The sequence below is a fragment of the Maritalea porphyrae genome (assembly GCF_027213965.1).
Taxonomy (GTDB): Bacteria; Pseudomonadota; Alphaproteobacteria; order Rhizobiales; family Devosiaceae; genus Maritalea; species Maritalea porphyrae_A.
Window position 1 is genome coordinate 574,328 of record NZ_JAPWGX010000002.1, and the last position, 224,880, is coordinate 799,207.

The following is a 224,880-nucleotide window of genomic DNA, read 5'->3' on the forward strand; positions in this document are numbered from 1 at the left end:
GCACGCTCAATTGTGTTTCCACCCCATCGAGCAACCACACCAAAATGGGGTAGGCGACAAAAAGGGCTGGGAAAATAAACAGCGGCGGCATCGACAAAGCTGCAAAAGCCCCAGCAAGAAATGCAACAGCTAAACGCTGCCAGCCGTGCGCCAACAAGCACCATTGTGCGAAATTATCCAGCATGAAACGGGGCTACCTATCTACCAAATCAGTTCGCTACATTGCTCACGCTTGAAGGCGGTTTCGTCAAGGCCAAGTTGACCAAAGCGGCAAAATCGCACTTATTCGGCGGCGGTTTTTGTGCCGTCGGCTTGTGTGCTGCTTTCAATTTTGAGTTTGCGTGGCCGTTGGCGCAAGTTTCTCTTGCGACGGGTCACTTTGATGGTTTTGACCCGACGTGGATCGGCTTGAATAATCTCAAATTCGAAATCGCGTAGTTTTGAAATAACTTCGCCACGCACCGGTACGCGATCAAGCATAGAGGTGACTAGACCGCCCAAAGTATCCACATCTTCGGCATGTTCGCCAGGCACAAAATCTGGCCCTAGAGCCACAGACAAATCATCAAGCTCACAGCGTGCATCTACCACGAAGGTGTTCTCATCGATCTGGCTGATTTGAATATCTTCGGCTTCATCGTGTTCGTCTTCGATGTCGCCTACAACTTCTTCAATCAGATCTTCAATGGTCACCAAACCGTCAGTGCCGCCATATTCGTCCACAACAATCGCCATGTGGATGCGGGTCGCTTGCATGGATTGCAATAGATTGCCAACCGGCATTGCAGGGGGCACATAAAGAACTTCGCGCACAAGCGCGGCGTTGGCGAGTTTTGCGCGCAATGTGCCTGTTTTCAGTTTTTCGGGATGCGCCTTTTTGTCTTTTGTTTCTTGAGGTTCTGATAGGCTCAGCAGCAAATCTTTGATGTGGACCATACCCACAATATTGTCGAGCGTATCGTCGTACACGGGCAAACGAGAGTGCCCAGCCTCACGAAAGCGTGCAATCAAAACAGCAACGCTGTCATCAACCTCGGTCGCTTCAATATCAGCGCGATTGACCATGACGTCTTCAACGCGAATTTGGGAAAGGTTTAAGACGTTTTGAATGAGTGCCCGCTCACCATCCGAAAAAGCGGCGTCAAAGCCATTTGCGGTGGAATCTTCCAGCGCCTCTTGCAAATCTTGGCGCAGGGTTGGGGCGCGAAAAGCCAATTTTGCTCGGATTTTACCCCAAAAAGATAGCTTGCGATCAGAGGATTGCTTGTCATCGGTATTTGGGTTTTTTGTGTTCGCACTGTCGTCATTTTGACGATGCGGCCGTTGCGCCGCGGCGATGGGTTGGTCTTTGTCGTTCATTGCGTTGCGGCCAATGGCCGGTTTTACCCCTTAGGAAAGTTCAATGTTCTAGCGCCATTTCGGCATATGGATCGCCGATTTCAAGAGCGCTAAGTATATCGCGCTCCAATTGTTCCATTTTTTCAGCGTCTTCGCTGGTGAGATGATCATAACCTAAAATGTGCAAAAATCCATGCACACAAAGGTGTGAGACGTGATCCGAAAAGCTTTTACCCTCTAGCTGCGCCTCTTTTGCAACGGTTTCATAGGCCAAGGATATGTCGCCAATAAGGCCGCACACCGGCGCAAAAGGTTCAATCTGTGGGAAAGAAAGCACATTGGTGGTGGATTGTTTTTCCCGCCACTGGGCATTTAGTTCATGTTGATGGGCGTCATTAGTCAATAAAACCGATAATTCTGTCGGGCCGGTTGGCACGATTTGAAGATGATCAATGGCAGCCGCGACAGCGCGCAAAATTACATCTTCCAAGTCCGGCGACCACATGTCGTCTTGGACCAGCACATCAATTTCAATTTGAAAATCAGACAATGGCTTATACCAAAGCACACCCTATTTGGATGCGGCTATGGCCTTTTTTTCAGCTTTATCATAGGCGCGAATAATCCGGGCAACCAATTCATGGCGCACCACATCTTTATCGGTGAAGCGGGTCACATGAATGCCTTGTACACCAGCCAAAAAGTCCAAGGCTTCAACCAAGCCGCTTCGGACGCCACGTGGCAAATCCACTTGCGAGGGGTCACCGGTGATGATCATTTTCGAGTTTTCACCCAAACGGGTCAAAAACATCTTCATTTGCTGGGTTGTGGTGTTTTGCGCTTCGTCCAAAATTACAAGGGCGTTAGACAATGTGCGCCCCCGCATAAAGGCTAAAGGCGCCACTTCAATCGTGTGGTTTTCAATGCAGCGATCAACAATTTCAGGCTGCATCATATCATAAAGCGCATCATATAGCGGGCGCAGGTATGGATCGACCTTATCTTTCATGTCACCGGGCAAAAAGCCCAAATGCTCGCCCGCCTCAACCGCTGGGCGTGACAAGATAATGCGCGAGATATCACCACGCTCAAGCAAAGTTGCCGCATATGCCACCGCAAGATACGTTTTACCTGTACCTGCCGGGCCAACGCCGAATACCAGTTCGGTGCGGTCCATGGCGCGAATATAGCCGTCTTGGGCAGGAGAACGCGCTACAATGGTTGATTTGCGGGTCGCAATTTGTGCCATGCGGACCCGGCCTTTTTTCTCAAAGGTGGGCAAAGTCAGCTGGCTATCTTCTGTGATGATCATGCGAATAACGCCATCGACATCTCCAATAGAGATATCTTGACCGTCTTCTAGTTGCGCGTAAAGAGATTCAAGGGTGCGGCGCGCTTGATCAACGCTAACCGCGCTGCCGGATAACATGACATGATTGCCGCGGGTGTTGGCGCGAACGCCGAGCTTTTGTTCGATCAGAGCCAGATTTTGGTCAAACTCGCCATAAAGTTGAGACGCTAGACGGTTGTCTTCAAACGCCATTTCCAAATCTGTTGTGTCCGATTTATGGCCTTCGGGTGACCATGATTTTGTCAAACAATAGCTCCTTTATGATTTCGACTCAGTGCCATTTCAGTATGCCCTGAATTTGCGGCAAAACCTTTAACTTTTTGTGACGATCTTACCAAAAAGTGAAAATTTGCCTACCGAATCGATAAAAACATCACCAATTGTGCCGATATGGGACGGATCTGCGTCCACCTGCACTGGTTGCAGATATGGGGAACGCCCAACGATTTGACCAGGGTCGCGGCCGGTTTTTTCAAAAAGAACCTGCATGGTGGTACCGATGCGGGACTTGTTGAACTCGGTTTGCTGATGGTTCAATAGCTCTTGCAAGCGCTGTAAACGTTCAGACTTCACCTCTTCGGGGACCTGGTCATCCATATTCGCGCCCGGGGTGCCGGGTCGGATTGAATATTTGAACGAATAGGCTTGGGCATATTCGACATCGCGCACCAATTGCATGGTGCCTTCAAAATCTTCATCGGTTTCACCGGGGAAGCCGACAATAAAGTCACCCGACAAAGCGATATCAGGGCGCGCGGCGCGAATACGTTGAAGCAATTTCATATAGTCATCAACAGTGTGCTGACGGTTCATCGACTTCAAGATTTTGTCAGAACCGGCCTGAACAGGCAGATGCAAATAAGGCATCAATGTATCAAGATCGCGGTGCGCGTTGATCAGCGTCTCATCCATATCACGGGGGTGCGAGGTTGTGTAACGCAGGCGATCAAGGCCTTTAATGTCGGATAATTTATAGAGCAGATGTGCCAACCCGGCGCTTTCGCCATTGGCGTCCAGTCCGTGATAGGCATTAACGTTTTGACCCAGAAGGGTGATCTCTTTTACGCCTGCATCCACCAAGTTTTGTGCTTCTGCAACAACTTGGTTTATTGGGCGCGATACTTCGGCACCACGAGTGTAGGGAACCACGCAGAATGAGCAGAACTTGTCGCAACCCTCTTGCACCGTAAGAAAGGAGGTGAGACCACGCGCAATGGTTGTTTCGCGCTTTGCTTGGGGCAAATGCTCAAATTTGTCTTCAGCCGGAAAGTCGGTTTCCACGACCTTTTTGGTATGGGCTTGTTCCACCAATTCGGGCAACCGATGGTAGGACTGAGGACCAAACACCAAATCCACCACAGGCGCGCGGCGCACAATTTCTTCGCCTTCGGCCTGGGCAACACAGCCGGCGATGCCGATCATCATTTTGCCGCCGTTTTGCTCTTTTTTCTGGCGCATAATGCGCAAGCGGCCCAGCTCGGAATAAACTTTTTCCGCTGCTTTTTCGCGAATGTGGCAGGTGTTTAGAACAACAAGGTCAGCCTGATCGATGTCCGTTGTCGCCTCATAACCAGAGGGCGCCAGCGCATCAGCCATGCGATCGCTGTCATAAACATTCATCTGGCAGCCATAAGTTTTGATGAATAGCTTTTTCATGGGGCTAAACGAGACCTTTTAGGGTAAATTCTTGATTGAGGCGACTTGTTACACCAAACAGCGGTGCGAGGCAAAGGACTTGTTGGGCTAGCCAAGATGCGCGGGGGGCAATGGCATTTGCCGATTGATCGCCACCAGCATCTCACGCACTTTTTCTTCAGCCCTTTTGGTGATCAGTTTGCGATCATCTTTTGGGGAAATTAATATCGGCTCACCAAACATTATCGTGGTGGTTTTGGTGCCTACGCTCAAAATATCGCCAATATTGTCTTCAATGCCCATATCGCCAATCCAAGCGATTTTTGATCGTTCTGCAGCGGAAATGGGCAAGCCGTTTAGGTGGGTATAGGCGATCACCATGGGCTGGATATACATCTCATTGACGTGATCATTTTTCATGGCCGCTTGAGTGCCCCCAACCAGCGCCGAGCGGAACGGTAAAACGTGCAGCCCGACGTCTGAGGTGCCTTCAGCGAACAAAACAACCGCGCGGCCATCAGACATACGTTCGCCCATTTCGTTGGCGACACGGCCGGTGTCTGACTTTTTTTGGCGGTCCACATAGATGGTTTTCTGCAAATTGGCCAAGAAGCCAACGATGGGCCAACGCCCCACTTCAGCTTTTGCCACAAATGAAATCGGCACAATGGAGCCGATTGCGGGGATATCAAGCCAAGAGATGTGATTGGAAACCAGTAATGTGGGTTTATCGCTAGCGGGCGTACCGATTTGCACCACCTTAACCCCAAGGTTAAAGCACACCAGCTTGTGGGCCAGCTTTGGTACAAAATTCCAGTTTTTAAGTTTGAGCGCCAACACGATGGATTGGCATGAGATCAGCACCAGCAACAAGGGAATGGTGACGCCAACAAAGAAGATGATACGCCAAATCATTCGCTTGGCTCACCCTCACCCTTTTTGTCCTCAAGGGGCACACCATAAAGCTCGAGCCGATGGTCAACCAGCTTGAAGCCCAGTTTGCGGGCGATCAGCTCTTGGATGGCTTCGATCTCTTCATTGCGAAATTCAATAACTTTGCCGGTGCGTACATCAATCAAATGATCATGATGTTCGTCGGGGATTTGTTCAAACCGTGCTCGGCCGTCTTTGAAATCATGCTTGGCGACAAGGCCAGCTTCTTCAAACAGATTGACCGTACGATAAACAGTTGAAAGCGAGATTTTAGGGTCAATATCTGAAGCGCGGCGATAAAGCTCTTCAACATCTGGATGGTCGGTTGCGCCTTCAAGCACGCGCGCAATGATCCGACGTTGTTCTGTCATACGCATGCCAGAAGTTTCGCACTGTTGTTCAAGGTTTGTGTTATCGCCTGTTTCGCCCATGGCTCAACCTCTTTGATGCAGTGCGTTTATCTTGCGTTTGGATTATCCGAGATCAGCTTTCATGACAAGTGCGGTTGCGGTTTTGCCATCAGGTCGGGGATAGTAACCACGTCGTTCGCCAATTTGGCTAAATCCGAAACGCTGGTAAAGTTTGCGGGCGGGTTGATTGTCCTCATCCACCTCCAAAAACATCTTGGTAACTGGACTCATCATCAAATCCTCGATCATGGCTTGCATGAGCGCAGTTGAAAGGCGTTTGCCCTTAAACTTTTTGCTGACCACGATGGTCATCAATTCGCATTCGTCCCCAGTTATGCGCAGCATGGCAAAGCCTGCAATCCTATGCTTTGCATCGCAGGCCACATAAATGGGGGTTTGTGTGTCGCGCACATAGGATTGAAAATCGGCCACGGTCCAGCCGCGAAAAAAGCCTTCAGCGTGCAGTTTTGCTAGGTCTTTTTCATCACCGGGTTGAGCGGGTTCAATGTGCAATCCTGCCGGGGCCATCCATACTTTCATCGGCGGGCAATTTGTTTGGCAGATTGTGGTTTTGCGTCTGCTGCGCGCAGGTAACAAGGTTCTGGCGGGAAGTGGTTAGGGTCCGCCAATTGGCCAAATTCGGCCATTTTGACCACATTGAGGAAAGTGCGCATGTCTGGGTCGCGGGCCAATTCAACATTGTGAGCCCCACATTCACTCGCTGCCCATTCAGCACCAGAACCTAGAACCCGACTCTGCGCAGTAAAGCCATCTAGCGCATTGATGTTTTCAAATGCTTTTGGTTCGCTAATAGGTTTGCCGGGCGCTGAGAAATCTTGGCGATAATGCTGGTCGCGCCGCGCGTCAATCAACACACTCAACGGGCTATTTTCGCGCCCGCTAAGAGAAAGCGCCAACAAGGTTGGGATGCCAAGACACGGGATATCGAGCGCCACCGCCAATCCACGCGCAGCCGCCAATCCAACGCGCAATCCGGTGAAGGATCCCGGGCCAGAGGCCACAACGATCCGTTCCAAGTCATCATATTCGCGCTGGGAGTTGTCCAATAGCGCATCAATTTGGTCCATCAAATGCTCAGCGTGTCCACGGGCGCGTGCTTCGGACATTGAATAGCTCGTGCCATCGGCATCAATAAGCGCGCACTGGCAGCAGGCCTGTGCCGTATCAATGGCCAATGTGATGGGGTATTTTGTCATTTAGCGACCAATCGTGCGCACTAGATTTGTTGCACGTCCTCAACACCAGGGACAAAATGGCGCAGCAGATTTTCGATGCCATTTTTAAGTGTCGCGGTGGAAGAAGGACAGCCTGAACATGCGCCTTGCATGTGTAAATAAACAGTGCCCTGTTTAAAGCCTTTAAAGATAATGTCGCCGCCATCCATTGCTACGGCTGGGCGCACGCGCGTGTCGAGCAATTCTTTAATCACTTCAACCATTTCTTGGTCAGCTTCTTCAAAGAACTCATCTTCGCTTGCGTCCGCTTTGGCGTCTTGTGCACCATCAACCAACAAAGGCTGACCGGACATGAAATGTTCCATGATCGAGCCCAAAATGGCGGGTTTGATGTGCGACCAGTCGCTATCGTCTTTTGTAACTGCGATGAAATCGCCGCCCATGAAAACCCCAGTCACACCGTCAATGGTGAAAAGCGCGGTTGCCAACGGTGAGGCCTGAGCTGCTTCTGGAGTTCGAAAGTCCATTGGATCGCCCGGCAAAACGTCTCGGCCCGGCAAAAACTTGAGGGTTTGCGGGTTTGGTGTCGCCTCTGTTTGAATAAACATGGTCTTGGATCTCCGAGCTCATATGCCCAATTGCGGGCAAAATCTTCTTTAGAATGATTGTAAAATAGTATTTTTGCGGGCAAAGGCAAGTAGTTTCCCCGTGAGCAGGCTGCATTTGGGCAAACAATTTGTTCTATCGCAAATAGGGTTAGGCCAATTCTTCAATTTGCTCGTCGGTCAAGAAGCCGGGTACAATGGCAACAGGAATGGGCAAGGCATTGGCCCCACGCGCCGCGATTGAGCTGACCAATGGCCCGGGTCCGTCTGTAGATTTTGACGAGGCAAGCACAAGAATCGAAATGTCTTTGTCTTCTGCGATGGCCGCTTCCAACTCGTCCGCTTTCGGCCCTTCACGAATTTCGCGCTCAACCGGAATATCGCCCAATGCCTTGATTTGTGCTTCAGCAACATCGAGCCAACGATTAGCTTCTTCGAAGGCCTCTGCGCGCATTACGTTTTCAACGCCAATCCAGTGTTGGAACTGATCAGGTTCAATGACCACCAACAGCTTGACGATCCCGCCGGTGCGCCGCATTCGACAGGCCGCAAAAGTGACCGCCACCGCGCATTCGTCAGTGCCATCCAATACCGCCAAAAATTTGCGGTTATATTTGGGTCGATCCATTCGTGCCGCATTTTCCATAGCGCGCATGCTGCCATTTGCAGCCCCATTTGCCAAGATGGAAAAAGGGCTGCCGTTTTTTGTGTGTGTTTAGCTTAGGAAACCAACGATCTGGCGTACGTGCTTCATGGTTTCCTCGGCAATTTCGCCTGCCCGTTCTGCACCATTGCGCAAAATAGAATCAATTTCATCCGGTTCAGCCAACATGCGGCTGATCTCTGAAGAGATGGGGCTAAGGTGCTCAACCGCCAAATCTGCCAACGCAGGTTTGAACGCGCCAAAGCCTTGGCCACCAAATTCTTGCAACACTTGCTCGCTGGTTTGATTAGACAAAGCGGCGTAAATTTCCACCAAATTGCGTGCTTCTGGACGCCCTTCAAGGCCTTCAATTTCTGACGGCAGGGGCTCTGGGTCAGTCTTGGCTTTGCGAAGCTTTTTGGCGATCATGTCCGCATCATCCATCAAAGCGATACACGCCATTTCAGAGGGGTCAGACTTTGACATTTTCTTTGTGCCATCACGCAAAGACATAATCCGCATGGCCGGGCCAGAAATCAGTGGTTCGGTAATGGGGAAGAATTGACCATCTTCAAAACCTTCTTCAACGATCTCACTTTTGAAATCATTATTGAACTTGCCCGCGATATCACGAGTAAGTTCAAGGTGTTGTTTTTGATCGTCGCCCACGGGCACATGAGTGCCGCGATAAAGCAAAATGTCTGCGGCCATCAAACTTGGATAAGCATAAAGACCCAAAGACGCGTTCTCACGGTTTTTTCCCGCCTTGTCTTTGAACTGCGTCATGCGGTTCATCCAGCCGATACGCGCCACACAATTGAACACCCATGCCAATTCCGCGTGCTGCATCACCTGACTTTGGTTGAAAATAATCGAGCGCTTTGGATCAACGCCGGTGGCAATGTAGGAAGCCGCAACTTCGCGGGTTTTTTGGCGAAGCACTTTTGGGTCCTGCCAGACGGTAATCGCATGCATATCAACGACGCAGAAAATGCAGTCAAATTGCTCTTGCAGCGGGCCAAATCGACGAACGGCGCCAAGATAATTGCCCAAGTGAAGATCACCGGTTGGTTGTACGCCAGAAAAGAGGCGGTTTTGGAATTCAGTCATGGTTTGGACCCAAGCTTTTCAAATGGAAGATAAATTGAAGGGATTACCTAAACGATCAAAGGCAAAATTGTAAACAGTCAAGTGCGATGCCAAAATGACAGTTTATGATTTAAGGAAATCACGCCATCGGTTGAGGCGCTGAATGCCAAAGAGGTGCAAAAGAAAAAAATAGCTGCCTGCACCGACAAAAACCAAAACCGAAAGAGCCGATGCCCGCCACCACAATGGGAATTGTTCAACGACAAATTGCGGGCTTAAAAAGTCAGCCGCAAAGTACAAGATAGCGCCCATAATTGCGCTGATCGCCATTAGGGAAAACGTGCGACCCAGCGCTGATAGTGGCAGCATGAGTTCGCGCCAAAAGGCCAGCGTCATAATGAGCATAATGACATTGGCCCAACCGGAAATGGTGGTGGCCCAGGCGATCCCCACATGGCCTAAACGAGGAAATAAGAGAAGGGAGAAGCCAATATTGAGCACTACCGAAACGGCGGCAAATATGGCCGGGGTTCTGGTATCTTCGCGCGCGAAATAGCTGGGTTGAAACACTTTGACCAAAACAAAAGCAGGGAGCCCCAGCGCAAAAACCTGCAAGGCCTGTGCGCTTTGGTTGGCGGCTTGTCCATCAAAAGCGCCACGTTGGAACAAAGTAACAAGCAATGGGTTGGCGATCACATACAATCCCACCGCGGCTGGCAAGGTCAGCATCAACCCAAAAAACAGGCTTTTTGATTGCACATTGGCCGCTTTTTGTTGCTCACCTGACTTCAACAGGCGGGACAATTCGGGCAACAAAACAATGCCAATGGCGATGCCAATCATCCCCAATGGCAATTGATAAAGTCGATCAGCGTAATAAAGATAGGCGATGGCGCTATCTTGAGAGGACGCAATATTGGTGCCCACCAAAATGTTGATTTGGGTGACCCCGCCCGTCAGGATGGCGGGGATGGCAAGGGCCCAGAACTTTTTGAGGTCATTGTCGATTTTTGGCACAGTTAATCCGGGGAAGAACCCCGTTTGTTTGAGGGCCCAAGCAACCAAGCCGATTTGTGCTATCCCGCCCACCAGAACGCCACAAGAAATCACAATGGCTGCGAAACGCGTGTCATGGACCACAAACACCAAATACCCGAGCATCGTAACCAACACCACATTGAGTAGGGTTGGGGCCAGAGCGGCGAGGAAAAATTTGCGCAACCCGTTCAAAATAGCACCATAGGCAGCCATCAGCGACATGCAGGCCAAATAGGGGAAACAAATGCGCGCCAGCAAAACCGTTAAGTCAAACTTTTGCTGATCATCCGCAAACCCTGTGGTCAGCACCAATATGAGTTGTGGCATAAAAATCTCTGCCAGCAAGGTCAGCGCCAGCAAGATATATATGAGCGACGAAACGATATTGGCAGAAAAGCGTCTGGCTTCTTCTTCGCCCTTTTGTTCCAAGGCTTTGGCAAAAAGGGGAATGAACGCGGTATTGAACACACCTTCGGCCAAAATCCGCCGAAACATATTGGGTAGGCGAAAGGCGGCGACAAATGCATCGGCCACCGGGCCAGCGCCAAGTATACCCGCCATCATAATATCGCGCGCAAAACCAAGCAGGCGCGACAATAGAGTTGCCCCGCCAACGCTTGCAAAGTTCTTTATCAGGCTCACGCGCTTAACTCTTGGCTTTTTTTCTTGGCTGGTTTTGTGCCATTTTTTTGCTCAAAGGTTTCAATCAGCGCCTCTTTGATCTTTTTCTGACGCCGTTCATCGACAACCTTCATGCCTGTAAGGTCGGTGACATAGAAAACATCAATCGCGCGCTCACCAAATGTACCAATGTGCGCGGACCCAATGGTTAAATTGAGATCGGCAATGGTTTTGGTCAAATCGTGCAACAGGCCCGAGCCATCCAAACCAGACACTTCGATCACGGTGAATTTGCGAGAAAGCGAGTTGGAAATAATCACATCTGTTGGGACTTTGAACGGCTTTAACCGCTTGTTGAGTTTGGACCCGGCGCCCAATTCGTCTGGCAAGCGTTTTTCGCCGCTTAAAAGCTTTTGCACCATTTCAATGATTTTGAGCGCGCGAATGCGCTCATCTTCATCCGAGGTGAAGCTGCGCTTCAAGCGTAAGGTATCTAGGGCTTTACCGTCCCGCATTAGGGTGATCTGAGCACCCATAATGTCCGCATTGGACAATGTACAAGCCCCCGCAATCATTGAAAGCAAGCGCGGGTGATCTGGGGTATAGATCGAAATTTCGGTGACCGCTTCAAAACTGTTGATCCCCACACAACCAGCAAATGGCTGGCCGAGTTGATTGGCTTTGCGGATCATATGAGCGTGATCAATTTGCAACTGGAATTCTGAGCGAATCCAATAGGCTGGATAATGTAGATCCAAATATTCGTCCGCTTGGGCTTTTGGCCAGTCCCGCAAGGCTTGGGCCAAACGCTCTTTGGCGGCCAAGGTGCGATCCGCTTGGCTAATCTGAGAGTGCCCGCCGGACAAAATTGGCTCGGTGGCATAATAGAGCGCGCGCAACAAAGAGCCCTTCCACCCGGTCCATACACCGGGGCCAACCGCGCGAATATCGCAAGCGGTAAGCACCAGCAATAGGCTCAATCTTGCTGGACTTTGAGCGATTTGGGCAAAATTTAAGGCGGTTTCTGGGTCTTGCACATCTCGGCTTTGGGAAATTTCGCTCATCACCAAATGCTGCTCGATGAGCCAGGCGACCGTATCGGTTTCAGCTTCCGTTAGGCCAAAACGCGGACAAAGGCGACGGGCCACTTTTGCCCCGGCAATAGAATGGTCTTCTGGTCGGCCTTTGGCGATATCGTGCAAGAATAGCGCCACAAACAGCAGTTTAACATCCGCCAAATGAGGCAGTAATTCATGGGTTAGGGGCAACTCGTCTTTTAGGCCACCCTGCACAATCTCGGCCATGACGCCCACGGCACGGATCAGGTGCTCATCCACTGTATAATGATGATACATGTTGAATTGCATCAACGCCACGATACGGCCGAACTCGGGCACGAAACGCCCCAAGACCTCTGCCTCATTCATGCGGCGCAAAATGCGCTCAACAGAAGGTGCGTGGGTGAGGATTTCAAGAAAATAGCGGTTCGCTTCAGGATCTGTTCGCAGCTCTTTGTCGATCAATTTGCGGGAACGGTTAATCTGCTTCAGACTGTCGGGGTGGAATAAAATGCCTTCCTGACCCGCGATGTAAAAGATCTTGATGAGATTAATTGGGTTGTTGGCAAAAACATCATCATCAACAATATTCAGGCGACCCCGGTCGATCACAAAGTCGGTTTCGCCTTTAATTTTGCGGCGCCGGGATAGGGTTTTGCGCATGCGCCCCAGCATGTCGACGTCTTTGGCGTGATTAAACTCAAGTGAAGTACAAAAAATCCGTGTGAGGTCGCCGACGTCTTTTGCCACCGCAAAATAACGCTTCATTAAGCGCTCGACGGGTTTCAGCCCGGCGCGGCCCGTAACATTAAGGCGATTTGCCAGTTCTTGCTGCAGCTCAAAGCTGAGCTTTTCTTCGGCTCGGCCGGTAAGAAAATGCAAGTGACAGCGAATGGCCCACAAAAAGTCTTCAGAGCGGCGGAAACGGCGGTATTCGGTTTTGGAGAATACGCCACGTTTGATCAATTCGGCGCTTTTTTTGACGCGGTAGAAATATTTAGCGATCCAAAACAGCGTGTTGAGATCGCGAAGGCCACCCTTGCCTTCTTTGATATTTGGTTCAACTACAAAGCGGGTATTGCCGATTTTCTCATGCCGCTCATCGCGCTCTGCCATTTTTGCCGCAATAAACTCAGGACCACTATCCGCCATGATTTCTTCGGCGAAACGGTTTTGCAACTCAACAAACAAATCTTTGTCGCCCGTTATGTGGCGCGCTTCCAGCGTTGCGGTGCGCACGGTCATATCCGCTTTTGCCATGCGCAAGCACTCATCGATTGAGCGTACGGCATGGCCCACTTTTTGGCCCAAATCCCAAAGCAAATAGAGCACATATTCTGTGACGCTTTCGCCCCAGGGGGTTTGCTTATAGGGCAGGATAAACAATAGATCGATGTCAGAACCTGGTGCCAAGGTGCCCCGGCCATAGCCCCCTACCGCAGAAATCGACAGGGCTTCCGCGTCTGACCGGTTGGTCACGGGATAGACATATTCCGAAGCGAAGCGGAACGCCATTTTGATCAATTCGTCTTGGGCTTTATTGAGGTTTTTTGCACAAGCGCGGCCGCGCCCATTTGCAATCAGATCCGCTTCTGCTTCGCGATGGGCAGTAGCTAAAATCTCTTTTGCCTTTTTGAGCACAACAGCCCTTGCTTTAGACCCGGTTGGGTTTTCGTCACCAATTTCAAGCAAGATTTCGCTGATGACGACATCAGCTTTAGCAAGTGTAAACTGCAAATTTGGGCGACTAGCGTTCGGCATGTTTTTGGCTAAGCTTTTTGAGTTCATAGAGTAAATCGATCGCCATGCGCGGCGTCAATTCATCTGGATTGATTTGGTTGATACGGTTTTGCAGCAAATTGTCAGTTTTTGGTTTCGGTTCGGGGCGACGCTGAGCAAATAGGGGCAATTGCGCCACGCCCGATGCCACGTCATTTGTCTCCCGCTTTTCTAAAATATCAAGCACTTCTTGCGCCCGTTCAACCACATGGGTGGGCAGGCCGGCCAATTTTGCCACTTGAATACCATAAGAGCGATCAGCAGTGCCATTTGCCACCTCATGCAAAAAGACCACATCGCCTTCCCATTCACGCACTTTCATGGTGTGGTTTGACACACGATCCAAACGATCCGAAAGGGCGGTCAATTCGTGGTAATGGGTGGCGAACAGAGCCCGACAACCTGTGTTTTCATGCAAAGCTTCAACAGCGGCCCAAGCAATGGAAAGCCCATCAAATGTGGCGGTGCCGCGCCCAATTTCGTCCAAAACCACCAGAGAAGAAGCCGTGGCGCGATTCAGAATAGCAGCGGTTTCGACCATTTCGACCATGAAGGTTGAGCGGCCATGAGCGATATCATCGGCTGCACCAACCCGAGAAAACACCCGATCTATTACCCCAATATGGGCAGCGCTTGCGGGCACAAAGGAGCCCATTTGCGCCATGATGGCAATGAGGGCGTTTTGGCGCAAGAAGGTCGACTTACCACCCATATTTGGACCTGTGATTAGCCAGAGCGCGCCATTTACCTGCTCATCCTTTGGCGATAGGTCGCAATCATTTGCCACAAACGAGGTTTTGCCACCTTTGGCCAGCATCACTTCAACGACCGGGTGTCGACCATCCTTGATTTCAAAAGCATTGCCTTTGTCGATTTTAGGCCGACAGTAGTTTTGCTCAAGCGCCAATTGGCCTAAGGCAACACAAACATCAAGTTCAGCCAAGGCGTCGGCCAATTCTTGCAGCGCAGAAGTGCGGTCCAAGATAATCGTGCGCAACTGCTCAAAAATCGAGAGTTCTATGGCTAAGGCAGCGTCACTTGCGTGAGTAATTTTACCTTGTAATTCAGATAGTTCACTCGTATTGAATCTTACTGCATTGGCCAGGGTTTGCCGATGAATAAAGGTCTGATTGAGCGGTTCGACCATGAGCTTATTGCCATGACTTGCAGGCACTTCAACAAAGAATCCCAAGACGTTGTTGTGCTTTACTTTGATCGCTTTAATGCCGGTCTCATCGGCATAGCGAGCCTGAAGGGCTGCAATGACTTGCCGGCTTTGAGTGGCGAGCTTGCGGAATTCGTCCAATTCAGGATCAAACCCTTGACGCACAAATCCGCCGTCGCGCGGCAACATGGGCACATCGTCTTGTAGCCGCTCTGCGATTTGCACCGCTAAATCTTTGGGGGCATTTGAAAGCACATCTATCAATTGCTGATTGCCAGCGCTTGGTCGATCCAGCGCGATCAGTTCTTGAGATAATTCAACGGCGCCGGAAATGGCTGCATGAATGGCGAGCATTTCGCGGGGTCCACCGCGCCCAAGCGCCAAACGCGTAAGACCGCGCACAATGTCCGGGGTCGATTTTAGTTTTTGTCGAATGAGCGACGTGACCAAACTATTGTCGAAGAAATCGCCCACCATATTGTGGCGCTCAACAATGGCCGCCGGATCGCACAAGGGAGCGCTGAGGCGCGCCGACAGCAGGCGTGAACCTGCCGAGGTGATGCATTTGTCCATTGTGGCACGTAAAGCGCCTTTGGTTTCGCCCCGGTTGGTGCGCAACAACTCAAGTGACATGCGGGTTGCCGCATCGATTTGCATGAGTTTTTCACCTGCACGCTGGGGCAAGCGCAAGGGCACTTTTGCGCCCTTTTGGGTTTGATCTATATAGCTGATCGCCGCTGCTAATGCTGAGCGTACAATGCGAGACTGCCCTAAAAGCGGGCCTGCGGCTTCGCCAAAAGTTTTGTGCAACACATCTGTTGCTGCTTCGGAATTGAATAGATCAGCGGATTGCACGGCCAGTTGACCCGAAAAGGCAATGGGCAACAAATTGTTTTGAATGATGAAGCGGTGCGTTTGCTCTGCAACAATTAACTCAGTTGGCTCAATGCGCGCCAACTCATCGCTCAGCTGCTCAGCGCTCACATCACAAAAGAACATTTCGCCCGTTGAAATATCCGTGTAGCAAATTGCAAAATCGGCATCGCCATGCTGGATCATGGCAAGGCTAGCCAAATAATTGTTGGCCGCGCTATCCAGCAGATCATCCTCGGTGAGCGTTCCCGCTGTGACCAGCCGCACAACGTCGCGTTTTACGACAGATTTCGCGCCGCGCTTTTTTGCCTCCGCTGGATTTTCCATTTGTTCGCAAACCGCCACACGATGGCCGAGCGAGATCAATTTTTTTAGGTAGTCTTGGGCGGCATGCACGGGCACACCGCACATGGGAATATCTTGATCAAGATGCTTGCCCCGCTTGGTCAGCGCAATACCCAATGCCCGCGATGCAATTTCAGCATCGTCAAAGAACAACTCATAAAAATCGCCCATTCGATAGAAAAGCAAATAGCCCGGATTCACCGCACGAATTTCAAAAAACTGCGCCATCATTGGCGTCGGTTGAGCGCCGCCCGTTTTTTTTGAGACAGGATTTTGCAGATCGGGCGCGCCTTCAGGCACCTCTCCCTTTATAGGGGGTTGGTGAATTTCATCATTTGGTTGGGCGTATTGGATGTTTTTATCGTTCATTATGGTTTGTTTAGCCAGATCAGTCCGCATATCGGAAGGTCAAGACTAGGCCAACCCGTCCACAGTGCCAACAATAAAGCGCGGGTGCTAACTAGTTTTTGCGATCTAGGCCTGTGGCTTGAATGAAATGGCGTTTGTATCGCTCGGGCACATCGTCAATCAAGGTGACGATCATCACGTCGGTGGTGCCGAATTGGTGGTCAACAAATGCTCCATCGCCCACATGGGCGCCAACCCGCAAATAGCCTTTAATCAAGGGTGGTAGATCTTTAATAATTTCGCGTTGGTCGAGGGCATTTATGTCTAAATAGTCAATGGACGTGCCAACATCAGACCGGGCGTGCACGGCCCAACTTTGTGGTGGATGCGCGGTGTGATGCAAGAGACTTAGGGCCTCAAGATGGGCTTCTGGGTCGGTCCCCTCAAAGCTTGCGACACCAAAATAGACGTCAATATCATAAAGCACCGCATAGGCCCAAAGCCCTGCCCACAGGGCCTCCATTGTCCGCCGATCACGATAGGGTGGCAAAACACAGGATCTGCCGAGTTCGCAAAATCCCTTTTCCCAATTCTTGGCCAACATGGACTTGAAATCAAATTCTGCAGAAGAATAGAATCCATTGCATGCATTGGCGACTTCGGCGCGCAAGGCACGATAGGTGCCTACAATTTTGGGCCGCGCTGAAATTCCCTCGGTTTCATCATGATCAACCACAATAATATGGTCGCAAATGGGATCAAATTCGTCTGCATCGCGCTTGGTGCGGAAAGCGCGCGGATCTGGTTTTGCAGACATTTCCTCATAGAATACGGTGTAGCGCAAACGTTGGGCGCGGCGCACTTCGCTTGCGGTTTGGGCCAAGCGCACTTCCAATGAACCAAGGCGCGCAAGAGATGCTGGGTCTTTTTGCTCGCGCTGAGCTTGTTCGTTGCGCCCAATCGCTGCAAGGCTGGAGCCGATTGCATTTATATTTGTCGTTGGAAAAATCTGATCGAACCAGCGTTTTGGGCGGCGGTGTACCGGTGCCAACTCTCGCGGTTTTAGGTCAAACATAAACATATACAACTACCCCGGTGCCAGATGTGTGGCCGCAACGCTATGTGCTGATTGTATGCCAGTACAAGAATGGATGCAATTGGGGGTGCACTAAAGCACTAGAATGGTTCAGAGAGTTCCACTTGCAGGGTCTGCTTGTCCATCACACAAACATGTCGCCCCTTGGCTGTGTAAACAATAGAAACGCCGTAACTTTGGGTACCAAACAGGTCAATTTCGATCAAACTATCCTCCCCTGCGTTTGCTGCCTTTTTGCATTTTTCCAACAAAGTTTGACGAAATTCTTCCCATGCATCATCGCTACTGGCACCTGCCGTGCCAACGATTGCCATGCTCACCAACATTAGCGACGCCAAAGCCCGTCTTAGGTATCTCATGCCGATGTCCTTATAGTGTGCGCTTCTTAGCTCATTTTAGCATAGAGATTTTCCGGTTTTGTCGCACTATCAATTTGGAATCGATGGTCTGCGGGCGGGTGAGCCCTTTGACCGCATTCAAGGCGCGGACAAATACGGCAGCCAACACCAATTGGCACCACTTGGGAAAGATTTTTTAAATCAACCCCTTCGGAGTAGATCATCTCTTTTGCATGCGAAATATGACACCCCAAACCAATTGAAAGGTGACGGCGCGGCGCATTGTGACGATAGCCGCCTTTTGCAATAGACTTTGCGATGCAGAAATAAGATTCGCCGTCGGGCATTTGCGAGATTTGAATGTTGATCTTTTCGGGCTGCAAAAAGGCTGAATAGATGTTCCAGCGCGGGCAAGCGCCTGAATGGCGCGGAATATGAATGCCGGACAAGGAAAAGCGTTTTGATATATTGCCCGCAATATCTGTGCGCACCAAATGTAAAGGAATGCCTTGTGCGCCTGCGCGCTGCAAGGTGGTCATGCGGTGGCAAACTTGCTCAAAGCTGGCATTGAAGCGTCGCGATAGGCGCTCAACGTCATAGCGGTAGTCTCGGCATGCCGCCAAAAAAGGCGCGTAAGGCATGACCAAAGCGGCAGCGAAGTAGGAAGCCAGAACATTCTTCGCCAAAATGGGGGCATCCCCTTCTGGCAAGTTCGACTGATCCACGATGGCTTCTATTTCATGTTCCGCTGTGAGCAGCGCGGCGCGATGCGCCATGGAGAAAAGCGCAGATTCTGGACTTAGAATATCTGAAATAAAAAGTTTGTTGGTTGCTTCGTCGAGCTTTTGGGCGATACCCGCAGGCAATGATGCCATTTTGCACTCAAGACCAAAAACATTTGCTAAATATGTTTTCAACCCCATTTCAAAATTGTCAGAAGCATGGTCAACATCGTGACGCACCCGTTCGGCTGATGCTTCCAGGGTCGGGAAATGGTTGGCATTTTCTTGTATGAAATCTGAAATTGCTTCCGTGGCCATATGGTAGCCGGTGGTTGAGGGCTCTTGATGCCTATCACTTGTACCCGATGAATTGCCCGAACGCACTTCTTGGAATTTATCAAACAGACGCAAAATGGCGCGTGAAGCCGATGGGTTGGAAAAAGCCAGATCGCGAATCTCGTGATTGGTCAGGTCGGCGTCGGCAAAAATGTCATCGCCGAACAATTCCATCAAATCTCCGACCAATTGGCCTTCGTCACTCTCCACCAGCTCACCCGGTTCAATACCAAAATGTCCGGCGAGTTTAAAAAGCAGGGGCACGGTGATGTTGCGCCGATTGTGTTCAAGCAGGTTCAAATAGCTCGCGGAAATGCCCAGAGCTGAGGCCAAATCCGCCTGGCTGACATGCTTTTGCCGCCGTAAGCGCCTGATTTTACCACCTATTTGTGGGCCGGACTTTTCCATATTGGCCTCCCGCTGCGCTTGTAAACTTTACAAGACTTTACAAAAACGATTGATGTACTTTACTGAACTTTACAGCTTAACACCTTGATTTATCGAATTATCTTGCAATTCGACGCCAAATGTCAAATCTTTACATCATCACTTCTCGGAACGGTTCCGGGAGACGGAGGAAAACATGACACATACAATCGATAACCGGCAGAACACGCAAGACGAATATATCACCATTATTGCGCGTACCGTTGCAGACGCGATGCGCCAGTTTAAAGCCAAAGGACTTGATAAGTTGGGCTTTGCGATTGTGGGTCCTGTCGACAAGCACCAATTCTCGCTAGCCGAAGGCGACGAAATCGCAACAGACATGTTTGATGGCAACCCTATGATTGCCGCAACATTTCGACGCAGCCTCGCGCAGTAGCGCCATCTACTCTCTTTAATCCCTTTCCCTTCTAACCCTCCAACGCTCCTTGGTTCGATCTTTTCGGGTCGCGCCAAGGGACGGCGGAGCTTTATTAAAATTCAAATAGGATCATGGCCATGCTTGACCGCAACAAAAATCAATTCGCAACCCCTGAGTGGGCACCTGACCGCTGGGACAATATTGCACGTACATACACCCCCGAAGATGTTGCCAAATTGGCAGGTTCTTTGCCGATCAAATACTCTTTGGCCGAAAATGGCGCGAAGAAGCTCTGGGAACTGCTGCATACTGAAGATTATGTGCCAACATTGGGCACCTTTACAGGCAACCAAGCGGTGCAACAGATCAAAGCGGGCTTGAAGGCTATTTACCTTTCTGGCTGGCAAGTTGCGGCAGACGCCAACAACTCTGGCAATATGTACCCGGACCAAAGCCTATATCCAGCTGATAGTGTTCCAGCTGTTGTTAAACGCATCAACAAAGCGTTGCAGCGTGCAGACCAAATTCAAACCATGGAAAAGCTTTCAGGCGAAGAAACGACTGACCTTGATTTCTTTGCGCCGATTATCGCTGACGCGGAAGCCGGCTTTGGTGGCCAATTGAACGCTTTTGAATTGATGAAGGGTATGATTGAAGCGGGCGCTGCGGCGGTTCACTTTGAAGATCAACTTGCATCTGAAAAGAAATGTGGCCACTTGGGCGGCAAGGTTTTGGTGCCGACAAAAACATTCGTTCGCACATTGAACGCGGCGCGTTTGGCGGCCGATGTTTTGGGCGTACCGACCTTGATTATGGCACGGACCGACGCTGAAGCTGCGCGTTTGATCACCTCAGATGTTGATGAGTATGATGCGCCATTTGTTACGGGCGAACGCACTGAAGAAGGCTTTTACCGCCTGAAAGGCGGGTTTGATGCAGCCATCGCACGTGGCCTTGCCTATGCACCTTATGCCGATCTGATCTGGTGTGAAACTTCAACACCAAACTTGGATGATGCACGTCGTTTCGCCGAGGCAGTTAAGAAGGAATTCCCAGACCAAATGCTGGCGTACAACTGTTCGCCGTCATTTAACTGGGCCAAGCATATGGACGAAACTCAAATGGCCAAATTCCAGGGTGAATTGGGCGCGATGGGATATAAATACCAATTCATCACCTTGGCCGGTTTCCATAATCTAAGCTACACGACCTTTGATTTGGCAAGCCGATACAAAGAGCGTGGCATGGCCGCATACTCAGAACTGCAACAGGCGGAATTTGGCGCAGAAAGCCGCGGCTTCTCTGCAACACGGCACCAGCGTGAAGTTGGCACGAGCTACTTTGACGCGGTTTCAATGGCGGTTAGCCAAGGCAATAGCTCCACAACTGCCATGGCTGAATCCACTGAAACAGCTCAATTCTAGCGTTTGGGCGCTAAAAAGAATTCCAACTCTTAAGAGTTTGGCGCACGTCCCCACTTTAGTCGTGCCAAGCTTGTTGGAACACTGAAACCGACGGGTTCGCTCGTCGGTTTTTTACTGCGCGTATTTGGCCATGCCGACTGATTTAGGCGCCGTTTCGTGAAAGCCAAACTTCTTATAAAGCTCATTGGCAGTGCCATCCGCAAAAAGGTTGATGAAAGCTCCAGTAGGTAGATTCTGGTCGATATAGTCCATCAGTTCTTGCATGACACGACGACCAAGTCCTTTGCCTTGATGGTCCGGGTGAACAGCAATGTCGCAGACTTGCACGAAGCATCCACCGTCACCCACCAAGCGACCCATTGCGAGCAAATTTCCATGAGGATCTCGGACGGATACGCCAAATAAGGAGTTCGGCAACCCTCGGGCAGCGGCGTCCTCTGATTTTGGCGAAAGACCCGCGACAGCGCGCATCTGGCAATATTCTTGCACTGTCGGGATTTGATGAACAACAATCATATATTCAGTCGTCCTCTCCTTGATATTTATATGTTGGAGCAAATCCACAGTTCACCATTTGCAAGGAGATAGATCGACCCATCCAATTTTACTGAACCGCTATGAAACTTGGGATGACTCAAAAAGCGTGCCAATATCTTCTTCATCAAACATTTTGTCGTCTTTGAGTTGCGAGCATTTTACGACTTGGTTTCGGCCTGCCGATTTGGCGCTATAGAGTGCATCGTCAGCTGATCGCATCAGCGATTGGGGCAAGTTTCCGTCACTTGGGTACATCGCAATTCCCGCAGAAATTGTGATCCTAGGAAGTTGCTTGCTACCATAGCGCACTGCGATGTTTTCAATCATTTTGCGCAGTTTTTCCATGCGCATTAGAGCCCCTTCCTCGGTCACGGCATCAAGTAGAATGGAAAACTCCTCCCCCCCGACACGGAAGGCATAATCGTTGCCTTCAAACTCCGACAACAATGCCTCTGCAACTGCTCTGAGCACCATATCGCCTGCATCGTGGCCATGATTATCATTGAACTTTTTGAAGTGATCCACATCAAATGAGGCCAGCGCAAAGGTTTCTTTATTTCGCTCTGCAACAGCAATTTGATTGCGCGCGACATCAAAGAAATGGCGACGATTGTATAGTCCTGTAAGCGGGTCTCTGATTGATTGGCTAAGAAGTTCGTCGCGCAGCCTTACGTTGGCGATCGCCAAGCTGATTTGCTCTGCACAAGTTTGGGCAAGTTCAAAAAGCTCAGCAATCTTTGCTGCATTGTTTGCGGTGCGATGCAAATCGATGTGCAACAAACCAATGGTATCGCCATGGGCAATAATCGGAATGCAAAAATAGACGCTGTCATCGTCAAAATGATTGTGTGAGCAACTGAAATGGATGTCGTCTAACCCATATGTGTAGGCTCTCCCGCGCCTCAACCCCCAGCAATCATCTGGAGCAATTTCGGTATTGTGCTCGGCCCCATTCCAACTGCACGACCCTTCAAGCACATCGCGGGAGTTTGAATAGATGTAGATGCTGCCAGAGCTTTCGGGCAGCAATTGTTCAAGTATCGTTGTCGTGATCCTAAATAGTTCAGCCATAGACTTACTTGACTGCATCCATTCACTTAACTGCGACAAAAGCTGTACTTCCTTGCTGCGCAGAAGATCGCGTTCAAGAACGGACCTTTCCTTTTCACGTTGTGCCGAATTGAAGGCTGCAACACGCGCTTGATAAGTGCGAGAGGCGTGCCATGCAATCAAAATGGTTAGTGAAATGAGTGCGAACACAATCACGGCTGCAGATGTAATGCGAATTTTGTTTACGTTGACTTGATCGGTGACATCTAGAAACGTTTCCAAAACCCCTTTAAATTTTCCATCGTGCAAAATCGGAATATAGTCTGTGATGATAAGTCTGCTCTCGGTAGAGCTGTAGTTTTCGCCAAGGTGGTCTAGGTCAAAATTTTCGATTTCTGCAACCGTTACAGACTCATATGTTTGAACTGGTTTGCCATGCGACACCTTGTGCAAGAAAAATGGTGAATCTGTTATGTCCGGTGCTTGCACGAGGCCCGATGTGTAAAATGCAATCCCCTTCTGGTCGAACAATGTGACCTGAAACGCGTCTGAGGAGATCGCAAAGTGATCGAGCGCCAGCTTTTCCGCGTCCGAAAGCGTAGCGGTCGCAAATGCTTTATCACTATCCTCCAGGAGACTCAAAACCCGAACTTGCCAACGTTTGGCTGCACTGTGTGCTTCAATCGTCACAAAATACCGCGAAAGGCCATCAGGCAGGAACCAAATAACGGACGAACAACCAATCAGATAAATAAGTACAAGAATACCAGTCTTTAATTGTTTTCTTAGGTTGTTCGACATGTTGACAACGGCCCACATTTTCTTCGTGCAAGACATCAACATATCGGCAATTGATTTACATAAAGTTCCGCTCACTTTGAGACTTTAGCAACAAATGCTGGCGGCAAATGCATTCTACGTCGACAATAGATGTGCAAATTCATGCGATCTACCAACATCGAAATGCGAACGCTGGTGCAGTGCGCCAACCGAAAGAAACTGAACAGGTCAAAGAATGGATAATTTGATCAAAGTTCAAAAGTTAAACAAGTCCGCTTCCTCTAAACTAAGCTCTTCCAAGTCTTTCGCTCGGTCAGATCGATCGGCCCGAAACATAAATTCATCCAATTGTGGGGGTACAACAGAAGTGCCTGCAAACATGGCATGAGCTTGCCCGCGATGATGAATTTGATGTTGAAAAAGGTGAGGCAAAACATTGCCCAAAGGCTCTTCATATCGCAACAGGTTGACGGGTTTGGACAGCGCATCTTCTGTCAATTGTTCGCAAAAACGGATCAAGCGTAGATCAACGGCCCGCTGCTCCGCTTTTAGCGTTAAAGCGTCATCGAATGGTTCTTCTGGGTCCCAAGCTTTTGCACCCAATGTGCCGCCTTCTAATGCATCAACATAATACCAATCTACAGTGATGTTATGATTGAGTGTTTTGCTGATTGAGGGGAAAAAGCTTGTGCCTTTGGCCTCAAATTCTCCGGGCTGCAGGTTTTCAGCCGCGCTGAGCAGGCGATGATTGGCCAGCAAATTATTGTAAGCGAGTTGATGATAGATCTTGAGCATATCAAATCCTTAGGTCCCGAACCCTATGCGATAACCCAAAGCTTCTGCAATATGTGATTTTTTGATCGGCTCTGATCCGCCCAAATCTGCCAAGGTGCGCGCAACCTTTAAAACACGATGATAGGCGCGGGCGGAAAGGGAGAATTTTTCGGCCGCTTGCACCAAAAGCTTTTTGCTTTCTGCGTCCGGCTGGGCCACTTGCTCAATTACTTTGGCACTTGTCGCGGCATTATTGTAAACGCCTGCAACCCCCATTTGCATATAACGATCGTTCTGAATTTGGCGGGCACGCAGCACCCTTTTTGCCACGTTTTCGCTCGGTTCTGCCTCTCCCGGCTCAATCATGTCCAATGCGGTGACTGCTGGCACATCTATTCGAATATCGATCCGGTCCAAAAACGGTCCTGAGATTCTTGCTTGATAGTCACCCGCACAACGCTCACCGCGTCTGCACGTATGGCCGGGGGACCCCGCCATCCCACATTTACACGGATTCATGGCCGCCACCAATTGCACCCTTGAGGGGTAAACCACGCGGTGATTGGCGCGGGCGATCACGGTTTCCCCACTTTCTAGGGGTTGGCGCAACCCATCGATGACCTGGGGGGCAAATTCGGGTAATTCGTCTAAAAACAAAACCCCATTATGGGCTAAAGAGACTTCGCCGGGCCTAACCTTTAAGCCCCCGCCGATTAATGCTGCCATGGATGCAGAATGGTGCGGGGCACGAAACGGGCGTCTGTCTGAAAGGCGGCCCCCGGCAAGTTCCCCTGCAATAGACTGCACCATCGACACGTCGAGCAACTCGCGCGGATTGAGCGGTGGCAAAATTGACGGCAACCGCGCTGCCAACATAGATTTACCCGCACCCGGTGGCCCGATCATCAAGAAATTATGCCCGCCGGCAGCCGCCACTTCCAAGGCACGTTTTGCGCCTTCTTGTCCCTTGATTTCACTCAGGTCTGGGAAAGATGCTGTTTGATCTCGACGCCGAGCAACGGGCCTTGCGCACAATTGGTTGCCTGTGAGGTGGTTGACCAAGGCCAAAAGGTTGACCGGGGCGATAATATTGAGGTCCTCGCCTGCCCACGCGGCTTCTGGCCCGCAATCTGCAGGGCAAATAAGCCCCAATTGCCGCCCTTCTGCAGAAACTGCTGCGGGTAGTGTACCCGCCACAGGGGAAATGCGGCCATCCAGCGCCAATTCCCCGAGCACCACATATTCGTCCAAACTATCGCTCGGAATAGCACCAATGGCAGCCATTAACCCCAGCGCGATGGGCAAATCGTAATGCGAGCCTTCTTTTGGCAAGTCGGCGGGGGCAAGATTGATGGTGATGCGTTTGGGGGGCAGTGACAGACCAGATGAGGTCAAGGCAGAGCGCACGCGCTCTTTGCTTTCGCCGACTGCTTTGTCCGGCAGCCCGACAATATTGAAGGCGGGCATGCCGTTGGCGACCTGCACTTGCACGTCTACCGGGAGCGCTTGAATTCCTTGAAAGGCAACGGTTTGAACGCGAGTTACCATCACTGGGTCCTGAAAAATCCTTAAGTATGTCTCCAAGGCTAGCAGCCAAATAGATAAGACACAAGAACATTTCAGGAACAGGTTTATTTATGCCTAGATGGCGAACTTGAATCCAACAATCCAATATCCCTGAGGAGGTGGGGGCTTAGGACAACCATGCGGTCATTGGGAATTTTTCGCCGCTCAGACTTGCTCAAGGCACGAAGCGAAAGCTTGCGCTTCGCCAAAAACTCTTTGGCCAGGCGAATGAGTGAAAGCCTAGACTTTGTTTGATAGGATTCACGTGGAACATCTGAAGCTATATTGCAGGTCATTTTGATCTCCTTTGTTGACATAGGATGACGCGCTTTAGGGTTGTTGACCAACAAAAGCTCAGCTACCATGCATAAGGAGATTTTATGTATGGCTTTAGACCCCTTACCCCCATTGACCGCGCTTAGAGCCTTTGAGGCCGCAGCACGACATAAGAGTTTTACTAATGCTGCCAGTGAGTTACATATGACACAGTCGGCGGTGAGCTATCAAATTAAGCAGCTCGAAGATCGGTTTGGCGAACCGCTGTTCATTCGTGGAACACGGCAGGTGAGTTTATCTGAAGCAGGGGCGCGATTGGCACCTTCCATCACCGAAGCGTTTGAAATTATTCGAAGATCATTTGCTGAAGCGCGGGGGCAAGCCGACGACTTATTGACCATTACAACCGCGCAAACGTTTGCCAGTTCGTGGCTCGCCAAACATTTTGGCGCATTTACCATTTGTTGCGCTGCACTGGCCGTTAAATTGGATATATCAAGCACGGCGTATAGTGATTTTCAGTCAGCGGGCGTTGATGTTGCCATAAGAACCGGCAACGGCAATTGGCCCGGCCTTGTGGCGAAAAAGCTGATGCATTTTGACTATACGCCCATGTTATCGCCAAAACTGTTGGCCCAACACGACCTAAAAGAGCCCAAGGACCTATTGAAACTGCCTATGGCTAGTCCATCGGACCCTTGGTGGCACAGTTGGTTTAGCTCGATGAATGTGAATACCTCTGAGTTGAAAAAAGCAACTGGCCCGATTTTGGATGTTCAATATATTCATGGGGTTGCGGCGATATCGGGGAGCTCGGTTGCGCTGCTGACCCCCTCTTTCTATCGCGAAGAAATTGCTACGGGCACTTTAGTGCAACCGTTTGACCATGTTGAAAAGGAAGATCACGCGATTTGGCTGTGCTACCCAGAACGCCGTCAAAATTGGAAGAAAATCCAGATCTTTGAAGAGTGGCTGTTTCCCATGCTCGATCAAACCATGCCCGACAGGCGGGCTTAGTTTTCACAGCGGGATTTGTTTCACCAAGGCAATGACCACTGACACGGTAGCAACGGAGACGACGGTTGAAACCAAAATGGAGGCCGATATTTTTTGCGGCGCCACATCATAGTGCTGCGCCAGAATGTAAATATTGCCCGCTACTGGCAGGGCAGCGCAAGCAATCATGACGCTTGCGGCAAATCCATCAACGGGGAACAGCCAAAGTGCGGTGATGGCCACGGCGATAGGGTGGACGAATAGTTTTAAACCGCTCAACCAAAACGCAGGCACCAGACCACGCGCTTTGATGGTCGACAAGGATGCACCGATGGCGACCAAGGCGCCTGGTGTGGCTGCACCGCCAAGAATGGTCACAAAATCGTCCAGTGGCTGCCACATGGGGATGTTAAACCCGGACCAAATCAACCCGATGGTGATGGACACAATCATTGGGTTGGCGGCCAAGCCTGAAAGAGCAGACCGAAGTGCTGCGCTTGGCGAAGATGATCCTTTGGACGATGTCACCAAAACAACCACCAAAGAGCCGAAAACCGTTAAATCCATAGCCAAAACCAGAATGACCGGCCCGATGGCGGCTTCACCCAACAATAACACCAACATGGGCACGCCCAGAAAACCCACGTTGCCAATGATGGATGTATGGGCTTCAAACGCCATTTCAGCGATCGTCAATCCGCGCTGGCGTGCCACCAGCGCCGCGACGGCGTAAACTGCAAAACTGCCCACCAAATAAGCGCCCACAAAGGCCCAGTCAAAAATTTCGCCCAACGACAAGTTGGCTGCAAAGCGAAACAGCATGGCGGATAGGGCAAAATAGAAGACGAATTTTGTGAGGTAAGCAATCGCTTCTTTTGAGAAAAAGCCGGTACGGCCCGCCCCATAGCCTAAAGCGATGAGGGCAAAGAACGGCAATGTTTTCAAAAAGATTTCAAGCATGAGGCAAGATTAGCGCCAACCGATTGGCATGACGAGCCGGTTTAGTGACAATCAGTCTTTTATGTGAGACCGGGGATAAGACCCGAGGTGCGAATACCATCAAAGATGAACTGAACGGACAGGGCCGCCAGTAAAACACCCACAACCCGAGACACCACATGCAAAATGGTCACGCCAAGGATCTTTTGCAGCTGGGTCGCACCAAGCAACAACAGGTAAGTGGCCATAAGAATGGTCATCAACCCGCCCACAACTGCAGCTTGCCGAGCATGATCGCCAGATGCATCGGCGATTAAAAGGATCGTCGCCCCGATCGCACCAGGCCCAGCAATAAGGGGCGTAGCCAGTGGAAATACCGAAATATCGTTGCTGGACGCGGCTTCGGCATTTTCCTCGTCGGTGGTAGATGTGGCGCTAGAATCGCGCGCGAACACCATATCAATGGAGATCAAAAGCAACAAAATACCGCCCGCTGCGCGCAAAGCAGGCAGACCAATGCCAAAAATGTGCAGAATCGCTTCGCCGAACAGTGCGAAGAACAAAAGCACCAAACCACCGATTACTGTGCCTTTGAGCGCCATGGCGCGGCGCTCTTTAGCCGATGCACCCGCGGTCAACGCCGCAAACAACACCACAATATCTGCCGGACCAATGGTGGCAAAATAGGTAGTGAGGGCAATCAAAAAGGTGTCTAGCGGCATGAGGGCACTCTAGCGGTTTAGCGCCGCTTTTCAATAGCGTCGAGAATCAACACCGCAATGTCAGGCCCGCCAAAGCGCTTGATCTCCCGAATGCCTGTTGGCGAAGTCACATTGATTTCGGTGATATAATCGCCAATCACGTCAATGCCGACGAAAATGAAATCGCGTTGCTTAAGCGCTGGGGCGATTTTTTCGCAGATTTCAAGATCACGGGGGGTGAGTTCAACAAATTCGGGGCGACCGCCCACATGCATGTTGGAGCGCGCTTCGCCTTCTGCTGGAATACGGTTAAGCCCTGCAACGGGCACGCCATCAATAATGATTATGCGTTTATCGCCTTTTCTGACGTCGGGCAGATATTTCTGGATCATAAAGGGTTCGGGGAAACTATCCTCAAACATTTCGAGCAATGAAACCAGGTTTTGGTCGTTTTCGCGCAGCAAAAATACGCCTGCTCCCCCATTGCCAAACAAGGGTTTAACGATGATATCGCCGTGGGTTTCACGGAATTTAACGATTCGGGACCGATCACGGGTGACCAGAGTTGGCGGCATAAGATCTGGAAATTCAGTGACCAGAATTTTTTCAGGGGCATTGCGCACAGGTTCAGGTGCATTCACCACTAGTGTTTTGGGGTGCAAGCGCTCCAGCAAATGGGTGGTGGTGATATAATTCATGTCGAACGGGGGATCTTGGCGCAGCAAAATCACATCCAATTCTGACAGGTCAGTGATTTGACCTGCGCCCAATTCGAACCAATTCTTCGTGTCGTCCGTCACTTTGATCGGGAAAACCTCAGCGCTGACCACATTGTTTTCAAGCGCCAGCGTGGCGGGTAGATAATAAAAGACTTCATGACCGCGCGCTTGGGCTTCAAGCATCATAGCAAAGCTGCTGTCACCAACGGGGTTGATGCTTTCAATTGGGTCCATTTGCACGCCAATTTTGAGTTTTTTCGCCGTTGCCATAAAGCCTTTATCCATTCAATTGGTTTGAAACGCATCAACGATATGCACAGGCCAGACTAAAGGTGCAAGGCCGATCACATCAAATCTTATTGTTCGGGTCTGATATTGTGGGTTTTGAGAAAGCCAATATTGAGCTGCAGAGATGATCCTGTCTTTGCGTACCGCTTCAAAAGCTTCGCCCAAATGCTCTTGCTTGCGCCGGGCTTTCACCTCAACAAACACAAGCATTTCGCCGCGTTTTGCAATGAGATCAATTTCACCGCCTCGTGCTTTAAATCTCTGGTCAATGACGCGAAAGCCTTTGAGTGACAAAAATATCTTTGCCCAAAATTCGCCTTTGCGGCCAAAATGCTCAGCTTTTGTGCGTTTTGAGCTATTCGGCATTTTTCAGCTCAAGCGCTATTTGATAGACTTGCTTGCGTTTCAAATCAAAGTCTGCGGCGACTTTGTCCACTGCTCCGCGCAGGGGCATTTCTTCCATCAACGTTTTCAGCACTGCCCGCCATTGATCGGGGTCAACTTGTGCCACTTTGCTTGCGCCGGCCACCAAGATCACCACTTCGCCTTTTGTCGTTTCACCAGCAAATTCATCGGCCAACTCGCCCGCTGTGCCCCGATAAAGCGTTTCAAAACGCTTTGTCAGTTCACGCGCCACAACCACTTGCCGGTCAGAGCCAAACACTTGCGCCAAAGCGCTCAAGGTGGCGTTGGTGCGTTTGGGTGATTCATAAAAAACCAATGTAGGTTGATGGGTTTTAAGCTCTTCTAACCTACTTATGCGCGCGGCTTGTTTGGGGGGCAAAAAGCCAAAAAAGCTAAAACTATCCGTTGGTAGACCGCTCACCGCCAACGCGCTCAATACAGCAGATGCGCCGGGAATGGCGATAATAGAAATGGCTTCTTCAGCGGCCATTCGAACCAAGGGGAAGCCTGGATCAGAAATCAACGGGGTGCCCGCATCTGATATCAAGCAAATGGCTTTGCCTGATTTTACCTCATCCACAATATTTTGCGCTTGGGCCATTTCATTATGTTCGTGCAGCGATGCCTTTTGGGTCTTTATGCCGTAGGCGTTTAACAGCTTGGCGGAAGTGCGTGTGTCCTCACAAAGGATCAATTCAGCGCCCGCCAAGGTTTCCAGCGCCCGAACGGAGATATCTTTGAGGTTACCAATGGGGGTGGAAACCAAATATAGGGCTGGCTCGAGCTTGGGCGCTACAAATGCATGACCAGATATAAGAAATTGATGTTCCGCCATGAAATCTGCTCATTGTCCAAATATTTGTTCAATTGACTCTTTAAGCTTTGCAGCCTGTTTTGTATAGCTATTGGAGCAATTGCGTATTTTGGCGTAAGACCAAGAGCACAATAAGCGGCAAAAAATAAACTGGGGTACTTTAGCGATGTCGGCATTCAACTTGAAACCTTTGGCGGGCGGCGCCAAATTGGCAGCAAGTCTTCTTGCGGCCGTTGGGCTTTTTGCCTGCACACCCGATTTCAATTTTGGCCCGTCCAACCTATCCAACAACCAGCAAAAACCAGTGCTGCAAGGCAATCTACCCCCAGCCAGTGGCGAAACCCTAGGCGATGGGCCAGTACGTGTGGTTTTGTTGACGCCTTTGAGTGCTGAAGGCGGCTTGGGCACTGTGGGCATTTCGATTCGCAATGGTGCCAAAATGGCAATTGATAAGATCAAATCAAACAACCAGTTCGCTTCCAATATCCATGTAGTGGTCAAAGACACAGGTGGTTCTGCGGTAACGGCCAAGGCGCTTGCCACACAGGCCGTGAGTGAAGGCGCTAGCCTGATACTTGGGCCACTTCGCGCCGACGGCGTGCGGGCAGCAGGCAGCGTTGCGCGGGCAGCGGGCATTCCCCTCATCGGTTATTCAAACAATTCGGGCGCATCCGCCCCTGGCATCTATTTGTTGAACGTCTTGCCTGAATCTGAAGTTTTGCGCTCAATCAAATATGCCCAAAATTTTGGCCGAAAGAATTTTGCCGCCATCGTACCGCGCACTGACTTTGGGCAAATCCAAGAGGGCGCGTTCCGCGTTGCTGCTTCAGAAACGGGCGCGGCAATCCACGGCATTTATCAGTTCTCCAATGAGGAAGAAGCGCGCACAGCGGTTGAGCAATTGGTGCCATTTTTGATTTCGGGTACGGTTGACGCGATCTTTTTGCCTGACCGGGCAACGGCCCCTTCAATTGCAGTGCTGCTTGAAAGCGCACAAATTGAAAAGTCTGACATTACAATTATTGGCTCGGCTGACTGGGATGGCGACGTTAAAGTTTCTCAAACGCCTTTCTTAACGGGTGCCTTTTTTCCCGCGGTGGATGGTGCCGGTTATGAACGTTTGAAGCCAGAATATGAAGCCATTTATGGGGTGGCGCCACACCCAATGGCAACCTTTGCCTATACATCCATATTGCTGGCAAACTCCTCGTCCCTAGCCAATGCAACACCACGCTATGATCGCAATCAGCTAACACGTCCAAGTGGATTTGCAGGCCAAGATGGGGTGTTCCGGTTCTTTGACAATGGCACAAACCAACATGCTTTGGTGGTGAAGCAAGTGGTAATAGATGGCAGCCGGATCGTTGACGGGGCGAAGATGCCCTAAGGGGTTTACCCCTTAGGCCGCAAGATCTGCCACAACAGCGTCAAGCACGGGCCAACCTTTATCGGTGACCCTTAAGTTGCCATCTTCCAGCATTTCGACAAAACCAATCCCGGTGAGGTGGTCGATTTGTTCTTGGCGCAGTTTTTGCCCCGCAAGCGCTTCAAAACGAGCTGGAGAAATGCCGGTTTTAAGGCGCAAACCCATCAGCAAATATTCGTCTGATTGCTCGCCGCGACTTAGGGCCTCAAACTCAACGAACCCATCGCCTTTTGCACTTACATATTCAGCCCATTTGAATGGCATGCGCTCAGTGGCGGTGGCGTGGCGCTTACCTTCAATCAATAAACGTCCATGTGCGCCTGGGCCGATGCCCGCATATTCGCCATATTGCCAATAGGTTAGATTGTGGCGGCTTTCTTCGCCCGGCGCGGCGTGATTTGAAATCTCATAGGCCGGTAAACCACGCGCATCGCAGATTTCTTGGGTCAATTCATAAAAGTCAGCTGACAATTCGGGGCCGGGCATATTCAACTTACCGGCATGAAACAGGTCATAATAGCGGGTGCCCGATTCAATGGTCAGTGCATAAAGCGAGATATGTTCCCGGGCTAAATCCAGCGCTTCGTTCAATTCTTCGCGCCATTCGTCCAAAGTTTGGTTGGGGCGGGCATAGATTAAATCGTAGCTGACCCGATCAAATATCGACTGGGCCAGTTTGACCGCCGCTTTTGCGTCTTCGACTGAATGCAAACGCCCGAGCGCAGCTAGTGGCTCGGCGCGCAAAGACTGTACCCCGAGCGATACCCGGTTAACGCCTGCCAAGCGAATGGCTTGGAACTTTTCTCGTTCCACGCTTGTGGGATTGGCTTCTAGGGTGATTTCAACGTCGTTGGATAATTGCCATTTGGTGGAAATCGCATTGATGATTTTTTCAACCGATTGGGGCTGCATTAGGGAAGGCGTTCCCCCACCGAAAAAGATCGAGCGTACAGTCCGACCCGGCACCAATTCAGCTGTTTGGCTGATCTCGGTGAGATAGTTCTCAACAAAGGCCTCTTCGTCAAAGGGACCGCGATGCACATGAGAATTGAAGTCACAATAAGGGCATTTGGCCGCGCAAAACGGCCAATGCACATAGACGCCAAAAAGATCCGGCTCAATCGTCAGGGCAACAGTCCTTCACAAACAAAGAAAACGCACGCGAGCGATGCGAAAGTCCAATTTTGTCTTTAGACCAAGCGTGTTTTTCGCTTTCGCTCATTTCACCAAAAGTGCGCATGTGCCCATCGGGCTGGAACATGGGATCATAACCAAAGCCAGACGTGCCGCGTGGGGGCCATACTAATGTGCCTTCAGCTCGCCCCTCAAAGCATATTGTTTCGCCTTCGGGGTTGGCCAGGCACAAAACCGCTACAAAAGCGGCTGTGCGTTTACCCGGCGCCATTGCACCTTTTTCCATCAAAGAGGTGTGAACCTTGACCATTGCATCGTCAAAATTCTTGTTTGGTCCTGCCCAACGCGCTGAATAAATGCCAGGGTCACCATCAAGGGCGTAAACGCTTAGACCTGAATCGTCAGACAGCGCCCAAAGACTTGAGGCTTTGGTTGCCGCCAAGGCTTTGATCTTGGCGTTTTCTTCGTACGTTGTACCGGTTTCTTCTGGCTCGGGCAGCCCCAATTCGCCAGCAGACACCAATTCCAACCCAAATGGTTTTAAAAGCGTGCGGAATTCGCGTACCTTGCCCTCATTATGGGTGGCAACAACCAGTTTTTGGCCTTTTTGCAGCTTGCGCATATTAGTCCTTTAACGCCGCTTTTTGCAGTGCAACCAACTCATTGACGCCTTTTTGCGCCAAACCAATCAATTTTGCCAATTCGTCGGCAGAAAATGGGCTCTCTTCTGCGGTGCCTTGAATTTCAACAAAGCCGCCGGAACCAGTCATCACAAAATTTGCATCAGTTTCTGCCGCACTATCTTCGTCATAGTCCAAATCAAGCACCGGTTGGCCTTTGTAGATGCCGCAAGAAATAGCCGCCAAATGATCGCTGACCACATTGTCACCAACAAGGTCGCGTTCGCGCATCCATGACAGCGCGTCACTCATAGCCACAAATGCACCGGTAATCGCGGCTGTGCGCGTGCCACCATCCGCTTCGATCACATCACAATCCACCGTGATTTGGTTTTCGCCCAATGCTTTCATGTCGACCACTGCGCGCAAAGACCGTCCGATAAGGCGCTGAATTTCTTGGGTGCGGCCAGATTGTTTGCCCGCGGTTGCTTCGCGGCGCATGCGCTGACCTGTTGAGCGGGGCAACATGCCATATTCTGCGGTAACCCATCCCAAACCTTGGCCCCGACGCCAGGGTGGCAAATTGGTTTCAACGCTTGCGGTGCACAATACTTTGGTGCCACCAAACGAGATCATGCATGATCCTTCTGCGTGAGAAGAAACATGGCGCTCAATGGTAACATCGCGCATTTGGTCAGTTGCGCGTTTTGACGGCCGCATAGGGTTCCCCTTTTGTAATGCCCTTATCTTGTGGCTTTGCTTGGCTGAAATTGCAGCCAACTTCAAGGGTAAAGCGCTGCTTTTGATGATTTTTGCGAAAAATTTGAACGGCTAATCGCTTGGCGATCCAAGAAATTGCGCATAAATAGGAATAGAGTTTGGTTTAACGAGGCTGTTTTGAGCACACCACCTATCAATCAAGATTTTTTGTCGGTTCTCAATGAACGTTCGCAAGGCATTTTCAAACGCCTTGTGGAGCGGTTCATTGAAACGGGAGAGCCCGTGGGCTCGCGACAATTATCGCGCGCGCTGGAGGAAAGCCTTTCAGCGGCTTCCGTGCGCAACGTGATGGCTGATCTTGAAGATTTGGGCCTTATCGCTGCGCCGCATACATCTGCAGGGCGCGCTCCAACTCAGGCAGGGCTGCGGTTCTTTGTTGATGCCATGCTGGAAGTTGGCGCAATGGGCGCAGAAGAGCGCCGCAACATCGAAAAACATATTGATGGCGTCACCCAGCATGAAAAAATCGAAGATGTATTGGCCCAAGCCAGCCAAGTTCTTTCAGGTTTGTCACATGGTGCTGGCTTGGTGTTGGCTCCAAAAGCCGACATTGTTCTCAAACATATTGAATTTGTGCGCCTTGACGCTGAATTGGCGATGGCTGTTTTGGTAGGTGAAGATGGGCATGTGGAAAATCGGGTGTTTTCCATCCCGCCCGGGCTGACGGCGAGCGAATTGACCAAAGCGAGCAATTTCTTATCCCACCACATTGTTGGGCGCACCTTGCGCGAAGTGCGTTCGATGCTGCAAGCTCAACATATTGCCCATCAATCTGAGTTGGATGCGCTAACCAAACAATTGGTCGACGAAGGCCTTGCCACGCTGTCTGAACCTCGGGGCGATGAAACCCCAACCTTGATTGTGCGCGGCCGTGCCAATTTGATTGCAGACACCATGGCAAGCGAAGAGCTTGATCGGGTACGCCAACTGTTTGACGAGTTGGAATCAAAAAAATCAATCATCGATCTGTTGAGTGACACCCACGATGCTGATGGGGTGCGGATATTTATTGGTTCTGAGAACAAATTGTTCTCGCTTTCTGGCTCGTCTGTGATCCTTTCGCCCTATCGCGACCACAACGCCAATGTGGTTGGAATTGTGGGGGTCATCGGACCAACACGACTTAATTACGCCAAGATTGTACCGGCAGTGGACTATACCGCCCATGTGGTCTCCAAACTGATCAACAAACGCAGTGTTTGACGCAAATTTCATGTTCAATTGATTTGAGTGCTTGAAATTTCACGTTCAATGGTCGATATCCGGGGCAACAATTTCACTAAATAGACAAGCGAAACGACATAATGAGTGACGAAGAGTTCCAAAACGAAGCAAATCAAACTGAGCTAGACGAAGATCAGGCTCAAGAAAATGCTGCGGGCGAACAGGAAGCGGCGTCTCAAACACAAGTCCTTGAGGCTGAAAACGCCAAGCTTAAAGATCGGTTGTTGCGCGCTGTTGCGGAGATGGAAAATCTGCGCAAACGTACCGAGCGCGATGTCAAAGATGCCCGTCAATACGCAATGGCAAACTTTGCTCGTGACATGCTTACCGCAACTGACAACCTGTCACGTGCATTGATGACTATGGCACAAGAAGCCAAAGATGAAGCGGAAGGTCCGTTCAAATCCTTGATCGAGGGTGTTGAAATGACCGAACGCGAAATGCACCGGTTGCTTGAGAAAAACGGCATTACCAAACTTGAGCCAAAAGGCGAAAAGTTTGACCCGAATTTTCACCAAGCCATGTTTGAAATTCCAAATAGCGATGTAGCGGAAAACACCGTGATGGAAGTTATGCAAGCTGGTTATGTGATCGGCGAACGCGTATTGCGCCCCGCCATGGTTGGTGTTGCCAAAGGTGGCCCAAAGGTTGTGCCCATCAACAATGGTGATGACGCCGCAGAAACGGGCGAAAATTTGGATCGCTCAGTTTAATCTGTTCGATCCGTTTTCTAAGGTTTTAAACCGGCGGTTTTCCGCCGGTTTTTTTATTACTCATTCGCCTCTGCAAAAACCTGTTCTGCGGTTTTGCGTTCGCTATTTTCATCTGAGAAAGCATAATAGTCAGGCTTTTGTTCAACAAATATCTCCTGCACCACTCTAAAATCCGCATCATCTTCTTGAAAAAGACCCGCAGAATAGAAATGCTCCATGGTGCCTACCGTTAGGTGGTAGAATAATGGGGTGCCGCATTTTGTGCAGAACCCACGCTCTGCCCAATCTGAGGACCTATAGCGCCCAATATGCTCGGCGCCCGTTGCTTCAAGCTTGTCGTCACCATGCAGAGCCAGGAACGCCGATCCGCCGCTCAAGCGCCGGCAAATAGTGCAATGGCACGCTCCGATTTTGGTGGCATTTGCGTTGACACTAATTTCCACTGCCCCACAAAGGCATGTTCCCTTGCGCTCATGTTTCATTGGTCCATCCCACTATTTGTTGCGATATTGTTCTCTCAATATTCTAGCAAACCGCTTTGTACAAATCTTGCTAAATTGATTTCGATTTTGTGACCCGCCTTAGGGTCAAATTCACCCGTCCGCCGTCTTGGAACACAGCGCTAGATGCAAGCAATTCAGAGCTATTTGGATAAATCTTGTCAATGCCATGAAAGGCGAGCCGCGTGTCCTTTTCCAACACCAGCGCATCGCCTGAACTAATGTCAAATGACGATGTTTTGCCGCCACGCGTCGTGCCCCCAAGCCGAAACCGCGCGCGGTCGCCAAGGGAAATGGACAATACCGGGGCATCAAGATCGTCTTCATCCTTGTCTTGATGCAGACCCATTTTGGCGCTTGGGGCATAATAGTTGATCAAACAAGCTTCAGGTGGAGCAGGATAGCCGGTCAGTTCATGCCAGAGGTCGCACAACATGGTGGGCATCTGGGGCCAAGGTTTGTTGGTTACTGGGTGCTGTGGTTGATATCGGTAGCCTTTTTGTTGATCTGAAACCCAACCCAACTCACCAAGATTGGACATGCGCACCGAAAAGGCCTTACCTGTTCTTGGCATGGTGGGGGTGAAAAGCGGGGCGATTTCTAGTGCATTTTCAATGTGCTTGAGGAGTTCCACTTGCTCGGTTTTGGCGAGTTGGCCGGGGAAAATTCGCATGTTTTTTTGTTTTTTCCTGTCGCTTTTTAAATCAATCACGTCTATATAACCGCGCTTGTTCTTTACGGTCCAAATTATTCGCAAGCACATTGATCGATTAAGAGATGCAACAAAGGTCTAAGAGCCGGTTTCAAAGAATCTTATCTTTGATGCTTGAAGCCCAATTTGTTGCTTCCTATATACCGATCAACAAGTGGATTGGGCACGGCGGTGCCTGAAACATGAATATGAGGGATCCGAACGGCTTTTATGCCGGTGAAAGACTGCTGGAAACGGGGTCAGACAAAGGGTCTGCCAACAAAGAGGTTTTATAAATGGGTAAAGTAATTGGAATTGACCTTGGTACCACCAACTCGTGTATTGCGATTATGGACGGGGCCGAGCCAAAAATCGTTGAAAACGCAGAAGGTGCGCGTACAACACCTTCAATGGTCGCGTTCACAGACGACGACCGTTTGGTTGGACAGCCAGCGAAACGCCAAGCTGTAACCAACCCGGAAGATACTCTTTTTGCGATCAAACGTTTGATCGGCCGTCGTTTCGACGATCCGATGGTGAAAAAAGATAAAGATCTAGTTCCTTACAAAATCGTCAAAGCTGATAGCGGCGATGCATGGGTTGAAGCAAAGGGTGAGAAATACTCCCCTTCACAAATTTCAGCCATGATCCTTCAAAAAATGAAGGAAACAGCGGAAAGCTATTTGGGCGAGCCGGTAACTCAGGCCGTTATTACCGTTCCTGCGTACTTTAACGACAGCCAGCGCCAAGCCACAAAAGATGCGGGCAAAATTGCGGGTCTTGAAGTTTTGCGGATCATCAACGAGCCTACAGCTGCGGCTCTTGCTTATGGTTTGGACAAACAAGAAGCAGGCATCATTGCAGTGTACGACCTTGGTGGTGGTACATTCGACGTTTCGATTCTTGAAATCGGCGATGGTGTTTTTGAAGTAAAATCAACCAACGGGGATACTTTCCTTGGCGGTGAAGATTTTGATATGCGCTTGGTTGATTATTTGGCGGACGAATTTAAACGCGAAAACGGCATCGACCTTCGTGGCGATAAGCTTGCGTTGCAGCGTTTGAAAGAAGCAGCTGAAAAAGCAAAAATCGAATTGTCTTCAGCTACACAAACCGAAGTCAACTTGCCGTTTATTACGGCTGACCAATCTGGCCCGAAACACCTTCAACTTAAACTGACACGCGCAAAGCTTGAGCAGTTGGTTGAAGATTTCATCAAGCGTACGATTGAGCCTTGTAAAGCGGCGTTGAAAGACGCAGGCATTTCAGCTGGCGAAATCGACGAAGTGGTATTGGTTGGCGGTATGACCCGTATGCCAAAAATCCAAGAAGTCGTTAAAGAGTTCTTCGGCAAAGAGCCACATAAGGGTGTGAACCCTGATGAAGTTGTGGCTGCAGGTGCTGCTATTCAGGCTGGTGTGTTGCAAGGCGACGTTAAAGACGTTCTTCTTTTGGACGTAACACCATTGTCTTTGGGTATTGAAACATTGGGCGGCGTATTTACCCGCTTGATCGATCGCAACACAACGATCCCAACCAAGAAAAGCCAAGTGTTCTCAACAGCTGAAGACAATCAGTCTGCGGTGACCATTCGGGTTTCTCAAGGTGAGCGGGAAATGGCTGCGGACAACAAGGTTCTTGGCCAATTTGACTTGGTTGGCATTCCGCCAGCACCGCGCGGTGTTCCCCAAGTTGAAGTTACTTTTGATATTGACGCCAACGGCATCGTGAATGTGTCGGCGAAAGACAAAGGTACTGGCAAAGAGCAACAAATCCGAATCCAAGCTTCTGGTGGTCTTTCAGATGAAGAGATCGAAGCCATGGTGAAAGATGCGGAAGCAAATGCTGATGCCGACGTTAAAAAGCGCGAATCTGTTGAAGCGAAAAACCAAGGCGAGGCTTTGGTCCACTCAACAGAAAGCTCATTGAAAGAGCATGGCGACAAAGTCGACGAAGGCACACGCGAAGTTATCGAAGTTGCTTTGGAAGAACTCAAATCAGCGCTGGAAGGCGATGATGCGGATCTAATCAAAGAAAAGACCACAGCATTGGCTCAAAGCTCTATGAAACTTGGTGAAGCCATGTATCAGGCAAGTCAAGAAGGCGACAGCGACGAGTTTGATGGTGGTGAACCAGCAGCCGACGATGACGTTGTTGATGCTGACTTTGAAGAAGTTAAAGACGAAGACCAAAAGTCATAAGTCTTAACTGAACAAACCGATCTTGATTGGCGGGGCAGCTTGTATGTTTGCAAGCGGGTCCCGCCAACGATCTCGGGGCACCAATTTTGGAGCACCAGCGCCATGTCCAAAAAAGATTTCTACGATGTGCTAGGGGTTGCCCGCGAAGCGGATGACAAGACCCTTAAATCAGCCTATCGCAAATTAGCGATGAAATATCACCCAGATAAAAACCCTGGGGACGATGCTGCCGAAGCATCATTTAAAGAAGTTTCTGAAGCGTATGACACGCTCAAAGACGCGCAAAAGCGCGCAGCCTACGACCGATTTGGCCATGCCGCCTTTCAAAATGGTGGCGGACAAAACGGATTTGGCGCCGATTTTTCTTCATCCATGTCTGACATTTTTGAGGATATCTTTGGCGACTTCATGGGCGGCCAAGGTGGGGGAAGACGCGAACGCAGCTCTGCGATGCGCGGCTCTGATTTGCGCTATAACCTTGAAATATCGCTAGAAGAGGCCTTTGAAGGGCAAACCGTTGATATCGACGTGCCTTCGATGGTGAGTTGCGATACGTGCGAAGGACATGGGGCCAAACCTGGCACAGGTTTTTCAACATGTGGCACTTGCCAAGGACACGGCAAAGTGCGCGCAGCTCAGGGCTTTTTCACCATTGAGCGCACCTGCCCACAATGCCATGGTCGTGGCGAAACAATGGACCAACCTTGTACCGATTGTTCGGGCCAGGGACGCCGACAAGAATCTCGCTCATTGTCTGTTGATGTGCCAAAGGGCATTGAAGATGGCACCCGCATTCGCCTTTCAAGCGAAGGGGAAGCGGGGATGCGCGGCGGACCTTCGGGTGACCTTTATATTTTCGTTTCTATCAAGCCTCATGATTTGTTCCAGCGCGATGGTGCTGACCTTTTCTGTCGGGTCCCCATTTCAATGACCACTGCCGCGCTTGGTGGCGAGTTTGAGGTGCCTGCTTTGGGCGGAGGCCGCGCGAAAGTGAAAGTGCCTCAAGGTACACAAGCTGGACAACGTGTTCGCCTTAAGGGCAAAGGCATGCCAGTTTTGCGGTCGCAGCAAATGGGTGATCTTTACATTCAAATGGATGTGGAAACACCGCAGAACCTGAGCAAACGGCAACGCGAATTGCTTGAAGAATTTGACGAGATCACAACCAAAGAAACCAATCCAACCTCCGCGGGCTTTTTCAAGAAGATCAAAGGCCTATTTGAAGGATTGAGCGAGCACGCCCGCAAGGATTAAGCGTGGTTTTGATTTGCGGGTTGTCATCTGAAAGCTGATCTGATCCGTTATAAAATGGATAGGGGCAATCAATGACGAAAATTCTGGCGATCTCTGGATCGATACGCAATGATTCATATAATGCACAATTGGCGCATATGATGGTGCGCCATTTGCGCGAACGTGGCGCAGATGCGGCCTATTTGGATCTCGCCAATTTTGACATGCCCTTGTTCAACGAAGATTTGCCAGCCGAACAGCAACCCGCTTGTGCTTTAAAACTGGCCAATCTCTTGGCGAATACCGATGCGGTATTCATCGCATCACCTGAGTATAATGGTTCACTAACGCCCCTGTTGAAGAACACAATTGATTGGGTGCACCATCAAAAACTTGGCGCATTTTCTAAAGCCACTTTTGGCATTGCCTCTGTGTCCAGTGGCGCCCTTGCCGGCATTATGGCACTTTCGCATTTGCGCGATGTTCTGTCTAAAGTGGGTGCCTTAATCGCCCCGACCGCGCTTGGTGTGGGCATGGCAGCCGATGCATTTGATGACAAAGGCGAGCTTTGCGACCAACGTGTTGCCGCACGGGCACAAGCTTTGTTGCATGAGCTGATCACCATTAAACGCTGACCATATGTCTGTAGCGACCTATCTTACCCACCCCGAAGTCAATATTGACCCCAATGTGCCAACACCTTGTTGGTCTCTGTCGAATATAGGGAGGGAGCGTCTTCAACGTGCGATTGGTCGGGGCATTTTCGATCACATTGAATTGGTTATCGCCTCGAGTGAACAAAAAGCGTTGGATGCTGCGGAAATTATTTGTGATCGGCAAGACCTGCCGTTCCTTGAAAACTCTGCATTTGATGAAAACGATAGATCCGGCACAGGTTTTTTGGCCGCCGACGCGTTCGACACCGTAGCTACCCAGTTTTATGAACAACCTGACAAGAGTGTTCGAGGCTGGGAAACTGCCATTGCTGCGCAAAATCGAATTGTGGATGCCGTGCATAAGTATTTAACCCAATTTGAGGACAAACGGGTTTTGTTTGTCGGACATGGCGCGGTTGGCACATTGCTGAAATGCCATATTGGAAAACGTCAGATATCGCGAGATGAAGATCAACGCCTAATGGCAGCCAAAGGTGGCGGCAATGTTTTTTCTTTCGATTGGGCTAACCGCACATTGCTTACAGACTGGGTATCGCTTGAGGATTGGCCATCTGGACAACATTAGCTTGTTGTTTTTGGCGAACTATGCCAGTTAACAACTCCGACATGCTATCTTGCCGGAGCCACCTTGCCTATGACCAAAGCTACCCCTCAATTGATCACCGCCCTTGATGTTTCCACCCGCAAAGAAGCGGAGGCATTGGTTGAAAGAATTGACGATAATGGGGTGTTCTTTAAAATTGGCTATCAGTTGATCTATGGGGATGATGGGCTTGGCTTGGCCAAAGCGCTCAAAGCGGCGGGCAAGAAAGTCTTTTGTGACGTCAAGCTTTTGGACATTCCCAACACGGTGGAAAAAGGCGTCGCTGGATTGGTTGAATTGGGCGCAGATATTGTGACCATTCATGCAGAACCTCATTGTATGGCCGCTGCCAAACGCGCAGCTGAAGGCTCAGCAACTAAGCTAATGGGCGTCACTGTGATGACTTCACTTGATGATGAGGATCTAAAAGCCAGCGGATACGCATATGGCGTGCGTGATTTGGTGGAACGCCGCGCCAAACAGGCCGCGGGCGAAGGCATTGATGGGGTAATTTGTTCGGCCCATGAAATAGAGCTGGTGAAACAGGCCAGTGGCGGCAAATTGATGGCGGTTACGCCAGGTATTCGACCAACTTTTAGTTCTAGTGACGACCAAAAACGGATCATGACCCCCACACAGGCCATTGAAATTGGTGCCGATCATTTGGTGGTTGGCCGTCCGATTTACCGTGCGAATGACCCTTATGCTGCAGCGGGTGCAGTGAACGCTGAAATTGCAGCAGCCAATGCGATCATTACCTCGATTCGCCCTGCCGATAGCGCAGACGCAGAGCGGTTGAAGGAAATTGAAGATGATGCGGCAATGCTATTCAAACAATTGGGCGGCGCCTTTACTCAGCTAGACTATTCTGCCAAATCACCTGCATTTTACGCCAACGCTATTGGGCAAAATCAAATAATTTGGATGGCTGAAGTGCGCGGCGAGCCGGTTGGCTTCCTGCGCGCGAAACCGGTTGATGACGTTTTGTACTGTGCGGAGATTTCGGTTCTGCGCCAGCATCAAGGCAAGCGTATTGGCGAACGGCTTATCGCCCACTTTGTCGATTTTGCCAGAGCGAATGAATTTGCAGGCGCGGCGGGTGTGACCTATGAACATGTGCCATGGAATGGTCCATATTATCTACGGCTTGGGTTCAATTTGTTGCCAGGGGACCAGATTGGGCCTGAATTGGCGCAAATTATGTCATCTGAAGTTGAAACGGTCTTGTCTAAAGCGGGCAATCGCATAGTCTTTGGCAAACGGTTCTAATCTGTGCCTATTGCTAGCGGTAGGTTCGGTTTTTATGTTAAATCAATCTCAAAACAGGATTGGCAGATCAATGCAAAAAATCACAGTTTTGGGCGCAAGTGGCCGAATGGGCCAAGCCAATATTCACGCGATTGCGCGTATTGATGGCGCGGCGCTATTTAGCGCGCTTGAGCGTGATGGTGTTGTTGCCATTGGCAAGGATGCGCGTGCGTTAGCAGGGCTTGAGCCATCCGGTGTGCTGATTACCTCAGATGTAGACGCAGCCCTTGATGGTACAGATGCAATTATTGATTTCACCGCGCCACAGGTCAGCATTGATTATGCCAAAAAAGCCCATGAGTTGGGACTTGTGCATGTCATTGGCACAACAGGTTGGACGCGCGAAGAAGACGAAGAGATCGCTGCCCTCACCGGAAAAGGTCGTCTGGTAAAGGCGGGCAATATGTCTTTGGGCGTCAATTTATTGATGGGGTTGGTCAAAAAGGCTGCGGCCGCCTTGCCTGAAGATTTTGACATAGAAGTTTTGGAAATGCACCATCGCATGAAAGTGGATGCCCCATCTGGCACCGCCCTCATGCTTGGGGAAGCCGCAGCTGAGGGGCGTCAAATCGATCTAGCTGAAAACGCCGTGCGATCCCGCGATGGGATTACGGGTGCGCGCAAGCCGGGCAACATTGGCTTTGCCACATTGCGCGGCGGCACGGTGATTGGTGATCATTCTGTTATCTTTGCAGGCAGCAACGAGCGGATTGAATTAAGCCACTCGGCCCAAGACCGCTCGATTTTTGCAAATGGCGCTATTCACGCTTCACTTTGGGCGCAAGATAAAGCGCCCGGACTTTATTCGATGGCCGACGTACTTGGCCTTTAAGACCCTTACCTTAAGGATATAACCACTATGGATCGCAGACTAATATTGGTTCGTCACGGACAAAGCGAATGGAACTTGAAAAACCTCTTCACAGGCTGGAAAAACCCAGGTCTGACCGAAAAGGGCGTTGAGGAAGCTATTGCTGCTGGCAAATTGCTCAAATCACGCGGCTACGAGATAGAAGTTTGCTACACGTCCGCCTTGGCACGTGCCCAACGCACTCTGGATTTGATGCTTGAGAATATGGATATCGTCAATATGACGATTATTCGCAACCAAGCATTGAATGAGCGCGACTATGGTGATCTTGCAGGGCTAAATAAAGACGATGCCCGTGAAAAATGGGGCGAAGAGCAAGTCCACATTTGGCGCCGCTCGTTTGATGTGCCGCCTCCAGGGGGTGAAAGCTTGAAAGATACCGCAGAGCGTGTTCTCCCCTATTATGAGGCTGAAATTGCCCCACGTGTCGCTGATGGTGGCACAATATTGGTGGCGGCGCACGGTAACTCGCTGCGCGCTTTGGTGATGAAGCTTGAGAATCTCAGCCCAGAGGAAATTCTCAAACGCGAAATCGCTACCGGCAAACCGATCATTTATGATTTTGATGCTGATGGAAACGTGACAAACGTTGAGAACATCGACTAAGCATTACAAGGCGACCCAAGGGTCGCCTTTTTCTTGTTTGCACTGCAAATCCTATTCGGCGCCCCCTACCAGCCCCGCTTCCCAACCCAAAATCGCTTGCTTTCGGGTTAAACCCCAGTGATATCCGGTGAGCTTTGCGTTTTTGCCAATCACCCGATGGCATGGCACCACAAATGATATGGGATTGCGCCCGATAGCAGCGCCCACGGCGCGGGCGGCTTTGGGGTTGCCTATGTGGGTGGCGATTTCGCCATAGCTGGTCGCCTGCCCCGGTTTGATGCGCAACAGAGTTTGCCACACGCGCACTTCAAAGTCGGTCCCGATCATCACGATCTTAATGGGTTGGTCTTGGTGCCATTTTTTGGGGTCAAAGATCTTTTCGGCCCATCGGCGGATTTCATCTGGCTGTGCTTTTAGGTAAATCGCTTTGGGCCAACGCCGTGTCATATCCTCTAACGCGGCTCGTTCTTCGCCCTCGTCGCAAAAAGCCTGCCCCGCCAAGCCATAATCTGTGAGCATGATCAATACTTGCCCAAAAGGGGATGGATGAAAACCATATCTGATTTCTAAACCTTCGCCCTTGGCCTTATAAACGCCCGGTGGCATTGCATCATGGGTGACAAACAAATCATAGAGCCGCGCCGCCGAGGAAAGGCCAAGCTCATAGCTGGTGTCGAGCAATGGCACATTTTCTTTCAGCATTTGGCGGGCCCTGTTTAAAGTGACGCATTGTGAGAAGGCTTTAGGGGTTAGCCCCGCCCAGCGTTTAAACAAGGCTGTAAGTTGACGAGGTGACATGCCCATATCACGGGCAAGTGCATCAAAGTCGTGTTCGTCCGCCGGGCGCGCGGAAATTTCCTCGATCACTTTTGTGATCACCGAGTAGTCTCTGGCTTGCGCAAGTAAGGGGGTCATATCGTTCATAATGGACCAAACTTACTTCGATTAGGCGCAACAATCGACCCGATTTTGACATTGTATGTAATCGGTTGTGCGTACCGCTTCCAAACACAGATTTTGCCCTTTTCATTCCGCCAATCTCATGCCCTAATTCAACGGACTTTAATCTGACCCAGCGATGATATGACCAAACGATCCCGCCTCAACAAACAGACCATTCATCAAATGTTCGCCAATTTTGAAGCGAGCAACCCCGAGCCAGAGGGTGAATTGGATTATGTCAACGATTTCACCCTGCTGGTGGCCGTGGTTTTAAGCGCACAAGCGACCGATGTGGGTGTTAACAAAGCCACTAAAGCCTTGTTTGAGGTGGCGCCAACGCCCGAGCAAATGTTTGCGTTGGGCGAAGAGACAATCCGCGACTATATCAAGACCATCGGGCTTTACCGCAACAAGGCGAAGAATGTTTATGCGCTTTGCAAGGAATTGATCGACAAGCATGGATCAAAAGTCCCGCAAACCCGCGAAGAGTTGGAGGCATTGCCTGGTGTGGGACGAAAAACCGCAAATGTGGTGCTTAATATCGCCTTTGGTCAGCCCACCATTGCCGTGGATACCCATCTTTTCCGTATTTCAAACCGCACGGGCCTTGCGCCGGGCAAGACCCCTTTAGCGGTTGAGTTGTTGCTTGAACGGATCATTCCAAAAGAGTTTTTGCAACATGCCCACCACTGGTTGATTTTGCATGGCCGCTATATTTGCAAAGCACGAAAGCCCGAGTGCTATCATTGTGTGATCATTGATCAATGCAAATTTAAGGACAAGGTCCTAAAAGCTTAGGGGTTCTTGCTTGACGCAGGGCTCTAGCACACTAAAAGCAACCCGAGCTTTTTTGGAGAAATAGCGATATGGCAGATGCCAAATTTGATGTGCTCACCATCGGCAACGCGATTGTTGATGTGTTTGCAAAGGTCGACGATGCCTTTTTGGAAAATGAAGGCATGGACAAATCAATCATGCATTTGGTGGATGCTGAACGCTCTGAGTATCTTTATTCTCGCCTGCCCGGCACGCCGCAGCACATTTCAGGTGGTTCATGCTGCAACACCGCGGTTGGCGTATCTTCGCTTGGGGGCAATGGCGCATTTATTGGCAAAGTGGCCGAAGATGATCTTGGAACAATTTATCGCAAAGATTTGACAAAAGCCGGTGTTTTTTACAATACCCCAACGCTAATCCACGGCACCTCCACAGCCCGTTCGATGATTGTGATTACCCCGGATGGGGAACGCACCATGAATACCTATTTGGGTGCCTGTCAGGAGCTTACTGTTGCTGACATGGACGAAGACTTAATCGCTTCGTCCACCCTAACCTTTATGGAAGGATATTTGTGGGATCCACCAGAAGCCAAGCGCGCTTTTGTGAAAGCTGGGGAATTGGCGCACAAGCACGGTCGCAAAACCGGCATCACTTTATCGGACCCATTTTGTGTTGATCGATTCCGCGATGAATTTGTTGCCCTATTGCGCAATAAAACCATGGATGTTTTGCTGGCAAATGACGATGAGATTAAATCGCTCTATCAAGTGAGTGATCTCAATGAAGCAATTGCCGCTGTGCAAAAAGATTGCTCCACTGTTGCGATTACTTTGGGTGCCAACGGGGCGATGGCGATCAAAGATGGTGTGATCACTGAAGTACCTGCTTTTGCGGTGGAGCAGGTCGAAGATGTGACAGGCGCGGGTGATTTGTTCGCTTCAGGCTTCTTGTATGGTTTGGCCCGCGGACAAAGCATGGCAGAAAGCTTGTCACTTGGTTGTTTGAGCGCCTCTGAAGTGATTGCACATGTGGGCGCGCGGCCAAATGTCAGCCTGAAGGGTTTGGCAACAAAGATGGGACTAGCGCTTTAGTTTTTCGTGATCCCGGCCAAGGTCGGGAACGCCCTTAGAGTTTTCTCAACGCCACTTTGTCGATTGTGTGATCCATACCTTTGGTGAGAATTAGATCTGCGCGACCGCGAGTGGGCAGAATGTTTTCCATTAGGTTGGGCAGGTTTATTTGTTCCCAAATGGAAATGGCCAGCGCTTTGGCTTCTTCAATATCCAGTTTTGAGAACTGATGAAAAAAGCTTGTGGGATCACGAAAGGCCGTTTCGCGCAGGCGCAAAAACCGTTCCACATACCATTTGCGCAAAAGGGGTTCTTCGGCGTCTATATAGACGGAGAAATCGAGATAGTCCGACGCAAAAAGGATCGGCTTGCCGTCTTTGGGCAAATCACCGGGTTGCAAAATGTTCAACCCTTCCACAATGAGAATATTGGGTCGATCCACCCTCACTTCTTCGCCCGGCACCACATCATAAACAAGATGCGAATATGTGGGCACGCTCACATTGGGTTCACCCGCCTTAATCCGGGCCAAGAATCTTAGAAATGCGCCACGGTCATAGCTTTCAGGGAAGCCTTTTCGCTCCATCAATCCGCGTTTTTCAAGTTCGGCGTTGGGCAGCAAAAAGCCATCAGTTGTGACCAAATCAACCTTTGGCGAAGAGGGCCAGCGCTGCAACAGCGCACGCAAGATCCGCGCGGTGGTAGACTTTCCCACCGAGACAGAACCAGCTACGCCGATGATGTAGGGGGCTTTGTCGCCATTATGGTGCAAGAATTTCCCCGCCGCCACATGCAGGCCCTGAACCGCTTCTACATAAAAGGACAAAAGCCTTGTGATCGGCAAATAGACTTTTTCTGCTTCGCTTAGGGAGATGGGATCGTTCAAAGATTGCAGCCGCACCAAATCTTCAGCAGTCAAGGTCATGGGTTCGTCAGCGCGCAAAGCTGACCACTCGGTTTTGGAGAACTCATAATAGGGCGAAGCATAGTTCGCGTTTGAGACCTGATCCAAACCCTACCTCTTTCTGGACGCTTTTTCGGCCAAACCGGACTGCGCTGTGCGCCGCTCCAGCTCCGCTAGGACGTCGCCAAGCGCCACGCCATTGCCTTTTAAGACCACCAAAAGATGGTAGATCACGTCTGCGGCTTCTTTGGTCAATTCTTCGCGGTCATTGCTGATCGCCGCGATCACGGTTTCAACCGCTTCCTCACCGAGTTTTTTTGCCGCCTCTTTGCCGCCGTTTTGCAACAATCTAGCCGTATAGGACTGCTCAGGTGATGCAGCGGCCTTTTCGGCGATGATTTGTTCCAAATCGCTTAAAGAGAATGTCATAGACTATCCTTTAGCCACATTGTCTTGACGTACCGCAATACCACTTTGTGCCATATGGGCTTTTGCCTCGCCAATTGAAAAGGTGCCGAAGTGGAAAATGGAGGCGGCCAACACAGCGCTTGCACGCCCTTCATTGACCCCATCGACCAGATGATCGAGCGTGCCAACGCCGCCAGAAGCGATCACGGGTACTTCCACTGCGTCTGAAATCGCGCGGGTCAATTCAAGATCAAAGCCGATTTTTGTGCCATCGCGATCCATGGAGGTAACCAGCAATTCCCCCGCCCCGCGCTTGACCATATCCTTGGCAAACTCAATCGCGTCAATGCCCGTAGCGTTACGCCCACCGTGGGTGTAAATCTCCCACTTGGATTGCCCATCCACCAGCGCATCTTCGGCACGTTGTTTTGCGTCAACGGACACAACAATGCACTGATTGCCAAATTTGTCCGCTGCCGCGTTGATAAAATCTGGGTCTTTTACCGCAGCGGAATTGATCGACACTTTATCCGCACCAGACAGCAATAGTTTGCGGATATCTTCTACCGTGCGAATGCCACCGCCCACGGTTAAAGGCATAAAGCAGTGCTCAGCCGTGCGCGCGACCACATCATAAATTGTGTCGCGGCCTTCGTGGCTGGCGGTAATGTCAAGAAAGCACAGTTCGTCAGCACCCGCTGCATCATATGCAATCGCAGATTCAACCGGATCACCAGCATCGACCAGATCAACAAAGTTGACGCCCTTTACGACACGGCCGTCTTTGACATCTAAACAAGGAATGACGCGGGTTTTAAGGGTCATGCTGCGTCCTTAATCTGTTTGAGCGCTTTTGGCACATCAATCCGCCCATCATAAAGCGCGCGGCCTGAAATTGCGCCTTCAAGCACAGCCATTTCGGGTTTGCACATTGTGTCAATGTCATCCATTGAGGCCAATCCGCCAGAGGCCACGACGGGAATAGAAACCGCCTGCGCTAACTCCAAGGTTGCGTCCCAGTTGATGCCGGTCAGGATGCCGTCACGATCAATATCTGTGAAAATGATCGCCGCCACGCCAGCGCCTTCAAACTTTTTCGCCAGTTCGATCACATCAAGTTCTGATGTTTCGGCCCAGCCTTCAACCGCAACTTTGCCGCCACGTGCATCAATGCCCACAGCGATCTGGCCGGGGAATTTTTTGCAAGCCTCTTTGACCAACTCGGGATCACGCACAGCGATAGTGCCAAGGATCACGCGGGCTAAACCGCGGTTTAGCCAGGCTTGAATATGCTCAATGGTGCGAATGCCGCCGCCAAGCTGCACGGGCATATTGACCGCTTTGATAATCGCTTCCACTGCGTCACCATTGACGCTTTCGCCCGCGAAAGCACCATTCAAATCGACCACGTGCAAATATTCAAAGCCCTGGGTTTCAAACTGTTTGGCTTGATCGGCAGGATTATCGTTGAACACCGTCACCGCGTCCATGTCGCCTTTTTGCAGGCGTACGCATTTACCGTCTTTAAGATCGATCGCTGGGAACAAAATCATACTATTTAAGGCCTTTCGTCAAAGCGACCAATTGAGGAAATTCGAGATGAACTTGAGGCCTAGGGCCTGACTTTTTTCCGGGTGAAACTGGGTTGCAATCAGGTTTTCACGGCCAACAATTGCGGTTAGCGTTTGGCCATATTCAACCGTCGCTAACAAATGGGCTGGGTCCGCTACTTCAAAGTGATAAGAGTGCACAAAATAGGCATTTAGCCCATCTGGCCCAATGTCTAAGTCATCAATCATGGGATGGGCGTTGGTTTGTGTCAGGGTGTTCCAGCCCATGTGCGGCACTTTTAGCATTTTATCGTTCGGTTCGATATGCTTGACGATCCCGGGGATCCAATCAAGCCCGTGCGTGTAGACCTTTTCGCGGCCCTCACTGGCCAAGAGTTGCATGCCCACACAAATGCCCAAGAAAGGCACTGCGTCCAAGATCACACGCTTGTGCAAGGCATCTACCATGCCCTCAACCGATGTGAGGCCGTTCATACAGTCGGCAAAGGCTCCAACGCCGGGTAAAATCACCCGATCTGCGTTTTGAACGTCTTTCGGATCACTTGAAACCAACACATCGCATTCACCAGCGAGTTCCCGCGCGGCGCGCTGGGTGGCGTTTTGGGCAGACTTGAGATTGCCCGCGCCATAATCAACGATTACAATTTTTTCACTCATTGCACCGCTCCGGTTGGACGTTCGTTGGACAATAAGGTTGTCGAAAAACTAGGGCCGGGCGATGATGCTTGAACCGGTTTTTCCGCCCTGTCGCGAAGCGTTTGTTGAGCATTTAATTGCCCTGCGGTGTAACGCCATTCTGCATCGCGGGGGTTTGGGGATATCAATTCACCCTTGAATTGATATCCTTTGCGGGTAAGTGCATAACCGCGAATGGCCGATGCTTCGAGCCCAATGAGAACCGCAACCAAAAAGCCAATCCAACTGGCGGCGCCTTCGCCCACAAAAAAGGCAAGAAATCCCAAAACAAAGGCAACGCCCAAATAGGCGACCAATTCAAGCCACAACCGATGCCAAATGCACCATATGGGGGTCAATAGGCAAGCAAGGATCGAAAACCGATCCCTGATCACCTCAACATCTTCATGGGCTAAGGTTTGTGGCTGATCAGCAGCCGCGGCTTTTGCATATATGGCAAAAAGGCTCATTATGTGCCTCAATCTTTGGACCAAGAGGGCTTACAGCACACCCTTGGTGGAAGGAATTCTGTCCGCATTGCGCGGGTCGATCTCTATGGCGTCACGCAGGGCGCGAGCCAATGCTTTAAAGCAGCTTTCTGCGATATGATGCGCATTGTCACCGTAGACATTTTCCACATGCAGGGTAATGCCTGCGTTCATGGCAAATGCCTGAAACCATTCTTGGAACAGTTCGGTGTCAAAATCACCCACCTTGTCGCGCTTGAACTCAACCCGCCACACAAGAAACGGGCGACCCGAAATATCAATTGCAGCGCGAGACAGGGCTTCATCCATCGGCAAATCACACGATGCATAGCGGCGGATGCCTTTTTTGTCGCCTAAAGCCTCTTTGATAGCTTGGCCCAGCGCAATGCCCACATCTTCTGTGGTGTGGTGAGCATCAATGTGCAAATCGCCTTTGGCTGAAATCTCAATGTCAATCATGCCGTGTCGCGCAACCTGATCCAGCATATGATCGAGAAACCCAACACCTGTTTTGATGTTAGACTTACCAGTACCATCCAAATCCACAGATACAGAAATATCTGTCTCATTGGTCTTGCGGGTCAGTTTTGCTTGGCGCATCGTTGATCCAACCTTTTCGCTTTCGAGCGCACAAATTTCGCTCATCCGATCTTTTGTCGCGTCTTATTAGCACCTCTTGGGGAGGGCGAAAAGTCGCTAAAGCGGCGAAGTGATTGAAATTAACGCCAGAACGCCTAAATAGGTAGTCGAATTGCAGGAGAAACCTAAACTATGCAAGAAAATCAGCAAGGCTCAGCGGGATGGCGCGGCACAACCATTTTGACGGTTCGCAAGGGCAATAAAGTGGTTGTGGCTGGAGATGGCCAAGTCTCATTAGGGCCGACAGTGATTAAACACACGGCAAAGAAAGTGCGGCGACTAGCCGGCGGCAATGTGATTACCGGGTTTGCGGGCGCAACCGCAGATGCCTTTACGCTGTTCGAGCGTTTGGAAGCAAAGCTTGAGCAATATCCTGACCAATTGATGCGCGCTTGCGTTGAATTGGCCAAAGACTGGCGCACCGACCGCTATTTGCGGCGTTTGGAAGCCATGATGATTGTTGCGGACAAAAAGGACAGCCTTGTCTTAACCGGCACCGGCGATGTTTTGTCGCCCGACAGTGGGGTGATGGGCATTGGATCTGGTGGTAATTACGCACTCGCTGCGGCCAGTGCGTTGATGGACACGGATTATGAAGCCGAAGAAGTGGCACGACGGGCCATGAAAATCGCTGCTGAAATATGTGTTTATACCAATGAAAGCCTAACCGTTGAGACGATAGATTTGGACGAATGAGCATTTCAATTCGTCGGCTAAATGCAAGTGACGCCGCATCGTTTCGCGCTGTTCGGCTCGAAGCGTTTAAAACACATCCGGTAGCCTTTGGATCTTCTTATGATGAATTGGTGTCCAAGCCCGTTTCTCATTTTGAAGAATGGCTGACGGATATGGTGGCCTATGGTGCATTTTCTGAGGATCAATTGGTGGGCATTGGGGCCTATTTTCGCGAACGTGGGTTGAAAATGCGGCACCGGGCATATGTGATATCCATGTATTGTGCGCCAAAGGTGCGCGGCCAAGGTGTTGGTCGACAGATCATCGAGCATTTGGCGGATCACGCACGCTCAAAGAAAATCATTCAGCTCCATCTTGGGGTTGGGGCCACAAATTCTGCGGCGAAAAAATCATATGAAAAGGCGGGTTTTAGAACCTATGGCATTGAGCCGCGCAGTCTTTTCGTAAACGAAAAATATATAGATGAAGAACTGATGGTGCGCTTTTTAGATGAGGCGCCGGAAGGTAAGACAGTATGAGTGAAGTTAGCTTTTCACCCCGTGAAATTGTTTCGGAACTAGACCGCTATATTGTGGGTCAAAAAGACGCCAAACGCGCTGTGGCTGTGGCCCTGCGCAACCGCTGGCGCCGCCAGCAGCTTGATAGCGAATTGCGTCAAGAAGTTAGCCCGAAGAACATTTTAATGATTGGGCCAACTGGCGTCGGCAAAACCGAAATCTCGCGCCGGCTGGCAAAATTGGCCCAAGCGCCATTTGTAAAAGTGGAAGCCACAAAGTTTACTGAAGTGGGCTACGTGGGCCGCGATGTGGAACAAATTGTACGCGACTTGGTTGAAGCGGGCATTTCACTGTTGCGCGACAAACGTCGTAAAGAAGTTCAAGCCAAAGCCCATTTGCAGGCCGAAGAACGGGTGCTGGACGCCTTGGTGGGCCAATCTGCGACCGCATCAACGCGAGAAAGCTTTCGCGCTAAACTCCGCAGCAATGAGCTAGACGACAAAGAAATTGAAGTTGAGGTCAGCGCGCCTAAAGGACAATCAATGTTTGAGATGCCGGGCATGCCTGGCGCAAATGTGGGCATGATTGATCTGTCGGATATGCTGGGCAATGCCTTTAAGCAAAAAGGCATCAAACGCACAGTGAAGGTGAAAGACAGCTATGAATTGTTGATCAATGAAGAAGCTGACAAGCTTTTAGATCAAGACAAAATCACCGCAGATGCGATTGATCTGGTTGAGAATCACGGCATCGTGTTTTTGGATGAAATCGATAAGATCTGCGTGCGCGACGGACGTTCGGGCGGTGATGTGTCGCGTGAAGGCGTGCAGCGCGATTTGTTGCCATTGATTGAAGGCACCACTGTTTCAACAAAACATGGCGCGGTGAAAACCGATCATATTTTGTTTATCGCATCGGGCGCATTTCATGTGGCCAAACCCTCGGATCTTTTGCCTGAATTGCAGGGCCGTTTGCCGATCCGTGTTGAATTGCGGGCCCTGGTCCATGAAGATTTCGTACGCATCTTGAACGAGACCGATGCCAGCTTGATCAAGCAATATGTGGCGTTGATGGGCACAGAGGGCGTGACGCTTGATTTCACCGACGACGCGATCGACGTTATCGCGGAGTTGGCGGTGGCGATCAACTCAAAGATCGAAAACATTGGGGCGCGGCGCTTGCAGACCGTTATGGAAAAGCTGGTCGAAGACATTTCGTTCGACGCCCCGGACAAAGATGGCGAAACCATTCAGATTGACGGCGACTATGTGCGCAAGCAGGTGGGTGAATTGGCCAGCGACACGGATTTAAGTCGCTTTATCCTTTAATCAAAAACAAGCGTGTTTGGCTTGGACCAGACACGCTTGTTGCTTGTTCCGTCTTAGTTGGGGCAAAAGAGACGGACAGTAGTTTATGATTTAGGCGGCTTGAAACGTTAGTGCCAAGCCGTTTAGGCAATGTCGCTTGCCGGTGGGTTTTGGCCCATCATCAAAAATGTGCCCGAAATGGCCACCGCAACGTCTGCAATGCACTTCAGTGCGGGTGGCAAATAATGTATTATCTGGTTTGGTGCCAATAGCGCCGTCAATGGAGGCCCAAAAACTGGGCCAACCTGTGCCACTCTCAAATTTGCTATCTGAGGGGTAAACCGCGAGGTCACAGCCTGCACAATGGTAGGTACCATCACGCTTTTCCTCAAGTAAATCAGATGTATATGGCTTTTCAGTCTTTTCTTCTCGCAACACCAAATATTGGTTCTCTGAGAGTTGATTTTTCCATTTTGCCGGTGTGCGTACTATTTCAAAATTCCCTTCTGCAGCATTGGCATTTGAACCTTTTCGCTGCAAAAAATATGAGCCCCCACCGATCCCGGCAAGCGCAACCGCACCAAGCATAAGTCCGCCCCGCTTTAAAAAGGAGCGTCTATTGCTATTTGAATTGCCTGGCATGATGTTTCCTTACATTAGATGTGATTAAGTATGGTCGGCTCTTATGCGAGCCGACCATTGCTCACAGACTTATTTTGGGACCAAAACTGAGCTGACCACATGGATCACGCCATTTGACTGTTTCACGTCCGCAATCGTCACTTTTGACGCGTTCATGTTTTCATCAATGATATAAAGTTGGTCATTTTGTACCTGTGCGGTCAAAGTATCACCGCTCACCGTTTTAAATGCCCAAGTGCCACCATTATCCATTGCGTTTTTCATAATGTCAGCGCCGGACCAGTTGCCTGCTGCCACGTGCGCTGTAAGCACTTTAACCAGCATGTCTTTGTTTTCTGGCTTCAACAATGTTTCAACTGTGCCTTCAGGCAATGCAGCAAAACCCGCATTTACTGGAGCAAAAACTGTAAACGGACCACTTGATGCCAATGTGTCCACAAGCCCTGCAGCTTTAACTGCGGCAACCAATGTGGTGTGGTCTTTTGAGTTCACAGCATTTTCGACGATGTTTTTGTCTTCAAACATTGGCGCGCCACCGACCATTGGGTTTTCTGCAAAAGCTGCAGAAGATGCGAATGCGATGCCAGCTGCCATAACAAGTGCTGTTGAGGATTTCAAAATTGATTTAATCATTCTCAGTTCTCCGTTTCCTAAGTGCCCCAATTTTCGGGGTTAATAAAGGAACGGGAGAGCGTTCAGAATTGTTTCAAAAAACTCAATTTATTTTGAAACATGTTATAAATCAGCACTTTATGCCAAATCTAATATGCCCGTCGCGATCACTGGGCCTGTTGGTAGTCCCGTTTTCGACCCGCCGGTTGGCTCAACAGAAATGGCCAAAACCGCGCCTTGTGCCAATAGTTGGCGAATATCATCAGGCAGAGTGATGGATGCAGTTGCCTTTGGCGCAACTAGGCCCATGGACACCGGTTTAGCCCCTTCGCCCGCAATCACCCACAATTCGTGTTCGTGGCCATCCGCCGCTTGCATATTGGTGGTGAGGGTCAGCGTACCCGAACGTTGGTCAAACCTAGCCAACATCGCCTGAGGCGCAGCTTCTCCGCTCAATATTGCTATTAGTGTGGGTTGGGGGACAAAAGTAAGCGGCAAATAATTAATGCCAACCACCAAAATCAAAACAGCTAGAGCACCAGCAAAACTTGGCGCAAGGAAATTCGCGCTAAAAATTGCTGCCCACCAAGGTGAAGAATTTGTTTTAGATGTGCCAATAGCTCTTTCAATGTTTTGCCAAACAGCGGGGGAAGGCGAAGCGGACGGCACCTGATCCAGCAAAGGCAGCAGCCGTTCTGACCATTCATCTACTTCGTGACGAAATTCTATTTCGGTTTCGTACCGTTTGGCCGCTTCTTCGCGCAATTGACCTTCAAGCACACCCATGGCTTGTTCAGCCGCCAACATTTTGTTGCGTTCGTTTAAAGGAGACGTCATGATTTCAAACACTCCTTTAATTGCATGAGACTGCGTCTGATCCAGGTCTTAACGGTATTAAGGGGTATATTAAGCGTATCGGCGGCTTCCTGATAAGACCAGCCAGACAAAAACGTATGGCGAACAGCCAAGGCATGATCACTTTTTAACTGATCCAAACAAAGATCAATTTGGTTCTTTTGGTCGGCTTGCAAAAGGGCTTGCTCTGGGGTTGGCCCCACATCTTGCAGGTCCAAATGATCGTCCAGCTGTTGAGTGGGTTTACCCCGCGCTCGATAGCGATCAATCGCATGATTGCGCGCAATGGTGGCCATCCAAGCAATCACGGATGCGCGGCCTGTTGCAAATTGGTCCGCTCTGTTCCAAACTTTTATGTAAACTTCTTGAATCACGTCTTCTGCTTCGCTCCTGTTGTTCAAGATACGAAAGCAAACGCCAAAAAGTTTCGTTGAGGTGCGATCATATAGCTGCGAAAAAGCCTTCCGGTCTTTCAACGCGACACGGGCGAGCAAATTCTCTAGGTCTTGGGCGGTATTATGGACGCCTGCTTGAGAACCAAAACCAGCCATTTACGCATGTTCCCCAAAAGAGTTAACTAGGAAACGCAGCGCAACCGCGGTTGGATCACATAAATATCGGAATTTGAGTTTTATCTATTTTTTGCGCGTGCCCGTGCGCCGCGCTGTTCAATCTCTTGGGTGAGATAGGCGAGGTCTTCTTCTTCCAAGCTTTCGATATTTTGTGCCAGTCTGTTGGTCAACTCCGTGGCCTTTGGGGGCATGCCCGAAGTATCAATCGTTACCTTGGGATCAGAGATTTCAGCCAAACGCTGCAGTTCCTCTGCTTCGTCCCAAATCACATTAAAATAGGTAATGATGCGTTGTAGCATGAACCAAGTTGGGGTGCCGCGATGACCATGTTCCAAAGCAGACAAATAAGCGCTAGAAATGTTGAGATCTGCAGCCATTTGTTTGAGCGAAATGTCCCGATCCTTGCGAATTTTGCGGATTTTTGCGCCAAGCGGGGTCATTTGCTTGCCTTTTTTAGTCGAACATAAAGCGCCCCTGCCCCGCCGTGGTTTTGCGCTGCCGCATCAATGCCCGCGACCATATGGATCAACGCGGGCTCCTTTAACCAACGTGGAACAAGATTGCGCAGCACGCCTTTTTGTTCAAACTCAGCATAGCCGGTGCGTTTGACGCCCTTGCCAGTGATCACCAAAACATTGCGGTCACCACGATGAAAGGAAACGCTAATGAAATGGATCAGAGCCGAATGGGCCTCGAATTGGCGCATACCGTGTAAATCAAGCGTTGCATCAATGGAAATCCGACCACGTGCGATTTTGCGGCGCAGTTTTTGATCCATTGGCTTGTCGGCTTTTGGCGCAAGGCTTACGGAATTGAAATGGGGCAAATGGCGGTCGGTATTATGGATGTGGGTGGCGAGCGGCGCCCAGCTTTTTGCGAGTGGGCGCACTTTTGCTCGCGGCCTTTTGATCTGGTCCTGATCGAGCGCGCTAGGCAATTCAGGCCGCTTGACCCGCAAGATGTTCTGCTCGCGGGGTTTAAGCGGACTGACCGACTTTGTCACTTCCGTCCAAAGGTGCCAATCAGCGATGTCTTTTGGCGGTTTTTTGGCGCGTGACATTTGTCGTATTGATCCGTTTGTTTAATCGAGCTGGTTGGTGCTGATCAGTTTCCAATTTGGATCGCGTGACTTTGTGTTGCGAGAAAAAGTCCATTCGTCGGAAATATTCACCACTGCTTCTTCATCGCCATCAATCAATTCGCCATCGGCGTTTTTGGTAGCAGAAACCACTTGCGCAGCATATTGAATGGTCACATTTGCGATTTTATTGTCCACCTCAGCGGCACGCAGCGTGACGTCAGAAAATCCAACAAAGGTAAAATCAACTGTTTCACCACGTGACTCTCGTTCCGCAATAGCGGATTCAAAACCCTCGTAGACTTGTTTGTCTAATATCATTTTAAGGGTCTTGCGGTCCCCCTGCGCATAAGCCACCACAACCATTTCGTATGCAGAAATGGCGCCATCCATAAAGGATTTTGGGCTAAAGCTCTGGTCTTCTTCGATAATTTGGTTCAGGCCAACCGCAAGTGCTTCATCACCCTTTGCAAGGCGTTCAATTTCGGCATCCAATTTCAAGCGACGTTTTTGTGCGTCCAAATTCACAGGAGCGATTGGTCGTTCGCGGTTGGGCAGACTAACCACATTGCCTTCGTCCGCATCGCTTTCATTAATGGAAGCGTCTTTGTGCTCGGGTGGCTTTTCAAAGCCATCACGGGTGCCCAAGACATTTCGGAGACGCAGCAAAACCACCACGGCAACAACCAAAAAGAATATCGTTGGAATGTCTATAAATTCGCCCATATCTGCCTCTATTTTATACCGTCACGCGGTACTCGTATTCTTTGTCAATCGCTCCTATATATAGAACGAAACAGGCCTGTGACCAGCGCTGATACGCGCTATTTATGTGATTTGGTTCACTTTGTCCGGCTTTTTGATTGAAAGGAAGATGTTTTGGGACGCTATTTGTTCGCACTGTTTTTGCTTGTACCGATTGTCGAGATTGCCATTTTTGTTGCAATGGGCGGGTTGGTTGGCTTTTGGTGGACCATGGGCGGCGTGGTGTTTACGGCCGTTTTGGGTTCATATTTGCTGCGGCTGCAAGGGTTTGCGGTGTGGGCTGAGGTCCAGGGCAAATTAGGTGCGGGCCAGTTCCCGGGACGCTCCATTGTTGACGGTATCATGCTTGCGATTGCGGGTGCTTTGCTGCTCACCCCAGGTTTTTTTACCGATGCGGTTGGCTTCGCACTATTTGTGCCCCAAGTTCGCTATTTCATTTTTGAACAGTTGCGGCAGCGCATCAGCATTGTTTCCGCCAGCGGTTACACCCAATATTCATCTCAATATTCTGCGCAGGATCCCACCCATCGGCCATCTCCCTTGCAGAACGAAGACGGGGTGATTGACCTAGAAGACGAGCGTTGGCGCGGCAAAGACCAGTAAAATCGACGCATAAGGCGTTCGGTTCTTGCTGCTTTAGTCTAAAGATGATAGCCAAAACACCGAGTTTTTTTATTGGAAAGATGGGCAGATAAATGGCCGAAGAAACACCGAACACAACCGCTGATCAGAATGCACCACAACCCTCGTTGCACATTGTTGGCCAATATATCAAAGACCTCAGCTTTGAGAACCCAAATGCGCCGGCTTCGCTTGCCCCGGGTGCAGCACCGCAAATCGGCATTAGCATTAATGTTAGCGCGCAAAAACAAGACGAGAAGATTTACGCTGTTGAACTGACGATCAACGCAAAAGCTGAGCGCGATGACAATGTGCTGTTTAATGTTGAATTGGTCTATGGCGGCCTGTTCGACATTCAAAACTTCCCAGAAAACCAAATGCACCCACTTGTGATGATTGAATGCCCACGGCTGATTTTCCCGTTTGCACGTCAAATCCTTTCAAGCATCACTCAAAATGGCGGCTTCCCTCCATTGTTGATGGAACCTGTTGATTTTTCAGCGATTTACCGTCAGAACTTGGAAGCAGCTGCTGCGAAAATCAAAGAAGGCGAAGAGCCGACAGTTAATTAATCTGTCTCTTTGATTATTGGTTTTGTGACCAGTATTTTTGCCAAATTGGCATATCGGACAAGCCAGCGACGAAGTCCTTGTGACTTTGTCGCTGTTTTTCATTTAGGGGTGAGGGTAAGGGCGTTGCGCGCTGTTTAACGCTGGTTTTGGATATAGAGATACCCGCTTCATCTTTTGTTTCTTGCGCAAGGCTGAAAGCGACCTGCCGGCCGCCGATTAGCTCAAGGTAGACCTCTGCTAAGATCTCACTGTCCAAAAGCGCGCCGTGCAGGGTACGACGGGACAAATCGATACCATAGTTTCGGCACAGCGCATCCAGATTAACCCGCGCTCCGGGATGTTTTTTGCGCGCCAGCAAAACTGTATCAATCACGTCATTTTCAATGCGCGGGAATTTGCTCCATTCGAGTTCAGCCTGCAAGAACCCCATATCAAAAGGGGCGTTGTGGATGATCAGTACAGAATCTTCAATGAAATCAATGAAATCTTGTGCCACATTTTTGAACAGTGGTTTATCTGCCAGAAACTCTTCGGACAACCCATGCACTTTGAAGGCTTCTTCGGGCATGTCACGTTCTGGATTGCAGTATTTGTGGAATGTTTTGCCGGTTGGAATATGGTTCATCAGTTCAACACAGCCAATTTCCACCAACCGATCGCCCTTTGCAGCGCTCAAGCCTGTGGTTTCTGTATCAAGAACAATTTCCCGAATGCCCATTAATTAGATCGCTTCTACTGGTCTTTGGATGTTGGTCGCCAGTTTAGTCATTCACCAGCGCCCGGCAAGTTTGAATGATGTCATCCACCATTTGTTGGGTTTGATCTGGCGTTTTCCCCGTATCTATCAAAAAATCGGCGCGCTGTTTTTTGTCCTGCTGGGACATTTGGCGCTCTTTGATGGCGGCGAATTTTTCTTCGCTCATGCCAGGACGCGCCATAGCGCGTTGCTTTTGTGTTTGATCATCGCAAAAAGTAACGGCGATTTTGTCGAGCGGGTAAGCCTTTCCCGTTTCAAATAGCAGTGGAATTTCCAGTACGACCAGTTTTTGCCCAACATTTTGGTGAAAGGAGATAAATTCATGCATTTTTTGATGCACCAAAGGATGCACAATCGCTTCAAGTTGTGCCAGTTTACCTTTATCGCCCAAGACTTCGCCCGCTAGGGCTGCGCGATCAATTTTTCCATCAATAACCGCTTTTGGGAAAGCCTTACCGACAGGCACTATAGCTTCATTTTGATAAAGCTTATGTACTGCCTTATCAGCATCATAAATGGGCACATGACGTTTCCCAAACATTGAAGCGACGGTCGATTTTCCAGTGGCCATGGAACCGGTAAGGCCAAGTTTTATCACGATTGTGCCCCCAATATCTTTTCACGCAACGTCGAACTAACCGTTGGCCGCGCGCCAAACCAGCGCTCAAAGCCGGGTACAGCCTGATGCAACAACATCCCGACCCCATCTACGGTTCGCAGGCCCGCTTGTCGTGCATCTACAAGCAATGGGGTTTCAAGCGGCGTATAGACGATGTCGGTGACGATGGTATGTGTTTGTGCAAGGCTTAGATCGAGATCTTGAAACTTTGTCCCCCCCATTCCAACAGCACTTGTGTTAACGATCAAATCTGCATGCGGCGCTAATTTATTGAAATCACTGAGTAACGAAGCGACGAACGGCTTGTTTTCAAAAACTTTGTTTAAAGCGTTGCACAGGGATTGTGCGCGATCGGAGGTCCGGTTCAGCACCCGAATGCTTTGGAAACCACGTTCTGCTAACCCAACCAGGACTGCCCGAGCAGCGCCGCCCGCACCCAAAACAATTGCGTTTTGTATTTCTTTGTCCCAATCAGCCAACCGCTGGTCTAAGTTGGCCAAAAAGCCATACTTATCTGTGTTGTCACCGATTAATCTGCCGTCTTCAAGCCATAAGGTATTCACGGCGCCGATTTTTTCGGCTGTCGCTGTGATTTTGTCGCACAACGTCATTACCGCCTCCTTATGGGGAACGGTTACGTTGCCACCGATGAAGCTGCCACTTTTTATTTGATCCACAAACTCTGGCAAATCTATTGGGGCCACGTCGATTGCCACATAAGTTCCATCAATATTGAGCTCATCAAGCCAGTGGCCGTGTAGAATTGGGGATTTCGAATGGGAAATGGGGTGACCAATAACAAATGCACGTTTCATCTAAATGGCTTTCTGTTCGCGCAACGCGCTTAGCAAAGGCAAGAGCGGTAAACCCAAAATGGTGAAATAGTCGCCATCTATTTCTTTAAAGAAACGAATTGAGGGCCCCTCTAATCGATAGCCACCAACACTTTGCAACAACCTTTCACCTTCCAATTCGATGACATGATCGCGTTCTTGGTTTGAAAAATCGTGCATTGTCAAATGGGCTAGGCTTTGATGCTGCCAAATAATATTGCCGTTTTTAGCGAGTGATACTGCGGCGCAAAGCGTGTGTGTTTTGCCTTTTAACCCGTCTAATTGGTGGCGCAAACCTTCAATATCAATGGGTTTATGCAAATATGAATTATTAATACTCAAGGTTTGGTCTGCGCCGACGACAAGAGCCTGTGGATGACGCTGCGACACTTCAATGGCTTTAGCGTCTGCCAATTTTGCGGTTAGGTTTGGTTGATCAAAGGATGCATCGAGCTGTTTCGCTTCAATTTCTCGTTCATCGATTCGGGCAGTTTCTGCAGTGAATTGCAGACCTGCATTCTGCATAAGTTGAATTCTTGTTTTGCTTTTTGATGCGAGAATGATCATAATATCAAAGACTTAACCGGGTTGATTTGCGATATCCACATAGTTATCCACCGTTTGGGGGGCCAAATCGATAAGCGCGGGCAAATTTCGAGTTCCGTGATTTTTATACCCGTTGGTTTGAATCTCATCCACAGGATATGCTCGGTGGACATTGATTGGTGTAAACACGTGCATATGTGGACAGTGAATTGATGTTCAATTCTATCCCAGTTTTTGCACAGGTTATCCCGTTAATATGAACAGGCAAAATATATGTTAACGTTCCGGTAACCAATCGTTTTAAGGTTTTATTCACCATTTGGCGGCTTGGTTCTAAAATCAAACCCACAATTGGCGCGGATTTGCCACATGTGGACAAGACTTGTGGAACGAAAAGAATTCCTGCAAAACACAGGCATAAAGAAGAAGAAGAATCTAAGAATAGAATCTTATTTAGATAGGGATCGGATTAATTGGTGGTAGAAAAGACGGGTCGGAAGTTACTGGATTGTGTCAGAGGATTTGTAGATGACGTGCCACCTATGTGGATTATGCGCCAAGCCGGACGGTATTTACCTGAGTACCGGGAAGTGCGTGCATCCACTAAAGGATTTTTGGACCTATGCTACACGCCGCAAAAGGCTATTGAAGTAACATTACAGCCATTACGTCGCTTTGATCTTGATGCTGCAATCCTTTTTTCTGATATTTTGGTGATCCCCGATGCTTTGGGGCAGGATGTAAGGTTCGAAGTAGGTGAGGGACCAATTTTAACGGAAATCGAGAATGCTAATGATTTGGCTAAACTTGATGTTTCCAGGGTTCTTGAGCATTTAGCACCTGTTTTAGAAACTGTTCGTGGGGTTCGTGCAACTATTGATGATGATAAGACCTTGATTGGTTTTTGTGGTGCACCTTGGACCGTAGCAACCTATATGCTTGGCGGGCGTGGATCTCCTGATCAAGCTAAAGCAAGACTTTTTGCGTTGGCTCATCCCGACCTTTTTGCGCAATTGATGGACATATTGGTTGAGGCCAGCGCGCAATATTTATTGGCCCAACTTGACGCCGGTGCAGATGTTGTACAGATTTTTGAAAGTTGGGCGCTGAACCTGGACGAAGTGAACTTTGAGAACTTCGTGGTCAAACCAACGGTGAAGCTGGTGAACAAAGTACGTGCTGTGCGCCCTGATGCGCCAATTATTGGGTTTCCGCGTGGCGCAGCAACTATGATCCCAGGGTATATTAAAGCAACTGGGGTTAATGCTGTTGGGTTGGACTATGCTATGCCGTTGGCTTATGCGCGGGACAATATTTCGCCATTGGCTACCGTTCAGGGCAATCTTGATCCCTTGCGTTTGGTTTCTGGTGGCAAGCAAATGCTTGATCGCGCTGATGAAATTGTTACAGCATTTAAAGGTCGGCCGCACATTTTTAATTTGGGACACGGTATTGTGCCGCAAACACCAATTGAAAATGTAGAGGCACTCGTAAACCACGTTAAGGGTCACTGAGCGAATGGAATGGGTTAAAGCGCTGCATGTTATTTCTGTGATCGCTTGGATGGCGGGGCTTTTGTATTTGCCCCGACTATTTGTTTATCATTGCGATGCGGTGCATGGTTCTGTTCAGTCTGATACGTTTATCATTATGGAGCGGCGCTTGCTTAAAGCGATCATGACGCCTGCGATGATTGCCTCTTGGATCTTTGGATTGTGGTTGGTTTTTGGCTTTCAAATGGCAAGTATTGGTGACATTTGGGCCTGGATTAAAGGGCTTGGTGTTATTGGTCTCACGGGCGTTCATGTTCACTTGGCTGGTCATCAAAAGGCTTTTGCTGCGGGTGAAAACAAAAAACCAAGCCGCTATTTTCGTTTGATCAATGAAGTGCCAACGATATTGATGATATTGATTGTTATAATGGTGATTGTTAAGCCGTTTTAGCTTTTGAATTCGTGGATTTTGACGATTTTTCCTTGTCAAAGTTCACTATTTGCGATATACACCGCCAACTCCAACGAAACACATCGGTCCTTTCGACAAATCGACCTCGTTTACGTCTCCCCACCCCATTATTATGATCTGCCAGCACCAGGATACGTCCTTTATGCAGAATATGAAGCTCAGTGAGCTTAAGGCTAAAAAGCCAGCCGAATTGTTGGCGTTTGCCGAACAAGTAGAAGTAGAAAACGCAAGCACATTGCGCAAACAAGAATTGATGTTTGCCATACTTAAAGAACTTGCTGAAAATGACGTAGACATCACGGGTGAGGGCGTTGTTGAGATTCTACCGGATGGATTTGGCTTCTTGCGCAGTCCTGATGCGAACTATTTGCCGGGTCCTGATGATATTTATGTGAGCCCATCACAGATCCGCAAGTTTTCTTTGCGCACAGGGGATACTGTTGAGGGTCAAATCCGGTCCCCTAAAGATGGCGAGCGATATTTTGCTTTGCTTAAAGTGAATACGGTCAATTTTGAAGAACCTGAACGCGCACGGCACAAAATCAACTTTGACAATTTGACGCCGCTTTATCCTGAAGAACGTTTCAAAATGGAAGTTCAGGATCCCACGAGTAAAGATAAGAGTGCGCGCATTATTGATTTGGTCGCACCTTTGGGCAAGGGCCAGCGTGCATTGATTGTTGCACCACCTCGAACAGGTAAGACCGTATTGTTGCAAAATATTGCACAATCAATCGCTACCAATCACCCAGAATGTTACTTGATCGTACTTTTGATCGACGAACGCCCTGAAGAGGTTACTGATATGCAGCGCTCGGTGCGCGGCGAGGTGATTTCATCCACGTTTGATGAACCGGCCAGTCGTCACGTTCAAGTGGCGGAAATGGTTATTGAAAAAGCAAAACGTTTGGTCGAGCATAAGCGCGATGTTGTGATTTTGCTTGATTCGATTACCCGGTTGGGACGTGCCTACAACACCGTTGTCCCTTCCTCTGGCAAAGTATTGACCGGTGGTGTGGATGCAAATGCGCTCCAGCGCCCTAAGCGTTTCTTTGGTGCTGCACGTAATATTGAAGATGGTGGTTCTCTTACGATCATATCAACGGCGCTGATCGATACCGGCAGTCGGATGGATGAAGTGATCTTTGAAGAGTTTAAGGGAACTGGGAACTCAGAGATTATTTTGGATCGCAAAGTAGCGGACAAGCGGATATTCCCAGCAATCGACATTACAAAATCTGGCACACGTAAAGAAGAGCTTTTGGTCGAACCCGAAATGCTCAAGAAAATGTATGTGCTGCGTCGTATTTTGAATCCAATGGGCACCGTTGATGCTGTTGAATTCTTGCTCGACAAATTACGCCAAACAAAATCAAACACCGATTTCTTTGATTCAATGAACACCTAGGGCAATAAAATGACACTTGGACAGCAATCAGACACAATTGTCGCGCTGTCATCGGGTCAATTGCCATCGGGTGTTGCTGTTATCCGGGCGTCGGGGCCCGGTGCAGGGGACATTTGTGCTCTGTTTGGAATCAAACAACCTGCCGCACGTTTCGCAAAATTCGCAAAACTAAAGTCCCCCATCGATCATAGTGTGATTGATGAGGGATTAGTTTTGTTCTTTCCAAATCCGGCTAGTTTTACTGGAGAAGACCTTGTTGAGCTGCAAGTACATGGCAGCCGCGCTGTGGTGCAATTCGTGTTGGATCAAATGATCCAAATGCCCAGTGTACGGCTTGCTGAAGCTGGGGAATTTACCCGTAGAGCGTTTGAGAATGGCAAGTTAGATCTAACCCGCGTCGAGGGTATTGCTGATCTTATTGACGCTCAGACCGAAAGCCAAAGAGCACTTGCGGCGGCACGAATGCAAGGCGGCCTCAGCGAGAAACTGTCCACTTGGCGCCTGCAATTGGTAAAACTGCGTGCAGAGATCGAGGCGAGATTAGATTTTTCTGACGAGGATGATGTACCTTTTGAGCTGCCTATCACTTATAGCAGCGACCTAAAAAAGCTACACGAAGAAATCTCCTGCGAACTTGGTGAGTTTAATCAGGGACGCATGATCCGCGAAGGTGTGCGTGTGGCGCTTGTAGGCCATCCTAACGTTGGCAAGTCTTCACTGCTGAATGCTCTTTCGCGATCAGAGGTGGCTATTGTGACTGAAGTCCCCGGCACCACACGTGATGTCATCGAAGTTGAAATAGATCTCGGCGGCGTTTTGTTTCGATTATTTGATACGGCCGGTATCCGAGAGACCGTTGATCATGTGGAGAGCATTGGCATTGAACGAACACGCAATTCGGCCTCGTTGGCCGATATCGTGATCGGCTTGACGGACGATGGCCAATTGCCTGATGGGTTTTCGTTTGACATGATCGTTGGCACAAAATTGGATTCACGTGAAACAGATGCCAAGTTTTCCGCTGATGTTAATATCAGTGTAAAAACAGATGATGGACTAAAAGCGTTCAAAAAACTACTTGTGGATCAGGTAACCAAGATGAATGATTCACGTGAAACATTGCTTATTTCTCACAAACGTGATCAGGCCGCATTGACTGAAGCGCGGGATGCGCTGGATCGAGCATCAAAATTGGTGTATGCACCAGAGCTGCTTGCAGAAGAACTCAGAGTTGCCTCCTACGTCTTAGGTCGTCTGATCGGCGAGGTGGGCACAGAAGATGTACTTGACGAGCTCTTCGCTGGTTTTTGTATTGGCAAATGATTCACGTGAAACAAAGTGTTGGAAAAAGCATGACGGATAGATTTGATGTCATCATCGTGGGTGGTGGACATGCTGGTTGTGAAGCTGCAGCTGCTTCAGCACGCCTTGGCGTGAAGACTGCTCTCGTCACCCACAAATTCAACAAAATTGGTGAAATGTCGTGCAACCCAGCGATCGGCGGTTTGGGTAAAGGGCATTTGGTCCGTGAAATTGATGCGCTGGACGGTTTGATGGGCCGAGTGGCAGATCAGGCTTGTATTCAATATCGCATGCTCAATCGACGTAAGGGTCCTGCTGTGCGCGGGCCGCGCATGCAGGCAGATCGAAAACTCTATAGAGAAGCCATGCAGGCCGCAATTGTTGCGCAGGAAAACCTCAGCGTGATCGAGGGTGAAGTTGACGATCTTATTGTTGATCGAGACGTCATTCAGGGCGTGGTTTTGGGTGATGGCACCAGTATTGGTGCTGAAGAAGTGGTGTTGACGACTGGAACGTTCTTGCGTGGCCTAATTCACTTGGGTGAACAGCAGATTCCTGCGGGGCGTGTTGGCGAAAAGCCCGTATTGGGTCTTTCTAAACGTCTGGAAGCGTTGGGTTTGCGCCTGGGTCGACTAAAAACAGGTACACCGCCACGTTTGGACAAAAACTCCATCGATTGGGATCAGTTAGACGTGCAGCACGGGGACGAGGATCTTGAACCACTTTCTGCACTAACCAAGAAAATTACCGTACAACAAGTGCCCTGCTACATTACGCGCACTCATGCGGGCACACACAAGATCATCCAAGATAACTTACAAAAGTCTGCCATGTATTCCGGCCGTATCGAGAGCTTAGGGCCGCGCTATTGTCCTTCGATCGAAGACAAGGTCGTCAGGTTTGCGGATCGGGACTCACATCAAATCTTCTTGGAACCAGAAGGTTTGGATGATGATAACATATATCCAAACGGGATTTCGACGAGCCTTCCTGAAGATGTTCAGCTGCTCGTTGTACGCTCTCTGCCAGGGTGTTCGCATGCCATCATTAATCAACCTGGTTACGCGATTGAATATGACTATATTGATCCACGAGAATTGGATCACACATTGCAACTCAAGCGTTTACCTGGTCTATCACTTGCTGGGCAAATTAATGGCACCACGGGCTATGAGGAGGCCGGCGCGCAGGGGTTGTTGGCGGGAGCGAATGCTGCAAAGCGCGTATTAGGTGAAGAACCAATCAAACTTTCTCGCACTCAGAGTTATATCGCTGTGATGGTCGACGATTTGGTGACGCGTGGGGTGACAGAACCCTATCGTATGTTCACCAGTCGCGCGGAATTTAGATTGCATTTGCGATCTGACAACGCGGATCAGCGGCTGACCCAAATCGGCATCGACCAAGGCTTGGTCGGTGCTGAACGTAAAACACATTTCGTTGGGCGAATGAACGCGCTGAACGGGGCGCGTGCGATGCTTGACCGATTGTCACTGACGCCGACGGAAGCGATAAAACACGGGATAAAAGTGAATGCGGATGGTGTGCGTCGCACGGGGTTTAACTTGTTGTCTCACCCCGACGTGGACATAACAACACTTCGTAAGATTTGGCCCGAACTTGAAGAATTCCCCTTAGCCATTTTGGAGCAAGTTGCTGTTGACGCTCAATATGCCGTCTATTTGGATCGCCAACAAGCCGATGTGGAAGCGGTTCGCCGAGACGAGAATCGATCCATTCCCAAAGGTTTAGACTATAAATCGATTGATGGCCTTTCCAATGAGATGTGCCAAAAATTGGATTTACATAATCCAACGAGCATTGCGCAGGCCCAACGTATAGAGGGCATGACACCGGCGGCCATCATGTTGATACTCGCCGCGTCTAAAAGAATGGATTCACGTGAAACAGTGCCAAAGCAAGTTGGTTGATCGATGATTTCTCCAACAACATCAGACCTGGCATTGCTTCTAGAGCTATGTGCTGAACTCGAGCTTGACTACAAACCTGTGCTCACAGATCTTCAGAAATACGCACAGGAGCTCGTTCGGTGGCAGGATATCAAAAACCTTGTTTCACGTGAAACATTGCCAGAAATTTGGCCGCGACATATATTAGACAGCTTGCAGCTCGCAAAGCATGTTGATCCAAAACGCGGCATCTTGTTGGATTATGGCAGTGGCGGCGGATTGCCAGCAATTCCATTGGCCATCGTCTTCAAGAATACGCCACTTCAGGTGCACATGATTGAAGCGAATGGGCGCAAATGCTCGTTCTTGCGGCAAATTTCGCGCCAATTGGTGCTAAACTGCGTGGTACACAACCAGCGAGTTGAGGCGCTGGTGCTTGATCCTGCGATCGAAGTGGGCACGATGACAGCACGGGGGTTTGCTGATCTGGGGGGCACATTTTCCTACTGTTTTCCACATTTTGGCCCACATACTCACGCACTTTTGCAAAAAGGCCGTGGATATGATGAAGAAATTGCAGCAGCTCAAGAGAAATGGCGTTATGATCTTGAGACATTTAGCAGCGTTGTCGCTCCCGATTCCGTCATTTTGGCAATTTCGGGTCTCAAACAGCGTTAAGAATTGTTGTTGGAGGAGATAGTGGTGCATCCGCGTATTCTTACATTGGCAAACCAGAAGGGTGGTGTTGGTAAAACAACGACAGCCATCAATTTGGCGACGGCTCTCGCGGCAATTGGCGAACGTGTGTTGATCGTTGACATAGATCCGCAAGGAAATGCCAGCACGGGCTTTGGTATTGATCGTCAGGCGCGCCAATATTCTGCTTTTGATCTGATGACTGGGGAGGTGGAGTTAAAAGACGCCATTGTCTCCACCAATGTGCCCAATGTGGTGGTTGTGCCTTCGACTATGGATCTTTTGGGTCTTGAAATGGCGATTTCGGACAGTGGTGATCGCGCCTTTCGATTGCGCAATGCTTTGAGTGGCGCAGGTGACATCATTTTCGATGGTAAGCCAATTACCTACATTCTGATTGATTGTCCGCCTTCTCTTAACTTACTTACGATTAATTCTCTGGCGGCGGCCGATGCGGTTTTGGTGCCGATGCAGTGTGAGTTTTTTGCACTTGAGGGCTTGAGCCAATTGTTGAGTACGATCGAACAGATCAAGACCAGTTTGAACCCCAACCTCTATATTCAAGGGGTGGTGATGACCATGTTTGATAAGCGAAATAATCTTTCAAATCAAGTTCTTAGCGATGTGCGTTCGCACCTTGGGGATTTGGTTTATGATACGGTGATCCCACGGAATGTGCGGCTCTCAGAAGCTCCTTCTTATGGAAAGCCGGCTCTTTTATACGACCTAAAGTGTGCGGGAAGTCAGGCCTATTTGCACTTGGCGACTGAAGTGATTAAGCGTGAACGTCGATTGACGGCGGCATAGGACCAAAAAAATGAACGATAAAAACACAAACAGTAGACTTGGTCGTGGGTTGGCAGCTCTTATTGGTGATGTGCCTCCGGTTGAAGCGACGCGAATTACTTCTGGTGATGGCATACGCCGATTGCCCGTCGAGTTTATTGTTGCGAGCCCAAACAACCCCCGTCGCCATTTCGCGCCAGAGGATCTTGAAGATCTAACCAATTCAATTCGTGAAAAAGGCGTAATGCAGCCGATTTTGGTTCGACCAAGTCCGCTTGACCCTGATCTATATGAGTTGGTAGCAGGTGAGCGCCGTTGGCGCGCATCACAGCGCGCAGGCTTACATGAAGTTCCTGTGATCATTCGCGAAGTCGACGATCGAGAAGCGCTCGAGTTGGCCATTATCGAGAACGTGCAACGGGCGGACCTAAACTCACTAGAAGAATCAAAGGGTTACGATCAGTTGATGCAGCAGTTTGGTTATACGCAGGCTGATTTGGCCCAGGTGATTGGCAAGAGCCGAAGCCATGTGGCCAATACCCTGCGTTTGATGAAATTGCCACCGAGCGTGCAGCAATATGTTTCTGATGGTGCTTTATCTGCGGGGCATGCCCGTGCGTTGATAACAGCTTCTAACCCGGAAGAACTGGCAAAACGCATAATCGATGGTGGGTTGAGTGTTCGTGAAGCTGAAAACTTGGCGCAAAAGCAAGCACAGGCCAATGAGAATGGTGAAAAGGCCGCGCAGAGTTCAAAATCTATAAAAGATGCAGACACATTGGCACTTGAAAAAACGCTCAGCGACTTGTTGGGACTGAAAGTGGCGATTGATCATAAAGAGCGTGGCGGTAAGATCGAGATTAAATATCGCACGCTTGAACAGTTGGATGATGTTTGTCAGCGCCTGCAATCGCGCTAATTTGTCAAAAAACGACATCAGAATTTGGGGACGCTTTTGGCGTCCCTTTTTTTTCACCAAATGGTGGCTCACGTTGGGTGTCGGCACTGAATCGGACGGGAGTTACCTAAAATGCATCTGATTAATCTGAATTTAGTTAATCATGGCGGATTCCGATTTGGGACAGATTCAGAGAGAAGATCAATTTTTCTAATGATATTTCAAGGTGTTACCAGTATATGGCGCCTGTGCTCCAGCATATGTACGTGCGCTACAGACTCGCTGACGACCCATAGCCCGGCTTTTCGTGCTCAGAACGATCACAGAGCCCGTTTTACTGCGTTGCTGCAGGGTTGTGCCGATGAGGTTTTTGCGGTGTTACCAAATCTATGTACTTTGGAAATTGCAAATTGATTGCAATCAATTTCTAGCGGCGATTGTGGCAATTGCCAATAAGGCTTGGCGTGTGTGTTCGGTGTCCAGGTTAGCGTTCATGCGTGTGTCTAGCACTGTAGTTTGTAGACGCGCACATGCTATGGCCAAATTTTTTGCCGACCATGAACGTACTTGGCTTTCGATGGACGACTTTCTTGAAAAGTGAACGCGGAAGCGCCCCGAACTCATCACCTCTTGTAATGTTTTACCTGAATCATAGGACGCGCGCATCTCGCGCAAGTTTGAAAAATGCATTAGGGCGCGAGTTAGGATCGCAGAAGCATGTGTCCCTGAACTAAAGGCGCGGCTTAAAGCTGTGTCTAGTTTTTGAACATGTCCAGTGCCCGCACTGTCCAGCACCTCATCCATTGTTTCGCTTGCGTTATCGCCACAAAGGGCGATGACGTCATTATATGAAATCTGCTTGCTCTCCTGAGCAAATATCATCAGTTTTTCAACTTCGAGGCGTGTAATTTGACGGTCGTTGCCCAGCACATCAATTAGTGCGCGTAAGGCATCACTTTCGATCTGAATTTGTGCGTTGTCGAACATTTGCCGCGCCAATTGTGTAAGACTTCTGGTGTCATCGGCAAAGCAAGGAACGGCACGCGCAGATTTTTGTGCTTCTGCCAGTTTTCTTAAGGCGTCTTTTGGGGTTAAATTACCCGCTTCGACCAACAAAACTGCGTCAAATCCATCCTTCACGGTCTGTTCGATTTCTTTGGCGAAGGCATTTGTGGCGCCGCGGACGCGGATAACGCGTAGATCTCCGAACATGGAACGGGTATTTGCTTCCACAGCAATTCGTTCACCTGGATTCTCAAAATCTCCAAAATGCAGACTAACCAGTGACATGGGGTCGGCATCTTTGGCGTGAAAATGGGCTTGTAAACGATCAGTTGTTTCACGCACACGGCCAGCGTCCGGACCATAAATCAGCACCAGACCTGAGGTGAGATCGGGCCGTGCCAAAAAGCCATCAACGTCTCGCGCTTTTAATGCGGTCAAGGTTTTTGCTCGTTAATCGCTAATACAATCAAAAGCTCCAATTGGCGGGCGAGGTCTTTTGCAGCCCGATGGTAGGCATCTGTTTGCGCTGTTTTATTGGCGAATTCTTGGGCGCTTGATTGATAGATCGCAGACGAAAAACGCTCGCCTTTAGCAATAATTTTGTCGGTGTTGATATTGGTGAGCACGAATGATGTGCGCACAGTTGCCTCATTTTCAGCCCGGGTGAATTCTGACTCGACACCAAAAACGGAACGGGTAGATGTTGTGGTTGATAGTTTGAGCGCATAGTCGGGCGTAAATGAACGGCCAAGTTTGAATGCTAGATCTTGAATGATCGTTTGTTCAATCGGGGAGGTTGGATTTTGGTATGAAAGGGCATATTCGCCCCCTTCATATTCCTCATAAACGGGACGCAACGTGCAGGCGGCCAGCAGCATTGTGCTGGCCAACACCAAAATCAGCGCGGAAGCTCTGCGATCAAACAACGACATTAACAATCCTACCTGGGACAACGATGACCTTTTTAGGGGGCTGTCCGTCCAAGATGCGCGAAACAGCATCCAGTGACAAGGCGGCATTTTCGATTTGATCTTTGGGCAGGTCTTTGATGATTTCAATTTCACCACGTCGTTTGCCGTTGACCTGAACGGGCAAAATAATCGTATCGTCTTTTAGGTACTGTTCATCCGCCTCGGGCCAGCTTTCGTCGGCCAAAATGGTTGAATTGCCTAGATGTGCCCAGCATGTTTCGGTCACGTGTGGTACCACTGGGTTGCACAATTTTACCAAAAATGTGGTGGCTGTACGAATGGCGGCGCGCTCTTTAACTGTTGGGTTGTGTTTTACCGTAGCGACGGCCTTACCCAACACATTGGTGAGTTCATACAATTGGGCGATAGCGCGGTTAAAGCGAAGGCTTTCATAAGCATCAGAGACTTGATCAACCGCGCGATGGGCAGATTTGAGCAGGGCTTCAGTGTCAAAATTGTCGGTTGCCCCATCGGCATCGTTTGCAATGATGGCTTGGGCCTCATCCACCAAACGCCATACTTTTTGCACAAAGCGCCATACGCCTTCAATACCGCTCTCGGTCCATTGCACGTCACGCTCTGGAGGGGAATCGGACAAAACAAACCAACGGGTCGCATCCGCGCCAAAGCTTTCAGCCATGGCGGTCATGTCGATCACATTGAGTTTAGATTTGGACATCTTTTCGATTGAGCCAATTTTTAGCTGTTCGCCGGAAGCTTTGTGAATGGCAATGCGATCTTCTGTTGTGCCCTCAAAACTAATCTCTTCCGGGGAAACCCAATCACCTTGCGATGTTTTGTAGGTTTCGTGTGTAACCATGCCTTGAGTGAACAGACCCTTGAAAGGCTCGGTGACATTTAAGTGGCCGGCTTTTTTCATCGCCCGGGCAAAGAAGCGCGAATAGAGCAAGTGCAAAATCGCGTGCTCAACGCCGCCGATATATTGATCAACGGGTAACCATTCGTCAGCCGCTTTTGGCTGAGTTGGTGTGGAAGCATGTGGTGCTGTAAAGCGGGCGAAATACCATGAGCTGTCCACAAATGTGTCCATTGTGTCTGTCTCGCGCCGGGCAGGGGCGTCGCAGGTTGGGCAATGGGTGTCTTTCCATGTGGGGTGATGATCCAACGGGTTGCCAGGTTTTTCAAAGCTCACATCGTCGGGCAGTTTGACCGGGAGATCTTCCTCGCGTACAGGCACAATGCCGCAATTGTCGCAGTGGACAATGGGAATGGGGCAGCCCCAATAGCGTTGGCGCGATATGCCCCAATCGCGCAGGCGGTAATTCACCTTACGCTCGCCTTGTACCTGGCCGTTGATATCCACCTTGGCCAACCGATTGGCCACTTCTTCAAAAGCGTCTTTTGGGGTCATGCCATCAAGGAAGGACGAATTGATCATTTGCCCTTCGCCTGTATAGGCTTCATTTTCAACCGCAAATGTTGCAGCGTCTTCACCTTCCGGCATCACCACCGCTTTGACAGGCAAATCATATTTACGGGCAAAATCCAAATCTCGTTGATCCCCGGATGGGCAACCAAAAATGGCACCGGTGCCATAGTCCATCAAAACGAAGTTGGCCACATAGATCGGTAGTGTCCAATTTTCATCAAAGGGGTGTTTCACGTGAATCCCGGTATTGAAGCCGCGCTTCTCAGCCGTTTCAAGGGCAGCAACGGACGTGCCCAAACGGCGACATTCTTCAATGAAGCTTTGCAACTCGGGGTTTGATTTAGCCGCTTCTTGCGCCAAAGGATGATCTGCTGCCACCGCCATAAAGCTGGCACCAAAAATGGTGTCAGGTCGGGTGGTATAAACTTCGAGATCGTCATATCCTTCAGGGGCTGTTGTCTCATCAAGCGCCCAACGAATGGTCAAACCCTCAGATTTGCCAATCCAGTTCTTTTGCATCAAGCGAACTTTTTCCGGCCAATCATTTAGATTGTCGATTTCGTTTAGCAAGTCTTCGGCATAGTCAGTGATTTTGAAGAACCATTGGGTCAGCTCTTTTTGCTCGACCAAAGCGCCTGAACGCCAACCGCGTCCATCGATCACTTGTTCGTTGGCCAACACGGTGTGATCTACAGGGTCCCAATTTACCTTAGAGCTTTTGCGGTAGATCAGTTCTTCGCTCAAGAAGTCGATGAAGAGTTTTTGCTGCTGCGCATAATACTCAGGATCACAAGTTGCGAACTCACGTGTCCAATCCAAACTAAAGCCCATAGACTTCAGCTGGGTCTTCATGCTCGCGATATTTTGGTAGGTCCAGGTTTTGGGGTGGGCATTGTTTTTCATCGCCGCATTTTCGGCCGGCATGCCAAACGCATCCCAACCCATGGGGTGCAAAACATTGTAGCCCTTAGCCCGTTTGTAGCGCGCGATCACATCGCCCATTGTGTAGTTGCGGGCATGACCCACATGGCACCGACCAGAAGGGTAGGGGAACATCTCAAGGACATAGTATTTTTCGCGATCGTCCTCATTGCTGGACACGAAGCTTTTGCGCTCGTTCCAAACGTTTTGCCAATGGGGTTCACTTTCGCGCGGATTATACCGTTCTGAGTTGTTGCCGGTCACGTCTTATATGTCCTTTAGGTCGTCATGTTCGATTGGGTCTTGTGCCCAATACTTAAGCTTTGCACCGACCTTCACCAGATTTGGGGGGTGGGGTCAATATGGATTGGCTTTGAATCGTTTGCTCATGGGCGAAAAATGATTCAAATAGAGGGTACAAGTGATTTGAGGTTAAATATGGGTATCGCACAACTAGACGAAGTAAACCAGCGGATCAAAGAAGCGGCGCTGCGTTTTGGACCATTGAGCGAAGATGCGCCGGCGCCGAAATTGATTGCGGTGTCCAAAACTTTTGACGCAGATCAGATCGATCCGATCTTGAGCGCGGGCCAAAAACACTTCGGCGAAAATCGCGTGCAAGAAGCACAAGGCAAGTGGCCTACTTTAAAAGAGAAATATGATGGGATCGTTTTACACCTTATCGGGCCGCTGCAAACCAATAAGGTAAAAGATGCGGTTGCCTTGTTTGATGTGATCCATTCCGTGGATCGAGAAAAGCTGGCAAAGGCTTTGGCCAAAGAATTTACAGCGAGTGGACGAAAGCTGCCAGTCTTTGTGCAGGTGAATATTGGTGAGGAACCGCAAAAGGCTGGGATCGCGCCAAGTGAAACCGTTGAATTTGTGAAAACATGTCAAAACACTTATGGCTTGGATGTGCGTGGTCTAATGTGTATTCCGCCTGCAGGAGCACCCGCCGCACCCTACTTTGCGCAGCTGGCGGAATTGGCCAAGGGCGCAGATTTGCATGAACTCTCTATGGGGATGAGTGCAGATTTTGACACAGCGGTCGAGATGGGCGCAACATATGTTCGGGTTGGATCTGCGATTTTTGGACACCGCGACTATTCCGCCCATTAACCAACACGAAATTCACACGGGCTTGTGATTGGGATGTTAACAGCTAATGTCTACATTAGCGTTTCGATTTGAATTTTGGTGTTGGCCAACAAAAGGCAATAAAATGAATAAGCGTCGGCTTTTGATTGTGGATGATGAAGATGAATTGCGCCAGTCATTGGTGGATCAGCTGTCTCACTATCGTGAATTTGAAATCACGCAGGGCGCAGATGCGGCAACGGCGCTGCGTTCTGTAAAAGCCTCGCCATTTGATTTGGTGCTGCTTGACGTTGGCCTGCCGGATATGGATGGGCGCGAAGCGGTAAAGATTATGCGCCAAGATGGGTTCAAAAGTCCGATCTTGATGTTGACCGGGCACGATAGTGACTCGGATGAGATTTTGGGATTGGAAAGTGGGGCAAATGATTATGTCACCAAGCCGTTCCGCTTTTCCGTTTTGCTGGCTCGCGTCCGCGCCTTATTGCGCCAGCATGATCAAAGTGAAGACGTGGTGTTCACCATCGGGCAGTATAATTTCCAACCCGCGACCAAGACCCTTGAAACCGAAGATGGCAACAAGGTGCGTTTGACCGATAAGGAAACGTCAATTCTAAAGTTCCTTTATCGACAGGGCGCAAAAACGGTATCCCGAGATGTGTTGCTGCAAGAAGTTTGGGGGTACAATAATCGTGTGACCACCCATACGCTTGAAACCCACATTTATCGCTTGCGCCAAAAAATTGAGCGCGATCCAAGTAATGCAAGATTGTTGGTGACAGAAGAGGGCGGTTACCGCCTGGTGCCATAGAGTTCTGGATAAGACATGTCTCTTGAAGAAATCACAGCCATCTTAAAACTTGCGGACCCTTTTCAAACCTTGAGTGACGAGCAGCTCAAGCTGATCGGGTTCGTAAGTGATACGCGCAAGCTCGCCGCTGACGAGATATTGTTCAGTGAAGGGGCGATTGCGGATGGGGCATATATTTTGGTGTCGGGCGCTTTGGTGTCCAGCCATGCCGGCTCCAAATCGTCTGGGCCAGCCCTTGATCAAAAGGGGATGACCTTTGGCGAGTTAGCTTTGATCGTGAATAAGCCGCGCCCGGCCACCGTCACCGCCACAAGAGATAGCGAATTGATTTTTGTGCCGCGCACGCACTTCAAGCGTTTGATTGAAAACTACCCAGATCTTGCCGCGAAAGTTGCGGCAAGGATCAAATTGTCAATAAATCGATATGTCCATGCGTTGGGCGCAGCGGACGTGCACCAATAATCTTACCCGAAGTGGGAGATGATCGGCACGTGATCCGAAGGCTTTTCTGACCAGCCACGGGCGTCGCGCAATACCACGGTTTGTGTTGAGTGCTGAGCCACATCGGGCGTTGACCAAATATGGTCGAGCCGACGACCTTTGTCAGATTGGCTCCAATCTTTTGAGCGGTAGCTCCACCAGCTAAATAGCCGCTCGTCGTGCGGAATATGTTTGCGCACCACGTCCACCCAATTTCGCCGTGCTTGAATGGCGTCCAGCAATTCGGTTTCAATTGGGGTGTGGCTGACAACTTTGAGCAGTTTCTTGTGGGACCAAACATCATTCTCGTGTGGGGCGATGTTGAAGTCGCCAACAATCACATGGCCATCATCAAAGTCTTCGTGGTCAAACCAGTCTTGCAATTCAGCCAAAAAATCCATCTTGTGTTTAAACTTTGGATTGATTGTAACATCGGCCTCATCGCCGCCCGCTGGAATGTAGAAATTGTGAATACGGGTTTTGCCAAATGGCGCTTCAACAACACCACTTATGTGGCGAGCATCGCCCATGGCGCAGAATTCGCGCGCGTTGTGATCTTCCATTGGGATGCGTGAAACAATGGCCACCCCATGATAGCTTTTTTGGCCATTGACGGCCTGATAGGTGTAGCCGGATTCTTCAAACGCTTTTTTAGGGAACTGGTCGTTTTGACATTTAATTTCTTGCAAGCACAAAACATCGGGTTTGTGGTCCGCAAGAAAATCTTGAACCATGGGCAAGCGCAAACGCACTGAATTGATGTTCCATGTGGCTACCGAAATCGACATATGTGCTCCCTAAGCAAAAAGTGGCGAATCGCCAACCGCTCTATATTGGCAGCTTAGCAAATTGGGTCCACCCGTTTTTCGCTCAAACCTACTTGTAGTCTGGTAGGTAGAAATAGGCTTTTGGAATATCGATTTCAGTTGTGGTGTCATACATAGAAAATGTCACCTCGTTGCCGTTAGGCTCGGTCAGGGTCCATTGGTCAATGTCTTTGGTTTCAAGGTTGAAAATCATGGTGACTGAAACGGGCCCCGCTGGCGTGTCGTCTGCGACGCTAACCGCGATCATTTCCTCGGTTTTGATCACGTCTGTGATGTTGGCAGAAAACAGATCAATCGTATCGGACAGGAACTGGCGCAAAGGTACACGTGATTGGGGGTAGGCGAATTTTGATCGGTCTTTGCGGTTGATCACATAAAAGCCTTTGCCTACGGAAATGACTTCTTCGTATGAAGGAGGGGCATATTTGAAGCGGATTTTGTCTGGGCGCTTCAAATAGAAAATGCCTTCAGAGCGATTGCCGGCGCTGTCTAATTGTAAGAATCGTCCGGCCATTTGATCAATGGCGGAATGGTGCGCACTGATGTCATTTATGATCTGAGTTTCTTCTGGCGTTAGGGTGCGATCCAGGGCGTTGCTGGATGTCACAAAACTGAGAGTGATCAGAATGGCGAATAAGGGTTTGGCAAAGGGGCGCATAAATAATCCGCTGGTTCGTATCGAGGTGTTCAACAAACTCATAAAGCTACAATATGGCAATAGCGTGAGTTGCTAGGGTCAAAGTTTCACGTGAATCAGAACGGAGCGTCTTCTTCACCGCCCACCAGTACTTCGCGTTTTCCTGCATGGTTGGCGGGCGAAATAACGCCCTCTTGTTCCATACGTTCAATCAAAGTTGCCGCGCGGTTGTAGCCGATGGACAGGCGACGTTGGATGTAGCTGGTGGAAGCTTTTCTATCGCTCAAAACAATATTGACAGCTTTGTCGTAAAGTTCGTCGCCGGAGTTGCCAAGGTTTGAATTGCCTAATTCTGCGCCTTCATCGCTCTCTTCGGTCACGCTTTCTAGGTATTCGGGGGAACCTTGTGCTTTGAGATGATTGACCACGGTTTCAACTTCGCCGTCGGCGACGAATGGGCCGTGCAAACGTTTGATGCGACCGCCGCCTGCCATGTAAAGCATGTCACCCATGCCCAACAATTGTTCCGCTCCTTGTTCTCCAAGGATGGTGCGGCTGTCGATTTTTGAGGTCACTTGAAAAGAAATCCGGGTTGGGAAGTTGGCCTTGATGGTGCCCGTGATCACATCAACCGATGGACGCTGTGTCGCCATAATCAAGTGAATACCCGCCGCCCGCGCCATTTGTGCAAGCCGTTGGATCGCGCCTTCGATGTCTTTACCCGCAACCATCATAAGGTCTGCCATTTCGTCAACAATCACGACGATGAAGGGTAGGGGCTCTAGTTCGAACTCTTCGCTTTCAAAAATCGCTTCGCCGGTTTCTTTGTCAAAACCGGTTTGCACGGTGCGCGAAATGACCTCGCCCTTTTTGTTGAACTCTGCAACTTTTTGGTTGAATCCATCGATATTGCGCACACCGATTTTGGACATTTTTTTGTAGCGATCTTCCATTTCGCGCACGGCCCACTTCAGGGCGGTGACGGCTTTGGTTGGATCAGTCACAACCGGCGTCAACAAGTGGGGAATGCCATCATAGATCGATAGCTCGAGCATTTTTGGATCGATCATGATCAAGCGGCACTGCTCTGGTGTCCAGCGATAAAGCAGTGAGAGAATGAATGTGTTCACCGCCACCGATTTACCAGAACCGGTTGTCCCTGCAATCAACAAGTGTGGCATGCGGGCTAAGTCGGCAATCACCGGTTCACCACCAATGGTTTTGCCCAAGCAAAGGGGCAATTTGCCTTTGACTTTTTCAAAGTCGGCGGACCCAAGCATTTCGCGCAAGTAAACGGTTTCACGGGTCTTGTTTGGCAATTCAATGCCTATGGCATTGCGGCCAGGGATCACGGCAACACGGGCCGAGATCGCGCTCATAGAGCGGGCGATATCGTCGGCTAGACCAATCACCCGTGATGATTTGATGCCCGGCGCGGGTTCTAATTCATAAAGGGTGACCACTGGGCCGGGGCGTACATTGATGATGTCACCACGTACGCCAAAGTCTTCAAGCACACCTTCGAGCATTCGCGCGTTGTCTTCCAACACTTCGGGCAAATGTTCGCGGGCAGTTTTAGAAACTGGCGGCTCAGCCATATAGCTGAGTTCAGGCAATTCAAATGTGTCATTGCCCAATAGGCTTTGTTGCGCTTCTGCTACCACACGGCGGCCAGGCGCAGGACGTGGCGCGGGAGCGGTAACCCTTGGGCTTGGCTTTGTGGGTGCTATTGGCGCATGCGAAGCTTGTGTGGGTTCGGAGTAGGGTTGGGCGTAATCGTCAGGGTCGACGTCTACATAGTCGTCTACTTCTTGTGCATGGTGAGTTTGATCGGGCGCATTATTTTCAAAGCGTGGTTCAATCCGGCGCTGGTGTTGTTCTGGGGTGCTTTGGGTTTGTGGCGCAAGCGATGGTTCTTGCTCGCCTTGGCGCCAAGGCTGTTTTTCAGCGTCAGCTTTTTGGGCTTTGCGCGCAGCCCATGTTTTCTTCAGGCTTACGTGGGTTGAGAACACAAGGTGGGTGAGAGCCCCAAGCAATATTGTGAACATGGCGGACAGTCTTGCGCACACCCATTGTAGGGCCGACTTTGGCTCATCAGATTTATCATCTTTGTCCACATGCTTGTCGGTTTGGGGTTCAAGACCAAAACGGGCGCCTGACTTTATCGCGATCCAAAAGCTGACAAGGGCCGGGGTGAACAAGATGATGGAAAACAACCAGCCTGCCGACGCGCGCACTTCTTCGCCCACAACAAATCCTGCAACAGCGGAAAAACCCAATCCAATAATACCACCCAGCCCCGTAGGGAGCGGCCATGTGGCCGGTGTTGGAATGAACGCTAACACGCCACAGGTGAGCAACAGGGCGCATAGCCACATGACAACACGCAGACCAAAGCGCAATGGGATCTTTTTTCGGACAAGGGAAAGGGACCAAATGGCGGGTGGGGTAATGAACAATAAACCGCTTAGGCCAAAGAATTGGAACATGGTATCCGCCACTACAGCGCCGGGATAACCGAGCCAGTTTTTAACCGGATCGCTTGAGGCATAGCTTAAGCTTGGGTCATTCACTGACCAAGACATGAAGGCCAAAATGACAAAGGCGACGCTGGTCAAACATAGTATACCAATTAGTCGCAGTGGTATTTTGACCGCGATCGCAGTTGGTGCATTTTCTTGTTTTTTCAAAGCGGATGATGTGTGAACAGCCAATGGTCGATCTCATTTTACGCAATAACTCAATTCTTAACGTAAGGGGGCATGGTTAATTTGTGGCTAACTTTTGCATCAAAAAGGGGCCCGGCGGAAATACCGCGGGGCCCCTGATTTTGCGATGACGGAAGCGCCATCAGCTATGGTTCAGATTTGTTTAGAACTCTGGATAAGCTTCAACACCAACCTCTGCTTTATCAAGGCCGAGAGCTTCGTCTTCTGCTGAGACCCGAATGCCAATTGTTGATTTAAGAATAAACCAAACCACGCCAGACAAGATCATGGTGAAGGCGCCAATGGAAACGATACCAATAATCTGGGTGCCAAAGTTACCTGAGCCTGAGAGTGGGGTAACCAATGTGCCCCAGATACCTGCGAGCAAGTGAACTGGGATCGCGCCCACCACATCGTCGATTTTGAGTTTGTCCAGGAGAGGAACCGCGAAGACGACGATCACACCACCCATTGCGCCGATGAACAAGGCCAAAGGAACGCTAGGGGCCAGTGGTTCAGCGGTGATTGACACCAAGCCAGCCAATGCGCCGTTGATCACCATGGTGACATCGATTTTTTTATACTTGAACTGGAGCAAGAAAATCGTGGCTACCGCGCCTGCCGCTGCGGCAAGGTTTGTGTTCACAAAGATGCGTGACACATCGCCTGCATCTGAAATTGTGCCCATGGCCAATTGTGATGCGCCGTTGAAGCCGAACCAACCCAACCAAAGAATGAACATGCCCAAAGTGGCCAAAGGAATGGACGAACCGGGCATAGGGGTGACCATGCCATTTTCGCCATAGCGACCAGCACGCGCACCAAGAAGAAGCGCACCAGCAAGAGCGGCCCAACCACCTACAGAGTGGACCAAAGTTGAACCCGCGAAATCTGAAAAGCCTATTTCGGCCAACCAGCCCGCGCCCCACTGCCATGAACCTGTTATGGGGTAGAGAATGCCAGTCAGAACAGCTGTGAAAATCAAAAACGGCCAGAATTTAATGCGCTCGGCCAAGGTGCCTGAAACAATCGAGGCAGTTGTGGCACAAAAGACCATTTGGAAAAACCAATCTGAGGCAACCGAATAACCGGCGCTCCCATCATCAGCGCCGGGTGCTGGGAAATCATAGGGGCCAAAGCTACCCAAGAAGCCGCCATCAACACCTGTGTACATCAGGTTGTAGCCGGTGACCCAAAACATAATGCCAGCCACAGAATAGAGTGCGATGTTTTTCAGGCCCTGCATGGATACGTTTTTTTGACGCACCAATCCCATTTCTAGCATGGCAAAACCAGCGGCCATCCACATGACAAGGAAGCCGCCAACCAAGAAGAGCAGCGTGTTGAAGATTGAAATATATTCAGGGGCAGCCGCTTCTTGGGCGAAAGCGGGAACGCTAAGTGCTGCCACCATTGCCGACGCGGTGAGCGCGAGGATTGTTTTTTTCTTATTCTTGATCATTTTTTGGACCTCCAAAATGTCCTTCAATCGGTTCAAAGTGCTTCAATGGCGCGTTCGCCAGTGCGAATGCGGATGGCATCGAGCAAGTCGAATACAAAGATTTTGCCGTCGCCGATCCGTCCGGAGCGAGCAGCTTCAGTGATGAGGTCGATGACATCGGCCAATTGGTCATCAGTCAGAGCGACCTCGACCTTGAGTTTGGGGATGAAGTTCACCGCATATTCAGCACCGCGGTAGATTTCCGTATGGCCTTTTTGGCGGCCGTAGCCCCGTACTTCGGTCACGGTCATCCCGTGAATGTCTTTAGCGCTCAATGCATTTCGCACGGCGTCTAGACGGGAGGGTTTGATGATTGCAGCGAGTAGTTTCATGAGCAAAATCCTTTACATGCGGCGTTTGACTTGCCCAAATAACAACAAGACTCGTGCCAACTTGTTTTGTAACCATCCAAGCGATTGAATTTGATGGAAGAATCAGGACCGGCGACTCAATTGGTCTATAGCGAAGCAATTTCACTAATGATTAAACAATGTGCATAATTTGCTCGGTGCTCAAAATTTAGTCATCCTGCGACAAAGCATATCTTGCTCGCTTGCTCAAAGGGTCTAAAATGGATAGCGGTGATTTGCGGAGTAAGAAGTTGGCGAAGAATTTGCAATTTGATGTGTTGATCGTAGGGGCGGGGCCTGTTGGTTTGACGTTGGCGTTGGCCCTCAAGCAGTTTGCACCCGGCATGCGGGTTGCCATCAACGATGTGCGCCCACTAGAGGTCCCGCGCGACGAGCGGTCATCAGCCCTGGCGCTGGGGGTTACCTCTGTTTTTGAAGCGCTTGGTGTTTGGGACCAAATGATTGATGAGGCCGAGCCGATCAAAGGCATGAAAATCACCGATAGTGATCAGGCCGATATTCACCGTCCCTTATTCTTGCAATTTGAAGGGGATGTGAAACCGGGCAAACCATTTGCCCATATGGTGCCCAATCGGGTCACTCTGAAAGTCTTGATTGAGGCGGCCAAAGAATCAGGTGTTGAGGTTTTTGCGCCTAATAAGGCTGCGCGTTTTGAATTTAAGACCAGCGGTGTCGATGTGGTGCTTGAAGACGGTACGGGTTTAAGCGCTGCTTTGATGGTTGGCGCGGATGGTGCGCGCTCGGCTCTGCGCGAGATGGCTAAAATCGACACGTTTGGGCATGATTATAAGCAGTCAGGCATTGTGACTACTTTCGCGCATGAGTTTGACCACGACCAAATCGCCTATGAACATTTTCTGCCCGCCGGACCATTTGCAACTTTGCCCCTGCCCAACAAACGCTCAAGCCTTGTGTGGACGGAGCGCACGCAGGACGTTCAGCAGTATCTTGATATGGATCTAGCGAAGGTGGCGCTGGAAATTGAAAAACGGATGGGCTCTTCTTTTGGCAAGGTAACTGTTGAAGCGCCTTTGCAAGCTTTTCCGCTAAGGTTGCAAATTGCCAAGAGCTTTATTGGTGATCGACTTGCTTTGATTGGCGATGCGGCACATGTGGTGCATCCGATTGCGGGGCAAGGCATGAATTTGGGCATCAAAGATGTGGCGGCTTTGGCTGAAGTTGTGATCTTGGCCATGCGACACGGTGAAGATATTGGCCATGAGGCGGTGCTGGAGCGCTATGAGAAATGGCGGCGTATGGATATTGGTTTGATGGCTGTGGCAACCGATGGGTTAAACAAATTGTTCTCAAACAATCTGCCGCCGTTGCGGGTCATCCGGGATGTGGGTTTGGGGGTCGTTGACCGTTTGCCAATTCTTAAAAACGCATTCATCGGCCATGCCGCAGCTGCGCAAAGCAATGGCCCACGTTTGCTTAGCGGTCGCCCAATTTAGGTTTTGAGCCTATTTTTGATTTGGATTGCGTTGCTCGGAGTCCTCCAGCTGGCGGGCCTCATCCAAAATCAACAAGGGCACATTGTTGCGGATGGGAAAGGCCAGGCGAGCGGCATAGGAAATGAGTTCGGTCTTATCCTTGGACCATTCAAGCCGCGTTTTGGTGAATGGGCAGACCAGTATTTCAAGGAATTGGGGGTGAATATTGGGCTTTGTCGTGGTCATTGCATGGTGATGTTTGCGTCTTGGCGCGACATCTCAATTTCTGCAAAAGCCATCAGCATTTCCGCCCGCGTTGCCAATGTGTCTGCCTCAAGAAGCGCTTGGCGCTCTCTTGCTGCATAGGGGCTGGCCATTGAACATGTGTTGATGAGGTCTTCTAATCCCGCTTCATTGATCTCATCCCAATCCAATTCAAAATCAGCGAACTCGGCATAAGAGCGCAACAAATTGACAAAGCGATTGCGGTCGATATCATTTTCACCAAATCCGGCAATCAAATCTTGCTTGAAGGGGGAGGTGTCGATGGTGCCTGTGCGATAGGGTTTGTTGTTTAAAACAGAATCGCCCTTAAGGTTGAAACGGCAAAGGCCTGTTAGGCCGATCATATAACGTTCGTCGCCAACTTCTTCAAAATGGGTGATCCGGCCCAGCGTGCCGATGGATTGAAGTTGCGGGACTTCGCTTTCATCGTCCGCATTTTGCGGCTGGATAAGGCCAATCAGGCGATTGCTTGAAAGGGCATCGTCGACCAGTTCCACGTAGCGTTCTTCAAAAATGTGCAGAGGCAATACCGCGCGCGGAAACAGCAGAGCGCCGTCCAGCGGCAGCAAAGGTACGGTTTTGGCGGCGACAAGTTTATCGGCTTTTGAAGAACCCATTTGGCTATGTTACCTCAAATCAGCCTAGCTGAAAAGTACAGCGGAGAGCATTCGCCGACCTTTGACAGACGCTGGGTCCATTGGTCCCCACGCTTCAAACAGTTCTAAAAGCTTGGTTCGGGCACCGTCTTCATTCCATTCTCTGTCATTTTTGATAATGGCGACGAGGCTTTGTGCTGCTTTGAGTTTCTCACCGGCCGCATTATAGGCGATGGCCAAATCATAGCGCAATTGATGGTTGTTTGGGTCGGTTGCCAATTTCTCTTCAAGGGCGGTTGTGTCTTCCAGTCCCTCCGCTTCTTGAGCAAGCCCCAATGCCGTATTCAATTTTTGGTAGCTCTCAAGGTTTTGCCCTTCTTGGCTAACCGACAATAGTGTGTGCTGAGCGTTTTCCATATCGCCAAGTTTCACGTGAATCGCTGCAATGCCAATTATTGCTTCATCATTTGTTTGGTCGAATTGCAAGATCTGGCTGTAGATCTGTGAGGCGCTTGCGAAATCTCCGGCGTCCATTGCGGCTTGGGCTTGCTCTAGAGCCGCTGCGATTTGGCTCGCAGGATCTTCAGGTGCAGGGGGTGCTGCTTTCACCACCTTGTCAATAAAGGCGTTGATCTCACTTTCTGGAATTGCCCCCATGAATCCATCCAATGGGCGGCCGCCCACAAATGCAATTACTGCGGGAATAGACTGGATGCCCATTTGACCAGCGATGGCCTGATTTTGATCAATATCGATTTTCACCAACTTTACTTTGCCGCCAGCATTGGTGACGGCTTTTTCGATTAGTGGTCCCAATTGTTTGCATGGGCCGCACCATGGCGCCCAGAAATCGACCAATACAGGAACGCTTTGTGATGCTTCGAGCACGTCGGCGGCAAAGTTTTCTGTGTTCGAATCTTTAATTAGATCCGCTGATTGGTTTGGAGCGGCGCCATTGATAAGATCTGCGGTCATATTGTCTTCCAATTCAACTTAAAGCGGTTCATTCATCACGTGCAATTTGGGTCCTTCTTGGAACAAAAACAAGCCTATGACTAGGGGGTATGGCAATTACATGGCGGATTCTTTGGGTGATTTTACTTGGGAATGTGTAGATTTTTTCAGCTGATGTAAAAAAGGTGAAAAATATGGCTTGCAATTGGCGATTGGTTTAGGCATATAAGCGCGCACCAGCCACGTTGAAACAACGCACATAGGCTTGGTACGGATGCGGGCGTAGCTCAGTGGTAGAGCACAACCTTGCCAAGGTTGGGGTCGTGAGTTCGAATCTCATCGCCCGCTCCAAATTTTCTCAAAATCGATAAATGAATTCCCACCTCCAAAGGTGCGTGTTGGTTGCTGAACGATCGCGTTCTCCAATTGTGTTCATGAGTTGCGTGATGGTGCGGGTCGAAAAAATCTCGCAATACTCTTGCCTGAAAAAGAATCGATTGAAATGAGCGTTCTGTTGCACGATGTTCCGACGTTGTGCCAAGGGATGTGTCCCAATTCTTTACCCGCATTGCATTTAAGCCGCTGTCCACCTCATCTCGTGGGTCTAATCCTTTTTTAATTTGACATTCAAATTAAAACATTATTAGGTGTGGTCGGGAGGAAATTGGATGTATCTTGGACTAGATTTGGGCACTTCTGGCCTTAGGGCGCTGTTGGTGGACGCGGGTGGAAAACCTTTGGGGTCTACGCAAAACGCTTACAGCACTTCACATCCTCACCTTGGGTGGAGTGAGCAAAACCCCGCACTTTGGGTTGCAGCCTGTACGCGTGCGCTAGAAGAGCTTAAAGCGCGTTTTCCTCAACAATTGAAGGCACTAAAAGGCATTGGCATATCCGGGCATATGCATGGCGCGGTGTTGCTCGATAAAGCTCAAGCAGTGTTGCGCCCCTGCATTTTGTGGAACGACACCCGCAGTTCCGAACAAGCCGCCCTATTGGATCAAACCAAGGGCGTTAGAGAACTTTCGGGCAACATTGTTTTTCCCGGGTTCACGGCGCCAAAACTGATGTGGGTTAAAGAAAATGAACCCGAAAATTTTGCGCGAACAGAAACGGTGTTGCTGCCAAAAGACTATCTGCGATTTTGGCTAAGCGGCGAATTGAAAAGTGAAATGTCGGATGCCGCGGGCACATGTTGGCTAGATGTGGGCACGAGGTCTTGGTCAAATAAAATTTTGGCGCATTCAGGGGTCAACCAAAGTCAACTGCCGGCTTTGGTTGAAGGCTCTGAAGTTGCTGGAACCCTAAAAGCTGAACATCTGTCGGCGTGGGGTATTGAGCAACCCGTTGTGATCGTGGGAGGCGGTGCAGACAATGCAGCCACCGCCTGCGGCGCGGGCGTTATGAATGAGGGTCAAGGTTTTGTGTCGCTGGGTACTTCTGGGGTCATTCTAGCGGCGCGCAGCAGTTTTTCTCCCCAACCTGAAACCGCGGTACATACATTTTGTCATGCGGTCCCGAACCGTTGGTATCAAATGGGGGTCACAATGGCTGCAACCGATAGTTTAAATTGGTTCGCGGACATTTGTAGTCAGACACCTGAAGCCCTAACCAACGAACTTGATATCCAATTGAAAGCGCCCAGCAATATTCATTTTTTACCCTATCTTTCAGGGGAACGGACGCCACATAACGACAGCGTTATTAGAGGCGCATTCGTCGGTCTTGATATCGCCCATACACGGGCGGATATGACCCATTCGATTATGCAAGGCGTGGCCTTTTCGCTGCGCCAGAGCTTTGATGCGCTTTGCGCCACGGGAGCAGACTTGAAAAAGCTTCTGGTCGTTGGAGGTGGGGCAAACTCTCGGCTTTGGGTGGAGATGCTTGCCACGGTTCTAAATGTGCCACTTGAGCTGCCCGAAGAAGGTGATTTCGGGGCGGCCTTGGGGGCAGCCCGGCTTGCGATGTGCGGCGCCATTGGCTGCGATCCGCTAGACGTGATGACAGCGCCAAAGATCGCTACAACAATTCACCCAAACAAAAAACATCGGGCTGCCTATGCGACAGCCTATGAAAAATTCAAAACAATATACCCAGCGGTAAGGGCGATACAATGAGTACAGGTTTTTTCAAGGATATCCAAAAGGCTTCGTTTGAAGGTGCAGACAGCACGAACCCAATGGCTTTTCATCACTATAATCCAGATGAAGTAATTTTGGGCAAACGTATGGAAGACCATTTGCGATTTGCCGCCGCCTATTGGCATTCATTTGCCTGGCCCGGCAGTGATCCATTTGGTGGGCAAACGCTGGATCGGCCTTGGTTTGGGGACACCATGGAGTTGGCAAAGCACAAAGCAGATGTCGCTTTTGAGATGTTTGACATTTTGGGTGTGCCTTACTTCTGTTTTCATGATGCTGACGTGCGCCCCGAAGGCGAAAGCTTTGCGCAAAACACTCGGAACCTTGAAGAAATTACGGACTATTTCCAACTCAAGATGGCACAAACTGGCACCAAGCTCTTGTGGGGCACGGCCAATATGTTCTCGCACAGTCGCTATATGTCAGGGGCTGCGACCAATCCAGATCCAGATGTATTTGCTTTTGCGGCTGCAACTGTAAAATCTTGCATGGATGCCACTGTCAAATTGGGTGGCGAGAACTATGTTTTGTGGGGTGGGCGTGAAGGCTATGAAACCCTTTTGAACACAGATATGAAGCTAGAGCTCGATCACATGGGGCGCTTTCTCAACATGGTTGTTGAGTATAAGCATAAGATTGGCTTTAAGGGGCAAATCTTGGTGGAGCCAAAACCGCAGGAGCCTTCTAAGCACCAATATGATTATGATGCGGCAACTTGTTACGGGTTTTTGAAAACCTATGGCCTTGAGAATGAGGTCAAATTGAACCTTGAACAAGGTCACGCCATTTTGGCAGGTCATTCCTTTGAGCATGAGATCGCTACCGCCGTGGCGCTTGGCGTTTTGGGATCCATCGATATGAACCGCAACGACTATCAATCTGGTTGGGACACCGACCAATTTCCCAATAATGTCCCAGAAGTGGCGCTGGCCTATTACCACATCCTAAAAGACGGCGGATTCTCATCGGGCGGTACTAATTTTGATGCCAAAATTCGTCGACAATCACTAGATCCTCAGGACCTTGTTGCCGCCCATATCGGGGGCATGGACATTTGTGCACGTGGTTTGAAGGCTGCAGCTGCAATGATCGAAGATGGTGGGTTGGACGAGGCGTTGAAAGAGCGTTACGCCGGGTGGAATACACCAGAAGCGGAACAGCTTTTATCAAGCACATTGGAAGAGGTCACCAACAAAGTGATCGCTTCAGATACCAATCCGGTGGCGAAATCAGGTCGTCAGGAAATCTTGGAAAACTATGTTAACCGGTTCGTTTAAAGATCGGTTTAAGGAAACAAAATGAAGTTCTTTATTGATACCGCTGAAATTGCTGAAATTGAAAAATGGGCACCAACTGGTTTTTTAGACGGGGTTACCACCAATCCTTCACTGATCAAGAAATCTGGCCGCGATATGATCGAAGTCATCACCCAGATTTGTGAAATCACTAACACCCCGGTGTCTGCAGAAGTTGCGGCGCTGGATTATGGGGGCATGCTGAAAGAAGCTGAAGTGCTCAAGAAAATTGCGCCAAATGTTTGCATCAAATTGCCAACAACAATGGCCGGTTTGCATGCGTGCAGCACTTTGACAAAACAAGGTGTTAATACCAATCTCACGCTTTGTTTTTCGGCCAACCAAGCCCTGTTGGTGGCAAAGGCGGGCGCCACCTACGTTAGCCCATTCATAGGCAGGTTAGACGACATCAACCTGGATGGTATGCAGTTGATTGAGGACATCCGCACAATTTATGACAATTACGGGTTTGAAACACAAATATTGGCTGCGTCAATTCGCACCCCAAATCATGTGAGCGATGCAGCCCTTGCGGGGGCAGATGTAGCGACCATTCCCGCGAGCACGCTTGAAAAGCTTGTGCATCACCCGCTCACTGATAAGGGACTTGAAGGGTTTGTGAAAGATTGGGCGTCCACTGGTCAGTCAATTCTATAGTCTGTCCGGCCACGCTGGCGAGTGGATCACCAAATTGGGGGCACATCATGAAGACTATTGGAACTGCATTGATTAGTGCCTTACTTGTGGGCACTAGCTTCTCGCAAAACTTAGCATTTGAACCCGCTAACTATGCTAATGCCGATCAACATGAAATTGATGTTGGTCGGTTTCTCTTTTATGACCCGATTTTAAGCGGCAATAAAACAGTTTCTTGTTCAACGTGCCATCACTCAAAATTTGGGACGTCTGATGGGGTGGCGTTGGGGCTTGGTGATGGGGGAAAGGGGTTAGGCCCGGCTCGGGTTGTGGATCCGAACAATCTTCCGGAAAAGCGGGTGCCGCGCAACTCTCCAGCTTTGTTTAATCTAGGCGCTGACGAGTTTGTTTCATTGTTCCACGATGGGCGGTTGGAAAAAGATACGTCACGACCATCTGGCATTCGCTCACCATTGGAAGACGAAATGATCGTCGGCTTTGACAGCGTTTTGTCGGCTCAGGCAATGTTTCCCGTACTTTCACCTGATGAAATGGCAGGGCATTATTCTGAGAATGAAGTCTCGCAAGCGGTTCGGTTAGGTCGGTTAACGGGAGATGGTGGTGCTTGGGATCTTATCGCAGAGCGTGTCCGTTCAATTTCAGAATACCGCGACTTATTTGAACCGGTTTTACCCGCAGGCAAGAAAATCGGCTTTACCGATATCGCAAACGCCATTGCGGCCTTCATCGCGTTTGAATGGCGGGCGAATGAAAGTCCGTTCGATCACTATTTGAGAGATGGCAAGCCATTGTCCGCAAATGCAATTTCGGGCATGGATTTATTTTATGGCAAGTCAAATTGTAGTTCGTGTCACTCAGGACTTTTCCAAACCGATCACGATTACCACGCCATCGCCATGCCTCAAATCGGGCCAGGTAAGGGCGCTCGGTTTGAAAGCCATGCAAGAGACACTGGCCGTATGCACACCACTGGGCGGGCAAGTGATATCTACAAGTTTCGCACGCCATCTTTGCGCAATGTGGCCCTAACTGCGCCTTACGGCCATGCTGGTGCCTATGAAACACTTGAGCAAGTTGTTCGTCATCACTTGGACCCGGTTGCTTCACTGCAAGCCTATCGTTTGAAGGTTGATTTGCCAGCATTGGACAGCGCTACAGATTTGCGCATTATGGATGATCCGATGGAAGTAGATGTCATTGCACGGGCAAATGAGTTGGCACCTCAAACCTTAAGCGACACCGAGATTGAAGATTTGCTAGCCTTTCTGGACAGTTTGACCGATCCAATTAGTTCAATTGGCCGATTGGGCGTGCCGGACCGGGTGCCAAGCGGTTTGCTATTTGATCAATAGGCATCCGCTTTTACTTGATCGCCCACCCGTTTCAGCGTCCAAAACTTATTGACTTGAAGTGTTGTCCAATCGCTTTTTGTGCCATTGGGCCATGTGATGCGCACTTCAAATGTCTCGGTTTTACCGAGTCCAAAGTGTTCCGGCGCTAGCATGCCGCTGGCGTGGCCGCCGCCTATCGTTAACTCGCGCGCATATGTTTTGCTGTCCGCTTTAACTTCAATCCAGGCCCCAATTGCATTGGCGTTTTGCCTGTCTTGGGTAAGCTGGATGCTTGCCCAGTTGCCTGTATCGGTCGATATATTCTGATAAATCTCCAAATTTGCACGTCGGTTGACAACAACAAGGTCCAACAGACCGTTCAAATTTAAATCGAGCAGGGCCGCGCCGCGACTTCTTGATTCACTGCCCACTTGAGCCTTGTCGCCATATTCTTCAAACGTCCCATCTTGGTTTTGAATCAACAGGCTGTTGGGATCGGCCATAGCCGAAGAGATCATTTGGTCGACGTTTCCTTTTGCAACAAAAAGATCGTCGAGCCCGTCGTTTTGGATGTCTCCAAAGGCCACATGCCAACCTGTGGAAGGGCGTCCATCATCCCCTTTGTAGGGGCGGTGAGTGGTTATGCCTTTGCCAAAGGTAGCGTCAGTGTAAGTGGGTGTAGCACCGCTGCCTTGAATAGACTGAAGTTTTTGATCTCCCATTGATGTGAGATAAATCTCGGGGAGGCCGTCTCCGCTGATATCTCGGCTTGCTATGCCCATGCCCCAAATCTTATGTTCAATCCAGCCTTGGTCTCTTGTGTAAAGTGCTGGTGTGGTTCGCATATTCCATAGCTGCTCGTGCCCCGCTTTGACATAATAGTGACGGTCGTTAGACACGCGCAAATCTGCTTTTGAAGTGCGCCCCCAATCGCTAAAAAGCAAAGAAAGCGCACAATACCCAGGTTCAAGTTTAGCTGGTTCGGCATAAGCGCCATCAACCGGGCGGTAAAGACTGTTCGCATCACAAGCTTCAAATGGGCCGTCGGGGGCTGACCGGTCCACATAATTGCCAAATGCTAACGTTGGGAGCGCATTGTTGCCCTCCCATGTTGCAGAAAAGGCAGTTGTCCACTGCTCACCTGAGGAGAACTGTAGTTTGGAGAATTCTTCGAATTTGCAGCCGCCAAGTCCACGCATGATCACGTTTTGACCGACGCGCAGGATAACGAGATCGGTGATCGAATCACCATCTATGTCGATTGGGTATGCGCCAGTGACGGACTTGATTTTCAAGTTGTCGGGTGTTGCGTCTGCGAAAGCCAAATTGGCACCGCTCTCGGTTGTAACATTTGCAAGGAGCTTTGCAGGTTCAGCGCCGCCGGCAACAAATAATTCTGCGAACTGATCGCTGTCGCAGTCAAAAGCGGCCACACCGCCACCCACAAAATGTTCCCAACCGCCAACATATGCATGGGAAATGTCACCTGTGCGATCTATAAAAAGGGGGGCGGCAAACGAGGATGATGCAATTGCCAAGGTTGTGATTGATAGAACCGAACTACGAAACATCTTCAGCCATTTCTGTTAGCGCGATATCAACAAGTCCTTCGATGGCAAAAGCTGCCGCCCCTTTGGCCCACATCATGTCGCCCCAACGGTGCACCACAATTTCGGGCGGCGCTGCGTCAACTTGCACAACAATGTCTTTGATGCTTTGCAAAACGTCGTCTGCATAAAGGAAATCCAACTGCATCCGTTCACCTGAAAGAATGATGAGTTGGGGGTCAAAAATGTTGATCAGGTTTGAAAGCCCCATTGCAAACATGCGCGCGGCCCGGTCAAGGATCGATTTGGCCATCTTGTCGCCGTCCTTAGCCGCACTGATCAGCGTTGCGACATCATCGCCGTTGCCATTGTTGCTTGTATGCTCACGGCTAACAGCAAATTCACGTAATAGCGCATAGTCAGCCACATAGGCTTCAAGGCATCCACGCTGACCGCACCGGCATAAAGCACCATCAAGATGAACTTTGGTGTGGCCGAATTCTGCACCACAACCGCGTGTCCCCCGATAGAGCTCATTGTTCAAGACGATGCCCATGCCAACGCCATTTTCGATGGTTACAACGATGAAATCGCTGACGTTTTTGCCTTTGCCGAAATGCTGTTCTGCCTTTGCCACCAAATTCGCGTCATTGTCGATGAAAATGGGCTTTTCCAGGTGTTTGCCCAATATGCGTTTAAGAGGGACGTTGCGATCTTTGAGGGAAGGGGACCAACGCACGATCCCTTCTTGCGCGTCAACTATGCCGGCCAATCCCAGACCAACAGCTGAGATGTCTTCGTAGCAGTTGTCGATTTTTTTGGTGGCGGTTTCGAGTTCGGCACGAAAGACTTCTGCAAATTCTTTTGGATCATAGCTGATCTTTGACAAGGCGGCTTCATGCTCACAAACAACCTCACCTTCAAAGTTTGCCAAAACAATAGCGATGGATTTATTGGCAAGCTTGGCCCCAGCGATTAAATAGGCGTTGCCACGAGTTTTTAGGTCAACTTTTGGTCGACCGCGCTTAAAGTCTTTGCCCTTTGGCTCAACTGGAACTTCTTCGATCAATCCATGTTCAAGCAACTCGGCTGTGATTGTGGTTACTGTTGCACGGCTAATGCCGGTTTGCTCTGCAAGTTCTATGCGGGGTACCGGACCCATTTTACGAATTTGCAGCAGCAGTGCGCGACGGCCGATGGTTCTTTGATCACCTAACAATGCGGGCTCCTCAGCCAAATTTGGTGTGAATCCAAATCTCCAGTCAATGAATGTCCAATTTGAATCTGTAATTCGACCATATGTTTGCACGTAATTACAGTCAGTTATACAAAAAAATTATTTAATTTGATTTTCGAATTTAAACTTGCTACCCATAGGTGGTCTACGGGAGGCAGCATGAAACGTGATGCCTGACCAACGTAGAGTTTGATTTCGGGAGGAAATGAAATGAAAAAATTTGTAATGGCGTCTGCCGCCGTATTGAGCATGTGTGTTGCTTCGAATGCACTTGCGGCCGACCTTGTAGTTGGCGTCAGCTGGTCAAACTTCCAAGAAGAACGTTGGAAAACGGATGAGGCAGCGATCAAGTCAGCGCTTGAAGCAATGGGCGCAGAATATATCTCCGCAGACGCTCAGGCGTCTTCGTCTAAACAGCTTTCAGACATCGAAAGCTTGATCTCACGCGGTGCAAACGCGCTCATTATTTTGGCGCAAGATGCGTCTGCGGTTGGGCCCGCAATTGACGCTGCGACCGACGAAGGCATTCCGGTTGTTGCTTATGATCGATTGATCGAAGACAGCCGTGCATTCTATTTAACTTTTGATAATGTTGAAGTTGGACGGATGCAGGCGCGCGCAGTTTTGGCCGCTCAGCCTAAAGGTCGTTACGTCATGATCAAAGGATCGCCTACCGATCCAAACGCTGACTTTTTGCGCGGTGGTCAACAAGAGATCCTGCAATCAGCAATTGATGCGGGCGATATTACAATTGTCGATGAAGCCTATACGGACGGTTGGGTCCCTGCAAACGCACAGCGCAACATGGAGCAAATCCTAACAGCCAACGACAATGGTGTTGATGCTGTTGTTGCATCGAACGACGGTACCGCTGGTGGTGTTGTTGCTGCATTGACCGCGCAAGGCATGGAAGGCTTGCCCGTTTCTGGACAAGATGGCGATCATGCCGCACTAAACCGCGTAGCACTTGGCACACAAACTGTTTCTGTTTGGAAAGACGCGCGTGAATTGGGCAAAGCTGCTGGGCAAATCGCAGCAGCTTTGGCTGGCGGTGCATCTAATGCGGATATTGAAGGTTCAGCTATTTGGACATCTCCCTCTGGAACCGCAATCAGTGCCCGTTTCTTGGCGCCTGTGCCGATCACAGCTGAGAACTTAAACGTCGTACTTGATGCTGGATGGATCTCAAAGGAAGCGCTTTGCGTAGGTGTTGACGCCGAAAAAGTTGCTGTTTGTAAGTAACCGATCTTTGCCTCCCCGGCCTTGTGCCGGGGAGGTTTCTACAGGCAGTTTCGCACCTCTGGTCGACACCCCATCACCGATGGCGTAGATTCTTAGAGGCATTAGAAACTTTCGCTACGCTCAGGAGCAGCTTGAAGCGATGACAAATTCTATCAGATTATTCTTTTCCAAATTAGAACTCGACAATCGAATGCTCGGCATGATCGGGGCGTTGATTTTTTTGTGGGTTGTGTTCAATTTCGCAACAGACGGTCGATTTCTAACACCGCGTAACCTGTTCAACCTTTCAGTTCAAACCGCTTCCGTTGCGGTTATGGCAACGGGCATGGTTTTTGTTATTGTCACACGACACATTGATTTGTCAGTTGGCTCCTTGCTTGGGTTGTTAGGCATGTTGATGGGCACACTACAAGCGCACATATTGCCTCAATATCTGGGCTTTGAGCATCCTCTAATATGGGTGATTACCGTAGTTGCGGGCCTAAGTATCGGTGTGCTTATTGGTGCGGTGCAAGGTTGGATTATCGGATACCTCACGGTGCCTGCGTTCATTGTTACACTTGGTGGCTTCTTAGTTTATCGCGGCGCTGCGTGGTGGGTTACAACTGGACAAACTGTTGCTCCGCTTGATGCAAGTTTTAAACTATTGGGCGGTGGCGCAGAAGGCACATTGGGCGCCGGTTTCAGTTGGATTGCAGGGTTATTGGCTTCCATTCTGGCTGTTGTATTAATGGTCTTGAGCCGAAGGCAAAAAGCTGGTCATGGATTTTCCATCAAGCCGATTTGGGCTGAGTACACTTTGGGTGCCGTTGCGGTGTCCTTGATCATGGGTTTTGTCTGGATAATGAACTCCTATCCCTTGTCCAAGGGGGCCGTGAAGAGAATTTTCGCTAATCGAGATTTACCCATTCCAGATTTCAATGTTTATCATGGCATTGCCATTCCCGTTCTCATTGTGGTGATGATTGCGGTGCTGATGACGGTGATTGCCAAAAAGACCCGATTTGGTCGCTATGTCTTTGCAACTGGGGGTAACCCGGAGGCGGCAGAGCTATCTGGAATCAACACACGTTTGCTCACCGTGCGCGTGTTTGCACTGATGGGCGGACTGACTGCAATCGCTGCCGTAATCGCCTCCGCTCGTTTGGGGTCTGTTGGAAATGATTTGGGCACGCTAGACGAATTGCGCGTTATCGCTGCGGCGGTTATCGGTGGCACGGCGCTCGCAGGTGGCGTTGGCACAATATACGGCGCCCTTTTAGGGGCATTGATTATGCAAAGCTTGCAGTCTGGCATGGCCATGGTTGGAATAGATGCACCCCTTCAGTCCATTGTTGTCGGTATCGTTTTGGTGTTGGCTGTTTATTTGGACATCGCTTACAGACGCAGAGCCGGAGCATAGAGGTCAAGCACATGAATAAAGTAAAAACGCCTCTCGTTGAGATGAAAGACATCCAAGTTTCCTTCGGTGGTATTAAGGCCGTGGATCACGTCAGCATTGATGTTTATCCGGGTGAAGTTGTTGGGTTGCTCGGCCACAATGGTGCGGGTAAATCAACGATCATTAAAGTGCTATCTGGCGCCTACAAAAAGGATGGCGGGGAGATATTGATCAACGGCAAACCCGTCACGATCAATAACCCACGTGATGCGCGCCAGCACAAAATTGAGACCATCTATCAAACGCTCGCTCTAGCTGACAATTTGGATGCTGCCTCCAATCTCTTTTTGGGACGTGAGCTTTTGACGTCTATGGGTATGGTGGACGACGATGCAATGGAAGCGGAAACGCGCAAAATTATGGGTACGTTGAACCCGAATTTTGAGAAGTTTAGCGCACCTGTTTCTGCCTTGTCGGGCGGTCAACGCCAATCAGTGGCGATTGCCCGCGCCGTGTATTTTGATGCGCAGATCTTGATAATGGACGAGCCAACAGCAGCGTTGGGCCCTCATGAAACGCAAATGGTTTCTGATTTGGTCAAACAACTTAAGAAAGCGGGCATTGGCATATTCCTGATCAGTCACGATATTCACGACGTGATGCAATTGTGTGACCGGGCTTCGGTTATGAAAAATGGCAAGTTGGTTGGCACAGTCGATGTCGCAGACGTCACAGACGATGAATTGCTCAGTATGATTATTTTGGGCAAACAGCCGGAAAATCAAACAACATAGTGATCTATCATCAAGAATAAGGCAGAATATACGGCCTTCTTATGGAGATGGATCACTCACAATTGCGCACCTTTTTGTTATAAATCCATCTGCTCAAACCGCGCGTAACTCCTAGCGACACACCAAGCGTGTGCACCAACGTGAAAACCCAAACATTGGGTTTACAAATTAGGAGAATGATCATGCGGAAAGCAATCTTGGGCGCAGCACTGGCAATGAGCGTAATCGCAGCACCTGCAGCATATGCGGGCAACATTGTTGAAACAGCACAACAAGCTGGTATTTTCAACACTTTGATTGCGGCAGCAAGTGCTGCAGGTCTTGCAGGCGCCTTGTCTGATGGCGAAAATCTAACGGTTTTTGCCCCAACTGATGAAGCATTTGCAGCTCTGCCAGCGGGCACCGTTGAAACATTGTTGAAACCTGAAAACAAGCAACAATTGATCGATATTCTTTCGTATCACGTGCTGCCAACAAAAATCACATCAGCTGAATTGCCAGCGGGCACCAACGATGTTGCAACGCTGAAAAAAGGTGGTGATGAAACCGTTACTGTTTCAGTGATGGGGGGCAAAGTTATGGTCGACGGCGCAACTGTTATTTCAGCCGACGTGATGGCGGACAATGGTGTTATTCACGTGATCGACAAAGTGATTTTGCCATCTGACTAAGCCAGATTACATACGGCAAAATATTAGGCGGCCTTCGGGTCGCCTTTTATCGTTCTAACGCCCCTTTGCCTGCAATAATTTTATCGCGGAATTTTTCGATCCGTTTAAAGCGAGTTGAAGACTGCTTCGCGCCATTTAGGTTGAAGGCGTAGCTTCTTTGTCTACCCGGTGTTAGGGCATGAAATGCCTCTGCCAACTCAGGGTCCGCTTCAAGTGCATCAATTAGCTCTTCGGGCATTTCAACTTCTGTTTGTTGTTTTGGTGCCTTTATGCCTTTTTCGGCATAGCCGATTGCCTCGGTCAAATAGGCTGAAATGAGCGGGCTCATTTGTGTGATCTGATTGAGTTTGGTAAAGCGAAACATGCCTGGGTTGTGCGCGTTCGGGCCCTGTTTTTCGAGCACCCCATCAGGGTCTTTCATCAGGGCCGCATTAAAGAACGTCAGGGTGTAATTGCGTTGGAACGCGCCAATGATTACGATATTGCGGCCCGAATGCATGTAGCAGGGGTGGCCCCATTTAACGGTTTCTTCCAACCCAGCATCAAGGCAGAGTTGGCGCAGGGCCAACAGGCCCGCTTGCCAAATTCTTGTTGAACAGGCTGGCGTGTTAAACCGTTTGCAGCGGTCACAGCCCTTTTTGAAATAGTCATCTACATTTGTGATCATATCAAATCTTTAGCATGATGGCTTGGTTAATCCGCAGAATAGTACGTAAGAACTTAGCGGTCCAACTTAGATTTTTTTGGTGCAAGCAAAATATTGGTCTCTGTCAGGCTCACCCCTTCGATCAGGCGAATGCGGCGCAGCACGTCGTCAAATTCTATCAAGTCCGCTGTTTCAAGCTCGGCAATCAAATCCCATCTGCCGTTGGTTGTGTGCAAGCTTCTAACCTGGGGCAGGCCCATCATAGATTTAACCACCGCCTCCGCTGTGCGACCACCAACCTCAATTAATGTGATGGCGTGGATGGTTTTGTCCGCACTCGGGGAGCCGGTGATGATGGTGAACCCAGCGATGACCCCAGAGTTGACCAATCTATCGATGCGCGATTTTGCGGTCGCCCGCGAGATATTGAGTGTCAACGCAATCGTTGCAATTGGCGTACGCGCATCGTGGCGCAAAAGGGCAATTAGTTTATTGTCGAGATCATCCATCTATCATTTTGCTCACAAGTGTGTACCACAATGAGAAATGAATACTAAATTTTGTACATATTTTCAACTATTCGCTGTAGGGTTCCCCATTGTATAAAGGTGGTAACCAGAAACGCTAGAGTTCTGGGTAAAGAGCTAGGGTACTTAAATGAAAAATCAAACTTCACGCGGTTCAGTTGCGCTGATTGGCGCACCTGTTGATGGTGGTGCTGGACTTTCAGGTTGCATTATGGGGCCCGCTGCTTTGCGGGTTGCGGGCTTGGCGACATCATTGACCGACTTGGGGTTTGAAGTTGACGACCTAGGGGATGTGACACCTGATCAGGTGTCGTTAAAGCTGGCCGGCGCAACTCATCATGAGAATGAGGTCGCCGGCTTTGCACGTGCGCTCAACCGGCAAGGTTATGCGGCGCTTAAATCGGGCGCGACGCCGATTTTCTTGGGCGGCGATCATTCGTTGGCCATGGGGTCGGTGACCGGTGTTGCCAAATATGCTGCAGAAATTGGCAAGAAGCTACATGTTTTATGGCTTGATGCGCATCCAGATTTTAACACACCGACCACATCAACGTCCGGCAATATGCATGGCATGTCTGCAGCGCTTTTTTGTGGTGAACTTGGTTTTGACGGGGTGCTTGAAGAGCCAATTCATCCAGTTGATCCCAGCAATTACCATGTATTTGGCGCGCGCTCGATTGATGATGAAGAGGGCGCGCTTTTGCGATCACGGGGCGTTGATGTGATGGATATGCGCCGCATCGACGAGCGTGGTGTCGTTTCGCTGATCAATAGTGTGCTGGATGCAGTGCGAGAAGATGATGCGATGCTTCATGTGAGCCTTGATGTGGACTTTCTTGATCCACAATTTGCGCCGGGCGTCGGCACAACGGTACCTGGCGGGGCGACCTATCGCGAAGCTCATCTTGCTATGGAAATGATCTCTGACAGTGGCATGATGACGTCAATGGATTTGGTTGAATTAAACCCCTATCTTGACGAGCGTGGCAAGAGTGCGCGTATGTTGGTGGCGCTTACCGAAAGCGGCTTTGGCCGCCGAGTGTTTGATCGGCCAACTTCTACTGGCTAATCAGTATTCTTTCACCGATTCCATGGCGACAAATGTAGATGTTTGTGCCACATGGGGCAGGGCGGAGATCACTTCGCCCAATACCCGCCGATAGGCCGAAATGTCCTTGGTTCTCACCTTCAGCAAATAATCAAAGCTCGCGGCCATCATGTGGCACTGCGAAATTTCCGGTGTTTGCTTCACAGCAGCATTGAATGCGTTCAGGGCGTTGGCGCGCGTGTCGTTTAAGGTGACTTGCACAAAAGCAATATGGCCGCTGCCAGTTTTTTCGTGGTTGATGCGGGCACCATATCCCAGAATAATGCCGTCTCGTTCCAGTTTTTTCACGCGTGCTTGCGTGGGGCTTTTGGATAGACCCACTTTTATCGCCAACTCCGCCATTGACAGGCGGGCGTTGGTTGAAAGGGCATTAACAATTTTGCGGTCGATCTGGTCCATTTGATCTGTCTCGGCTGAATTATCGATACAAATATCGCTATAGATCTATCAACTTTAGCCCATTTGCATTGTAGTTGTCCTTTGTACGGGACAATGGCCTGTTTGCAAAGTGATAAGATATGTCCAACATTTGTTTTGCAGGTAAACTGCATTGGTCAGATTAAGGGTGGAGCCCCATGTTGGACAAAATTCGCGAAGAAATTCGAGCACATTATTTGCCGGACGAGGATCAGGTTATTGAGCGTTTGGTGGTGCAAAGCAAACTGTCAGAAACGGACAGACATGCGATCGTTGATGACGCCGCCAATTTGGTGTCTTCGCTGCGCGATCAGTCCAAGCAGGGGTTAATGGAGACCTTTTTGGCTGAATATGGGTTGTCCACCGATGAAGGTGTGTCGCTTATGTGTTTGGCTGAGGCTATGTTGCGGGTGCCCGATGGACCAACCGTTGATGACCTTATTGCAGATAAGATTGTTGATGAGGATTGGCTCAAGCATTTGGGTGTTGCGGAGAGTTTTTTGGTTCAGGCCTCTACCCTTGGCTTGGTGGTCAGCTCAGCGCTGCTCGATGGTGATGGACCAGGCGTAATGAAGCCGATCGCTCAATTGAGCAAACGTTTGTCCGCACCGGTTATTCGCACAGCCGTTGGCCAAGCAATGCGTATTATGGGCTCCCAATTTGTGCTCGGGCGCGACATTAATGAAGCGCTGAAAAATGGATCGGGCTCTGTTTCAAAGGGCTATACTTATTCCTTTGATATGCTTGGCGAGGGCGCGCGAACACAAGCAGATGCGCAGCGTTATCATAAAGCATATTTAAACGCGATTGAGCGGTTGGCCAAAGAATCTACATTTGGCGATGTGCGCAAAAACCCCGGCATTTCGATCAAATTGTCAGCCTTGCATCCGCGATATGAATATATCAAACGCGACACGGTCGTGAATGAGATGGTTGAGCGCGTTATTGAGCTGGTCAAGCCTGCTGCTCAAGCGCAAATGGGCCTCAATATCGATGCTGAAGAAGCGGACCGTTTGGACCTTTCGCTTGATATAATTGAAAAGGTTCTCAAGCACCCCGATCTTGAAGGATGGGATGGCTTTGGTGTTGTGGTGCAGGCTTATGGCCCTCGCGCGGCATTTGTTATCGACTGGCTTTATGCTTTAGCGCAAAAGCTTGACCGCAAAATTATGGTGCGTTTGGTCAAGGGAGCCTATTGGGATACGGAAGTTAAGCGCGCTCAGGTGATGGGGCTTTCTGGCTATCCCGTGTTTACCCGCAAGGTCAACACCGACATTTCTTATCTTGGTTGTGCGCGCAAGCTTTTGGACATGCAGGATCGGATTTATCCTCAGTTCGCTACGCACAATGCACATACTACTTCTGCGGTTTTGCGCATGGCTGGTAATGAGCGTGAAGGCTTTGAATTTCAGCGGTTGCACGGCATGGGCGAAGGTTTGCACGATGTATTGCGGCAGCAAAATGGTACCCGCTGTCGGATCTATGCCCCAGTTGGCGCGCACCGGGATTTGCTGGCCTATCTGGTGCGCCGGTTGCTTGAAAATGGTGCGAACTCTAGCTTCGTCAATCAAGCTTACGATAAGAAAATTCCGCCGCGCGCCATTGTTTCGGACCCCGTTGGTGCGCATTTGGACCATGTAACGGCGCGCAATACCAACCTACCTTTGCCGCGTGAAATTTTCGGCGTGGAGCGCAAAAATGCCAAAGGTTGGGACTTTACCGACGTAAATGATGTGCGTTTGATCCACCAAGAAAGTCGCAAATTTGCTGCCCCGTTCCAATGGCGCGCGAAGGCTTCCAAGGCGTTGGGGGAAGGGGCGAAGGATCAGCCTGTCTTTAATCCAAGTAACCCAAGTGAAATTGTTGGGTTTGCGGAAAATGTTACCCCTGACCAAGTGCAAAAAGCCATTGGTGTTGCGCTTGAGGGGCAGAAAGCATGGGGTGCCACCGATGTGGTGGATCGCGCTGGTATTCTTAAACGTGCCGCCACTATGTTTGAAGAACGGGCAACGGAATTTTTTGCCTTGGCAACCCGCGAGGCGGGCAAGAGTTTGCCTGATGGCATTGCTGAAGTGCGTGAAGCCGTGGACTTTTTGCGCTATTACGCAAACGAGGGGCTGAAGGCTGAACATCAAGGCGATCCGCGTGGGGTGATTGGGTGCATATCTCCTTGGAATTTCCCCTTGGCGATTTTCACCGGGCAAGTGGCCGCCGCATTGGTGACCGGCAATGCTGTGGTTGCAAAACCGGCTGAGCAAAGCCCGTTGATGGGTGGTTTAGCCGTATCAATTCTGCATGATGCTGGCGTGCCAAAAGACGCTTTGTTGTTGGTTGCGGGTGCTGGCGATATTGGCGCAGCCTTAACCGCTGATCCACGCATTGGTGGGATCTGCTTTACGGGCTCAACCGAAGTGGCCAAATTGATTGATATGCAATTGGCCAAAACCGCGGCAAGCGATGCGATGCTGATCGCAGAAACCGGGGGGTTAAACGCCATGATTGTCGACAGCACCGCGCTTGCTGAGCAAGCCGTGCGTGACATTGTGGCTTCTGCCTTTCAGTCTGCGGGGCAACGCTGTTCGGCGCTGCGCATGCTTTATGTGCAACAAGACATTGCCGATGATCTTTTGGAAATGCTTTATGGCGCAATGGAAGCCTTAAAAATGGGCGACCCTTGGGATGACGCTACCGACGTTGGCCCAGTGATTGATGCTGATGCGCAAGCAGAGATATTGACCTATTGCGAAGGCTTGGAAAAACAAGGTCGATTGTTGCGCAAACTTGAAGCGCCGCAAAAGGGATATTTCGTTGCGCCACACATTTTCAAAGTGGACAGCATAAATGATCTCGAACGTGAAATCTTTGGCCCCATTTTGCATGTGGCAACCTTTAAAGCGCGTCAGCTTGATCAGGTGATTGCCGACATTAACGGGCGTGGGTTTGGTTTAACGTTTGGGCTGCACACCCGGGTGGATGACCGAATTGAAAAGATTGGCGCCAAGATCAAGGTTGGCAATTTCTATGTTAACCGCAACCAGATCGGTGCAATCGTAGGGTCGCAACCGTTTGGTGGCGAAGGACTTTCAGGCACCGGGCCAAAGGCTGGTGGACCAAACTATTTAAATCGGTTCCGCAATGGATCGGGTGCGCGTGATCTTGATTTGGACACAGCATCGATTGGCAAAGATGCCATTGCACATGCATTTGCCGATTTGGAAAAAGGTAAATGGGCCGCGCTGGATGACCGGGCCGCGCTTTTGGGTGTTGAGCCAGTGGCCATGCAATGTGAATTGCCTGGACCAACCGGAGAGTTGAACCGCTTGTCTTATACCCCACGGGGTAAAATGCTTTTGCTTGGTGCGGGCGAAGGGCTGGTTGATTTGGCCAAAATGGCGCTTGCGTTGGGCAATAAAGTTGTGGTGGTAACGCCTGAGGTTTCTGCCCAATTGGCGCAAGTGCAAATGGTTGGTGCGCCAATTGCTGTGCTTGAAGGGGTGGTGGACCCCGCGGTTCTTAGTGAACTTGAAATCGATGGGGTTGGCTTAGCCGCGTCAGGCGCGTTTGCTCAATCGGTCCGCCTGGCTTTGGCGAAACGAAAGGGGCCGATTGTGCCCGTGATCACCAATGGGTTTGATGTGGCTGGCTTTGTGCATGAGCGCGCCATTTGCGTGGATACAACGGCGGCGGGCGGCAATGCTTCGCTGTTGGCGCAATCTAGCTAGGTGCCCATTTTTATTGGCCCCAAGCTCAATTGGGGCCATTAAGATCAAAATGCACTTCAATAAATGACAATAAAAAACCCGGCCAATGAGCCGGGTTTTTTTAATTTCGTTGTTAGCGAAAAGCGACTATTCAGCGCTTGCTTCGCCTTCAGCAGCGGCTGCTTTTGCAGCTTCAGAAGCGGCTTTAGCTGCAGCTTTTTCTGCTTCGCGGGCTGCTTTTGCAACTGCGTTTGCTTCGCGCTCACCGTCTTGAATCTTTTTGGTACGTGCATTTGTTGATTCAAAAATACGAGCTGATTTGCCGCGCAATTCACGAAGATAATAAAGCTTCGCACGACGGACTTTACCGCGGCGCAGCACTTCGATGCTGTCGACAACTGGTGAGTAAAGTGGGAAAACCCGCTCAACACCTTCGCCATAAGAAATTTTGCGAACTGTGAAGCTTTGGTTCAAGCCAGCGCCTGCACGAGCAATCACAACGCCTTCATAGGCTTGCAAACGCTCTTTTTCGCCTTCGCGGATTTTCACCCAAACTTTAACGGTATCGCCGTGTGAAAAGTCTGGTGTTTCGCGCTTTGCGGCAAGTTCTTCGAGCTGCTCTTTTTCAAGCTGTTGAATAATATTCATGTTTTTCGTCCGTTGATTCTCGCCGATCAGAGCGTCCCTAAAAGTCGAGCCAGAAGGGGCGGTTACACCGGTCTTGGTGTTTAGTGACAAAATAGATTGGCGGGCTATAACCCGAAATGGCCCCAGAGTCTATGGGTTTGTTGCTGTTTTGATGAAATAAAGAGAGCATTTTTACGCGCCGCCGTTGGTCGCTGCGCTCCCGTCCCCTTCACCCCCGCCAATCGGTGCATTCAACCAATTCCGAACAAGCTCGGGAAAAGATGGACGAAACAACTTGTTGTTGAGGACCCCGGCCAACTTTTTGGCCGCGCCCGCGCAGGTGCAACAGTTTTCATAGGCCGGTTTCAGGCCGTCATGAAAACTGTGGTACGCACCGCGAGCGAAAACAGAAATAAACACCACCAAAATCGCCATACCCATATGAGCATAACGCGGAAATTGTTTTGCAGCATGCGAGGTCTTCAAAGGCTCGATTATTGCGCTATTTTTAGGTCATTGAGCCCATGAAGGCCTCGCATGTCATGGCTTTTTGCCAAAATCAAATTGCCCCGGGGTGCTAAACCCTTTTATCCCCTTACCCGCGCTTGCAAGTTGCTCACGTATATTACGCCTTGCAATCAATTTGAGACAGGCGAGCATTGCCCATCACGACTTACGGTTGCCTTCGGTGTCAGGCTGGACATTTTGATTTCGGCGCAAAACAGCATCGTCATTACTGTTCACCACCTTCTTCCAACAGGGCACCAAATTCGGTTTCCCCGGCCACTCCTCGCTCGTCAGCAAGCTGCGTGGCTGAATGAAAGACGAGAGCATGATGACATGGGTAACGTTGGGCGGGGATAAGTTTTTTTGTTTTGAGCTGCCAATGGTCGTTGCGCCGTCAAGTTTTGAATGCTCAAGCCGCGCGCTGACCTCGGCGCCCTCGGTGAATGTTTGTGTGTGAGTGCTGGTGATGAATGCCGGGTTTGCGCCCATATTAGACATTATCGGATTTGGACGCTTCCAAAGTTAGACAACTTAAGTAATATCAAAACCATAAATCAGGGGAACAATCAGGGAAGCGTGCGTGCCAAAAGAGATTGAAAAACTGCCTTGGTATCGTTCCAAGAAATACAAGGGTAATTTGACAGAAAACCAAAAACGTCAACTCGATGGATTTCGTATGCAGGAAAAACACCCTGCTACCGATCCCGATAGTTTACCCGGAGATGTTCAAAGTTATATCAACTCGCTTGAGTTTGATCTGATTGAACTTAAGAGAGATAGCTCCTTCTACGGTGCTATAGCGGCCACTGTTTTTGCGATTGCATTGGCATATTATTATTACTTAGGAAATGGATATTTCCACACCTTTGTTGGATACGCATTTTCAATAGGGCTAATAGTTTTTGCTTGGTGGCAACATCACAAGAAGAACAAAGCTCTCTTAGAGGAACTAACACCATCTGACTCTTACGATCCAACTGCAGAAGCTATCAAACGCGAATGGGAAATTACATATTCCGTAAATACCCCCAAAGATACTTAAAGGGACAAAATGTTTTGGAAGCGAAAAAATAAAAGCGCTGAGCCAGAAATCATCACAACTAAAGTAACCCCAATGCCAGAAAAATCAGCATCTGAGAGGATGATGGATTCGGCAGAAATCATCGCAACCGAATTGCGTAATTACGAGCAAGAAGCGCTAAGCCTAGAAAAAACCGAGCCAGATGCAGAATTATTGGAGGCTCAAGAAAAGCTGGAGGCCGCCCGAAAGATCGTAAGAGATGGTCGCCTTGCCTATGCCTTAGTACGCCAATTAGTCGATCATATAATGCACTGGTCGTCTTGGGTGAAAATGGATGACTTTCAAAAATATGTACACTTCGACGCTAAGAATGTGTCTGCGTCACGCACTAAATCCGAAGGCGAGTCTGGAAACATCAATACGGACACGATCTCTTTTACTTTTGAAGGATCAAAATACTGTTGTGTAATTCATGACCAAGGATACTCCTCCGCTCCCGATAGCGCATACAAATTTGGGGAAGTTGAATTTTGGGCTAATGAAAAACTGGCCTTAAAGCTCTCGATGGTGGAGGACTATTCAAATGAATACTCAAGATGGGAATTTAGCGATGTAATGGCATTTCATTCAGGGAAATGGATGACCGCACTTCTCAAGATTTCATCGCAGATTGAGCAACGACAACAAGAAGGGGTGGACAAGTTTTCTGATGATCGCGTGAAAGAGGCTGGCGCCAACATCAATCTCGATTCGGATAGCTAAAGAAGCACTGCTCTGCTCTCAATCATCATGCGGTTGATCTCTCGACCATCTGATAAAAAGCATCGCGCAACGGTACGTCCGAATTTATCCGAATCCACTTTTTCGCATGTGATATTTTGCCCCTTGGCAATATCAAACAAATAGTTGGTTGCCGCTTTGTCCACATAGCGGAAATACACAAGCCAAATACATTTGAGCCTTGTTTCAACTCATCATGGATACTCGGGTCAAGCCCGAGCATGACGGGAGTGCGTGAGGTGGCATAAGGGTGTTATCGGTCCGGGCTTCGGGGGGGCGGGACGGTGCGCTGATTATGGTGAAATTCGACATTAGCTCGCGGGATAGTTGGGTGCATGAGACCTTCGCCGGCCGCATCCTGAGCGTGTTGAAGGACATAAGTTGTGGCCGGCGTGCCCCCTGCGTCGGGGGGCAACGTCAGCGTGGGAGGTTGCGAATGGGGGAAACGTTGGCTGCGAAGGGCACATGTCGGCGTCGAAAGCTTTGGTCTGGCACGCATTGGGGGGTGCTGATCCGGTCCATGCGAAAATGGCGGAAGGCGTTGCGGGTTGGGTCATAGGCCACCAAGTACCAAAGTGGGGGTAAGATCAGCATAGCTTGTGGCTCTATATTTCGTTGGGTCCGGGCCCCGTTTGCATCACAATATTGAAACCGCAGGTGGCATTTTTTCAGAAAAGCGGTTTCAAAGGCGGGCAGTAGCGCAGGGTCCATGGCGCCCATATCCGAAATATCCACGAGGGGGGAAAGCTCTCCCACATACAAGCAATCTAAAAACCGGCGTAAATCGCGAATTTTATCCGATGGCAAGGCCTTTTCAATTTTGGCCAGTCCAGCATCGGCGAGGCTAGTAAAAGGCAGGTTGCCCGCCGCCCGCATGGAAGCAACGCTGATGAGCAGCGCAAACACTTCGGCAACCGACAAACGGGGCGTGGTTTGAAGTGATTGGGGGTCGAGTTGTAAGCCGCCCCCGCGCCCGGGTTCTGAGTGTATGACAAAACCTTCATCGCGCAGCGCGCTAATGTCACGCAAAATGGTGCGCCGTGACGCGCCAACTTCTTCTGCCAAGTCAGCAATTGTTGAAGTGCCATTGCGGCGAAGGCTGCGCACGATAGCGTCTAAGCGAAGGCGAATGTTCATTTCAGGGTTCTACCATTTAATGGTGCCAGTATTTGGCACCATTAGGTTTTAGGCAATGCTCGTTCGCGTTGGCAAGGGGATTTTTTTCTTGTCACGCCCATTTCAAACCCCTCAGGAGCAAAACTGTGTTGCCCTAAACAAGGGCGACATCTGTTCTTGAGAAAAAGTAAAAAAGAGAAATGCTATGTCCATTCCAATCGATTTTCCTCAACCCACGCTTATTTCTCTCAATGGCGTAGAACTTGAAGTCTTTGAAGCAGGTCGCAAAAACAAAGGCAATCCAATTGTCCTTTGTCACGGCTGGCCAGAACATGCCTTTTCATGGCGGTATCAAGTGCCAGCGCTTGTTGATGCGGGTTACCATGTGATCGTTCCAAATCAGCGCGGGTTTGGCGCTTCGTCTTCCCCTTCTGAGGTGACAGACTTTGATATTGAGCATTTGGCAGGCGATCTGATCGCGCTGCTTGATCATTTTGACTATGAAAAGGCGACCTTTGTTGGTCATGATTGGGGCGCTGCGGTGGTTTGGGGGCTGACTTTATTGCACCCAAGCCGGGTGGATAAAGTCATCAACTTGGCTTTGCCCTATCAAGAACGCGGTGACATGCCATGGATTGAAATGATGGAGGCCATATTTGGCGCTGATTTTTATTTTGTGCATTTCAACCGACAGGTTGGTGTTGCTGACGCTATTTTGGACCAGAACACGCACCAATTCCTGCGCAATATGTTCCGCAAAAACGTGCCCTTAACCCCGCCAGAACCAGGCATGATGATGATTAATCTCGCCAACGCAAAAACACCATTGGGTGACCCTTTGATGAGTGGAGCTGAATTGGCGGTTTTTGTTACTGCATTTGAACAATCAGGATTTACGGGCGGCATAAATTGGTATCGAAACCTTGATCGAAACTGGCATTTGTTGGCAAAGGTGGACCCAATTATTCAACATCCCGCCCTCATGATTTATGGTGATCGGGATATGGTTGCCAAGTCGGAAACCCTTAAGGATTTTGTGCCGAACGTTGATGTGGTCAACCTTGATTGTGGCCATTGGATTCAGCAAGAAAAGCCACAAGAAACAAATCACGCGATCCTTAATTGGCTGCAATCGCAGGATTGATCTGCCCATCCGCGCTTCCCTCCCTCATAAAGGGGGGAGGCGTGCTTTTTGCTCAGATGCGCATCGAGGCAAAAAGAGCATGGCGACAAATGTGCGGTTCGGTTAAGTTCACTTGCCTCAATGTTTTTAAGTGAAACGAAAACTATGTCGGATAAATTTCAAGAAATTTTACAACAATTTATGCCCAAAACGGCAGAAAAAACCTATGGCGCGCTTTACCAATATTGCACCAGCGGCCAATGAACGAAGATAAAGCAGCGCGGGCGTTTGAAGTGTTTGTGGCCTGGTTTGATGCGCAAGAAGAGCCGCTTGCTCAAAGCTATGGATTGCTCATTTTAGGCGGTCTAATTGATAGCGGACAGTTGAAAGTCCGTGCGCAGATCTTAGCTTTTTTTGTTGAGCGGGCTGGGTTGGTCAGTGACTATTCTGTGCTCGATGATGACAATCGGTTTTTGCATTTTCTAAGTCACTTTGCTTATTTGGCGGGGTCATGTGTTGAGCACTTAAACGATAAGATCGACGGTTTGAACGGTGTCGTTTCCGCGCTGGTTGAATTGTATTTGCGCGCACCAACGGCTTTGTGGTGCGGCGAAGAAATGCTGGTGGCGCGCACGATGCTGGAAGCAAACTTATCTGAGACGGCTTTTGCGGCTTTGTTGGCCCGGTTAAACCCTGAAGTGGTGATGCAGGACGCTGACAATTGGGATGATGCAGCGATGATGCGTTGGCAAGATGCTGTGGTGCACGAGAACCACAAGCGGCAATTGGTGATGGCACTTCATGGGATGAATGTAAAACTGGCGCGAAAGCCGGCAGAAATGTTTGCGCCGATCATTGGGGCGCATTATGCGGGCATGTTTGGCTAAGGGGGGGAACCATGTTGGGCGTAAAATGGTCCCGGCTCGGGGGCCGGGACGGTGCGCGTAGGGTTCTAAATCGCACCATCTTGCACTTGATGCGGGTTCGTTCTGTCAGGTTTTACGCTTTGAACCGCCTTCAGCTAAATCTTGCCTTTAAACTTTTCCCACAAATCTGGGCGGCGAGCTTTGGTCAGTTGCTCAGATTGTTCTTGGCGCCATTGATCAAGTTTTTTGTGGTCGCCACTGGTCACCACGTCGGGGATGGGCACGCCTTCAAATTCGGCAGGGCGGGTATATTGAGGATATTCGAGCAAGCCATTTTCAAAGCTTTCGTCCATCTCACTTTCGTTCGAGCCCATAACGCCGGGCAGTAGGCGCGTGGTGGCTTCCAGCAAGGTCATGGCCGCCACTTCGCCGCCGCACAAAACATAATCGCCGACAGAAATTTCGATCAGGTTGCGCTGGTCGATGACGCGCTGGTCGATGCCTTCAAAACGGCCGCAAATGATCACGGCGCCGGGGCCTTTTGATAATTCGCGGGCATAGTCTTGGGTCAAGGGTTTGCCGCGCGGGCTCATCAAGAGACGCGGACGCGGGTCATTTGAGGGGGAAATATCATCAATCGCGCGGGCGAGAATGTCTGGCTTTAACACAAGGCCGGGGCCACCCCCTGCTGGGGTATCGTCGACCTTTTTGTGTTTGTCTTTCGCATAATCACGCAATTGGGTGGCGGTTAAAGACCACAAGCCATTGTCCATGGCGCGGCCAATAATGGATGCACCAAGCGGGCCGGGAAACAGCTCTGGAAAAAGGGTGATGACGTCAGCGCGAAACATGGGGCTTGGCCTATTCGGGCTCGAACGCCTCTTCTTCATCGATCACAATGTCAGAAGGCATAATGATCGTGACATAGCCTTCAGCAATATTGATGGATGGGATGATGCGTTTGGTGAATGGCATCAGTTGGGAAGGACCGCGCACTGGACGCACCTCAAGAATGTCGCCAGCGCCGTGATTTTGGATCGCGGTGATGGTGCCATATTTATTGCCGTCTTCGTAGCGGGCTTCCAAGCCAATCAGGTCCGCTTGGTAAAACTCGTCTTCGTCTTCCATTTCTGGCAATTGGTCGCGATTGACGTAGAGTTTTACGCCATTGAGCGCTTCCGCTGCGGTGCGATCAGCTATGCCCGAAATAGAGGCAACGATTACCGATTTGTTCAACCGGGCTTTTTTGATGGTGATCTCTAAACCGGGTCGGTTGGTGCTCAAAGGCGAATAGTTTTTGATCGCCAAAGGGTCTTCGGTGTGGGATTTAATCCGCACTTGGCCCTGAATGCCATGGGCAGCACCAATCTGGCCCATAAGAACCCGACTTTTGAATTTCTTTTCAGTGCTGTCCATGACTTATTTCCTTCAAGAAGCGTTAGAGTGGATTACTCAGCCGCTGCTTCTTCTGCTGGTGCTGCTGCGGCTTCAGCTGCGGCGGCGGCTTCTGCAGCTGCTGCTTCTTTGGCATCTTCTTCAGCTTGACGTTTTTCTTCTAAACGTTCTTGGGCTTTTTTGCCTGGAAGACCTTTGTTTGGATTGCTTTTCTCGCCGCGCTTCAAAAGACCAGCTGCGTCGAGGAAACGGTGTACGCGGTCAGTTGGCTGCGCGCCGTTTGCAAGCCAGTGCTGAATGCGTTCTTCGTCAAGCTTAACACGGCCTTCTGCATCTTTTGGCAGCATTGGATTGTAGGCGCCAACGCGTTCGATGAAGCGGCCATCGCGTGGTGCGCGAACGTCTGCAACAACGATGTGGTAGTAAGGACGCTTTTTAGAGCCGCCACGGGCCAAACGAATTTTAGTTGCCATTTTTAGATCTCCTTAGATGGACTTTGAACCGCTCATTTGAGTGGTAATTTGGTTTGTTCATATTCGGGGGAGCTATTTCTTGCCCCCCAATTTGGGACCCAAGCCGGGAAGGCCGGGAAAACGCGGTGCGCCGCTGCCCTTAAGCAGATCGTTGACGCTGGTTGGTAATTGTTTTTTTGGCTCTGGTGCGGCCAAGCTGCCCATATCTGGCATTTGCCCGCCCATTTGTTTTTCCATTTCGGCGAGCATTTGCGGATCCATTTGGGAAGGATCGATATTGGGCATGCCGCCACCGCCAAACATGCCGCCGAGGGCGCCAGCAAGCCCGCCTTTGCCTTTAGACATTTTTTTCATCATGTCGGCCATTTGGCGGTGCATTTTGATCAGCTTGTTAATTTCTTGAACCGAAGTGCCCGACCCTGCTGCCACGCGCTTGCGGCGCGAGGCGTTGAGCAAAGCAGGTGTTGCGCGCTCTTTTTTGGTCATGGATTGGATGATGGCGACCTGACGATCAAAAACCTTCTCATCCACATTGGCGCCGGCAAGCTGCTTTTTCATTTTGCCCATGCCCGGCATCATGCCCATAAGGGACCCCATGCCGCCCATTTTTTTCATTTGAAGAAGTTGGTTTTTCAAATCATCAAGATCGAAAACCCCTTTCTTCATCTTTTTGGCCATTTTGGCCGCGTCTTCAGCATTGACGGTTTCAGCTGCTTTTTCAACCAGCGAAACAATGTCGCCCATGCCCAAAATCCGGTCAGCAACACGGCTTGGGTGGAAGTCTTCTAGGTCTTCAAGCTTTTCGCCTGTCCCCAATAATTTGATCGGTTTGCCGGTGACCGCGCGCATGGAAAGCGCTGCGCCGCCACGGCCATCCCCATCAATACGGGTCAGCATAATGCCGGTAATGGCCACACGCTCGTCAAATGAGCGGGCCAAGTTGACCGCGTCTTGGCCGGTTAGGGCGTCGGCAACAAGCAAAATTTCGTGAGGGTTGGTGGCCGCTTTAATTTCAGCGGTTTCCGCCATTAGTTCTTCATCGATATGGGTGCGACCCGCGGTATCGAGGAACAGAACGTCATAACCGCCAAGCTTGGCGGTTTTTTGGGCGCGTTTGGCGATTTCAAGCGGGCTTTGACCCGCAATGATCTCAAGCGTATCGACGCCGATTTGATCCCCAAGAACTTTGAGCTGCTCCATCGCGGCAGGGCGACGGGTATCAAGTGAAGCGAGCAGGACTTTTTTGTTTTGCTTCTCTTTAAGGCGTTTGGCGATTTTGCCGGTGGCAGTGGTTTTACCCGCGCCTTGCAAACCAACCATCATAATGGCAACGGGCGGGTTTGCCTTAAGGTCCAGCGGGGCCGCATCTGTGCCCAAAACCGCAACCAATTCGTCATTTACAATTTTGACGACTTGTTGGCCCGGGGTAATGGATTTGGTGACTTCTGCACCAACTGCCCGGTCACGAACTTGCTCGATAAACCCGCGCACAACCTCAAGGGAAACATCGGCTTCAATTAGCGCCCGGCGAACTTCGCGCAGGGCCTTGTTCACGTCGTCTTCAGAAAGAGCGCCGCGGCCTGTAATTCCGTCAAAGATGCCGCTTAAGCGGTCGGAGAGGCTTTGAAACATTTATCGTCCCGTCATTGTCTTTTTAAGGTCAATTGTTCGATTGTGCCCCCACATATGGTCATCAAAAGCCCAAATTGGAAGGCTGACGAGCCATAAGCTTTTGACACCCACGGGCGCAACGCGCTGGTGGATGTTGACCCCTTGCATCAGTAAGACCGCACAAGGTAGTGGCTCGAGGTTTTCTCGATCAGTTAAACTTATTGGCTCGTGCAATAGAGGAATGGGGACTTTGAGTCAATAAAGAAGCGCGCCAAGCAAGCAATCTTGATGTGACATGGGTAGTAATTGGGCCTAATCTGCGCCATATAAGGCAAAAGTTGACATTAGGCATAGGCACGATAATGAGCGGCGACGCGGTTTCTTATTTGAAAATGAACGGTTTGGGCAATGATTTTGTGGTCATTGACGCCCGAAAGCGCGCGCTGACCTTCACAAAGGATAAGGTGCGCTGGATCGCTGATCGTGAACAAGGTGTTGGCTGTGATCAATTGATCATCATGGAAGCACCGCGTAACGAAGACGCTGATATTTTCATGCGGATCTATAATGCGGTAGGCGGCGAGGTCGATGCTTGTGGCAACGCCACCCGTTGTGTTGGCTATTTGATGGCTGAGGAGTTGGGCCGCGCGGATGTGACCATTCAAACCAACGCGGGGCTGTTGCTCTCTCGCCTTGATGGGAAAAATGTTACGGTGGATATGGGCGTGCCGCGCCTACAGTGGCAGATGATCCCTTTGGCTGAGCAGTTTGAAGACACAACGGGCATAGAGCTGCAAATCGGGCCAATTGATGCGCCGGTTTTGCATACCCCTTCGGTGGTGAATGTTGGTAATCCACATGCGATTTTTTGGGTGGATGATTTAGACGCGCATGATTTAAGCAAGGCAGGGCCATTGCTTGAAAATCACCCGGTTTTTCCCGAGCGGGCCAATATTTCCTTGGCGCAGGTGATGTCGCCAACTCATATCAAAGTGAAGGTTTGGGAGCGCGGTGCGGGCCTAACAAAGGCATGTGGTACGGCGGCATGTGCGGTTGGTGTTGCGGCTGTGCGCAAAGGCTTTGCGGATGGTAAAATTGATGTGGAGTTGCCCGGTGGCATTTTGCAAATCGAATGGCGCGACAGCGACAAGCACATTATGATGACCGGCCCCTATGAAACAGAGTTTGAGGGTGAATTGCCCGCGGACTTGTTTGAGGATGATGCTGCATGAGTGTTGAAACGCTAACATTTGGCTGTCGGCTCAACACATTTGAATCTGAAGTGATGAAAGACCAGGCCAAACAAGCGGGTTTGGATGATGTTATTATTGTCAATTCATGTGCGGTGACCCAAGAAGCTGTGCGCCAAACCCGCCAAGGCATTCGCAAAGCTCGGCGTGAAAACCCGAACGCTAAAATTATCGTCACCGGCTGCGCAGCGCAAACTGACGCCGAAGGTTTTGCCCAAATGGGCGAAGTCGATCTGGTGATGGGCAATGCCGAGAAAATGAAAGCTGAGACCTATCAGGGCCTTAAGTTTGGCATTGGTGGCAATTCAAAGATCCTTGTTGACGACATTATGAGTGTTAAGGAAACCGCTGGCCATTTAATTGAAGGTATGGACGGGCGGGCGCGGGCATTTGTGCAGGTGCAAAACGGTTGTGATCATCGGTGTACCTTTTGCATCATTCCTTACGGTCGGGGCCCTTCGCGCTCGGTGCCCATGGGCGTCGTGGTGGATCAGATTAAAAAACTGGCCGATAATGGGGTTGGTGAAGTTGTGTTGACCGGGGTTGATATTACCTCCTATGGGCCTGACCTGCCGGGCAAACCCACATTGGGCAAGCTCACCCAGCAGATATTGACCCATGTGCCGCAACTAAAGCGTCTTCGCATTTCCTCAATCGATAGTATTGAAGCGGATGAGGCTTTGATGGAGGCCTTAAGGTCTGAACAGCGCTTGATGCCGCATTTGCACCTGTCGTTGCAGTCTGGCGACAATATGATTTTAAAGCGTATGAAACGCCGGCATTTGCGTGAAGATACGATCAACTTTGTGAATGAGGCGCGGGCGCTGAGGCCGGACATGGTTTTTGGCGCAGACATTATTGCTGGCTTCCCCACGGAAACAGATGAGATGTTCGCCAATTCTATGAAGATCATTGAAGAGTGTGATCTTACCTATTTGCATGTGTTTCCCTATTCGATCCGTCCGGGCACCCCAGCGGCAAAAATGCCGCAAGTGGATAAGGCTATTGCAAAGGCGCGGGCCAAGAAATTGCGGGTAGCGGGTGAAAAACAACATGAAGCGTTTTTGGCGCGTCAAATGGGAGAAACCCATTCGGTATTGATTGAGCGGGACGGTATTGGCCGAACAGAACAATTTGCGCCCATTATGATTGAAGGCACTGAGCCAGGGCAGATTTTGCAGGCAATTGTGACCGGCGTTGGTGAGCATGGACTTATCGGCGCGCCTATTGAGCAAGTGGCATAAGGCTTTGACCTAAGGGATTTTTATGAGCGAGAAAAAACCGGGCTTGTTTGGCCGCTTGTTTGGCAAAAAAGCAGTGCCTGCTGAAGAGGCGCCCACAGAAGCTGTGTCTGATGCAGTTGAGTCCTCATCTGCAGAAGAGATTACAGTCGAAAAAACTGTTGCTTTGGAGCCAGAAGCGGCGAGCATTGCACCTGAGCCTGAGGGGGCTATCGCGCCGCCAACTATTGATGCGGTTGATGACGAGCCTAAAGCCGACACAGAACCTCAGCCTGAGGAAAAAAAGGGCTGGTTCCAGCGCCTGACGTCGGGGTTGAAAAAATCATCTGATCAACTCACCGATAATATTGCAGCCGTTTTTACCAAGAAAAAGCTTGATGATGAAACGCTAGAGCAGCTTGAAGATGTGCTGATCCAGGCGGATTTGGGCATTGAAACTGCGGTTGATATCACCGAAAAACTAGCCAAAGACCGCTTTGATAAAGAGATCTCTGTTGATGAAATTCGGCAAGTCTTGCGCGACGAAGTGGCGAACGTGCTAGCGCCCGTGGCGCTACCGTTGGTGTTTGATGGTCGCCATCGTCCGCATGTTATTTTGATGGTTGGGGTCAATGGATCGGGCAAAACCACGACCATTGGCAAATTGACCGCCAAGCTGACCAAAGAGGGCAAGAAGGTTGTTTTGGCGGCGGGCGATACGTTTCGCGCGGCCGCAGTAGAGCAACTTCAGGTTTGGGGCGAACGATCCGGGGTAAAGGTGATTACGCGCGCCACCGGTGCGGATGCATCCGGGTTGGCGTTTGATGCGGTTAGCGAGGCAAAGGCGCAGGGCGCTGACGTTTTGATTATTGATACGGCGGGCCGCTTGCAAAACCGGGACGAATTGATGGCGGAATTGGAAAAAATCATCCGTGTTATCAAGAAGATCGACGCCAGTGCACCGCACACCACTTTGCTCACGCTTGATGCGACGACGGGACAAAATGCGCTAAATCAAGTAGAGATATTTGGCCAACGGGCCGGTGTTACCGGTCTGGTGATGACAAAGCTAGATGGCACCGCGCGCGGTGGTATACTTGTTGCAATTGCAAAGAAATTTAAACTCCCTGTGCATTTTATTGGTGTAGGAGAATCTATAGGCGATCTTGAACCTTTTCAGGCGCAGGATTTTGCGGAGGCAATTGCAGGGGCGAGCGACGTTACTTAATGCATTGAGGGAGAGGCAAAATGATCGATCGGCGCAATATGGAAAAATGCGTGTATGTGCTGCCCAATTTTGCACCGCCCAATGTTACTGAAGTGTTCAAAATATTGGCCGCAAGTGAGCATGCGTTTTTGCCTTCCGATGTTTATGGCAAAGGGGGCGCTTGTGACGAGGTTGCGATGCGCTTGCAAAAGCTGTTCGATAAGCCTGCTGCGCGGTTCTGCGTTAAAGGCATGATTGGCCAAATGGCAGTTTTGCGGGCTGTCACCGAATTTGCTGGTAATAACCGCGTGGTGGTGCATCGGGCTTCCCACTTTGATTATGATGAAATGGAAGCAGTGGAAGTGCTGCATCCGATCCAGTTTTTGCGCGCTGGCAATCACCATCATCCCTTTACCGTGGATGACTTGGATAATTTGGGTGAAAAACCTGCTGTTGTGGCACTGGAGTTGCCCGTACGGCGTGCCGGTTATCGTTTGTTGCCTTTTGCGGAGTTGCAAAAGATTTCGACCTGGTGTCACGTGCATGACGTGCATTTGCATATTGATGGCGCGCGCATATTTGGTGTTGCGGCTGCTTATGGGAAGAAGTTTAGCGAAATTGCGATGTTGTGCGACAGCATCTATTGCTCTTTTTACAAAGAACTTAGAGGTCTAGGCGGCTGCGGAATCGCAGGGAGCAAAGCGCTATTGGATGCGGTTGATGTTTGGATCAGCCGGATGGGGGGCGATTTACCCTTCCAATTCCCCTATGCCATTTCAGCCCTGATTGGGATGGATAAGCATTTGAGCGAAATACCACATTATCTGGGGGCGGCGCGCACGATTGCGATGCTGATCAATCAAATTCCGGGCGTTTCGACCTCACCAGTGGTGCCGCACACCACAGGGTTTCAGGTGCATTTGAAGGCGGATAGAGCAAAAATTGAACAAGCGATAAAGCATATGATCGAATATGAACGTATTTGGATCACGGGAAGTGTAGCCCAAACCGCCATTGATGGGGTATATGGGTTCGATGTTGAGATAGGCGAAAGTGCAATGGCACTCGCGCCAGAGCGCTGGGCGTTCAATATGGAAAAACTAATGAAGATCGCACGGGGTTAGCAAGCGAATATGAGTGAGTTAAAACAACAGCCGGAAGAAATGAACTGGGCCGAACTTAAGCCGCAGCTGATCAAGCTCGCGCTGGAGTTGGGGCCTTTGGTGCTTTTCTTTGTGCTTAATGCGCGGGCGGGCATTTTTGTCGCTACGGGCTGGTTTATGGGCGCGATGGTGGTTTCGCTATTGGCCAGCTGGTTTTTGCTCAAACGTATTGCGGTGATGCCGTTGGTCACGGGCGTTGTGGTGCTGGTTTTTGGCGGACTTACACTTTGGCTGCAAGATGATACTTTCATCAAACTCAAGCCGACCATCGTCAACACATTGTTTGGCAGTGTTTTGTTGGGTGGGTTGCTGTTTGGTCAGAGCTTACTCAAATATGTATTTGGTGATGTCTATAAGCTTAAGCCTGAAGGCTGGCGTATTCTGACATGGCGCTGGTGTATCTTTTTCTTTGTTTTGGCCGTGATCAATGAGATCGTTTGGCGTAATTTCTCGACCGATTTTTGGGTGGCCTTTAAAGTCTGGGGGCTGATGCCCTTGACCTTGGTGTTCTCGTTTGCACTCGTGGTGCCAATTTTGACCAAATATGCGCCGGACGCTGAATAGGTTTTCACATTTTTTCAGGCCGCCGTTGGTCGCGGTGCTCCCGACCCGGCAGCTCCGCTGAATGGTGCCAAGGTTTTACGAGGTTGAAAGGGTATCCAATGCTTTTTCAATGGCTGGCACGACATCTTGTTCAAAGCTTTGTGCGTTAATCGGGCCGGTATGCTTATAAACAATCATGCCGTCTTGGTTCACCAAATAGCTTTCGGGCACCCCATAAACACCCCAGTCTAGGCTTACCCGACGGTTTCGATCGGCGCCGATGGCGGCGTAAGGGTTGCCCAATTCGGCCAAAAACTGGCGCGCGTTTTCTGGTTGATCATTATAATTAATGCCATAGATTTTGACATCGCTCCGTTTAGCGAGGGCGATGAGGAATTCATGCTCGTCGCGGCAGGGTACGCACCAGCTCGCAAAAACATTCACCAATGTGATTTGGCCCATTAGGTCTTGGGTGGAAAAGCCGGATTGATTGTGCCCCTCAATCCCCGCCAATTCGAATTGGGGGGCTGGTTTGTTCAACAATGCTGAGGGCAACAGGTTTGGGTCTTTGTTGATTTGGCTGGCAAAGAGCGCAAATAGTCCGCCCGTTATGATCAGGGGCAGCAGATAAATCCAAATGCGCTTCATTAGCTTTTCTCTTCAGAACGGCGACGCACGCCTTTTGCTTCTAATTCGGCCAGGCGTTTTTCTTGGGTGTGATAGTCTTGATTGACCAAAAACACCAATGCACCAACAAGGGCGCAGGTGATCAAGTAAGAGCCCGCGATATATTCAAAGTGTTGGGAAATATCGATCATGCGTGTTGTTCCCGTAAACGTTGGGCGTTGCGGCGTTCGAGCGCACGCACGCGGCGGCGCAATATTTCAGCGCGCATTGAAATGAAATGCAGCAGCAAAAACAGAAAAGAAAACCCAAAGAACATGACAAATAGCGGCAAAAGGATCGACATGGGCATGGTGGGCCCATCGGGTCTAAAGACGCTGGCGGGTTGATGCAGGGTGTTCCACCATTCAACGGAAAATTTGATAATGGGGATATTGATCGCGCCGACCAAAGTGATCACGGCGATAATGCGGCCCGCGCGGGCTTGGTCTTCAAAGGTGCGCCATAATGCAATGATCCCGAGATAAATGAACAGCATGACCAAGGTTGATGTCATGCGGCCATCCCATTCCCAAAAGGTGCCCCAAGTTGGTGCGCCCCAAAGTGCGCCGGTGGCTAAGGCAACGGCTGTAAATGTTGCGCCCAAGGGTGCCGCGGCTTTTGCAGAAACGTCCGCAAGCGGATGCCGCCAAACAAGCGAGCCAACCGAGGCCATAACCATTACCGCGTAGCAGAATTGGGAAAGCCAAGCGTTGGGCACATGCACATACATGATGCGCACCGTATCGCCTTGTTGATAATCAGCTGGCGAATTGAAAAACGCTAAATAGGTGCCGAACAGCAAAAGCGCCACGGAAATAATTGTGAGCGGCATGAGCCAATGTTTGGACCACAATAGAAAATGCCCCGGGTGCGCGATACGCGAGAAAAAGCCAAGATCTTGTGGTGTGGGATCAATAGATGCGTTTTTTGACATATATTCTTCTTACTCGGCTCCCATTTTCAACGCAAGCGCTGTTGCAAAGGGGGTGAACACCAAAGCCAAAAGCGTAAAACCTGCCAAAAACAGCAGGGCTGAACTTGCAGCCGTTTCAATTGCGCCGGTGGATAAGGCGCTGACCCCAAAAATCAGGGTGGGGATAGATAGTGGCAAAATAAGGATGGGGGCGATTAAGCCCCCGCGCTTTATTGTCACGGTTACAGCGGCTCCAATTGCGCCAAAACATACCAATGCGGGCGTGCCGATCAATAGGGTGAAAATCACCAAAAGGGTTTGGCCCGCATCCAAGTTGAGCAAGATCGCCAAGAGCGGTGTGGCCGCAATCAATGGCAAAGCATTGGTCAGCCAATGGGCCAGAATTTTTGCCGTCACAATCATTTCAAGCGGCAATGGGGCTTGGCTCATAGCGATTAGCGAGCCATCTTCGTGGTCGGTGCGGAACAAGCGATCTAGCGCCAATAAAAGCGACAGGAGCGCTGAAATCCAGATAATCGCCGGTCCAAGTTTGGCCAAAAGCACTTTATCAGGGCCAATCGCAAAGGGCATGATCGCCCCAACCATTACATAGAACAACAAAACCGTCATCGCATCGCCACCAATCCGAGTGGCGAGTTTGATGTCGCGTTTCACAACGGCCCAGAACGCTCTCATGCTGGCGCTCCGTTGATCAGAACTGTTTTGATTTTTTCGGCTGGTACATTGGGAATGTCTAAATGAGTGGCGGCAATGATGATGCCACCCTTTTGGGAATGTCTAGCGATGAGGTTGCCCACCCAAGCGTCGCCTTGTTTATCAAGGGCGGAAGTTGGTTCGTCTAATATCCAAATCGGGCGTTCAGCCACCAGCAATCGCGCCAAAGCCAATCGGCGGGTTTGCCCGGCTGATAATATGGATGCGTCACTATCGGCAATTGGGTGCAGGCCAGCAGCGTCAATCGCATTTTCTACATTTGCGGCGCTGCCATAAAGATCTGCCCAAAATTGCAAGTTTTCGCGCACGGTAAGGGTGGTTTTGACGCCGGGCACGTGGCCGATGACATGGATTAACTCGCGGGTTGAGCGGTTTTCGTCGCTCAAATGAATATCGATCAAGCCATGGGTTGGGGCAAGCGCGCCATAAAGGGCCGCGAGGCAGGTGGACTTGCCTGCGCCATTTGGCCCACGCAAAAGAATCACTTCACCGGGCATTGCATCAAAGGAAATGCCTTCGAAAATAACAAATCCGCCGCGCGACACAGCTAATTCGCGCACCTTAATGAACGTTTTTTCAACCATTTGAGCCATTTGATCCATATTGGAGTGATATTGGATTAAAGTAGAGGCTGGCAAGAGGAGAATATTTTCATTATAAAGCGCGCGAACACCTCCGTGGGGACAGAGGTGATCATTTCATGCTTTATGATCAAAAGCACATCTAGCGCTTTTGGTCGGGGCAAGTTTGAAATTTGAATGGACAGGCAGACGCCGTGACAGGATCCCCTTTGAACAGCTTTTACGTCAGACAGATTATAACGGACAGCTTTGGGCAACTTTGCGGCTTTAGTGTTGGCTCGGGTTTCAAGAGAAACCGCTCACGCATGTCCTGTGCACGTCAAAATCTACATTTTCACTGGTCTCCAAAGCTTGGTTTTTCGCGCAAAGAACCCTAGCTCTGGATTAAAGACTGTTCAAAATTTCTTGCCAGACGCAAGACGTTAAAATATTGATGCGCTTAGTTCGCTTTCGTGGCTTCTCTCAGGAACAAGTGAGGTCGTTTTGAAAGCAATATCAGGAATGGAAGGTTGCAAACCATGGGCTTATATACGGATTATTTTAACGAGATTGAAACTCGAAAAGCTGACGGATTGCACCCTAAGCCAATTGATGATGGTGGGTTGGTTGCAGAACTTGTTGCGCAGATCAAAGATGAGGGCAATGAGCACCGCAAGGAAAGCTTGAACTTCTTCATTTATAACACATTGCCAGGCACGACCAGTGCGGCAGGTGTTAAAGCCAAGTTCCTAAAAGAGATCATTCTTGGACAATCTGTTGTTCAAGAGATTACGCCAGATTTTGCTTTTGAGCTTTTGTCACACATGAAGGGTGGCCCTTCGATTGAAGTGCTGTTGGATTTGGCGCTGGGTGATGACGTAGCGATTGCTGAACAAGCAGCTGACGTGTTGAAAACCCAAGTGTTCCTTTATGATGCGGATACGAGCCGCCTGAAAGAAGCTTTTGAAGCGGGCAATGTGATTGCTAAAGACATTCTTGAAAGCTATGCGAATGCGGAGTTTTTCACCAAGCTTCCCGGCGTTGAAGAAGAAATTAAAGTGGTGACTTATATTGCTGGGGAAGGCGATATTTCGACGGATTTGCTGTCACCTGGCAATCAAGCGCACTCGCGTTCAGACCGCGAATTGCACGGCAAATGCTTTATTTCGGACAAAGCACAGGCCGAAATTCAAGCGCTCAAACTCCAACACCCTGATAAGCGCGTGATGTTGATTGCGGAAAAAGGCACCATGGGTGTTGGCTCTTCTCGCATGTCAGGCATCAACAACGCAGCATTGTGGACGGGCAAACAAGCCAGCCCCTATGTGCCCTTTGTGAACTTTGCGCCGATTGTTGCGGGCACCAATGGCATTTCGCCGATCTTTTTGACCACTGTTGGGGTTACCGGCGGTATTGGGATAGATTTGAAAAACTGGGTCAAGAAAACCGGCCCAGACGGCAAGCCGATCATCAACAATAATGGTGATGCGGTATTGGAAGAAAAATATTCCGTTGAAACCGGCACTGTGTTGACCATCAACACAAAGAAGAAAAAGCTTCTCGATGAGAATGGCGAAAAAGAGCACGCGGATATCTCATCAGCTTTGACAGCGCAAAAAGTTGAGTTCATCAAAGCTGCGGGCTCATATGCGATTGTGTTTGGTAAAAAGCTGCAAACTTTTGCGGCTGCAACGTTGGGCATTGAGGCGCCGCTTGTTTTTGCACCAGCCAAAGAGATTTCTCACGAAGGCCAAGGCCTGACGGCGGTTGAAAAGATTTTCAACAAGAACGCGGTTGGCGTGAAAAGCAAAACACCATTGCACGCCGGTTCAGACGTCCGGGTGGAAGTGAACATTGTTGGTTCGCAAGACACAACAGGTTTGATGACCGCCCAAGAGCTTGAAGCCATGGCGGCGACCGTGATTTCACCGATTGTTGATGGGGCATATCAATCTGGCTGTCACACCGCATCTGTGTGGGACATTAAAGCGCAAAACAATATTCCAAAGCTGATGAGCTTTATGAATAAGTTTGGTCTAATCACCGCGCGCGATCCCAAAGGCAGCTATCACGCGATGACCGATGTGATCCACAAGGTGCTCAATGACATCACTGTGGACGATTGGGCGATCATTATTGGTGGCGATTCACACACTCGTATGTCCAAAGGCGTTGCCTTTGGTGCGGACAGTGGCACGGTGGCGCTCGCGCTCGCGACAGGTGAAGCGACCATGCCAATTCCTGAATCTGTGAAGGTGACCTTTAAAGGCAAAATGGCCGACCACATGGATTTCCGTGATGTTGTGCATGCGACCCAATTGCAAATGCTAGAGCAATTTGGCGAGAACGTTTTCCAAGGCCGCATCATCGAAGTACATATTGGTACATTGTTGGCTGACCAAGCCTTCACCTTTACCGATTGGACCGCTGAGATGAAGGCGAAAGCCTCAATCTGTATCTCACAAGACGATACATTGATTGAATCGCTTGAGATCGCCAAACACCGCATCCAAGTGATGATCGATAAGGGCATGGAAAATGAAGCCAAAACGCTGCATAGCCTGATCGCCATTGCCGACAAGCGCATTGGGGAAATCAAGTCGGGCGAAAAGCCTGCGTTGCGCCCAGACGACAATGCGAAGTACGCCGCTGAAGTTGTTGTTGACCTCGACCAAATCGTTGAGCCAATGATTGCTGACCCGGATGTGAACAATATTGAGATTTCTAAACGTTACACCCACGATACGATCCGCCCAATCAGCTATTATGGGTCGGACAAAAAGGTTGATCTTGGGTTCGTTGGGTCATGCATGGTGCATAAGGGCGACATGAAGATCGTGGCGCAAATGCTGCGCAATCTTGAAAAAGTAAATGGCAAGGTGGAGTTTAACGCCCCGCTTGTTGTTGCTGCGCCGACCTACAATATCATCGACGAGTTGAAGGAAGAGGGCGACTGGGAAATCTTGCAAAAGTATTCAGGCTTTGAGTTTGACGACCTTAAGCCAAAAGCCGCGGCGCGCACGGAATATGAGAACATCATGTATCTTGAGCGCCCGGGCTGTAACCTTTGCATGGGGAACCAAGAAAAAGCGGCCAAAGGCGACACGGTGCTGGCCACCTCAACCCGCCTATTCCAAGGCCGGGTAGTGGAAGACAGTGCTGAGAAAAAAGGCGAAAGCCTGCTTGCATCAACACCAATCGTCGTGCTTTCAGCAATCCTTGGGCGCACCCCAAGCCTTGATGAGTATAAAGAAGCAGTTGAGGGTATCGACCTGACCAAATTCGCACCGCCTCAGGTGAAGCCGATCGACACAAAGTCTGTTCACTTCTAAGAGCCCTAAAGGCGCTAGAAACTAGACAAATCAAGCCGGTGGGGTGACCCGCCGGCTTTTTTTTGTGGCCAGCTGAGCATCACGTCTTCGTGTTTTTCAAAGTTTGTTCGATTTCGCTATTTTGTTGCCAAAGGGATGGAACCAAATACTGGCAACAAACGTTTCGTTTTACTATATGATGTTTGAACGTTGCCGTGGGGACAGTGACGTTTCTCCATCGGCTGTTGGTCGAAAGCGTCCCCTTATTGCTTTTGATCGACACCAGTTTGAACCATCTGGATAGGCAGGCAGCAAATTGACACACACTTCATTGAACAGTTTCAACGCCAGACAGACTTTGGTTGTTGGCGACAAATCTTACACTTATTATTCGCTCCCAGAAGCAGAGAAAAACGGGCTTTCGGGTATCTCGAAACTTCCAATTTCCCTCAAAGTGGTTTTGGAAAATCTATTGCGCTTTGAAGATGGCCGCACGGTCACCAAAGATGATATTGTGGCCTGCGCTGATTGGCTAAAAACCAAATCTTCTGCGCAGGAAATTTCCTTTCGTCCTGCGCGTGTGCTGATGCAGGATTTTACGGGTGTGCCCGCAGTTGTTGATTTGGCCGCGATGCGCGACGCCACCGCAAAGCTTGGCGCTGACCCACAAAAGATCAACCCCCAGGTGCCGGTGGATTTGGTGATTGACCACTCGGTGATGGTTGATTTCTTTGGTACTGGGCAAGCTTTTACCCAAAATGTGGAGCGTGAATATCAACGCAATGGCGAACGCTATGAGTTTTTGCGCTGGGGCCAAGAGGCGTTTGATAATTTCCGCGTGGTGCCGCCCGGAACGGGCATTTGCCACCAGGTGAATCTTGAGTATTTGGCCCAAACGGTTTGGACGAAAGAAGCCAACGGCGAAACCATTGCATATCCGGATACGCTTGTGGGTACAGATAGCCACACCACTATGATCAACGGTTTGGCCGTTTTAGGCTGGGGCGTTGGGGGCATTGAAGCTGAAGCTGCGATGCTGGGACAGCCGATCTCCATGCTGATCCCTGAAGTGATCGGTTTTAAACTTGAAGGCAATATGCGGGACGGTATTACCGCAACCGATTTGGTGTTGCGGGTGGTTGAAATGCTGCGTGAGCGGGGCGTGGTGGGTAAATTCGTTGAGTTTTATGGCCCAGGCCTTGATAATTTGACGTTGGAAGATCAGGCAACAATTGCCAATATGGCTCCAGAATATGGGGCGACTTGCGGTTTCTTTCCGGTGGACAGCGAAACGCTCGCCTATTTGGACACTACGGGTCGTGATGGGGACCGAGTGGCTTTGGTTGAAGCTTATTCTAAAGCTCAAGGCATGTTCCGCGATGCAAATACGGTTGAGGCAACTTATACCGATGTTCTTTATCTTGATTTGGATGGTGTGGTGCCAGCGATTTCTGGGCCAAAACGCCCACAAGATCGGGTGAATTTGGATGAGGCGAAGCAAAAGTTTGCTGAAGCGCTTGCGGGCGAATATGCCAAAACAGATGTACCAGCTGCACCGGTTGAGGGCACAGACTATTCGATCACCCATGGGGATGTGGTGATTGCGGCGATTACATCTTGCACCAATACCTCAAACCCTGCGGTTTTGGTGGCGGCTGGATTGGTGGCGCGCAAGGCGCGGGCGCTGGGGCTAGAGGTTCAACCTTGGGTCAAAACCTCTTTGGCGCCCGGATCACAAGTTGTGACCGAATATTTGACCGCTTCTGGTCTGCAAGATGATTTGGATGCGCTTGGTTTTAATCTTGTTGGATATGGCTGCACGACTTGTATTGGAAACTCGGGGCCTTTGCCCCCTGCCATTTCAAAAGCCATTGGTGCAAAAGATTTGGTGGCTTGCTCTGTCTTATCCGGTAACCGAAACTTTGAGGGTCGCGTGAACCCGGATGTAAAAGCGAACTATTTGGCCTCGCCGCCGTTGGTGGTTGCCTATGCGTTAGCGGGCAAAATGAGTATCGACATTACAACCGAACCCTTGGGCACGGGTAGCGATGGAAAACCGGTTTATTTAAAGGATTTGTGGCCAACGCTTGAAGAAATCTCTTCGATAGTGCGCCAGTCAGTTACGCGTGAGATGTTCATCAAACGCTATTCCGACGTGTTTAAAGGCGATGCAGGTTGGCAAAAGATTAAGGTTGAAGGGGGAGAAACTTACAATTGGAACTCTGCTTCCACCTATGTGCAAAACCCGCCGTATTTTGAGGGGGTGAGCAAAGAAATTACACCGCAAAAAGATGTGAAATCAGCGCGGATCTTGAGCCTATTTGGCGATAGCATCACAACTGATCATATTTCGCCAGCCGGGTCGTTTAAAGCGGATACACCAGCGGGTAAATATTTGCTGGACCGTCAAGTTGGGGTGAAAGACTTTAACTCCTATGGGTCGCGTCGGGGTAACCATGAGATTATGATGCGCGGCACATTTGCAAATATTCGAATCAAAAACCAAATGGTGCCCGGCGTTGAAGGTGGTTTCACCAAAGACCCATCAGGTGACGTTGCCGCCATGTATGACGCGGCAATGGCCTATGCTGAAAAAGGCACCCCTTTGGTGGTTTTTGGCGGCAAGGAATATGGCACAGGTTCTTCAAGGGATTGGGCGGCAAAAGGCACAAGACTGCTCGGCGTTCGCGCGGTGATCGTTGAGAGCTTTGAGCGTATTCATCGCTCAAACCTCGTGGGTATGGGGGTTCTTCCGTTGCAGTTTAAAGATGGTGCGAGCTGGAGTTCCTTGGGTCTAACCGGTGATGAAGAGGTGTCGATTGATGGGATTGGTGAGATCACGCCACGATGTGACGTAATCGTTAAGGTGAAATCAGCGGATGGATCTGAAAAGAGCTTTGAAGCGCTTTGCCGGATCGATACGGAAGACGAGTTAGATTACTTCCGAAATGGTGGTATTTTGCATTATGTCTTGCGCAATCTTGTTGCTTGATATTTGACATTGAACAGAATTTGGAGCGCGGCTTTTAAGCCGCGCTTTTTTGTTGGCGAGACGAATATTTGAACGCCATGTTTTTGACCTGTTCCAGCTTTTTTGCACGCGCGATATCGCTCATGTTCCGAACGGGTGAGATGTGTGTGGAGCGAACTGGTTTGAGACCAATGAACTTGAGGATTTGATTTTTCATCAGATTTGTCTGTGCACTGCAATAGCCAAACCGGTAATACCAATCCGGTGTATCAGAGGTCATGATGAGTTCGGCGGTGCGATCAGCCAATAGGCCCTTGGGGAAGGCTTTTCCCTGTTGATATTGGTAAGCGGTGCCTGAAACCAGCAACCGATCAAATAGCATTTTAAGCTCGCCTGGCATGCTGCCCCACCAAAGCGGGTGAGCGATAACAACGTGATCTGCTGCTTTCATTTCTTGCCAAAGTGCCTTCATATCAGCCGTCCAACTTGATTGTGATGGCAATGGACTATCTGTTTGGTTACCCAATTGGATGTTGGACAAAGACACAAGGCTTGTTTGCGCGCCGGCAAGCTGCGCGCCCTCTTGATAGGCTTTTGAAAGGGCGTGGGTGAAGCTTTGTTGGCGCGGGTGTCCGGATAAAATGAGAATATTCATGAGTTACTTCCAATAATTGACCATGGTCAACTTCTATAAAGTTCTTTTTGACCCCGGTCAACTATGTTAGGGAGTGATTATGAATAGACGAGTTGAAGCCAAACAAGTTCGCGCTCAAGAAACCAGGCGTGCTATTTTAGGTGCGTACCGAACCTTGGCGGAGCAAAGCCGTTATGATGAAATCTCCATTGCGCAAATAGCGCTGGCAGCTGGCGTGGGCAAGGGCACCGTACTCGCCCATTTTAGTGAAAAGCTGGCGATTGCAGCGACCATTTTCGCTAAAGAACTTGAACGTATTGCAAAGCGCTTAAAACAAGAGGGTACGTCTGACATAAGCACGATATGTGCGCAGCTCGCATCAATTTTGGAGTGGGCGGCAAAAGACGATGTTTATGCACGCCTAAGCGTTGGAGATGGCGCACAGATTTGCCGCGAGGTCATCGCCCCAAGCGAAGACAGATTGGTGGAACAGCTTACTACGTGTTTTGGTGCATCTGATGCCGCTTTGGCGGATGATCGCGCACAAGCGGTCAGGGCAAATTTGGTTTATGCCATTGTGGTCTTGCGCGTTTGTGCTGATATTGAAGAGGCAAAGTCCGTGTTTTTTCGGCTTTGTGCGCGTGTATAAATCTATGATCGCGAATTTGTCAGCGTGTGTGACTGGCGGGTGAGCGATACTTGGCTTAAGACAAAGGGCATGAAAAACATTATTTCAAAAATTGCGCTGCTGGCCAGCATGGTTGTTGGCGGCGTTGCGCCGGTGAAGGCAATGGACGTAAAAGGCCAGCCGATTGCGGTTTTGGAGCTTTTTACCTCGCAAGGGTGCTCATCTTGTCCACCAGCGGACGAGATTTTGGCCGAATTGGCCAAAGATAAAAATCTAATCACGCTCGCTTATCACGTGGACTATTGGAATTATATCGGCTGGGAAGATACGTTTAGCCAAAAAGAACACTCAGAATTGCAACGCCGCTATGCGCGCCAACGCAATGAAAAGCAGGTTTATACCCCTCAATTGCTGATCAATGGCACTGTTGATGTGGTGGGGTCGCATTTGGATGAAATTAAAGAAGCAACGGCAAATGCGAAACTTGACGTGATTGTCAATTTGCACGCTGAAGGTGACATGCTCTCCATCAATATTCCAAGCGCTGAAATTGCAGTGAAAGACGCGACCATTTGGTTGGTGCCGTTTGTCTCTAAAGCGCAGGTAAAGATCGAGCGGGGAGAAAACCGTGGTCAATTGATCACCTACTCATCCATCGTGCAAAAGCGTCAGCTGGTTGGCATGTGGTCGTCCAAAAAGGCGACCGAGTTGCGCATCCCGATGCCGCAGATGATGAATGAAGGCGTTGATGGGCTTGCGGTGCTGGTACAAGAACGAGCGCCCAACGGTTTGCCCGGTCGCATGCTCGGCGCGGTTTCGTTGCTGCGCTAATCTTTAAGCCAAAAGGTCTTCAACAAAGAACCCCCAATTTGGAGTTTGGGGGTTTTGGCTGTGCATGGTCAATATTTGGGGTCCGGCACCTTGGAGCTGCTCTTCGATTGGGGGCTAAAACAGTCCAAGGGCCGGGGTACTGGAGGCTATGATTGATATATAGAAGCGCAATCCGGCGATATCTTGAGCGAAATGTGACGATTTTGGGGCTTTTTATACCTTGTCTTAACCAAATATTGGCGCAATCATGTCAGGATAAGCTTGGTTAGGAGGTTTGACATTGACGGAGCATTTTTCACCAAAATCACCGGTTAAACTAAAGCTGGTTCATTCAAGTGACACTGTTCAATCAAGCAAACCCAAGCCCATTCCTGAAACCGTTGCCTTTGATCGCAAAGAGCTTTCCACCATTCTTAATGTTTACGGCCGACAGGTCGCAAAAGGCGAGTGGAAAGATTATGCCATTGATATGATGAAAGACCGGGCGGTGTTTTCGATTTTTAAGCGGGCCAGTGAAATGCCGGTTTTTCGGATCGAAAAGGACCCTAAGCTGCGCAAAAAACAAGGCATGTATCGGGTGGTTGGCCACGCCGGGCAAGTGCTCAAACGTGGGCACGAGCTGCACCAAGTATTGCGGGTTTTAGATGGTGATATTGTCGCTTTACGCTAATCTGCGTTATCGAGTTTGCGCTGCATAATAGTGACCCCATGCCATTGGCCAAACTTGTAGCCAACCTCCCCTAAGTAACCAACAGATTTAAAGCCAAATTTTTGATGCAAGCTGATGGAGGCTTTTGCATCATCTGCTATCATGGCGACGGCTGAGTGGAAATTTGGATCGGCTTCCAACTTTAACAAAAGAGCCTGCATAAGCGCGCTGCCAATGCCTTGGCCGTGTGCGCTGGGGTCTACATAAATGGTGATTTCGGCTGAATGTTGATAGGCGCGTTTGGGGCGGTAGGCGCTAGCATAAGCAAACCCGAGCAAGGCTTGATTGTCATCTAAGGCCATAAGGACCGGATAGCCATCGCGTGTCAGCGCCTCTAGCTTTTGTTCCATTTGCGCCGTGCATGGGGCGTCTAGATCAAACGTGATGGCACTGTTGGTGACATAGTGCTTATAGAGCGCTGTGATGCTTTCAAGCCATTCAAATGTGTAAGCTGCAATATGCATGTGGTCGCTCCCGCCCAACAAAAAAGGCCCCGTAAATGATACGAGGCCTTCTTGGTATTTCAAAGCCCTTTTGGGCGATGCCTGTTAGTTGCGATTGCCGAACAAACGCAACAGCATGATGAACAGGTTGATGAAATCAAGATACAGGGTCAAAGCGCCCATCAGCATCTTCTTGCCCATGGTTTCTGCGCCGTCACCTTCAAAATACATATTCTTGATCTTTTGTGTGTCGTAGGCGGTTAGGCCAACAAAGACCAGCACACCGATCACTGAAATGGCGAAAGCCAAAGGACCAGATGCCAAGAAGATGTTCACGATCGAAGCAATGATGATACCGATCAGACCCATCATAAGGAATGAACCCATGCCGGTTAGATCACGCTTGGTTGTGTAACCATAAAGGCTCATCGCACCAAATGTACCTGCAGTAATAAAGAATACCCGTGCAATTGAGGCACTGGTGTACTGCAAGAAGATTGATGAGAGCGACAGACCCATTGCGATGGCAAAACCCCAAAACACAAGTTGCGCTGTGGCGAACTTCATTTTGTTGATGCCCATGCTCAGGCCGAATACAAAGCCCAAGGGTGCAAGTGCAACAACCCACTGCAAAGGCGACCCATAAAGAGTTTGGCCGAGTGAAGTGAGCAGAATGCCGTTTTGCATTTGTGCAACGGCGGCTTCTGGGTTGGTTGTTGTGGTAAGCGTTGTCAAAAAGAACGCAACCACGCCGGTAATACCAAGCGCGATACCCATATAGTTATAGATGCCCAGCATGTAGCTGCGCAGGCCCTCGTCGATAGCGGCCTGTGTGCCGCTATGCGTGGCCGATGTTTGACGATCAAATTGTGCCATTGATGATAACCTCTTTATCAAATGCATCATTTTTGGCCATAGCCTTTGCGCCATGGGCCCTTCATCGCTCAATATGGCGATGGATTGTATAAAATACAAGACGGGGCTGCGTTAATTTTTGGCAAGAGCGGGGATGGAAAGGCAAAATAAAACAATGTGTTGAGTAGGATACGGCCCATTGTCAGAAAAATGTGATGCGAATCATGGTATGTTTTTGGTGTAGGCGCTTTAATATGGGCGTTAGAATATGTGGTCCACGTCACAAAAAGTGAGGTTTTATGCCGCGTTTATTTACGGGCTTAGAAATTCCACACGATGTTGGTTTTGCGCTCTCTTTAAAGCGGGGCGGGCTTGGTAAGTCCCGCTGGATCGATGCTTCCAACTATCACATAACGTTGCATTACATTGGCGATGTTGACAATCAAACCGGCAATGCGGTGGCCAATTGTTTGGATGGGTTGCGCGTTGATCCCCCCTTTAGTGTCACCATCAATCAGCTTGGGGTGTTTGGGGGCAATCGACCTCGGGTTCTTTATGCAGGGGTTGAACCATGCCCCCAATTATTGGCCCTGCACGAAATGCATGAACGGGCTTTGCAAAAGATCGGTTTAAAACCCGAAGGGCGTAAGTTTACCCCACACGTCACGCTGGCGCGGCTAAACGGGGTGAGCGCTGAAGAGGTGGCCAATCACATTGGCCGCGCGGGGGTGTTTTATCCTTTAACCTTTACGGTCAATCAATTCGTGCTCTATTCGGCCAAAGACTCGGTTGGCGGTGGGCCTTATCTGGTGGAAGAACGCTATCCATTGGCGGCTTAGTTTTTGCACGTGCCTATGTTTGAGCGCGTGCTGGGGCATCCAATTCCTTGCGCTTGAACCAAAATATGGTGCCCACGACCACGCCGGAAAGGGCGAGGGCAATGCCTGACTCGGACAATAAGTATTCCGACATTTGCGTTTTGACAAAAAGTGGGCTGATGTCTTGTAAGAAAGAATTGTGGGTGGTGTGCAGCAATACGGCCGTCCAAAGACTGCCCGAAATAATGCGCAACCAATTGATCGCAAGGTTCACCCCAAAGGCCAAAACAGTGAAGCACAATAGTCGCAGCCAAAGTGGTGCGCCGCCTGCATTGTAATCGGCGAATATGAAAATGGGAAAATGCACGAGAATCCAAACGACCCCTACGATCGTTGAGGCTTTTGCAAAGCTTGTGACTTTGCACAACTGAGGCAATAAAAAGCCGCGCCAGCCGATTTCTTCCCCCAAAACAAGAACACACAGGATCAAGATGTTGGCGAAAAAGAACTGAATGACTTCAGTTAATCCAAGTTCCGCCATCGCACTTGCGTCCAACAAAACCAATCCAGTGGCAAGCAAGAAAACGTAAGGAACAAGAATATACAAAAGTGGGATGAGGTAAGACACCAACATGAGTTTTGGCGATCCTAATCTCCAGCCAAAGCCTTTGAGGGATTTTGTGAAAAACCAACTGGTGCCCAGCCCAACGATGGCGGGCGAGAGCATGAGGGTCAAGGCATATGGGATATTTTGCGAAAGTCCCCGTCCGTCAAGGATGATCAGCGTGCTAAATAGAGCAACGATAATCGTTTCAATGATCAGAAAAGCAAAGATGCCTTTTTTGGTTTTGTTCATTTGTGGCCCAACTCATAATCTGCAAAGATATCTGTAGAGCCAATGTTTGGCCGCGCAGTTGAGCCTGATCAAGAGGCGCAGAAAACCTCAACTTTCTTTAAGCGTTTTTAACAAACCGTCGCTGGCGGCTTCGATGAGATCGAGTACGTTCTCAAATCCCTGGTCACCACCATAATAGGGATCGGGAACATCGGTGGTTGTGCTTTGTTCATAATTCAAAAACAGTTCGATTTTTGCCTTGCTGTTTTTGGGTGCTGCGCGCACCAAATCGACAAAGTTTTGCTGATCCATTGCTAGGATTAGATCGAAATGCTCAAAATCGGTTGGGTCAACGGCGCGGGCGCGCAAGGGCGACAAGTCATAGCCACGCAATTTGGCGTGGTGGGTAGCCCGCTGATCAGGTGGATTGCCCACATGCCAAGCGCCGGTGCCAGCGCTATCGATGCGCAAATCGGAGCGACCTTGGCCAATGGCTTTTTGGGAAAACACGGCTTCGGCCGTGGGCGATCGACAAATATTGCCAAGGCAAACAAATAGAATTGATCGGATCAAGGTGGGCTCGATTTCGGTTTTTGTTAAGACTTCATTCACCTTGAAAGGTGAAACAAGACAAAAGGTTTGGCAAGCGCCAAAATACCGCCCAATTTTGGACTATGTTGGCATTTGTATAAAATGGTTGCGATTTTTGCAGCTTGGTAACTTCGTTGGCGGATAATAGGCGGGAAGCGGGTATTTTGGACAGGAACCCAGAGATGATGACGGCAAAGAACATGAAAAAATTCGCACTGGCAGCTGGATTTGCTGCGCTCTCAACTTTTTCAGTTGTAGGAAGCGCTGAAGCTGCGACAAAACTTGGTACTTTTAAAGTCTGGACAGCATGGACGGACAAAGACGCAAATGGCACAATTTGCTATATATCTGCGACCCCAAAAGACAGCCAGCCCACAAATGTGAAGCGCGGGCCAATTCATTTTTTGGTGACGCATAGAATGGCAACAAAACAAAAGAACGAAGTTGCGACAATGATTGGCTATCCGTTCAAGGATAAAGCTGAAGCATCAGCAACAGTTGATGGCAAAGCCTATCCGATGGTTACCGACCCAAAACTAGAAGCTGGTTGGCTCTATAAAGAGCATGAAAATGGTTTTGTTGAAGCAATGAAGCGAGGCACCGAAATGGTGGTACGTGGCATTTCTTCTCGTGGCACCCGCACAACCGACACTTATTCATTGTCTGGCGTAACGGCTGCGATGAATGAGATCGATAAGGCGTGTAAATAGAATTTGCTGCACGAATGTTGGTTTTGTGGTTTAGTGCCACAAACCAACAGTGCTCAACATAGTTTGCTTAATTTCATGCGTCGCCAACTCATTAAAACGATCATCTCTTTCTGCGTTTTGGCGCTGGCCGCTTTGCCGCAAAGTGCTGTTGCGCAATCTGTGCAGTCGCTTGGCGATTTTAAAGCCTGGTCGGCTTACTCAACGACCCGCTCTGCAACACCATTTTGCTTTATTCACTCGAAACCGATTTCAGTTGAACCGGAATTGGAAGGCATGGAGCAACCCTATTTTTATGTGACCCACCGCCCCAGCGAAGGGGTGGCGCATGAGATGAATTTGGTGGCTGGGTTTGAATTGGGAACAGATAGTTTGGCCGTGATCAAAATTGGCGGCAATGAGTTTTCCATGTTTACCCAACAAGACTCAGCTTGGCTTGAAGATCCTTCTTTGTCGGGCGAAATGGCCTCTGCCATGCGGCGTGGTACCACCATGGAATTTGAAGGTGTGAACAAGCAAGGTGCGCGCGTTACCTTGACATTTTCACTGTCTGGGGCCACCGCATCGATGCGCAAAATCGACAGTGCGTGCAACCAATAAAGCCAACACAGCGCAAAGATGTTGGCGTTTTTGCATTGTGTGTGATAGGTGAGCCAACCTTAAATTTTCAAACGCGAATTGAGATGGGCCAGTTCCTTGATAGAATTGGCATCGCGTAGGTGGTGAATAAATGGCTATTACCCTTGATTTAGCCGCTGCAAAACCTGCAGCGGAAAAGAAACAGTCCCTGATTGGTATGGATCGCGCGCAGTTGAGCGAAGCGTTGGCGTCACTTGGTTTGCCTGAAAAGCAAATTCGGATGCGTGTTTCCCAACTGTGGAACTGGCTCTATGTTAATGGTGTGACCGACTTTGACGATATGTTGAATATCGCCAAAGGCCTGCGCGATCAGCTCAAGGAAAAGTTTGTTCTCAACCGACCTGAAATCGTGTCCGAGCAAGTCTCAACAGATGGCACCCGTAAATGGTTGTTCCGTTTTACTGACCCCGCACAACCCCATATGCCGCCAGTGGATGTTGAAACGGTTTATATCCCAGAAGAAGATCGCGGCACCCTTTGTGTATCTTCGCAAGTGGGTTGCACGCTGACCTGTACATTTTGCCACACGGGCACACAGAAGCTGGTGCGTAACCTGACGGCTGGTGAAATTGTTTCCCAAGTGCTGATGGCGCGCGAGCGTTTGGGCGATTATGCGGGCGGCACGCGCCCCACAGATGGTGTGGTGCCCAAAGAGGGCCTGCGCACGGTCACCAATGTGGTGATGATGGGCATGGGCGAGCCGCTTTATAATACGGAAAATGTTAAACGAGCGATGTTGTTGATGGCAGATGGTGATGGGATTTCCCTATCTAAACGCCGTATTACTTTATCGACTTCGGGTGTCGTGCCCGCGATTGCTGAAATTGGCGAAGAAACCGGCGTGATGTTGGCGATTTCCCTGCACGCTGTGCGCGATGAGTTGCGCGATATTTTGGTGCCGATCAACAAGAAATACCCGTTGGCAGAATTGCTTGATGCTTGTCGCAATTACCCAGGCGTATCCAACGCGCGTCGGATCACGTTTGAATATGTGATGCTTAAGGGCATCAACGATTCTATTGCGGACGCAAAAGCGCTGGTGCGCTTGCTTGACGGTATTCCAGCGAAAATCAATTTGATCCCGTTCAACCCTTGGCCAGGTTCAGAATATGAATGTTCAAGCTGGGCGCAAATTGAGAAATTTGCGGATGTGGTGAATATTGCTGGTTATGCTAGTCCAGTGCGCACCCCGCGTGGTCGCGATATTTTTGCGGCTTGTGGGCAGCTGAAATCTGAAAGCGAACGGTTGAAGAAAAAAGACCGGGATGCCTTGCAGGTAGGGTCATAAAACTAAGCTAGGGGTTAGGCCTGGTCTAATACCCATTGGCAAACGGTTTGCACCGCTGCGCGCTGGTTTTGTGCTTTTGTCATCAGATAAAATTGAATGTCTGTTTGAAGATCATATTCTTTGGGCAAGGCGCGCACCAGCTTGCCAGTTTTTAAGATCTCTTCCACCAGCATAAAAGGCACTAAGGCAATGCCAAGGCCATTGATGGCGGCATCGATAGCGTGGTTTGTTTGGCCAAAATCGAGCGGAATTGAGGGTAAATCAACAGCGAATGTGGTCGACCATTTTCGCCAAAAGTGATGGCCGTCATTGATGAGGGTCAGGTTTGCTAGATTTGTAACAGTAGGTAAGGCGGACTTTACCAAAGCTGGACTGGCAACAGCGATCAGCAAATTGGAAAGAATTGGTTTTGCGTCCAGATCTTCACTGGGTGTGCCGCCCCAACGAAGGGCAATATCAATGGCGTCAGGTCCGGTGAAGCGGCGAAGCTTTTCTGACGCATCTATGGTGATTACGATATCTGCGTGGTGCACATAAAAACTGGAAAGCTTTGGAATTAGCCAGCGGCTGGCAATTGAGGGGGTCGTGCTGACCGTAACCTGATTGGCGCTGGTTTGATGATTGGTGCTGAGTACGGCCGTTGCTTCGCCAATGCGCTCGAGGGCAGGTTCGATTTCTGCAAGATATATTTTGCACGTTGAGGTGGGTCTTAGACCTCGCGCCCATCGTTCAAAAAGCTTAAATCCAATCTCAGCTTCAAACTGCCTTACTTTTTGCGCAACAGCGCCCTGGGTCACCCCCAGCTGTTCGGCTGCGGCGCTGAAACTTCCAGAATTGGCTGTGGCGCGCAGCGCGCGCAAGGTCAGAATGCTGGGTAAACGTTGTTGCATGTTTGCTCAAGATGATAGAATTTCTACTATCTTGTGCCACAAATATTGATTTGTGTCGAGATAGTGTGGCTGTCATGGTGGTAGAAATTCTATTCTATGAGGTTGATTATGACGGATTTAAAGGTTGCACTTATCGTTGGTGGTGGCAGTGGAATTGGCGCGGATGCCGCCCGTCACTTTTCTGAAAATGGCTGGCAGGTTGCCATCCTTTCCTCTTCAGGAAAAGGGGAAGCACTGGCCCAAAAGCTTGGCGGCATTGGGGTGACGGGTAGCAACCAAAGTGTTGCGGACTTGCAAAAACTAACGGATCTGGCCTTGGCTCACTGGGGGCGCATTGATGCGGTTGTCTCAAGCGCTGGACATGGTCCTAAAGGTCCTGTGCTTGAGATATCGGATGATGACTGGCATGTGGGCATGGATGTTTATCTGCTGAATGTCATCCGGATTGCTAAAATCGTTGAACCGATCATGCAAAAGCAAGGCGGTGGTTCATTCGTCAATATTTCTACTTATGCCACTTTTGAGCCAGAGGCTCTGTTTCCGACGTCAGGGGTTTTTCGTGCCGCCTTGGCCGCTTTTACAAAGCTATTTTCGGACAAATATGCATCCGACAATATTCGGATGAATAATGTGCTGCCCGGTTTCATCGACAGTCTGCCAGAAACTGAAGATCGGCGTGCGCGCATTCCAATGGGACGTTATGGCCATGTTGAAGAAGTGTCTAACCTTATTGAGTTTTTGGCCTCGGATAAATCAAGCTATATGACCGGTCAAAACATTCGGGTGGATGGCGGTATTACGCGATCTGTTTGAACAATTACACTTGTTGGGATTGTCGCCATTGAGTTGGTGACAATTGATGATGTTTTTGCCACGCGCGGCGGAAATGGCGGGACGAGCCGAAACCCAAATCTCCCACCAGATGTTCAATGTTGATCTGTTCAGCACGCAGGGCATTCTCTGCAATGGCGATGCGCAGACCGTTGACATAGTCGGGTACGGACAGGCCTGTTTGATTGTTGAACAAGCGCGAGAAATGTCGCGCGCTCATATGGGCGTGTTTGGCCAAAGAACCCACATCCCAATCCTTTGTCGGATCGGCTGCAATAAGGTCCTGAATGCGGTGAATGGTGGGGTGCAGGTGAGAGCGGCCCTGCAACCAGGGTGAAAGCTGGGGGGCATCGCCATTGCGACGCGCATAGACCACCATATGTTTGGCGATCTCAGCGGCGGCGGCAATGCCCAACTTCTTGCCCACAATATGCAACATCAAATCGGTGCCGGAGGTGATGCCGGCGCTGGCAAAACGGTTTCGATCCTCCGTAAACAGCCGGTTTTCTTCGATCTTGATTTGCGGGCTTATGCTGCGCAATTCTTCCAAACAGTCGTGATGGGTTGTGCAGCGATATCCATCAAACAGGCCCGCCCGTGCGGCCAGCAAAGCGCCGCTGCAGATGGTGAGCAGGGTCTGCTTGGCAGTGAAAGTGGCACGTAGCCATTCAACGATCTTTTCATTGTCTGCCGTCCGCTGCGCCGCAGAAGGGCTGGGCAAATCCCCCAAAATGTCCTTTGTTGTGCCTGAGACCATCAAAAAACAGTTTGGTTGCAACTGATTGGGCAATTTAGATAGGCCTGAGACCTTTAGTCCCGCCGAGGTCATCATTTCATCACGGGGGGCGATATATTGCACATCAAAGATGATTTCAGATTGGATTTTGTTGGCGCGGCGCAGCACTTCGGCGGGCCCTGCGAAATCCAACATCAATGGGTTGGGGGCCAATAGAATATGAACCTTGATATGCTGCGCCATATTTTTCCTACTCTGAGAAATGGACGATGGCATCGTCAACGCTGCGTATGGTGGCGAAGCGGCCAGACAATACGGTTTCGGTGCGATGTTTGATTTGCTCCGCGGTGAGCAAGGAGCCATCGGGGTGGTTCATATCAAACGTTAGGGTCGCTTCGGTGACATAATTGACTTTATAGCCAATGTCAGAGCCGTGGCGCGTGGTGGTTTCGCAGCATTGCTCGGAGCGGATGCCACAAACGGTTATCTCGTTGATGCCGTTTTCTTTGAGCCAAATATCAAGCGTTGTACCGGCAAAAGCGGAGTGGCGGTGCTTTTCAATAATGGTGGCGGGTTCAATTTTAATCGGCGCGAGGGTTTTGATGTTGCCAGAAGCTTTTGAAAATGCGCCTTCAGGTTCCACGTGAAAGATTTGCACAATGGGTATGCCAGCCTCTTGCGCCCCATCGATCAGCTTTTGAGTGGCTTCAATGAAGGCGGGGACGTATTTTTCTTGATAATAGTCGCGCTTGGGAAAACTCTCTTGCACATCGACAACAAGGAGCGCTTGGTTGGTATGGGACATGCTCTGCCTCTCTCTCAGTTTGAGTTTGGGGGCAGAATGGCCTTTCTTTCAAGAAGAATATACGTTCGAGTAGGTCAGCAAGAGGACAATTTAGGCCAAAAGGCGCCATATTAGTCCTCGTTGTAAATCCAATCGATCTTAAAATCACCTTTGCCTGATGGGGCAAGAATGGGCTGGAGTTCCGCCAAGATCAGTTTGAGCTCTTCAACCAGCGTGAAAGGGGGATTGACGATGATCATGCCCGTGCCATGCAAGGTTGGTGGGAATGTTGGTTGGTGAATGTTGAACTCGACCCGCAGCACTTTTTTGATACCGGTGTTGTAGAGCTGGGTCGCGAAAACTTCTTTTTGCGCCACGTCTTTGATCGGGTACCAAAGCATATAGGTGCCTGTGCTAAAGCGCTTGTGGGCGCGGAATAGGCCAGACCCCATGCGGGTAAATTCGTCAGGTTTTTCAAAAGGTGGATCAACCAGAACGATGCCGCGCTTTTCTTTAGGGGGCATATGCGCCACCAGCGCTTGCCAGCCATCCAACTCAATCGCCTTAACTTGGATGTCACCCTCAAAATGAGATTTAAGTCTGATAGCATCTCTTGGGTGCAATTCTGTGGCAGTCAACCGGTCTTGTTCGCGCAACAATTTACGCGCGAGCAATGGGGAACCGGGATAAAGCTTAAGCGTGCCCGATGTGTTCAAGCTTTCAACCACGTCTAAATAGGGTTTGATCAATTCGTCGAGCGCTTTTGAGCGTTTGGCGTTCATGAGCGCTTGAATGCCATTTTTCCACTCGGGTGAGCGTTGGGCTTCGTCGCTCGTTAGGTCATAAAGGCCGATGCCTGCGTGGGTGTCGAGCACCCGAAACCCCTTATCCTTTTTTTGCATATAGCAAATGATGCGGGTGAGGATAATGTGTTTGATGACGTCAGCGAAATTGCCAGCGTGGAAGGCGTGTCGGTAGTTCATGAAAGTCTAATGTCTCGCTTGAGCGGTCAGAATGATAGCGGCAAAGCTGGCGAATACGGCGGCAAATCCATAGTTGAGCATACGGCCAATCCATTTGGATTTGGTCAGGGTGACGGAAAGCCAATCGGCGGCAAATATCATCGCAGCCGTGATGGGTAAGCTGATGATGACGAAGAATACGCCCAAGGTGCAAAGTTTATAGGCGGCATAGGGGTCGGTGGCGGAAACAAACTGGGGCAAAAACGTGATGAAAAACAGCACGATTTTTGGGTTCAGCAAATTAATGCCAATGCCGGTGAGGTAGCTTTTGAATAGCGAAGGCGTTTTAGCGCTTGATTTGCTGGTCATGGCGAAATCACCGCCCGAACGTAGCGCAGAAAAAGCCAGCCAAAGCAAATAGAGCGCACCAACAATTTTTAGCGCAAGGAATGCAACTGGCGCGGCGGCAATCAGCACGGAAATGCCAAGTGCGACAAGTAATGTATGCACCAAAATGCCCGAACAAGCGCCCGCTAAAGCGGCAAGACCATGGGCGCGGCCATGGTTGAGGGCACGGGACAAAAACAGCGCCATATCCGGGCCTGGGGTGATGGCCAAAATGATCCCGGCCACACTAAAGGCGACCAACATGGGCCATTCGGGTATAAAGATGTGCAGTAGATCTTGCATTGTTTCGTCCTTGCGGGCCTCAAAGCCCCTGTTTGGGCCATATGAGCCAGCAATTGGACGTTTGTCTAGCAAAATGACATTGCACCGATCCGGTGGTTTGCCATATGGTGGCAAAAATCCTTGGAACTTGAACAAAGAACAGCGTTTTTCATGAGCAAAGACATCAATAAAGTTGTGCTCGCCTATTCTGGCGGCCTTGATACCTCGATCATCTTAAAGTGGCTCAAAGTGGCCTATGATTGCGAAGTGGTGACCTTTACCGCTGACCTTGGTCAGGGTGAAGAGTTGGAACCCGCCCGCAAAAAAGCGGAACTGATGGGCATCAAGGAAATCTATATTGAAGATGTGCGCGAAGAATTTGTGCGCGACTTTGTGTTCCCCATGTTCCGGGCCAATGCGCTTTATGAGGGGGTCTATTTGCTCGGCACGTCAATTGCGCGGCCTTTGATTTCGAAGCGTTTGGTTGAGATTGCCCATGAAGTTGGCGCAGATGCGATTTCGCATGGCGCAACAGGCAAGGGCAACGACCAAGTGCGGTTTGAATTGAGCGCCTATGCGCTTGATCCGAGCATTAAGGTGATTGCACCTTGGCGTGAGTGGGATTTGCAGTCGCGCACCAAATTGCTTGAGTTTGCGGAACAGAACCAAATTCCGGTGCCAAAAGACAAGCGTGGCGAAGCGCCGTTTTCAGTGGATGCGAACCTGTTGCACACCTCTTCTGAAGGTAAAGTGCTTGAAGACCCAGCAGATATTGCACCTGAATATGTTTATCAGCGCACCGTGAACCCAGAAGATGCGCCAGATAAGCCGGAAATCATTACAGTGGGCTTTGAAAAAGGCGATGCGGTTTCGATCAATGGTGAAAAACTCAGCCCTGCGACCGTTTTGACCAAATTGAATGAACTTGGTGGCAAGCATGGCATTGGTCGTTTGGACCTGGTGGAAAACCGTTATGTGGGCATGAAGTCCCGTGGGGTTTATGAAACACCGGGCGGCACCATTTTGCTTGCGGCGCACCGTGGCATTGAATCGATCACGTTGGATCGGGGCGCTGCGCATCTTAAAGACGAGATTATGCCGCGCTATGCGGAACTGATCTATAATGGTTTTTGGTACTCTCCAGAGCGTGAAATGCTACAAGCATTGATCGACAATAGCCAAGAAATGGTGGCTGGTGAGGTGACCTTGAAGCTTTATAAAGGCAGCGCCAATGTGATTGCGCGCTCCTCGCCATATTCTTTGTATTCAGAAGATTTGGTGACCTTTGAAGAAGGTTCGGGCACTTATGATCATCATGATGCTCAGGGCTTTATCAAGCTCAATGCTTTGCGGTTGAAAACCTTTGCCGCACGCAAAAAGCTATATAGTTAAGATGTTAAAGCTGGATCACATTGCCCTTGGGGCGAATGATCTTGAAAAATCTTGTGAAGCGCTCAGCCAACAGCTGGGCGTTTTGCCGTTTGGGGGCGGTGAACATGAACTGTTTGGCACCCACAACAAGCTGTGGCGCATAGAAACAGCTGACTATCCTGTCTATTTAGAGCTGATCGCTGCTAACCCAAAGGCTGAACCAAAACGGGCGCGTTGGTTTGGGTTGGAAAAGTCATTCTTGAGCGAAGATATTCAATTGCTCGGGTTTATTGCCAGTACACAGAGTATTGATGGCTTGGTTCAAAAACCGCCATTTGATCTGCTTGACGTTATTGATGTGACGCGGGGCGTGTTGAACTGGCGATTTGGGATCACCAAAGATGGCGCTTTGTTGGATGATGGCGCGCTGCCCTATTTGATTGAATGGCAAGGTGGGCGGCACCCGCTTGATGGTGTTGCGCCCCAGCATATTGAATTGAAGTCCATGGCTGGTAAGGCATTGGACGGTCTTGACCTAAATTGGCCGTGTATGTTGGCGCGCGGCGGGGGGCAGGCTTTGTCTGTGGAGCTGATCGCAGCGAACGGCGAAACTTTGCGTTTTAAACGCGCCTAATATTGACCACTCAGGTCTGACTTTGGTCTACGCAAAAACTGTTAGAACCCCTGAAAATCAAGGGATTGGTATCTATTTGGTTCTCTTGTCAGGGGTGGGGCAGCTGTGCAATATCGCGCCCGCATCTTTGATGCATTGTGAACTCCCTTTTTGCTTTGTGATGGCTTTAAGGGGAACTTGCCCCGAAGCATCGCTTCGGGGCCCTTTTATTTTTGGGTGATGAATTTTGATGCGCCCAAAATCGCAATGCCAGCAAGCAATCCCCAAAACGCCCCTGATATACCAAAAAAGCTAACGCCTGATCCGGTGATCAAAAAGGTGACCGCGGCAGCATGGCGGTCTTTTTCATTGTTGAGTGCACCAAATGCGGCGGCGGCAAATGCACCCACAAGAGCAAGGCCCGCCACAGCTTCTACCAATATGGCGGGAGCGAGGGAGATAAAGGTGATGGCAAGACCGGCAAATAGGCCGATGATGACATAGACTACGCCCGTTACAATGGCGGCCCAATAGCGTTTGTCTTTGTCCGGGTGGGCATCTGGGCTGGCGCACATGGCGGCTGTGATGGCGGCAAGGTTGACCGCGTGGCTACCAAATGGGGCGGCGAGGGCGGAAAACACACCCGTAAGGGTAAACAGGGGTCCTGCCGGGGTTTGATAGTGGTTGGCTTTAAGCACCGCCATACCCGGAATGTTTTGTGAAGCCATAGTCACCAAAAACAAAGGCAAACCAAGGGAAATGATCGCGGCGAGATCAAAGACCGGGGCGGTAAACACCATCTGAGGCAATAAGGAGTTTGCGAGTTGGCTCATGGTATCTGCGGGCAAATCGACGCCAAATATGATGACAAGAATGAAGGCCAAAAGGGCAGCAGGCACGGCCATCAATTTGTTAAAAAAACCAGTGATGAGCCAAGCCAAAGCGATGGGCAGTCCAAGGATTGGATCAAAGCCAATCGCTTTAATGGGGGCAAAACATAAGGGCATCAAAATGCCTGCGAGCATGGCATTGGCCAAAGATACAGGAAGCTTTTCAACGGCACGTCCAAAGGGGCGCCAAACCCCAGAAATGATGATCAGCGTCGCACACACAAGAAATGCGCCAACGGCGGCGGCAAAACCGCCTGAAAGCTGCCCGGACGTGACCATTAGCGCCGCGCCCGGAGTTGACCATGCCACCGAAATTGGCATTTTACGTTGTGCGCTTAAAATGATCGCGCAAACCCCCATGGCGATGCACATGGCGGTGAGGCCGCTGGCTGCTTGTTCGGGACTTGCGCCCACGGCAAACAAGCCTTGCAAGACGATGGCAAAAGAGCTTGAAAAGCCCACAAATCCCGTAATTAGCCCCATTATAAGGGCTTGAGGAGAAAAATCGCGCAACATGGTTTTGAACTCAAAAGGCAGGAAATGTGTTGCAGCTTAGCGGCCGGTTTGCACTTTGCAAGCCCCAAAATTAAGCAAAAGCCAAGGATTTGGGGCCGTTTTAGCAATTAAAACTTGCCCTTTTGCCTGTTCAGCCTTAAAGCACGGCCAAGAGATGATTTCCCTATTAGATTGGAACTGAATAATGGCATTGCGCAATATCGCCATCATCGCGCACGTTGACCATGGCAAAACGACGCTAATTGACGTGCTGTTGAAGCAATCGGGCTCATTCCGCGATAACCAGCGCGTTGAAGAACGCGCCATGGATAGCAACGACCTTGAGCGTGAGCGTGGCATTACCATTTTGGCGAAGGTAACTTCGGTAAACTGGAAAGACACACACATCAACATCGTTGACACACCAGGACACGCCGACTTTGGCGGTGAAGTTGAGCGGATTCTCAACATGGTGGATGGCGCGATCATTTTGGTTGATGCGGCTGAAGGCCCAATGCCACAAACCAAGTTTGTTTTGGGTAAAGCGCTTAAAATTGGTCTTAAGCCAATTGTTGCGATCAATAAGATTGATAAGTCTGACGAGCGCCATGAAGAAGTGCTCGACGAGATTTTCGATTTGTTTGTGTCGCTGGACGCGAATGAAGAACAGCTCGACTTTAAAGTGCTTTATGGTTCCGCCAAACAAGGTTGGATGGCTGAAGAGCCAACCGGTCCACAAGAAAGCATGTCTCCACTTTTGGATATGGTGCTTGACCATGTGGAAGAGCCACATGTTGAAGAAGGCCCGTTCCGTATGTTGGCCACAACCATTGAATCTAACCCATTTTTGGGCCGGATTTTGACTGGTCGTGTGCTTTCAGGTTCTATCAAGCCAAATGATGCGGTTCACGCCTTGTCAAACGATGGCAAGATTATTGAGCGTGGCCGGATTTCAAAGGTGTTGAGCTTTAAAGGTCTTGAGCGCGAGCCGGTTGAAGAAGCCAATGCGGGTGACATTGTTGCGATTTCTGGTTTGGTGACCGCAACTGTTGCGGACACAATCGCAGCACCAGGTGTAACCGAAGCCTTGCAAGCCCAGCCTATTGATCCTCCAACTTTGTCCATGGCGTTCCGCGTGAACGATGGTCCATTGGCTGGTCAAGAAGGTGACAAAGTGCAGTCTCGCGTGATCCGCGATCGATTGTTTGCAGAAGCTGAAGGCAATGTGGCGCTTAAAGTGTCTGACGGCGAAGAAGGCGACGGCGACAGCTATGAAGTGGCTGGCCGTGGCGAATTGCTTTTGTCTGTTTTGATCGAGACCATGCGTCGCGAAGGTTTTGAGTTGTGCCTTGGTCGCCCGAAAGTGGTTTACCGGGAAATTGATGGTCAACGTTACGAGCCGATTGAAGAAGTCATCATCGATGTGGATGAAGAGTTCTCTGGCCCTGTTGTGCAAAAGCTTGCAGAACGAAAAGGCGACCTGATCGAAATGAAGCCATCTGGTGGCGGGCGTACACGCCTTGTGTTCCATGTGCCAACACGTGGTTTGATCGGATATCAGCCTGAGTTGCTTTCAGATACTCGCGGAACTGCAATCTTTAACCGTGTGTTCCATGAATATGCGCCTTACCGTGGCAAAATGCAGGGTCGTCGCACAGGTGTTCTGATTTCAAACGGCACCGGCAAATCTGTGGCTTTTGCGATGTTCAACCTTGAAGACCGTGGTCCAATGATCATTGAACCCGGTGTTGATGTTTATGAAGGCATGATCGTTGGTGAACACTCACGTGGCAACGATTTGGAAGTGAACGTGTTGAAGGGCAAACAGCTCACCAACATGCGGGCTTCTGGTAAAGACGAAGCGGTTAAGTTGACCACACCAAAGAAAATGTCTTTGGAACAAGCTTTGTCTTACATTGCTGACGATGAGTATGTGGAAGTGACACCAAAAAGCATTCGTATCCGTAAAATCATGCTTGATCCGCATGATCGCAAACGCGCTTCGCGTGCGGCGGCAAAAACGGGCTAAACGTCAAAAGAGATTTTGGTGATTTAATCAGCGGCGTTGGACTTATTGTCTGACGCCGCTATTTTTATGTCGCGCAAGGGGCGGGCCAATTCGGCTTCAAGCGCCACATGGCGACGCAGGCTTTCAAAAAAGCCTCGCAACATATACCCGGTGGCGTCGGCTGTTTGGGTTGGCTTGCCTTCCCCATAAGAAATCAAAACATCGCGTACTTCTTCGCCAAAGCACCGATCCTCATAGTGTTCAGATTTTAGTCGGTCGAACATTAGTGTTTGATCAGGTTTACCGTTGAGTAAACGCTGCAGCGCCGGGTACAATTCTTCTTCTTCATATTGATGCGCTTTTTTAAGAATCGGCTCGATGGCCCGAGCGGTTGTCGAACAGATCTGGCGATCAATATTATCAGGAAGCGCGTCAGCGATCTCCTCCAACCTGTCACATAGGGCTAGTTTGTCATGATGATTCTTGCGCAGATACGCGAGCATTTTTGAACCTTCAATTTGGGCCATCGCTAGATTGCTCTTTTGTTAACAGGAGGTTACGCAAGGTCACACCTTTGTTGCAACCGACTAATATTTCTCATGAGACATTTGGCCACAAGCGACATAGGGTAACCTTGACTTAGATCAACGTAGGCTGTTTCAAGTGAAACTAAGTTGCGTCTTGGCTGAGTAGGGGTGCATCGGTACTTTGTTGAGGCTATTGCGAGAATTATTGCGGGGAATAAAATGAAAAACTTAGGCTGGACCATTGTGTTGGGGCTGGCGGCGCTATGCGCTGTAATTGCAGCCGCCTTAGGGCAGGATCAACTCTATCAAACCCATGCGTGGGTGCTGGCAGGCACCACGGCAATTGGGGCAATTATCATGCTGCGTCGCGTGGGCGTTGTTGGCGACGGTGTCGTCGACAAATCGGGCTATTTAGACGATCCGATTCGTTACGGGGTGATCCTTACGACTTTTTGGGGATGTGTCGGCTTTTTGGTTGGGGTGATTGCAGCTTTGCAATTGGCTTTTCCAGAACTCAACATTGAGCCATATTTGAATTTTGGCCGTGTGCGCCCGCTGCACACCTCTGCTGTGGTGTTTGCCTTTGGCGGAACGGCGCTGATTACTTCGAGCCTTTATGTGGTGCAGCGTACCTGTCAGGCGCGACTGATTTCAGACAATCTAACTTGGTTCGTGTTCTGGGGTTATCAGTTGTTCATCGTTCTGGCGGCAACTGGTTACTTGTTGGGATCGACCCAAGGCCGCGAATATGCAGAGCCTGAGTGGTACGTTGATTTGTGGCTAACTGTGGTTTGGGTTGGTTATCTTGTTTTGTTCATGGGCACCCTGATCAAACGTAAAGAGCCGCATATCTATGTGGCCAACTGGTTCTACCTCGCGTTCATTTTCACGATTGCTATGCTACACGTGGTCAATAACCTTGCGGTGCCTGTATCGTTCTTTGGCTCGAAGAGCTATTCATTGTTTGCTGGCGTTCAAGATGCTTTGACACAGTGGTGGTACGGCCATAATGCGGTTGGATTCTTCCTTACTGCTGGCTTTTTGGGCATGATGTATTATTTCATGCCAAAACAGGCTAACCGCCCAGTATATTCTTACCGCTTGTCGATCATTCACTTTTGGTCACTGATCTTTATGTATATTTGGGCGGGTCCGCACCATTTGCATTATACAGCCTTGCCCGATTGGGCGCAGACATTGGGCATGGTGTTCTCGATTATGCTCTGGATGCCTTCTTGGGGCGGTATGATCAACGGTTTGATGACCCTTTCTGGTGCATGGGACAAAATCCGCACAGATCCGATTATCCGCATGATGGTGATCGCGGTGGCGTTCTATGGCATGTCAACGTTTGAAGGGCCGATGATGTCCATTAAAGCGGTGAACGGGCTTTCACACTATACCGATTGGACCATTGGTCACGTGCACTCTGGTGCGCTTGGTTGGGTTGGGATGATCAGCTTTGGCATGATTTACTTCTTGGCACCAAAATTGTGGGGCCGTAAGCAGCTCTATTCTTTGCGGATGGTCAATTGGCACTTCTGGCTTGCGACCCTTGGTATCGTTGTATACGCGGCGGTGATGTGGGTTTCTGGTATCACCCAGGGCCTGATGTGGCGCGAATATGACGCGGAAGGGTTCCTTGTTTACTCCTTCGCTGAATCAGTTGCAGCGCTCAAGCCTTACTATATTTTGCGCGCAATTGGCGGCCTGATGTATTTAGCAGGTGGTTTGGTGATGGCTTACAATGTGTGGATGACCATTAAGGGCAAAACCCGCAATGAAAAGCCAATTGTTATTGCTCACACCGCATCCGCGCAGCCGGCAGAATAGGGGAGAGATCAAATGGGACTACTAGATAAACACGGCGTTATTGAACGTAACGCGACCCTATTGCTTGTTGGTGGCTTGGTTGTTGTAAGCATTGGTGGCATCGTTGAGATTGCGCCATTGTTCTACCTTGAGAACACGATTGAGAAGGTGGAGGGGATGCGTCCTTATTCACCTCTCGAGCTTGCAGGTCGTAACATTTATATTCGCGAAGGGTGCTACAATTGTCACTCTCAAATGATCCGCCCGTTCCGCGACGAAGTGGAGCGCTATGGGCATTATTCTTTGGCAGCGGAGAGCATGTATGACCATCCGTTCCAGTGGGGATCTAAGCGTACTGGGCCAGATTTGGCGCGGGTTGGTGATCGCTATTCTAATGAATGGCACGTGCAACACTTGATGGACCCACAATCTGTGGTGCCTGAGAGCATTATGCCATCGTACAAGTTCTTGGCAAAAGCTGAGCTTGGCTATGAGAATATTGGGGACCACTTGGTGGCGAACCAGCGTGTGGGTGTACCTTACACCGAGGAGATGGTGGCCAATGCTTATGCGGATATGACCGCACAGGCCGACCCAGAAGCTGATTGGGAAGGGGTTGAAACCCGTTATCCAAAAGCGGTTTTGGGGGACTTTGATGGTGACCCAACTCGGCTGACAGAAATGGATGCTTTGGTTGCCTATATGCAAATGCTTGGCACGCTTGTTGATTTGAGTGCGTACAATGCTGAAGAAAACTATCGATAGGAGCTGATGATGATTGATTACAATTCATTTCGGCATTTCGCCGATAGTTGGGGCCTTCTTTATATGCTGATTGTTTTTGTTGGGGTTGTGCTGTTCATGTTCCGCCCGGGCGCAAAAGATCACGCCGAGACAGCTGCCAAAATAGCACTCAAAGACGATCATGCACCTGAGGGGAAGGAATAGGTCAATGAGCGACAAAAAAGAAATTGACGACATCTCAGGCGTTGAGACCACTGGTCACGAATGGGACGGTATTAAAGAGCTGAACAACCCATTGCCACGCTGGTGGCTGTGGACGTGGTATGCCTGTATTGCTTGGGCGTTGGTCTATGTGATCTTGTTCCCGGCCATTCCTTTGATCAAAGGGGCAACACCGGGCATTCTTGGCTATTCCAGTCGAGGCGAGTTGGCCAAAGATGTGGCATTGGCTGCTGAAGCAAAGTCTGGTTCTGTGACCAAGATCGAAAATATGGAAGTCGCTGAGATTTTCAACGATGGTGATCTGACCCGGTTTGCTGTGCAGGGCGGTAAGTCCGCATACAAAGTCTATTGTTCGCAGTGTCATGGAGCCGGTGCTGAAGGCGCATCTGGTTTTCCAAACTTGAATGATGATGATTGGCTATGGGGCGGCACAATCGAGGACATTTACACAACTATTGCCCATGGTATTCGGTATGAAGCTGATGATGACACTCGTCTGTCAGATATGCCCGCTTTTGGCGATATTTTGGAAACAGCTGAAATTCGTGCCACGGCAGATTTTGTGGCCAGCCTTTCAGGTATAGAGCACGACGAAGCCCATGTTGACGAAGGCAAAGCCTTGTACGAGGAAAACTGTGCGGCCTGTCATGGTGATTTTGGTGAAGGTATCCGTGATGTGGGCGCACCTAAACTCAATGATGCATTGTGGCTTTATGGCGGTACGGTTGACCAAATCGCAACGCAAATTGCGCAGCCTAAACATGGTGCAATGCCTGCGTGGCAGGCCCGCTTGGGTGATGCTACTGTAAAGCAATTGGCTGTTTATGTGCACTCTTTGGGTGGCGGCGAATAAGTCACTTCCAAAGCTACGTGTTGTTCCTTGGAGGGAACATACCCCGGGATGTCTTATGGCTCCCGGGGTTTTTTTGTTTTTCGCCGCTAGACGGGATCGGTTAGGCCGCTTGTGTGCGGTTGAACCGGTTGGCAATCTCAGTGACCTTGCGGCCTAAAAGTTTGGCTGTTTCTAAGTCTGAGGCGATCGGACCATGTTCGGGTCCTTGGTCAGCGTTTGACTGAGCCATCGCTCCCAATGAAGCGCCGAGGCGGTTGACGTCTTCAACTGATCCTTCAGACGAATTGTTGCCTGGGGCCAAGCCCAATGGAACCCACAGCATGCCGTGCTGTGCCGCAAGAATTGACAGTTGTTGAAGCGTTGAGTGTTTATCCCCGTTTTGGCTGGACGAATTGGTAAAGCCTGCTGCGATTTTGTCCTGCCAGCCGCGGGTGAACCAAACTTTTGATGATTTATCGGCGAAGGTTTTGAACTGGGCTGAAACACCGCCCATATAGGTTGGCGAGCCGAATATAATCGCATCTGACGCCTCAAGCGTTTCCCAATGATCGTCAACATCATCAACTGGGATCAAGTGCACCTCATCATTGGTGTTGGCCGCAGCACCATCGCGTACAGCTTCGGCTTGTTTTTGTGTGTGGCCATAGCCAGAATGATAGACGATTGAAATTTTTGACATGGTTTTACTCACTAATTGTTGGTTCGGGCCAAGCCTGATCATCATTCGATGAGTGACTTGCTTGACATCAAATTGCGCATTAGGATAAAAATCACAAGAAGGCACTATTTTGTAATGTAGATACAAAAAGTATACCAAGCGAATTGGTGAAGTGCGATTTGGCTTGGATTTGCTGGCATTCGCTGAATAATGGTGTGCTTAAGAGCGGAGAAAAAAATGTGCGATTTTGAACATAAGGCCGGCGTTCAATTGCCACAAAACCTGTCGGAGCAGGAAAGAAGTCAACTTTGCCCCGTGGTGTTTGCCATTGGCCAATTGGGGGGCAAGTGGAAATTGATTGTGTTGCACAATCTGGTTGATGGGCCGATGCGGTTTGGCGAATTGCGCCGCGCGATCCCTGATATTACGCAGCGCATGTTGACCTTGACCCTGCGCGAATTGGAAGAGGATGGCATCGTAAACCGTAAGGTCTTTGAAGTGGTGCCGCCCCACGTTGAATATTCCATGACCGATTTGGGCCAACAACTTGCCCCGGTCATGGATAGCTTGCGGGCTTGGGGGCGTGCCAATTTTGCCTTAAAGGTTGAAGCTGTCGCCTAGCTAAGACTTCAGATAGGTCGCTCGTACATTTACGATGCAGCGTTGACGCGATGAGCGTAAGCGCTCGTGGGGCGCGAATGGCGGCTCAACTTGATCTAGGGCGTTCACCACTTTCAAAAGGCTTTCCAACTCGACGTCGTTGTTCTTTTTTTGCTGGCGCTGCAAAAATCGATCGATGGTGCTCACCAGCGTTTGTTTGAGAACAATTGTTTCTGGCAGCCCATCTGTTGTGCAAACGCCATAAGTCCCATCAAGAAAATGTCGCCATGTTTCGTCTCGTCGTTGTTTACTGAGTGATGTCAGTTTTTCGCATCCCACATTTTGAGCATGTTGCGCTATCTCTGTTTGCCTGAATTGCTCAAATGCTTTTGCGCACCGGCTTTCAAAATAGGCTTGCGCTTTTAAGCCGGTTTCAATTTGCTCCGCTTTCAAATCGATCAACCATTGGCGTTGCCCTGTGGCAAAGAAGTGAAGTTCTGATTGTTCTGAAAATGCTCCAAAATAGGAGCTGCACGTAAGAGGGGCGATCACCTCATACGATGGTTTTGGGGCGCATTGGTTTTTGATTTGCCGGTCGAGCAGAGTGACATCCTTATCAAACATGGTGAGCAGATGATCGCGTTCGTGAAAGAATTGAAACAAGTAATTCAGCATTGTTGGCTCCGGGTTATGTCTTACCCGTAGCGTTTTTGGTTAGGGAGTTGTTTCGGCGCGCGCCGAGATGTGCATTTCACGTTACGTGAACTGCACGGCTGTGTAAATTTGCGAATTTGGCCCCGTGGTTCGCGCAAATGCATGTGCGCTTTCCATTTAAATTGGCCATTGGTTTGTCATCAAACAAATCGCACAGGCGGAGATGAAGATGATAATGCAGATTTTGACAAAGACACCGATTTGGGTTTGGCCCCTATTGATCGGCTTGCTGGCACTCGGACTGCGGGCCAGCAAAGAACGCTGGATGCCAGCTGTGATGATATATTTCATGCCGCTGCTCGGTTTATTGTCGATCAACAATATGGTTGCGTTGCCCAATCAGATCTTGGTTTGGTCTGTATTTGCGGGATTCTATATTGTTGGCGCGCTGGCCGGTTTGCGTTGGCAGGCGAAGTGGACACTTGGCAAAGAGGGTGGCCGGGTCCAAGTGGCGGGTGAATGGCTCACCATGATCACCATCCTTGTGGTTTTTTTGACCAGCTTCTTGAACGGTCTATTTGTCGCCATTGCGCCAGACCTTGTGGCAGTGCCCGCCGTTTATTTGGGGCTTACCCTGATTAAGGGGACAATCTCAGGGATCTTTATTGGGCGGGCCGTATTCATCTGGCGGTTCATGAATGTTGACCCGAAAATCGCGTAACTATTGGTCATTGATCTTTTTGACTTGGGCCAAGAACTTTTTGAATAGCTTGAATTGTTCTTGTCCCAAGTGGTTTTCATATTCGGATTCAATGTTTAGCTTCACCTCGTTGGCAAGGGTGAAAGCTTGCAATCCAATATCTGTGAAACGCACCAGTTTTGCCCTCTTGTCTTTCGGGTTTTGCGTGCGCACGATGATGCCATCACGCTCCAATTTGTCCAAAAGCTGTTGGACTGCTTGTTTGGACAATGAGGTTTTGGTCTGTAGCGCGGTTTGTGAAATACCGTTTGGCCCAATATGCATGGTGAGCATGCCCGGTGCACCATCGAACCAGTCATAGCCCTTAATAACCATTTCTCGAATTAGCCTTTGGCGCCAGCTGTGCGCGGCACTCCATAAATCCAGTCCAATATGGTCGATCAATTCCGGCTTTTTGGTCAAGATGCTTGACTTTCTATCGATTGATATATAGTCAAGTTGCTAGACTAAATAGGAATGGTGTGCAAGTGATCTCAAGAAGAAAAGCGCTCAGAATAATTGGATTCTCCACATTGAGTATGGCGAGCGGGCAGGCGCTGGGATTTCAACAAACGCAAGAATTGGCATTGGATAATTGCCGGTTTGTATGGTGGAGAGATGCTTCGCGGTTGCGCTGCACGTTTGTTGCGCCTGCGCGTGGATGGGTGGCCGTTGGTTTTGGGCCTACGTTGGATATTATTGGTACACGGTTTGTCATGGCTGATCCGCAACTGGATAAGCTTAGATTTGTCGAAATGCTGGCGGCACCAACAGGGCCGATGCCCTATCCAACTGGTTCGCAAGTCCGCGCTTTTCAAGCGATTACCGGGGGGCGGGACACCAACTCTGCTTGGGTGTCTTTTGCGATGGCCCTACCGTTTTTCAATGGTGAAACCGCACTGGTCCGGCCAAAGCAAAAGGCAAACTTGATGCTTGCTTGGTCCACATCAACTGATTTTGCCCACCATAGCGCATGGCGGCGCCACATAAAAATCGACGTTTAAACAAGAGAGAGAATGATGAGTACTTCAAATCTGAGTGAGCAAACCATCCAAGTGTTATTGAGCGGCAATACGGTTTATCTTGAAACCATCGAAGGCGCAAAAGGCCATGTCTATTATGCGCCTGAGGGGACTGCCTATATGCAGCACTTCGAGCATGGCCGCTTGCACGGCCCTTGGCAGTTTACAGAAACGGGATATCGCGTTGTCTGGAATAAGGTCGGTGAAATCGCGTGGCAGTTGCGTCATGAAGACAGTCAGGTCGCCTATTATTCGGCGGAGGGGGTGAAGCGGGCGCGGGTTCTTAAACTCGTTTCAGGCGATGCAGAAAAACTCGCTGCTCAATAAACTCAAAACGCCCGAATAGATTTATCACCCAATCAGTTGCGCGGCATGTCCATTTTCCATTGCAAATTAGCTTTTACGCTGGGCCATTCGTTCGGAATAATCGAATAAACGGCCGTGTCGCGCACCGTGCCATTGGGCAAGACCGAATGCTGGCGCAAGATGCCATCCAGTTTAGCGCCCAACCGCTCAATCGCATTCCGGCTTTGGTGGTTCATAATGTGGGTGCGAAATTCAACGGCGATGGCATTAAGCGTTTCAAAAGCGTGGGTGAGCATCAAGATTTTGCACTCAGTGTTGAGCGGCGACCGTTGCACAGATTTCCGGTACCAAGTGGAACCAATTTCTAACCGTTTGTTGACGCTATCAATATTCATAAAAGTGGTCATACCGACCACTAGACCTGTGGTTTTATCGATGATCGAAAAGGGCATCATGGACCCGTGAGCCATCAGTTTTAGCCGACGGGTGATTTCGCTTTCCATTTTGTCAGGTGAAGGCACACTCGTATACCAAAGGCGGTGCAATTCGCCGTCAGCTGCGGCTTCTTGCAAATCGGTAAGGTGGTTGTGTGACAGCGGGACAAGTCTGACGTGTTGCCCTTCAAGCGTGATCGGTTCAACCCAGTTTGACATTATGGATATCCTATATATTTACTTTTACCGCAGCAGTTTTGTGGTCGCCTGAGTTCGGTGTGCCTTTGGGTTCAATGAGCAAAACACTTGCGCCATTTTTGGTGGAAGGCTTGTGCTCGACCCCTTTGGGCACAACATACATTTCACCCGGACCAAGGGTAACTGTTTTATCCGGCATTTCAATGGTCACGTCGCCCTCAATCACTAAAAAGAAATCGTCCGTGTCCGGGTGCGAATGCCAGGTGAATTCACCATCAAATTTGGCCAACATTACTTCATTGCCATTATAGTTCGAGATGATTTTTGGCGACCAGCAATCAGTGAATTTGGAGAGTTTTTCTTTTAGATTTATGGCGGTCATGACGATGTTCCTTTTGGAGCGTGGCGGAAATATTGGATGATCCCGAGAATTGAAATGATGATCCAAAAGAATTCAATTAGCGCCGATGCAAGATTGAAATTCACATAGAGCGATGCGCCAATAAGCAAGGAGCCGACTAGATTGATCACTGGGAAGGCAAGATCAGTGGCGCTCATTGTGCGCATTTGCGTCAGAAAATAGGCCAGAACCACCATTAAGGTGCCAAATGAGCCGACATAGTCAATCCAAGTGATTTGAGCAAAGAATGCAAACATGAGGTTTGTCCGGTGCAAATGGGCAATGGGCGGGACCCGCATCAAAGCGCAGTTTGGTGATTTGCGCTAGTCCTCAACTCCACCCCAATTGCACAATCTTGCGAAAAAAGTGATTGGGCAGTACGGCAAAATCGGGGCAGGATCGGATGAAGGTGGGGAATATGACAAATCAAAACGTTAATCTAAATTCACAAATTACCTGTCCGCATTGCGGTCACAAATCTGTTGAACAAATGCCAACGGACGCATGCCAATATTTTTACGACTGTAAGGGATGCGCAAAAGTGCTTAAGCCGAAAGCCGGAGACTGCTGTGTTTATTGTTCTTATGGCACGGTGCCCTGCCCGCCGATCCAAGAGGGGAAGGCGTGTTGCTAGGAGAAGTTGAAAAGCTTCTTGGTCAAGATCATCGCTTTATCGGCACGCGCGTCTATTTCAGCTGACGTTGGTTCGGCCAGGGTTCCAATGGCTCTGCGAATCTGTTGATCTCCTACCAACAGATTTAGATAAGTCTGAGCGGTTTCTAGCGCTTGGTCATTATCCATAGGACCAAGGTCTGAGAATAGTTTCACGATCATGGGGAAAACGGTCTCACGGCCAGCTGCTGAAAGTGCATGGCCCAACTCTCCTGTGGGGTCAGCGGCTGCGGCGCGATTGAGCGCAATGGCGCGCTCACTGAGCAACAGTTTCAGCAGGATAGGTCCAAGTGTTACAAGCGTTTCTTCTGGTGAGCACTGGGGATGTGTGCTGCTTTGCAAAAGGGTGCGCACTTGTTCCGCATTTTGTTCGATCAGTTCTTTGAACAGGCCCTGTTTGTCCCCGTACCAATTGTAGAGCGTTTCGTTTGACGCTTTAGCGCGCTTGGCGATAGCGAGCATGGATGTGCCCAAATAGCCTTTTTCTTCAATCAATGCGTATGCAGCTTCGGCAATATCTTGTTTTTTTTGTCGTCGTTTTTCTGCGCGCATATTTCTTCCAAAATTGTTTCTTGACAAATCCGTACACTGCATTACGTATATTTGCAACCGTACACTAAATTACACTTTAGGAGTTCGCTATGATTAGTTACGTAAAACCATCTTTGATCATGCTGATTGTCTTGCAGCTCACCATGATCTTCTCGCTGTTTTTTAAAGTCCCGCCACATCCCCCGATCGCAATACCTATTTCAGGAATTGGCCCATTGATTGGGGTTTCAATAGGCGTTGCGCTAATGGCGATCCTAATTGATCCAGCAAAGGACCGCGTGGCGCGCATATTGTCAGTGATTGCAGTTGCACTGGCGCTTATCTCTTATGGGCCACAGAAATATATAGATCCGCAATTCCCGCTCATCTGGCCGGCAGTTATTGCAGCACAATTGGCAAGTTTGGTCATTCTTGTGGGCGTATCCCATAAAAGACAGGGGGCTTAAGTGATACAATTGGGTCGACAAATCCTTAGCCCATTTGAGGCGCTGCTAGTGCTATCGCTTGTGGCCAATGGGCTGATGTTGGGGTTCTTTTATGCCTGGGTCTGTTCAACAATGTGGGGGTTAGATGCTGCTGATCCCCGCGTTGCGATTAGCGCGATGCAGGCCATGAACGCATCGGTGCGCAATTTTGCTTTTGGACCTGTGTTTTTCGGCACGCCCTTTTTATTGCTGGTCACCGCGTTGATCGGGTGGCGGCAAGGCGTTTATCGCACCGCAAGATTGCTGGGCCTTGCAGGAGTGGTTCTCTTGTTCGGCTATTTAGTGCTCACAGCGTCCATAAATGTGCCAATGAACGTCGCGCTCGGGCAACAAATTGTGCCGCAAGAAACGGAGGCGGCACAACTCATGTGGAACAATTATAGCCAAACTTGGCAGTTTTGGAACACGACGCGATTCATTGCTACCGGTATAGGCTTTATTCTTGCTGTTTATGCGTCAGTAATTGTGTTGCCAAACGAACGGTTAGCTTTGCGGGAACAGGTCCAATAGATCGCCGTAGCCTTCTTTTTCCATTTGGTCTTTTGGCACAAAACGCAAAGAGGCGGAATTGATGCAATAGCGCAGGCCGCCTTGATCTTGTGGGCCATCGTTAAACACGTGGCCCAAATGGCTGTCACCATCTTTAGAGCGCACTTCGGTGCGCACCATGCCTAAGGTTTCGTCGGTTAGTTCGGTGACTTGTTCTTGCACAATGGGGCGGGTGAAGCTGGGCCAGCCGCAACCGGCATCATATTTATCGGATGAGGCGAAAAGAGGTTCGCCCGAGACGATATCTACATAAATGCCGATGTCATCTCGGTTCCAAAACTCGTTCTGGAACGGGCGCTCTGTGCCATTTTGTTGGGTGACGCGAAATTGTTCTGGGGTCAGGCTTTGAATGGCCGCATCAGATTTCTCATAGCGTTTTGACATGTAGCACCTCGCATGGTTGCAAAATTATTCATCCCTAGTGGCCTAAATAGCCATCGATTGGCATTCCATCAAGCTTTTGCGTAAACACATTTGATGCACAGTGATGTGATGATGCGTCAAACAAAGGGTGCGACAGGCTGACCCGTGCGACAGCATGCGCCAACAGTTTGACCCATATCAAAGCTATAGATGTTAAATACTGGCATAAGCGCTATTATAGCGATCGATAGGGACCGGGTCGGCATGAATAAACAAGCAAATTCAGACAAGACGTCTGGGGTTGATCAATTTGATGTGGCAGCAGTAAACGCGGCGAACAACCGTCCAGCTTTATATGCGCCGCGAGAAAAAATATTCCCCAAGCGGGCTTCCGGTTTCTTCCGGCAATTGAAATGGGTGATCATGATCATCACCCTTGGCATCTATTATTTAACGCCTTGGTTGCGTTTTGATCGGGGCGAATTTGCCCCAGATCAGGCCGTTTTGGTGGATTTGGCCAATCGGCGCTTCTATTTCTTTTTCATCGAGATTTGGCCGCAAGAATTTTATTATGTGGCAGGTCTTTTGGTTATGGCTGGGGTTGGCCTGTTTTTGGTTACTTCAACCGTTGGCCGCGCGTGGTGTGGATATGCTTGTCCGCAAACGGTTTGGGTTGATTTGTTTTTGCTTGTCGAGCGGTTCTTTGAAGGCGATCGCAATCAACGCATAAAGCTGGACAAGGGCCCTTATGATTTCAATAAGGTCTGGCGAAGGCTCGCAAAGCACTCCAGTTGGATTTTAATCGCTGTAGCCACGGGCGGCGCGTGGATCTTTTATTTCGCAGATGCGCCCACGCTGGCGCTGGATGTGATCCGGTTTGAAGCGCCTGCCATTGCATATTTCACGATTTTGATTCTGACGGCCACCACCTATATTTTTGGCGGTTTTATGCGCGAGCAGGTATGCACTTATATGTGCCCTTGGCCCCGCATTCAGGGAGCAATGTTGGACGAGTTTTCGCTGACGGTGACCTATAATGATTGGCGCGGGGAGCCGCGCAATAAGCACACCAAAAAAGCCATCAAAGAAGGTAAGCCCGTTGGTGACTGCGTGGATTGCAACGCCTGTGTTGTGGTGTGCCCCATGGGCATAGATATCCGGGACGGACAGCAGCTTGAATGTATCACATGTGCCTTGTGTATTGATGCTTGTGACAATGTGATGGACAAATTGGGCAAAGAGCGGGGCCTGATTTCCTACGCGACGTTGAACGATTATAATACCAATATGGAACTGGCCATGGATGAGGCGAATATTATTCGGCCAGATCGGTTGCGGGACAAAGCGGGCAAGTTTGTTGATGCCATCAAGCACACAAGTTTGCAGACGATTGTGAGATGGCGCACACTGATCTATTTTGGCGTTTGGGCGGCAATTGGATTGGCTATGTTGGTGGTTCTGTCTATGCGGGATCGGCTGGACGTGAACGTGCAACATGACCGCAATCCACTGTTTGTGGTGCTTAGCGATGGAGCTGTGCGCAACGGCTATGATGTCAAAATTCTCAATATGACCCCAGAACCGCGCACCATGAAACTCACGATTGTTGGTCTGCCCGGTGGGGAGATGACACTGGCCAGCTCGCAAAACGAGCCTCAGCAGTCTATAGTCTTGGACGTGGAGCCAGACAGGGTGTTGCCATTGCGGGTTTATGTGCGCACAGATCCGAAACTTCTGACAGAACAACCAACAAAGTTCACATTTTTGGTGGAAGACATTTTTGGCGACGAGTCGTCACAAGAATTGGTGAAATTTGAAACACCGAAAGTAGGGGAATAGCATGGCCGAAACCAAGCAGCGCGAGTTTACCGGAAAGCACATGATTTTGGTGGTGGTGCTGTTTTTTGGCACCATCATAACGGTCAATTTGATCATGGCCTATTTTGCGACTTCAAGCTGGACGGGCTTGGTGGTGAAAAACTCATATGTGGCCAGTCAGCACTATAATGAAAAGCTTGAAGCGCAACGGGCGCAGGCGGCGCTTGGCTGGACACCGCTGCTGTCTTATGAGGGCAAAAAGTTGGTCTTTGATCTAAAAGATGCCGCTGGTAAGCCAGTGGTTGCGGGCTTTGCTGAAGCTGAACTGCGACGCCCAAGTTACGAGCGCGAGGACCAAGTGATAACATTGCTGCCGCAAGAGGGTGCTTTTGTTGCCAATCACGATTTTGCCAAAGGCGCGTGGGATGTTTTTATATCGCTGACTAGCGAAAATGGCACCCCTTTCATCTATCGTGAGCGCATTGTCGTTCAATAGGAGCCAAGATGAGCTGTTGTGCCCCAGGCATTGAAGCGGCCAATGAATTGGCTGAAAAAGGCCAGAGCAAAATTGACAATGAGAGTTTGATCGCAGGTTCCATCGATTTGAAGGATGGACGGCGTCAGCTTGAGTTGGCGGTGCCCGATGTGCATTGCGCAGCCTGTATGCGCTCAATTGAAAGTGAATTGAGCAAGTTAGAGCCAGTTGAATTGGGGCGCGTCAATCTTTCCACCAAAAGGGTAAAAGTGATCTGGCGCACCCAGACAGACTTTGCGCCAACCGAATTGGTGAATGCGGTCAATCGTGCGGGTTATCGCGCTATGCTGCTTGAAGCGGAAGACGAAAACGCAAAAGACAAAACCTTCTCCCAATTGGTGCGTGCGCTCGCGGTTGCGGGCTTTGCGGCCATGAACATTATGTTGTTCTCCATTTCGATCTGGTCCGGGGCGGATGCTTCCACTAGGGATTTGTTCCACTGGATTTCAGCACTGATCGCCATTCCCGCGGTTGCTTTTGCCGGGCAGCATTTTTTCCGCTCAGCTTTTGCAAGTCTAAAGGTTGGTCGCCTCAATATGGATGTGCCCATATCTCTTGCGGTGATTTTGGCACTGGGGTTGAGCGTTTTTGAAACGGCCAATTCGGGTGAACACGCCTATTTTGATGCTTCGGTGACCTTGTTGTTCTTTTTGTTGATTGGGCGCACGCTTGACCATTTGATGCGAGAGCGGGCCAGATCCGCGGTGCGCAATCTTGCTTCTTTGGCCCCTCGCGGGGCGTTGCAGCGGTTGGATGATGGTCGTCATAGCTTTATCAAGCTCAATCAAATCGAGGTGGGGATGCGCCTAGACATCGCAGCGGGAGAGCGCATTCCGGTCGATGGATTTGTGGTGCAGGGCAATGGGGAAATTGATCTTAGCCTTGTCACTGGTGAATCAGCCCCTGAACCGGTGTCTAAAGGGCATTTGCTGTTGGCTGGTGCAACCAACTTGTCTGGCATGATCACCATGCAGGTGACAAAGCCGGCGCACGAAAGCTTTTTGGCCCGCATGGTGTCGATGATGGAAGCGGCGGAAGGATCACGCGCTGGATATAAGCGGATTGCGGATCGGGCGGCGGAAATCTATGCGCCGGTTGTGCATTTATTGGCGTTGGCGACGTTCCTTGGTTGGGGGTTGTACAATGGGGATTGGCACCATGCATTGGTCACCGCAATTGCAGTTCTAATTATCACTTGCCCTTGTGCGCTGGCTTTGGCGGTGCCGATTGTGCATGTGGTGGCCGCTGGGCGCTTGTTTGAACGTGGCATGATGATGCGTGATGGGGCCGCATTGGAGCGGTTGGCGAAAATTGACTATGCGGCGTTTGATAAAACCGGCACCCTGTCGCAAGGCAAGCCTGAGTTTGTTTCTCAAACAGAGGGCGGCACACCTGAACTTGAAATGGCTGTTCGCTTGGCCCGATTGAGTCATCATCCCTTTTCCAAAGCCCTGGCGCAGGCACACAAAAGCATCACTGTGATTGAATTTGATCAGGTTGATGAATTGCCCGGACAAGGTATTGAAGCCAGGTTTGGTGGCGATGTATGGCGGCTGGGACGGGCAGCATTTTGTGCGGCCCAAGACGAAGGCGATGAGGGGCTAAGTCGGGTATATTTAGCCAAGAACGGGGTTCCTGTTGGTGTCTTTGAGTTTGAAGATCAATTGCGCCCCGAAGTGCCAGCAATGATTGAGCGATTGCGCGCCCAGGTAAAGGGCATATCGTTATTGTCCGGTGACCGCAAAGCGCCGGTGCAATTGGTGGCCAAGCAGCTGGGGTTGAACCAGGTTCAATGGGGATTAACGCCGCAAGAAAAACTTGATCAGCTCACAGCTTTAGAGAAAGCGCACAATCGGGTGCTGATGGTTGGGGATGGCATAAATGATGCGCCATCATTGCGGGCGGCCTATGTGTCGATGGCCCCATCAAGCGCTGCAGACGTGGGCCGTAATGCTGCAGATTTCGTTTTGACCCGAGATCGTTTAGATCAAATTCCATTTGCTCTTACACTGGCAAAACGCGCCGCCAACGCTGTGAAGCAGAATTTTGGATTGGCCATTGCATATAATATGGTGGCCATTCCTTTGGCGATTATGGGCTTTGCGACCCCGTTGGTGGCTTCGATCGCCATGTCGACCTCTTCAGTTTTGGTGACCTTGAACGCGCTGCGGTTGCGGATCGACGCAAAAGAGCGCAAAGTTCAGATTCCATTGTCCACCAACCAAAAAGTGATGCCGGCCGAATGACACCCTTATTGATTATTATTCCGGTTGTGTTGCTGGTTGGGGTGTTGGCGCTTGGGGCTTTCATGTGGTCGCTTAGGGCGGGGCAATATGAGGATATGGATGGGGCCGCCCAACGCATCTTGGACGATAGCGCGGATGATCAACCGCCAAAGTAACAAGTAGCTTCGGTTCTTGGGGAGGAAATCGTTGACCTTATTGCAAGCTAATGAATTAGAGACCGCACTGGAGTCACTTCCGGATTGGCTGGCAATCTCTGCGCGCAAAGGGATTGCGCGACGGTTTAAGTTTAAAAATTTTATCGAGGCGTTCGGTTTTATGAGCCGGGTTGCACTGTTGGCTGAAAAAGCCAACCACCATCCTGAGTGGTCTAATGTTTATGCGCAGGTCGATATATTCCTCACCAGCCATGACGCGGGTGGTTTGACCCAAAAGGACGTGGATTTAGCCCTGCAGATCGACAAATTGTTGTGATTACTCGTTAGAATTGCCTGATTTTGTAAAAAGCCAGCCAGCACAGAGTTGCCCCCAGCATAATCGCGGTGACCAATTGGGCTGTGGCGCTTAGGGTCAATAGGCGCGGCGCGGCGTAAGAGAGCAGTGCAAGGGGTAGGGTAAGGCCAAGCGCTTTATCGTGTTTGCCCAATGGATATAGCCAGTTCGCCCAGAGCATTGCCCCAATAATCATGAGCGTTTGGGGGAACCAAAATAGAAAATTGGCAAAATGGCTTGAATGGGGTGATAGTCCATAAGCCATAATATCAAAATAGAAGAAGGCTGACACAAAGAACCCAAGAATCATGCAAATTGCGCCATAGCGGTTTGTTGGGGGGGCGAAGGGCGCAAACAAAAAACGCAATGTGCTAAGTGCGAGCAATAGCATTGCCAACATCAAAACACTGGCGTTGATGGGGTCGTAGCGGTTTGCCGCAAATAGCATAGTTTCACCCAAACCAAACAAAAATACGGCAACTAGATTGGTGGTTCTAAGCATTTATTTGGCCCATTTGTTGCGCGAGATTCATCAAACGCGTACCAATTTGGTGGTTTGGAGGTTGAGAACTCAGGTTTGACAGTCTACATGTGCTGTTAAACCTTTAATAGCGGCAGGTATCAAATGTTTGAAGCAATCACCAAATTATTCGGCGGGAAATCTGCACAAGGTGATGATGACCCCATGCTCGATCCCAAAGTTTGCGCAGCGGCGTTGCTGGTGCATTTATCCGCTGTTGATGGTGAGGTGAGCGAAAGCGAGCGCAAAACCATCGAGCGCACGCTAACAGAGCACTATAAGCTAAGCGCAGCGGAGGTTGCTGACCTTGTTGTGTTGGCCACAGCAAAAGATCATGACGCTGTGGATTTTTATGGGTTCACCTCAACGCTCAACAAGCTTGATCCCAACGAAAAACTCAACCTTATACGCATGATGTGGCAGGTGGTGTTTGCGGACAGCGAAAACCATGAGTTGGAAGACAATATGGTTTGGCGCGTGGCTGAACTGATCGGTGTTTCGGCCCGCGATCGCACGCTATTGCGTTCTGAAGTGCGACGCGAAACCACCAAGGGCGGATAGGGGCGCAAGCTTTTGTTCATATTCGCATGCTGCAACGGGCTGAGCTGACTTTTTGCATTTTGCATTGCAGGGTGCGAACCCACTTGTGGCGCAGGTTAACAAAGCTCACCTAAACCCCAGATTTCTAACGCTAATTGTAAACTTTGGTGCTCAGCTAAACTGGCACGCTTTGTGCAACCTGTTAGACGTCGGAGATTTGTATTGCGTACCGACCGAAAATTCATGGCTCGCTCGTCCGGCGTATTTCGGGAGCGGGCCATAAATTTAACTGCGATTTGATTTCTCTGAGGCTGCGCATTGCTGCCCCCTTGTCGTAACGGGTTTCAATCGCTACATATGCCAACAAGCGGCACGCAAATTAGGAGACCCCTTGCATGACTTTTGCCTTGATCCAAACATTGCTGATGATATTGGGCCTTGTGAAATGGATTGTGATCATCATGATCATCATGAGCTGGCTTTTTGCTTTCAACGTCATCAATGGTTCCAACCAAGTTGTTGCGATGATTTGGAAGTTGGTTGACGGGCTAACGGATCCTTTGCTTCGCCCTATCCGCAAAATCGTTCCAAATATCTCCGGTCTTGATCTGTCCCCCATCGTTTTGTTCGTCATCATTTTCTTCATTGAAATGCTGTTGAGCAGCTGGGCACGCGGTATGTTCTTCTAAGCACCGAGCGATTTTTATGAGCAATGTTCAAGCCTGGCGCCAAACCGACGCTGGGCTTGAAGTCTTTTTGCGCGTCACTCCAAACGCCCATGCCGACCAGATCGGTACAATTGAGGGGCGTGATGAGGGCACTGCCAACCTTGTTGTGCGGGTGCGCGCAATCCCGGACAAAGGCAAGGCCAATAAGGCGGTTGTGGCGTTGTTTGCCAAACATTTCAAATTGCGAAAATCGGATATAGCCATTATTCGTGGCCATCAGGCAAGGCAGAAAACTCTGCTGGTGCGAGAAGCAGCAGTTGCGGATTTGATTGCAAAGTTTGATGGACTTTGATGGTCAAACGCAAGCGCGTCGCGTAAACTTGCCCTTGTCGTTATTTAGGAGGCAACATGCAGCACTCTGGCTTGAACGCAGATGATAGACGTTTTTTGCGCTTGGCGTATGAAGAAGCCAAAGCAGGCTTTGATGAGGGGGGCTGCCCGATCGGTTCGGTCTTGGCGCGCGGGGGCGAGTTGATCGCCCAGGGGCGCAACCAGCGGGTTCAGGGGGGTGACCCTATCGCGCATGGGGAAATGGACTGCTTGCGCAAAGCGGGGCGGCAGAAATCCTACAAGGGTATGACGCTTTATACGTCGCTTTCACCATGCATGATGTGTTCGGGCACCATCGTGCAGTTTGGTATTGAGCGGGTTGTTGTGGGGGAAAATGCCAATTTTGGCGGCAATGAAGATTTTCTGCGCCAACGAAATGTTGAGGTGATCGTGGCCGATGACCCTGATTGCATCGATTTGATGGCGCGGTTTATTCGTGAAAAGCCTGAGCTTTGGGCCGAGGATATTGCTGAAGATGGCGCTTAGGCATTTAGCCGCAACGCAACTCCAAACGTTCCATGCTTGGAACAATGAAGGTGCGATTATGTTCGATTTGGATCACATCGTCTTTGCGCAACTTAGTGAGCTGACGCGAAACTGTTTCAACGGTTAAGCCCAAAAAATCGGCGATATCGACACGGGTCAGCGGCAGATCAAATTTGGCAGATGTCATCTCGTCTGGGTCAAGACTTGGGTTGATGTTTGTTGCGATCAAATACAAGAAGCTGGCAACTTTTTCAGCTGCTGTTTTGCGGCCTAAGGTGACCATCCAGTCGCGTGCCTCATCCAGCTCTTTTAACGTTTGCATCAACAAACGATGTTCGAGCTGTGGGTTTTGCTTCATCATGGATTCTAGGGCTTTGCGCGGAATTTTGCACAAGGAAACATCTGAGGCCGCTTCAGCGCTCATCTTGCTTTCGGGGGCGAACGGTCGGCCCAAAAAGTCGGGCGCGAACTGCAACCCGATGACCTGTTGGCGACCATCAGAAAGCATTTTGGTGAGTTTGACCACGCCTTGCATTACATTGGCGTAGGAGTTTACCTCTTCAGAGTCGGCAACCAACTCGGTACCACTTTGCTGTTTGACCTGACGGGTGTGCCGCGCCAACTCGATCAATTGCTCAGCATCTAAGGCGCCGCAAATGCCACGATGGCGCGCTTCGCAAGATTGACAAAGCACCGGAATTTCCGAGTTATGGATGTCTTTTCTGGTGGTCACGCAATATCCCCAAGTTCACCCAACTTTACCATAAAAATCCAGTTTGGCGACACTCATAAAACAAAATCTCAACAAGGTCTGTGATTTTCGTGTTTGTGAAGCGAGTTCAGTCAGTGCCATTATTGTCGAACTTGCATAAGCTTGTCGGTTTCACCAGTATCTGATAAAAATTCCAGTATGATGGATAAAGAAGCTTTATTATGCAAGACAAGTTGATTCCACCGCCACATCTGGGGGCGATTGTGCGCAAAGCGCGCAAGGACCACCATTTGACATTGGAAATGCTGGCCGAGCGCTGTGGCGTTTCAAAATCGATGCTCAGCCAAATTGAACGGGGGGCGGTGAACCCAACCTTTACGTTGGTGTGGAACCTAACCCAAGCGTTGGGGTTGGACTTGTCACTCTTGGGTGAGCGGGCAGTTTCTGATCACATGATTACCCATATTCCCGCCTATTCCACGCCGTCCAAGGGCAGCGCAGATGGGAAGTGTGTGGTGAAGTTGCTCAATCCGCCGCGCACCGCTATGCCCATAGAATGGTATGATTTTAGTGCGGAAGTTGGCGGCAGTCTGATCTCTGAACCCCATGCAGCGGGTACAATGGAGCATATCACTTGTATTTCGGGGACAATAGAAGTTGAAGCGGGGGATTTGCGTGCGCAAGCTAAGGCGGGGGACACCCTGCGGTATAGAGCCGACCAGCCTCATGCGATCCACAATGTTGGTGAGGGCAAGGCGCAGGCATTTTTGGTGGTTGCGCTGCCCCAATAATGTGGGTGATGTGTTGATTATGGGGCAACTTCCTATATAGTGGAAAAATTCCAGTATAAAGAGAAAAGCCATGTCTCACCAATTGATCAGCGATACAACCGACGCCCTTAACGTGCTGCGCACGGACGGTTTGTTCAAAAATGAATATGAAATCACCTCGCCACAAGCTGCAAATATTGCCGTAAAAAACCCTGAAGGTGGTGATGACCTTCAGCTGTTGAATATGTGCGCCAATAATTACTTAGGGCTCGCCAATAATGAGCGCTTGGGCAAGGCGGCGATTAATGCGATTGAGCAACATGGACTTGGCATGGCGTCGGTGCGGTTTATTTGCGGCACGCAATTGCTCCACCATCAGCTTGAGGCGCGGCTTTCTGCCTTTTTGGGGACACAAGATACTATTCTTTTTGCCTCGTGTTTTGATGCGAATGCGGGGATATTTGAAAGCCTTTTGGGTGCTGAAGATGCAATTATTTCAGATGCCTTGAACCATGCGTCAATCATTGATGGGGTGCGTTTGTGCAAAGCGCAACGGTTCCGTTATGCCAACAATGATATGGCAGATTTGGAACAAAAACTAATTGAAGCGCAAAGTGCGCGGCATCGGTTGATTGTTACCGATGGGGTGTTTTCGATGGATGGGATTATTGCCGATCTGCCGGGTATTTGCGATTTGGCTGAAAAATATGACGCACTGGTGATGGTGGACGATAGCCACGCGGTTGGCTTTATGGGGCCAAAGGGCCAGGGCACACCGCATCATCATGGGGTGCAGGATCGGGTGCACCTATATTCGGGCACCTTCGGTAAAGCGCTTGGCGGCGCAGCGGGCGGCTATATTGCGGGGCCCAAACCATTGGTTGCTATGCTGCGCCAAAAAGCGCGGCCCTATTTGTTTTCAAATGCCTTGCCCCCGATGATTGTGGCGGCAACACTGGAAGCATTGGACATTGTTGAAACCAGCCCAAAACTGCGCCCGACGTTGATGATCAACGCCAAATATTTCCGCAATGAAATGGGCAAATTGGGCTTTGATTTGGTGCCGGGTGAACATGCGATTATTCCAGTAATGTTGGGCGATGCGGTGTTGGCGCAAAAGTTTGCCAAGGCCATGTTGGCGCAGGGCATTTATGTAACGGCCTTTTCGTTTCCGGTGGTGCCCAAAGGGCAGGCGCGCATCCGCACGCAAATGTCTGCAGCGCACACCAAGGATGATCTGGATCGCGCCATTACAGCGTTTGCCAAAGTGGGCAAAGACTTGGGCGTGATTTCGTGAGGGCGCTGGTAAAAGCGCATGATGCGCCGGGTCTTGAACTACAAGATGTTGCAAAACCCACCATCGGTGTGCATGAGGTTTTGATCCGCGTCAAAAAGGCCTCGATCTGTGGCACTGATATGCATATTTGGCATTGGGACGCTTGGGCGCAAAAAACGGTGCCGGTGCCCATGGTGACCGGGCACGAATATGTGGGCATCGTTGAAGAAATCGGCGCTGAAGTGAGCGAAGTTAAAGTTGGTCAACGGGTGTCCGGCGAAGGGCATATACCTTGCGGCCATTGCCGCAATTGCCAATCTGGTCGCGCCCATATTTGTGCCAACACCAAAGGCATCGGGGTGAATACGCCGGGGGCGTTTGCGGAGTACATCTCCATCCCTGAAGCTAATGTGCGAATTTTACCTGAGAGCATCAGCGATGATGTGGCGTCGATTTTGGACCCGCTGGGCAATGCGGTAAATACGGCGCTAGCGTTCGATGTGTCGGGCGAAGATGTATTGATCACCGGAGCTGGCCCTATTGGGTGTATGGCGGTTGCTGTGTGCCGGCATGTGGGCGCGCGCCATATCGTTGTGACGGACCTTAACGACGAGCGACTGGCTTTGGCAAAAAAAATGGGAGCGACCCGTGGGGTGCGGGCCGATAAAGAAAACCTTAAAGACGTAATGGCCGAATTGGGTATGCGTGAAGGGTTTGATATTGGCTTGGAAATGTCTGGCGCGACCCCTGCCTTGTCAGCCATGGTGGAAGCCATGATCACTGGCGGCAAAGTGGCGCTGTTGGGTCTGTTCCCCGGCAAGGTGGAGATGGATCTGAACACGGCGATTTTTAAGGGCCTGACATTTGAAGGCATTTACGGTCGCAAGATGTTTGAAACCTGGCACAAAATGCTGGCGATGCTTGAAAGTGGAATGGATGTAACCCCGGTCATTTCCCATCATTTGCCATTTGAAGATTTCGCAAAAGGCTTTGAAGCGGTGGCGGCAGGCAAAGCCAATAAGGTGATTTTGGATATTGCCAGCTAGGTCCGAACCGCATAGCTTTTCGCTATGAAAAATATTGCGATTGTAACAGGCGGTAGCCGCGGCATTGGTGCAGCGATTGCCAAGTTGTTGGCTAAATCTGGCGTTGATGTTTGCTTGTCCTATCAGAGCGACCTGCAAAGTGCTGGGGCGGTTGTCGAGACGTGCAAAGCTTTAGGTGTTCGCGCCTCAGCTTTTAGAGCGGATGTTGCAAGTGCTGGGGATGTTCATAGTCTCTTTCAATATTGCGATCAGCAACTTGGTGCCGCCAATATCTTGATCAACAATGCTGGCATTGTCGGAGAAGCTGGAAAGCTTGTCGATTTGAAACCTGATGTGCTTCAGCGTGTGTTTGCAGTGAACCTTTATGGCGCGATCTATTGTTGCCAAGAAGCGATCAAACGGATGGCAAAATCGCGCGGTGGAAACGGCGGCTCAATCGTCAATATTTCGTCAATGGCCGCAAAGTTTGGCAGCCCGAACGAGTATATTCACTATGCCGCTTCAAAAGGCGCGCTGGACAGCATGACCATTGGTTTGGCAAAGGAAGTTGGACCTGAGGGCATTCGCGTCAACGCCATTCATTCGGGCACAGCCGACACAGATATTCATGAACGTACGGGCAATCCAGATCGCCCAGCGATGGTGGCGAGCATCAACCCGCTTGGTCGGGTTGCACGGCCTGAAGAAATTGCAGAGGCTACAGTTTGGTTGGCGCTTGACAAGTCCAGTTACACCAATGGCGCAATTATGCCGGTCACGGGCGGTATGTGATTTGTCGGGCGCAAAAGATAGCGCCCGACTTTTTTTTACGAAAAACTAGTTGTTCTGCAATTGGCTTTCTCTATATGCGATGAACAAAGATGCGGCGATGATCAGCGCTGCACCAAGCCACAGGTTGCCGCCCGGCACCCAACCAAACACATAAAAACCCGCAAGCACATTGAACGGCAATTTGAGGTGATCAAAGGGCTGCACATAGGCTGCGTCTGCCGTTGCGTAAGCTTTGGTGATGAACCATTGGGCCAATGCCACTAAAATACCCGCGATCACGATCCATTGGATGGCGGAGCCTGTTGAGATGGCGATGCCCGTTTCAGTACCCAGAGCCAGGGCGAGGTTGATCGGGGTGAGCAACAACAACAAATAGAGTGTGATGGACTGTGGGTTTTCGGTTTTGGTGAGTTCTTTGGTGAATAGGCTGGTGACCGCCCAAAAGAAGGCCGCGCCGATGGGCAGCAAGGTTTTAAGCTCAAACGCATCTGACCATGGTTGCAAGATGATCATGCCGCCGGCAAAACCAACTAATGTTGCGAGCCAACGGGCTGGCCCCACTTTTTCGTTCAGCAACAGGGCTGCACCAATGGTGACGAAGAATGTGGAGGTCATGATTAGAGCAATGGCTTGCCAAATCGGTACGCCCAGCGACAGGCCATAGACCCATAATTGCACGCCAATCGTTGCGGCAATCACGCGCAAAACATGTAAGACAAGGTGGTTGGTTTTAAGGCCGGATAGTCCCGCTTTGAGGACAAATGGCACGCTTAAAACGGCTGCAATGGCATATTGCCAGAACGCTGCAGAGGTTGAAGATGTGCCTTCAACCATTGTGGCCAATTGGGTGAGTGAATTAACAGCGGCGAAGGCAATGCCTGCACCAACCATATATAGCCCGGCGATGATCGCTGGACTTTTTAAAGTTAGACCTGTGCTTGAAGCTCTTACGGTCTGATCCATTTTCGTTCCTCTCGAACAAATGAATCAGGGCGCGATTGGGAGTATCTAACGTTGTGCACCCCAAATTGCACGCAAAGGCGCAAGGGTGGCGTCAACATCTTTCAACCCCTTCTCTCTCATCCGGACTATGACCGTCGGCTCTGGAGTTACACCAGATCTGCTGGACCCTCATTTCTTTTGATAGAGATGAGGCGCTCGCGGGCTTCTTGATTGTTCAACCAAGTTACCGCCGGTGGGGAGTTTCGCCCCGCCCTGAGAAGGTTTCACCATTGAGATATTTCAATGGTGGCGCAGTTTTTAGCATGGGGAAGGGAAATTGGGCAAGTGTTTTGAAATGGATGCGAATTGACATTTAGTTGAACCCATCGCATGACCAATGCGACCAAAAGGGAAAACCCATGAAAAAGCATGATGTAGTTGTAATTGGTGGCGGTGCTGCTGGGTTAATGTGCGCCATTGAAGCGGGCAAGCGCGGGCGCGACGTTTTGGTGGTGGACCATGCAAAGAAGCCGTGTGAGAAAATCCGGATTTCGGGCGGCGGGCGCTGCAATTTCACCAATGTGCACACCAGCTTTAAGCAGTTCTTGAGCGAAAATCCGCGCTTTGCGATTTCGCCGCTTAAACGCTACAGCCAACATGATTTTATTTCGCGGGTTAAAAAGCAGGGCATCGCGTTTCACGAGAAAACTCTTGGCCAATTGTTTTGCGATGAGAGTTCACAGCAAATCATCGATATGCTTTTGGATGACATGCGCGCCGCTGGCGGACGTTTACGGATGCGGGCCGAGGTGAGCCATATCGCCAAAATGGATAATCAATTTCACCTCACCATTGATGGTGAGCATATGCGCGCGGATCAGGTGGTAATTGCAACGGGTGGTAAGTCGATCCCTAAGATGGGGGCGACGGGTTTTGGCTATGAAGTGGCGAAGCATTTTGGCTTAGACCTTGTTGAAACGCGTCCCGCTTTGGTGCCGCTGACGTTTGATCAGTCCATGCTTGAAACCATGAAGGAACTATCGGGCATTTCGGTGGATGATGCGGTGGTGAAACATGGCAAAAAGACCAAGTTTTCTGAAGCCATGTTGTTTACGCATCGCGGGTTGAGCGGCCCATCGATCTTGCAGATCTCGTCCTTTTGGCGCGAAGGCGATGAGATTGAAATTGCCATGTTGCCGGAGATGGATGTGTTTTCCTCTTTAAAGCAAGCGCGGCAGGAAAATGGCAAACAGGAAATCCAAACGTGTTTGGCGCAATGGTTGCCCAAAAAGCTTGTGGCGTTTGTGCTCGCTCAATCTGGCGTGCAGGGGCGTTTGGCGGATTTGGGTGACAAGAAACTCACACTTGTGGCTGATCAGATCAACGCGTGGCGGATTAAGCCAACAGGGTCTGAAGGATATCGCACCGCTGAGGTGACGCTCGGGGGTGTTTCAACAGATGAGTTGGACAATAAAACCATGGAAGCTAAAAAAGTGCCCGGACTTTATTTCGTTGGTGAAGTGGTGGATATGACCGGATGGCTTGGGGGTTATAATTTCCAGTGGGCTTGGTCTTCTGGTTGGGTTGCGGGGAATAGTGTTTAACATATTCGCGCCGCCGTTGGTCGCGTTGCTCCCGACCCCGGCACCCCAGCCATTGGTGCCCAAGGGCTAGCGCCAATCTCTGCCCTCATCCTGAGCCTGTCGAAGGATGGAATGCCGTACCCTCGTGGTTCGTCAAGCTCACCATGAGGGTTTTGACGTGCTGTGTGTTTGCGCTAATGAAAATCCCTCGACTTCGGGATCACGCGCACGTTGCGCGGATGGCGGGGCGAGGTGTCGGGTTTGATGCGGGCATCATAATCCACATTGGAAACCACTTCGTCGGCAGGGGTATGCACGTTGCGCATGTGTTGGTCGGATAGGTTTTCGAGCCAATGGGTGCGGTCCACCAGTTTGCGCACCACCAAGTGCATCACATTATCCTCGGTTTGCACCTGCCCATGCACTTCAGCAAATTTGGCAGTCATCACCACTTTTCGATATTGCTCGAGCACCTTGCTCCACACGATTAAGTTGGTGACCCCGGTTTCATCCTCAAGCGTGATGAACACCACCCCGTTGGCCGTGCCGGGGCGTTGGCGCACCAAAATAATCCCCGCCGTGCTGGCCCAGCGGTTGTTGGGTAGTTTTTTGATCTCATCTGCGGTGGTGATCCGGCGTTTTGCAAGGCTTTCACGCAAGAACGACATGGGGTGGGCTTTTAGGGAAAAGCGCAAAGATTGGTAATCTGCAATCACATGTTCAGACAGGCGCATTTTTGGCAATTGGGTTTGTTGCTCTTCGCCTTGCTCTGCCTGACTGGCCTGATCGAACAAGGGCAAGGGTTTGGCGCGGGTGAGGGCGCGGGCGTCCCATTTGGCTTGGCGGCGGTCCAGTCCGATAGAGCGAAAGGCGTCGGCTTCGGCCAATTTTTCCACGTCAAAAATACGCAAGTCGGCGCGTTTATGTAAATCTTGCACCGAGGTGAACTTGCGCTGGTTGCGGGCAGCAATCAACTGTTCAGCATAGCGTTTGTGCAAGCCATCCACTTGGCGTAATCCGATGCGCAAGGCCCATTTTTTCTTTGGGTAAAGCGCTGCCCACAGCAGTGATTTTTTATCTATAGCCTGTCCTGGCGGGGGATTGCGCAGAGTTTTTGGGTCTGGCGGCGTAGGCGTATATTCCGTCTGAGGTGCGGGTTCTAGCGTATAGTCCCATTGGGAGTGGTTGATGTCGACGGGCAAGATTTGAATATTGTGCTCGGCGGCATCGCGGATGATTTGCGCGGGCGCGTAAAACCCCATGGGCTGTGAGTTCAATAAAGCGGCGGCGAAAACGTCCGGGTGATAATGTTTAAGCCAGCACGACACATAAACCAGCAATGAAAAGCTGGCCGAGTGACTTTCGGGGAAACCATATTCAGAAAAGCCCTTGATCTGATTAAAGCAACGTTGGGCAAAATCCTCATCATAACCGCGCACCACCATGCGTTTGACCATGCGCTCTTCTAATGTGTGGATGGTGCCCGAGCGCCGAAATGTTGCCATGGCGTGACGCAATTCGTCCAATTCTTTGGGGGTAAATTTGGCGGCGTCCATGGCGATGCGCATGGCTTGTTCTTGAAACAAAGGCACGCCTAAAGTTTTGCCTAAAATTTGCTCCAGCTCATCTGGTGGGCCGGATTTTGGGTCCGGGGACGGATATTCCACTGCTTCCAAGCCTTTGCGGCGACGCAAATAGGGGTGCACCATATCCCCTTGGATGGGCCCGGGGCGCACGATGGCGACTTCGATCACCAGGTCGTAAAAGCGGCGTGGCAAGAGGCGCGGCAACATACTCATCTGCGCGCGGCTTTCGATTTGAAAAACCCCAAGCGTATCGGCGCGACAAATCATGTCGTAAACGGGCATATCATTATGCTCAATCGAAGCCAAAGTATGGTCGATATTGTAATGGGTACGCAGCATATCAAAGGCTTTGCGGATGCAGGTGAGCATGCCAAGCGCCAAAATGTCGACCTTTAGAATACCCAAGGTTTCAATGTCGTCCTTGTCCCACTCGATGAAGGTGCGGTCGTCCATTGCCGCATTGCCGATGGGCACGGTTTCGATGAGGGGACGTTCGGTCAGGACGAACCCGCCCACATGCTGGGAGAGATGGCGGGGGAAGCCGATCAATTCGCGGGTCAATTCAATCACGCGCAGCAAATAGGGGTCTTCAAAATCTAAACCAGATTGATCGATATGTTTATCTGGGTTCGCGCCCCACGACCCCCAAACAGTTGAAGACATGGCGGAGGTGACATCTTCGGTCAGCCCCATCACTTTGCCCACTTCGCGTATGGCGGAACGAGAGCGATAAGTGATCACTGTGGCGGTCAGCCCGGCGCGGTGGCGGCCAAAGCGCTCATAGATATATTGAATGACCTCTTCACGGCGTTCATGTTCAAAATCCACATCGATATCGGGCGGCTCGTTGCGGTTTTCGGTGATGAAGCGCTCGAACAAAAGGTCAAGTTCGTTGGGATCGACTGAGGTGATGCCAAGGCAATAACACACGGTGGAATTGGCAGCAGAACCACGCCCTTGGCATAAGATCTCATCGAACCGACCTTTATCGGGTTGTGGGGTGCGGGCATATTTGACGATGTCATAAACGGTGAGAAAATAGGGCGCATATTCTTTATGCGCGATCAGCTTAAATTCTTTTTGAATGTTGGCTTTGATCTTATCGGGAATGCCATCCGGGTAGCGCCAATTAGCGCCTTCCCAGGTAATCTCTTCTAAATATTCTTGCGCGGTTTTGCCTTTGGGTACGGTTTCTTCTGGGTACTCATATTTCAATTCTTTGAGGTTGAAGGTGCAGGCGTGGGTGATCTCGAGCGTGGCGCCGAGCGCGTGTTCAAACCCTTCAAAGAGACGCGCCATTTCTTCGGGGCGTTTGAGGTGACGTTCGGCGTTGGCGGCGAGCAAAAAACCGGCTTTATCGATGGTGGTTTTTTCGCGAATGCAGGTGATGACGTCTTGCAAAGGGCGGCGGGATTTGTCGTGGTAAAGCACATTGTTGGTGGCCAAAAGCCGGGTGCTCAATTGGGTTGATAGGGAATTGAGCATAGCGATATGAGCGCGGTCATTGCCCTGATAAAGTGCACTGGCTGCCAAATAGACAGGCTTGGGCAAGGACTTGGCCATGCGGCCTAATTGTTGAATGTCCGCTGGGGTGATTTCTTCAGGCGGGATGAGGGCAAAAATACTGTCGCGGCAATGGTCGATAACGTCTTGGAGCTGTAAATGGCACTCGCCTTTTTCGGCGCGCATTTTACCGATGGAAAGCATGGTGCAAAGCCGCCCAAAAGCATCACGGGTTTTGGGGTAAGCGAGTAGGCTATAATTGTCATCAAGATCGATGCGCAGGCCAATCACCAATTTGAAATCCTCAATATGGCGGGCTTCGCGGTGGGCACGCACAATGCCGGCGAATGAATTGCGGTCGGTAATGGCGATGGCGGTTAAGGCTTTCATATAGCCGGTGGCCACCAGTTCGCCCGGGTGCGATCCGCCGCGTAGGAATGAATAGTTTGAGGTGGTTTGAAGCTCAGCGTACATTGCAGTTCTTCTTCATGCGAATAGTCCGTGCAGGCGCCACGTGGGGGCGCCTTTTTCCATCGGGTCATCATAATGGCCTTCGCGAAAAACCCAGTAGCGCAGGCCCTTATGGTCTTCGACTTCAAAATAGTCACGCACCCGCAACCGATCTGCGAGGTCTGCCCACCATTCAGGTAAAATCCGCTCGGGGCCTTGAGCATAGGTGATATGGCGCAAAACCTTGCGCCATAGAAATTTGATGGGTGGACCTTCGGGGATTTGGGCAATGACCTCTATGGGTTCTGGATGGGCAAAAAGGGTGGCGGGGCGGCGCAAATTGCTTGGCCAATTTTCCCAAGCTTCAGGTTTTAAGGGGTGCACGGCTTTTTGGGATTGCTCGGGTAAATGGCTTTCAAAGGGGGCGAGGCGGTAGACCGCTCCGGGGCCCAAACGGTTGGCCACCCGGTCGAGCAATGGGGAGAGGTTTTCATCTTGGCGCGCACTTTCATGGTGCGCATCAAGCTGGAGCTGCTGGGCAGGCAATTGGTCGATTTTATTGGCGTTAAGCACCAAAGCATCAATGCCAAAACCGGGATCAATAGTGATCAGTTTTTCGTCAAACAGGCGCTTGATATGGGGTTTGGAGCGGCTGGGTTGAGCGAGCCTAATCGGAAAGCTTTTGATTTTCCCGTCGCCAAAAAAACAATCAAGCCGTAGGTGCAACACCCCTTGCTGGAGCTTATCCAAAAGCGCAAAAAGCTGGTCGAGCAGTTCATAAAAACTGCGCTCGATATTGGGCAAATCAATGAATGGGTCAACAGGGGCGGCGGTGAAACGAAAATCGGGTTGATGTTCGGGGGCGGTAAGTGGCTCTTCATATCGACCCACCGCCTGATCGAGCCGTTTTAAAACCGCTTCGCCCTGATCTGGATCGGGAAAACGGCGGGTGAGCGCGGCGCGGGGCAGATCGAACAATTGCCCGATGGTTTTAAGCCCCAATTGAAAAAGCGCATCTGCTTGCTCGGGGGTAAGGCGCAGGGCATGAACGGGCAAAAAGGCCAAACCCTGATGCGGGTTATCTGCTGGTAGAATGGTCTTATTGTTCTTTTCATATTTGGTCAAAGCCCAGGCCGCGCCGATGGTGTCGCCAAGCCCTAAACGGGTTGAATGTCCAAGCTTTTGCAATTGGGTGTGAATTTGATTGAGCATTTGTTTTTCGCCCCCAAATAGATGGTCACACCCGGTGATATCGAGAAAAATTGTGTCCGGCAGGTGCGGCACCACAATGGGGGAAAACCGCAATAGCCATGCGGTACGGCGCATCAGTAATTTTTGATCGGCTTTAGGGTCGTGGTGCAAGGTTTCAAGGTTATGACACACAGCCTTAGCGTCAGCCAAGCGCATGCCGGTGCGCACGCCCGCATGGTTGGCGGCGGGGTTTGCAGCAAAGATTTTGATGCCCTTTGGGGTTTGCTCCAATAGGGCGAGCGGTTTTTTTTGTGGTTTTGCTTTTTGATTGCCTTTAGCTGGCGAAACCGTGTCCGCCCTTTGGTTGGCGGGGTGTGTTTGACGCCACATGAGGCGCAAATTTTCGATTGGCAGCTGCGGGAACCATAAGCAAAGGATACGTCGATGTTTCATATTCTAGGCTCCATGATCCGGTTTGCCCGGTGCGACAGCGCAAAAGGTGGGCGCGTAATTGTCTTGTGCCGGGCGCGCGTTCATCAAATGGGTTTTTGGCGCTGCCTTGGCTTTCAATTTGCCAGCGGGAAAAGGCGGCGCTTGCGCCCTGACAATGGTGTGGGCGGTGTAAAAATAGAGGGGTTGCCCCTTGCTGTGTGGCCAAAGACAAGCGCCGCGTTTGGGTGAAGCTTAAATCTTGAATATGGCCAACCACCGCGGCAAAGCTTTTAGCGCGGGTTGCTTCTTCTAAAACCCATAAAAGCTCTGTGTCATTTTTGGCGGTGACCATGATGAAGCGGTTTGGGTCAAGATTAAACGCCAACAAGCCGGGGGCAAAAAGGCATCCCCCATCATGGATTTGGTGGCGGGTGGTGGCCCATAGGATTGGTGCATCAGATGGGGTGTTTTCACTTTGGGCTTTAAGCGCGAGCAGTAAAAAACCAATGCTGGCCGGATCACCATAGGTTTTGGCGTGTACCTCGTGCAACACGGGTTCGGCCAAAATATCAGAGGTGAGGGGGGGCACCAATTGGGGTAATTGAGCGGCCACCAAGCCCTGCGCCCTTGCGAGCAAGGGGGGCAGTTGGAGCGGCTTTGGTGGCTTGTCGTCATTGGCCGGGGTTAAGAGTTTTGGCGACTGCGTGGGTTGCGTAGACTTGACGCCGTGTTTTTGCACGCCAGATTTCTCGATCCGCTGCAAATGCTGGCGTAAATTGATTAGCTCCTTGTGTTTGTCCTTGTGCATAACCGTCTGGCCTTAAAAGGGTGGTTTGGTCTTATTGTCGGATTTTCGAACTGCAAAGCCGGCATTCATTTTTGCTGGTAATGCTCCATGTCCTTGTTCCGACTCTATAAATTCCAGACTCCCTAAATGTTCATGTTTTGTTCTAGTTGTCAATTTGAATGTGAACAAATGGATGTAACAGCGCGTTGCATTTGGGTGAAAGGTTAGACGCGCGCTCTTATACGTAATTCCTTTCTTGACGCTACAAGCCCGAAACGACAAATTGCACTCGATTTTAAGTCATATTTTTGGAGTTTTTATGCTGAGCATAGAGATCATCAAGCGCAGCTTTTTTGCCACGATCAACAATTTCGACACCATTTACAAAATATCGGCTTTTTGGGTGCCGCTGATGGTCATCGCAGGCCTACCTTTGATCACAGCTGGATCGACAAACGATGTTTACACGGGCGCGGCCATGCCGTGGATCATGAGCCAAAGTTGGCCGATTTGGTTGCCACTTGGTGCGCTGATGATTTTTGTCACAATTGTTGGGGCAGCAATTGTTGCGATAGCATGGCATCGGTTCTTGGTACTCGGGGAAGTGCCTAAAAAGGTTATCGTTTGGCCAGAAGGATGGCCCGTGCAGCGCTATTTTTGGACGGGTGTGGTCCTCTTCATCGTCCCTATGATTTTGGCTATACTTGTATCAACATGGGCCGTCGTTAGCAGTGCTGAAAATGGAGCAATACCAACACAACCGCAAACTGGATTTGACGTCTTTTGGCCAACCTTTGCGGGTAATTTTGTCATTTATCTCGTGTTTCTATTTTGGGGGCTCAAGCTCCCAGCTATCGCGCTTGAAAAACCGACGCACCATAAGCCATTGTCATCTTTCAAATTCAGAGACAGCTTCCATTATACACGTCAGCATTTTGTCCAAATACTCATCCTAGCTCTCGCGTTTTCCTTCATCCTGACTTTGATTAATTCACTACAGGCCGTAATTTTTGGAGCAAGTTTAATCACGGACCTTAAAACGGCCTTGGGTGCCATATTGTCCACGTTACTCAGTTATCTCTTGATGTTCTTTACGGTTGGTCTTTTGTCAGAGTTGTACAAAGCTTTGGTGCAAGAAAAGCAAATGCAAGAGGTGCAGGCCTAGTCAAACACCACATGACCTAGTTTTTCTGGATTGCGGATAATGTAGAGCTGTTTGATTTGGCCGTCTGTCGTCCAGGCTATCGACCAAGCTTGTACGTCGTTTTTATCTTCGCGGATCAATATTCCAGGGGTGCCGTTAATGGTGATCAATTTAATATCACTAGGATTGGGACGACCAAATTTTTCACCAAGGCCGAAAAAGAAACGCATGATTTTCTCCCGGCCATAAATAGGCAAAAGCGTGGCGGATTTGACGCCACCGCCATCGGTGACCAACACTGCATCTTCAGCGATAAAGTCCACAAATTCACTCAACTCGCCTGTTTTAAGGGCGGCCAAAAATGACGTCACCAATGGCTCATTCGTTGACATGGGCAAAGCTGCATCCCCTTCGCTGCGCACTTTTTGACGGGCGCGGGAGGCGAGTTTGCGGCAAGAGGCCTCAGTGCGATCCAGTGTTTTAGCGATTTCGTCAAACCCAAGATCAAACACATCATGTAATAAAAAGGCAGCGCGTTCGGGAGCGGATAATTTTTCCAAGGTCAACATCAACGCAAAGGAAATATCGTCTGCCTTTTGTATCATCTCATCGGGGCCAGTGGATTGATCTGCGACCAATGGTTCGGGCAGCCATGCGCCCACATAGGTTTCCCGCTTATGCTTAGCGGATCTAAGCTGATCCAGCGATAAACGGGTAATAATGGTGGTGAGGAAAGCTTGCGGATTATCGACAGCAGTGCCGTCCACCTTGCTCCAGCGCACCCAAGTATCTTGCACCATATCTTCCGCATCTGCCACTGAGCCGAGCATGCGGTAGGCAAGGCCAAAAAGCCGTTTGCGTTCATTTTCGAACATCTCGTCTTGGTCCAAATCTGACATTACGCCCTCCTTCACTAGCAATAAGACGATTGGGCCATAAAAATGTGACCATGCCGGTCACAAATCTACGGGCTGCTGCGTCTAGACTTTAAACGAAGGAGAAAAAGATGGCACGAGCAGTGCAATGGATTTTTGTTGGCTGGTTCCTTTTGCTGGCGGGTTTTATGTTTTTTACCCCCATGGTTTGGTATCAAACAACGCCTGGTGTGGTGCAAACCGGACCGTTTAATATGCATTTCATTATGGATATTGGCTTGGTGTTTTTAATGAGTGGCTTGGCCATGGCATATGGATTGGTGCGGCATGATCAAACCGCCCTAGTGTGCGGTGCTTTGTGGCCGGCTTTACACGCCGCATTTCATATTTTCATTTGGTTTCAACGCGGCATTCCGCTTGATTTTATTGCCGTCAGTAATCTTTTTGGCATTCAGTTGCCCGCTTGGGGCGCGTTGTTGCTTGCCTGTCAGTCCCCTAAAAGGAGCTATCGCCATGCTTAAAACAGTTTTGCACAAAAGTACCGCCAGCTTTGAAAAGCAATATGATTATGACGCGAGCTATATGCATCAAATCATCGACAAATCTAAAGGCGGTGGGTGGCGTTTAGGCTTGTTGCCGATCTTAAGTCTTTATAGGGGCCCAAAGGCCGCAAAAGACGTGTGGGCAGGCGCGGCGCTGGCTTCAACACTTGATGCTGATTGTGGGTCATGTGCGCAATTGATTGTGGATCAAGCGATTGAAATTGGGGTGGATCCCAAGGAGCTTGAACAATGTGCAAAAGGCCATGCCGAAACACCAAGCGATTGCGGTTTGGGTTATTTATTTGCGCAAAGCGCAATTGCTGGTGGGGCGAATACGCTTGAGTTGCGGGCTGAAATTGTCCGGCGGTATGGGGAAGAAGCGGCAGTGGCCGCCAGCTTTGCCGCGGCTTGTGGGCGGATATATCCAGTGCTCAAACGCGCAACGGGTGATGTTGCGGCCTGCGCAATATTGCGTTTTGGCCCCGAAACTCAAATCGCGGCTCAGTAGTTTAATCCATTGCCCCTCCCTCAAATTTTGCTATTCTCAAATTACCTTGAGGGGGGAATTTATGAGCGATCAGGGACTAGAGGCCTATCAGCCACCAAAACTGCCAAGCGTAAGAACCATTCATTTTTCAGATGTGCGCGCAGCATTGCTTGCTGGTTGGCAAGACTTTAAAAAAGCGCCCCTATTGGGGCTGTTTTTTGGCGGGTTTTATGCCGTTGGCGGACTGGCGATTTGGGCCGGTTTGATGGTTTACAACATGCCTTGGATGATTATTCCGTTGGCCATCGGCTTTCCCCTGGTTGGGCCATTTGTGGCGGTTGGTACTTATGAAGTGAGCCGCAGGCTGCTCGCCGGTGAGCCTTTGGCTTGGCGTCAGATATTCTTTTTGATTCTCGGACAAAGGGAGCGGCAGCTGGGTTGGATGGCTTTTGTCGTGCTGTTCATCTTTTGGATATGGGTCTATCAAATTCGGTTGGTGATGGCCTTGTTTTTGGGGTTCAAAACATATTCGTCACTTGGCGAGTTTTTGAGCATCGTCACCACAACGCCTGAAGGGCTAGGCTTTCTGGCCGTGGGCACGATAATCGGGGCGTTGATTTCATTTTCGCTATTCGCCGCAACTGTTGTGGCCATGCCTTTGTTGATGGCGAGGGATATCGATTTTGTTTCTGCGATTATTGTAAGTTTCAACGCCGTACGGATCAACTTTTTGCCCATGCTCGGGTTTGCGCTGGTTGTTGGTGGCCTCACCCTTGTTGCCATGTTGCCCGCTTTTATGGGGCTTTTGGTGGTGTTGCCTGTGTTGGGGCATGCCACATGGCATCTTTATACAAAGGTTGTCGTGCACGCGTAGTGGACTGATCTCAGCCCATATCAGCATTTCGAGAAACTGATGAAACCAATTGATTGGGATTGGGGTGGTTGACGCACGTCAAGGCGCGCAACCATCCTTTGAGCTATGGGTGGATTGTTGGGGACTGTGGCGCGCGAGTTGGCTCGAAATACTTGGTGCGCGGTTCCTAAGAAACGAAAGGAAACCAAGCCATGCAAGCTCAAGACATTATGACAGCCAAGGTTATTTCTGTTGCACCATCTTCCACCGTGGAGCAGGTAACTCAGCTAATGATCAAACACCATATTAGCGCTCTGCCCGTGGTGGACGAAGCGGGGATCGTTCAAGGCATCGTTTCTGAAGGCGATTTAATGCGGCGAGTGGAAGGCGCAAATGATCGACCAAAATCTTGGTGGTTGCGTATGGTTTCAAGCCGAGAGGATACTGCCCAAGATTTTGTTGCGCTGCGCGGGCGACACGTTGAAGACGTTATGACGAAAAAGGTCATTTCGGTTGAACCTGATATGCAAGTGGGTGAAGTGGCACGCCTGTTGGCTGAAAAGCACATAAAACGCGTGCCTGTTGTCAAAGATGGCAAATTGCTTGGTATCGTAAGTCGCGCAAATTTGATGCATGCCTTGGCAGCAACGCCAAAAAGAGAAATCAAAAGAGATGCAACCGATCTTGAGAAGCGCTCGATTATCCTTGAGGCTTTGTCTGAAGTGCCAGATTTGAACATCAACCACCTCAACGTCATTGTTGAAGGTAACCAAGTTGATGTTTGGGGTGTTGCGTCGTCGCAAGCTGAAGAAAAAGCGGTCAAAGTTGCCGTGGAAAACATCGCTGGAATAGAAAATGTGACGTACAACTTGGGTCGATTGCCCGGTTATGCTTGGGGGATTTGATCAATTCATCTCTTAGTAGTTGCAGAGCCGAAAAGCCGTCTGGCTACGGCCTTAAAACACTAAGATGGATTGACTTGCAAGGTTCCTTATCTCGTTGATACTTATACCGGTTATTGGTTTCTCGGCGTGATTTCTTCTGCCTGATCTTAGCGCAAAGTCTAAGGGGGGGGTGTGATAAGGCGCTTGACAAGTTTTCAAATCGATATCAGTTTGTGCGCGTAACCAGGGGGGCTCTGACAAGGAGCTGAGAGGTCGCTGGAATGGGTTTCCATTCAGCGCGACGACCCTTTGAACCTGATCCAGTTAACGCTGGCGTAGGGACGGTCATCTTGCGTTTTCCTGTCGCCCCAAATGGGTGAAATCTAAGCCGCAACTGCACTTTCTTGAAGCCTAAGCCGTTGAATTGGGTCCCACTTTTGAAAAAAGGGGCGACCTTAATGAACGCTATTACTCCTCAAATCACCACTGGCCCATTGCCGGCCTCGCGCAAAATTTACAAACCTGGCAAAATTCACCCGGACATTCTGGTGCCCATGCGTGAAATCGCATTGAACCCAAGCGCCAATGAGCCTCCAGTTGTGGTTTACGATAGTTCTGGCCCCTACACAGCAGATGGATTTTCCAACACCATTGAACAGGGTGTGCCCCGATTGCGTGAGAGTTGGATTGAGGCACGCGGTGACGTGCAGACCTATCAGGGGCGCGAGATCACCGCGGCGGATAATGGGTTTGTGTCAGATGCAAAACTGACCCCACAGTTTCCGAACCTGCATCAACCAAAGCGCGCTAAGGATGGCAAAGCGGTCACCCAGTTGGCTTATGCACGCGCTGGTGTGATTACACCAGAAATGGAATTTATTGCCATTCGTGAGAATTTGGGGCGGGCTGAACTCAAAGAAAAACTTAAGCGCGACGGCGAAGATTGGGGCGCATCTATCCCTGATTATGTGACGCCTGAATTTGTGCGCGATGAAGTTGCGGCAGGTCGAGCAGTGATCCCGGCGAACATCAACCACCCCGAAGTTGAGCCGATGATTATTGGGCGCAATTTCCTAGTGAAGATCAACGCCAATATTGGTAATTCGGCGGTCACTTCTTCCATGGAAGAAGAGGTGGACAAAATGGTTTGGGCGATCCGTTGGGGTGGGGACACCGTGATGGATTTGTCCACCGGCCGCAATATTCACAATATCCGCGAGTGGATTATCCGCAATTCACCAGTACCCATTGGCACCGTGCCGATTTATCAGGCGCTCGAAAAGGTCAATGGCATTGCTGAAGACCTGACGTGGGAGGTTTATCGGGACACCTTGATTGAACAGGCTGAGCAAGGGGTGGATTATTTCACCATCCATGCCGGGGTGCGTTTGCACTATGTGCCCTTAACGGCGGAACGCGTGACGGGCATTGTGTCGCGCGGCGGCTCAATCATGGCGAAGTGGTGCGTGCATCACCATAAGGAGAGTTTTCTTTATGAGCATTTTGAAGAGATATGCGATATTTGCCGCAAATATGATGTGTCGTTTTCGTTGGGTGATGGGTTACGCCCGGGCTCAATTGCTGATGCCAATGATGCGGCGCAATTTGCTGAATTGGAAACCCTTGGCGAATTGACCCAAGTGGCATGGGCCAAAGATTGTCAGGTGATGATTGAAGGTCCGGGTCATGTGCCTATGCACAAGATCAAAGAGAATATGGACAAGCAGCTTAAGGTTTGTGGCGAAGCCCCGTTTTATACGCTTGGGCCGCTGACCACCGATATTGCGCCGGGATATGACCATATTACTTCGGGAATTGGTGCGGCGATGATTGGCTGGTTCGGAACCGCCATGCTTTGTTATGTCACCCCGAAGGAGCATTTGGGATTGCCGGATCGTGACGATGTGAAGGTTGGGGTAATCACCTACAAAATTGCAGCCCATGCGGCGGATTTGGCCAAGGGGCACCCCGCGGCCCAAATACGCGACGATGCGTTAAGTCGGGCGCGGTTTGAGTTTCGTTGGGAAGATCAGTTTAACCTCTCGCTTGATCCTGATACGGCGCGGGACTTTCACGATCAAACCTTGCCCAAAGAAGCCCATAAGGTGGCCCATTTTTGTTCCATGTGTGGGCCAAAGTTTTGCTCGATGAAGATCAGCCACGACATTCGATCTGAAGCGAATGAAGAGGGCATGGCGGCCATGGCTGAGAAGTATAAATCGGGTGGCAATTTATATATGACGCCTGAGGAACTTGAAGCGCTCAGCGGGAGCTAGGGCCATGCGGGTCACCATTTTGGGGGCCGGCGTTGCTGGCCTCACCGCCGCCACCGAATTGGTGGCGCGCGGGGTTGATGTTGAGATTGTGGAGCGTGGCGCAGCGCCAGGCGCACAAAGCTGCTCGTGGTACGCGGGGGGCATGTTGGCCCCTGAATGCGAGGCGGATATGGCTGAGCCCATTGTGGTTGAGCTGGGGCGCGAAGCATTGGCCTGGTGGCAAAAATATGTGCCAGACATTGTGCAATGCGGCTCAATTGTTGTCAGCACAGGTCGTGATCGCAACGAATTGAAGCGGTTTGGTGCGCGCACCAAATGCCATCAATGGCTGAAGCAAAAAGAACTGGCAGCGCTGGAACCTGATCTTGGGGAACGTTTTGCTGAAGCGCTTTTCTTCAAAGATGAAGCGCATATGGACCCGCGCGCGGCCCTGTTGGCACTGACCCAACATCTTTGCGAACAAGGGGTGAAATTTCATTATGGGGCAACGCTTGATAATGTGACATCGGGTGGCAAAATCATTGATGCGCGGGGATTGGCGGCACGCGATTGTTTGCCCCAATTGCGTGGCGTGCGCGGTGAAATGCTGGTGGTGAAATGCGATGATGTTCAGTTAAGCCGCCCGGTGCGGCTCGCTCATCCACGTTTCCCCGTTTACATCGTGCCGCGTGGCGAAGGCCTTTATATGATTGGCGCGACGCAGATTGAAAGCGAACGGGGTGGCGGGGTCAGCGCCAAATCGATGGTTGATTTGATCAATGCAGCTTACGCGGTGCACCCCGCTTTTGGGGAGGCAGAAATTGTGGAAACTGGGGCCCAATTGCGCCCCGCGTTCCCAGATAATTTGCCTCGGGTGAATTGGGTCAATGATCGATTGCACATCAACGGACTTTTTCGACATGGATACTTGTTGAGCCCAGCCTGCGCGCGCATGGCGGCGGATATTCTTTGTCGTTCAAATCAACCAGCGGAGTTTATGGATGAAGATCATAATCAATGGGCAACCGCTTGAGGTTGAGGCAAAAAGGCTTGATCAGGCGATGACCGAATTGGGCTTTGCTGAGCAACGGGTCGCCACCGCTTTGAATGGTGAATTTGTTCCCCAAAGGGATTGGCCAAAGACGGCTTTAAGTGCAGGTGATGCGCTTGAGGTGCTTGCGCCCATGCAGGGGGGGTGAGGCGAATGGTTTCATTTTATGGCACTGAAATTACCTCGCGCTTGTTGTTGGGCACCGCGCTTTATCCTTCGCCACAGGTTTTGGCAGATGCGGTAAAAGCGTCGGAAACGCAAATTGTAACTGTGTCGTTGCGGCGTGAAGGCGGGCCTGAAGGGGCAGGGCAGAGCTTTTGGCAATTGATCAAAGGCTTGGGCGTTAAAGTGCTGCCCAATACGGCGGGATGTCACACGGTCAAAGAAGCGGTGACCACAGCAAATATGGCCCGTGAGGTGTTTGAAACCAACTGGATCAAACTTGAACTGATCGCACAAAACGACAGTCTTTGCCCCGACGTTGTGGCGCTGGTGGAAGCGGCCCGTATTTTGAGCGACGAGGGATTTAATGTGTTTCCCTATTGCACCGAAGATTTGTCGGTGGCCGAGCGCTTGCTGCGCGCGGGGTGCGAAGTGCTGATGCCCTGGGGCGCGCCAATTGGTACCGGATTAGGGCTCAACAACCTTTATGGGCTTGAAGCAATGTGCGCGCATTTTGACGATGTGCCGCTCATTATTGACGCCGGGATCGGCGTTCCCTCACATGCCGCACGGGCAATGGAAATGGGGTTTGATGCGGTTTTGCTCAACACAGCAGTGGCGAAGGCAGGTGACCCAGTTGTGATGGCACAGGCATTTGCCAAGGCATTGGAAGCAGGGCGCATGGGATATGAAGCCGAACCAATGTTGCCCAATCAGATGGCTGCGCCTTCAACACCTGTTTTGGGCAAGGCGGTGTTTTGATGGTCAAACTTGATCCGTTTTATTTAATCGTTGATCGGTTCGCTTGGATTGAGCGGCTGGTGCCATTAGGTGTTAAACTGGTGCAATTGCGTATCAAGGATCAACCGCCGCACATCGTGCGGGATGAAATTGAGAGAGCGCGTGAATTTTGTGCGGCGCACGATTGTCAGCTGGTGGTGAATGATTATTGGCAACTAGCGATCGATCTCAAATGTCATTTTGTGCATCTGGGGCAGGAGGATTTGGCGGATGCAGATGTAAAAGCCATTCGCCGTGCCGGCATAAGGTTAGGGCTTTCGACCCATGATGATGCAGAGCTTGATGCGGCTTTGTCGCACGATCCCGATTATGTAGCGCTGGGGCCTGTTTACCCCACCATATTGAAGAAAATGCCTTGGGCACCGCAAGGATTGGCACGATTGCGCGAATGGAAATCCCATATTGAGGACGTGCCATTGGTGGCCATTGGCGGGCTAAATGTAGATCGGATCAAAGGGGTGTTTGACCATCGAGCTGACAGCGCGGCGGTGGTGACGGATATTACGTTGAATGATGATCCTGAAGAGCGCACCAAACAGTGGTTGGCTACAACGCGCCGGTATTGTTCATGAGCCGCTATCAACGCCAAATGCAGATGGCAGAAATTGGCTCAGTAGGGCAAGAGAAGTTGGGTAATGCGCGCGTTGTAATCGTTGGAGCCGGGGGGCTTGGGCATCCTATTTTGAGCTATTTGGCGGGCGCCGGCGTTGGTGAACTACATATTGTAGATCCCGACGAGATTGAATTCAGCAATTTGCATCGTCAACCCTTGTTCGGCGAGGGCGATATTGGGCAATCAAAGGCCGAAGTCGCCGCGCAAAAAATCAGGAAAAACAATAAAGACATTGAGGTGATTGCGCGCCCTGTTCGGCTCGATCCTGCCAACGTGCAACTCATTTGTGAACATGCAGATGTGGTGGTGGATGCGGCGGATAGTTTTGCGGTGACCTATGTGCTTTCTGATTTTTGTCGTGATCAAAATATTGCATTGATTAGCGCATCGGTGCTGGGATTTGAGGGCTATGTGGGGGGCTTTTGCGGTGGCGTAGCCCCTAGCATACGCGCAGTGTTTCCACAGTTGCCAATGGCTGCGCAAAGCTGCGCAAGCGCGGGGGTAAGCGGAGCGGCGGTGGGGGTGATGGGTTCACTCCAAGCGCAATTGGTGATCAATGTCTTGCTGGACCTTAAGCCCAACCCCCTTGGCCAAATGCTTAGATGCGATTTTAAGACATTCCAATTCTCGCGGTTCTCTTTTCTTCGTGCGCCAGAGCCTTTGGATGGTTTTACGTTCATTTCGCCAACTCAAATCTCACCAAAAGACCGGGTGATTGAGCTGCGCACGAACCAAGAAGCGCCCTTTCCTGTGGTTCCACACGCAAAGCAAATGGTGGCGGGTGATATTGAAAATTTGGCGATTGAGGATGAACGTATCGTTATTGTTTGCCGTACTGGCTTAAGGGCATGGAACGCGGGTTTGGCGCTGCAGCAAAAAGGCGGGGACAATATTGTGTTGGTGGCAACAGGATGAATGCCCGCGTAGTGATTATTGGGGGTACGGACAGTAGTGGCGGGGCAGGCCTATCAAGAGATGCGGCTACATTGGCCTCGCTTGGTGTGCAAGGGCTACCTGTGGTCACAGCGGTTACCGCGCAGACCAATAATGCGGTATGCCAAATCGAACATGTCTGCGCCGAACTGGTTAAAGCGCAACTGGAATGTGCTCTGCAATCAGGACAATGCGATGCCATAAAAATTGGTATGTTGGGACGCCACGAAACAGTCAGCGCGGTTGCTGAGGTGTTGCGACAACATGCAAAAGTGCCGATTGTGCTTGATCCCATAATTGTGTCCTCTTCGGGCACGCGTTTGTTGGAGGTTCAGGCCGAAGAGGACTTGAAACACCACCTAATACCCCTCTGCGAAGTGGTGACGCCCAATTTGCTTGAATCGGCCATGCTTACGGGTGTGCCCATTGGCGATTGTCACACAACGCTTGAAAAGCAGGCCTTTCATTTTCGCGCCATGGGTGCCGCCAATGTATTAATCAAAGGTGGTCACAGCAGCGGACGCGAAGCGACTGATTGCTTATTTGATGCATGGGGGGATCATATTGAATTCACCCAAACACGCTTAGACGGCACGATGCGCGGCACGGGATGCATGCTCGCAAGTGCGATCGCGGGGCAATTGGCACAAGGGGTAAACCTCAAAGTCGCCGCGGGGATCGCTCAGCAAATGGTGGGGCGGGCGATCATGCAAATGCAGTAAGTACGCGTTTCGGCATAGGTATTGTTTATCCTCAGCCCACAAGTCCTTTGCGCAAGAGGTTTAACCCTGCCAGGGTGAGCACAAGCAGCGTGGCTTGGCGAAATCGCACAGGATTTAGACGATCCAACAATTTGAATCCAAACCACATGCCAAAAAGGGCAAAAGGAACCAAAATGGCCGAAAGACCAATAGTACGTGCGTTCAGAATGCCGGATTGTATATGGGCAACCAGCAGGGTAATGGAACCCAATCCATATATTACGCCTTGCACCGTGATTTGCTTTAGTTTTTCGGTTTTCATCGCTAATAAATAGAGCACTGTTGTAGGACCCCATGTGCCTGCAAGACCACCCAATGCGCCGGAAATGGCTGCAATGAGCCATTCCGCCCACCATTTATGGCGATCAGCGATGGTCAGTTGCAATCCAACTAGTTGTATGAATGAGAGTATGACAACGGGTACACCAAGAACGTAGTAAAATAGGTTTCGCGGAATGATTGGAACCAATTGCGCGGTAACGAAAATCATGATGCAAACCACCAGCAAGTAGCGCCAGTGTTCCTTGCTCGCCGCCAGTGCTGGGGCTATGCCTTGTCGAAAAGTTTGCAATATATTGCTCGCAACAATAGGTAAAATTATAGCGGCAATGGCGAGTTTTGGATCAATGAACGAACTGAGTACTGATACAATAATCAAAGGCATGGCAAAGCCAATCGCGCCTTTGACAACGCCGGCAACAATGGTGATGCCAAGTGCAATAGCTACGGTAATTGGCCCTAGTTCAAACAAGATATCAAACGACATGATGGGTTAAGTCCTTTGAGCGGGCAAACTGGCTGGAGAAGCAGAAAGTCTTTGAGGCACACAACTTTGAGCACTCATCATTGAGGAAGGTAAAGTCTTGATCAAGCTTCAGTAACTTTGAAGTCGCAAAAAGGGCCGTGACCTCATCGATCACGACCCAATCTCATTAATTCTATAAAAGGCAAGGAGCCTCGGGCATACAGATGAGAGCTGTATTGCGCCCTTGAAAAGAGGAAGTTAGCGGTGCGTTGGCCCCGCAACATTCACCCCATTTCCAAAGCCCATACCTTCTTGTGAATAATGATTAGACATTGGATCACCTCCTTCCATTTGTTGATGTTAATGGCAGTGAACTGCGAGATTGCGATAAGGTCAAGTGAAAATTCTAGTTGATTGTATATAGCAACTATTGTATCTTGCAATTATTATGATGAAATTTGAAGACATATCCCTGCATTGGGTGAAGCGGTTAGGCTTCTTGGTTGAGAAAGAGCTTGCAGAGCGGTTTAAGGCGGCTGGGCAAAATGTCGGCTCTGTGGAATGGGCCATATTATTGCTGCTCTGGCGCAAAGACGGCCTTGCACCTAGTGAGATCGCCGACGCAACTATCCGGGATCGCACAACGATCACGCGGTTTCTGGATGGCATGGAAAAAAAGGGATTGGTGGCGCGCATGCAAGACCCATCCGACCGCCGCCGTTTACAGGTTCTGCTGACAGAAAAAGGGCGAGGGTTGCAAGCCAAACTGGTGCCTATCGCTGGCACGTTAATTGAAGCGGCCCACAGCGGTCTAAGCGAAGAAGAGCAGCGAATTCTTGTGATGTTGCTGAGCAAGATGACGCAGAATTTGCTGACTAAGGAGACAAAGGAGAGTAATGATGTCTGATTACAACTATGCCGAATTTTCAACTGGCGACTATAATTTGGATCAGTTCTTTGGGCCAAGGTTGGGCACGAAAGCTCCTGATTTTACACTTGAGAATGCAAATGGGCACAAAGTTAACTTACTTGACTTTAAGGGCGATTTTTTGGTGTTAGAAATGGGCTCGATCACATGTCCACGGTTTCAAGGCCGTCGAGAAACCATGTCTGGCCTGATTGAAAAACACCCGCATGTTGATTTCTCTGTGCTTTATGTTCGCGAAGCCCATCCGGGCAAAAACATCGGTGCACACCAAAACATTGATGACAAAAAGGAGTGCGCAAATCGCTTGGTCAATGATGGAGAAAGACGGCGCGTTTTAGTCGATGATTTTGAAGGCACGGTACATGGTGCCTATGGTTCTTATCCTAATGCGGTGTTTATCATTAACAAGAATGGCTGCATTGTTTTTCGAGCATATTGGAATAATCCAGACGCGACGGGCCGTGCGCTTTCGCAGTTGCTTGCAGGAAAACCCGCTAATGTGAAGAGCTATTTTAGACCTGTGCGCCCTGATATTGCGATCAAGACATTGCGAGACGGCGGACAAGGTTCCGTTGTTGATTTCTTCAAAGGGTTGCCGTTCTTGATTTGGAAAAACTTGATCCGCCGCAACTTCCTTCTGGCCTTTAATCGCGAACCACAAATTCGCCCAGATATTAAGTGCTAATGGCCCATCAAGTTTGAACTAGGGGAATGAGCATGGGCATTTTACATCGAACACTTATCGTTGTTGTTGTCGCAATTGGACTAGTGCCAAGCGTTGCCATTGCTGGTTCTGTTGATGGGCGTTGGTTTTTACATCCATTCGGGGAAATGCGCGCCTATTTTGGGGACTTTTTGGCGGTTTGTGACGGGGCTCAGTTTAAACGTTGTCGGGTTGTACAATATGGTTTTGGGCCAGCCGTTGATGGTGATCGTGCTGAAACACAGGATGGTTTTTTTGGTAACTCGCGCTTGGCGATACAACAAAGACCCGGTGCGAATGATGATTGGGTCTATAACCTAGAGATTTTTTCGACAAAACTGCCCGACGTCCCAAAAGGGCCAATGGTCCTTTCGATTGACGGGGTGGTGTTTCAACTGAGCGAAAATGACTGGCAGGCCGGAAGTCCCGAGGGCTACAATGTTTCTCAAAGCTTTTCAATTGTCGACCATGCGCTGGCTGCGCGGCTCATTGAAACGATGAAAGCGGGCAATAGATTGCGTGTGTTGCACGATGGGTGGACAGAAACCCAATTTCAATTGCGAGGAATTTCTCGCGCCCTTAAAGCCATTGAATTGCGTGCTGCGAACTAACTCGTGTTTTTTGTCCTGATTCAGGGTGTAAAGCGACCAAAACAGTTTTCATGCGCTTTGGCCATTTGGCGCTTCTTGGCATCTGTCAACTCGCCGAAATTGAGTATTGCCTTGATGGTATCAACTTTGCCTTCAAGTTGTTTGGACCGCAAATGCTGAGCGGAGGCATAGATCGTTTGGTCGCCAAAGGCGACGGTGAAGTCGCGTCCCAAATGCTCAACCATTAGGTAGGCGGCGTAAGTTTCGGCGAAATCCTCTGCCGCTGTGCATGTTGCATAGTAAGAAATAAAACTTGAATCGCCAAGCATTTCTATCAACGAATGATCGCGTTTTGGCGGCAAAAGCCTGAAGCAATAGTGATCGCCTTTTGTTGTGCTGAGAGGCAAGCTTTTTGTCGATGCTGGATCAAGCAAGCAATGAAACGCCGGTTCTGTCAAATCGGCTTCCACCAAATGCCCGACTTCGTGGAAGATCATTTTTGCGAGGCTGTAGTTCAACCCGACAACGAATTCGCTTTTTGAACTGAATTCAAGTTCTACCTTACTGGCATCTGTAAGCGTTTCATATTGATCTGCACCCAAATAACTGGTGATCGCATCGTGTTCATACAATTCATATGGGATTGATATGTTTTGCCAGAGTGCCAAGTTGATGCCGATGACTTCGTTGTTGGAAAACGCCCCCATCCACGGTTCGATTCCGTTGATCGGATACGCAACAACAAACGCATCGATAGCACACATTTTGTCCTTTACCTGGTTGGGTGCATGTTCAAAGACGCTTGCAATTCTGTCCTCAAGAACGTCAAATTTGGACTCCTTTAAACCGCATTCAGCGACGTTGTTTTGATCCAGAAAACAAAGCTTGTCGCGGAGCAACATACCGCAACTCACTTGGTACGCCGTCGCCCCTTTGCTGAGGTACGAAGGAAATAGCGCGATACAGGTTAGAACCACGACGGTCAGAAGGCCGAAGAGAAAGTGCTTATGCTTCATGGAAAATGTCTAGTCTGCTCCAAACGCACCCGCACACGTTTTATGGTCGGCCATGAGTTTTGCGCGCCCTTCAGGGGTTGAAACATCGTAGCTAAGCAGCGCTTTAACGGTTTTTAGTTTTGGCTGGAATTGTTTTGCATTGAGCAATAGTTCTTGGTCGAGCAAAAGGTTGTCGTCTAGGTAGACTTTGTAAGCCAGGCCCAGATGCTCGTGCATTAGATAGGCGGAAAAACTCTGCGCAAACTGTTTGGACGAGTCGCAAATATCGTATGGCTTTGTGAAGGCATTGAAGGGATCAGTGTCCATGTTCCATGCGCTTGCTCCATGGCTTTGCCGCACAGGGGAAATGCAGTCTGAATTATGTGTTGTGCGAACGGGTTCGCACCGAGCGTGGTCGCCTGATAGAAGATCCTGTTCGATTTTGAGCGCCATTTCATGGAATAGAACGGTGGCAACATCTAGGCCTAACTGGCCTTCTTGTTCCTCGGGCTGGGTGTAGCTGAGAAAGAGGTCGCGGCGCTCGTTATATTTAACAAAGGCGTCTTTGAACACATAGCCGGCCTGTGACCACAACAAACGATCAGCGAACAGGAAATTGCGTTCCTTGAGCATGCTCCACGAGATATCGAGTTGATTGCCGCGTAGCTGAATTTTCCCCGGTAGGTCGGTCAAATATCGAATGACGTTGATTTGGTCTAGGGAGCAGGTTGCTTGTTGGACGATTTCAGGCGACGCGATAAACACCCGAACAAGCGAGCGTTCAGCACGATCAAATTCAGGGTCTGCGGCTTTGCATGATCCGTTGGGATCGAGCTCGTCTTGAAAACAGGTATAATCTTCAATTGGCCTGCCACATTCCCCAGCAAAGATTTGCTTAGTGACCACATAGTCATAATAGGTTGGCACGGTGACGAGCAGACACGAAAAGAAAAAGGTGCCAAGAAAAAGAGGATAAAACCGCATAAAACTACCTAAATAAAATATTGGTGCCGAACATAACCAAGGTTGTCGATTCTGCCAATTTGGTAATTCTAACTAGGCTCGGGTCCGGAGCAGCCGCCCTTATTCACCACCCTTGGCCACTTGTTGCTCACTTGCGACTTTGTCGGCGCTAGATGCTGGCTGCTCAACGCTTTGTTTTGCGATGGGCTTGGTTGGCGATGTTTTGGCAGGGGGCGTTTTGGCCATCGCCCGTTGTGGGGCTTTCCACTCAAAGGCGTCCAATTTGCCGGTTAGCGGCGATGTGGCTTCCCATTCGTTTGAGCTAATGCCATCTGCAATCCAAGTCATATCAGGTGTTGCTGTGATCGCACGGCCCAGCCAAGCCCGGGCCTTGCCTTGGTCGCCGGTTTGACCCTGTTCAATTTGGGCCATGAGGGCGCAGATCGATTGGGTTGGGTTTTGATCGATGAATGGTTGCAATGCGGCGCGGGCTAAATCCCATTCGTGAGCTGCAATGGCCATGGTTGCCAAAACAACTTGAGCTGGCAGATTATTGGTGGTTTCTGCCACAAGGCTTTTGGTGCGTTTAAGGCGTTCAACGGCTGAGGCACCGGGCTGTGCGTTGGCGTAAAGCAAGGCCACATGGGGATGCGGGTCAGCCCGCCAAACGCGGCGCAATAGGCCAGAAGCTTTGCGCACTTCACCCCGGTTAATGAGAATGCGGGCGGCGATCAAAGCGGCCGGCACAAATTCAGGGATGCGTTTTAGCGCTTCATTTGCAAGTTGAATGGCTCTGTCGGGATCGGTTTCCTCATTTTGCTTGGCAATGGCTGTGCGCAAAATGCCGTCCAAACGTTTTATTTTTGCGCGATCAGCACGGCCAGAGGGCATATTGGTTAGATGTTCAAGCGCTGCTTCGAACTGTTCATTTTTGGCAAAATCATGAAAAACCGCATCGTTTGCCCAATCAAGTTTTGGCGCAAGGCTTATTGCTTTTTGTGCGAATTTAAGCGCCGCGTCTGGGCGGTCTTGTTGTTTTGCTTGCTCATAAAGGCCCGAAAGAGCGGCAACTGCGGTATCTGGGTTGGCAATCATTTCGCGGTATTGATCGCGTGCATCGCTCCAATTGCCCAATTTTACACTAGCCTGGGCTTCAAGCAGTTGCGCGGCGCTATTGTTGCCCAGCTTAACCCGTGCTTCACGGGCCAATTGTTTGGCGCGGGCCGGGTCGCCAGTTTGCAGGGCGATGATCGCATTTGAAAGGGCTTCAACACCGCGATTGTGTTTGCGGTTGGCCGCCGCGCGGGAGAAAAGTGCGGGGATGCCAAAAATACGGCGCAAGATTGCCCAAATGAAAATGGTCAAAAGCATCAACAGAATAAGGCCAAAGACCGTCAACCCAAGACCGGGCCGCATTTGATAGCCAAAAGCTTCAATGGTGACATCGCCGGGCAGGCCAATGATCCAACTTGCCCCAAGGGCGATGAAAAGGGATAGGGCAACAACCAAGAACATACGGATCATTGAGCGGCTCCTTGATGGGTTGTTGCCAGATCAAGGGCCAGTTTTTGGGCTTGATCGAGCTGAGCAATGGCGTCGTTTTTGGCGGCAAGCTTGCTGGCAAAATCGGCGGACATGTCTTGCCATTCTTGGGGCAAACGCGCATATGCCAGTTGTGCAGCCATAAGGTTGTTGTTGGCCAAGGCGGCTTCGATTTGCGCCACGAGGGCTAAGGGATCGTTGCCAGATTGATCAAGTGGCCGCAGGCCAATGGCGGATTTTGCTTGTGCGATAAATCGATCATACCACGTGGCATCGGCGGGCAGGTCTGCGTCGCTTGCCACAAAAGCTGGAATGGCGGCTGCAAAATCACTATTTAGGGCCGAAGTTGTGGTCACACCAGATTGGGCGCTCTTGCTTAGAACGTCTGAGAGGACGAGGTCAGGCAGAATTGCCGCTGCGCTTGTTACATAGTCGGCGTAGGCATCACCCGCATTGAGGGCTTTTTCCCATGCATCAAGTAACAGTGGCAGATTGGCTGTGGCGGGCAACTCAACCGGCGCCGGTTCTGCATTTATTTGCTCGGCCAGCCCATTCACTGTTTGCGACAAGTCGGCGAGCTGTTGGCCTAACCCGGCAACCGCTGCGACATTGGTGGATTGAACTTCCCCAAGACTTGAAATTTGCGCAATAGCGCTCGCCAACTTTTGGTTTTGTTCCAATTGCGCTTCAAGGGCTTTTGTATTGTCCGGCGACAGCTCGAGAATTGAGGATTTTAACCCTTCAATCTCACTTTGGATTTGGGCAATTTGTTCAGAATCAACCAGTGGCTCAGTCGTTGAGATTTGATTTTGGTCGACGGCCTTAAGCTCTATTTCCAGTGCAGCGACTTTGTCTGAAATTGTGCTGATTTGTGCGTTTACGCCAGCAAGTGCGTCGCTGCGTGCAAAGCCATCTAATTGGGCGCTTGTGACAAAACCGCTCAGATCTGTCTGTGGCGCGTTTTCCAAATCGAAAACGCGTTTTTGCAGGGTTTCCATGGCCGCGTTGAATTGACTGGTTGATATGCTTTTTTGAAAAGGCGCAATGCCATTTAACGCCATAAAACTGGTGGCGCCTGTGCCAAGACCGGCGCCCAAAAGGGTGGCAATGATCAGTGTGCTAAAAGAGAGAGAGGATTTTGGTTTGTCAGTTTGTTCCGCTGTTGCCGTTTTTTTACTGCCAGAATTGGTTTGGCCGGGCTTGGCTTGATTCCCAAAGTTGTTAGGCGTTGGTTTGGGGGCAGCGGGTTTTTGTGGAGACGTTGCGGATGCAGCTTTTGCATCTTCGGCCTTGGGGGCCGGTTTTGCATCAATAATTGGGGGCTTAACGGGCCCTTTTTTTGTATCGTCTGCCATAAATATCATCCCTTCGTGCCGCAAATTTGGGAACGGAACTATTTTAAGCTTAGTTAGGCTGATTTGCCATCAGACAAAATGTCAATTTGGGTAAAAAGTGCGTTTTCATTGGGATCTTGTGCCACATAGCCTGATTGTGCGCCTGCTGTTTGCAATGTGTGCCAAATAGATGGCGACAGGCAGATGAAATTTAACGTTGAAATATCGATATTGTTATCGACACACAATTTGGCAAAATGTGAGGCAGCGCGCTGCGAATAAAGAAGGACGGCATCAATGCGGTTTTCTTGTAATCGCTTGATCACTGGGTTGGATAGAGATTTAACGGCAATCATTTCATAGACAGGCGTCATTTGCACCATAAACTCAGTGCCAAAAAAGGCCTCTTCAATGTCGGGTTTGCGATCAATCGCACAAGGGTAGAAATAGGGGCCGCCGAGTCCCATTTTCTTGATCATCGCAATCAGGTCTTGGGCGTTGCCTTTGGCGTTTATGACGTTGTGAAAGCCGTTGTTTTCTGCCACTTGCGCGGTGGTGTCGCCTACCGTGAAACAGGGCAGTAGTTGATGGCCAATCTCTAACTCCGCGGACAAAACAGCTTTGACCGCATTGGGTGAGGTGAAGATGGTGGCAACCATATTGTGCGGTGAGGGCACGTCAAATGGGAGAATACGTTTGGAAAAAAGCGGCGCGGCCATTGGTTGATGACCCAAATCCATCAAGGAGGCCACGGTTTTTTGCCCTCCGGGGAAGGGACGCGTAACCAATAGGGTTTTACCGCTCATTATCGTACCTCAAAGCTTTCAAAGAACTTTTCGCCTGCTTGCTCACGCAAGATCTGCGCAAGATGCTGACCGATTTCTTCGCAATCCGCAACATGGCCCGTAACCTCGCCTTCAAAGGCGGTGGTGCCATCAAGTGAAAGAACTTGCCCGATCACCTTCATGTCGTTGCCATCAATTTCTGTGTAAGCGCCAATTGGGGTGCGGCAAGACCCATCTAAGCCGTGCAGAAAATGACGTTCGGCTACAAGCGCTGCGGCGGTGCCTGAATGATTAAGCAGCGCGATCAGGTCGCGTGTGCGGGTATCATCTTGGCGCGCTTCTATGCCAATTGCCCCTTGTGCGGGGGCTGGCATAAAGACATTGGGGTCTATCATTTGCCTCGCGATATGGGTTTGACCCAATCGGCGTAGGCCTGCATAGGCCAAAAGGGTGGCGTCGGCGATACCGTCCTCCAGCTTTTTCATCCGGGTTTGCACGTTGCCGCGAAATTCAACAATTTTAAGGTCAGGTCTATGGCGCAGCATTTGCGCGGCCCGGCGCAAAGAGGATGTGCCAAAAGTCGCGCCTTCAGGTAAATCATCAACCGATTTATATTTGAGCGAAACAAAGGCGTCGCGCACATCTTCGCGTTGTAAGAACGCAAACATGCCCAATCCATCAGGCAATTGCGTCGCCACATCTTTTGACGAGTGAACGCCAATATCGATGCGGTTTTCAAGCAAGGCCACTTCGATTTCTTTGGTGAATAAGCCTTTGCCGCCAACTTCTGACAGGGGGCGGTCTTGAATGATGTCACCAGAGGTTTTGATCACTTCAATATGGATGTCTTTTGCGTCCACCCCGTTGAATTTTGCGAGCTTGGATTGTACGAGTTTTGCTTGGGCGAGCGCGAGCAATGAGCCACGCGTGCCGATGCGCAAAAATGGTTTAGTTGTTTGATTTGTTTGCAATGGGCTTTCCACTTGATGTAGGCAATAGCGAATTGTCACTATAGGGCTTAACCAAAGACGGTCTATGTCGCAAGCACGTACCATCATTCTTGGCATTGAAACCAGCTGCGATGAAACCGCAGCGGCTATTGTTGCGCGCAATGGGGATGGCACCGGGCACGTTCTGTCCAATATCGTGCGCACCCAGCTAGATGAACACAAAGCATTTGGTGGTGTGGTACCTGAAATTGCCGCCCGATCCCATGTGCAATGGTTGGATCATATCGTCGCACAAGCGCTTGACGCGGCTGATTTGGGCTATAAAGACATCGATGGGGTGGCCGCCACAGCGGGGCCGGGTTTGATCGGCGGCGTCTTGGTGGGATTAACGACCGCCAAGGCCATTGCCAAAGCCATTCATAAGCCACTTATTGCAGTTAATCACCTTGAGGGCCATGCGCTGACAGCGCGATTGACGAACAATGTGCCATTTCCGTTTTTGCTTTTGCTGGTGTCTGGTGGGCATAGCCAATTTGTGTTGGTGCGTGATGTGGGTGATTATGAACGCTGGGGCACAACCATTGATGATGCGCTAGGGGAGGCGTTCGATAAGGTCGCGAAAATGCTCAACTTGGGGTTTCCGGGCGGGCCAAAGGTTGAAGAATGGGCTAAAAAGGGCGATGCAAAACGGTTTAAATTTCCGCGCCCTTTGCTCAAGGAAAAGCGTTTAGATTTTTCATTCTCGGGTTTAAAAACTGCGGTTCGTTTGGCTGCAGAAGCGGCTGCGCCCTTATCTGACAAGGATGTGGCAGATATTTGCGCTGGTTTTCAATCTGCCGTTGTTGCGGTTTTGCAAAAACGTTGCGGGCAAGCGTTAGAACGATTTGCTGATGAGCTGCCGGGCGAGCCGATCCGTTTGGTGGTAGCCGGCGGGGTTGCCGCAAACCAAGAAATTGGCGATGCTCTGCACAAGGTTGCTGGGCAATATGATGCAGAGTTGATTGTGCCGCCCATGAATTTATGCACCGATAATGGGGCCATGATTGCTTGGGCGGGGGCTGAGCGGTTGGTGCGTGGTCAAGTGGACAAATCAAATTTTGCTGCGCGCCCGCGTTGGCCGTTGGATAGTGATGATATGGGGTTGGGTGATGCGCATGGATAATGCAATCTTTGTTGTCGGTGGTGGTGCGTGGGGCGTTGCACTGGCGCACGCTGCAGCTATTGGTGGATGCACCGTAACACTGTGCGGGCGCGATCAAGAAGTTGCCGATACCATAAACCACACCAGAGCGAACCCACAGTTCCCCACCTTGGCGAAGGTCGACCAAAAGGTAACAGCACAAGTTGGTTATGCAGGCATTGAACATGCGCAAACCATATTGTTGGTGGTGCCTGCCCAAGCCAGCCGACAGGTGCTGATGGACATTGGTGTAGAAAAACTAGCCAGCAAAAACATCGTTCTTTGCGCCAAAGGATTAGAGCAAGGCACGCTAAAACGCCAAAGCGAGATTGTGGCGGAACTTGTGCCAAATGCTGTGCCGTTTTCATTGTCCGGCCCAAGCTTTGCGATTGATGTTGCCCAATCAAAACCTACTGCCGTCACACTGGCAGGACCAAGTTTAGAACAGGCCCGTCAAATTGTTGACCTGTTAGCAGGGCCCACCTTTAGGCCCTACTCAAGCGATGATTTGGTTGGTGTTGAATTGGCAGGGGCGCTTAAAAACATTTATGCGCTGGGCGCTGGTGCGGTTGAAGGCGCGAACCTTGGGTTTTCTGCGCGCTCGTCTTTGATTGCACGTGGCTTTGCTGAAATGGGGCGCTTGGTTGAAGCGCTTGGCGGATCAGCGGCAACGTTGAACGGTCTTGCCGGTTTGGGTGACCTCACCATGAGCTGCACCGCCAGAGAATCGCGCAATTACGAGTTTGGCTATCGCTTGGGCGCTGGCGAAACAGTGCAGCAGATTTTAGATAGCGGTGCCAAACTTGCTGAAGGGGTATTTTCCACCCCCGTGGGCCTTAAACTCGCCCACCAAAATGGCGTCGATGTGCCCATTATCGGTGCGGTCAACGCATTGCTTGACGGCAAAGTGACAATTGATGTCTTGGTGTCAAAATTGATGGCACGGCCATTGCGTTCTGAATAGGAGAGAATATGTATTTTGTGATTTCTGGGCGCGATCGGCCCGATGCATTGGAAAAGCGTAAGGAAACGCGGGCGGCGCATTTGTCGTATTGGGGTGATCTGGGGGCTGATTTGAAATTGGCTGGGCCTTATTTGGATGAAAATGGCAACCCAACTGGCAGCTTGATCATTATTGAAGCACCTACAATTGTTGCAGCGCGCACCTATGCGGAAGCTGATCCATATGTGACCCAAGGGGTATTTGAATCTGTTGGGGTGACCGAATGGATGTGGGCGGTGAACGCCCCAGAAAAGGCGGATAGCTAATGGCCTATTGGTTGTTTAAGAGCGAACCGAACACTTGGGGTTGGGACGATCAGGTTAAAAAAGGTGCGCCAGAAGAATGGGATGGGGTGCGCAACTATCAGGCGCGCAACAATATGCGCGAAATGAAAGTTGGCGATCTTGGCTTCTTTTATCATTCCATCAAAGAAAAACGCATCGTTGGTATCGTGCGGGTTGCTGTAGAAGCGCATCCGGACAGTAAAACTGATGATGAGCGATGGGAATGCGTTGATATTGAAGCGGTGAAACCGTTTGAAACCCCCATTACGCTTGATGACATTAAGGCGCACCCGGAATTGGGCGATATGATTTTGGTCAACAATTCTCGTTTGTCGGTTCAACCTGTCTCGGCCAAGGAATGGCAGATCATTTGCAAGATGGGTGGCGTCACGCCATAATTGAATGGTGATCGCATGTTTTGCGATCCTTCATTTGCAAATGACAAGAGGGAGATTTTGGGGACATGTCGCACTTTGCAGATATTAATTGGCTGGCCGTTGTGCTGGCCGCGGTGGCCAGTATGGCGCTGGGCATGGGGTGGTATTCAATCCTAGGCAACCAGTGGATGGCGGCCTTGGGTAAAACGCGTGAAGAGTTGATGCCTGAGGGCAAAAACTCATCCATGCCGTTTATCATTGCGGGCATTTGCCAATTGGTGATGGCCTATTTTTTACTTTTGCTAACCCGCGCAATTATGGACACAAGCGCTGCCGATATCCAAATCCTGGATGCGGTGGTCGTTGGCGCACATATGTGGTTTGGCTTTTTGATGACAGGCATGATCTTAAACCATGCCTACCAGGGCCAGAAAAAATCGCTCACCCTCATTGATGGGGGCTATTTGTTGGGCGTGATGATTGTGCAAGGCGTTGTGATTGGGCTTTTGGCATAAAGCCAAAGCAATTATCGAAACAAAAGAATATGCCGCTCCGGTTCGCTGGGGCGGTTTTTCTTTGTGCCGGTCAAAAGTCTGACGCAATGCCTTTGTTTTCCCAGTCGCCATAGCGGGCGGGATCGGGGCCTTTTTTACCGTTGATTTCGCGTGGTGCGGTTTCAGACACTTTATCAATTTGTGCGCGGCGGGCCTTGGCCTCTTCAAGTGCCTGCTGGGCGATCTTGGGATCGGGGCGCTTGGCGTTTGGGTCTGTTTTGGCCATTGTACGGTCGCCTTTGGGTTTGCGATGCTGCCTTAATTTGACCCTTGTCAGGGCCATAGTTGAATACCATCTATATCACTGAGTGTGAAATAGGAGTTTTGCATGTTCAATGCAATAAGAACAACATTTTTGCTGGCGGTGATGACCGGACTGTTTATGGCGGTTGGGTTTGTTGTTGCGGGTAGCTTTGGGATGTTTTTTGCGTTGGCGCTGGCGCTTATTACCAATCTGATTGCCTATTGGAACTCAGATAAGATGGTTTTGCGCATGCAGCGGGCGCGTGAACTGGGCTGGCGTGACAGCCCGGACTTGTTTGAACTGGTTGAGCGCCTTTCTCTGCGCGCAGGTATTCCAATGCCTAAACTCTATCTCATGGACAACAAACAACCCAATGCTTTTGCAACAGGTCGAAATCCTGAGAATGCAGCGGTTGCTGTTTCCACCGGGCTTTTGAGCCATTTGGAATATGATGAAATTGGCGCGGTGATTGCCCATGAATTGGCGCATATTCGTTCTCGCGATACGCTGACGATGACTGTAACGGCTACCTTTGCAGGGGCCATTTCCATGTTAGCGCAATTCGGTCTGTTTTTTGGTGCGCGAAACACCAATAGTCCGCTTGGACCCGTTGCTTCGATCGTGATGATTATTGTTGCGCCGATGGCAGCTTTGATGGTGCAAATGGCGGTTAGCCGCACCCGGGAATATGAGGCGGACAAAGATGGGGCCATGATTTGTGGTGATCCTTTGGCTTTGGCCAGAGCGCTGGGCAAGATATCCAAGTTGGCGAAGAACTTTGAAAACCCGTTTGCCCGACGCTCACCGGGCATGGCGCATCTGTTTATTATCAACCCTTTAGCTGGGCGTGGGGCGGATAATATGTTCTCCACCCATCCAAATGTCGAAAACCGAATTGCAGCTTTGCTTGAATTGTCTAAGCAAATGCAGGTAGAAGAGCGCCAACAAGGCGAAATTGGACGTGTTTTGCATTCCCCTCAATCGACACGAGGCGGGTGGCGGACACCAAATAGCCACGTTTCTGATAAAAACCAGCCCAAAGGCCCTTGGGGCTAAGCTGTTCTAGGAAATTGCATGAGTAGACATTCGCAAGCCACTGGGTTTGATATCCGGCGTTCGGCCGCACAAAGGTTGCAAACTGTTTTGACTGGTGCACCATTTGTGCCCTTTTCTGTCCGCGAGATCGCTGATCCGCGCGATAGGGCTCTGGCCAATAAGTTGGTGACCGTAAGCTTGCGGCGACATGGGCAATTGAGCCAAATTCTAAATTCAGTGCTGGAAAAAGGCATGCCGAAACGGGCGGGCCTATTTGAAGCGGCACTGCGCATCGGCATTGCGCAATTGTTGTTTTTGCCCGATATGGGCGAGCATTCAGCCATTCATTTGGCGGTTGAAGTGATCAAAAAAGATCGACGCGCAGGTCGGTTTGCGAAATTGGCCAATGCGGCTTTGCGCAATGTGCAGCGTGGGTTTGCGGTTGAAGATCTTAATCCAAAAGACTTGGTGCCCGCTTGGGTGTTTGCGCGCTGGGAAAAGCATTTTGGTGAAGAGGCCGCGCTTGGGATGATCGAAGCGCTTTTGGCACCAGTGCCGTTGGATTTGACGGGCAAGCCAACAGAAGATCAAACCGTCTTGTTTGAAAAAATGGGCGCGGTGAAAAATCTCGGGCAAAGTCATCGTCTTGAAGACCGTGACGTCTCGGTTGAAGACTTGCCAGGTTACGCTGAAGGGCGCTGGTGGGTGCAGGACTTAGCTGCGACCTTGCCTGTGCATTTGGCCAAGCCGAAATCGGGTCAAAAAGTATTGGATATATGTGCCGCACCGGGCGGTAAAACTGCCCAGCTTGCGGTCACTGGTGCTGAAGTTACCGCAGTTGATTTGGACGGCAAGCGGCTTGAGCGGGTCAAGGAAAATCTTGACCGACTGGGGCTTAAAGCCAAATTGATTGAGGCGGATGCGACCAATCTTTCTACAGAACAGCTATATGATTTGGTGGTGTTGGATGCGCCATGTAGTGCAACGGGCACTTATCGTCGCCACCCCGAAGTTTTGTGGCACCGACGTGAAAAAGACATCAAGCAGCGCGCGCAGTTGCAGGCTGAAATGTTGAAGAATGCCGCTAAATTGGTGGGCGTTGGCGGTCAATTGGTGTTTTGCACATGTTCTTTGGAACCTGAAGAAGGTGAAGGCCAAATCAAAGCCTTCTTGCACAAACATGGGGACTTCGAAGTGGTGCCCGTTTTGAAAGAAGAGCTGGAAAACTGGGCAGAACCGATCCTTGAGGGCGGGTTTTTGCGCGCGCTCCCCAGTATGGCGACACCCCAAAAGGGTTCGGGTATGGACGGCTTCTTTGCGGCAAGGTTGCAACGCACAAAATAAAAAGTGGTTGCAATGGTTTTCACTAAGTGAGAATCGATTGCGCGCGTGCTATCTTCATCTCAAGACTTAAGGAACGTTATACGTGTCAGGCGGACCATTTTTGCGTCGTACATTAGGGGCCATTGCAGACGGGCTGATCACCAGCCCGGCATTTCGTTGGGCTTGGGCCGCACCTGAAAAGGGCGACGTGAAGCACAAGCTTTTGGAAATCCGCCCGGCCGATGCCTATAATGTGGCCGACATGATGATTGGCCAATATTTGTTGGCCCAACGTTTGGTCGATACCGGTGGCACCACCCCTTTTGCAGTTGATTATGCAAGTGCGCGTTGGTTTGACGAACTGCACAGTTTTACGTGGCTGCGGCATTTCTCTGCGGTGCAAGACGAAGGCTCAAAAAAGTTCGCGGGCACGCTCGCCATGGATTGGGTTTCGCGTTACGGCCATTTTTCCAAACGAGTTTGGGACAATAAGCTGACCGCTCTGCGGGTGCTGAATTGGATCAAGCATTTCGATCAATTGTGCTTTGGGATGAACGAGGCAAGGCGCGCGAATGTTTTGCGCAGTCTTGTTGAGCAAGTGCAATGTTTGCGCGTGCGGATCAATTTTGAAGCTGATCCGGCGCGGCGTTTGTTGATGCGTGTGGCATTGCTTGGGGCCGCAGTTGCATTTCAGTCTTCAAAAGAAGAAATTGTAAGACTGCTTGATCGCACCATCTTGTCGCTGAGCCGGCAAATCGATGACAAAGGAATGCACCGCAGCCGTAATGGTGAAATGCAATTCTTGTTGTTGTTGGAAATGATCCCGGTACGCCATGCGGTGACGCCCATTTCTCCTGAAGGGGGCAAAAAGTTTGCCGCTGTGCTTGATAAGATGCATCACAGTTTGGCGCTGCTGATGCACACCACGGGTGAGCTATCTTTCTTCAACAATGCGCGTGCGGTTCCCCATGAAATGTTGCTGGCGGTGCAATCGCGAGCCAATAACAACCTTGAGATCGCTGGCGGCGAGGTTAATGCTGGATATGGCGCACTGCTGGGCGCTGAATCAAAATTGATCGTGGATGGCGGCATGGAGCTGGGCGGTGATTTTCGCGCTGACCTATTTGCTGGTGCGGCAAGCTTTGAATATAGCTTTCGTAATGACTTGATCGTAAGCAATTGTGGGCCGGGTCCGGCTTCTTTGGGGGAAGATGCGCAACTGTTTCGGTTGCCCGCGTCTCATTCAACCCTTGAAATTGAGTATCGGGGAGCCTTTCCGTTCAAACCGGAAAAACTTGTTCGGCAGCACATGGCGGCAAATCGAGGGGTTGTTCCCAAGATTGATCTGGCTGAAAAAAGCGTTGATTTGACCAATAAGGGCTATCAGCGCCTTGCGGGCATTTCTCACGTGCGGAGTTTGAACGTTTTGGCGCGGGAGGGTGACGCTCTGCTTGGCCAAGATGTGATTTCTTGTGACATGAGCCATAAGCACGCACCAGATGAGTTTTTGCTGCGGTTCCACCTAGGCCCTGGTGTGCAGGCAAATATGGATGAGAGCGCAAACCAGATAGAGTTGAAATTGCGCTCAGGTGCAACGTGGGCTTTTATTTGGGAAGGGGCGCAGGCCATGATTGAGCAGAGCGTGCGCTATTCTGCGCATAAGGGGCTTGAACCCATTCAGCAAATTGTGTTGAGCGGCGGCATCAGTGCGCATCAGGAAGTTGTTTGGACATTCATGCCACGCTCTTAAAGGCCATTGTTGAGTGGAAAAAGCACTGTAGAGCGGGTTTCTTTTTGAAAATTATCGTGCTAGCGAAGCGACTTCAGCGCTGCTAGCGCGAATTGGACCCAACAACAGATGAGTTTGCCGTGACCATCAAACGCGCCCTTCTTTCCGTTTCCGACAAAACAGGCCTTGCCGATTTCGCCCGTCATCTGGTTGCCCATGGGGTTGAGTTGATCTCAACTGGTGGCACCAAAAAGATGCTAGAGGACGAAAAAATTCCCGTCATTGATGTGGCTGAGGTCACCGGGTTTCCCGAAATCATGGATGGTCGAGTTAAGACCTTACACCCCAAAATTCATGGTGGTTTGTTGGGGCGTCGCGATAGTGACAGCCACAAAAGCGCTATGCGCATTCATCAAATCTCAAACATCGATTTGCTGGTTTCAAATCTTTATCCGTTCGTAGCAACAGTTAAGTCTGGAGCCGACTATGATACCATTATCGAAAACATCGATATTGGTGGCCCAGCCATGATACGTGCAGCGGCGAAAAACCACGCCGCGGTTACAGTAATTGTTGATCCGGATGATTACGATAAAGTGGTTGAAGAATTGGCTCAAAATGGCGAAGTGCCATTGAAAGCGCGCCAGCGTTTCGCGGCTAAAGCCTATGCCCGCACTGCGGCGTACGATGCTGCTATTTCAACATGGTTTGCTGAAACACTAGAGTTTGACGAAATTCCTTATCGCAGTTTTTCGGGCAAGCTGGATCAGGTTATGCGTTATGGTGAAAACCCTCATCAATGGGCGGCTTTTTACAAAGATGGTTCCGACCGGGTTGGGGTTGCGACTGCCGAGCAAATTCAAGGCAAGGCGCTTTCTTATAACAATATCAACGACACGGACGCCGCTTTTGAGTTGGTCAGTGAATTTGACCCAAGCGAGCAGGCCGCTGTTGCCATCATCAAACATGCGAACCCATCTGGGGTGGGCCTTGGTGAAAACTTGGTTGAAGCTTACGAGAAGGCTTTGCGTTGCGACAAAGATTCTGCCTTTGGCGGCATTGTTGCGCTAAATCGTGAAATTGATGCGGATGTTGCCGAGCAAATCATTAAGGTCTTTACTGAAGTGATTATTGCGCCAAGCGCAACACCACAGGCATTGGCGATTTTTGAAACCAAAAAGAACCTACGTTTGCTACTAACCGGTGGTTTGACCGACACTAAGGCTGATGGGCTAACAGTTAAGTCTGTTTCTGGTGGTTTGTTGGTTCAGTCACGTGACAACAAAAATGTTGCAGACTGTGAATTGAACGTGGTGACCAAGCGACAGCCAACCGCACAGGAGCTAGCCGATCTTAAAGTTGCAGCGATCGTGGCCAAGCACGTTAAATCCAACGCGGTGATTTACACCAAAGATGGGGCAACGGTTGGTATTGGCGCGGGACAAATGAAGCGCGTGGATTCGTCCAATATTGCGCACCGCAAGTCAAAAGATGCGGCTAAAGCCATCAAGCAAAAAGGGGCACTGACCGAGGGTTCTGTTGTAGCATCTGACGCGTTCTTCCCCTTTGCGGATGGGTTGATTGCGGCAGTTGATGCGGGCGCTACAGCGGTCATTCAGCCGGGTGGTTCAATTCGTGATGATGAAGTGATTGCAGCGGCGGACGAAGCGGGCATTGCGATGATCTTCACGGGCATGCGCCATTTCCGCCACTAATCATCGGATGACGACAATGTTGATTGAGCCCGGGTGCCATTGGCCCCGGGCTTTTTCGTTCACTCACCCCAATTGATGGGTTCGTTTGCGCAATCGAATGTTTCAGCAAGACTATCCGCTAGGTCGCGGGCAATTTGGTTGGCATCTTTGTATTTTGAGGCATTGATGCGGGCCACTTGGCAGGTTGCGCCTTGTTCCACCTTTGTCACGATCAAAAACTGTTGTTTGTCGCCCATGCCATCTTCGGTGAAATATCTTAGAATGGTGGCGATGGGGGTTAGGCCTTTTGTGCGATTAGCCAAGCGCCATTCTAGGGTTTCACCAATAGTGTTGAACGGGGATAGGGTTTGTTCTGCGGCACGTTCATTGAGTGAATTGAGGCCATAACTGACAAACATGCGCAAATCGCCCTCTGCCACCATCACCGGATATCCACGATAGCCCGGACAGGCAAAAGTGGCGCCAAAATCGTCAGCGTGGATGATTGAGCAATCATTATTGAGGTCAATTTTTGTGTAGACGCTGCTGTTTTCCTCAGCAAATGCGCCAGAGCAGAACAACGACAGGAACGTCAGTTGAACAAGAAAGGCCCCAATAGTGGATTTGCGCATGATCGATTTCCTCCCATTTTGGTCAATTTATCGCATTTGACCCATTATGGCTTGCAATCATGGCAGGGGCTAGGCATTAGTTCTGGCAAAATCTCGTTATATGATCATCAAAGGGAGCAGATTGATGGATCTCAATGCAATTGGTGCCGGCAAGAACCCACCAGAGGAAATCAATGTTGTGATTGAAGTGCCGGTTGGCGGCGAGCCGATCAAGTACGAATTTGACAAAGACAGCGGTGCGATTTTTGTTGATCGCTTCTTGCACACACCAATGCGCTACCCTGGCAATTATGGTTTTGTGCCCAACACGCTATGCGGCGACGGCGATCCTTTGGATGTTGTGGTGATGAATACACGCCCAATTATGCCTGGCGCGGTGATCAAATGTCGCCCAATTGGTGTTTTGATCATGGAAGACGACGGTGGCATGGATGAGAAGCTGTTGGCGCTGCCAATTTCAAAGCTCACCAAATCCTATGAAAAAATCAAAGATATTTCAGATATGCCTGAAATTGAAGTGGCAAAAGTTGAACATTTCTTTACGCACTATAAAGACCTTGAGCCAGGTAAATGGGCCAAAATTGAAGGCATTAAGGGCGTTGAAGTGGCCAAGCAGATTATCTTGGACAGCATCGCGTTGCACAATAAGCAAGGTTAATCGTTTGATACTCTTGAGTTGAATTTGGGAAGGGTCGGCTTTACGCCGGCCCTTTTTGTTTGACGAAGTAAAGGCCGATTAATCCCAACAACATCAAAACCACAATCGGCGAGATGCCGATCTGCTGTGATCCGGACCAACCTGTAGCAAGGGCCACTGCAATGGGGCCGATAAAGGCCGTTGCGCGGCCAGAGAAAGCGTAAAGACCAAAGGCCTCGGTTACCTCTTCATGGCGCACTTGATGCACCAGCAAGGTGCGCGATGCGGCCTGGATCGAACCGCCAAATGCTCCAATAAGGGTGCCCGCGAAGTAGAATGTCAAAAGCGGTGCGCCGCTGCTTGCATCAACGGGAATGACGAAGAGAATGTAAGTTTGGGTTGTGGACACAACCAGTAAGCAAGCGAGCACCAGCACAAGACAAGAGAAGGCCACCACAGGTTTGGGGCCGAATTTCTTGTCCATTTTGCCGCCGATGAATGAGCCAATGGCGCCGGCAAGCGCGGCAATGATGCCAAAAATGCCGACTTGAGTAACGCTTAGGCCCAGAACACCTGCCGCATAGATGCCGCCAAAGGCGTAAAGCGCGTTCAGCCCGTCGCGATAGAAGAGTGAGGAAAGTAGAAATGCGAAATAGCTTTTGCGTTCTGGCAAGGTTTTGATTGTTGCAGCAAGCTTGTGCAACCCAAGCGAAATCGCACTCTTTCTTGCTTGTCGCTTTTTGACGTCTGGTACAAAAAAGAAAAGGGGGGTGACAAAAATCAAATACCAAATTGCCGTAAATGGACCGGATGCACGGTCACCTTCATAGGTGGTGCCATCTAGTCCAAAAAGCGGGTTGAGGCCGATTAGGGTTTTACCCGTTTCTGGGTCACTGGTCGCCATAAATGCCAAGATGAATATTAGCGAGGTTACCCCGCCCACATATCCGAGTGCCCAGCCGTTACCTGATAGTTCGCCAAGCTCTTCGCGGGACACAAGGTCCGGCATCATGGCATTGTTGAAAATGGCTGCAAACTCAAAGCCAATCATGGCGACCACGAGGCCGATGAGCGCGATAATGACCGCATTTTCGGTTCCTGGTGTGGCGAAATAAAGAGAGAATGCGCCAGAAATAGCAAGAATCGAAAAGAGGGCGATATAGGGTTTTCTGGGACCCGTTGCGTCAGATATTGCGCCCAAAATTGGGGCCAGCAATGCAATGATCAGGCCCCCAATGGCCACGGCCCAACCCCAAGATGTTTGGGCTTGTGCGCCATTTGCGGCAATGTGGTGGGCGAAGTAGGGACCAAAAATGAACGTTAAGATCACGGTATGAAAAGGCTGTGCGGCCCAGTCAAAGAACATCCAGCTGACCCGCGCTCTTTTTGTCACGGTTGTTGGCTGTTCTGCGTTTGCGGAAATTAGGTCCGTCATTTGTTTCTCCCCCAAGAAAAGCTCCATCACCATAGGGTGCAATTTTAGAATGGGGAATAGGCTGATTTTGCAACAGACGCATGAAAAAGGCCCCGGCAATTGAATTGTCGGGGCCTTTGTTTGATGTTTTTTTGATTTAGCCGCGGGCCAAATCTGACAGCAAACCTGCTGCTACTGAAAGCCTTGAGACGCTCAAGGTACTTTCTGTAATGCCCGCAACCATTTCGCGGCACCGTTCAATGTCGTCGCGGCGTGCTTCATGCCAAGCGGCCAAGCCGGTTTCAACATCAGCGCTGTCGAAAGTAAGAACATCTAGAGTAATGTCGCGCTGTGCACGCATTAGGTTTGCAATGGCCCGATCAAGTGCCATGCGATCATAATAGTCTTTGACCTCAATGGTTTGAATTTGCTCCGTGATATGGCCAAGTTGGAAGGTTTCTAGAACCGCAAAATAGGTTCTCGCCGCATCTTCCACCGAGATGTTCGCGCGTTCGCTGACCAGCACAACTTCTGTGGCCAAAGTGAGCGCTGAAAGTTGCGCGATGCGTTTGGCCAAACCGTCTGGGGTGCCACCTTCTTCAAAGCTTTTGGCTTGGTCAGAAACAGAGGCTGCCACAAATGCTGGAAGCACTTCGTCGAACATTGTGCGAATTGTCTCAATGCCTTTTGAATAGGTTTCAACAACTGTTGAAATACCGTCGGCAAAATTGACGTTTCGCAAGAACCAAGCGGTTTGTTGCAGCAGAAGTGTGCGCAGCTCATCATAGAGTTCGAGCTGAGTTTCCCCTTTGATCTTTGTGTCCAAAGCATCAATGGCAAGGTTCATATCGGTCAAGCCAAAGCTGTCGCGGGCGGCAGCGTAAGCAGCGGCCACCTGTGAAGCATCGGAACCTGTTGCTGCTGCAACGCGGTGCACAAAGTCAGGGCCGCCCCGGTTGATCATGGCGTTGCACAATACCGTTGCAATCACTTCGCGCCGCAAGCGGTGGTTCTTGATTGTATCGGGGTGCTCGTCAGCCAATTGATCGGGGAAATAACGAAACAGCTCTTTGCCCAAATATGGATCATCTGGCACTTCGCTTTCTAGCAATTCGGCATAAAGCGTGTTTTTCGCATAAGCCAAGATTACCGCCAATTCTGGTCGGTAAAGGCCGGCGCCTTGGGCTTCGCGTTCCATCAGGTCAACATGTTTAGGCAGATATTCAACCTTGCGGTTCAAATGGCCTGCCGCCTCAAGCGCTTTCATGAAATCAGCATGATAGGGTAAGTCGCTCTGATTTCTGCGTTCAGCCAATGAAATGGCTAGGGTCTGCAAATAGTTGTTGCGCAAACACAATTGAGCCACTTCATCGGTCATTTCTGCCAAGAAGGTGTTTCGTTGCTCATAATTGAGTGTGCCATCGCGCACCAATGTGCCCAATGCGATTTTGATGTTCACTTCCAAATCTGAAGAGTTTACCCCGGCAGAATTGTCGATCGCATCCGTGTTGATGCGGCCCCCTGCGCGGGCAAATTCGACACGACCCAATTGGGTTATGCCAAGGTTGGCCCCTTCGCCGATGGCTTTTGCGCCCACTTCCGAACCGGTGATGCGAATGGCGTCGTTTGCACGATCGCCCGCTTCTGCATCGCTTTCTGTGCTGGCCCGAACATAGGTGCCAATGCCACCAAACCATAAAAGGTCCACCTTGGAGACTAAAATGGCCCGCATTAATTCATTCGGCGTCATCTCGTCTTTTTCTAGTCCCAGGGCATCAACAGCTTCTTGAGAAAGCTTGATCGATTTTGATGTGCGCGGATAAATGCCGCCACCGTTTGAAAGGAGCGATTGGTCATAATCTTGCCAACTTGACCGCCCCATCTCAAAGATCCGTTTGCGCTCAGCCCAGGTGGTTGCTGGGTCTGGATTTGGGTCAATAAAGATGTCGCGGTGGTCAAATGCGGCGATTAGTTTTGTGGCTTTAGACAAAAGCATGCCGTTGCCAAACACATCCCCAGACATGTCGCCCACGCCAACGGCCGTAAACGGCTGTGTTTGGATGTCGCGGTCAAGTTCGCGGAAATGGCGTTTTACTGCCTCCCAACCGCCGCGGGCAGTAATGCCCATCTTTTTGTGGTCATAGCCAACCGACCCACCTGATGCAAATGCGTCAGAAAGCCAGAATTGGCGTTCATCGGATATGGCATTGGCTGTGTCGGAGAAGGTTGCTGTACCCTTGTCGGCCGCGACCACTAAATATGCATCATCTCCATCAATACGGGTGACATCTTTAGGGGGAATGATTTTGTCGCCATCAAGATTGTCAGTGATGTCGAGTAATGAACCGATGAAGATTTTGTAGGCTTCTGTGCCTTCCGCCAAAAACTCTTCGCGGCTTGCGTTGCTTTTGATTTGTTTGGGCACAAAGCCGCCTTTTGCGCCAACCGGAACAATCACGGCGTTTTTCACCATTTGAGCCTTAACAAGACCCAATACTTCCGTGCGAAAATCTTCTGGGCGATCCGACCAGCGCAGGCCGCCACGGGCGATCATGCCGCCGCGCAAATGCACACCTTCAACCCGTGGGCTATAGACATGGATTTCACGGAATGGACGTGGTTCAGGCAAACCATCAACCTTTGAAGCATCATATTTGATGGCCAAAGCCGGGCGTCGCTTGCCGTTGACACGTTGGAAAAAGTTGGTACGTAAACTTGAATCCACGAGGTTTACGAACCGGCGTACGATCGTGTCATCGTCTAGCGAGGTAATAGCTTGCAATGCCGCGGAGATGGTTTCGCGCGCGTTTGCTTCAACGCTTGTGCGATCGCCAACAAAGTCGGGTGCGTGGCGCACGTGGAATAAATCCACGATGGCTTGGGCAACGTCTGGATGTTTGGCCAACGTGTCCCACATATAGCGCTGGGAATAGGCTATTTTTGTTTGCTTGAGGTAACGACCAAGCGCTCGGATGATTGAAACATCGTCCCATTCCATTGCGGCGCGAACAGTGAGCTTGTTGTAGCCGTCGTTTTCCGCATCTTTATACCAAACAGCTTTAATGGCCCTTTCGATCACATTGTCCACTTGGGTCAAATCTTGATCTACACCGGGGGCTTTGATCGTCATGTCGTGCAAAATACGTTCATCTGTGTTTTGCGGTATGACGGTGTAGGTGCGCTCGTTGTTGACCTTAAACCCAAAGTTTTCAAGCATAGGCACCCGCGCGCTCAACGGAATTGCCGTTGCACGGTGGTAGAGCTTAAGCGAATAAGCGCCTTCGCGTCTTGAATGTTTGCTCAAGCGAACAGCAATTTGCTTTTCGTCTTTGAGCAATTGGAATTGCTCTATGTCTTTTAAAGCTTCCGCGTGGCCATATTTTTCTTGATAGGCATTCGTGAAAGCGTTCGCATAATCAAGGATTGCGCGCGGATCTTTCGCGGTCGCCAAAAGCCGATCACCGTAGCTATAGGTGAGATCAGTGATATGGGCTTCAAGTTCATCACGGCTTGGTCGCGGTGTGACACCCCCGTTTCGGCCAAGAATAAAGTGTACAGAGACCAATTCACCTTCTGGGAAATTCGGGTAATAGGTTGACACCCGCGCATCATATTGCTCAGCCAGATACTCGCCTACTTGTTCACGAATTGTGGATGTGTAGCGATCTCGGGCCATGAACATGATGATCGACACGAAATTGTCGAAAGGATCTATGCGCGGTAGCACGCGCACGCGTGGCCGATCAGCAAGGGCAGAAATTGTGGTCGCAAATTCAAACAATAAATCTTCGTCGATCTGAAACAGCTCTTCGCGCGGATAATTGTCGAGTGCACTCATTAGGGCTTTGCCTGAGTGCGAATTTGGATTGTGACCTGATCTGCGCATCACTTCCATGACTTTGCGGCGGAGCAAAGGCACTTCTGTATGTGGTGTGGCCAAGGACATTGATGTGAAAAGGCCAATAATGCGCAATTCACCTGCGATTGATCCATCTTCGTTGAACTGTTTGATGCCGATATAGTCCATATGCACACGGCGGTGCACTACAGACTTAATGTTGGCTTTGGTGACCATTAAGGGGTCAGATTTTGTCAAAAAGTCCGCGTGTTGGGCGGTCATTTCTACATAGTCTTGGCCGTGGCGGAGAAAGAATAAATTTGGGTCTGAAAGAATCCCAAGCCCGCTATTTGGAATGGGCTCCAAATTCGGCTCACCATCAATTTCGCTGAATTTATACTCGCGCATGCCAAGGAACGTGAAATTATGGTCTGCTAACCAGCCAAGAAAATGCATGCTTTCAGAAAGCACCGCTTCTTCCACTTGTGGCGGGTTATTGCGATAATTGCGCACCACATCGCCCAATTTCTCAAGCATTGGCCGCCAGCCAGCAACGGCGCGGCGCACTTGAACGAGAACGTTGTTCATTTCGGATTGAACAAGGTCTAGGGCTTTTGGGTCTAGCCCAGGATCAAAATGCACATGCAACAGGCTTTCGGTTGTTGCGCCATCTTCTAAGGTTTCTAAAACCTCAAGGTCTTTACCCTCGCCTTTAACGGGCAGCACAGGGTGAGCAAAAAGCCTAATGTCCGCACCGGAGGCGCGAATGGCGGCCAGTCCCGAATCAACAATAAAGGGCATGTCTTCGTTGAAAACATCAATGGTGTAGGTGTTGGACTTGTTGTTCAACGATGCAATCGTAATCGAATGTTCTTTGGACTGCCGCTTGCCTAGATTCTCATAGGACTGTCGCGCAATGGCAAGAAATTCGTCGATATCATAATGACTTAAGTCAGTATCGTCGATTGAGTTGATTAGGTGGACGAGAAAGTTCGAAAAGCTTTTCTCTGTTGCACGTAGCTCATGTGCTGCTGCAACCAAATGCGCTTTGTTGGAGGTTTTAACCTGCGCCATCGTTGTGACCCCTTTTGGTGATGACATGGGGTGAGCCTATTCCTTGAGTGTAAATAAATGAAGTAGGAAATGAGTGGAATATATTTGCTATGGGTCAAATTTGTTTTCTTGGTCGTCACGATCAAAGGGAACTGATCTTTGAGCGTTAGCCTTGACCCGGTTTCCTTACGGATTTAAAAACATGGATCGGAATTCCCTTTAGACCAAATCCTTGCGAGAAAATAGACAGATGACGAGCGCACGCACACTTTACGACAAGATCTGGGATGATCATTTGGTGACCAATAATGAGGACGGCACCAGCCATCTTTATATTGACCGCCACCTCGTGCATGAAGTTACAAGTCCGCAGGCTTTTGAAGGGTTGCGGATGGCGGGACGCAAAGTGCGCGCACCCTTGCGCACATTGGCTGTGGTTGACCACAATGTGCCAACGACCGATCGCTCAAATGGTATTGATGATCCAGACAGCAAGTTGCAAGTTGAAACCTTGGCGCAAAATGCCAAAGATTTTGATGTTGAGTATTTTGACGAGCTGGATAAACGCCAAGGCGTTGTGCACATTGTGGGCCCAGAGCAAGGCTTTACGCTGCCCGGCATGACCATTGTTTGTGGTGACAGCCACACATCAACTCATGGGGCGTTTGGTGCATTGGCGCACGGCATTGGCACCTCTGAAGTTGAGCATGTTTTGGCCACTCAAACGCTAATTCAGTCCAAAGCGAAAAATATGCGGGTAACCGTCAATGGCAAATTGCCTGATGGTGTAACAGCAAAAGACATCGTTTTGGCGATCATTGGCGAAATTGGCACTGCGGGTGGCACCGGCCATGTGATTGAATATGCTGGTGAAGCGATTGAAGCTTTGTCGATGGAAGGCCGGATGACGGTTTGTAACATGTCGATTGAAGGCGGTGCTCGCGCAGGTTTGATTGCACCAGACCAGAAGACATTTGACTATATTAAAGGCAAGCCGCGCGCACCAAAAGGCGAAGCGTTTGATATGGCGCGCGCCTATTGGGAAACACTACACACAGATGAAGGCGCGGTTTTTGATAAAGAAATCACGTTGGATGCAGCCAACTTGACCCCGATTGTTACGTGGGGCTCTTCACCTGAAGACGTTGTGGCGGTAACTGGCGTGGTGCCAAATCCCGATGAAATTGAGAACGAAAATACCCGCTCATCAAAATGGCGTGCGCTTGATTATATGGGGCTAAAGCCAGGCACAAAGATCACTGATATTACAATCGATCGCGTGTTTATTGGCTCGTGCACCAACGGGCGGATCGAAGACTTCCGCGCTGCAGCTGCAGTGTTAAAAGGCAAAAAGATTGCCCCAACCGTGAGCGCTATGATTGTGCCGGGGTCTGGTTTGGTTAAAGAGCAAGCCGAAGCTGAAGGGCTTGATCAGATCTTCTTGGATGCGGGTTGTGAATGGCGAGAGCCGGGTTGCTCCATGTGTTTGGCGATGAACGCCGACAAGTTGAAGCCGGAAGAACGCTGTGCTTCAACCTCAAACCGAAATTTTGAGGGTCGACAAGGCTTTAAAGGCCGGACCCATTTGGTTAGCCCAGCCATGGCGGCTGCGGCGGCAATCGCGGGCCACTTTGTGGATGTGCGCGATCTTTAGGAGTTAGAATATGATCAAGGCGAAACTGGTTCTTTCAACAATTTTCGCCTTGGTTTGCTCCACGGCCTACGCGGGTTCTTGTGTGCCTGATGGGCTTGATTTGTCCTCTCGTGATTTTTCTCGTCTTCATACAATTGATCAATCGCGGATAAAGGGCTTGGCCGAGGCCATGTTGGGCGAAAACGCTTCTGATCGCGCCATCGTCAAAGAACTATATAGCATGGGGATCGGTGCTCCCAAAGTGGTCCCAACAGGCAACTACAAATGCCGCACTATAAAGTTGGGCGGCATTTCTGCCTTGGTGAGTTACAAGTTTTTTGATTGTCGTATCAGTCAGGCGGGCGATCAATTGCGACTTGAAAAGCTTTCAGGTTCGCAACGATTTGTCGGCACTCTCCATATGCAAGAAACTGGCGTTGCCTACAAAGGGGCGTCACACTATGGCTATGAAGAACCTAGAGCCTATGGGGTAGATGGCGAGCACGATCAAGTGGGTTGCTTGTTTGAAGCTTTGGGCAAACCTACCTCGATATTGCTAGAATTGCCTGCCCCGCAGTTTGAGTCCGTTCACGATGTTATTGAACTTGTGCGTCAGTAACAAAGGATATGGTCGGATAACCGTTGGGTGCACTTGACAATTCACACATTTGAATATGAACTCCTTGGTTAAGCAATGCCGGTTTTGGCGTTGTCTTAAGGGGGCTAGCGGATGGTGCAAATCGGCCGAAGCTGGAGCCTATTTGGGATATGCATTTTCGTTGTTGCGGCGTTGATTGCACCCTTTTTTACGCATTCCGATTACAACTGGGTGCGACATACAACGGGTGAGCTTGCCGGCCAACAAATGCCGAATGCATGGATCATGCGGGTTGGTTTTATCAGCCTTGGCTTTGGCGTTTTTTTTGATGCGTTACAACTGACGGCTAAACATCGTCGTGACTACTATGCTTTTATGGTCTTTGGCGTTTGCATGATCGGGGCGGGGTCATTTAATCAACGCTCGATCGATACAACCCAATTTTTTGCCGCTCCCCTCGCTCATTGGCACGGTTTTTTCTTTTTGTTCGCGGCAATAGCGCTGGTTGTTGGGATCAGTTGGCGCGCCTATGTCACCCAAGATAAGTCATGCCGCATAGGGTCGATAGTGGTTGTGGCCTTGTTGGCAGGTTTAGTGCCTTTCGTTTTTTTAATGCCCCAATTTGCTGGCGCTGCCGAACGTGCTGTTCTGTTTGCCGCGTTGCTGTGGTTGGCCATGTTTTTTCGGCATCGGGCCACATAGTAGCATTTAGCGAATTTTGGTGGCCAATTTGAATTGTTTCATTTCTTGGTTGGTTAAATAATAGAGTTTGTTTGGGGGCGTTTGCAGCGCGTGGATCCAGATCTTTGGATCAACACCCATTTCATCCAAATGCTGGGTGATCCGTGCTGTCGTCGTTTGGGCGTCGGACATGGCTTGTGGGGCTGTTGTTTGAGGCGTTGCGCCATAGATTTGATGCAAGCCGATCGTTGCTGTTTTGCCGGCCAGACGTGCTGTTCCCCCGGCGAACAAAATTGGGCAGGACGATGCACAATAGCCTCCATCCTCAATGGTGGTCGAAAAACCGAGTTTGCGGATATGGGCTGAAATTTCAAGTGCATCATTAACTGAGCCGCCGGGCGAGTTTATTTGCACGGTTTTGATGTATTCTTTGGTGCGGTCTAATTCTTCAATTATGCGTGGCGCGGCATTTGGATCAATATAACCTGACAACAGCATAACGCCGTTTTGCGCCAGTGTGGCGACCATTGGCGCGGAAAGAACCTCAGCCTGTACGGTAACTTGTTCACTTGGATCATAGCGCGGTGCGTTGGGATCAA

At 50.1% G+C, this 224,880-nt stretch carries 235 protein-coding genes, 1 tRNA gene, 1 pseudogene and 2 riboswitches (2 of these 239 only partly in view); of the genes and pseudogenes, 119 read left to right on the forward strand and 118 right to left on the reverse strand.

The window, feature by feature from the left end; translation table 11 throughout:
* The 18 genes from lnt to O4H47_RS07555 all read right to left on the reverse strand — a co-directional run.
* Positions 1–184, reverse strand: partial view of an apolipoprotein N-acyltransferase gene (gene lnt, locus O4H47_RS07470; RefSeq protein ID WP_269393329.1) — the 5' end (the start) only. Its footprint begins 1,442 nt before the window's first position; only the first 184 of its 1,626 coding nucleotides appear in the window; it begins with the start codon at positions 182–184; its stop codon lies off the left edge, out of view.
* A gap of 98 nt (positions 185–282) precedes the next feature.
* The gene (locus O4H47_RS07475; RefSeq protein ID WP_269393330.1) at positions 283–1,359 is read right to left on the reverse strand and encodes a hemolysin family protein; all 1,077 of its coding nucleotides are present in this window, start codon (positions 1,357–1,359) and stop codon (positions 283–285) included.
* A 40-nt stretch (positions 1,360–1,399) separates the two neighbouring features.
* On the reverse strand, positions 1,400–1,888 hold the full coding sequence (gene ybeY / locus O4H47_RS07480) for an rRNA maturation RNase YbeY (RefSeq protein ID WP_269393331.1): 489 nt from the start codon (positions 1,886–1,888) through the stop codon (positions 1,400–1,402).
* Between the two features lie 21 nt (positions 1,889–1,909).
* On the reverse strand, positions 1,910–2,881 hold the full coding sequence (locus O4H47_RS07485; protein WP_269393618.1) for a PhoH family protein: 972 nt from the start codon (positions 2,879–2,881) through the stop codon (positions 1,910–1,912).
* A 120-nt stretch (positions 2,882–3,001) separates the two neighbouring features.
* Positions 3,002–4,345: a tRNA (N6-isopentenyl adenosine(37)-C2)-methylthiotransferase MiaB gene (gene miaB, locus O4H47_RS07490; protein ID WP_269393332.1), complete on the reverse strand. Its 1,344-nt coding sequence runs from the start codon at positions 4,343–4,345 to the stop codon at positions 3,002–3,004.
* An 87-nt stretch (positions 4,346–4,432) separates the two neighbouring features.
* A complete protein-coding gene (locus O4H47_RS07495; protein ID WP_269393333.1) occupies positions 4,433–5,239 on the reverse strand; it encodes a lysophospholipid acyltransferase family protein in 807 nt (268 codons plus the stop codon).
* Positions 5,236–5,688 carry a Fur family transcriptional regulator gene (locus O4H47_RS07500; protein ID WP_269393334.1) on the reverse strand — a complete coding sequence of 151 codons (453 nt, stop codon included), beginning with the start codon at positions 5,686–5,688 and terminating at the stop codon, positions 5,236–5,238. Before O4H47_RS07500 ends, O4H47_RS07495 begins: the two co-directional genes overlap by 4 nt.
* Positions 5,689–5,730: 42 nt before the next feature.
* Positions 5,731–6,195: a ribosomal protein S18-alanine N-acetyltransferase gene (rimI, locus tag O4H47_RS07505; RefSeq protein WP_269393335.1), complete on the reverse strand. Its 465-nt coding sequence runs from the start codon at positions 6,193–6,195 to the stop codon at positions 5,731–5,733.
* Between the two features lie 8 nt (positions 6,196–6,203).
* Entirely contained in the window at positions 6,204–6,884 is a 681-nt protein-coding gene (tsaB, locus tag O4H47_RS07510) for a tRNA (adenosine(37)-N6)-threonylcarbamoyltransferase complex dimerization subunit type 1 TsaB (RefSeq protein ID WP_269393336.1), read from the reverse strand.
* 20 nt (positions 6,885–6,904) lie between these two features.
* The gene (locus O4H47_RS07515) at positions 6,905–7,471 is read right to left on the reverse strand and encodes a NifU family protein (RefSeq protein WP_269393337.1); all 567 of its coding nucleotides are present in this window, start codon (positions 7,469–7,471) and stop codon (positions 6,905–6,907) included.
* A gap of 148 nt (positions 7,472–7,619) precedes the next feature.
* Complete coding sequence (locus O4H47_RS07520; protein ID WP_269393338.1) at positions 7,620–8,096, reverse strand: universal stress protein; 477 nt, start codon at positions 8,094–8,096, stop codon at positions 7,620–7,622.
* 87 nt (positions 8,097–8,183) lie between these two features.
* A complete protein-coding gene (gene trpS, locus O4H47_RS07525) occupies positions 8,184–9,221 on the reverse strand; it encodes a tryptophan--tRNA ligase (RefSeq protein WP_269393339.1) in 1,038 nt (345 codons plus the stop codon).
* 102 nt (positions 9,222–9,323) lie between these two features.
* Positions 9,324–10,880, reverse strand: a complete 1,557-nt coding sequence (murJ, locus tag O4H47_RS07530) for a murein biosynthesis integral membrane protein MurJ (protein ID WP_269393340.1) — start codon at positions 10,878–10,880, stop codon at positions 9,324–9,326.
* Positions 10,877–13,705, reverse strand: a complete 2,829-nt coding sequence (locus O4H47_RS07535; RefSeq protein WP_269393341.1) for a [protein-PII] uridylyltransferase — start codon at positions 13,703–13,705, stop codon at positions 10,877–10,879. Before O4H47_RS07535 ends, murJ begins: the two co-directional genes overlap by 4 nt.
* Positions 13,665–16,448: a DNA mismatch repair protein MutS gene (gene mutS / locus O4H47_RS07540; protein WP_269393342.1), complete on the reverse strand. Its 2,784-nt coding sequence runs from the start codon at positions 16,446–16,448 to the stop codon at positions 13,665–13,667. Before mutS ends, O4H47_RS07535 begins: the two co-directional genes overlap by 41 nt.
* Positions 16,449–16,539: 91 nt before the next feature.
* The gene (locus tag O4H47_RS07545) at positions 16,540–17,508 is read right to left on the reverse strand and encodes a GNAT family N-acetyltransferase (RefSeq protein ID WP_269393343.1); all 969 of its coding nucleotides are present in this window, start codon (positions 17,506–17,508) and stop codon (positions 16,540–16,542) included.
* A 95-nt stretch (positions 17,509–17,603) separates the two neighbouring features.
* On the reverse strand, positions 17,604–17,882 hold the full coding sequence (locus O4H47_RS07550) for a hypothetical protein (RefSeq protein ID WP_269393344.1): 279 nt from the start codon (positions 17,880–17,882) through the stop codon (positions 17,604–17,606).
* A 26-nt stretch (positions 17,883–17,908) separates the two neighbouring features.
* Positions 17,909–19,327 (reverse strand): helix-turn-helix domain-containing protein, encoded by a 1,419-nt coding sequence (locus O4H47_RS07555; protein WP_269393345.1) that lies wholly within the window; start codon positions 19,325–19,327, stop codon positions 17,909–17,911.
* A gap of 175 nt (positions 19,328–19,502) precedes the next feature.
* Between O4H47_RS07555 and O4H47_RS07560 the strand changes: the two genes are divergently transcribed.
* On the forward strand, positions 19,503–19,745 hold the full coding sequence (locus O4H47_RS07560; protein WP_269393346.1) for a hypothetical protein: 243 nt from the start codon (positions 19,503–19,505) through the stop codon (positions 19,743–19,745).
* A gap of 113 nt (positions 19,746–19,858) precedes the next feature.
* Complete coding sequence (gene aceA, locus O4H47_RS07565) at positions 19,859–21,151, forward strand: isocitrate lyase (RefSeq protein WP_419719603.1); 1,293 nt, start codon at positions 19,859–19,861, stop codon at positions 21,149–21,151.
* Positions 21,152–21,262: 111 nt separating this feature from the next.
* Here the strand turns inward: aceA and O4H47_RS07570 are convergent, their stop codons facing one another.
* The 4 genes from O4H47_RS07570 to O4H47_RS07585 form a co-directional block, all read right to left on the reverse strand.
* Positions 21,263–21,667 carry a GNAT family N-acetyltransferase gene (locus O4H47_RS07570; protein ID WP_269393348.1) on the reverse strand — a complete coding sequence of 135 codons (405 nt, stop codon included), beginning with the start codon at positions 21,665–21,667 and terminating at the stop codon, positions 21,263–21,265.
* Positions 21,668–21,766: 99 nt separating this feature from the next.
* On the reverse strand, positions 21,767–23,380 hold the full coding sequence (locus O4H47_RS07575; RefSeq protein WP_269393349.1) for a diguanylate cyclase: 1,614 nt from the start codon (positions 23,378–23,380) through the stop codon (positions 21,767–21,769).
* Positions 23,381–23,773: 393 nt separating this feature from the next.
* Entirely contained in the window at positions 23,774–24,313 is a 540-nt protein-coding gene (locus tag O4H47_RS07580) for a DinB family protein (RefSeq protein WP_269393350.1), read from the reverse strand.
* 9 nt (positions 24,314–24,322) lie between these two features.
* Positions 24,323–25,840: a YifB family Mg chelatase-like AAA ATPase gene (locus O4H47_RS07585; protein WP_269393351.1), complete on the reverse strand. Its 1,518-nt coding sequence runs from the start codon at positions 25,838–25,840 to the stop codon at positions 24,323–24,325.
* A gap of 402 nt (positions 25,841–26,242) precedes the next feature.
* Here O4H47_RS07585 and O4H47_RS07590 point away from each other — a divergent pair, with 402 nt between their 5' ends.
* Positions 26,243–27,151: a LysR family transcriptional regulator gene (locus O4H47_RS07590; RefSeq protein WP_269393352.1), complete on the forward strand. Its 909-nt coding sequence runs from the start codon at positions 26,243–26,245 to the stop codon at positions 27,149–27,151.
* 3 nt (positions 27,152–27,154) lie between these two features.
* Here O4H47_RS07590 and O4H47_RS07595 read toward each other — a convergent pair whose 3' ends face one another.
* The 5 genes from O4H47_RS07595 to rsmI are packed head-to-tail and all read right to left on the reverse strand — an operon-like array spanning position 27,155 to position 31,017.
* Positions 27,155–28,090, reverse strand: coding sequence for an AEC family transporter (locus O4H47_RS07595; protein WP_269393353.1), 936 nt, complete (start codon positions 28,088–28,090; stop codon positions 27,155–27,157).
* Between the two features lie 59 nt (positions 28,091–28,149).
* Positions 28,150–28,791, reverse strand: a complete 642-nt coding sequence (locus O4H47_RS07600) for a MarC family protein (RefSeq protein ID WP_269393354.1) — start codon at positions 28,789–28,791, stop codon at positions 28,150–28,152.
* Positions 28,792–28,808: 17 nt separating this feature from the next.
* On the reverse strand, positions 28,809–29,759 hold the full coding sequence (gene gshB, locus O4H47_RS07605; RefSeq protein ID WP_269393355.1) for a glutathione synthase: 951 nt from the start codon (positions 29,757–29,759) through the stop codon (positions 28,809–28,811).
* Positions 29,760–29,774: 15 nt separating this feature from the next.
* On the reverse strand, positions 29,775–30,143 hold the full coding sequence (locus O4H47_RS07610; RefSeq protein ID WP_269393356.1) for a YraN family protein: 369 nt from the start codon (positions 30,141–30,143) through the stop codon (positions 29,775–29,777).
* Entirely contained in the window at positions 30,133–31,017 is an 885-nt protein-coding gene (gene rsmI, locus O4H47_RS07615) for a 16S rRNA (cytidine(1402)-2'-O)-methyltransferase (protein WP_269393357.1), read from the reverse strand. Before rsmI ends, O4H47_RS07610 begins: the two co-directional genes overlap by 11 nt.
* 145 nt (positions 31,018–31,162) lie before the next feature.
* Between rsmI and O4H47_RS07620 the strand changes: the two genes are divergently transcribed.
* Positions 31,163–32,383 carry a penicillin-binding protein activator gene (locus O4H47_RS07620; RefSeq protein ID WP_269393358.1) on the forward strand — a complete coding sequence of 407 codons (1,221 nt, stop codon included), beginning with the start codon at positions 31,163–31,165 and terminating at the stop codon, positions 32,381–32,383.
* A gap of 12 nt (positions 32,384–32,395) precedes the next feature.
* Here the strand turns inward: O4H47_RS07620 and hemW are convergent, their stop codons facing one another.
* Genes hemW through rph form a run of 3 tightly spaced genes read right to left on the reverse strand, consistent with a single transcriptional unit; the run spans position 32,396 to position 34,896 of the window.
* The gene (gene hemW, locus O4H47_RS07625; RefSeq protein WP_269393359.1) at positions 32,396–33,517 is read right to left on the reverse strand and encodes a radical SAM family heme chaperone HemW; all 1,122 of its coding nucleotides are present in this window, start codon (positions 33,515–33,517) and stop codon (positions 32,396–32,398) included.
* 22 nt (positions 33,518–33,539) lie between these two features.
* The gene (gene rdgB, locus O4H47_RS07630) at positions 33,540–34,178 is read right to left on the reverse strand and encodes an RdgB/HAM1 family non-canonical purine NTP pyrophosphatase (protein ID WP_269393360.1); all 639 of its coding nucleotides are present in this window, start codon (positions 34,176–34,178) and stop codon (positions 33,540–33,542) included.
* A gap of 1 nt (position 34,179) precedes the next feature.
* Positions 34,180–34,896, reverse strand: a complete 717-nt coding sequence (gene rph, locus O4H47_RS07635) for a ribonuclease PH (protein ID WP_269393361.1) — start codon at positions 34,894–34,896, stop codon at positions 34,180–34,182.
* A 177-nt stretch (positions 34,897–35,073) separates the two neighbouring features.
* Between rph and hrcA the strand changes: the two genes are divergently transcribed.
* Positions 35,074–36,159: a heat-inducible transcriptional repressor HrcA gene (gene hrcA, locus O4H47_RS07640; protein ID WP_269393362.1), complete on the forward strand. Its 1,086-nt coding sequence runs from the start codon at positions 35,074–35,076 to the stop codon at positions 36,157–36,159.
* A 101-nt stretch (positions 36,160–36,260) separates the two neighbouring features.
* Positions 36,261–36,893, forward strand: a complete 633-nt coding sequence (gene grpE / locus O4H47_RS07645; protein ID WP_269393363.1) for a nucleotide exchange factor GrpE — start codon at positions 36,261–36,263, stop codon at positions 36,891–36,893.
* 56 nt (positions 36,894–36,949) lie between these two features.
* On the opposite strand, the gene O4H47_RS07650 is transcribed toward grpE, so the two are convergent.
* On the reverse strand, positions 36,950–37,375 hold the full coding sequence (locus tag O4H47_RS07650) for a GFA family protein (RefSeq protein ID WP_269393364.1): 426 nt from the start codon (positions 37,373–37,375) through the stop codon (positions 36,950–36,952).
* Between the two features lie 70 nt (positions 37,376–37,445).
* The gene (locus tag O4H47_RS07655) at positions 37,446–38,066 is read right to left on the reverse strand and encodes an alpha-ketoglutarate-dependent dioxygenase AlkB (RefSeq protein WP_269393365.1); all 621 of its coding nucleotides are present in this window, start codon (positions 38,064–38,066) and stop codon (positions 37,446–37,448) included.
* A 314-nt stretch (positions 38,067–38,380) separates the two neighbouring features.
* Here O4H47_RS07655 and dnaK point away from each other — a divergent pair, with 314 nt between their 5' ends.
* The 8 genes and pseudogenes from dnaK to O4H47_RS07695 all read left to right on the forward strand — a co-directional run bounded on the left by dnaK (position 38,381) and on the right by O4H47_RS07695 (position 45,563).
* Positions 38,381–40,285 (forward strand): molecular chaperone DnaK, encoded by a 1,905-nt coding sequence (gene dnaK, locus O4H47_RS07660; protein WP_269393366.1) that lies wholly within the window; start codon positions 38,381–38,383, stop codon positions 40,283–40,285.
* A 102-nt stretch (positions 40,286–40,387) separates the two neighbouring features.
* On the forward strand, positions 40,388–41,539 hold the full coding sequence (gene dnaJ, locus O4H47_RS07665; protein ID WP_269393367.1) for a molecular chaperone DnaJ: 1,152 nt from the start codon (positions 40,388–40,390) through the stop codon (positions 41,537–41,539).
* A gap of 71 nt (positions 41,540–41,610) precedes the next feature.
* Positions 41,611–42,153 carry an NADPH-dependent FMN reductase gene (locus O4H47_RS07670; RefSeq protein WP_269393368.1) on the forward strand — a complete coding sequence of 181 codons (543 nt, stop codon included), beginning with the start codon at positions 41,611–41,613 and terminating at the stop codon, positions 42,151–42,153.
* A 4-nt stretch (positions 42,154–42,157) separates the two neighbouring features.
* Complete coding sequence (locus tag O4H47_RS07675; RefSeq protein ID WP_269393369.1) at positions 42,158–42,760, forward strand: histidine phosphatase family protein; 603 nt, start codon at positions 42,158–42,160, stop codon at positions 42,758–42,760.
* Positions 42,761–42,829: 69 nt separating this feature from the next.
* A pseudogene (gene pyrF, locus O4H47_RS07680) lies at positions 42,830–43,522 on the forward strand (orotidine-5'-phosphate decarboxylase); the annotation flags it as partial.
* A 78-nt stretch (positions 43,523–43,600) separates the two neighbouring features.
* A complete protein-coding gene (locus O4H47_RS07685; RefSeq protein ID WP_269393619.1) occupies positions 43,601–44,047 on the forward strand; it encodes a GNAT family N-acetyltransferase in 447 nt (148 codons plus the stop codon).
* Positions 44,048–44,117: 70 nt separating this feature from the next.
* Entirely contained in the window at positions 44,118–44,918 is an 801-nt protein-coding gene (gene dapB, locus O4H47_RS07690; protein WP_269393370.1) for a 4-hydroxy-tetrahydrodipicolinate reductase, read from the forward strand.
* Positions 44,919–44,945: 27 nt separating this feature from the next.
* Positions 44,946–45,563 (forward strand): 2,3-bisphosphoglycerate-dependent phosphoglycerate mutase, encoded by a 618-nt coding sequence (locus O4H47_RS07695; protein ID WP_269393371.1) that lies wholly within the window; start codon positions 44,946–44,948, stop codon positions 45,561–45,563.
* 51 nt (positions 45,564–45,614) lie between these two features.
* Here the strand turns inward: O4H47_RS07695 and O4H47_RS07700 are convergent, their stop codons facing one another.
* Positions 45,615–46,487 (reverse strand): methylated-DNA--[protein]-cysteine S-methyltransferase, encoded by an 873-nt coding sequence (locus tag O4H47_RS07700; protein WP_269393372.1) that lies wholly within the window; start codon positions 46,485–46,487, stop codon positions 45,615–45,617.
* A 159-nt stretch (positions 46,488–46,646) separates the two neighbouring features.
* On the opposite strand from O4H47_RS07700, the gene nth reads away from it, so the two are divergent.
* Together nth and O4H47_RS07710 are read left to right on the forward strand one after the other, a co-directional pair.
* Positions 46,647–47,303 carry an endonuclease III gene (gene nth, locus O4H47_RS07705; RefSeq protein ID WP_269393373.1) on the forward strand — a complete coding sequence of 219 codons (657 nt, stop codon included), beginning with the start codon at positions 46,647–46,649 and terminating at the stop codon, positions 47,301–47,303.
* A gap of 68 nt (positions 47,304–47,371) precedes the next feature.
* Positions 47,372–48,376, forward strand: a complete 1,005-nt coding sequence (locus O4H47_RS07710; protein WP_269393374.1) for an adenosine kinase — start codon at positions 47,372–47,374, stop codon at positions 48,374–48,376.
* A gap of 34 nt (positions 48,377–48,410) precedes the next feature.
* On the opposite strand, the gene coaA is transcribed toward O4H47_RS07710, so the two are convergent.
* From coaA to hisB, 7 genes are read right to left on the reverse strand one after another with little or no spacing between them, the layout of a single operon-like run.
* Positions 48,411–49,367: a type I pantothenate kinase gene (gene coaA / locus O4H47_RS07715; protein WP_269393375.1), complete on the reverse strand. Its 957-nt coding sequence runs from the start codon at positions 49,365–49,367 to the stop codon at positions 48,411–48,413.
* Positions 49,368–49,370: 3 nt separating this feature from the next.
* Complete coding sequence (locus O4H47_RS07720; protein WP_269393376.1) at positions 49,371–49,688, reverse strand: phosphoribosyl-ATP diphosphatase; 318 nt, start codon at positions 49,686–49,688, stop codon at positions 49,371–49,373.
* A 3-nt stretch (positions 49,689–49,691) separates the two neighbouring features.
* Positions 49,692–50,492 (reverse strand): imidazole glycerol phosphate synthase subunit HisF, encoded by an 801-nt coding sequence (gene hisF, locus O4H47_RS07725; protein ID WP_269393377.1) that lies wholly within the window; start codon positions 50,490–50,492, stop codon positions 49,692–49,694.
* Entirely contained in the window at positions 50,489–51,220 is a 732-nt protein-coding gene (hisA, locus tag O4H47_RS07730; RefSeq protein WP_269393378.1) for a 1-(5-phosphoribosyl)-5-[(5-phosphoribosylamino)methylideneamino]imidazole-4-carboxamide isomerase, read from the reverse strand. The genes hisF and hisA overlap by 4 nt, the downstream gene beginning before the upstream one ends.
* Before the next feature lie 18 nt (positions 51,221–51,238).
* Complete coding sequence (gene hisH / locus O4H47_RS07735) at positions 51,239–51,895, reverse strand: imidazole glycerol phosphate synthase subunit HisH (protein WP_269393379.1); 657 nt, start codon at positions 51,893–51,895, stop codon at positions 51,239–51,241.
* Entirely contained in the window at positions 51,892–52,383 is a 492-nt protein-coding gene (locus O4H47_RS07740; RefSeq protein WP_269393380.1) for a DUF2628 domain-containing protein, read from the reverse strand. The genes hisH and O4H47_RS07740 overlap by 4 nt, the downstream gene beginning before the upstream one ends.
* A 30-nt stretch (positions 52,384–52,413) precedes the next feature.
* The gene (gene hisB, locus O4H47_RS07745; RefSeq protein WP_269393620.1) at positions 52,414–53,001 is read right to left on the reverse strand and encodes an imidazoleglycerol-phosphate dehydratase HisB; all 588 of its coding nucleotides are present in this window, start codon (positions 52,999–53,001) and stop codon (positions 52,414–52,416) included.
* Between the two features lie 171 nt (positions 53,002–53,172).
* Between hisB and hslV the strand changes: the two genes are divergently transcribed.
* The 3 genes from hslV to hslU are packed head-to-tail and all read left to right on the forward strand — an operon-like array spanning position 53,173 to position 55,561.
* Positions 53,173–53,736 carry an ATP-dependent protease subunit HslV gene (gene hslV, locus O4H47_RS07750; RefSeq protein ID WP_269393381.1) on the forward strand — a complete coding sequence of 188 codons (564 nt, stop codon included), beginning with the start codon at positions 53,173–53,175 and terminating at the stop codon, positions 53,734–53,736.
* A complete protein-coding gene (locus O4H47_RS07755; RefSeq protein ID WP_269393382.1) occupies positions 53,733–54,254 on the forward strand; it encodes a GNAT family N-acetyltransferase in 522 nt (173 codons plus the stop codon). Before hslV ends, O4H47_RS07755 begins: the two co-directional genes overlap by 4 nt.
* On the forward strand, positions 54,251–55,561 hold the full coding sequence (gene hslU / locus O4H47_RS07760; protein WP_269393383.1) for an ATP-dependent protease ATPase subunit HslU: 1,311 nt from the start codon (positions 54,251–54,253) through the stop codon (positions 55,559–55,561). Before O4H47_RS07755 ends, hslU begins: the two co-directional genes overlap by 4 nt.
* Before the next feature lie 90 nt (positions 55,562–55,651).
* On the opposite strand, the gene msrB (O4H47_RS07765) is transcribed toward hslU, so the two are convergent.
* The 7 genes from msrB (O4H47_RS07765) to O4H47_RS07795 all read right to left on the reverse strand — a co-directional run bounded on the left by msrB (O4H47_RS07765) (position 55,652) and on the right by O4H47_RS07795 (position 60,025).
* Positions 55,652–56,182: a peptide-methionine (R)-S-oxide reductase MsrB gene (gene msrB / locus O4H47_RS07765; RefSeq protein WP_269393384.1), complete on the reverse strand. Its 531-nt coding sequence runs from the start codon at positions 56,180–56,182 to the stop codon at positions 55,652–55,654.
* 69 nt (positions 56,183–56,251) lie between these two features.
* Complete coding sequence (locus O4H47_RS07770) at positions 56,252–56,815, reverse strand: fasciclin domain-containing protein (protein WP_269393385.1); 564 nt, start codon at positions 56,813–56,815, stop codon at positions 56,252–56,254.
* Between the two features lie 117 nt (positions 56,816–56,932).
* Positions 56,933–57,631: an anti-sigma factor gene (locus O4H47_RS07775; RefSeq protein WP_269393386.1), complete on the reverse strand. Its 699-nt coding sequence runs from the start codon at positions 57,629–57,631 to the stop codon at positions 56,933–56,935.
* A complete protein-coding gene (locus O4H47_RS07780; RefSeq protein WP_269393387.1) occupies positions 57,628–58,200 on the reverse strand; it encodes a sigma-70 family RNA polymerase sigma factor in 573 nt (190 codons plus the stop codon). The genes O4H47_RS07775 and O4H47_RS07780 overlap by 4 nt, the downstream gene beginning before the upstream one ends.
* 80 nt (positions 58,201–58,280) lie before the next feature.
* Complete coding sequence (locus O4H47_RS07785; protein ID WP_269393388.1) at positions 58,281–58,661, reverse strand: helix-turn-helix domain-containing protein; 381 nt, start codon at positions 58,659–58,661, stop codon at positions 58,281–58,283.
* The gene (locus O4H47_RS07790; RefSeq protein ID WP_269393389.1) at positions 58,658–59,281 is read right to left on the reverse strand and encodes a Smr/MutS family protein; all 624 of its coding nucleotides are present in this window, start codon (positions 59,279–59,281) and stop codon (positions 58,658–58,660) included. The genes O4H47_RS07785 and O4H47_RS07790 overlap by 4 nt, the downstream gene beginning before the upstream one ends.
* 21 nt (positions 59,282–59,302) lie before the next feature.
* Complete coding sequence (locus O4H47_RS07795; RefSeq protein WP_269393390.1) at positions 59,303–60,025, reverse strand: Tim44/TimA family putative adaptor protein; 723 nt, start codon at positions 60,023–60,025, stop codon at positions 59,303–59,305.
* A 153-nt stretch (positions 60,026–60,178) separates the two neighbouring features.
* Here O4H47_RS07795 and O4H47_RS07800 point away from each other — a divergent pair, with 153 nt between their 5' ends.
* Both O4H47_RS07800 and secB read left to right on the forward strand, forming a co-directional pair.
* Positions 60,179–60,667 carry an FxsA family protein gene (locus O4H47_RS07800; protein ID WP_269393391.1) on the forward strand — a complete coding sequence of 163 codons (489 nt, stop codon included), beginning with the start codon at positions 60,179–60,181 and terminating at the stop codon, positions 60,665–60,667.
* A gap of 92 nt (positions 60,668–60,759) precedes the next feature.
* Complete coding sequence (gene secB, locus O4H47_RS07805) at positions 60,760–61,257, forward strand: protein-export chaperone SecB (RefSeq protein WP_269393392.1); 498 nt, start codon at positions 60,760–60,762, stop codon at positions 61,255–61,257.
* A gap of 13 nt (positions 61,258–61,270) precedes the next feature.
* Here secB and dnaQ read toward each other — a convergent pair whose 3' ends face one another.
* Genes dnaQ through O4H47_RS07825 form a run of 4 tightly spaced genes read right to left on the reverse strand, consistent with a single transcriptional unit; the run spans position 61,271 to position 64,033 of the window.
* Complete coding sequence (dnaQ, locus tag O4H47_RS07810; RefSeq protein ID WP_269393621.1) at positions 61,271–61,969, reverse strand: DNA polymerase III subunit epsilon; 699 nt, start codon at positions 61,967–61,969, stop codon at positions 61,271–61,273.
* Between the two features lie 49 nt (positions 61,970–62,018).
* Positions 62,019–62,612, reverse strand: a complete 594-nt coding sequence (coaE, locus tag O4H47_RS07815) for a dephospho-CoA kinase (RefSeq protein ID WP_269393393.1) — start codon at positions 62,610–62,612, stop codon at positions 62,019–62,021.
* Entirely contained in the window at positions 62,609–63,448 is an 840-nt protein-coding gene (locus O4H47_RS07820; RefSeq protein WP_269393394.1) for a shikimate dehydrogenase, read from the reverse strand. The genes coaE and O4H47_RS07820 overlap by 4 nt, the downstream gene beginning before the upstream one ends.
* Positions 63,449–64,033: a Maf family protein gene (locus O4H47_RS07825; protein WP_269393395.1), complete on the reverse strand. Its 585-nt coding sequence runs from the start codon at positions 64,031–64,033 to the stop codon at positions 63,449–63,451.
* 455 nt (positions 64,034–64,488) lie between these two features.
* On the opposite strand from O4H47_RS07825, the gene hemE reads away from it, so the two are divergent.
* From hemE to O4H47_RS07865, 8 genes are all read left to right on the forward strand, one after another.
* Entirely contained in the window at positions 64,489–65,526 is a 1,038-nt protein-coding gene (hemE, locus tag O4H47_RS07830) for a uroporphyrinogen decarboxylase (protein WP_269393622.1), read from the forward strand.
* A gap of 4 nt (positions 65,527–65,530) precedes the next feature.
* Positions 65,531–65,956 carry a protoporphyrinogen oxidase HemJ gene (gene hemJ / locus O4H47_RS07835; RefSeq protein WP_269393396.1) on the forward strand — a complete coding sequence of 142 codons (426 nt, stop codon included), beginning with the start codon at positions 65,531–65,533 and terminating at the stop codon, positions 65,954–65,956.
* A 163-nt stretch (positions 65,957–66,119) separates the two neighbouring features.
* On the forward strand, positions 66,120–67,385 hold the full coding sequence (rho, locus tag O4H47_RS07840) for a transcription termination factor Rho (protein ID WP_269393397.1): 1,266 nt from the start codon (positions 66,120–66,122) through the stop codon (positions 67,383–67,385).
* A 9-nt stretch (positions 67,386–67,394) separates the two neighbouring features.
* The gene (gene mnmE / locus O4H47_RS07845) at positions 67,395–68,708 is read left to right on the forward strand and encodes a tRNA uridine-5-carboxymethylaminomethyl(34) synthesis GTPase MnmE (protein ID WP_269393398.1); all 1,314 of its coding nucleotides are present in this window, start codon (positions 67,395–67,397) and stop codon (positions 68,706–68,708) included.
* Between the two features lie 29 nt (positions 68,709–68,737).
* Entirely contained in the window at positions 68,738–70,618 is a 1,881-nt protein-coding gene (mnmG, locus tag O4H47_RS07850) for a tRNA uridine-5-carboxymethylaminomethyl(34) synthesis enzyme MnmG (RefSeq protein ID WP_269393399.1), read from the forward strand.
* 3 nt (positions 70,619–70,621) lie between these two features.
* The gene (rsmG, locus tag O4H47_RS07855; RefSeq protein ID WP_269393400.1) at positions 70,622–71,275 is read left to right on the forward strand and encodes a 16S rRNA (guanine(527)-N(7))-methyltransferase RsmG; all 654 of its coding nucleotides are present in this window, start codon (positions 70,622–70,624) and stop codon (positions 71,273–71,275) included.
* Between the two features lie 24 nt (positions 71,276–71,299).
* The gene (locus tag O4H47_RS07860) at positions 71,300–72,100 is read left to right on the forward strand and encodes a ParA family protein (RefSeq protein ID WP_269393401.1); all 801 of its coding nucleotides are present in this window, start codon (positions 71,300–71,302) and stop codon (positions 72,098–72,100) included.
* A 10-nt stretch (positions 72,101–72,110) separates the two neighbouring features.
* Positions 72,111–72,998 (forward strand): ParB/RepB/Spo0J family partition protein, encoded by an 888-nt coding sequence (locus tag O4H47_RS07865; RefSeq protein ID WP_269393402.1) that lies wholly within the window; start codon positions 72,111–72,113, stop codon positions 72,996–72,998.
* Positions 72,999–73,397: 399 nt separating this feature from the next.
* Here the strand turns inward: O4H47_RS07865 and holA are convergent, their stop codons facing one another.
* From holA to leuS, 3 genes are read right to left on the reverse strand one after another with little or no spacing between them, the layout of a single operon-like run.
* Positions 73,398–74,420 carry a DNA polymerase III subunit delta gene (gene holA, locus O4H47_RS07870; RefSeq protein ID WP_269393403.1) on the reverse strand — a complete coding sequence of 341 codons (1,023 nt, stop codon included), beginning with the start codon at positions 74,418–74,420 and terminating at the stop codon, positions 73,398–73,400.
* Positions 74,417–74,914: an LPS assembly lipoprotein LptE gene (gene lptE / locus O4H47_RS07875; RefSeq protein WP_269393404.1), complete on the reverse strand. Its 498-nt coding sequence runs from the start codon at positions 74,912–74,914 to the stop codon at positions 74,417–74,419. Before lptE ends, holA begins: the two co-directional genes overlap by 4 nt.
* Complete coding sequence (leuS, locus tag O4H47_RS07880; protein ID WP_269393405.1) at positions 74,901–77,528, reverse strand: leucine--tRNA ligase; 2,628 nt, start codon at positions 77,526–77,528, stop codon at positions 74,901–74,903. Before leuS ends, lptE begins: the two co-directional genes overlap by 14 nt.
* A 174-nt stretch (positions 77,529–77,702) precedes the next feature.
* Here leuS and O4H47_RS07885 point away from each other — a divergent pair, with 174 nt between their 5' ends.
* The 3 genes from O4H47_RS07885 to O4H47_RS07895 all read left to right on the forward strand — a co-directional run bounded on the left by O4H47_RS07885 (position 77,703) and on the right by O4H47_RS07895 (position 79,632).
* Complete coding sequence (locus tag O4H47_RS07885; protein ID WP_269393406.1) at positions 77,703–78,383, forward strand: YggS family pyridoxal phosphate-dependent enzyme; 681 nt, start codon at positions 77,703–77,705, stop codon at positions 78,381–78,383.
* 103 nt (positions 78,384–78,486) lie between these two features.
* Positions 78,487–79,170 carry a response regulator transcription factor gene (locus O4H47_RS07890; protein WP_269393407.1) on the forward strand — a complete coding sequence of 228 codons (684 nt, stop codon included), beginning with the start codon at positions 78,487–78,489 and terminating at the stop codon, positions 79,168–79,170.
* A gap of 15 nt (positions 79,171–79,185) precedes the next feature.
* Positions 79,186–79,632: a cyclic nucleotide-binding domain-containing protein gene (locus tag O4H47_RS07895; protein WP_269393408.1), complete on the forward strand. Its 447-nt coding sequence runs from the start codon at positions 79,186–79,188 to the stop codon at positions 79,630–79,632.
* A 2-nt stretch (positions 79,633–79,634) separates the two neighbouring features.
* Here the strand turns inward: O4H47_RS07895 and xth are convergent, their stop codons facing one another.
* The 5 genes from xth to O4H47_RS07920 all read right to left on the reverse strand — a co-directional run bounded on the left by xth (position 79,635) and on the right by O4H47_RS07920 (position 85,655).
* A complete protein-coding gene (gene xth, locus O4H47_RS07900) occupies positions 79,635–80,438 on the reverse strand; it encodes an exodeoxyribonuclease III (protein ID WP_269393409.1) in 804 nt (267 codons plus the stop codon).
* An 88-nt stretch (positions 80,439–80,526) separates the two neighbouring features.
* Entirely contained in the window at positions 80,527–81,135 is a 609-nt protein-coding gene (locus tag O4H47_RS07905; RefSeq protein WP_269393410.1) for a LolA family protein, read from the reverse strand.
* 95 nt (positions 81,136–81,230) lie between these two features.
* Complete coding sequence (locus tag O4H47_RS07910; protein ID WP_419719604.1) at positions 81,231–83,828, reverse strand: DNA translocase FtsK 4TM domain-containing protein; 2,598 nt, start codon at positions 83,826–83,828, stop codon at positions 81,231–81,233.
* A 157-nt stretch (positions 83,829–83,985) separates the two neighbouring features.
* Positions 83,986–85,236, reverse strand: coding sequence for an ammonium transporter (locus O4H47_RS07915; protein ID WP_419719606.1), 1,251 nt, complete (start codon positions 85,234–85,236; stop codon positions 83,986–83,988).
* 80 nt (positions 85,237–85,316) lie between these two features.
* Positions 85,317–85,655, reverse strand: coding sequence for a P-II family nitrogen regulator (locus O4H47_RS07920; protein WP_269393412.1), 339 nt, complete (start codon positions 85,653–85,655; stop codon positions 85,317–85,319).
* A gap of 239 nt (positions 85,656–85,894) precedes the next feature.
* Between O4H47_RS07920 and O4H47_RS07925 the strand changes: the two genes are divergently transcribed.
* Complete coding sequence (locus O4H47_RS07925) at positions 85,895–87,148, forward strand: FAD-dependent monooxygenase (RefSeq protein WP_269393413.1); 1,254 nt, start codon at positions 85,895–85,897, stop codon at positions 87,146–87,148.
* A gap of 9 nt (positions 87,149–87,157) precedes the next feature.
* On the opposite strand, the gene O4H47_RS07930 is transcribed toward O4H47_RS07925, so the two are convergent.
* From O4H47_RS07930 to trxA, 3 genes are read right to left on the reverse strand one after another with little or no spacing between them, the layout of a single operon-like run.
* Positions 87,158–87,373, reverse strand: a complete 216-nt coding sequence (locus O4H47_RS07930; protein WP_269393414.1) for a Trm112 family protein — start codon at positions 87,371–87,373, stop codon at positions 87,158–87,160.
* Positions 87,370–88,029 carry an LON peptidase substrate-binding domain-containing protein gene (locus O4H47_RS07935; protein WP_269393415.1) on the reverse strand — a complete coding sequence of 220 codons (660 nt, stop codon included), beginning with the start codon at positions 88,027–88,029 and terminating at the stop codon, positions 87,370–87,372. The genes O4H47_RS07930 and O4H47_RS07935 overlap by 4 nt, the downstream gene beginning before the upstream one ends.
* Before the next feature lie 24 nt (positions 88,030–88,053).
* Positions 88,054–88,983 carry a thioredoxin gene (trxA, locus tag O4H47_RS07940; protein ID WP_269393416.1) on the reverse strand — a complete coding sequence of 310 codons (930 nt, stop codon included), beginning with the start codon at positions 88,981–88,983 and terminating at the stop codon, positions 88,054–88,056.
* A 255-nt stretch (positions 88,984–89,238) separates the two neighbouring features.
* Here trxA and O4H47_RS07945 point away from each other — a divergent pair.
* The 5 genes from O4H47_RS07945 (at position 89,239) to O4H47_RS07965 (ending at position 94,410) form a co-directional block, all read left to right on the forward strand.
* Positions 89,239–89,313, forward strand: a tRNA-Gly gene (locus tag O4H47_RS07945).
* 317 nt (positions 89,314–89,630) lie between these two features.
* The gene (gene xylB / locus O4H47_RS07950) at positions 89,631–91,082 is read left to right on the forward strand and encodes a xylulokinase (protein ID WP_269393417.1); all 1,452 of its coding nucleotides are present in this window, start codon (positions 89,631–89,633) and stop codon (positions 91,080–91,082) included.
* Positions 91,079–92,383, forward strand: coding sequence for a xylose isomerase (gene xylA, locus O4H47_RS07955; RefSeq protein ID WP_269393418.1), 1,305 nt, complete (start codon positions 91,079–91,081; stop codon positions 92,381–92,383). The genes xylB and xylA overlap by 4 nt, the downstream gene beginning before the upstream one ends.
* Before the next feature lie 21 nt (positions 92,384–92,404).
* A complete protein-coding gene (gene fsa / locus O4H47_RS07960; RefSeq protein ID WP_269393419.1) occupies positions 92,405–93,058 on the forward strand; it encodes a fructose-6-phosphate aldolase in 654 nt (217 codons plus the stop codon).
* A gap of 47 nt (positions 93,059–93,105) precedes the next feature.
* Positions 93,106–94,410, forward strand: a complete 1,305-nt coding sequence (locus O4H47_RS07965) for a cytochrome-c peroxidase (RefSeq protein WP_269393420.1) — start codon at positions 93,106–93,108, stop codon at positions 94,408–94,410.
* Here the strand turns inward: O4H47_RS07965 and O4H47_RS07970 are convergent.
* Together O4H47_RS07970 and O4H47_RS07975 are read right to left on the reverse strand one after the other, a co-directional pair.
* Positions 94,404–95,960 (reverse strand): CRTAC1 family protein, encoded by a 1,557-nt coding sequence (locus O4H47_RS07970; protein WP_269393421.1) that lies wholly within the window; start codon positions 95,958–95,960, stop codon positions 94,404–94,406. The genes O4H47_RS07965 and O4H47_RS07970 overlap by 7 nt on opposite strands.
* Entirely contained in the window at positions 95,950–97,155 is a 1,206-nt protein-coding gene (locus O4H47_RS07975; RefSeq protein ID WP_269393422.1) for an ROK family transcriptional regulator, read from the reverse strand. Before O4H47_RS07975 ends, O4H47_RS07970 begins: the two co-directional genes overlap by 11 nt.
* Before the next feature lie 228 nt (positions 97,156–97,383).
* On the opposite strand from O4H47_RS07975, the gene xylF reads away from it, so the two are divergent.
* The 4 genes from xylF to O4H47_RS07995 all read left to right on the forward strand — a co-directional run bounded on the left by xylF (position 97,384) and on the right by O4H47_RS07995 (position 101,261).
* Positions 97,384–98,415, forward strand: a complete 1,032-nt coding sequence (xylF, locus tag O4H47_RS07980; RefSeq protein WP_269393423.1) for a D-xylose ABC transporter substrate-binding protein — start codon at positions 97,384–97,386, stop codon at positions 98,413–98,415.
* Between the two features lie 139 nt (positions 98,416–98,554).
* Positions 98,555–99,817: a sugar ABC transporter permease gene (locus tag O4H47_RS07985; RefSeq protein WP_269393424.1), complete on the forward strand. Its 1,263-nt coding sequence runs from the start codon at positions 98,555–98,557 to the stop codon at positions 99,815–99,817.
* Positions 99,818–99,828: 11 nt separating this feature from the next.
* A complete protein-coding gene (locus O4H47_RS07990) occupies positions 99,829–100,590 on the forward strand; it encodes an ATP-binding cassette domain-containing protein (RefSeq protein WP_269393425.1) in 762 nt (253 codons plus the stop codon).
* Between the two features lie 182 nt (positions 100,591–100,772).
* Positions 100,773–101,261 (forward strand): fasciclin domain-containing protein, encoded by a 489-nt coding sequence (locus O4H47_RS07995; protein ID WP_269393426.1) that lies wholly within the window; start codon positions 100,773–100,775, stop codon positions 101,259–101,261.
* A 46-nt stretch (positions 101,262–101,307) separates the two neighbouring features.
* Here O4H47_RS07995 and O4H47_RS08000 read toward each other — a convergent pair whose 3' ends face one another.
* Together O4H47_RS08000 and O4H47_RS08005 are read right to left on the reverse strand one after the other, a co-directional pair.
* Positions 101,308–101,928, reverse strand: coding sequence for a YdeI/OmpD-associated family protein (locus O4H47_RS08000; protein WP_269393427.1), 621 nt, complete (start codon positions 101,926–101,928; stop codon positions 101,308–101,310).
* Positions 101,929–101,981: 53 nt separating this feature from the next.
* The gene (locus tag O4H47_RS08005; protein WP_269393428.1) at positions 101,982–102,416 is read right to left on the reverse strand and encodes an Lrp/AsnC family transcriptional regulator; all 435 of its coding nucleotides are present in this window, start codon (positions 102,414–102,416) and stop codon (positions 101,982–101,984) included.
* A 148-nt stretch (positions 102,417–102,564) separates the two neighbouring features.
* On the opposite strand from O4H47_RS08005, the gene rocF reads away from it, so the two are divergent.
* Positions 102,565–103,503, forward strand: a complete 939-nt coding sequence (gene rocF, locus O4H47_RS08010) for an arginase (RefSeq protein WP_269393429.1) — start codon at positions 102,565–102,567, stop codon at positions 103,501–103,503.
* On the opposite strand, the gene O4H47_RS08015 is transcribed toward rocF, so the two are convergent.
* A complete protein-coding gene (locus tag O4H47_RS08015; RefSeq protein ID WP_269393430.1) occupies positions 103,504–103,941 on the reverse strand; it encodes an Lrp/AsnC family transcriptional regulator in 438 nt (145 codons plus the stop codon).
* A 176-nt stretch (positions 103,942–104,117) separates the two neighbouring features.
* Between O4H47_RS08015 and putA the strand changes: the two genes are divergently transcribed.
* A complete protein-coding gene (gene putA / locus O4H47_RS08020; RefSeq protein WP_269393431.1) occupies positions 104,118–107,681 on the forward strand; it encodes a bifunctional proline dehydrogenase/L-glutamate gamma-semialdehyde dehydrogenase PutA in 3,564 nt (1,187 codons plus the stop codon).
* Positions 107,682–107,807: 126 nt separating this feature from the next.
* Here putA and rplS read toward each other — a convergent pair whose 3' ends face one another.
* Positions 107,808–108,308, reverse strand: a complete 501-nt coding sequence (gene rplS / locus O4H47_RS08025; RefSeq protein ID WP_269393432.1) for a 50S ribosomal protein L19 — start codon at positions 108,306–108,308, stop codon at positions 107,808–107,810.
* Positions 108,309–108,953: 645 nt separating this feature from the next.
* Positions 108,954–109,292, reverse strand: coding sequence for a hypothetical protein (locus tag O4H47_RS08030; RefSeq protein ID WP_269393433.1), 339 nt, complete (start codon positions 109,290–109,292; stop codon positions 108,954–108,956).
* 82 nt (positions 109,293–109,374) lie between these two features.
* Between O4H47_RS08030 and O4H47_RS08035 the strand changes: the two genes are divergently transcribed.
* Together O4H47_RS08035 and O4H47_RS08040 are read left to right on the forward strand one after the other, a co-directional pair.
* The gene (locus O4H47_RS08035; RefSeq protein WP_269393434.1) at positions 109,375–109,836 is read left to right on the forward strand and encodes a hypothetical protein; all 462 of its coding nucleotides are present in this window, start codon (positions 109,375–109,377) and stop codon (positions 109,834–109,836) included.
* A 9-nt stretch (positions 109,837–109,845) separates the two neighbouring features.
* Positions 109,846–110,577 carry a hypothetical protein gene (locus O4H47_RS08040; protein WP_269393435.1) on the forward strand — a complete coding sequence of 244 codons (732 nt, stop codon included), beginning with the start codon at positions 109,846–109,848 and terminating at the stop codon, positions 110,575–110,577.
* A gap of 435 nt (positions 110,578–111,012) precedes the next feature.
* Here the strand turns inward: O4H47_RS08040 and O4H47_RS08045 are convergent, their stop codons facing one another.
* The gene (locus O4H47_RS08045) at positions 111,013–111,732 is read right to left on the reverse strand and encodes a helix-turn-helix transcriptional regulator (protein WP_269393436.1); all 720 of its coding nucleotides are present in this window, start codon (positions 111,730–111,732) and stop codon (positions 111,013–111,015) included.
* 184 nt (positions 111,733–111,916) lie between these two features.
* Between O4H47_RS08045 and O4H47_RS08050 the strand changes: the two genes are divergently transcribed.
* A complete protein-coding gene (locus O4H47_RS08050; protein ID WP_269393437.1) occupies positions 111,917–112,855 on the forward strand; it encodes an alpha/beta fold hydrolase in 939 nt (312 codons plus the stop codon).
* Positions 112,856–113,094: 239 nt separating this feature from the next.
* Positions 113,095–113,721, forward strand: coding sequence for a hypothetical protein (locus tag O4H47_RS08055; protein WP_269393438.1), 627 nt, complete (start codon positions 113,095–113,097; stop codon positions 113,719–113,721).
* A gap of 134 nt (positions 113,722–113,855) precedes the next feature.
* Here the strand turns inward: O4H47_RS08055 and trmD are convergent, their stop codons facing one another.
* The 4 genes from trmD to ffh all read right to left on the reverse strand — a co-directional run bounded on the left by trmD (position 113,856) and on the right by ffh (position 117,200).
* Positions 113,856–114,551, reverse strand: coding sequence for a tRNA (guanosine(37)-N1)-methyltransferase TrmD (gene trmD, locus O4H47_RS08060; RefSeq protein ID WP_269393439.1), 696 nt, complete (start codon positions 114,549–114,551; stop codon positions 113,856–113,858).
* A gap of 10 nt (positions 114,552–114,561) precedes the next feature.
* Entirely contained in the window at positions 114,562–115,116 is a 555-nt protein-coding gene (gene rimM, locus O4H47_RS08065) for a ribosome maturation factor RimM (RefSeq protein WP_269393440.1), read from the reverse strand.
* A gap of 32 nt (positions 115,117–115,148) precedes the next feature.
* Positions 115,149–115,568, reverse strand: a complete 420-nt coding sequence (gene rpsP, locus O4H47_RS08070) for a 30S ribosomal protein S16 (RefSeq protein WP_269393441.1) — start codon at positions 115,566–115,568, stop codon at positions 115,149–115,151.
* A 72-nt stretch (positions 115,569–115,640) separates the two neighbouring features.
* Positions 115,641–117,200 carry a signal recognition particle protein gene (gene ffh, locus O4H47_RS08075; protein ID WP_269393442.1) on the reverse strand — a complete coding sequence of 520 codons (1,560 nt, stop codon included), beginning with the start codon at positions 117,198–117,200 and terminating at the stop codon, positions 115,641–115,643.
* Positions 117,201–117,541: 341 nt separating this feature from the next.
* Here ffh and dapF point away from each other — a divergent pair, with 341 nt between their 5' ends.
* From dapF to O4H47_RS08100, 5 genes are read left to right on the forward strand one after another with little or no spacing between them, the layout of a single operon-like run.
* Complete coding sequence (gene dapF, locus O4H47_RS08080) at positions 117,542–118,411, forward strand: diaminopimelate epimerase (RefSeq protein ID WP_269393443.1); 870 nt, start codon at positions 117,542–117,544, stop codon at positions 118,409–118,411.
* Positions 118,408–119,673 carry a tRNA (N(6)-L-threonylcarbamoyladenosine(37)-C(2))-methylthiotransferase MtaB gene (gene mtaB / locus O4H47_RS08085; protein ID WP_269393444.1) on the forward strand — a complete coding sequence of 422 codons (1,266 nt, stop codon included), beginning with the start codon at positions 118,408–118,410 and terminating at the stop codon, positions 119,671–119,673. The genes dapF and mtaB overlap by 4 nt, the downstream gene beginning before the upstream one ends.
* A gap of 22 nt (positions 119,674–119,695) precedes the next feature.
* Positions 119,696–120,877, forward strand: a complete 1,182-nt coding sequence (gene ftsY / locus O4H47_RS08090) for a signal recognition particle-docking protein FtsY (protein WP_269393445.1) — start codon at positions 119,696–119,698, stop codon at positions 120,875–120,877.
* A 20-nt stretch (positions 120,878–120,897) separates the two neighbouring features.
* On the forward strand, positions 120,898–121,980 hold the full coding sequence (locus tag O4H47_RS08095; RefSeq protein WP_269393446.1) for a threonine aldolase family protein: 1,083 nt from the start codon (positions 120,898–120,900) through the stop codon (positions 121,978–121,980).
* 9 nt (positions 121,981–121,989) lie between these two features.
* The gene (locus tag O4H47_RS08100; RefSeq protein ID WP_269393447.1) at positions 121,990–122,583 is read left to right on the forward strand and encodes a septation protein A; all 594 of its coding nucleotides are present in this window, start codon (positions 121,990–121,992) and stop codon (positions 122,581–122,583) included.
* A gap of 75 nt (positions 122,584–122,658) precedes the next feature.
* On the opposite strand, the gene O4H47_RS08105 is transcribed toward O4H47_RS08100, so the two are convergent.
* Genes O4H47_RS08105 through ccmA form a run of 5 tightly spaced genes read right to left on the reverse strand, consistent with a single transcriptional unit; the run spans position 122,659 to position 125,460 of the window.
* Positions 122,659–123,210: a DsbE family thiol:disulfide interchange protein gene (locus O4H47_RS08105; protein WP_269393448.1), complete on the reverse strand. Its 552-nt coding sequence runs from the start codon at positions 123,208–123,210 to the stop codon at positions 122,659–122,661.
* Entirely contained in the window at positions 123,210–123,380 is a 171-nt protein-coding gene (gene ccmD / locus O4H47_RS08110; protein ID WP_269393449.1) for a heme exporter protein CcmD, read from the reverse strand. Before ccmD ends, O4H47_RS08105 begins: the two co-directional genes overlap by 1 nt.
* Positions 123,377–124,162: a heme ABC transporter permease gene (locus tag O4H47_RS08115; RefSeq protein WP_269393450.1), complete on the reverse strand. Its 786-nt coding sequence runs from the start codon at positions 124,160–124,162 to the stop codon at positions 123,377–123,379. Before O4H47_RS08115 ends, ccmD begins: the two co-directional genes overlap by 4 nt.
* Positions 124,163–124,171: 9 nt before the next feature.
* Positions 124,172–124,837, reverse strand: coding sequence for a heme exporter protein CcmB (gene ccmB, locus O4H47_RS08120; protein WP_269393451.1), 666 nt, complete (start codon positions 124,835–124,837; stop codon positions 124,172–124,174).
* Entirely contained in the window at positions 124,834–125,460 is a 627-nt protein-coding gene (ccmA, locus tag O4H47_RS08125; RefSeq protein WP_269393452.1) for a heme ABC exporter ATP-binding protein CcmA, read from the reverse strand. The genes ccmB and ccmA overlap by 4 nt, the downstream gene beginning before the upstream one ends.
* Positions 125,461–125,975: 515 nt before the next feature.
* Between ccmA and O4H47_RS08130 the strand changes: the two genes are divergently transcribed.
* Positions 125,976–128,768, forward strand: a complete 2,793-nt coding sequence (locus O4H47_RS08130; RefSeq protein ID WP_269393453.1) for a bifunctional aconitate hydratase 2/2-methylisocitrate dehydratase — start codon at positions 125,976–125,978, stop codon at positions 128,766–128,768.
* Positions 128,769–129,063: 295 nt separating this feature from the next.
* Positions 129,064–131,739: an aconitate hydratase AcnA gene (gene acnA / locus O4H47_RS08135; RefSeq protein ID WP_269393454.1), complete on the forward strand. Its 2,676-nt coding sequence runs from the start codon at positions 129,064–129,066 to the stop codon at positions 131,737–131,739.
* A 34-nt stretch (positions 131,740–131,773) separates the two neighbouring features.
* Here acnA and O4H47_RS08140 read toward each other — a convergent pair whose 3' ends face one another.
* On the reverse strand, positions 131,774–132,373 hold the full coding sequence (locus O4H47_RS08140) for an NAD(P)H-dependent oxidoreductase (RefSeq protein WP_269393455.1): 600 nt from the start codon (positions 132,371–132,373) through the stop codon (positions 131,774–131,776).
* 79 nt (positions 132,374–132,452) lie between these two features.
* Between O4H47_RS08140 and O4H47_RS08145 the strand changes: the two genes are divergently transcribed.
* The 3 genes from O4H47_RS08145 to O4H47_RS08155 all read left to right on the forward strand — a co-directional run bounded on the left by O4H47_RS08145 (position 132,453) and on the right by O4H47_RS08155 (position 134,481).
* Positions 132,453–133,001, forward strand: a complete 549-nt coding sequence (locus tag O4H47_RS08145) for a TetR/AcrR family transcriptional regulator (protein WP_269393456.1) — start codon at positions 132,453–132,455, stop codon at positions 132,999–133,001.
* 69 nt (positions 133,002–133,070) lie between these two features.
* Positions 133,071–133,811, forward strand: coding sequence for a DUF1223 domain-containing protein (locus O4H47_RS08150; RefSeq protein ID WP_269393457.1), 741 nt, complete (start codon positions 133,071–133,073; stop codon positions 133,809–133,811).
* A 322-nt stretch (positions 133,812–134,133) separates the two neighbouring features.
* Positions 134,134–134,481 (forward strand): DUF2794 domain-containing protein, encoded by a 348-nt coding sequence (locus O4H47_RS08155; protein ID WP_269393624.1) that lies wholly within the window; start codon positions 134,134–134,136, stop codon positions 134,479–134,481.
* Here O4H47_RS08155 and O4H47_RS08160 read toward each other — a convergent pair.
* Positions 134,478–134,984 (reverse strand): GNAT family N-acetyltransferase, encoded by a 507-nt coding sequence (locus tag O4H47_RS08160; protein WP_269393458.1) that lies wholly within the window; start codon positions 134,982–134,984, stop codon positions 134,478–134,480. The two genes, O4H47_RS08155 and O4H47_RS08160, sit on opposite strands and share 4 nt — an antisense overlap.
* 84 nt (positions 134,985–135,068) lie before the next feature.
* Complete coding sequence (locus O4H47_RS08165; protein WP_269393459.1) at positions 135,069–135,839, reverse strand: Bax inhibitor-1/YccA family protein; 771 nt, start codon at positions 135,837–135,839, stop codon at positions 135,069–135,071.
* A gap of 278 nt (positions 135,840–136,117) precedes the next feature.
* Between O4H47_RS08165 and thpR the strand changes: the two genes are divergently transcribed.
* Complete coding sequence (gene thpR, locus O4H47_RS08170; protein ID WP_269393460.1) at positions 136,118–136,657, forward strand: RNA 2',3'-cyclic phosphodiesterase; 540 nt, start codon at positions 136,118–136,120, stop codon at positions 136,655–136,657.
* Positions 136,658–136,670: 13 nt separating this feature from the next.
* Here the strand turns inward: thpR and O4H47_RS08175 are convergent, their stop codons facing one another.
* Positions 136,671–137,492: a CPBP family intramembrane glutamic endopeptidase gene (locus O4H47_RS08175; RefSeq protein WP_269393461.1), complete on the reverse strand. Its 822-nt coding sequence runs from the start codon at positions 137,490–137,492 to the stop codon at positions 136,671–136,673.
* Positions 137,493–137,579: 87 nt separating this feature from the next.
* Positions 137,580–138,044, reverse strand: a complete 465-nt coding sequence (locus O4H47_RS08180) for a low molecular weight protein-tyrosine-phosphatase (protein WP_269393462.1) — start codon at positions 138,042–138,044, stop codon at positions 137,580–137,582.
* A 200-nt stretch (positions 138,045–138,244) separates the two neighbouring features.
* Here O4H47_RS08180 and O4H47_RS08185 point away from each other — a divergent pair, with 200 nt between their 5' ends.
* From O4H47_RS08185 to rlmN, 3 genes are all read left to right on the forward strand, one after another.
* A complete protein-coding gene (locus O4H47_RS08185) occupies positions 138,245–138,772 on the forward strand; it encodes an invasion associated locus B family protein (protein WP_269393463.1) in 528 nt (175 codons plus the stop codon).
* A gap of 75 nt (positions 138,773–138,847) precedes the next feature.
* Positions 138,848–139,369 (forward strand): invasion associated locus B family protein, encoded by a 522-nt coding sequence (locus O4H47_RS08190; RefSeq protein WP_269393464.1) that lies wholly within the window; start codon positions 138,848–138,850, stop codon positions 139,367–139,369.
* Between the two features lie 130 nt (positions 139,370–139,499).
* Positions 139,500–140,696, forward strand: a complete 1,197-nt coding sequence (rlmN, locus tag O4H47_RS08195) for a 23S rRNA (adenine(2503)-C(2))-methyltransferase RlmN (RefSeq protein WP_269393465.1) — start codon at positions 139,500–139,502, stop codon at positions 140,694–140,696.
* 14 nt (positions 140,697–140,710) lie between these two features.
* Here the strand turns inward: rlmN and O4H47_RS08200 are convergent, their stop codons facing one another.
* On the reverse strand, positions 140,711–141,586 hold the full coding sequence (locus tag O4H47_RS08200) for a LysR substrate-binding domain-containing protein (RefSeq protein ID WP_269393466.1): 876 nt from the start codon (positions 141,584–141,586) through the stop codon (positions 140,711–140,713).
* Between the two features lie 108 nt (positions 141,587–141,694).
* On the opposite strand from O4H47_RS08200, the gene O4H47_RS08205 reads away from it, so the two are divergent.
* Complete coding sequence (locus tag O4H47_RS08205; protein WP_269393467.1) at positions 141,695–142,399, forward strand: SDR family oxidoreductase; 705 nt, start codon at positions 141,695–141,697, stop codon at positions 142,397–142,399.
* Between the two features lie 4 nt (positions 142,400–142,403).
* Here the strand turns inward: O4H47_RS08205 and O4H47_RS08210 are convergent, their stop codons facing one another.
* The 4 genes from O4H47_RS08210 to O4H47_RS08225 all read right to left on the reverse strand — a co-directional run bounded on the left by O4H47_RS08210 (position 142,404) and on the right by O4H47_RS08225 (position 145,589).
* Positions 142,404–143,396 (reverse strand): GlxA family transcriptional regulator, encoded by a 993-nt coding sequence (locus tag O4H47_RS08210; protein ID WP_269393468.1) that lies wholly within the window; start codon positions 143,394–143,396, stop codon positions 142,404–142,406.
* 7 nt (positions 143,397–143,403) lie between these two features.
* Positions 143,404–143,958 carry an isochorismatase family protein gene (locus tag O4H47_RS08215; RefSeq protein WP_269393469.1) on the reverse strand — a complete coding sequence of 185 codons (555 nt, stop codon included), beginning with the start codon at positions 143,956–143,958 and terminating at the stop codon, positions 143,404–143,406.
* Between the two features lie 110 nt (positions 143,959–144,068).
* Entirely contained in the window at positions 144,069–144,920 is an 852-nt protein-coding gene (locus tag O4H47_RS08220; protein WP_269393470.1) for a 23S rRNA (adenine(2030)-N(6))-methyltransferase RlmJ, read from the reverse strand.
* A gap of 6 nt (positions 144,921–144,926) precedes the next feature.
* Positions 144,927–145,589, reverse strand: coding sequence for a LysE family translocator (locus O4H47_RS08225; RefSeq protein WP_269393471.1), 663 nt, complete (start codon positions 145,587–145,589; stop codon positions 144,927–144,929).
* A gap of 150 nt (positions 145,590–145,739) precedes the next feature.
* On the opposite strand from O4H47_RS08225, the gene O4H47_RS08230 reads away from it, so the two are divergent.
* Together O4H47_RS08230 and O4H47_RS08235 are read left to right on the forward strand one after the other, a co-directional pair.
* Positions 145,740–146,960 carry an argininosuccinate synthase gene (locus O4H47_RS08230; protein ID WP_269393472.1) on the forward strand — a complete coding sequence of 407 codons (1,221 nt, stop codon included), beginning with the start codon at positions 145,740–145,742 and terminating at the stop codon, positions 146,958–146,960.
* Between the two features lies 1 nt (position 146,961).
* Positions 146,962–147,573 carry a VOC family protein gene (locus O4H47_RS08235; RefSeq protein ID WP_269393473.1) on the forward strand — a complete coding sequence of 204 codons (612 nt, stop codon included), beginning with the start codon at positions 146,962–146,964 and terminating at the stop codon, positions 147,571–147,573.
* A 206-nt stretch (positions 147,574–147,779) separates the two neighbouring features.
* Here the strand turns inward: O4H47_RS08235 and O4H47_RS08240 are convergent, their stop codons facing one another.
* Positions 147,780–148,958, reverse strand: coding sequence for a benzoate/H(+) symporter BenE family transporter (locus O4H47_RS08240; RefSeq protein ID WP_269393474.1), 1,179 nt, complete (start codon positions 148,956–148,958; stop codon positions 147,780–147,782).
* 184 nt (positions 148,959–149,142) lie between these two features.
* On the opposite strand from O4H47_RS08240, the gene typA reads away from it, so the two are divergent.
* Positions 149,143–150,966: a translational GTPase TypA gene (gene typA / locus O4H47_RS08245; RefSeq protein WP_269393475.1), complete on the forward strand. Its 1,824-nt coding sequence runs from the start codon at positions 149,143–149,145 to the stop codon at positions 150,964–150,966.
* Positions 150,967–150,989: 23 nt separating this feature from the next.
* Here the strand turns inward: typA and O4H47_RS08250 are convergent, their stop codons facing one another.
* A complete protein-coding gene (locus O4H47_RS08250) occupies positions 150,990–151,472 on the reverse strand; it encodes a hemerythrin domain-containing protein (protein WP_269393476.1) in 483 nt (160 codons plus the stop codon).
* 219 nt (positions 151,473–151,691) lie between these two features.
* On the opposite strand from O4H47_RS08250, the gene ccoN reads away from it, so the two are divergent.
* From ccoN to ccoP, 4 genes are read left to right on the forward strand one after another with little or no spacing between them, the layout of a single operon-like run.
* On the forward strand, positions 151,692–153,305 hold the full coding sequence (ccoN, locus tag O4H47_RS08255; RefSeq protein ID WP_269393477.1) for a cytochrome-c oxidase, cbb3-type subunit I: 1,614 nt from the start codon (positions 151,692–151,694) through the stop codon (positions 153,303–153,305).
* A 12-nt stretch (positions 153,306–153,317) separates the two neighbouring features.
* Entirely contained in the window at positions 153,318–154,049 is a 732-nt protein-coding gene (gene ccoO / locus O4H47_RS08260) for a cytochrome-c oxidase, cbb3-type subunit II (RefSeq protein ID WP_269393478.1), read from the forward strand.
* A 9-nt stretch (positions 154,050–154,058) separates the two neighbouring features.
* Positions 154,059–154,232: a cbb3-type cytochrome c oxidase subunit 3 gene (locus O4H47_RS08265; RefSeq protein WP_269393479.1), complete on the forward strand. Its 174-nt coding sequence runs from the start codon at positions 154,059–154,061 to the stop codon at positions 154,230–154,232.
* 4 nt (positions 154,233–154,236) lie between these two features.
* Positions 154,237–155,103, forward strand: a complete 867-nt coding sequence (gene ccoP, locus O4H47_RS08270; protein WP_269393480.1) for a cytochrome-c oxidase, cbb3-type subunit III — start codon at positions 154,237–154,239, stop codon at positions 155,101–155,103.
* Positions 155,104–155,203: 100 nt separating this feature from the next.
* On the opposite strand, the gene O4H47_RS08275 is transcribed toward ccoP, so the two are convergent.
* Entirely contained in the window at positions 155,204–155,782 is a 579-nt protein-coding gene (locus O4H47_RS08275) for a flavodoxin family protein (RefSeq protein WP_269393481.1), read from the reverse strand.
* Positions 155,783–155,998: 216 nt separating this feature from the next.
* Between O4H47_RS08275 and O4H47_RS08280 the strand changes: the two genes are divergently transcribed.
* Positions 155,999–156,382, forward strand: coding sequence for a winged helix-turn-helix transcriptional regulator (locus tag O4H47_RS08280; RefSeq protein WP_269393482.1), 384 nt, complete (start codon positions 155,999–156,001; stop codon positions 156,380–156,382).
* Here the strand turns inward: O4H47_RS08280 and O4H47_RS08285 are convergent, their stop codons facing one another.
* A complete protein-coding gene (locus tag O4H47_RS08285) occupies positions 156,383–157,036 on the reverse strand; it encodes a DUF6058 family natural product biosynthesis protein (RefSeq protein WP_269393483.1) in 654 nt (217 codons plus the stop codon).
* Between the two features lie 214 nt (positions 157,037–157,250).
* On the opposite strand from O4H47_RS08285, the gene O4H47_RS08290 reads away from it, so the two are divergent.
* Entirely contained in the window at positions 157,251–157,736 is a 486-nt protein-coding gene (locus tag O4H47_RS08290; RefSeq protein WP_269393484.1) for a hypothetical protein, read from the forward strand.
* On the opposite strand, the gene O4H47_RS08295 is transcribed toward O4H47_RS08290, so the two are convergent.
* Positions 157,737–158,177 (reverse strand): MarR family winged helix-turn-helix transcriptional regulator, encoded by a 441-nt coding sequence (locus O4H47_RS08295; RefSeq protein WP_269393485.1) that lies wholly within the window; start codon positions 158,175–158,177, stop codon positions 157,737–157,739.
* A 110-nt stretch (positions 158,178–158,287) separates the two neighbouring features.
* Between O4H47_RS08295 and O4H47_RS08300 the strand changes: the two genes are divergently transcribed.
* A complete protein-coding gene (locus tag O4H47_RS08300; RefSeq protein WP_269393486.1) occupies positions 158,288–158,758 on the forward strand; it encodes a hypothetical protein in 471 nt (156 codons plus the stop codon).
* A gap of 12 nt (positions 158,759–158,770) precedes the next feature.
* Positions 158,771–159,103: a hypothetical protein gene (locus O4H47_RS08305; RefSeq protein WP_269393487.1), complete on the forward strand. Its 333-nt coding sequence runs from the start codon at positions 158,771–158,773 to the stop codon at positions 159,101–159,103.
* Between the two features lie 32 nt (positions 159,104–159,135).
* Here the strand turns inward: O4H47_RS08305 and O4H47_RS08310 are convergent, their stop codons facing one another.
* Genes O4H47_RS08310 through O4H47_RS08320 form a run of 3 tightly spaced genes read right to left on the reverse strand, consistent with a single transcriptional unit; the run spans position 159,136 to position 160,371 of the window.
* Complete coding sequence (locus tag O4H47_RS08310; RefSeq protein ID WP_269393488.1) at positions 159,136–159,735, reverse strand: GNAT family N-acetyltransferase; 600 nt, start codon at positions 159,733–159,735, stop codon at positions 159,136–159,138.
* Between the two features lie 10 nt (positions 159,736–159,745).
* Positions 159,746–160,096 carry a cupin domain-containing protein gene (locus O4H47_RS08315; RefSeq protein ID WP_269393489.1) on the reverse strand — a complete coding sequence of 117 codons (351 nt, stop codon included), beginning with the start codon at positions 160,094–160,096 and terminating at the stop codon, positions 159,746–159,748.
* Positions 160,093–160,371 carry a CBU_0592 family membrane protein gene (locus O4H47_RS08320; protein WP_269393490.1) on the reverse strand — a complete coding sequence of 93 codons (279 nt, stop codon included), beginning with the start codon at positions 160,369–160,371 and terminating at the stop codon, positions 160,093–160,095. Before O4H47_RS08320 ends, O4H47_RS08315 begins: the two co-directional genes overlap by 4 nt.
* A gap of 161 nt (positions 160,372–160,532) precedes the next feature.
* Between O4H47_RS08320 and O4H47_RS08325 the strand changes: the two genes are divergently transcribed.
* Complete coding sequence (locus O4H47_RS08325) at positions 160,533–160,748, forward strand: GDCCVxC domain-containing (seleno)protein (RefSeq protein ID WP_269393491.1); 216 nt, start codon at positions 160,533–160,535, stop codon at positions 160,746–160,748.
* Here the strand turns inward: O4H47_RS08325 and O4H47_RS08330 are convergent.
* Positions 160,745–161,338: a TetR/AcrR family transcriptional regulator gene (locus O4H47_RS08330; protein WP_269393492.1), complete on the reverse strand. Its 594-nt coding sequence runs from the start codon at positions 161,336–161,338 to the stop codon at positions 160,745–160,747. The genes O4H47_RS08325 and O4H47_RS08330 overlap by 4 nt on opposite strands.
* 89 nt (positions 161,339–161,427) lie before the next feature.
* Between O4H47_RS08330 and O4H47_RS08335 the strand changes: the two genes are divergently transcribed.
* Both O4H47_RS08335 and O4H47_RS08340 read left to right on the forward strand, forming a co-directional pair.
* A complete protein-coding gene (locus O4H47_RS08335; protein WP_269393493.1) occupies positions 161,428–161,784 on the forward strand; it encodes a hypothetical protein in 357 nt (118 codons plus the stop codon).
* Positions 161,785–162,333, forward strand: coding sequence for a DUF1772 domain-containing protein (locus O4H47_RS08340; RefSeq protein WP_269393494.1), 549 nt, complete (start codon positions 161,785–161,787; stop codon positions 162,331–162,333).
* Here O4H47_RS08340 and msrB (O4H47_RS08345) read toward each other — a convergent pair.
* The gene (msrB, locus tag O4H47_RS08345; protein ID WP_269393495.1) at positions 162,307–162,756 is read right to left on the reverse strand and encodes a peptide-methionine (R)-S-oxide reductase MsrB; all 450 of its coding nucleotides are present in this window, start codon (positions 162,754–162,756) and stop codon (positions 162,307–162,309) included. The genes O4H47_RS08340 and msrB (O4H47_RS08345) overlap by 27 nt on opposite strands.
* A gap of 243 nt (positions 162,757–162,999) precedes the next feature.
* Between msrB (O4H47_RS08345) and ccoG the strand changes: the two genes are divergently transcribed.
* From ccoG to O4H47_RS08370, 5 genes are read left to right on the forward strand one after another with little or no spacing between them, the layout of a single operon-like run.
* Positions 163,000–164,574, forward strand: coding sequence for a cytochrome c oxidase accessory protein CcoG (gene ccoG / locus O4H47_RS08350; RefSeq protein ID WP_269393496.1), 1,575 nt, complete (start codon positions 163,000–163,002; stop codon positions 164,572–164,574).
* 1 nt (position 164,575) lies between these two features.
* Positions 164,576–165,049, forward strand: a complete 474-nt coding sequence (locus tag O4H47_RS08355) for a FixH family protein (protein ID WP_269393497.1) — start codon at positions 164,576–164,578, stop codon at positions 165,047–165,049.
* Positions 165,050–165,057: 8 nt separating this feature from the next.
* Positions 165,058–167,334 carry a cation-translocating P-type ATPase gene (locus tag O4H47_RS08360; RefSeq protein ID WP_269393498.1) on the forward strand — a complete coding sequence of 759 codons (2,277 nt, stop codon included), beginning with the start codon at positions 165,058–165,060 and terminating at the stop codon, positions 167,332–167,334.
* Entirely contained in the window at positions 167,331–167,489 is a 159-nt protein-coding gene (ccoS, locus tag O4H47_RS08365) for a cbb3-type cytochrome oxidase assembly protein CcoS (protein ID WP_269393499.1), read from the forward strand. The genes O4H47_RS08360 and ccoS overlap by 4 nt, the downstream gene beginning before the upstream one ends.
* Positions 167,490–167,520: 31 nt before the next feature.
* Positions 167,521–167,805: a 4a-hydroxytetrahydrobiopterin dehydratase gene (locus tag O4H47_RS08370; protein ID WP_269393500.1), complete on the forward strand. Its 285-nt coding sequence runs from the start codon at positions 167,521–167,523 to the stop codon at positions 167,803–167,805.
* A 7-nt stretch (positions 167,806–167,812) separates the two neighbouring features.
* Here O4H47_RS08370 and O4H47_RS08375 read toward each other — a convergent pair whose 3' ends face one another.
* A complete protein-coding gene (locus O4H47_RS08375) occupies positions 167,813–168,325 on the reverse strand; it encodes a hypothetical protein (RefSeq protein WP_269393501.1) in 513 nt (170 codons plus the stop codon).
* A gap of 123 nt (positions 168,326–168,448) precedes the next feature.
* On the opposite strand from O4H47_RS08375, the gene O4H47_RS08380 reads away from it, so the two are divergent.
* The 4 genes from O4H47_RS08380 to O4H47_RS08395 all read left to right on the forward strand — a co-directional run bounded on the left by O4H47_RS08380 (position 168,449) and on the right by O4H47_RS08395 (position 170,427).
* The gene (locus tag O4H47_RS08380) at positions 168,449–168,904 is read left to right on the forward strand and encodes a TerB family tellurite resistance protein (protein ID WP_269393502.1); all 456 of its coding nucleotides are present in this window, start codon (positions 168,449–168,451) and stop codon (positions 168,902–168,904) included.
* Positions 168,905–169,278: 374 nt separating this feature from the next.
* The gene (locus tag O4H47_RS08385) at positions 169,279–169,572 is read left to right on the forward strand and encodes a YggT family protein (RefSeq protein ID WP_269393503.1); all 294 of its coding nucleotides are present in this window, start codon (positions 169,279–169,281) and stop codon (positions 169,570–169,572) included.
* Between the two features lie 16 nt (positions 169,573–169,588).
* Complete coding sequence (locus O4H47_RS08390; protein WP_269393504.1) at positions 169,589–169,903, forward strand: DUF167 domain-containing protein; 315 nt, start codon at positions 169,589–169,591, stop codon at positions 169,901–169,903.
* Between the two features lie 56 nt (positions 169,904–169,959).
* Positions 169,960–170,427, forward strand: coding sequence for a nucleoside deaminase (locus O4H47_RS08395; RefSeq protein ID WP_269393505.1), 468 nt, complete (start codon positions 169,960–169,962; stop codon positions 170,425–170,427).
* Positions 170,428–170,431: 4 nt separating this feature from the next.
* Here O4H47_RS08395 and O4H47_RS08400 read toward each other — a convergent pair whose 3' ends face one another.
* Positions 170,432–171,160 carry a Crp/Fnr family transcriptional regulator gene (locus O4H47_RS08400; RefSeq protein WP_269393506.1) on the reverse strand — a complete coding sequence of 243 codons (729 nt, stop codon included), beginning with the start codon at positions 171,158–171,160 and terminating at the stop codon, positions 170,432–170,434.
* A gap of 200 nt (positions 171,161–171,360) precedes the next feature.
* On the opposite strand from O4H47_RS08400, the gene O4H47_RS08405 reads away from it, so the two are divergent.
* The 4 genes from O4H47_RS08405 (at position 171,361) to O4H47_RS08420 (ending at position 175,002) form a co-directional block, all read left to right on the forward strand.
* Positions 171,361–171,930, forward strand: a complete 570-nt coding sequence (locus O4H47_RS08405; RefSeq protein WP_269393507.1) for a helix-turn-helix domain-containing protein — start codon at positions 171,361–171,363, stop codon at positions 171,928–171,930.
* A gap of 70 nt (positions 171,931–172,000) precedes the next feature.
* Positions 172,001–173,206, forward strand: coding sequence for a glycine C-acetyltransferase (locus O4H47_RS08410; RefSeq protein ID WP_269393508.1), 1,206 nt, complete (start codon positions 172,001–172,003; stop codon positions 173,204–173,206).
* Positions 173,203–174,231 carry an L-threonine 3-dehydrogenase gene (gene tdh / locus O4H47_RS08415; protein WP_269393509.1) on the forward strand — a complete coding sequence of 343 codons (1,029 nt, stop codon included), beginning with the start codon at positions 173,203–173,205 and terminating at the stop codon, positions 174,229–174,231. The genes O4H47_RS08410 and tdh overlap by 4 nt, the downstream gene beginning before the upstream one ends.
* 24 nt (positions 174,232–174,255) lie before the next feature.
* Positions 174,256–175,002: an SDR family oxidoreductase gene (locus O4H47_RS08420; protein ID WP_269393510.1), complete on the forward strand. Its 747-nt coding sequence runs from the start codon at positions 174,256–174,258 to the stop codon at positions 175,000–175,002.
* Positions 175,003–175,047: 45 nt separating this feature from the next.
* Here the strand turns inward: O4H47_RS08420 and O4H47_RS08425 are convergent, their stop codons facing one another.
* A complete protein-coding gene (locus tag O4H47_RS08425) occupies positions 175,048–175,965 on the reverse strand; it encodes a DMT family transporter (RefSeq protein WP_269393511.1) in 918 nt (305 codons plus the stop codon).
* Positions 175,966–176,069: 104 nt separating this feature from the next.
* A riboswitch (FMN riboswitch) is annotated at positions 176,070–176,229 on the reverse strand.
* 134 nt (positions 176,230–176,363) lie between these two features.
* Between O4H47_RS08425 and O4H47_RS08430 the strand changes: the two genes are divergently transcribed.
* Positions 176,364–177,548 carry an NAD(P)/FAD-dependent oxidoreductase gene (locus tag O4H47_RS08430; protein WP_269393512.1) on the forward strand — a complete coding sequence of 395 codons (1,185 nt, stop codon included), beginning with the start codon at positions 176,364–176,366 and terminating at the stop codon, positions 177,546–177,548.
* A gap of 173 nt (positions 177,549–177,721) precedes the next feature.
* On the opposite strand, the gene O4H47_RS08435 is transcribed toward O4H47_RS08430, so the two are convergent.
* The 3 genes from O4H47_RS08435 to O4H47_RS08445 are packed head-to-tail and all read right to left on the reverse strand — an operon-like array spanning position 177,722 to position 183,497.
* Positions 177,722–181,090: an error-prone DNA polymerase gene (locus tag O4H47_RS08435; RefSeq protein ID WP_269393513.1), complete on the reverse strand. Its 3,369-nt coding sequence runs from the start codon at positions 181,088–181,090 to the stop codon at positions 177,722–177,724.
* Positions 181,091–181,102: 12 nt separating this feature from the next.
* Entirely contained in the window at positions 181,103–182,710 is a 1,608-nt protein-coding gene (locus O4H47_RS08440) for a Y-family DNA polymerase (RefSeq protein ID WP_269393514.1), read from the reverse strand.
* Positions 182,592–183,497: an ImuA family protein gene (locus tag O4H47_RS08445; protein ID WP_269393515.1), complete on the reverse strand. Its 906-nt coding sequence runs from the start codon at positions 183,495–183,497 to the stop codon at positions 182,592–182,594. Before O4H47_RS08445 ends, O4H47_RS08440 begins: the two co-directional genes overlap by 119 nt.
* Positions 183,498–183,795: 298 nt before the next feature.
* Here O4H47_RS08445 and O4H47_RS08450 point away from each other — a divergent pair, with 298 nt between their 5' ends.
* On the forward strand, positions 183,796–184,641 hold the full coding sequence (locus O4H47_RS08450; protein ID WP_269393516.1) for a hypothetical protein: 846 nt from the start codon (positions 183,796–183,798) through the stop codon (positions 184,639–184,641).
* On the opposite strand, the gene O4H47_RS08455 is transcribed toward O4H47_RS08450, so the two are convergent.
* A complete protein-coding gene (locus tag O4H47_RS08455; RefSeq protein ID WP_269393517.1) occupies positions 184,638–185,519 on the reverse strand; it encodes a sigma-70 family RNA polymerase sigma factor in 882 nt (293 codons plus the stop codon). The genes O4H47_RS08450 and O4H47_RS08455 overlap by 4 nt on opposite strands.
* 107 nt (positions 185,520–185,626) lie before the next feature.
* Between O4H47_RS08455 and O4H47_RS08460 the strand changes: the two genes are divergently transcribed.
* From O4H47_RS08460 to O4H47_RS08510, 11 genes are all read left to right on the forward strand, one after another.
* The gene (locus O4H47_RS08460) at positions 185,627–186,016 is read left to right on the forward strand and encodes a hypothetical protein (RefSeq protein ID WP_269393518.1); all 390 of its coding nucleotides are present in this window, start codon (positions 185,627–185,629) and stop codon (positions 186,014–186,016) included.
* Positions 186,009–186,545, forward strand: a complete 537-nt coding sequence (locus O4H47_RS08465; protein ID WP_269393519.1) for a hypothetical protein — start codon at positions 186,009–186,011, stop codon at positions 186,543–186,545. Before O4H47_RS08460 ends, O4H47_RS08465 begins: the two co-directional genes overlap by 8 nt.
* A 61-nt stretch (positions 186,546–186,606) precedes the next feature.
* Positions 186,607–187,398: a DUF2189 domain-containing protein gene (locus O4H47_RS08470; protein ID WP_269393520.1), complete on the forward strand. Its 792-nt coding sequence runs from the start codon at positions 186,607–186,609 to the stop codon at positions 187,396–187,398.
* A 191-nt stretch (positions 187,399–187,589) separates the two neighbouring features.
* Positions 187,590–188,282 (forward strand): CBS domain-containing protein, encoded by a 693-nt coding sequence (locus O4H47_RS08475; protein ID WP_269393521.1) that lies wholly within the window; start codon positions 187,590–187,592, stop codon positions 188,280–188,282.
* 214 nt (positions 188,283–188,496) lie between these two features.
* Positions 188,497–188,621: riboswitch (TPP riboswitch) on the forward strand.
* 98 nt (positions 188,622–188,719) lie between these two features.
* Positions 188,720–190,537, forward strand: a complete 1,818-nt coding sequence (gene thiC / locus O4H47_RS08480; RefSeq protein ID WP_269393522.1) for a phosphomethylpyrimidine synthase ThiC — start codon at positions 188,720–188,722, stop codon at positions 190,535–190,537.
* Between the two features lie 4 nt (positions 190,538–190,541).
* A complete protein-coding gene (thiO, locus tag O4H47_RS08485; RefSeq protein WP_269393523.1) occupies positions 190,542–191,549 on the forward strand; it encodes a glycine oxidase ThiO in 1,008 nt (335 codons plus the stop codon).
* The gene (gene thiS, locus O4H47_RS08490) at positions 191,518–191,715 is read left to right on the forward strand and encodes a sulfur carrier protein ThiS (protein ID WP_269393524.1); all 198 of its coding nucleotides are present in this window, start codon (positions 191,518–191,520) and stop codon (positions 191,713–191,715) included. The genes thiO and thiS overlap by 32 nt, the downstream gene beginning before the upstream one ends.
* Before the next feature lie 5 nt (positions 191,716–191,720).
* Complete coding sequence (locus O4H47_RS08495; RefSeq protein ID WP_269393525.1) at positions 191,721–192,491, forward strand: thiazole synthase; 771 nt, start codon at positions 191,721–191,723, stop codon at positions 192,489–192,491.
* Positions 192,491–193,102 carry a thiamine phosphate synthase gene (locus O4H47_RS08500; protein WP_269393526.1) on the forward strand — a complete coding sequence of 204 codons (612 nt, stop codon included), beginning with the start codon at positions 192,491–192,493 and terminating at the stop codon, positions 193,100–193,102. Before O4H47_RS08495 ends, O4H47_RS08500 begins: the two co-directional genes overlap by 1 nt.
* Positions 193,099–194,058, forward strand: coding sequence for a HesA/MoeB/ThiF family protein (locus tag O4H47_RS08505; RefSeq protein ID WP_269393527.1), 960 nt, complete (start codon positions 193,099–193,101; stop codon positions 194,056–194,058). The genes O4H47_RS08500 and O4H47_RS08505 overlap by 4 nt, the downstream gene beginning before the upstream one ends.
* Positions 194,055–194,798, forward strand: coding sequence for a hydroxymethylpyrimidine/phosphomethylpyrimidine kinase (locus O4H47_RS08510; RefSeq protein WP_269393528.1), 744 nt, complete (start codon positions 194,055–194,057; stop codon positions 194,796–194,798). Before O4H47_RS08505 ends, O4H47_RS08510 begins: the two co-directional genes overlap by 4 nt.
* Positions 194,799–194,829: 31 nt before the next feature.
* On the opposite strand, the gene O4H47_RS08515 is transcribed toward O4H47_RS08510, so the two are convergent.
* A complete protein-coding gene (locus tag O4H47_RS08515; protein WP_269393529.1) occupies positions 194,830–195,603 on the reverse strand; it encodes a sulfite exporter TauE/SafE family protein in 774 nt (257 codons plus the stop codon).
* A 427-nt stretch (positions 195,604–196,030) separates the two neighbouring features.
* Here O4H47_RS08515 and O4H47_RS08520 point away from each other — a divergent pair, with 427 nt between their 5' ends.
* From O4H47_RS08520 to O4H47_RS08530, 3 genes are read left to right on the forward strand one after another with little or no spacing between them, the layout of a single operon-like run.
* Entirely contained in the window at positions 196,031–196,489 is a 459-nt protein-coding gene (locus tag O4H47_RS08520) for a MarR family winged helix-turn-helix transcriptional regulator (RefSeq protein ID WP_269393530.1), read from the forward strand.
* A complete protein-coding gene (locus O4H47_RS08525; RefSeq protein ID WP_269393531.1) occupies positions 196,482–197,195 on the forward strand; it encodes a deiodinase-like protein in 714 nt (237 codons plus the stop codon). The genes O4H47_RS08520 and O4H47_RS08525 overlap by 8 nt, the downstream gene beginning before the upstream one ends.
* A gap of 32 nt (positions 197,196–197,227) precedes the next feature.
* Positions 197,228–197,824, forward strand: coding sequence for a hypothetical protein (locus O4H47_RS08530; RefSeq protein WP_269393532.1), 597 nt, complete (start codon positions 197,228–197,230; stop codon positions 197,822–197,824).
* A gap of 20 nt (positions 197,825–197,844) precedes the next feature.
* On the opposite strand, the gene O4H47_RS08535 is transcribed toward O4H47_RS08530, so the two are convergent.
* The 6 genes from O4H47_RS08535 to hemC all read right to left on the reverse strand — a co-directional run bounded on the left by O4H47_RS08535 (position 197,845) and on the right by hemC (position 204,393).
* A complete protein-coding gene (locus tag O4H47_RS08535; RefSeq protein ID WP_269393533.1) occupies positions 197,845–198,705 on the reverse strand; it encodes a hypothetical protein in 861 nt (286 codons plus the stop codon).
* A 123-nt stretch (positions 198,706–198,828) separates the two neighbouring features.
* Complete coding sequence (locus O4H47_RS08540) at positions 198,829–199,782, reverse strand: hypothetical protein (RefSeq protein WP_269393534.1); 954 nt, start codon at positions 199,780–199,782, stop codon at positions 198,829–198,831.
* A gap of 99 nt (positions 199,783–199,881) precedes the next feature.
* The gene (locus O4H47_RS08545; RefSeq protein ID WP_269393535.1) at positions 199,882–201,285 is read right to left on the reverse strand and encodes a heme biosynthesis protein HemY; all 1,404 of its coding nucleotides are present in this window, start codon (positions 201,283–201,285) and stop codon (positions 199,882–199,884) included.
* Positions 201,282–202,658 (reverse strand): COG4223 family protein, encoded by a 1,377-nt coding sequence (locus O4H47_RS08550; RefSeq protein WP_269393536.1) that lies wholly within the window; start codon positions 202,656–202,658, stop codon positions 201,282–201,284. Before O4H47_RS08550 ends, O4H47_RS08545 begins: the two co-directional genes overlap by 4 nt.
* A gap of 53 nt (positions 202,659–202,711) precedes the next feature.
* Positions 202,712–203,443, reverse strand: coding sequence for a uroporphyrinogen-III synthase (locus O4H47_RS08555; protein WP_269393537.1), 732 nt, complete (start codon positions 203,441–203,443; stop codon positions 202,712–202,714).
* Complete coding sequence (gene hemC, locus O4H47_RS08560) at positions 203,443–204,393, reverse strand: hydroxymethylbilane synthase (protein ID WP_269393538.1); 951 nt, start codon at positions 204,391–204,393, stop codon at positions 203,443–203,445. Before hemC ends, O4H47_RS08555 begins: the two co-directional genes overlap by 1 nt.
* 64 nt (positions 204,394–204,457) lie before the next feature.
* Here hemC and tsaD point away from each other — a divergent pair, with 64 nt between their 5' ends.
* From tsaD to O4H47_RS08585, 5 genes are all read left to right on the forward strand, one after another.
* On the forward strand, positions 204,458–205,534 hold the full coding sequence (gene tsaD / locus O4H47_RS08565) for a tRNA (adenosine(37)-N6)-threonylcarbamoyltransferase complex transferase subunit TsaD (RefSeq protein ID WP_269393539.1): 1,077 nt from the start codon (positions 204,458–204,460) through the stop codon (positions 205,532–205,534).
* Complete coding sequence (locus tag O4H47_RS08570; protein ID WP_269393540.1) at positions 205,527–206,516, forward strand: NAD(P)H-dependent glycerol-3-phosphate dehydrogenase; 990 nt, start codon at positions 205,527–205,529, stop codon at positions 206,514–206,516. The genes tsaD and O4H47_RS08570 overlap by 8 nt, the downstream gene beginning before the upstream one ends.
* An 8-nt stretch (positions 206,517–206,524) precedes the next feature.
* A complete protein-coding gene (locus O4H47_RS08575) occupies positions 206,525–206,821 on the forward strand; it encodes a YciI family protein (protein WP_269393541.1) in 297 nt (98 codons plus the stop codon).
* Positions 206,821–207,237: an EVE domain-containing protein gene (locus O4H47_RS08580; protein ID WP_269393542.1), complete on the forward strand. Its 417-nt coding sequence runs from the start codon at positions 206,821–206,823 to the stop codon at positions 207,235–207,237. Before O4H47_RS08575 ends, O4H47_RS08580 begins: the two co-directional genes overlap by 1 nt.
* Before the next feature lie 65 nt (positions 207,238–207,302).
* Positions 207,303–207,731 (forward strand): DUF1761 domain-containing protein, encoded by a 429-nt coding sequence (locus O4H47_RS08585; protein ID WP_269393543.1) that lies wholly within the window; start codon positions 207,303–207,305, stop codon positions 207,729–207,731.
* A 70-nt stretch (positions 207,732–207,801) separates the two neighbouring features.
* Here the strand turns inward: O4H47_RS08585 and O4H47_RS08590 are convergent, their stop codons facing one another.
* The gene (locus tag O4H47_RS08590) at positions 207,802–207,996 is read right to left on the reverse strand and encodes a DUF1674 domain-containing protein (RefSeq protein ID WP_269393544.1); all 195 of its coding nucleotides are present in this window, start codon (positions 207,994–207,996) and stop codon (positions 207,802–207,804) included.
* A gap of 102 nt (positions 207,997–208,098) precedes the next feature.
* Between O4H47_RS08590 and htpX the strand changes: the two genes are divergently transcribed.
* From htpX to purH, 4 genes are all read left to right on the forward strand, one after another.
* Entirely contained in the window at positions 208,099–209,070 is a 972-nt protein-coding gene (htpX, locus tag O4H47_RS08595) for a zinc metalloprotease HtpX (RefSeq protein WP_269393545.1), read from the forward strand.
* Positions 209,071–209,088: 18 nt separating this feature from the next.
* Entirely contained in the window at positions 209,089–210,393 is a 1,305-nt protein-coding gene (locus tag O4H47_RS08600; protein WP_269393546.1) for an RsmB/NOP family class I SAM-dependent RNA methyltransferase, read from the forward strand.
* An 82-nt stretch (positions 210,394–210,475) separates the two neighbouring features.
* Entirely contained in the window at positions 210,476–212,122 is a 1,647-nt protein-coding gene (locus O4H47_RS08605; RefSeq protein WP_269393547.1) for a heparinase II/III family protein, read from the forward strand.
* Positions 212,123–212,214: 92 nt separating this feature from the next.
* Complete coding sequence (gene purH, locus O4H47_RS08610; RefSeq protein WP_269393548.1) at positions 212,215–213,816, forward strand: bifunctional phosphoribosylaminoimidazolecarboxamide formyltransferase/IMP cyclohydrolase; 1,602 nt, start codon at positions 212,215–212,217, stop codon at positions 213,814–213,816.
* Positions 213,817–213,875: 59 nt separating this feature from the next.
* Here purH and O4H47_RS08615 read toward each other — a convergent pair whose 3' ends face one another.
* Positions 213,876–214,427: a hypothetical protein gene (locus tag O4H47_RS08615; protein ID WP_269393549.1), complete on the reverse strand. Its 552-nt coding sequence runs from the start codon at positions 214,425–214,427 to the stop codon at positions 213,876–213,878.
* A gap of 124 nt (positions 214,428–214,551) precedes the next feature.
* Here O4H47_RS08615 and ppa point away from each other — a divergent pair, with 124 nt between their 5' ends.
* The gene (gene ppa, locus O4H47_RS08620) at positions 214,552–215,085 is read left to right on the forward strand and encodes an inorganic diphosphatase (RefSeq protein WP_269393550.1); all 534 of its coding nucleotides are present in this window, start codon (positions 214,552–214,554) and stop codon (positions 215,083–215,085) included.
* A gap of 40 nt (positions 215,086–215,125) precedes the next feature.
* Here the strand turns inward: ppa and O4H47_RS08625 are convergent, their stop codons facing one another.
* Positions 215,126–216,499 carry an MFS transporter gene (locus tag O4H47_RS08625; protein ID WP_269393551.1) on the reverse strand — a complete coding sequence of 458 codons (1,374 nt, stop codon included), beginning with the start codon at positions 216,497–216,499 and terminating at the stop codon, positions 215,126–215,128.
* Between the two features lie 136 nt (positions 216,500–216,635).
* Positions 216,636–221,417: an NAD-glutamate dehydrogenase gene (locus O4H47_RS08630; protein ID WP_269393552.1), complete on the reverse strand. Its 4,782-nt coding sequence runs from the start codon at positions 221,415–221,417 to the stop codon at positions 216,636–216,638.
* 202 nt (positions 221,418–221,619) lie between these two features.
* Here O4H47_RS08630 and leuC point away from each other — a divergent pair, with 202 nt between their 5' ends.
* The 3 genes from leuC (at position 221,620) to O4H47_RS08645 (ending at position 224,302) form a co-directional block, all read left to right on the forward strand.
* Complete coding sequence (gene leuC, locus O4H47_RS08635) at positions 221,620–223,023, forward strand: 3-isopropylmalate dehydratase large subunit (RefSeq protein ID WP_269393553.1); 1,404 nt, start codon at positions 221,620–221,622, stop codon at positions 223,021–223,023.
* A gap of 10 nt (positions 223,024–223,033) precedes the next feature.
* The gene (locus tag O4H47_RS08640; protein WP_269393554.1) at positions 223,034–223,621 is read left to right on the forward strand and encodes a DUF4893 domain-containing protein; all 588 of its coding nucleotides are present in this window, start codon (positions 223,034–223,036) and stop codon (positions 223,619–223,621) included.
* 111 nt (positions 223,622–223,732) lie between these two features.
* Positions 223,733–224,302, forward strand: a complete 570-nt coding sequence (locus O4H47_RS08645) for a DUF998 domain-containing protein (RefSeq protein WP_269393555.1) — start codon at positions 223,733–223,735, stop codon at positions 224,300–224,302.
* Positions 224,303–224,308: 6 nt separating this feature from the next.
* On the opposite strand, the gene O4H47_RS08650 is transcribed toward O4H47_RS08645, so the two are convergent.
* Positions 224,309–224,880 carry the 3' portion of an ATP-dependent Clp protease proteolytic subunit gene (locus tag O4H47_RS08650; RefSeq protein WP_269393556.1) on the reverse strand. It continues 205 nt past the right edge of the window, so the window shows 572 of its 777 coding nt (coding positions 206–777); its start codon lies off the right edge, out of view; the stop codon is at positions 224,309–224,311.

What these genes read in the sequence shown, in the direction of transcription:
- O4H47_RS08540 (WP_269393534.1), bottom strand. Translation starts at nt 199,782, where the DNA reads ATGCGGTTTTATCCTCTTTTTCTTGGCACCTTTTTCTTTTCGTGTCTG.
- O4H47_RS08420 (WP_269393510.1), top strand. Translation starts at nt 174,256, where the DNA reads ATGAAAAATATTGCGATTGTAACAGGCGGTAGCCGCGGCATTGGTGCA.
- O4H47_RS08450 (WP_269393516.1), top strand. Translation starts at nt 183,796, where the DNA reads ATGCTGAGCATAGAGATCATCAAGCGCAGCTTTTTTGCCACGATCAAC.
- O4H47_RS07580 (WP_269393350.1), bottom strand. Translation starts at nt 24,313, where the DNA reads ATGCTCAAGATCTATCATCAACTCGCTTACAATAATTTGCTGGCCAAT.
- O4H47_RS08000 (WP_269393427.1), bottom strand. Translation starts at nt 101,928, where the DNA reads ATGATCACAAATGTAGATGACTATTTCAAAAAGGGCTGTGACCGCTGC.
- O4H47_RS08385 (WP_269393503.1), top strand. Translation starts at nt 169,279, where the DNA reads ATGACTTTTGCCTTGATCCAAACATTGCTGATGATATTGGGCCTTGTG.
- O4H47_RS08175 (WP_269393461.1), bottom strand. Translation starts at nt 137,492, where the DNA reads ATGAACAAAACCAAAAAAGGCATCTTTGCTTTTCTGATCATTGAAACG.
- O4H47_RS07595 (WP_269393353.1), bottom strand. Translation starts at nt 28,090, where the DNA reads ATGCTTGAAATCTTTTTGAAAACATTGCCGTTCTTTGCCCTCATCGCT.
- O4H47_RS08310 (WP_269393488.1), bottom strand. Translation starts at nt 159,735, where the DNA reads ATGTCAAACTGGGTTGAACCGATCACGCTTGAAGGGCAACACGTCAGA.
- O4H47_RS07560 (WP_269393346.1), top strand. Translation starts at nt 19,503, where the DNA reads ATGACACATACAATCGATAACCGGCAGAACACGCAAGACGAATATATC.
- O4H47_RS08140 (WP_269393455.1), bottom strand. Translation starts at nt 132,373, where the DNA reads ATGAATATTCTCATTTTATCCGGACACCCGCGCCAACAAAGCTTCACC.
- O4H47_RS08235 (WP_269393473.1), top strand. Translation starts at nt 146,962, where the DNA reads ATGTTAAAGCTGGATCACATTGCCCTTGGGGCGAATGATCTTGAAAAA.
- O4H47_RS08325 (WP_269393491.1), top strand. Translation starts at nt 160,533, where the DNA reads ATGACAAATCAAAACGTTAATCTAAATTCACAAATTACCTGTCCGCAT.
- O4H47_RS07925 (WP_269393413.1), top strand. Translation starts at nt 85,895, where the DNA reads ATGGATAGCGGTGATTTGCGGAGTAAGAAGTTGGCGAAGAATTTGCAA.
- O4H47_RS07780 (WP_269393387.1), bottom strand. Translation starts at nt 58,200, where the DNA reads ATGGCTGGTTTTGGTTCTCAAGCAGGCGTCCATAATACCGCCCAAGAC.
- rph (WP_269393361.1), bottom strand. Translation starts at nt 34,896, where the DNA reads ATGCGGCCGTCAAAACGCGCAACTGACCAAATGCGCGATGTTACCATT.
- hisA (WP_269393378.1), bottom strand. Translation starts at nt 51,220, where the DNA reads ATGATTTTGTTCCCAGCGATCGATCTTAAAGACGGTAAATGCGTACGC.
- O4H47_RS08550 (WP_269393536.1), bottom strand. Translation starts at nt 202,658, where the DNA reads ATGGCAGACGATACAAAAAAAGGGCCCGTTAAGCCCCCAATTATTGAT.
- ccmD (WP_269393449.1), bottom strand. Translation starts at nt 123,380, where the DNA reads ATGATCGATATTTCCCAACACTTTGAATATATCGCGGGCTCTTACTTG.
- rimI (WP_269393335.1), bottom strand. Translation starts at nt 6,195, where the DNA reads ATGGCCCCGGCAGGATTGCACATTGAACCCGCTCAACCCGGTGATGAA.
- O4H47_RS08040 (WP_269393435.1), top strand. Translation starts at nt 109,846, where the DNA reads ATGTTTTGGAAGCGAAAAAATAAAAGCGCTGAGCCAGAAATCATCACA.
- nth (WP_269393373.1), top strand. Translation starts at nt 46,647, where the DNA reads ATGACCAAACGATCCCGCCTCAACAAACAGACCATTCATCAAATGTTC.
- O4H47_RS08435 (WP_269393513.1), bottom strand. Translation starts at nt 181,090, where the DNA reads ATGTACGCTGAGCTTCAAACCACCTCAAACTATTCATTCCTACGCGGC.
- O4H47_RS07785 (WP_269393388.1), bottom strand. Translation starts at nt 58,661, where the DNA reads ATGACCCCGCTTGGCGCAAAAATCCGCAAAATTCGCAAGGATCGGGAC.
- O4H47_RS08600 (WP_269393546.1), top strand. Translation starts at nt 209,089, where the DNA reads ATGAGTAGACATTCGCAAGCCACTGGGTTTGATATCCGGCGTTCGGCC.
- O4H47_RS08425 (WP_269393511.1), bottom strand. Translation starts at nt 175,965, where the DNA reads ATGGATCAGACCGTAAGAGCTTCAAGCACAGGTCTAACTTTAAAAAGT.
- O4H47_RS08495 (WP_269393525.1), top strand. Translation starts at nt 191,721, where the DNA reads ATGGTTTCATTTTATGGCACTGAAATTACCTCGCGCTTGTTGTTGGGC.
- dapF (WP_269393443.1), top strand. Translation starts at nt 117,542, where the DNA reads ATGAGCGGCGACGCGGTTTCTTATTTGAAAATGAACGGTTTGGGCAAT.
- rlmN (WP_269393465.1), top strand. Translation starts at nt 139,500, where the DNA reads ATGGCTATTACCCTTGATTTAGCCGCTGCAAAACCTGCAGCGGAAAAG.
- O4H47_RS07675 (WP_269393369.1), top strand. Translation starts at nt 42,158, where the DNA reads ATGTCTGTAGCGACCTATCTTACCCACCCCGAAGTCAATATTGACCCC.
- O4H47_RS07590 (WP_269393352.1), top strand. Translation starts at nt 26,243, where the DNA reads ATGGCTTTAGACCCCTTACCCCCATTGACCGCGCTTAGAGCCTTTGAG.
- O4H47_RS08230 (WP_269393472.1), top strand. Translation starts at nt 145,740, where the DNA reads ATGAGCAAAGACATCAATAAAGTTGTGCTCGCCTATTCTGGCGGCCTT.
- rplS (WP_269393432.1), bottom strand. Translation starts at nt 108,308, where the DNA reads ATGAATATTATTCAACAGCTTGAAAAAGAGCAGCTCGAAGAACTTGCC.
- O4H47_RS07755 (WP_269393382.1), top strand. Translation starts at nt 53,733, where the DNA reads ATGAGCATTTCAATTCGTCGGCTAAATGCAAGTGACGCCGCATCGTTT.
- O4H47_RS08380 (WP_269393502.1), top strand. Translation starts at nt 168,449, where the DNA reads ATGTTTGAAGCAATCACCAAATTATTCGGCGGGAAATCTGCACAAGGT.
- O4H47_RS08215 (WP_269393469.1), bottom strand. Translation starts at nt 143,958, where the DNA reads ATGTCCCATACCAACCAAGCGCTCCTTGTTGTCGATGTGCAAGAGAGT.
- O4H47_RS07570 (WP_269393348.1), bottom strand. Translation starts at nt 21,667, where the DNA reads ATGATTGTTGTTCATCAAATCCCGACAGTGCAAGAATATTGCCAGATG.
- O4H47_RS08130 (WP_269393453.1), top strand. Translation starts at nt 125,976, where the DNA reads ATGGGCTTATATACGGATTATTTTAACGAGATTGAAACTCGAAAAGCT.
- putA (WP_269393431.1), top strand. Translation starts at nt 104,118, where the DNA reads ATGTTGGACAAAATTCGCGAAGAAATTCGAGCACATTATTTGCCGGAC.
- hisB (WP_269393620.1), bottom strand. Translation starts at nt 53,001, where the DNA reads ATGCGCCAAGCAAAACTGACCCGCAAGACCAATGAGACAGATATTTCT.
- xth (WP_269393409.1), bottom strand. Translation starts at nt 80,438, where the DNA reads ATGTCGATTTCGGTAGCCACATGGAACATCAATTCAGTGCGTTTGCGC.
- trpS (WP_269393339.1), bottom strand. Translation starts at nt 9,221, where the DNA reads ATGACTGAATTCCAAAACCGCCTCTTTTCTGGCGTACAACCAACCGGT.
- O4H47_RS08630 (WP_269393552.1), bottom strand. Translation starts at nt 221,417, where the DNA reads ATGTCATCACCAAAAGGGGTCACAACGATGGCGCAGGTTAAAACCTCC.
- mnmG (WP_269393399.1), top strand. Translation starts at nt 68,738, where the DNA reads ATGACGGATAGATTTGATGTCATCATCGTGGGTGGTGGACATGCTGGT.
- O4H47_RS07935 (WP_269393415.1), bottom strand. Translation starts at nt 88,029, where the DNA reads ATGGGTTCTTCAAAAGCCGATAAACTTGTCGCCGCCAAAACCGTACCT.
- O4H47_RS07905 (WP_269393410.1), bottom strand. Translation starts at nt 81,135, where the DNA reads ATGCGCCCCTTTGCCAAACCCTTATTCGCCATTCTGATCACTCTCAGT.
- O4H47_RS08555 (WP_269393537.1), bottom strand. Translation starts at nt 203,443, where the DNA reads ATGAGCGGTAAAACCCTATTGGTTACGCGTCCCTTCCCCGGAGGGCAA.
- O4H47_RS08545 (WP_269393535.1), bottom strand. Translation starts at nt 201,285, where the DNA reads ATGATCCGTATGTTCTTGGTTGTTGCCCTATCCCTTTTCATCGCCCTT.
- secB (WP_269393392.1), top strand. Translation starts at nt 60,760, where the DNA reads ATGGCCGAAGAAACACCGAACACAACCGCTGATCAGAATGCACCACAA.
- O4H47_RS07685 (WP_269393619.1), top strand. Translation starts at nt 43,601, where the DNA reads ATGCTATTCAAACAATTGGGCGGCGCCTTTACTCAGCTAGACTATTCT.
- ccoG (WP_269393496.1), top strand. Translation starts at nt 163,000, where the DNA reads ATGAATAAACAAGCAAATTCAGACAAGACGTCTGGGGTTGATCAATTT.
- O4H47_RS08335 (WP_269393493.1), top strand. Translation starts at nt 161,428, where the DNA reads ATGATTAGTTACGTAAAACCATCTTTGATCATGCTGATTGTCTTGCAG.
- rocF (WP_269393429.1), top strand. Translation starts at nt 102,565, where the DNA reads ATGAAAAATCAAACTTCACGCGGTTCAGTTGCGCTGATTGGCGCACCT.
- O4H47_RS07970 (WP_269393421.1), bottom strand. Translation starts at nt 95,960, where the DNA reads ATGTTTCGTAGTTCGGTTCTATCAATCACAACCTTGGCAATTGCATCA.
- O4H47_RS08625 (WP_269393551.1), bottom strand. Translation starts at nt 216,499, where the DNA reads ATGACGGACCTAATTTCCGCAAACGCAGAACAGCCAACAACCGTGACA.
- xylF (WP_269393423.1), top strand. Translation starts at nt 97,384, where the DNA reads ATGAAAAAATTTGTAATGGCGTCTGCCGCCGTATTGAGCATGTGTGTT.
- dnaK (WP_269393366.1), top strand. Translation starts at nt 38,381, where the DNA reads ATGGGTAAAGTAATTGGAATTGACCTTGGTACCACCAACTCGTGTATT.
- xylA (WP_269393418.1), top strand. Translation starts at nt 91,079, where the DNA reads ATGAGTACAGGTTTTTTCAAGGATATCCAAAAGGCTTCGTTTGAAGGT.
- O4H47_RS08410 (WP_269393508.1), top strand. Translation starts at nt 172,001, where the DNA reads ATGTCTCACCAATTGATCAGCGATACAACCGACGCCCTTAACGTGCTG.
- O4H47_RS08105 (WP_269393448.1), bottom strand. Translation starts at nt 123,210, where the DNA reads ATGAAGCGCATTTGGATTTATCTGCTGCCCCTGATCATAACGGGCGGA.
- rsmG (WP_269393400.1), top strand. Translation starts at nt 70,622, where the DNA reads ATGATTTCTCCAACAACATCAGACCTGGCATTGCTTCTAGAGCTATGT.
- ccoN (WP_269393477.1), top strand. Translation starts at nt 151,692, where the DNA reads ATGAAAAACTTAGGCTGGACCATTGTGTTGGGGCTGGCGGCGCTATGC.
- ccmA (WP_269393452.1), bottom strand. Translation starts at nt 125,460, where the DNA reads ATGGTTGAAAAAACGTTCATTAAGGTGCGCGAATTAGCTGTGTCGCGC.
- O4H47_RS08240 (WP_269393474.1), bottom strand. Translation starts at nt 148,958, where the DNA reads ATGTTGCGCGATTTTTCTCCTCAAGCCCTTATAATGGGGCTAATTACG.
- O4H47_RS08315 (WP_269393489.1), bottom strand. Translation starts at nt 160,096, where the DNA reads ATGACCGCCATAAATCTAAAAGAAAAACTCTCCAAATTCACTGATTGC.
- dnaJ (WP_269393367.1), top strand. Translation starts at nt 40,388, where the DNA reads ATGTCCAAAAAAGATTTCTACGATGTGCTAGGGGTTGCCCGCGAAGCG.
- O4H47_RS08440 (WP_269393514.1), bottom strand. Translation starts at nt 182,710, where the DNA reads ATGAAACATCGACGTATCCTTTGCTTATGGTTCCCGCAGCTGCCAATC.
- mtaB (WP_269393444.1), top strand. Translation starts at nt 118,408, where the DNA reads ATGAGTGTTGAAACGCTAACATTTGGCTGTCGGCTCAACACATTTGAA.
- O4H47_RS08590 (WP_269393544.1), bottom strand. Translation starts at nt 207,996, where the DNA reads ATGGCCAAAACAGACCCAAACGCCAAGCGCCCCGATCCCAAGATCGCC.
- O4H47_RS08030 (WP_269393433.1), bottom strand. Translation starts at nt 109,292, where the DNA reads ATGTCTAATATGGGCGCAAACCCGGCATTCATCACCAGCACTCACACA.
- rimM (WP_269393440.1), bottom strand. Translation starts at nt 115,116, where the DNA reads ATGGACAGCACTGAAAAGAAATTCAAAAGTCGGGTTCTTATGGGCCAG.
- O4H47_RS08645 (WP_269393555.1), top strand. Translation starts at nt 223,733, where the DNA reads ATGGTGCAAATCGGCCGAAGCTGGAGCCTATTTGGGATATGCATTTTC.
- O4H47_RS07790 (WP_269393389.1), bottom strand. Translation starts at nt 59,281, where the DNA reads ATGTCACGCGCCAAAAAACCGCCAAAAGACATCGCTGATTGGCACCTT.
- O4H47_RS08460 (WP_269393518.1), top strand. Translation starts at nt 185,627, where the DNA reads ATGGCACGAGCAGTGCAATGGATTTTTGTTGGCTGGTTCCTTTTGCTG.
- O4H47_RS08580 (WP_269393542.1), top strand. Translation starts at nt 206,821, where the DNA reads ATGGCCTATTGGTTGTTTAAGAGCGAACCGAACACTTGGGGTTGGGAC.
- O4H47_RS07985 (WP_269393424.1), top strand. Translation starts at nt 98,555, where the DNA reads ATGACAAATTCTATCAGATTATTCTTTTCCAAATTAGAACTCGACAAT.
- O4H47_RS07710 (WP_269393374.1), top strand. Translation starts at nt 47,372, where the DNA reads ATGGCAGATGCCAAATTTGATGTGCTCACCATCGGCAACGCGATTGTT.
- O4H47_RS08145 (WP_269393456.1), top strand. Translation starts at nt 132,453, where the DNA reads ATGAATAGACGAGTTGAAGCCAAACAAGTTCGCGCTCAAGAAACCAGG.
- O4H47_RS07820 (WP_269393394.1), bottom strand. Translation starts at nt 63,448, where the DNA reads ATGAAACGTGCATTTGTTATTGGTCACCCCATTTCCCATTCGAAATCC.
- O4H47_RS08505 (WP_269393527.1), top strand. Translation starts at nt 193,099, where the DNA reads ATGAGCCGCTATCAACGCCAAATGCAGATGGCAGAAATTGGCTCAGTA.
- O4H47_RS08430 (WP_269393512.1), top strand. Translation starts at nt 176,364, where the DNA reads ATGAAAAAGCATGATGTAGTTGTAATTGGTGGCGGTGCTGCTGGGTTA.
- aceA (WP_419719603.1), top strand. Translation starts at nt 19,859, where the DNA reads ATGGCCATGCTTGACCGCAACAAAAATCAATTCGCAACCCCTGAGTGG.
- hslV (WP_269393381.1), top strand. Translation starts at nt 53,173, where the DNA reads ATGCAAGAAAATCAGCAAGGCTCAGCGGGATGGCGCGGCACAACCATT.
- O4H47_RS07990 (WP_269393425.1), top strand. Translation starts at nt 99,829, where the DNA reads ATGAATAAAGTAAAAACGCCTCTCGTTGAGATGAAAGACATCCAAGTT.
- rho (WP_269393397.1), top strand. Translation starts at nt 66,120, where the DNA reads ATGCAGAATATGAAGCTCAGTGAGCTTAAGGCTAAAAAGCCAGCCGAA.
- O4H47_RS08250 (WP_269393476.1), bottom strand. Translation starts at nt 151,472, where the DNA reads ATGGCCCAAATTGAAGGTTCAAAAATGCTCGCGTATCTGCGCAAGAAT.
- O4H47_RS08165 (WP_269393459.1), bottom strand. Translation starts at nt 135,839, where the DNA reads ATGGCACAATTTGATCGTCAAACATCGGCCACGCATAGCGGCACACAG.
- hisF (WP_269393377.1), bottom strand. Translation starts at nt 50,492, where the DNA reads ATGACCCTTAAAACCCGCGTCATTCCTTGTTTAGATGTCAAAGACGGC.
- thiO (WP_269393523.1), top strand. Translation starts at nt 190,542, where the DNA reads ATGCGGGTCACCATTTTGGGGGCCGGCGTTGCTGGCCTCACCGCCGCC.
- O4H47_RS08360 (WP_269393498.1), top strand. Translation starts at nt 165,058, where the DNA reads ATGAGCTGTTGTGCCCCAGGCATTGAAGCGGCCAATGAATTGGCTGAA.
- O4H47_RS08520 (WP_269393530.1), top strand. Translation starts at nt 196,031, where the DNA reads ATGATGAAATTTGAAGACATATCCCTGCATTGGGTGAAGCGGTTAGGC.
- gshB (WP_269393355.1), bottom strand. Translation starts at nt 29,759, where the DNA reads ATGGCAACGGCGAAAAAACTCAAAATTGGCGTGCAAATGGACCCAATT.
- ccmB (WP_269393451.1), bottom strand. Translation starts at nt 124,837, where the DNA reads ATGAGAGCGTTCTGGGCCGTTGTGAAACGCGACATCAAACTCGCCACT.
- O4H47_RS08470 (WP_269393520.1), top strand. Translation starts at nt 186,607, where the DNA reads ATGAGCGATCAGGGACTAGAGGCCTATCAGCCACCAAAACTGCCAAGC.
- rsmI (WP_269393357.1), bottom strand. Translation starts at nt 31,017, where the DNA reads ATGGCGGAACATCAATTTCTTATATCTGGTCATGCATTTGTAGCGCCC.
- O4H47_RS07485 (WP_269393618.1), bottom strand. Translation starts at nt 2,881, where the DNA reads ATGGCGTTTGAAGACAACCGTCTAGCGTCTCAACTTTATGGCGAGTTT.
- O4H47_RS08535 (WP_269393533.1), bottom strand. Translation starts at nt 198,705, where the DNA reads ATGTTGCTCCGCGACAAGCTTTGTTTTCTGGATCAAAACAACGTCGCT.
- O4H47_RS08515 (WP_269393529.1), bottom strand. Translation starts at nt 195,603, where the DNA reads ATGTCGTTTGATATCTTGTTTGAACTAGGGCCAATTACCGTAGCTATT.
- mutS (WP_269393342.1), bottom strand. Translation starts at nt 16,448, where the DNA reads ATGAACGATAAAAACATCCAATACGCCCAACCAAATGATGAAATTCAC.
- hemJ (WP_269393396.1), top strand. Translation starts at nt 65,531, where the DNA reads ATGGAATGGGTTAAAGCGCTGCATGTTATTTCTGTGATCGCTTGGATG.
- O4H47_RS08055 (WP_269393438.1), top strand. Translation starts at nt 113,095, where the DNA reads ATGAACGAAGATAAAGCAGCGCGGGCGTTTGAAGTGTTTGTGGCCTGG.
- O4H47_RS08575 (WP_269393541.1), top strand. Translation starts at nt 206,525, where the DNA reads ATGTATTTTGTGATTTCTGGGCGCGATCGGCCCGATGCATTGGAAAAG.
- O4H47_RS08285 (WP_269393483.1), bottom strand. Translation starts at nt 157,036, where the DNA reads ATGCTGAATTACTTGTTTCAATTCTTTCACGAACGCGATCATCTGCTC.
- O4H47_RS07555 (WP_269393345.1), bottom strand. Translation starts at nt 19,327, where the DNA reads ATGGAAAAGTCCGGCCCACAAATAGGTGGTAAAATCAGGCGCTTACGG.
- ccoO (WP_269393478.1), top strand. Translation starts at nt 153,318, where the DNA reads ATGGGACTACTAGATAAACACGGCGTTATTGAACGTAACGCGACCCTA.
- leuC (WP_269393553.1), top strand. Translation starts at nt 221,620, where the DNA reads ATGACGAGCGCACGCACACTTTACGACAAGATCTGGGATGATCATTTG.
- xylB (WP_269393417.1), top strand. Translation starts at nt 89,631, where the DNA reads ATGTATCTTGGACTAGATTTGGGCACTTCTGGCCTTAGGGCGCTGTTG.
- ccoS (WP_269393499.1), top strand. Translation starts at nt 167,331, where the DNA reads ATGACACCCTTATTGATTATTATTCCGGTTGTGTTGCTGGTTGGGGTG.
- msrB (WP_269393384.1), bottom strand. Translation starts at nt 56,182, where the DNA reads ATGCCAGGCAATTCAAATAGCAATAGACGCTCCTTTTTAAAGCGGGGC.
- grpE (WP_269393363.1), top strand. Translation starts at nt 36,261, where the DNA reads ATGAGTGACGAAGAGTTCCAAAACGAAGCAAATCAAACTGAGCTAGAC.
- O4H47_RS07825 (WP_269393395.1), bottom strand. Translation starts at nt 64,033, where the DNA reads ATGATCATTCTCGCATCAAAAAGCAAAACAAGAATTCAACTTATGCAG.
- O4H47_RS07610 (WP_269393356.1), bottom strand. Translation starts at nt 30,143, where the DNA reads ATGCCGAATAGCTCAAAACGCACAAAAGCTGAGCATTTTGGCCGCAAA.
- O4H47_RS08530 (WP_269393532.1), top strand. Translation starts at nt 197,228, where the DNA reads ATGGGCATTTTACATCGAACACTTATCGTTGTTGTTGTCGCAATTGGA.
- O4H47_RS08095 (WP_269393446.1), top strand. Translation starts at nt 120,898, where the DNA reads ATGATCGATCGGCGCAATATGGAAAAATGCGTGTATGTGCTGCCCAAT.
- O4H47_RS07965 (WP_269393420.1), top strand. Translation starts at nt 93,106, where the DNA reads ATGAAGACTATTGGAACTGCATTGATTAGTGCCTTACTTGTGGGCACT.
- tsaB (WP_269393336.1), bottom strand. Translation starts at nt 6,884, where the DNA reads ATGACAAAATACCCCATCACATTGGCCATTGATACGGCACAGGCCTGC.
- fsa (WP_269393419.1), top strand. Translation starts at nt 92,405, where the DNA reads ATGAAGTTCTTTATTGATACCGCTGAAATTGCTGAAATTGAAAAATGG.
- O4H47_RS07795 (WP_269393390.1), bottom strand. Translation starts at nt 60,025, where the DNA reads ATGGGCGAATTTATAGACATTCCAACGATATTCTTTTTGGTTGTTGCC.
- typA (WP_269393475.1), top strand. Translation starts at nt 149,143, where the DNA reads ATGGCATTGCGCAATATCGCCATCATCGCGCACGTTGACCATGGCAAA.
- O4H47_RS08280 (WP_269393482.1), top strand. Translation starts at nt 155,999, where the DNA reads ATGTGCGATTTTGAACATAAGGCCGGCGTTCAATTGCCACAAAACCTG.
- O4H47_RS07515 (WP_269393337.1), bottom strand. Translation starts at nt 7,471, where the DNA reads ATGTTTATTCAAACAGAGGCGACACCAAACCCGCAAACCCTCAAGTTT.
- thiS (WP_269393524.1), top strand. Translation starts at nt 191,518, where the DNA reads ATGAAGATCATAATCAATGGGCAACCGCTTGAGGTTGAGGCAAAAAGG.
- O4H47_RS07695 (WP_269393371.1), top strand. Translation starts at nt 44,946, where the DNA reads ATGGATCGCAGACTAATATTGGTTCGTCACGGACAAAGCGAATGGAAC.
- O4H47_RS07930 (WP_269393414.1), bottom strand. Translation starts at nt 87,373, where the DNA reads ATGACCACGACAAAGCCCAATATTCACCCCCAATTCCTTGAAATACTG.
- O4H47_RS08225 (WP_269393471.1), bottom strand. Translation starts at nt 145,589, where the DNA reads ATGCAAGATCTACTGCACATCTTTATACCCGAATGGCCCATGTTGGTC.
- O4H47_RS07495 (WP_269393333.1), bottom strand. Translation starts at nt 5,239, where the DNA reads ATGATTTGGCGTATCATCTTCTTTGTTGGCGTCACCATTCCCTTGTTG.
- thpR (WP_269393460.1), top strand. Translation starts at nt 136,118, where the DNA reads ATGCCGCGTTTATTTACGGGCTTAGAAATTCCACACGATGTTGGTTTT.
- O4H47_RS07775 (WP_269393386.1), bottom strand. Translation starts at nt 57,631, where the DNA reads ATGACGTCTCCTTTAAACGAACGCAACAAAATGTTGGCGGCTGAACAA.
- O4H47_RS08445 (WP_269393515.1), bottom strand. Translation starts at nt 183,497, where the DNA reads ATGCACAAGGACAAACACAAGGAGCTAATCAATTTACGCCAGCATTTG.
- O4H47_RS07650 (WP_269393364.1), bottom strand. Translation starts at nt 37,375, where the DNA reads ATGAAACATGAGCGCAAGGGAACATGCCTTTGTGGGGCAGTGGAAATT.
- O4H47_RS08330 (WP_269393492.1), bottom strand. Translation starts at nt 161,338, where the DNA reads ATGCGCGCAGAAAAACGACGACAAAAAAAACAAGATATTGCCGAAGCT.
- O4H47_RS08150 (WP_269393457.1), top strand. Translation starts at nt 133,071, where the DNA reads ATGAAAAACATTATTTCAAAAATTGCGCTGCTGGCCAGCATGGTTGTT.
- trxA (WP_269393416.1), bottom strand. Translation starts at nt 88,983, where the DNA reads ATGACCGCAGATCTTATCAATGGCGCCGCTCCAAACCAATCAGCGGAT.
- O4H47_RS08005 (WP_269393428.1), bottom strand. Translation starts at nt 102,416, where the DNA reads ATGGATGATCTCGACAATAAACTAATTGCCCTTTTGCGCCACGATGCG.
- O4H47_RS07895 (WP_269393408.1), top strand. Translation starts at nt 79,186, where the DNA reads ATGTCTCTTGAAGAAATCACAGCCATCTTAAAACTTGCGGACCCTTTT.
- O4H47_RS07500 (WP_269393334.1), bottom strand. Translation starts at nt 5,688, where the DNA reads ATGGGCGAAACAGGCGATAACACAAACCTTGAACAACAGTGCGAAACT.
- mnmE (WP_269393398.1), top strand. Translation starts at nt 67,395, where the DNA reads ATGACACTTGGACAGCAATCAGACACAATTGTCGCGCTGTCATCGGGT.
- O4H47_RS07915 (WP_419719606.1), bottom strand. Translation starts at nt 85,236, where the DNA reads ATGGTGGCAGCACTTAGCGTTCCCGCTTTCGCCCAAGAAGCGGCTGCC.
- O4H47_RS07740 (WP_269393380.1), bottom strand. Translation starts at nt 52,383, where the DNA reads ATGAGCCTTTTTGCCATATATGCAAAAGCCGCGGCTGCTGATCAGCCA.
- O4H47_RS08210 (WP_269393468.1), bottom strand. Translation starts at nt 143,396, where the DNA reads ATGGCGCAGCATATCAAGGTTCATATTCTATTGGCCCCCAACCCATTG.
- O4H47_RS08525 (WP_269393531.1), top strand. Translation starts at nt 196,482, where the DNA reads ATGTCTGATTACAACTATGCCGAATTTTCAACTGGCGACTATAATTTG.
- dapB (WP_269393370.1), top strand. Translation starts at nt 44,118, where the DNA reads ATGCAAAAAATCACAGTTTTGGGCGCAAGTGGCCGAATGGGCCAAGCC.
- rdgB (WP_269393360.1), bottom strand. Translation starts at nt 34,178, where the DNA reads ATGCGCAAGCTGCAAAAAGGCCAAAAACTGGTTGTTGCCACCCATAAT.
- O4H47_RS08585 (WP_269393543.1), top strand. Translation starts at nt 207,303, where the DNA reads ATGTCGCACTTTGCAGATATTAATTGGCTGGCCGTTGTGCTGGCCGCG.
- O4H47_RS08305 (WP_269393487.1), top strand. Translation starts at nt 158,771, where the DNA reads ATGATGAGTACTTCAAATCTGAGTGAGCAAACCATCCAAGTGTTATTG.
- O4H47_RS08320 (WP_269393490.1), bottom strand. Translation starts at nt 160,371, where the DNA reads ATGTTTGCATTCTTTGCTCAAATCACTTGGATTGACTATGTCGGCTCA.
- O4H47_RS08200 (WP_269393466.1), bottom strand. Translation starts at nt 141,586, where the DNA reads ATGCAACAACGTTTACCCAGCATTCTGACCTTGCGCGCGCTGCGCGCC.
- O4H47_RS08100 (WP_269393447.1), top strand. Translation starts at nt 121,990, where the DNA reads ATGAGTGAGTTAAAACAACAGCCGGAAGAAATGAACTGGGCCGAACTT.
- O4H47_RS08405 (WP_269393507.1), top strand. Translation starts at nt 171,361, where the DNA reads ATGCAAGACAAGTTGATTCCACCGCCACATCTGGGGGCGATTGTGCGC.
- O4H47_RS08500 (WP_269393526.1), top strand. Translation starts at nt 192,491, where the DNA reads ATGGTCAAACTTGATCCGTTTTATTTAATCGTTGATCGGTTCGCTTGG.
- O4H47_RS08640 (WP_269393554.1), top strand. Translation starts at nt 223,034, where the DNA reads ATGATCAAGGCGAAACTGGTTCTTTCAACAATTTTCGCCTTGGTTTGC.
- O4H47_RS07520 (WP_269393338.1), bottom strand. Translation starts at nt 8,096, where the DNA reads ATGGATCGACCCAAATATAACCGCAAATTTTTGGCGGTATTGGATGGC.
- O4H47_RS08265 (WP_269393479.1), top strand. Translation starts at nt 154,059, where the DNA reads ATGATTGATTACAATTCATTTCGGCATTTCGCCGATAGTTGGGGCCTT.
- htpX (WP_269393545.1), top strand. Translation starts at nt 208,099, where the DNA reads ATGTTCAATGCAATAAGAACAACATTTTTGCTGGCGGTGATGACCGGA.
- O4H47_RS07475 (WP_269393330.1), bottom strand. Translation starts at nt 1,359, where the DNA reads ATGAACGACAAAGACCAACCCATCGCCGCGGCGCAACGGCCGCATCGT.
- O4H47_RS08570 (WP_269393540.1), top strand. Translation starts at nt 205,527, where the DNA reads ATGGATAATGCAATCTTTGTTGTCGGTGGTGGTGCGTGGGGCGTTGCA.
- O4H47_RS08615 (WP_269393549.1), bottom strand. Translation starts at nt 214,427, where the DNA reads ATGCGCAAATCCACTATTGGGGCCTTTCTTGTTCAACTGACGTTCCTG.
- lptE (WP_269393404.1), bottom strand. Translation starts at nt 74,914, where the DNA reads ATGTCGTTGTTTGATCGCAGAGCTTCCGCGCTGATTTTGGTGTTGGCC.
- O4H47_RS07920 (WP_269393412.1), bottom strand. Translation starts at nt 85,655, where the DNA reads ATGAAACTACTCGCTGCAATCATCAAACCCTCCCGTCTAGACGCCGTG.
- O4H47_RS07720 (WP_269393376.1), bottom strand. Translation starts at nt 49,688, where the DNA reads ATGACATTCTCTTTAAGCGATTTGGAACAAATCATCGCCGAAAAGGCC.
- trmD (WP_269393439.1), bottom strand. Translation starts at nt 114,551, where the DNA reads ATGTTTCGCGCTGACGTCATCACCCTTTTTCCAGAGCTGTTTCCCGGC.
- hslU (WP_269393383.1), top strand. Translation starts at nt 54,251, where the DNA reads ATGAGTGAAGTTAGCTTTTCACCCCGTGAAATTGTTTCGGAACTAGAC.
- O4H47_RS08050 (WP_269393437.1), top strand. Translation starts at nt 111,917, where the DNA reads ATGTCCATTCCAATCGATTTTCCTCAACCCACGCTTATTTCTCTCAAT.
- ccoP (WP_269393480.1), top strand. Translation starts at nt 154,237, where the DNA reads ATGAGCGACAAAAAAGAAATTGACGACATCTCAGGCGTTGAGACCACT.
- O4H47_RS08205 (WP_269393467.1), top strand. Translation starts at nt 141,695, where the DNA reads ATGACGGATTTAAAGGTTGCACTTATCGTTGGTGGTGGCAGTGGAATT.
- O4H47_RS08455 (WP_269393517.1), bottom strand. Translation starts at nt 185,519, where the DNA reads ATGTCAGATTTGGACCAAGACGAGATGTTCGAAAATGAACGCAAACGG.
- rpsP (WP_269393441.1), bottom strand. Translation starts at nt 115,568, where the DNA reads ATGGCAACTAAAATTCGTTTGGCCCGTGGCGGCTCTAAAAAGCGTCCT.
- tsaD (WP_269393539.1), top strand. Translation starts at nt 204,458, where the DNA reads ATGTCGCAAGCACGTACCATCATTCTTGGCATTGAAACCAGCTGCGAT.
- O4H47_RS08185 (WP_269393463.1), top strand. Translation starts at nt 138,245, where the DNA reads ATGATGACGGCAAAGAACATGAAAAAATTCGCACTGGCAGCTGGATTT.
- O4H47_RS08045 (WP_269393436.1), bottom strand. Translation starts at nt 111,732, where the DNA reads ATGAACATTCGCCTTCGCTTAGACGCTATCGTGCGCAGCCTTCGCCGC.
- O4H47_RS07865 (WP_269393402.1), top strand. Translation starts at nt 72,111, where the DNA reads ATGAACGATAAAAACACAAACAGTAGACTTGGTCGTGGGTTGGCAGCT.
- O4H47_RS07550 (WP_269393344.1), bottom strand. Translation starts at nt 17,882, where the DNA reads ATGAGATACCTAAGACGGGCTTTGGCGTCGCTAATGTTGGTGAGCATG.
- hisH (WP_269393379.1), bottom strand. Translation starts at nt 51,895, where the DNA reads ATGAGTGAAAAAATTGTAATCGTTGATTATGGCGCGGGCAATCTCAAG.
- O4H47_RS08220 (WP_269393470.1), bottom strand. Translation starts at nt 144,920, where the DNA reads ATGAACTACCGACACGCCTTCCACGCTGGCAATTTCGCTGACGTCATC.
- O4H47_RS07995 (WP_269393426.1), top strand. Translation starts at nt 100,773, where the DNA reads ATGCGGAAAGCAATCTTGGGCGCAGCACTGGCAATGAGCGTAATCGCA.
- O4H47_RS07700 (WP_269393372.1), bottom strand. Translation starts at nt 46,487, where the DNA reads ATGAACGATATGACCCCCTTACTTGCGCAAGCCAGAGACTACTCGGTG.
- thiC (WP_269393522.1), top strand. Translation starts at nt 188,720, where the DNA reads ATGAACGCTATTACTCCTCAAATCACCACTGGCCCATTGCCGGCCTCG.
- O4H47_RS07885 (WP_269393406.1), top strand. Translation starts at nt 77,703, where the DNA reads ATGGGTATCGCACAACTAGACGAAGTAAACCAGCGGATCAAAGAAGCG.
- O4H47_RS08015 (WP_269393430.1), bottom strand. Translation starts at nt 103,941, where the DNA reads ATGGACCAGATCGACCGCAAAATTGTTAATGCCCTTTCAACCAACGCC.
- O4H47_RS08475 (WP_269393521.1), top strand. Translation starts at nt 187,590, where the DNA reads ATGCAAGCTCAAGACATTATGACAGCCAAGGTTATTTCTGTTGCACCA.
- O4H47_RS07545 (WP_269393343.1), bottom strand. Translation starts at nt 17,508, where the DNA reads ATGTTTATGTTTGACCTAAAACCGCGAGAGTTGGCACCGGTACACCGC.
- O4H47_RS08355 (WP_269393497.1), top strand. Translation starts at nt 164,576, where the DNA reads ATGGCCGAAACCAAGCAGCGCGAGTTTACCGGAAAGCACATGATTTTG.
- O4H47_RS07655 (WP_269393365.1), bottom strand. Translation starts at nt 38,066, where the DNA reads ATGCGAATTTTCCCCGGCCAACTCGCCAAAACCGAGCAAGTGGAACTC.
- msrB (WP_269393495.1), bottom strand. Translation starts at nt 162,756, where the DNA reads ATGTCAAAACGCTATGAGAAATCTGATGCGGCCATTCAAAGCCTGACC.
- O4H47_RS08510 (WP_269393528.1), top strand. Translation starts at nt 194,055, where the DNA reads ATGAATGCCCGCGTAGTGATTATTGGGGGTACGGACAGTAGTGGCGGG.
- ftsY (WP_269393445.1), top strand. Translation starts at nt 119,696, where the DNA reads ATGAGCGAGAAAAAACCGGGCTTGTTTGGCCGCTTGTTTGGCAAAAAA.
- O4H47_RS08115 (WP_269393450.1), bottom strand. Translation starts at nt 124,162, where the DNA reads ATGTCAAAAAACGCATCTATTGATCCCACACCACAAGATCTTGGCTTT.
- O4H47_RS08465 (WP_269393519.1), top strand. Translation starts at nt 186,009, where the DNA reads ATGCTTAAAACAGTTTTGCACAAAAGTACCGCCAGCTTTGAAAAGCAA.
- O4H47_RS07535 (WP_269393341.1), bottom strand. Translation starts at nt 13,705, where the DNA reads ATGAACTCAAAAAGCTTAGCCAAAAACATGCCGAACGCTAGTCGCCCA.
- miaB (WP_269393332.1), bottom strand. Translation starts at nt 4,345, where the DNA reads ATGAAAAAGCTATTCATCAAAACTTATGGCTGCCAGATGAATGTTTAT.
- O4H47_RS08390 (WP_269393504.1), top strand. Translation starts at nt 169,589, where the DNA reads ATGAGCAATGTTCAAGCCTGGCGCCAAACCGACGCTGGGCTTGAAGTC.
- ppa (WP_269393550.1), top strand. Translation starts at nt 214,552, where the DNA reads ATGGATCTCAATGCAATTGGTGCCGGCAAGAACCCACCAGAGGAAATC.
- O4H47_RS08160 (WP_269393458.1), bottom strand. Translation starts at nt 134,984, where the DNA reads ATGCATATTGCAGCTTACACATTTGAATGGCTTGAAAGCATCACAGCG.
- O4H47_RS07600 (WP_269393354.1), bottom strand. Translation starts at nt 28,791, where the DNA reads ATGCCGCTAGACACCTTTTTGATTGCCCTCACTACCTATTTTGCCACC.
- O4H47_RS08375 (WP_269393501.1), bottom strand. Translation starts at nt 168,325, where the DNA reads ATGCTTAGAACCACCAATCTAGTTGCCGTATTTTTGTTTGGTTTGGGT.
- ffh (WP_269393442.1), bottom strand. Translation starts at nt 117,200, where the DNA reads ATGTTTCAAAGCCTCTCCGACCGCTTAAGCGGCATCTTTGACGGAATT.
- O4H47_RS08275 (WP_269393481.1), bottom strand. Translation starts at nt 155,782, where the DNA reads ATGTCAAAAATTTCAATCGTCTATCATTCTGGCTATGGCCACACACAA.
- O4H47_RS08290 (WP_269393484.1), top strand. Translation starts at nt 157,251, where the DNA reads ATGCAGATTTTGACAAAGACACCGATTTGGGTTTGGCCCCTATTGATC.
- O4H47_RS07585 (WP_269393351.1), bottom strand. Translation starts at nt 25,840, where the DNA reads ATGGTAACTCGCGTTCAAACCGTTGCCTTTCAAGGAATTCAAGCGCTC.
- O4H47_RS08395 (WP_269393505.1), top strand. Translation starts at nt 169,960, where the DNA reads ATGCAGCACTCTGGCTTGAACGCAGATGATAGACGTTTTTTGCGCTTG.
- O4H47_RS07670 (WP_269393368.1), top strand. Translation starts at nt 41,611, where the DNA reads ATGACGAAAATTCTGGCGATCTCTGGATCGATACGCAATGATTCATAT.
- O4H47_RS07890 (WP_269393407.1), top strand. Translation starts at nt 78,487, where the DNA reads ATGAATAAGCGTCGGCTTTTGATTGTGGATGATGAAGATGAATTGCGC.
- O4H47_RS07770 (WP_269393385.1), bottom strand. Translation starts at nt 56,815, where the DNA reads ATGATTAAATCAATTTTGAAATCCTCAACAGCACTTGTTATGGCAGCT.
- O4H47_RS08190 (WP_269393464.1), top strand. Translation starts at nt 138,848, where the DNA reads ATGCGTCGCCAACTCATTAAAACGATCATCTCTTTCTGCGTTTTGGCG.
- O4H47_RS07620 (WP_269393358.1), top strand. Translation starts at nt 31,163, where the DNA reads ATGTCGGCATTCAACTTGAAACCTTTGGCGGGCGGCGCCAAATTGGCA.